Source organism: Effusibacillus sp. SKA8, assembly GCF_058273125.1.
This window is the reverse complement of sequence record NZ_JBZCSF010000006.1, coordinates 1-164669: the sequence shown is the minus strand read 5'-3', so window position 1 is coordinate 164669 and position 164669 is coordinate 1. Positions and strand designations below refer to the sequence as shown.

Below are 164669 nucleotides of genomic sequence, written 5' to 3'. Positions count from 1 at the left end.
AGATACAACTTTTTGGCTCTCCCACATAAAGAATATGGCGAGTTAAAGGGGACTGTGCGTAAAATCAGTTCCGACGCTACGATTGACCAACAGGGAAACAGTTTTTACATGGTTGAAGCGACAATCGAAAACAAACCTCTTTATGACCATAAGGGTCGGGAAGCGAATCTAAAGGTGGGGATGGTTGCGGAAGCCAGCATCGTAACAAAAAGCAAGAAAATCTTATTTTATTTGCTCGAAAAAATCAACCTCAAGGAGTAGGGTGGAGGGAGAGCGTTGAAATTGACCGACGAACTGAAAGACCGTTGGAAGCAAACCCATGAAAGGCTGGAAAGAGATGTTTTCAAAACCTGGCAAATCAAGTATGGGGAACATGTAATAAGAATCGACAATTTTTTAGATGAGGAAAAATTATTTGTGGATGGCCAATTATTGGATCATAATAAAAGGAAGCATGCATTGGAACGGTTTATTCCATACCACACCTTGAAATCACAGTTCGTGGATAACCGAGGGCGAACTGTCAATGTTCATGTGACCTTGGGCGGTTTTATTACATTGAATTGTAAAGTTTGGGTCAATAATCAGTTAATTTTCAAAGACAAGTATCGTATATCTATTTTTTGATCACTGCATTTACGTCACTAGATTACTAAAAAATGCAACTTTGCGAAGTAAAATATTCCCTTTGTTTATGGTAGCTTCATAGACGAAGGGAGGTGACAAGAATGATGAAGGAACTTACTTTTGAAGAAATGCAAACGGTTTACGGTGGTGTACGAAATTGGGGACGTGTCGCTCTTGGAGTTGCTGTATTGGCAGGGGTAGCGGCCGCAGGTATTGCCAATCCAGCTGCGGGTGTTATTCTGAGACACACAGCGGGAAGAGTCGGAACAGCTATGATTGTTACCGGTTTTTATGGTTCAAATGTTGCTTACTCCCGATAAATTTATCAGTAAGGAAGGGAAGGAACTTCCTTCCCTTATTAACTCAACTGTCGCAGCTTAATTGTGCGCACAAACCCCTTGATATAATTGGGCAAACTTAAAATCCATTGTTGGAGTTGACTAAAAACGACAAACTGATCCCGTTTGGATTTGGCTTCCGTGAACTCTAAAAAGAATGCAGTCTCAGATGTTGCAAAGCAATTTTGAGATCCAAATCCCGAACTTCGTCGGAAAACAAGGGGAACAGACCGCCCAACGATCGCGTATCGTTCGCGACGACGTTCCCATTCCATCACGAGATAACGCGTAAACACGATGACTGTGTATCTGATGAGCATGTTAAATATTAAAAATGTGGACAAACAATTCGGCCTTTTTGCTGCGGCCCTGTCGAAGAACGTAATCATCGACGAGGAAAGCACTTATCCGGGAATTGGAGGTAAGGAAATTAAACTGTTCAACTACCTTCAGACTTAGGACATGCAAACATTGTCGCCATGCAAATCACGGGTAGTTAAGAAACGACTGACCACGTCCTTGCCAAGCAAGGACAGGCGTTGATCGCTTTGAAGCAGACGGAACCAGTTTCGCCCACAAACACGAGCGTAAAGATAAACAGGAAGGTGGAGAATACAGCAGAAGTTCGTTCCTCGCCCTTTTTCAGACAGAGATTCGAGATTTTTCGATAAGAAATCTTATATCAAGACTTAGGACAGATTTTCCGGTGTGAAAGTTGAATTATTAATATAATAAATGTCACACTGCATATTTTGGGGAACACGTTCAAAATGATAGGGGGTAGTTTATAGTGTATTATATTTTGACCATTGTCGTTGGTATATTGTGCGTACTGTTCGGAGTTACAAACTTAAAAAAAATCGATAAAAGTAAAAGAAAAGCTATGATCATCATATACAGTTTTATAGCTTTAGCTGTTTCCGGTTTAATTTATGATCACTTTTACCCTCAATTCTTTACTGAGAATGGTCAACTCACTATGATCATAAGTTTAATTTTGTCTACAGCAATCATTTCATATGCATTTTATATTCGTAAAAAAGCTTAGTATGATCGATAGTATTTTAGCCAGGAGAGAAAACCTGATGGTTCATTCTTTGAATATTGAAGTCAACAAAACCATAAGTTTGAGAATATAGTTTCTTTTCGAAAAAGAATAAATCAACTTTTATTCATCGAGAATTAAATCAACTTGTTAACTATCTGGATAGCATCAATACTAGAAAATGTGGTCCAATAATTTCTGCTGCCTGGGGTACAACCCATTATTGATGTTTATATCAGAGTAAACCTTTCACGTTTATAGGTGCTTTTCAATGTTTTTTTGTCAAACAGGGTGGGAGAAGATATGATCTTTACATTGATTTTGTTAGGTTTACTTGTGGTTTTGTTGCTCCTGTTGATTAAAGACTGGGAATTGGTAAAAAAAGTTTTTTTAAAAATTGATCAAAAATACAAAAACCCTCTCGTAAGGGTTATTTTGAAATTTTTCGTTGTTATATTTTGGTTTGTAACTTATTTCCCATTCTTATAGTGAAGATAAGGAAGATGAGATGATTAGATAACTGACTTCTTTCAGAAAGCCGAATTATGTTTTGTGGATGACCACTTGTTGGATCATAATAAAAAATGCAACTTTGCGAAGTAAAATATTCCCTTTGTTTATGGTAGCTTCATAGACGAAGGGAGGTGAATCGAATGCAAATGGTTGCAAGACTTCACTACAATGAGGCCGTTTTTAACCGCGTAAATTTCAGTGAACTCAATCAAGAAGAACTTGAGAATGTCCGCGGTGGAGTGGCTCCGCTTGTGGTCTATGCGGTTCGTATTGGAGGTGGAGCAGTAGTTGGGGGCATTGCTGGTGGCGTAAGTAGCTATATCAGCACTGGTCGCGTAAGTGGTCGGGCCGTTCTGGCGGGGGCAGCCGCTGGTGCAATTGGTGGTGCATGGGGCGGCTGGTTGAAAATTAAAGGTTTCTAATCAATTGTTTCTACACTTTCACATTCGCTATACAGAAGTGAAATCGGCAGATCAAGGATGTGAGAACATGCGAAATGTCATTAGTGAAAGCCTTACATTCACCTTGCCTCTTATGGGAGCGTTGATCGCATTATACTGGCCAAACACGCTGCTTACTATTAAAGCCGTTGGTATAAGTGGATTGGTGAGTTTCCTTCTGTATGGCTTATACATCTACTTTGTAGACAAATTTCTGGAAATATGAACAGACCATGCCGCTTTCCGAAATCGGGGGCGGCATTCTTGTTCCCAACACGCTACCTGCCCATTGAATCACTGATCGGTGTCTGTTCAGAACATGCGTTCCTTCATTGACAAACACCGCCGCGTTTACGAAAAGAGCCCATACAAGAACACCGTACAAGAGCGTTTTTGCGCGAACAACCATACTGCATTATACTGGACATTAAGGAAAAATTGTTCGTCGACAGGCGGGGGTGTTCGGGTGTATCGCGTTCTATTTGTATGTACGGGCAATACGTGCCGGAGTCCGATGGCCGAAGCGCTTCTCAAAAAGAAACTGGCGGATCTGGAAATCGCCAATGTTGAAGTCCGGTCGGCAGGGGTGGCGGCGGCAGCCGGAAGCCCCGCCTCGGCCGGGGCGCTGAAGGCGTTGCGGCAACGCGCAATCGAGGGGGACGAGCACCGCTCGCGGATGTTTACCGAAGAGTTGGGGGCGTGGGCGGATCTGATCCTGACGATGACCGCTTCCCATAAAAATTTTTTGGGAGCGATGTTTCCGCAGTTTCTCGATAAGGTATTTACTTTGAAAGAGTATGTGGGCGAGGAATCCGGCCATGATATTTCGGACCCGTTCGGAGGCGATCAGGAGGTCTACGAAGCGGTGGCACGGGAGATCGAGCAGGCGGTGGAAAAGCTTGTCGAAAAAATACGGCAAGGGTAAAATTGAGCGAAGGGGGGATACGGATGAAAGTGGCGATCGCGGCGGATCACGGCGGTTTTGCCTTAAAAGAACAGATCAAACACGTGTTGCGGGAAATGAATGTGGACGTGCACGACTTCGGGACCGACAGCGAACAGTCTGTCGATTATCCGGATTACGGCATCAAAGTGGCGGAAGCTGTGGCGGGCGGCGAGTTCGACCGCGGGATTCTGATCTGCGGGACGGGACTTGGCATGTCGATTGTGGCCAACAAGGTTCCGGGAATCCGCTGCGCGGTGGTGCATGACTGTTTTTCCGCAAAGGCGACCCGCGAGCACAACGACACCAACGTATTGGCCATGGGGGGCCGCGTCATCGGCCCGGGGCTTGCCGGGGAAATTGTCCGCATTTGGCTGACGACCGATTTTACAGGCGGCCGGCATGCAAAGCGGTTGGATAAAATCCGCCGGATTGAAGAGAAATACGGACAGGAAGAAGGCGTCTGCGGATGTTAGACCTGGAGGCCATCACGAAAGCGACGCGGCAAGCGATCGATGAATTGCAGCAAGCGGCTCGTTTGACATCCGATCAGATCCTTGTGGTCGGCGCTTCCAGTTCGGAAGTGATCGGCGAAAAAATCGGGTCGGCCGGTTCGGTGGAAGTCGCCGCCGCAATCGTCGAAGCGGTTCTGGCAGCGCGGGAACAGTACGGGTTCCATGTGGCGTTCCAATGCTGCGAGCATTTGAACCGTGCGCTGGTGGTGGAGCGGTCGACTCTGAAGGCGTTTGGACTGGAAGAAGTGGCGGTGGTGCCGGTTCCGCAGGCGGGCGGTGCGGTCGCGGCGGCGGCGTTTCGCCGTCTGAACGATGCGGCGATGGCGGAGCGGATTCAAGCCCATGCCGGCATCGACATCGGAGACACGTTGATCGGCATGCACCTCCGTCCCGTTGCGGTTCCCGTCCGCCCGAGCGTCAAAACGATCGGACAGGCGCATGTGACAATGGCCAGCACCCGCCCGAAACTCATCGGTGGAGCGAGAGCCGTGTACATAGTGACGTAAAGGTTGTCCGTGGCACTTGAGGGTTGAACGGGGAAAATCCTGTGTTAAGAGGAGAGGTATTATGAAACATATCCGTTTAGTTGACAGCGAAGTGGCGGCGGCGATCAGCAAAGAGCTCCGGCGCCAGCAGACCAAGATCGAATTGATCGCGTCCGAAAATTTCGTGAGCCGTGCGGTCATGGAAGCGATGGGAACCGTACTGACCAACAAGTATGCGGAAGGGTATCCGGGCAAGCGGTATTACGGCGGATGCGAATATGTCGATATTGTAGAGAACTTGGCGCGGGAACGCGCTAAGAAAATTTTTGGCGCCGAACATGCCAACGTGCAGCCGCATTCGGGAGCGCAGGCCAATACGGCCGTCTATTTCGCTTTTTTGAAGCCGGGGGATACGGTGCTCGGCATGAACTTGGCCCATGGCGGCCATCTGACCCACGGTAGTCCGGTGAACATCTCCGGGCAATATTACAACTTTGTGCCATACGGCGTGGACGAGACTACGCACCGGATCGAGTATGACGCGGTTTACCGCCTGGCGGAGCAGCACAAACCGAAGATGATCGTGGCAGGCGCTTCCGCTTATCCGCGGGTGATCGATTTTGCCAAGCTTCGGGAGATTGCCGACTCCGTTGGGGCGTACTTGATGGTCGACATGGCGCATATCGCCGGGCTGGTCGCGACGGGTCACCATCCGAGTCCGGTGCCGTTCGCCGATTTTGTCACCACGACCACGCACAAGACGCTGCGCGGCCCGCGCGGTGGCATGATCCTTTGCAAGGAAAAATACGCGAAAGAGATCGACAAGGCGATTTTCCCGGGGATTCAAGGCGGTCCGCTGATGCATGTGATCGCGGCGAAAGCGGTCGCGTTCGGCGAAGCGCTGCGTCCGGAGTTCGCACAATATTCGCAAGCGGTGGTCGACAATGCGCAGGCGCTCGCCAAGGCTTTGATCGACCGCGGATTCAACCTGGTATCCGGCGGAACCGACAATCACCTGATTCTGATTGACCTCCGCAACATCGGTCTTACGGGCAAAGAAGCGGAAAAGCTGTTGGACGAGATCGGGATCACAGTCAACAAGAACGCGATACCGTTCGATCCGCAAAGTCCGTTCGTGACCAGCGGCATTCGGATCGGCACGCCGGCTGTCACCACGCGCGGCTTCGATCGGGAAGCGATGGTGGAGGTCGCCGATATCATCAACCTCACCCTCCGCAACGGTGCGGACCAACCGAGCCTGAACGAAGCGATGCGCCGTGTGCGTGCGCTTTGCGAGAAATTCCCGCTGTACGAAGGCTTGGAGAACGAATAACCCGGAGAACAAATTAATGGAAAAAGGCCGTGTTTGCGGCCTTTTTTGCTGGACTGTCAGCGCTTTCCCCTTTTTAGCGGGCTTCTTCCTCATCGACCTGTACGGGCTTGTCGGGCGGAACGGGCTGCGAATTGTCTTTTGCCGCCGTCTGCTCCTTTTTCAATTCCAGCAGGGATTCCATGTAGCGGATCAGGAGTCTGATCTCGGCTTCCGTCAAATCGTGAAACCGGTCCAATTCCTGTTGGATATGTTTCACCCCGCTTGGCACGTCAGCATCGTTTTTGGTCAAAAAATGGGTGGCGATCGTCCCGGAAATCATTCCGATCGTCCCGATGCCGACCAGCATCAGGATCACCGCCACGATTCGCCCCACACCGGTCTTCGGGGAGATGTCCCCGTATCCGACGGTTGTCGTGGTCACGATCGCCCACCATAAACCGTCCGAAAGCGTATGGATCTCCGGTTCGACGATTTCGACTATCGTAGCCCCAACGACGATCATGATCAGGGTAAAAACAAGCATCTTTGACAACCCGTTGGTATGTATCACCAAAAATAACGGTTTTGCGTAGCGATACACATATACGCTCAACCGGAACACCCGGAAAAATTCGAAGATCCGAAACGAACGGAACAGGTTGTCCAGCGGGATCAAAGCGATCAGGCTGAAAATGTTCGCTTTCACAAATTTCTTTTTGTCGTCCGCCCGCCACAGGCGGACCGCATAATCGATCACGAAAACAATCCAGATGAGAAAGTCGATTTGCTGCGCGTGCGGAAAATCCACCATCGGAATCGATACCGCGACGATGATGAGAATCAGCATAAGAATTTCGTATACTTTCAGCAAAATGGGAAATCCCTCCTATTCGCCTGAGTCCATTTTACTATGAATCAGCCAACATCGACAGAATGAAATAACAGGTTTCTATTTAAACAGAATGAAATAACAGGTTTCTATTTAATAAGGAAAAGAGTGTTAATAAAATAAATGAACGGCGGTGGAACAAAAAAAGCGGCCACGCAATGTTGCCGCCTTACTCCTGCAGCCGAAAATGCCGAAAAAACGGATACCGGAAAGATTGGAAAGTAGCACCATAAAATCCGCTTTGTTATAATTAGGATGATTCAGTCGGGGAGCACCTCAGTTTACCGAAGGAGATTCAGAAAATGGGCAAAGTGCATTCGTTCGACCATCCTTTGATTCAACACAAACTGACGTACATACGCGACGAAAATACCGGTACCAAGGAATTCCGCGAGCTGGTGGAAGAAGTGGCGATGCTGATGGCCTACGAGATCACCAAGGATTTGCCGCTGATGGAGACGATGGTGAAAACGCCGGTTTCGGAAGCCAAAACGAAAGTGATCGCAGGCAAAAAATTGGGCCTGGTGCCGATTCTGCGGGCGGGACTCGGCATGGTGGCCGGGATCTTGCGGCTGATTCCGGCGGCCAAGGTCGGGCATATCGGTTTGTACCGCGACCCGGAAACGCTGCAGCCGGTTGAATACTATTACAAACTCCCGACCGACGCGCAGGAACGGGACCTGATCGTGATTGATCCGATGCTGGCCACCGGCGGGTCGGCCGTTGCCGCCATCTCGTTTTTGAAACAACGGGGAGTCAAAAACATCAAACTGATGTGCCTGATTGCCGCCCCGGAAGGGATTGCCGCCGTCCAGAAGGCGCATCCGGAAGTCGACATCTATGTGGCGGCCGTCGACGAGAAACTGAATGATCACGGATACATAGTTCCGGGCCTGGGCGACGCGGGAGACCGTCTCTTTGGCACCAAATGACGAGGAGAGCGCAAATGGAACCGATTCGGGTACTGACAGTGTTTGGAACGCGACCGGAAGCGATCAAGATGGCTCCGCTTGTCAAAGCGTTGGAAAAAGCGGCGCCGGCGATCGAGTCGAAGGTCTGTGTGACTGCGCAACACCGGCAGATGCTTGACCAAGTGCTGGATATTTTTCGCATCAAACCGGATTATGATCTGGACATCATGGAACCCCGGCAAACCCTTACGGGGATCAGCGTTAAAGCGCTGAAAGGGCTTGCGGACGTGCTGGCTGAAGTGAAGCCGCACATCGTGCTTGTGCACGGGGATACCACGACGACGTTCGTGGCGGCGCTGGCCGCTTTTTATCAGCAGGTGGCAATCGGGCACGTCGAGGCGGGGCTTCGTACATACGACAAATATTCGCCGTTTCCGGAAGAGATGAACCGTCAGTTGACGGGAATCCTTGCCGATTTGCATTTTGCCCCGACCCGCGAGTCGGCAAAGAATCTTCTGCAGGAACACAAGCGACCGGACTCTATCTTTGTAACCGGCAACACCGCGATTGATGCGATGAAGACCACCGTCAGGGCGGATTATTCGCATCCGATCCTTGACGCGCTTGGCAGAGACCGGCGGTTGATCTTTATGACGGCGCACCGCAGGGAAAACATCGGGGAGAAAATGGAGAACATCTTCCGAGCGGTCCGCCGGATCGTGGAGGATCACGAGGATGTGGCGCTTGTGTATCCCGTCCATCTCAATCCGGCCGTTCAGGAACCGGCAAGAGCGATATTGGGAGGGCACCCCCGGATACACCTGATCGATCCGCTGGATGTGGTGGATACGCATAACTTCATGTCCCGCGCGTACCTGATTTTGACAGATTCTGGCGGGATTCAGGAAGAAGCGCCGTCACTGGGGGTGCCGGTGCTCGTGCTGCGGGATACGACGGAGCGTCCGGAAGGTATTGCCGCCGGTACGTTAAAATTGGCCGGCACGGAGGAGGAAACCGTCTATGCTTTGGCGTACAAGTTACTTAACGATCCGCAGGCACACCGTGCCATGTCGATAGCGGCAAATCCGTACGGGGACGGCCGGGCCGCCGACCGAATCGTACAGGCTATTCTCCATCATTACGGACTTGGAGGACGTCCGGACGAATTCGAAGTGTAAAGATGGTTACGCTTCCGGGTTCGTGCATGAAGGATGGAAGCAGCCGGCAGAATAAGAGGGGGATTTTGGCAATTCAATTTTACGGGAGAGGCAGGAGGATTCAAATGGGAAAACAAGCGGTAATCGTAAGTGCGGTTCGCACAGCCATCGGCAGTTTTCAAGGGTCATTGGTCGGGATTCCGGCAACCGAACTGGGGAGCATCGTCATCAAAGAAGCGCTGGCACGCGCCGGAGTCAGCCATGAACAAGTCGATGAAGTAATCATGGGCAATGTGTTGCAGGCCGGACTCGGCCAGAACCCCGCGAGGCAGGCGTGGGTAAAAGCGGGTTTTCATGAATCGGTTCCCGCCATGACGATCAACAAAGTCTGCGGTTCCGGCCTGAAAGCGGTCATGTTGGCGGCGCAGGCGATCAAAGCGGGAGACGCCGACGTGATTTTGGCCGGCGGCATGGAGAACATGAGCCGGGCGCCTTATCTGCTGGAAGGCGCGCGTGCCGGTTTCCGGATGGGAGACGCAAAAGCGGTCGACTCGATGATCCGGGACGGTTTGTGGTGTGCATTCTCCGATTACCACATGGGAATCACGGCGGAAAACATCGCGGAAAAATACGGGTTGAGCCGCGACGAGCAGGACGAGTTTGCCGCCTGGAGCCAACAAAAGGCGGAAGCGGCGATCAAGGCCGACCGCTTCAAAGAAGAGATCGTTCCTGTCGAAATTCCGTCGAAAAAAGGCGAACCCGCGGTGTTTGACAAAGACGAGTTTCCGCGTGCCGGCACCACGAAAGAGGTGTTGGCGAAGCTCCGCCCCGCATTTAAGAAAGACGGCACGGTAACAGCCGGAAACGCGTCCGGGATCAATGACGGAGCTGCCGCTTTGCTCGTCATGTCAGAAGACAAGGCGTCCGAACTTGGGTTAAAACCGCTTGCCCGCATCACAGCCTCGGCGTCGGTCGGTCTGGATCCGTCGGTCATGGGGCTGGGGCCGATTTTTGCTACTCGCAAAGTGTTGGAAAAAACAGGCCTGCGCATGGACGACATCGACCTTGTCGAAGCGAACGAAGCGTTCGCGGCTCAATCCCTGGCGGTCGGCAAAGATTTGGCGATTCCCCGCGAGAAACTGAACGTAAACGGCGGGGCAATCGCCCTTGGACACCCGATTGGAGCCAGCGGGGCACGCATTCTGGTTACATTGCTTCATGAACTGCAAAAGCGGGGCAGCAAACGCGGACTTGCCACCCTTTGCATCGGTGGCGGACAGGGTGTGGCCATGATTGTCGAACGGGATTGACGGGACACGTGACGCAAATCCGGCCGGTTGCCCGCCAAAGCGGTTGCACTTTGGCGGGGGGCCGGTATTGCATTGCGCCGGTATGGTGAGGCAATCGGCAGGCTGTTTGGCGAAGTTTGACAGAAATGTGAACGTTCCGTGAAGGCTGTATAGATACGGGAAAAAGTGGGTAGGTACCTCGTTGACAATTAAACTTACTATATTGTACGATTGTCTAGGTCGATTTCACCACGAGGTACAACCGTTTTACATAGTGAAACACCAGGAGCCGTTGCGTATGGAAGATGCCAAAAAGTTCGTTCGGCGGACGGTCAGGTTTACGCTCTATATCACAGTGGTGTGGATGGTGCTATGGGGGATTGTACCTGCATGGAAATCGGTTTTCTCAGGTTTGGCAATCGGATCGGCGGCAAGCGTTTACTTTGCCGTAAGTCTTGCCAGGCAGGCCGAAATGGCAGCCACGGTCGCAATGCAGGGCGGCGGGAAGAAGCCCGTGATGCCGGTTTTCTCCCGGATTGCGGCGATCGCTTTCGCTGTGATGATTGCGAATAAACTGGCCTATCCGAATGTCTACGCGATGATTTTTGCACTCTTCACTTATCAGATCGTCATTTTCGTAGACATATGCGTGCATAGGGGACAAGGCAAAGATTCCAAGCCGGAAGGGGTGAAATGATGGAACATTTATTTCCAACGATTGAACTTTTCGGTCTGAAGCTGAACCTGACGGTGGCGCTGATGTCGGTGATCGCATCGGTCGTTGTCGCGCTGATTGCCGCGTCCGCTGTCAGGCGTCTGGATATGCGCCGGCCAAGCGGGATGCAGAACTTCCTCGAAATGATTGTCGACTTCATCCGGGGGTTGGCAAAGGACACCGTCGGCGCGAAACACGCGGACACATGGGTGCCGCTTGGGTTGACGCTGTTCATTTGGATGTTTGTGTCAAACCAGATGGGGCTGATCACCAATATTACGGCCCATGCCCATCATGGTTTGGGAATTGAGAGAGAGGGGCACTACACGTTCTGGATGTCTCCGACGGCCGATTTGACCGTGGCGATGACAATGGGGATCACGATGGTGCTCTTGAGCCATTTGGTGGGGCTCAGCAAACCGGGGCAATATTTTAAACACTGGGTGGAACCGAATCCGCTGATGCTGCCGCTCCATCTGGTTGAAGAGCTTCCCAAGTTTTTGACGCTGGGCCTTCGTCTTTTCGGCAACATTTTTGCCGGTGAAGTTTTGCTTGGCATTCTGGTGGGCATCCCGGCCTCGCTGGGCTGGGTGGCCGGAGGCATCGCGGGCGGGATCCCGATGTTGGTCTGGCTGGCTTATTCCATGTTCGTCGGGACGGTTCAGGCGTTCGTCTTCACGGTCCTGACCCTCGTGTATATCGGGCAAAAGATTCCGCACGATGAACATCATTAATCGCTTGTTGACACTATGCTTTTGACACTATTTTCAATTGAATGAAAAATCCAAGGAGGTTGCATTCAGATGAATTTGACAGTTCTTGCGGTAGGTTTGATTATGGGTCTTGCTGCAGTTGGTGCAGGTATCGGGAACGGTTTGGTATTGAGCCGTTATATTGAAGGGATTGCTCGTCAGCCGGAAGCACGCGGCCTGCTGTTCACCCAGGCGTTGATCGGTCTCGGTCTCGTCGAGGCGCTGCCCGTTATCGCGCTGGCTATTGGTCTGATCCTCTTCGGTCGAATCTAATCGAAAACGAGACTCGCAGGAGCTCGTTAGGCGGGACGAGACAGACTTGTCCTCGCCTTCGTTTTGTCCTTTGTCTCTCGAGAAAGGAGTGAAAAACAGGTGGAGTTTTACTTGGGCAATGCCATATTCCAACTGATCGTTTTCGGGCTGTTGTTCCTCTTCCTCAAGCGGGTTGCGTTCGGTCCGTTGATGAAGACGATGAACGAGCGGCAGCAATATATCGAGAATCAAATCGCCGCTGCGGAGCAAAACCGCGAGGAAGCGGAAAAATTGGCAAAGCAGCATCAGGAGGCGATTCAAGCGGCCAAGAAAGAAGCGGCTGACCTGATGGAAAACGCCCGTCGCACAGGTGAAAAGCAAGCGGCCGAGATCATCGCCGCAGCCGAGGCCGAAGCGAAGCGCATCAAGGAAGAGGCGGTTTCCGACATCAACCGCGAGAAGGAACTTGCGATCGCGGAGCTCCGCGGGCAGGTCGCCGAATTGTCCGTACTCCTTGCGGGAAAAATCATCGGCAAGGAAGTGGATGCGGCCAAGCACAAGGCGCTTTTTGACGAAGCGGTCAAGGAGATGGGGGAACGCGTATGCTAGGGGGTGCAGTTGCCAAACGGTACGCGGATGCCCTGTTCTCCATTGCGAAAGAACAGGATAACGTGGATGGCGTGGAAGCGGACCTGGCAATCATATTGGCCGTATTGCAGGATCATCCTCAACTGAGACGTATTCTCCAGCATCCCGGAATCTCGTCGGATGTGAAAAAAAAGCAAGTGTCGGAGTTGTTCGGAAAAGCGGTTTCCGCCACGACGCTGAACACTCTCTGCTTGTTGTTGGATCGTCGCCGTGAGAATCAACTCGAAGGCATCTACGAAGAATACACGCGGTTGGCCAATGAGCACAGAGGTCAAGTGAAAGCCCATGTTGAAACGGCAGTGCCGTTGTCCGAAACCGATTTGCAGGATCTGGGGGAAAAGCTTGGTGCCGCTTGCGGCAAGAAACTGGACATCACCGCTTCCGTCAACCCGGATCTGATTGCGGGCGTTCGCTTGAAAGTGGGCGACCGGGTGATCGATGCGAGTGTGAAAGGGCAATTGGAGCGTTTTAGTCAGAATCTCAAGCGGAACCAAGTACGGTAGATAGGGGTGAAAAAATGAGCATTCGTCCTGAAGAAATCAGTGCGTTAATCAAACAGCAGATTGAAAACTACCAATCTGATATCCAAGTATACGATGTGGGCACCGTAATCCAAGTGGGTGACGGGATTGCGCGTATCCATGGGCTTGAAAAAGCCATGGCTGGCGAGTTGCTCGAATTCCCGAACGGCGAGATCGGGATGGCGTTCAACCTGGAAGAAGACAACGTCGGTTGCGTTGTCTTGGGAAGGGTAACGGGTATTAAAGAAGGCGACATCGTGAAGCGTACCGGTAACATCGCGCAGGTTCCAGTAGGGGAAGCGTTGATCGGCCGGGTCGTCAACCCGTTGGGGCAGCCGGTTGACGGACGCGGGCCGATTGAAACCAAGGAATTCCGTCCGATCGAATCCCCGGCGCCGGGCGTTATCGACCGGAAATCCGTGCATGAACCGCTGCAAACAGGCCTTAAAGCGATCGATTCGATGATTCCCATCGGACGCGGCCAGCGGGAATTGATCATCGGCGACCGCCAGACCGGTAAAACGGCTGTTGCCATCGATACCATCATCAACCAAAAGGGCCAAGGCGTAGTATGTATCTATGTTGCGATCGGCCAGAAGCAATCGACCGTGGCGCAAGTAGTGGAGACGCTCCGTAAGCATGGCGCGATGGAATACACCATCGTTGTAACCGCGTCCGCATCCGATCCGGCGCCGCTCCTGTTCCTGGCTCCGTACGCCGGATGCGCCATGGGCGAACACTTCATGTACAAGGGCGGTCACGTGCTCTGCGTCTATGACGACCTGTCCAAGCAAGCGGCCGCATACCGCGAACTGTCTCTCTTGATGCGCCGTCCTCCCGGACGCGAAGCGTTCCCGGGCGACGTGTTCTACTTGCACTCCCGTTTGCTCGAGCGTGCGGCAAAACTTTCCGACAAACTGGGCGGCGGTTCCCTGACCGCATTGCCGTTCATTGAAACCCAAGCGGGTGACGTATCCGCCTACATTCCGACCAACGTGATCTCCATCACCGACGGCCAGATTTTCCTCGAATCTGACCTGTTCTATTCCGGTGTCCGACCGGCGGTTAACGTTGGATTGTCGGTTTCCCGTGTCGGTGGCGCCGCACAAATTAAAGCGATGAAAAAAGTCGCCGGTACACTCCGGCTTGAACTTGCGCAATACCGTGAATTGCAGGCGTTCGCCCAGTTCGGTTCCGACCTGGACAAAGCGACCCAAGCCCGCTTGAACCGCGGCGCTCGGTTGACCGAGCTTCTCAAGCAAGGACAATACCAGCCGATGCCTGTCGAGAAGCAGGTGATCTCGATTTGGGCCGGAACAAACGGCGCATTGGATGATATTGCTGTTGAAAACGTACGCCGTTTTGAAAGGGAGTTTCTGGCGTTTGTCGACACCAATTACCCGCAGATTCCCAAGGCGATCGCCGAAACGAAAGACCTTTCGGAGGAAACGGTCAGCCTGCTGAAAGAAGCGGTTGCCAAATTCAAAGCGACGTTTGCAGGTTAATCGGGGCCCGATGGGAGTCGCTCACAAAGGTGGTGAAACGAGATGGCTAGCGCACGTGATATACGGCGCCGTATTCGAAGCGTTAAGAATACCCAGCAAATCACAAAGGCGATGAAGATGGTTGCGGCCGCCAAATTGCGCCGGGCGCAGGAACGCGTCACCCTGGCGCGTCCTTACACGGCAAAATTGGAAGAAGTGATCGGCAGCATCGCAAAGGCGGGCGGTGTCCGTCATCCGATGCTTGTGAAACGCCCCGTGAAAAAAGTGGGGTATGTGATCATCGCCGGGGACCGCGGGCTTGCCGGTTCCTTCAACGCGCAGGTAATCCGCCACGCGATAAACGAGTTTCGGGACAAATCCAAGGACGAGTATGTAATTTTTGCGATTGGGCGCAAGAGCCGCGACTTCTTCGCAAAGCGCGGATACCCGATTGTCGGGGAGATCACGGGCTTGTCCGATTTTCCGACCTTCGCGGATATCAAACGCGTGACGGAAGCGGTGGTCAAAATGTATGAAGACGGCATATACGACGAAGTGCATTTGATTTTCAACAAATTCAACTCCCCCATCTCGCAGGTGCCCGTGACGAAACAGATTCTGCCCTTGCAAGATGTCGGAGGAGAAGCGGCCGGCAAACCAAACGCAAACTATCTTTATGAGCCTTCGGAGGAAGGAGTGCTCGACGAACTCCTTCCCAAATATGCGGAAACACTCATTTACTCTGCGTTACTTGAATCGAAAGCTTCCGAACACGGTGCCCGCATGACTGCGATGGGCAATGCGACCGACAATGCGACCGAGATGATTTCGACGCTGACATTGGCGTTGAACCGGGCTCGCCAAGCGGCGATCACCACGCAGATCACCGAGATTGTCGGCGGCGCGGAAGCTTTAAAATAGGCGGATGATAGGAGGGGCAATGATGAATACTGGACGTATTGTACAGGTAATGGGTCCGGTCGTGGACGTTCGGTTCCCGGAAGGCCAGCTTCCCGAATTGAACAACGCGCTGACGATTAAGCATAAAGCACAGAATGAAAATGAAGTCGATATCAATCTGACGGTTGAAGTTGCCGTACACCTGGGGGACAATGTGGTTCGTACTGTTGCCATGTCCAGCACGGACGGCCTTGTCCGCGGCATGGAAGTTGTTGACACCGGAGCGCCGATTTCCGTTCCGGTCGGTACGGGAACACTGGGTCGGATTTTCAACGTTCTCGGCGAAACCATCGATGAACAAGGGCCGGCGCAAGTGGAAGAAAGACACCCGATTCACCGTCCGGCCCCCGAGTATACGGACCTTTCAACGAAGGTCGAGATTCTCGAAACCGGGATCAAAGTTATCGACCTGCTCGCCCCTTACATCAAGGGCGGCAAGATCGGCCTGTTCGGCGGCGCGGGTGTGGGAAAAACCGTTACCATGCAGGAATTGATCCACAATATTGCAAAGCAGCACGGGGGTTACTCCGTATTCGCGGGTGTGGGTGAACGGACCCGCGAAGGGAACGACCTGTACCATGAAATGAAAGATTCCGGCGTTATCGACAAGACGGCGATGGTCTTCGGCCAGATGAACGAGCCGCCGGGCGCGCGTCTGCGGGTTGCGTTGACAGGGCTGACAATGGCGGAGTATTTCCGCGATCGGGAAGGAAAAGACATCCTGTTGTTTATCGACAACATTTTCCGTTTCACCCAGGCGGGTTCCGAAGTGTCCGCCCTGCTCGGACGGATGCCGTCCGCGGTGGGTTACCAGCCGACTCTTGCGACCGAAATGGGTCAACTGCAAGAGCGGATCACTTCGACCAAAAAAGGTTCGATCACCTCGATCCAAGCGATTTACGTTCCGGCCGACGACTACACCGACCCGGCACCGGCAACGGCGTTCGCGCACCTGGATGCGACCACCAACCTGGAACGGAAGATTGCCGAACTCGGGATTTTCCCTGCGGTTGACCCGCTTGCTTCCACTTCCCGCGCGCTGTCTCCGGACATTGTCGGCGAAGAGCATTATCAGGTGGCGCGCGGCGTGCAGGCGGTTCTCCAGCGTTACCGCGAACTGCAGGATATCATCGCGATTCTGGGGATGGACGAACTGTCCGATGAAGACAAGCTGACGGTTGCCCGTGCCCGCAAGATTCAAAACTTCCTGTCGCAGCCGTTCCATGTCGCCGAACAGTTCACCGGCACGCCGGGCGTTTTCGTACCGGTCAAGGAAACGGTGCGCAGCTTCAAAGAAATTCTCGAAGGCAAGCATGACGACATTCCCGAAGTTGCGTTCCGGTATCGCGGCACCATTGATGAAGTGGTGGAAGCGGCCAAGAATATGTAATCCTAGGTCGCCAAGGCCGTAGGAGGGTAGTGAAATGAAAACCGTTCCACTTGAGATCGTTACGCCTGACCGTAAGGTGTTCGGCGATGATGTACAGATGGTGATTGCACGCGGAGGCGCCGGGGATTTGGGCATTCTTCCCGGCCATACGCCGCTGGTCACCACGCTTAAGATTTCGGCTGTTCGGATCAAGATGAAAGACGGGGGCGAGCAGTTGGTTGCCGTGTCGGGCGGTTTTATGGAAGTGAAACCGGAGAAAGTGACAATCCTGGCGGAAGCGGCCGAACTGCCGGAAGAAATCGATGTCGATCGGGCCGAGCGTGCTCGCCAGCGTGCGGAACAGCGTTTGGCGGCTTCAGGCCAGGAAAACTTCGATTTCCGCCGGGCTGAACTCGCGCTGCAACGCGCCTTGAACCGTCTGCAAGTCGCGAAAGGGAAAGTACCGAAATAAGCGGGAAAAAGCCCACCTGCAAGGAAGAGGTGGGCTTTTTGCAGTGATTTTTGTCATTCCTGTGAACATTTTATATGGTATAATGATATCGGTCTGTGAAAACTTTCTCAATTAATCACTGGAGGAGTGCCTTATGTTTGCGTATTGGAACAGTTATATTTTTGTAACATTGTTCCTCCTGTTGGGCATCATACTCCCCGTTGGCTCGCTGATGGTGCTCGGACCCCTCTTGCGTCCGAAGAAACCGACCGCGGAAAAGCTGACGACCTATGAAAGCGGTCTCGAACCCTTCGGAGAAGCGCAAGTCCGTTACAACATCCGATACTATTTATTTGCGCTTTTGTTTGTCGTGTTTGACGTAGAAATTCTCTTCTTGTATCCGTGGGCGGTTTCGTTCATGGATCTCGGGCTGTTCGGCCTGGTGGAAGTCCTGATTTTCATCGGACTTCTGGTGGTGGGCCTGGCATACGCTTGGAAGAAGAAGGTGTTGGAATGGACGTGATAAAAGGATACAGCCAGCAACCGCGCGTTGAGTTTGAGGGATTCACTCCCGAGGAATCGATGGAACTGCAACAGGCGGGTGTTTTTGTTGGCGCTTTGGAACAGTTGAAAGCATGGGCGCGAAGCAACTCGCTATGGCCGATGACCTTCGGGCTTGCCTGCTGCGCGATTGAAATGATGGGGACCGGTGCGTCCCATTATGACCTCGACCGGTTCGGGATTATCTTCCGTGCGTCCCCCCGTCAGGCGGACTGCATGATCGTCTCGGGAACGGTAACGAAAAAAATGGCCCCTCTGATCAAGCGCTTGTACGATCAGATGCCGGAACCCAAATGGGTGGTGGCAATGGGATCGTGTGCAACCGCGGGCGGCCCTTATGTTCGTTCTTACTCGGTCGTCAAGGGGGTCGACCAGTTTGTTCCCGTCGATGTGTACATCCCGGGATGCCCGCCGTCTCCTCCCGCGTTGATCTATGGACTGAACAAGCTCCAGGAGAAAATTCGATTGGAGGCTAAAGGAAAGAAGGTGCCTCGGACGTGACGGAAGAGAAGAAAGTAAATGGGCAGCAGCCCGCTTTGGCGGAAGCGGATCCGAAGAAACAGGATTCGCCGAAACCGGCTGCCGCACAAGCGGATGCGCCGGCGGAAGCGGAGAAGCCGGATCCCAAGAAAGAAGAAGCGCAGGAAACACTTGAAAAATTCCGCGCTCTGATCGTCGGCAAATTCGGAGAAGATGTGTTGGAAGAAGTCGTGTTGGCGAAATATCAACCGACCTATGTGATCAAACGCGACCGCTGGCGGGATGTCGTCGAATTCCTGCGCTACAATAGCGAAACGCTGTTTGATTATCCGGAAGTGATGGCGGGAACCGATTATCCGGCCAAGGGTTATATCGAAGTGGTTTTGTATCTCTATTCGATGAAGCATGGGTATTTTATCACGCTTAAGACAAGAACTCCGCGCGACCATGCGGAAGTTCCGTCGCTCACCCCGATTTATCAAGGCGTGAACTGGGAAGAACGGGAGATCTACGATTTGCTGGGCGTAACCTTTACGGGACACCCGGACTTGCGCAGAATCATGCTGCCTGAAGATTATGAGGGCCATCCGCTGCGCAAAGACTTCAGTGTGTGGAAGGAGTAGTGGGGGAACATGGCCGAAATTCGCACAGAAGAAATGTTATTGAACGTCGGTCCCCAACACCCCAGTACACACGGAGTGTTTCGGGTTGTGGTGAAGATCGACGGCGAGATCATCACGGAAGCGACTCCGGTCATCGGCTATCTGCATCGCGGCACGGAAAAGCTGGCGGAAGACCTGCAGTATCCCCAGATTATTCCGTACTTTGACCGCTTGGACTATCTTGCCGCCATGCTGAACAACCATGCGATCGTCAATGCGGTTGAGCAGGCGATGGATATTCAAGTGCCGGAGCGTGCCGAATATTTGCGCGTGATTGTGGCGGAACTGAACCGGGTGGCGTCGCATCTCCTGTTTCTGGGCGCTTACTTGCTGGACCTGGGGGCGATGAGTCCGTTCCTGTACGCGTTTCAAGAACGCGAGCAAATCTGTGAGTTTTTCAACAAAATCTGCGGCGCCCGTCTCACTTACAACTATATGCGGGTCGGCGGCGTCAAATATGACGCTCCCGAAGGCTGGCTCGCTGAAATTAGAGCTTATATTCCGCATTTCAGGGAAAAATTGAAAATGTATCATGATCTGGTAACCGGCAACGAAATTTTCTTGAGCCGCGTAAAAGGGATTGGCGTATATGACGCGGAAACGGCGATCAACCACGGCTTGTCCGGAATCAACCTGCGGTGTACGGGATTTAAGTGGGATCTTCGCAAAAACAAACCGTATTCGATTTATGACCGGTTTGATTTTGAAATCCCGGTCGGGGAAAATGGAGACTGCTTCGACCGCTATATGTGCCACATGCGTGAAATGGAAGAGTCGATCAAGATTGTGGAACAGGCGCTTGAGCAAATCCCGGAAGGTCCGGTCATGGGAAAAGTGCCGAAAATCATCCGCGTGCCTGCAGGCGAATACTATGCGGCCGTCGAAGCGGCAAAAGGCGAACTGGGCGTTTACATTGTGTCCGACGGCAAGGAGAAACCGTACCGCTTGAAGATCCGCCGTCCGTCCTTCGCTAACCTGCAGATTCTCCCAAGTCTCTTGAAGGGGCAAAACATGGCCAACTTCATTGCGATCCTGGGGGCGACTGACATTGTTCTTGGGGAGGTTGATTCGTAATGTTTGATTGGATCAATCAACCTTTTACGCCCGCCACCGTATTGGGGATGGTGATCGGCGGCGTAATCGTTCTGGGCGTTGTGCTTGGAGTGGTTGCGTATTCCATCTATTTTCAGCGGAAGCTTATCGGTTGGATGCAAGGGCGCATCGGACCGAACCGGGTTGGTCCGGTTGGATTGTTTCAGCCGTTTGCCGATATTTTGAAGCTGTTGATCAAGGAAGATATTGTGCCCGCAAAAGCGGACCGCCTCATGTTCCTGATCGCTCCGATGATCACATACGTGCCGGCGTTCATGGTACTGGCGGTGATTCCGTACACGGCGAAACATTTGTTCACGGCGGAATTGAATGTGGGCGTCATCTACTATATTGCGCTTTCCTCCATCTCCATCATCGGGATTGTATTGGGAGGCTGGGCGTCCAACAACAAGTATTCGATGATCGGCGGCCTCCGGTCGGCGGCGCAGCTGATCGCGTATGAAATTCCGCTTGCCCTGTCGATTTTGGGTGTTGTATTGATGGCGGGATCGATGAACATTGTCGAAATCGTCAAGGCGCAGGAGAATTTTCCGTATGTGTGGTATGTGGTGCCGCAGATTTTGGGATTTGTCGTTTTCATTATCGCGGCGACCGCCGAGTTGAACCGGACTCCGTTTGACTTGCCGGAAGCCGAATCGGAACTGGTGTCTGGATACTTTACCGAGTACTCCGGTTTCCGGTTCGCGTTCTACATGCTGGCGGAATACGTGTATACCGTAGCCATGGCCGGACTTGCCGCCGCCTTGTTTTTCGGCGGATGGTCGGGACCGTTTCTGCCCGGCTGGTTATGGTATGCGATCAAGGCATTCGCGTTTATCTTCCTGATGTTCTGGTTGCAGGCAACTTTCCCGCGCGTCCGCGGCGACAAGCTGATGAGCTTCAGTTGGAAAGTTCTGATACCGTTGGCGCTGCTGAACATCATCATCACTGCGGTCTTTAAACTCGTGGTGGCGTAAGGGGTGAGAAAATGTTTGGACTGTTGAAGGGGCTAAGTGTTACGGTCAGTCAGATTCCCAAGAAAAAATATACCCTTATGTATCCCGAAGTTAAGCCACAATGGCCGGATCGCTTCCGTGGCGTGCACAAATTTTATCCGGAGCTCTGCATCGTTTGCAATCAATGTGCACGGATCTGCCCGACCAGTTGCATTTCGCTGTCGGGAAGCCGCGGTGAAGACAAGAAAATGCACATTGAAACGTACGACATTAATTTCGAAATTTGCATCTTGTGCGACTTGTGTACGGAAGTTTGCCCGACCGAGGCGATTCGGATGACCGACACGTTCGAATTGGCGGAATACAGCCGGGACGCGCTGTTTAAGAACATTGAATGGCTGGCGGAAAACGGCCGTCAACATGACGCTCGCAAAGGCTTGAAAACCGGCGAGACGGATAAGACGACAACCGAACACGCGGAAGTGAAAGGCGGCGGCAAAGTCACCGCTGCCGGGAAAGCGGGTGACAGGTAATGGCGTTACCAGTATTGACCGGTCAAATGGTTGCATTCATTTTGATCAGCTTGGTCGTCATCGGTTCAGCGGTCGCCATGTTGTTCAGCCGCAAGGTGATCCACATGGCACTGTTGATCGGAGTTGTATTCATCGGCGTTGCGGGCATCTATATTTTGCTTGACGCGGATTTTGTGGGGTTTGCCCAGATCCTGATCTATGCGGGTGCCATCACGATTCTTATGATCTTCGCGATCATGTTGACCCATCACGGTTCACAAGAGCCGACACAGCTGAATGCCCATACGGGAATGGCGGTTGTGGCGGCTGGCGGATTGCTTGCTTTGTTGTACTGGGGGTTTAACTCCACCGATTGGACAAAATGGCAGCAACTGTCTCCCAAACAACCGGTTCCGCCCTGGGGGGACAATTCGGTAAAAGCGGTGGCGGACGCAATTTACACCAATTACACGATTCCCTTTGAACTCGTGTCCGTGGTGTTGGTTGTGGCGTTGGTGGGCGCGGTGATCCTGGCGCGGAAGGAGGAGGAATAATGGAACCGACGATTGTGAGATACCTTTTATTGGCGGCGGTTCTGTTCTGTCTCGGCTTGTTTGGAGTGCTGTGGAAGCGCAACATCATTATCGTTTTGGTGTCCATCGAATTGATGCTGAACGCTGTCAACATCAACCTTGTTGCGTTTTCCCGCCTGGGGCTGGCGCCGGGTATCAACGGTCAGGTATTTGCCCTGTTTGCGATGGTGATTGCCGCCTGTGAAGTCGCAATCGGTCTTGCAGTTTTGATTTCTCTCTACCGGAACCGTAACTCGAGCGATGTGAAGGACATGAATTTAACCAAGTGGTAGGCGAAGGAACTTCGCTGTCAATATTCAGGCGAAACTGGTAGGTGATAATATGGTGGCTTATGCCTGGCTCGTTCCCTTCTTTCCACTCGTGGCTTATCTGCTGCTGTTGGCTCTCGGCAGGCGTGCGCAAGAGGGCGTTGTTGCCGCGGTCGGAGTGGTCGCTTCGTTGGCGTCATTTGTCTTGTCTCTTCTGATTCTGGGGGATGTCGTGGCCAACGGATACAAAGGAGCGTACGTGTTCCGCTGGCTTGCGTTCGGGGACAAAACGCTGACGGTCGGATTTGAAGTCACGCAGCTGAACGCCGTCATGCTGGTGGTGGTCAGTTTTGTGAGTACGCTTGTGCTGCTTTTCTCAAAAGGGTACATGCACGGTGACGAACGGTTTTCCGTGTTCTACCAATACCTTAGCTTGTTTATTTTCTCAATGCTGGGGCTTGTGATCTCGCCGAATCTTCTCCAGCTCTATATCTTTTGGGAACTGGTGGGGCTTTGCTCGTTCCTGCTGGTCGGGTTCTGGTATTTCAAGCCGGAAGCGGCAGCGGCGGCGAAGAAATCCTTCGTCGTGACAAGGATCGGCGACGTGGGATTGTTCATCGGGATCATCTTGCTGTTTTTGGCGACTGGAAGTTTTGACTATCAAGGCATTTTCCAATTTGCCGACGCGGTGGCGGGCACGCACAGTGCCGCCCAAAACGCGACCTGGGTAGTCGGCAAAACCCTCGATTTGGAGCCGCAGACCCTGATCACGCTCAGCGCGATTCTCATCTTTGTCGGAGCGGTCGGAAAATCGGCCCAGTTCCCGCTGCACGTCTGGTTGCCCGACGCGATGGAGGGCCCGACTCCGGTGTCCGCGTTGATCCATGCCGCGACGATGGTGGCGGCAGGGGTATATCTGGTCGCTCGCACGTTCCCGCTGTTTGAAGCGTCCCCCGGCGCGATGATGGTGGTGGCGGTGATTGGCGGATTTACGGCGATTTTTGCAGCCGCGATCGGTTTGACGCAAAACGATATCAAACGCGTGATCGCTTACTCGACGATTTCCCAGCTCGGATACATGATGCTGGCGTTGGGGGTGGGCGCTTATGTGGCATCCGTCTTCCATCTGATGACACACGCGTTCTTTAAAGCCTTGTTGTTCCTCGGTGCCGGTTCCGTGATCCATGCGGTGCATACGCAGGATATCCGGGAAATGGGCGGGCTGTGGAAAAAGATGCCGGTCACCACGTGGACATTTTTGTTCGGTGCGCTGGCTTTGGCCGGAATTCCGCCGTTTGCCGGCTTTTGGTCGAAAGATGAAATTCTCACGGCGGCGTTTGCCAGCGGCAACACCGTCTTGGCGATATTGGCAACAATTGCGGCATTCTTCACTGCATTCTATATTTTCCGCGTATTCTTCCTGACGTTTACGGGCGAATACCGCGGCAGTCAAGCGGTCCATCCGCATGAAAGCGGCCCGGTGATGACCATTCCGCTGGTGTTGCTGGCGATTATGGCACTGGTGATCGGTTTTGTGAACGCGCCGTTCTTTGGCAACGCATTTGGGCATTTCTTGCAAGGACAACAGGAACTCGGTACGCATCACCCGTTCTCGTTCCCGATTGCCGGCCTGTCAGTCTTGGTGGGAGGTGCGGGCATCCTGCTCGCGTATCTGATGTACGGAAAACGCAGCGTGAATCCCGAAAATGTGGCGCGAGCAAGCGGTCCGCTCTATACGTTGTGCTATAACAAATTCTTTATCGATGAAATCTACCAGTTGATCATCGTCGGGCCGGTTGTATGGATCGGTAAAGCCCTGAATTTCATCGACCGTTGGATTGTCGACGGCTTGGTGTCGCTGGTGGGACACACGACATTTGCCTCTTCGCTCGGGCTGAAATACGGGCAGAACGGCCAGATTCAAACCTACGGACTGCTCACATCGCTGGGAGTGCTCGCATTGGTTGCGGTTAGCTTGTATATGGGAGGTGCGATCCGATGAACCATGTTTTGCTCTGGATTACACTCCTGCCGCTTTTGGGCGCGTTTTTGATCTTGTTCGTTCCGGGCAACGCGAAATCGCAAATCAAAGCGATCGCACTGCTGGCAACCTTGCTGCCGCTTCTTGGCGCCGCAGCGGTGCTCGCCGGTTTCGACGCCGCAGCCGGTATGCAATTTAAAGTGGCGTATGATTGGATTAAGGTTCCCTTCGCGTTTGTGGAAGGGCCGCTGCGGATCGGTTTTGACCTGGGGGTCGACGGTCTGTCGCTGCCGTTTGTGCTGTTGACCGCGTTGGTCAGCGTATTGTCCGTTATGGCTTCCTGGCGCGTGGAACACAGAACGAAAGAGTACTTTGTTTGGTTTTTGCTGCTTGTCACCGGGTTGTACGGCGTGTTTGTCGCCCTTGACCTGTTTGTGTTCTTCCTCTTCCTCGAGTTGACCTTGATTCCAATGTATTTCCTGATCGGAATCTGGGGCGGGGAGAACAAAAAGAAGATCGCTGCCAAGTTTCTGTTGTACCGGGGATTGGCGTCGGTCGGAATCCTCGTGTCTTTCCTGGGTCTGGCGTATTCCGCCGGATACACCGGCGGGAACATGAGTTTCGACATGCTCCAAATCGCCGACGTGTTCAAAAAAGCGGGGGACATCATCCCGCTCGACTTCCGGCAGGGAATCTTCCTGGTGCTGTTCCTTGCGATTTTGATCGAAGAGGCGTTTTTCCCGTTCCATACCTGGCTGCCGGACACGCATGAACAAGCTTCGCCGGCCGTCTCCATGATCCTCGGCGGCGTGTTGATGAAAGTTGGCGCTTATGTGCTGTTCCGGATTGGGGTAGGCATTTTGCCGGACATGATAGCAAAATTCGGCACCGCGATTGCGGCCATCGGTGTGATCAACATCGTGTACGGCGCTTTGGTGGCGATGGTGCAAAAAGACTGGAGAAGACTGCTGGCCTTTTCCGCCATTTCGCATATGGGGATTGTCCTGCTCGGCGTCGCGTCGCTGACCCATGCGGGGCTGCAGGGTGGAATCCTGATGACCGTCTCGTCCGGGCTCTTGTCTGCGCTGCTGTTCTTCCTGATCGGCGCGATTCAGGAGCGGACCCGTACCGTTCAAATCGACGAATTGGGCGGAATCTCCAAGCAAATGCCGATTTTGTCGGGGTTTTTGCTGGCGGGAGCGCTTGGTTCACTTGGATTACCGGGAATGAGCGGATTCATTTCGGAGATCGTATCCTTCATGGGCTCCTTCGAAAGTTTCCCGAAGCTTTCCGCGATCGGAACGGCCGGTATCATTCTGGCGGCTGTGTATCTGTTGTGGGCGATGCAGCGCACCACGTTTGGTCCTCCCGGCATGGTGCTGGAAGGTGCGAAGGATGCGACGGCGGCTGAATATGTACCGATGGTGCTGCTTTTGGCGATCGTCATCCTGATCGGCGTCTATCCGGCGATTCTCGGCGACCTGGTGAATCCGACATTGACTCAGCTTGTCGCAAGGATAGGGGGATAGACGATGGCACAGGTACAACGACTCGATTTTCTGTCTGTATGGAACATTATGGGGCCGGAAGTCGTCCTCGTCATTGCCGGATTCTTGTTGTTGATACTGGATCTGCTGCTGAAAAAGGAACAGAAAAGCGTCCTTCCCTGGCTTGGCATTACGGCGCTTGTTGCGGCAGGCGGCATGGTGATCTCCAATATGGTGGGGATGCAGTCGGCCAAGCAACTGCAGCAGTTATCCGGTTACCTCTACGTGTTGGACGATTACGGCAACATCTTCAAATTGATTTTCCTGCTCGGGTCCGCGTTGACGCTGCTGATGTCCATCGATTACATGCGGCACGTTCCGTTGGCGCGGGGCGAATATTCGTATCTTCTGTTATTCGGAACGACCGGCGCGATGGTGATGGCCTCATCGCTTGATTTGGTGACGCTGTTTGTGGGGCTTGAGCTGCTGTCTCTATCGTCTTATGTCCTGGTCGCCATGCGCCGCAATTACGCGAAATCGGCGGAAGGCGCCATGAAATACCTTATTATCGGCGCGATCGGAACGGCTTTGACACTGTACGGGATGTCATTCGTATACGGATTGACGGGGACTACCAATATCGCGATGGCGATTGATTCGATTACGGCGTTGTGGAGCGAATTCAATTTCCTGTTCCTCCTGTCGTTGGTGATGATGCTGGCGGGCTTCGGAATCAAAATCTCGATGGTTCCTTTCCACATGTGGACCCCGGATACCTATGAAGGGGCGCCGACGCCGGTGACCGCGTTTCTGTCCGCGGTGTCGAAGGCGGCGGGATTTGCGATGCTGTTCCGCGTGATTTTGTTCCTGTACTCCCGTTATATCGCGGAGTGGTACATGATCCTCGTGGTGTTGGCGGTTCTGACCATGGTGATCGGAAACGTGGCGGCCGTTTCCCAGAAAAACATCAAACGATTGATGGCCTATTCAAGCATTGCGCAGGCCGGTTATCTCCTGGTGCCGATAGCGGTGCTCGGGAAAGGGCAAAGTGTCGTCAATCTGCTGCAGTCTCTGACCGAATTGGTATTTTACCTCGGGGTGTATGTTCTGATGACGATGGGGGCATTTGCAATCATCACCCATGTCACGAGAGACGCCGCATCGGAAAGCGTTGAATCGTTCCGCGGGTTGTACCGGCGGTCTCCATTCCTGGCTGTCGCCATGACGCTATTCCTGCTCTCGATGGCAGGCATGCCGGTTACAGCCGGATTCTTCGGGAAATTTATGATCATCCTTGGCGCGATTCACACCCAGTCCTTCTGGCTGGCGGGAATTATGTTTGCAGCGTCGGTGGTTTCGTTCTATTACTATTTCGGCATTATCCGTCTGATCTTCACAAAAGAGATGGACGGGGCGGAAGCGCGCCTGCAGACTCCGGTCAGCTTGACCGTAGTGATCGGCATCGCGTTGATCGTTACTGTCGGACTCGGAGTCATGCCCGACGTGTTTCTGAACGTGCTCGGAAAACTCAAGTGGTTCGGTCCGGTGTAACATGTTCACGACTTCGTCGCTGCCGGTTACCGTCGGTCTCTACAGTCTGCTGCAGCTGGTGACTTATTTGCTGACAATCGCCATTGCATGGTACGCTTTGGGGAGCGTCAAATGGGAGCTGTTTCTCCGCGACTACCGCGGGGGTCCGGCCCGCATGCTGCGGCTGATTTTGGCGATTGCGCTCGGGTTTGTTCTGGGGCAGTTTTTCCTGCAGTATCTCAGTGCATCGCTGTTGTTGAAACATCTCGGGTAAAGACCCGAAAACAAACTGAGTTGGCCAAAAGGGATAACTTCCTGTGTCCCAAAAACGGGGCAGGGGAGTTGTCCCTTTTTACTTTATTTCTGGAGACAGAGGAGCGGCGCGGTGACATTTTTGTTTTTCGGAGGTATAAATCCGTCCGCGCAGGGTCAGGCTGATTGATAGGGTTATAGATTTGACCGCAGGAGGGGGTTACACGGATGAAAAAAATCGCATTTATCGTGCTGTTCATCTGCCTTGTTATAGGTGTCGCCTGCGCGTATCCGGTCAATTCAACCGCCATAAGGGAGATGCATATGGGAGAGATGCTGGTCCAGGCTTTCGATGCGGCCGGTGCGGAGGCGGAGGGGTACTTTGTCCACAACTGGTCGATCGTCAACCGTACATACATGAAAATGGACGATTTGGTTGAGATGGCAAAAGAACTCAATTCGGAACTGCGGATTCCGGATGCCCGCGAGTATAAAACTGGCGACGGACGGCAACATGTGTACCAATTACACGGACGGTGGGATCCTGCCACTGCCGTATCGCTCGTATTGACTTCCATGAATTTGCAGACGGAACAGCCGCAGACGGTTTTGGTCATCAAGATTGAACGGGAATCGGACCGCGTGCAGGATATTCGGGAGTCCATCGAGAAAGTAAAAAGTACGGTGGCCAAGATCGGTGCGGTCCCACAAATTAGCACTTGTATCAAAGGTTTTCGGAGTGATAGAATTGACAGCATGGAACGGAATCGACTGGTTGAGCGGGTGTTTGCGGCTGTAGGCGCAAGTGAGACGGAAGGGATCCGTTCCGAATTGCTGACAAGCGTATCGGGGTATTCCCCTTTCATCAAGGAGTACATAACAACCAACGGGAAACGAATGAATCTTCAGGTGGCGGTTCATTACGACGCGTACAGAAAAAATACGCGCATCCTCGTCGGCGCACCGATTGTCACAATTGAGTACTGAGGTACAAGTCTGAGGGCAATAGCCCGCCTGAGCGGAGGTTGCAACATTGTCGAAGTATTTGATTCGTGGCGGAAACCGCCTGTCGGGTAGCGTAAAAGTTGATGGTGCAAAAAATGCGGTACTGCCGATTCTTGCCGCTTCCATTCTTGCATCAGAGGGAACCAGTGTGATTGAAGACGTCCCCTGGCTGACAGACGTCCAGACGATCAGCGAAGTGATCATCGCGTTAGGCGCGGAAGTTCGCCGGGAAAGTGACACCATATTGCGCATAGACTCGCAAAACGTGAATGAATGGATCGCCAACGAATCCTTGGTTCGCAAAATGCGGGCCTCTTTTCTTGTAATGGGGCCTTTGCTCGCCCGCATGGGGCACGCCCGGGTGGCGTTGCCGGGCGGCTGCGCCATCGGGTCCAGGCCAGTCGACCAACATATCAAAGGATTCCAGGCCTTGGGAGCGGAAGTTGAAGTCGGACGCGGACACGTGGAAGCCCGCGTGGCGGGCAACAGATTGAAAGGGAACCGCATTTATCTGGACATCCAGAGTGTGGGAGCGACCCAAAACATCATGATGGCTGCTGTCCTGGCGGAAGGCAGAACCATTATCGAAAATGCGGCAAAAGAGCCGGAGATCGTCGATCTTGCTAACTACCTGAACGCCATGGGTGCCATCGTCCGGGGCGCCGGGACGGACGTGATCCGGATCGAAGGCGTTGACAGCTTGCATGGAGCCAACCATACTGTGATTCCGGACCGCATTCAGGCGGGCACGTTCCTGATTGCGGGAGCGATGACCGGCGGCGATTTGTATGTCGAAGGCGCCATTTCCAACCACCTGAAACCGGTGATCGCCAAGATGAAAGAAGCCGGTATCGGGATTGAAGAAGATGTGGATGGCATACGGGTTTTTGGCGGCCCCGGGAGCCGGTCGCTGGATGTGAAGACATTGCCGTATCCGGGTTTCCCGACGGACATGCAGGCGCAAATGATGGCGTTGCTGACCGTTCTTCCCGGCAACAGCCTGGTCACCGAGAGCGTGTTCGAAAACCGGTTCATGCATGTCGCCGAACTGCAACGGATGGGAGCCGACATCAGGATCGAGGGGCGTACCGCCATGATCACGGGTGTTCCGTTTCTGACGGGAGCCAGCGTGACCGCCAGCGACCTGCGTGCCGGAGCGGCTCTGGTGATCGCCGGACTTGGTGCGCAGGGTGAGACGGAAGTCCGCGGCTTGCACCATATCGACCGCGGATATTTGCGTCTGGAGGACAAGCTGCGTTCTGTCGGCGCGGACATTACGCGGGTGGACTGATCCACCCATTTTTCAATCAGAGTCAAAAGGGCAACTGCAGCGGGCGGTTGCCCTATTTTCATGATGTGCGCGGGCATACGGCTGGAAATCGGACATATACATTCTGGTAGAGTGAACGGTGGCACATCGATGCGCTTTGGCGGATAGGAGGAATCGACTGTTGAGGAACGCTGCAACCGTGGACAGACCGATCATCGCAATGCTCGCACTGGCGCTTGTCCTGATGCTGGCGATTCCGGCCGGACTGGTGAGTGTTTTGCCGAAGCGGGACCAGACTTCGCAACTTTCAGTTGCGGACAGCGATCAAAAAGTGAAAATCTACTTAAAAGAAACAAAAGAAGTGATCGAGATTCCGCTGGAAGAATACGTAAAGGGCGTGGTTGCGGCCGAGATGCCGGCCACTTTTTCGCTGGAAGCCCTGAAGGCGCAGGCGATCGCCGCCCGCACGAATGCGGTGCGCCGCATCCAAAAAAACATGCTGACGCCGGAAGGAGCCCATGTGACAGACGATTACCGGCGGGATCAGGCGTACAGCACCGACGAGAAATTGAAACAACGCTGGGGAGTTGTCGAATACCAGTTAAACCTGAATAAAATCGTACAGGCGGTAAACGAGACAAAGGGACAAATTCTGACGTACAACGGGGAACCGATCGATGCGCTTTTCTTTTCCACGTCCAACGGGAAGACCGAGAACTCGCAGGATTATTGGGGCAGGGCCTTGCCCTATTTGCGGTCGGTCGACAGCCCTTGGGATAAGCAGGCGAAACATGCGGTGGACACGAAAAAAATGTCGCTCGCAGAGTTTTATCGCTTGCTCGGCCTGCAAACGGTTGTGACATCCGCCAACCAGGGGCGCATGATCAAAGTGTTGGAAACGTCTGCTAGCAATCGGGTCAAGAAAATTCAAGTCGCCAACAAAGTGATGAGCGGGCCGGAGTTTCGGGAAGCCCTCGGGTTGAATTCAACCGATTTCACATGGAAAATTGACGGAGACACCATCACGTTCACGACCCACGGTTACGGGCACGGGGTTGGAATGAGCCAAAACGGCGCGGAGGGGATGGCCAAAGAAGGCAAGACCGCCCGCGACATCCTGACGTATTTCTATCAGGGCGCGACACTGGCGTCTTACCGAAAACAATAAATTTTGCGGAAAAAACTCCATCATCTGAGTATTCCCTGTATAAGCGTTCCCATTCGTGGCGAGAATGGGGAATGAGGTGATGGAAAATGAATGAACAAAAAAACGAAAACATGGCTTTACGGAGCCAGAAAAAACCGGGATTTTGGAAGACTTTGTTTGCAAAACGGTGGACGTTCCCGGCGCTCTATCTTGGCGCAGCGGCTCTTATCATCGGATTCGTAGTGGCACAAACGCAGGACGCATTGCCGTTCAAAAAGGGAGCCCAGCCTGCGCCGCAGGGAACAGGGAACACAACGACTGATCCCGGCCGGCTTTCAAACACCGCCCCGGTAACCGCCAGCCAAAACCTGATCTGGCCGGTATCGGAAAAAGACGGAGCGGAAGTGAACGTGACCATGGCATTTTATGACGAAACCAAAGACCAGAAGTCCCAGGCCAACTCGATCATCAAATTCGAGAACAACTTCTACACGCAAAACGGGGTCGTCATTGGACGCAAGGACGATAAGCCGTTTACGGTTGTGGCGGCGGCGTCCGGAACAGTCACCAGCGTGCAGGCAGACCCGTTGATGGGGTATTCGGTCAAAATCACCCACGACAACGGTTACGAAACCTATTATGCGTCGCTGGCCGACATCGTCGTGAAGGAAGGCGACAAGGTCGTACAGGGCCAGGATATTGCCAGGTCCGGCAACAACAAGCTGGAAGCCGACCAGAAAAACCACCTTCACTTCGAAGTGAAAAAAGACGGCAAGAACGTCGATCCGCAAAGCGTGCTTCCAAAGCGCGGCGAATAACCGAACAAACCGATTTGAAAATCCTCGTCCGGAAAGGGCGGGGTTTTTTGCGTTTAAGGCTGGAAAAAGGACGGCTGTCTGTCAGCTTGTCAAGTCGAGAAAGAGAGAGAAAAAACAGGGAAAACGAACCTCATGGCTTGTCATCGCGGTAATTTAGGCATATGTGGTACACACCCTCATATAATGTATCAGACCATTTGAAGCATGGGGAGGCGAAAGGGAGTGCACGATTACATCAAAGAGCGCACCCTGAAGATTGGCGAGTATATCGTGGAAACAAAAAATACGGTTCGTACGATCGCCAGGGAATTTGGTGTCTCCAAAAGCACGGTGCATAAGGATCTGACCGAACGTCTGCCTGATATTAACCCTGACTTGGCCAACCGTGTAAAAGAGATTCTCGAGTATCACAAATCCATTCGTCATTTGAGGGGTGGGGAAGCAACGAAGAAAAAATACAGGAAAGACGAAGCGGAACGCAAAATGTCAAAAAATGTCGGGGTGGAAAGAGGAGTTTCCTCACCTCTGTAGAATAACTTAATTAGCGGATTCTCGGCACGTTTATGGGGCATTTGACGTGGGGCCGCTGGGGAGAACACCGCAGTAAGATGCTCGAAATACGCGGGAACATACGTTGCAGCGAAGAGGATCTGAAGAAGTTTGAAGGAGGACGCTTCCATAGATGTTCAGCAAAGATATCGGTGTTGACCTGGGGACAGCCACCGTATTGGTCCATGTCAAAGGCAGGGGCATCGTACTTAACGAGCCTTCGGTTGTCGCAATCGAAAGCCAAACGAAAAGGGTCGTGGCGGTAGGTGAAGAAGCCCGCCAAATGCTGGGCCGCACACCGGGCAACATCCTGGCGATCCGTCCGCTGCGCGAAGGCGTGATCGCGGATTTTGACGTGACTGAAATGATGTTGCGCCATTTTATAAACAAGGCTATCGGCAAAAGCATGTTTGTCCGTCCGCGCGTCGTCATCTGCGTGCCGGCGGGGATTACGTCGGTCGAACAAAAGGCGGTGCGGGAAGCGGCGGAACGCACGGGCGCAAGAGACGTGTATATCGTAGAAGAACCGCGAGCGGCGGCGATTGGAGCCGGACTGGACATTTTTCAGCCAAGCGGATCGATGGTCGTCGATATTGGCGGAGGCACGACGGATGTAGCCGTTCTTTCTCTGGGCGACGTCGTCACCGCCACTTCTATTCGGGTCGCCGGGGACAAGTTCGATGAAGCGGTCATCCGCTATGTGAAGAAACAGCATAATTTGCTGATCGGGGAACGCACCGCCGAGGAGATCAAAATTCAAATCGGCTCCGTGTATCGTGACGCCCGCCACGAGAAACTGGACGTTCGCGGACGTGACATGGTGACCGGTCTCCCCAAGACGATCGAGGTTACGTCGGAAGAGGTGCGGATCGCGGTCGAAGAACCTGTGTCCCAAGTGATAGCGGCGGCAAGAAACGTATTGGAACGCACTCCGCCCGAGTTGGCGGCTGACATATACTCAAAGGGGGTTGTCCTTACCGGCGGCGGTGCCTTGCTGTACGGATTGGACAAGCTGATGATGAAAGAATTGCAGATTCCGGTTCATATTGCGGAAGACCCGATTACGTGCGTGGCGCGGGGAACCGGCATCGTGTTGAACAACTTGGAGAAAGTGATTCGGCCAACAGGGAGAAAATCCAGGCTGGGGTAGGTGAACATCCGTGATTCGCGGACTTTATACGGCAGCTTCCGGAATGCTCGCCGGGGAGCGTCGACAGGACGTTCTCACCAACAATCTGGCGAACGTGCAAACAATCGGGTACAAGAAAGACGACAGCATCATGCGCTCCTTTCCCGAAATGCTTTTGTATTCTCTCAACGACCACACGGGAAGCGGTCCGCAGTCGATTGCGCCCGGCATGCCAAGCATCGGTGCGGTCGGAAGCGGAGCGTTTCTGGAAGAGGTGCTTCCCCGGTTTACGCAGGGGATTTTGAAGCAAACGGCGAACCCTTACGGATACGCGATTATCGATGCGGAGCGGCCCGATCCCAACAACAAACGGAAAACGTTTTTCGTGTTAAACGATCAGAATGGAGAAACTTTGTTTTCGCGTGACGGCGACTTTCACTTAACGCCGGAAGACGCCAACCGGAACGCGTTTTTGGCGAACGCTGCGGGGTTGTTTGTGCAGGCGGTCGATCCGGAGGGAAAACCAGTTAGCAATTCCCGGGTGCGTCTGCGCCAAGACGGGACAGGCCTTGAAGCAGGCAGAATGAACGGAGGAGTGTTTGAACCGGATCCGGGTCTCCGCTTTGCGCCGGTCGACGTGGCGAATACCGATCGTTTGCGCGTTACGGGCAACGGGGCGTACCGGCTTGTTCCGGCAGCGCCGGACGAACGGGTGGAGGATTTGCTGCAACCGGCAACCGGAGAGATTCGCAAAGGATTTCTTGAAGGATCAAATGTTGACGTGGCGGAGACGATGGTCGATATGATCGCCGTCATGAGAAGTTACGAGGCGAACCAGAGAATGATCCGAACGCTGGACAGCACGTTGGACAAGGCGGTCAATGTGCTTGGCAGAATCTAAAATTTTCCCTGCCGGATAGGAGTCTGATTCGATGAGAGCGTTATACACAGCCGCATCAGGCCTGGCCTCACAGCAAACAAAATTGGATGCGATTGCGAATAATGTTTCCAATGTCAACACAATGGGTTACAAAACGCAGAACGTGCAGTTTGCGGAACTGCTGCGGTCCCAATTTCCGCAACCCGATGAATTCAGGCTGGAAGGCCGTCGTTCGGACGCGGGAAGCGAAGGGGATCTCGGATTGCGCATCGGAAACGGTGTGATGCCCGCTTTTTTGTCACGGGCATTTGCGCAGGGCAACATGCAATCCACCGGAAACATGCTGGATCTGGCCATTGAAGGGGAAGGGTTTTTTACGGTTGGCACCGGTGAACCTGCGGTTGGCGGCGAATTCGAGCCGGGCCAAATCCGGTTCACCCGTGGCGGGAAGTTCCAAATCGATGCGACGGGCACGTTGGTGACCGACGCAGGGTATCCGGTTTTGGACACCAGCCGCAAACCGGTCGTTTTGGGACCGGAATTTTTGGGGCGGCCGCTTCGCGTGAGCCCGGATGGGGAGCTGTTTGTACAGGGCGACAAAGGCGAAGTCGCCGTCGGGCAGAAAATCAATCTGGTGGTTGTGCGCAACCCGGAAGCGAACTTGCAAAGCGTAGGTGAGAATCTCTATCAAAATGCCAATATCGGCAACTATGACCCGTTCAGCCCCGATAAGAGTTTTGCCGCCGACGCCGAACGGGCAGGAACGATTCGTCAAGGGTTTCTTGAAATGTCCAATGTGGAGTTGCAGCAAGAACTGACGGATCTGATGCAGGTGCAGCGGGCGTATCAGCTGAACGCACGCTCCATTCAGACGGTCGATGCGATGATGGGGATGGCCAACAATCTGCGGGCGTAACGACAAAGAGGCCTTTGCAACGGGCGATTTTGAATCTGGGGAAGAGTTCAAAGTGGCTCTTACAAGGGTCTCTTTTTTCATTTGCACCTTTTACATACGGTGCGGTACAGGCGGTTCGATTGGGAAAATTGCACCGATCGTTTTACGGATCGGGGCGTAACATGGTATTATGAGGAAGGAGCGTAGGGGGGATCCGGTGAATTTGCCGAATTTGTTGACATTAGTGCGCTTGGCGCTGGTTCCGTTATATTTTATCGCGTTTTTTTCGGATTCGTCGTTCAGTATGGTGTATGCGCTGGGAATTTTGGTGCTGGCCGGTTTGACCGATCTGCTTGACGGCTACCTTGCGCGTAAATACAACTGGATTACCCCGCTTGGCGTCGTGTTGGATCCGTTGGCAGACAAGCTCATGATGCTGTCTGTGATTCTGTCGTTTACGGTCGACGGCCGCATTTCGCTGGTGGCAGCCGCTTTGTTGATCCTTCGGGATGTCGCCATGATTCTGGCGTCCGCATTTTTTCATTTTCGCGACAAACAGATTGTGCCTGCCGTCTGGTGGGGAAAGTTGACCACCGTATTGTATTATATCATGGTGGTCGGCATCATGTTTAAGTGGAAAGCGGCGGAGTTTCTGTTGTGGGGCACGATCTGTTTTTCGTTTGTGACCAGTTTTGTCTATCTGCGGAAATTCCTCGCAATGAACAGGTAGGAGTGGAACTATGTTAAACATCGACCAAATCAAAGAAATCATTCCCCATCGTTACCCGTTCCTGCTGGTGGACCGGATCCTCGAGCTGGAAGCCGGCCGCCGCGCGGTGGGCGTCAAGCAGGTGACGGCCAACGAATCGTTTTTTCAGGGGCACTTTCCCGATTATCCGGTGATGCCGGGAGTGCTGATCGTGGAAGCGATGGCGCAGGTCGGGGCGGTGGCGCTGTTGTCCCTGGAAGAGAACAGGGGGCGGCTGGCTTTTTTTGCAGGGCTTGACAATGTCCGGTTCCGCCAGCAGGTGCGCCCGGGGGACACATTGGAGATGGAAGCCGGGATTTTGTCGTTTAAAAGAAATATCGGCAAGGGCAAAGCGACCGCCAAAGTCGGAGACAAAGTCGTCTGCGAGGCGGAGTTCATCTTTGCGCTGGGCGATGCCCAGTAAAGTTCGGAGAGGGATTATTTCACCAGTTTGCCGTCCTGCGTAGTGGCGTACACCCGATCCCCCATCACGATCTCCGCCTGGCCGCTGGTGGCGTTGGTGATCAATTTCGCGAAACGGCCGGCTTCCTCCACCGGAGCCAGCGCCGCCACACGGACGCGCTCCAGGTACTCGACATGATCGATAAAACCACCCGCCTGCAAGATCTCGTTTTCCACTTTCCCGAGCCACGTATAGTCGATTCCGACATGAATCGTTTGCAACAGGGACCGGGTGACGATTCCGGCCGCCCGCAATCCTGCGCCGGCCGTTTGTCCGTACGCGCGGACCAACCCGCCCGCCCCCAGCATAATTCCTCCGAAGTAGCGGGTGACGACGACCACCACATTTTTCAGCCCTTCTTTTTTGATAACCTCCAAAATCGGCTTGCCGGCGGTGCCGGAGGGTTCCCCGTCATCGTTGGATTTCTGGATCTCGTCATGCGGGCCGATTTGGTAGGCGTAGCAGTTGTGGGTCGCGTCCCAGTGCTTTTTTTGAATCGATTCGATGAACCGGACCGCTTCTTCTTCCGTTTCCGCCGGCATGGCATAACCGATAAAGCGCGATTTTTTGATGATAATCGTTTCCTCGCCGTATCCTTTGACCGTTTTGTAGGACGTGAGCAAGAATGTGTTCCTCCTTTTTCTCTTATTCTGCTTCCGCCAAATAAGCCTCGATCGCGCGAAGAACCGAAGACACGCCGCCGGAAATCGGGTGCCGGAGCGGTTTGTGCCGCTTGGCGGCTTCCTCCCGCACCACCCAATAAAAAGGGTGGGTGATCTGGTGGGTGTTGCAGATAATGACGTCCGCCTTGGCAACATACGGAGCCATCGACACCGGCTGGCTTTCGAGGATGACGACCGATCCGCCCCGTGACCGAATCGCTTGTTCGTATTGGGAGACCATATTTGATTGGGCACCGCAAATCAGGATATGAAGCCCTTCAAAGGTTTGCGCAATCTCCCGCGGACTATTGCCCGGTTTCCGGGGTTTTCGGCGAATGGGGCGATAGGTTGCGGTCTCTTCGGGCGACAGATGTTCGTGAACGGTCAAAATCCGGTTGTTGTGCGGATGCGTCGCATCGTATAAGATTGTCACCACATCGCCGATTGATACAAGGGGGACTTCATGCGCGTGAAGAGGAACGAACAAGTCTTTGTTGTCGAGGTCGCGCACTCCTACCCAAGTGGAGCGCTGTTCGACAATGCCCAGCATTTCACGGCAATGGGACGGTTCCGCCCCTTTTCTTGTGACATGATACCGGTACTGCGGAATTCCTTCGGCAAACTCGCCGATCAGGCGCCCCTCCAATTCGTCCCCATCGGCCGCCCCGATTGCGTAAATCACCTTTTCCGGCACAAACAAATCAGTGCCTTGTACGGTGTTCAGGACCCCGAAACGCGAACGTACGGGAACATGCAAAATTCCACGGACAAACGGAGGATATTCGGATTCGGACCGGGACTCGCGCGAAGCAGTGTCTGCAGGCGGAGGCGAGGCGTCGGAACCGGCAGGGTCTTCCTGTGGCAAAAGAGGTCCCCTTTCCGATATGGCAGGCGCGTCTGGTGCAGGCGGTCCAACCGGGTACATCTCCTTCACATCGGAAGCAGCGGGAAGCAACGCGTTCAATCTGGCCGTTTCCTGCGTCAGCTGGCGGAGTTTCTCCTCGTAAGCGCGATTGAGTTCCTCAAGTTGAAGGTTTTTCAATTCGAGTTTCCGCACCAACTCCTGCGCCCGGCGGGTATTTCGTTCCCACAAACGGGCCTGCCGTTCCGCCTCGTTTCGCAGCGCCTGTTCGTCCTTCAGCTTCTTTTGAAAAACGGCTTCTTGCTCCCTGTGCCGTTTTTGTTCCTTAGCCTGCACTGCCCGGACAGAGGCGATCTCCAAGCGCAGTTTTGCCAGTTCCCTCTGCCACTTTGCTTCTTTCTTGCAAAGGTTTTTTTTCATTTCCTCAAGTAACCGGGACAACCTGCGGTTCTCTTTTTGAAGCAAGTGCTCCGGGGACTGGGAGGGCTTTTCTTCGGGGAGCGGCTCAAAGGGGGGTTCTTGCTCCATAAGCTGAACCGCCGCGTTCCGCAAATCTTCCCGGTCGGACAGCAGAAGCGCAAGTGAGAGATCGCCGTTTTCAATCTCTTCGTCGAGTTTTTTTGTATCTGCAACGGTGCATGGGGTTGGCAGGGACTCGATCTTTTTTTCCAGATCCGGATATACAGTCCGCAGGAGACGGATGATTCCGGTTGTGCTTTCGTAATGGGGAAGCGCCTGTTTTTCAAAAAAGGCTTTCAGTATCGGATACGGCACTTTCTCGGGATTGCGGAAGCCGGGCGGACAAATTCCTTGCTGTTTGCAAAGGATCGGCAATTCCCGGGGGCCGATGCCGGTGAAATACCAAGTCTGCCATTGTTTCAACAGTTCCGGAGAAACATTTTCCGAATACACAGAATCACCCGATCCGCATGTTTTGTTTTTAATTGTAACATGACTGGCGGACGGTGAAAATTCATTCTTGAAATTACCCCCCCATCCGCGGAAAACGGATGAGGGGGTCCGTGACAAGGGGTTTGCGGTGTCGTTAGCGATTGACCGGCCATTCAAACTTGGCGAATTCGTTCCAGCCGTAAGCGGTTGCTTCACGTCCGCGGTAGGTGGAATAGCCGACGGCTCCGTACTCCTTTGTCGCCTGCATGGCGCCGCGAATCTCGTCTGGAGTCGGATACTGGCTCCAATCTTTCGGGAACATGTTGTACGACTGGCCGATGATATGGATCGGCATGGTCTGTCTGACTTTTTTCCGGAGTTCCACCATCTCGGAACCAACCGCATCGTACGCGTCTTTGTAGGTGTAGGGTTTTGCTTTGTAGTGCCAGTATACCATCGGCGCGACAACGTCATAGTACTTCGAATAAACGTCCCACGGTTGATTCGGCCGCCAGGTGGCCGGGTAGATGACCGCAATCATCGGGTAGTACGCCCCCAGGGCGTTGCGGACCGATTTTGCGAACTCTTCCTGGTGGTAGGTGTCCAGATTCTCTTCAAGGTCGGCGGCAAGCGCGTCAAACCGGTCGCCGGTCGGCGTGGTGTACTGCATCGCCTGCACCGTTTGTGCCGCGTCTTTCCACGGGTCGCCGGCAGCCGCGTAGACCCAGCCGATCACGGCGATTCCCGCGTCGTGGGCCTGATGCAGAAAATCATCCATGGAATCCTGGCCGAAGAATCCGTCGTTTGTTGTGGAGACCAGCAAGTACACATGGGTCACACCCGCGTCTTTAAAGCGCTGGAGAGTGTCTTTCACCGGGTAGTTTTTCCAGTCGCGCCACATCATCCAATCGCCTTTGCCGCTCACGAGATCGGCGGTTGACGTGAAGACCGTAAGCTGTTGGGAGACGGACAGATTGCCCGACCTGGCGGTGACTGTCACGGTCCCTCTCGTTTTGCCTGCCGTAAAGCTACTGACCATCGGATTGTCGGTGCTTCCGAGCGTTCCGCGGCTGGAATCGCTCAGACTGAAGGTGACGGGTACCGGCGGGACCGCATTGTCCCACTGATCAAGGCCGGTCACCCGGAGCTCCGCTTGGCGTGTAGCCTGGATGAAGGGGGAGGGAGCGACATGCATTTTCAGCTTGGCAAGTTCGCCGGGAACGATTGTGAAAGTGGCCGGCGCGTCGAGCACGGCTCCTCTGCCTGAAACGGTCACCGTGTAGGAACCCGCTTTCGTTTTGTTGAGCGTAAAGGTTGCCTGGCCGTTCAGGGTATAGACTTCAAAATTGGACGTTCCGTCCGGGCCGCTGACGGTAACCGTAAGGGCCCGGTTATTGTCGGTTTGCAGCAGTTCGCCTTTTTCGTCTTTCACATTAAGCGTCAAAGTGACCGGTTGCGCCGGTTTGAAAGAGCCCAGGGCGGTTGCCGCAAACGCAAGGCGCTTCGGGTTTTCCACCGTCACATGCACTGTGGCGGACACCGGGGCTTGTCCCGGCAGTTGCGCCGTGGCTGTAACAGTGCCCGTACCGGCTTTGGTCGACGTAAACAATCCCTGCGCGTTAACGGTTCCGATGTCTCCATAGACGCTCCAAGTAACAGTGGCGCCGCCCGCCCGTTCCTCATTGCTGTTATAGACGTTTGCGGTGAATTGCTGCGTTTCGCCGGTGAAAAGGGAAACCGGATCCGGCTGCAACTCGATCCGTTTCAGCACCGGATTGGCCATGTCTCTCAGCTTGCCCAGTTTGTCGGCCGGAAGATTCCGCATGCGCTGGATCATGGCGGCTGCTTCGGCACGCGATGCACGGCTGAGCGGGTTAAACTTTTTGTCCGGGTCGCCTCTTACCACTCCCAGATACGAAGCGACAGCGGCCGCCTTCTTTGCGTAGTCGGATATTTGAGCCGCGTCGGTAAACGAAAGCGCCGTTTGCACAAAAGACGACGGAACCGTCTGAATCTGCAGGGCGTTTGTGATCATGGCCGCCATATCCTGACGGGAAATCGGTTCGTTCGGACTGAATGTGGTGGGAGATGTCCCGGAGACGAGACGGTTCTGATAAGCGGTTTGAATCATATCGTAGGCGAAGAAATCGGACTTTACATCCGCAAACACCTGGGGAGCGTTTTTGATAACCGGAAGGTTGAGGCTTCTCACCAGGATGGTGATGAATTCCGCCCGCGTGATATCGTCGTCCGGGTTAAATGTCGTCGGAGTTTTCCCCCGTACGATCCCGAGTTCCGCCAGCTCCGTGATGGCGGGTTCCGCCCAATGCCCCTGCACGTCCGTAAAACGGGCGGCCGCGTAGCCGGCGGACAGGGGAAATGCCTGCGCGATCGCCAAAGCCCCCACGAGGGCTTTTGTCGATAAGCGTTTGCCGCGAATCTTCCATTTTTTTCGCACTTTGTCATACCCTCCTAGAGAATTCTAATGCTGTATTTCGACAGAACCCGCCAAAATCCTAGCAGTGACTATTAAAACATTCGATAGATCCAGCATTTTTTAGGAGGGTCTTGCCGCAAAAAAAAAAACTCCCCGGTTGGAGAGTCCGCCGCATTTGGCGCACGTTTACCGGGGAGTCCGCTATTTGTTGTCCTTATCGTTGATTTTGAGCTGCTGTTTCAATCCGGGGGGCATTTCGATCTTCAGGTCGGGTTTGTCGATGTCGAAAAATCGCAGGGTCGCATTGGACCAGACGGTGCCCACGTCGTCAACCGCCCCGGTGGACTGGATGTCGATCTGCCGGATGTAGCGGGTTTTCTTGTCAATATAGACGGTATATTGGCTGGGAAGCGTCTTTCCCTGTGTCCCGGGCATCCCGGCAAGCCGGATCGCATCCGCCTCAAACTGGTAAACTTCCGTGTCGTTGGGGGTCAAAATCGACATGTCCTTGAAACGGTAGACCTCCTTTGGCGGTTGAATGTGGCGCAATCGCTCCAAAGACCCCCAGGTGTCGGGCAGCGCAATCCGGTCAATCGACCGCCAGACGCCTTCCTCCCTGTAATAGGCCGATTTTGCATCCTGGTAAATGTAATACGACCTGCCGTCCACGTTTTGGGACATCTCAATCTGATCGGGCGCGATAACATGGCCGTAAACCTGCGAACGGTGGTATTGGTTCCGCTCCTTCGTTTCAAGCGTGCCCTGCAGGCCAAACCGCGTGATCGCCCTGCTCTGGTCGACGGATTTCAGGATCGTTGCCCAACCGTCCTCCGCGATAAATTTCTCTTCGCGTTCGATCGGGATGTCCTGCGAAGACGGCGCCGTCAATTGCGGGCTGCAGGCGGTGAGCAGCGCCGCCAAAGGCAGTGCGAGAACGACCGCCCGCCGGAAACGGCCGCTGCCCCGGTGGCGGTGTCCGGTGTCACGCATGGCGGCTTTCCCTCCTTTGCGCGAGTTGATAGCCGTAGCCCGCAAGCGCCAGCGCGGCATAGATTGCCGAAAGCACCGCGGGCCACGGAACCGAAATCGGTTTTAGCACGTACAGATTCGGCGCTTCGTAATATCCGCTGATCCATGTGTCGGGAGAGATCGGGGCCGGAAACAGGAGATTCGTCTTAAAGACGCGCCATTCCCGGATCAACTGGCCGTTGTTCCACGTGTACCCGCTGAGAAAACGCGTGTCCTGATTGCGAACCACGCTCGGATCCTGGACGACGATCAGCGGCTTCTGCCCTGGGCGCGGTTCCACAAACTCGAAACGCAAAGACTTTTTCCCGCTTTCCCAGATCGTCTGCCAGGTGCGGTTCTGGCCGATTTTTAAAATTTTGGCGGGAGTCGAGTTGACCAGCACTTCCTCAATCCCGTCCCCGTCGATGTCGCCGACCGTCAGGTTCCGGGTCACCGGTTCCTCCCAGGTGCCTTTATACACTGCGATCGGTGCGGCGTTTGGCGAGGTCCCGTCGACGAGCCGCAGCTCGTTGTTGCCCACCAGCAGCAGTTGGGTGCTGCCTTCCGGCAGGAATTTTCCTTGACCGACCAAAGCGGCGCCGGCGACCTGCGGACGGGTGTCCGTGCCAAAGGTGTCCGCCCAGTTTTTGCGGGACGCCGCTTGCGACCTGGCAGCCCGTTCATCCATTGCCACCGTGACCGACAGAGGATCGAGAAAACTTGTCAGCACGGTTTTCGGATCGTCCACCGGGGTGAAGTGCTGTTTGACGCCATCGCCTTCGATTGTCCAGGAAGACGTGTAGTACGGGAAACCCGCCAGGCCGAAGGAAGTGAAGGGCAGGGCGGCCATCTCCTCTTTTGCGACCGGATGTTTCCTGTACCCGTCATCCGGCGCGAAACGAAGCACGTCGACATGTTCCAACTGGTTTTTCAGCTTGGCGGCCGCGGCGGGCAAATCCCTGTTTTCTTTCGGATCGGGGGTGGCCTCCTTCAATTCTTTGTCGGTCAGCTTGCGCAGATCCCCGATCGTGTAGAGGTTCGATCCCCGGTTTACAATCGGATAGATCGGAAAAATCGGTCTCCGGTCCAAATGTTCGCTTTTGTACGCCAGACGAAACTTGGCGTAAAAAGGGAATTCCGAAAGTGGCACGGCAGCCAGCATGACAGCCAGAACCGTGAAGACCGTCAAGGTATACCGCCACTTGATGCGGCCGTAGGAGGCGGCGATCCAGCCGAGGATCAGCAGCATCAGGGGAAATTCGAGAAATCTCCGCCACAGGCTGTCCGAATAGACGCTTTGAATGCCGTATCCCGTCAGCAGGATAAGAAGCGAAAACAGCGCAAAGAAACGCCGCCAGGCGCGCGGAACGGCGAAATAGCCGAGAACGGCGGCGGCCGCCAGGGTGAGAAGCCCGATGTAAGAAAAGTCAAGCATCAGCGGGATCGCCACAAGCTGGTTTAAAGCGACTAAAAAAACGGAATACAACGCCGCAAGCAGGATCTTTTTCACGCTGCGTCCCCCTCCTTTTCGGCACCGGTCAGGATGACGGTCATCGTCACGGTGAACCAGAACAGAAAGTTCATCGCCGGAACTTCGAACACATTTTCAACCGCGTTTTGGATCAGGACGGCAATCACGGCGGTGAACATGCCGAGCAGGAGCGGCCAGTCCGGACGGGCCTTGAGCGGCTTGAAAATGCGGGAGTGCAAATTGCGCGCGATTGTGAAAAACAGGGTCAGCATGGCGAAAAGCCCCACAAGTCCCATTTCCGCCATGGTCTTCGCGTAATAGTTGTCCACATAGTTGACGCCGAAGTTGCGGGCGGCAACCGCGCCCCCGAAATGCCCAAGCCCGGCTCCGAAAAACGGGTTATACCGGACCACGTCATAAGCGCTCAACCAGCGGGCGATCCGTCCGTCTTTCGCGGCTTTCACCCAGTACAGACCGTCAAAATCGAGCAACTGCACAAACCGGTGCTGAATTTGCGGCACAAACATCGCGGCGACCCCGCCGGCCAGCACCAGGAAAAACATGCGCCGGTCAAACAGCAGAGACGTGATGACAAGCGCGGCAAACAGGGCCAACTGGGCGCCCCGCGTATTGGTGAACACAAGGGATGCCAATGCCGTAACAGCCACGAAGCCAAAGAACAAACGTTCTTTTTGCGAGCGGGCCGCCCAGGCCATGCCGGCCGCCATCGGAAAAATCATGATCAGGTAGCTTCCCATGATGTTCGGGCTGCCGAACACGGAGTACACCCGGGTCCGCACCGTTTCGCCCGCATCCACCCAGCCGGGAGGCATCGGCGCTTTCGTGATGTATTGATAGATGCCGTGCAGGCTGATGAGAAAGCCCGCATATAAGGTATACCGGACGAGTTTGCGGGCCAATTCCTTGTCTGCGGCAAAAGGAAGCACAAACGCAAACAGGGAATACCAGTAAACGGCGCGAAACCCTTCAAAATCCACCGAAAAACCCGGCAGGTCGATGGCGAGATAGGCGATCCCGAGCAGGATGAAAGCTTTCAGCACGCGATGATAGGGCAACGGTTTCAGTCTTTCGCCCGCCAGATACCGCCCCAGCGCGAGGGCGGCCAAGCCGAGAAGAATCAGTTTGTCCCAGGTCGGACCCAGTACAGAACCAAGCAGGGGAATCCTGCGCAACAGAAAATCCACAATCGGAAAAAAGGCAAGTGCGACAAGGCTCCACAATTTCAATCTGCCGGTTTTCGGCAACTGCAATCTGTCGGTTTTCAGCAGCTTCAATCTGTCGGTTTTCACTGACGCGATTCTCCTTCCGTCTATTCCCCTGTCCGATTATATCACAACCGCCGGGCCGGACGGTGCTATCCCGATGTGACGGATTTAAGGGAATTTTTCTTGCCTGGATTTAAAATATTGAATACAATATTGCTGTAGATGCAATTTTGGTAAGGGGCGATAGAGGAAATATCTCTTGCGGTTCCCGTGGTCGAGTGAGAGAATGTTGCTAAGGGAGATGATCGGGATGGACGAGTTAAAATTTTTTATGACTTAGGTGATGGAACAGTTTGAGCTGATCCATAAGCGCTTCGATGCTGTTGAGCAACGGCTCGACCGGCTCGAAGTACGCATGGACAAGCTCGAAGAGCGCATGAACGCTCTCGAAGAGTCGCAGCGGACTCTTGTCGGATCCCAACGGACGCTTGAGAAAAGGCATTATGAGTTTGAAAAGTTGCCAAAATAAACGAAAACGTAACGGAACTGCGTTTAGGCATGAAAACCGCGATTCCAAACAGCGCGTATGCTCTTTTGCAGGTCAACACGATGGCATTGGATACCACTCCCTGAGACCATAAGTCGCAGCTTTTGCCTGAAGGCGGTGCGGGCAGGACGGACGCATTGCGCGCAAAATGGGCGGCGTATATAATGGCCCCATGAGGAATCGTATCTCAAGGAGAACTTCATGCTGAAACGATTGAAGCCAAACCGTATCATCTGGTGGGTTTTGCTGCTGGCCCTGGTTTTGCGCCTGATGACGCTTGGCGTCTACGGGTTGGGGCTGACTTTGCACAGCGACGACGAAGGATATGCGAACAGCGCCATCCGGCTGCTGGAAACCGGAATGCTGACTTACCGGGGGCCGACCGAACCGGCCCATTTTGCTGCTGAGCCGACCGTGAAGATTATGCCGGGGCAGCCGTTTCTGCTGGCGGCTGTTTTTGCGGTGTTCGGAACCGGGGATACCGGCCTGTACGCCGCCAAGATCCTGATGATTCTGTTGGGTCTGGCGGGCATCTACGGAATCTATCTCACCGGAAAATATGTTTGGGGCACGGCAGCGGGCTTGATCGCCGCTTTCCTGCTGGCGACCTCGATTGAACATGTCGTAACCGACAACCTGCTGCTCACCGAGTCCCCGTTCATCGCAAGCTTTATCTATCTGGTCTATTATTCGATCCGCCTGGCCAACGAACGGAAGAAATCCCATTTCTATCGCGTGGTGTTCTTCTATCTGGCGGCGTTGATGTTCCGCTCGACGATCGCGCTGTACCCGCTTGTCCTCTTCGCGTATTTGCTGTTGAAAAAATACCCGTGGCATACCCTGCTGAAACAGGCGGGAATCGCGGCCGTCATCGTGCTGATCGCATTGGTCCCGTGGTGGGTGCGCAACTACAGCCACTACCACAAATTCATCCCGCTGACGGCGGGGGAGGGCAACCCGTTGTTGATCGGGTCCTATCAGGGCCGGGGCTACCCGAACGACGAACCGATCGAGTCAGTGGTACAAAGGTTAAAACAGCAATACGCAAGTCAGGGTTCGTTTGCCTACATGGAAGCGCAGGAGCGAGTCGCCAGGGAACGGTTGGAACTCTGGTGGGAAACGGACAAAAAGTCGCTGATTTACAGCTTTGCGGTGCTGAAACCAAAGATTTTGTGGCGGGATTCGTTCTACTGGATTGAAGTGTTCCATGTCAAGGAGGCTTGGGTGCATGCTTTGCAGCCGTATCTCGTGATTGCGGGGCTGGCCGGTTTCCTGACGACCCTGCTGCTGAACAAGGGCAGGAAAGAGTTGTTGTTCATCGTGGCCGTTCTTCTCTACTTTACGGCGGTGTACAGCGTGTACGTGGTGTTCGGGCGCTACAACGTGCCGCTCATGCCGTTTCTGTATCTGGCGATGGCAACGGGCCTGGTGTCGGCATTCAACCTTCTGAAAAAAGGGCCGGCTTTCGCGCCCAAACGAAAATGAGTGTGGGAGAGGGGATATTTGAATGGAAGACCTGAAGGTATTTCTGGAAGAGATGCGCCGGGAGATGGATCGGCGAACGGTAGCGAAACAGTACGGCGACCTTTCTCTCGATGTGGCGGTGCTTCGCGAGCGAATTCCGAAGCAATGATCCAGGAATGAAAGGGGAGGTGTTCTCTATGGAAGATCTGTTGAAAAATATTCTGTCTGAACTTCAGACTATAAATTCCGGTATGCAAAAGATGGAACATGACATCAACAGTCTGAAATTGGGGCAAGAACGCGTAGAAAAAAGACTGGAACGTTTGGAGCAAAGACTGGAACATTTGGAGCAAAGACAAGAACGTTTGGAACAGAACCAGAAAGAGCTTGTGCAAAGACAAGAACGTCTGGAGCAAAGACAAGAACGTCTGGAGCAGAAAGTGGACGACATCTATCAGGCGGTTGTTCGGCTTGAAGAAGGGCAACCAAAAGATATTGTCGCTTTGCTGGAACACATAGACCGAAGACTTGAGGAAAAAAATTATCAGATCGCTGCACTCAACAAACGGGTGTTTCGGGTTGAGAGCGAGATTGAAAGGATAGTGGAAAACCTATAGTGCCGGCTTCCGGCAGCGACGCTTCCTTTAATCCGGCTGCTTATGAGCTGTAGGGATTCATTTCCTTGATTGACGCCGTCCTAATCTCCTTCAACTGGCCCAACCGATGGTCGTTGGTAATGAACAGATCGCATTCGGACACAATGGCTGAAGCCACAATCAACGCATCCGGGGTTTTTAGCCCGTATTTGCCGCGGAGACAGGCCGCCCGCTCCGCCACGCTCACATCCACCGGTACTACAGTCAGATGGGGGAAGTGCGTAAAGAGCAGCCGATACCGCTTTTCCAGCGTGTCATTTCCTTCCTGGATTGGCTTTGTCAAAATTTCGGTCAGAGTAATGGTTGAGGTGACCGCTTCTACCTTCCCTTCCTCTACAATGTCCAATATGGCTTTCACGGTTTCACCGTGCCGGGGATGTTGTTCAAAAGCGTAGATGAACAGGTTGGTGTCAAGAGCGATCTTTTTGTATGGCGACAAAAACTCTCTTACTCCCATTCATCCCGCTCCTTTCGAATATATTCATCCCCGTTTTCTCTTTGCCATATTTCTTTTCCCAATCCCCACAGGGCGTCGGAAAATCGCTTTGGTTTTCGGATGACAATGATTTCTTCCCGCATCTCGTCATACTTCCAGATCAATTCATCTCCCACGTCCAATTTTGCTTTTTCACGTATCTCTTTCGGGATCGTTGTCTGATATCGTTGTTTGACTTCGCTTTCTGACCGCGATATAAGAGTCATAACCACGCCCCCGTTTCGATGTATGACATATTTCTATTTTATCATACACTTGACAACGACACAAATCAATGGGCCGGAAAAGTGCAAAAAAGAAGCAGGCCGCCCTTGATCTTTTAGCCAAGTCAGGGTGAACCTACCCGCTTCAGTAACGAGCCGCGCCCTTGTTGGGCAATCTATTGTACATGACCGTGGGTGTTGCAGCACCTTATCCGGCGGTCTAGCCTTTGTAAACATCCACACGAACATCAAAGATTATCGGATTCCCATATGCACAAAGCCTATTCCTTCCGCCTCTATCCAATCAAAGAACAGGAGCGGCAAATTCGGCGCACCATCGGATATTGCCGGTTTGTGTACAATCACTTCCTCGCTCACCGGAAAGAAGTCTATGAGCGGGATGGCACCACCCTGAGCCAGTACGCCTGCATGCGGGAATTGCCTGAATTGAAACAGCAGCATCCTTGGCTCCGGGAAGTAGACTCCACCGCTTTGCAAAGGACGGTGGAAGAGTTGGACGACGTCCACGTCCAAACGTAACGGTAAAGAGGGTTCATCGGCGACCATCCGTATCGAAGAAAACCGGATTCGGCTTCCGAAGGTCGGATGGGTAAAGTTCGCCAAGTCCCGCGAGGTGCAGGGGCGCATTCTCTCGGCCACGGTTCGCTTGGCCTCTTCGGGCAAAAGACTTGTCTGTTCGTGAATGGACATGCAAAGCGTGCGGCACACCCCATGATCGGGATGTAAACGCCGCCCAAAACATCCTGCAAGAAGGCTTGCACCTCCTCAGCACGTCCGCTTGAGCGGACTCAACCGTGGGACACATGGGGATCGCTTGGTGCCGCAAGGCAGAACTCCCGGTTGCGGGAGTGCTCCCAGGAGTCCCACGGCCAAAGCCGTGCGGAGTGTCAATTCGCCCCGTTTCGCCAAACCGGAATGGGATGTGAACGACTGTTTAAACTTAATTGTGGATCACGTGATACAACAAATACAACAATCGGAAGCGAATGAACGGGCTCACAATGGAGAAAAACAGGACAAATTGGTGTTTGATGCAAAAAACGGACAATTGACGTTTATAACTGATGATGACGGCGGGATGAAGATAGGGGAAAATAGGGAAAATAAGACGAAGTGGGGTGGAAAAAAGCATAATAAGTAAAGTATATTTGGAATGAGCGCATCAAAAAAACGGGGCAGCTCAAGCCGCCGCCCGCAAAGGAGTGGTGATTGTGGGACAAGGGATATTATTAGAGAGTGGCATCAACGAATTGGAAATCCTTGTATTTCATGTTGGCGACAGTTTGTGTGGAACGAATGTGGCCAAAGTAGACTCTATCATCAGCCATCAACAGATTTTTCCCGTACCAAACTCGAGCAGATTTGTGAAAGGTGTTATCAGCCATCGCGGGAAGGTGATACCTGTTTTGGATCTTGTGAAAGCCCTAGACCAGACATGCACAAAGCCGGAGCAGGAGAGACTGCTTATTTCGCTCAGTATTAACAACAGTGACTTTGCAATAGAAGTAAGCGGTGTCGAGGGCATAAGGAGGCTTTCATGGAAGGACATAGAAACACCATCACCAATCCTGTCGGGCAATCAGGAACTGCTGGTAACAGGAATCGTTAATACGCGCCAGGACGGGATTATTTTGATACTCGACCTTGAAAAACTGTTAGTTGACATTGACCCTGGTTTAGCCTTGAAAGAATCTAAAGAAACCGAGGGGCTGGAGGGCAAAAAGATCATAATAGCGGAGGATTCTGCTTTTTTATTGAAAACCATCGGTGAGTCGTTGAAAAAAGCGGGAGCAATCATAGAAACATTTAAGAATGGCAAGTTAGCGCTGGACTATCTTCTTAACAATCCCGACGAACAGATTTACTGCGTTATTACCGACATAGAAATGCCGGTTATGGATGGGTTGACATTAACCAAGCAGATCAAGACAAGCCCAACTCTAAAACAAATACCGGTTGTTTTGTTTTCGTCGATAGTTAGCGAAAAACTAAGACACCAAGGGGAAAGTGTTGGGGCCGATGCACAGGTTACAAAACCTGAAATCGATAAACTTGTAGACATTGTTAAAAAAATCAGGAAGGATTGACAGAAAAAACGGGAATATAAAATGTTAACAAGCCCTTTATGAGCAAACGTGTAACAACCGACACCCTTGCGTTCATCCAAGACCACGTGCTCAACGTAACCGATCTGGTGCACACCAAAAAACTGAGCCAGATCCTCGATTCCTATTCGATATAAAGAGGCCGTCGAGCAGGTGATTGGGGACGATTTCATCTTCGATGAGATCATGGCGGAAATGGACAAACTCGAGTTGGACGATCCGGTGGACGAGAAAGATGGGACAGTCATGATGGAGATCATCGCGATTGGTCCTCGGGATCATGAAAAGGTTTATGGGCTTGTCGTTCAATGGCTGATCGGGCGGAAACAGGTTGTGCCGTTTGCGCCGTGTATGTTCGTGGCAAGCGTGGTTGTAACTGTTTTGGGGTGTGGAACACGTTGAGGGTGCTTTAGGCGGGTGGTATAATTACACCGTACAATCGATTTCGGCTCGCAAGGGTGGTCGGCTAAGCCCCTATGAAAGGGGGTGATGCCGTGGAGGTATATCAAGCGTTGTCCCTGATGTTCATGTTCGGCATGTTCATCTTGGCGTTGCTGAATTACCTCAAAAAGAAATAGACCGCCCTTGCTAGGGAAAGCGGTCTATTTCTTAGATCAAAAACCCCTATAAGCCGACCGCCCTTGTCGGGCAAGCGATTGTACCCGACCGTAGGTGTGCCACCACCTGCGGTCGTTTTATTGTATGAGGAGATCGATTTCTTGATTCCATGATAGCACATTTTTTGAAAAAAGCAAAACGGTGGGGTGAGACCCATGGGGAAAACGGCCGCGAAACACCACAGGATACCGAATCGCCTGATCGCGGTGATGTCCTTTTTCTTTCCGGCCAACGCGTACACGTTAAACCTTTTTTTGGTGTTTGCGCTCGTATTTATTGGGCTTGTTGTTCAATGGTTGATCGGGCGGAAACAGGTTGTGCCGTTTGCGCCGTGTATGTTCGTGGCAAGCGTGGTTGTAACTGTTTTGGGGTGTGGAACACGTTGAGGGTGCTTTAGGCGGGTGGTATAATTACACCGTACAATAGATTTCGGCTTGCAAGGGTGGTCGGCTCATCCCCGAACTTGCTAAGGGAAGGGGGTGAGGGAATGACAGTCTATGAAACATTGTCGCTGATGATCAGCTTCGGTGTTTTGATTGTCGCCATGCTCTCTTTTGGTAACAAAAAGAGATAAACCACCCTTGCTTTGACCGGCGAGGTGGTTTATCTCGCTCCTAATGAGCCGACTGCCCGAAGGCAATCTATTGTACGTGACCGTAGGTGTTCCCAGCACCTGCGGTCGTTTTATTTTATGACGAGATCGACTTCTTGATTCAATGATAACACATTTTTTTAAAAAAGCAAAACGGTGGGGTGTCATTGTGTTGGGGTGTCATCGGCCCATGCCCAAAATACCGCAAGAATTCAGCAGGTGTATAAACAGGGAGGTATTCGCGGATCTCCGGCGGACGAGAGCAAGAAAAACCCCCGGTCATCCGGGGCGGTCAGGTCAGGAACGCTTGTCAATCAGGCCAAGCTGTTCTTTAAGCGCGTACTGGAGCACTTGGGAGAAGTTGATACCGGCCTCCTCAGCCGCATCACGCAGCCATTTTGGCAACGTGCAGTTTTTGGTGACCGCTCTGTTCGCGTCCTCATCGCGGTAGGGCGGCATATAGACTTCGATCATCACGATCCGATCACTGGGATCGAGCAACTCGATCTGATCAGGGGTGGATGGATCCGGTAACTCAATCCCCTGTTCTTCCCGTTCCAATATGAGGTCGGCCAGCATTTCCTTGGCACGCTTGATCCCATCGATCAGATCTTTCGCGAGGATGGCCGTTCCGGGAAAATCGGGGAAATACATGCCGATCCCGCCGTCTTCTGCTTTTTCAACCACGACCGGGTAGATGAAGTGGTTTTGGTAAGGCATGTTCATCGCTCCTTTGCTGAGTTTTTCGGAGGTATGGGGAGGACACCGGGGTTAGAATTTCACCCCGGATGTTCGTTCAATGTTTTTCAATGTCCCTTTGGGAATCACTTGGCCGCTGCTGTGAAAGCTTATGTCAGCGAATCTGGTTGGGTCATCTTTATGTGTGTACCGTTGATGGCTGCCGCTCTGATACGATTATAACACGCATGAATTATGCGTGCCAACAAATAATACGTATTTTTAATGCGTGTTTTTTGTCGTGGAAAAGGAGATGGTACGCTTGGAAATCCGGAAAATGCACATTGATGAGCTGGTACCACCAGCAGATTTACCAGATGGTTACAGGGAAGGTTCGCTGGCTGATCACCTACAAGGTCGAACGGCTCGGCATGCAAGTCGTCCTCCAGGATGAGGCGTACACCGCGCAGGAATACCCAAGATGCGGCTGTCGGCACAAGCCCCGAGGGCGTGTGTATGCCTGCCCCGCTTGCGGGTTCCGCAAACTCCAAAAAAAGAAATAGACCGCCCTCAGGCAAGGATTCGGTCTATTTCTTCTAGGCCAATCTTGTCTTTGTGAAGCCGATCACCCTTACGGGGCAATCTATTGTACATGACCGCGGGTGTAGCAGCACCTGCGGTCTAGTCTTTGTAAACATCCCCACGGCTGCCGACTCGCACAACTACAATGATTAACTCACGATCGACAACATCAAAGATTATGCGAAAATCGCCCACACGTTGGCGATACGTATTTTTATATCCCTTTAGCCTTTTTACGTTCGGACTCCCATACGGGTTTTCCGCTAATGAGAGGATCGCATTTAAAATACGTTTTTGTGTTGGTTTGTCCAAACGTTGAATAGATTTCCTTACATCCTTGGGGATGACAACTCTATACATTGTCTTCCCCGTTAAATTCATTTAGCAATTCTTCCAGCGTAACGTATTCACCTTTTTTGTATTGTTCGCGGGCAAGCTGAATATCCTTCATCTCTAATTCGGTCAATTCTTCGTCATCCTCGTCATAAACGATGCTCAACAGATCCGCGAATTTTGGTAATTTATCGTCCGGCAGCCGGTCAATTATGCGGTGCAACTCCTCACGGCTAATTGACATTCCGATCATCCCCTTAATCGCTTCTTTATACTCAATTATGACGCACAAACGAGTTTGTGCCAATTGCAATTATTTTCCTTGCCTGTGGAGATATATCAAGCGTTCTCCCTGATGTTCATGTTTGGCATGTTCATCTTGGCGTTGCTGAATTACCTCAAAAAGAAATAGACCGCCCTTGCTAGGGGAAGCGGTCTATTTCTTGTAGGCCCAACCTTGTCTTTGTGAAGCCGATCACCCTTACGGGGCAATCTATTGCACGTGACCGCGGGTGTAGCAGCACCTGCGGTCTTCTTTCATGATATGAAAAAGAACGATCCTTTATACTCATAGTAGCACATTTTTTCGATGGCGGCAAAATATTGCGGCAAAATATTGCTTCCTGAGCACGACGAATTCGGCTCACGTACAAAATCATAGAACTGGAAGTTCTCTCATGATTGCATTCGGGTTACTGGTTGCCACATTACTGTCCCATAATAAACGAAGGTAGGTCACCCTTGATTTTTTAGCCAAGTCGGGGTGAACCTACCCGCTTCGGTAATGAGCCCGCCCTCTTGCAGGGCGACTATTGTACGTGACCGCGGGTGTAGCAGCACCTGCGGTCGATAACACATTTTCTTGAAAAAGCAAAAACCGGATAAACGCCTAGACCGCCAACTTGCCAAGGCAGCCAAACACGAAGAAGAGATCCATGTGCTGAAACAACGCCGATAATCCGGACGATTTTACAGAAATCCCGCGCTTCATCCCACCCCTGAAAGAGTGGGATGAAGCGCGATATGGTATAATTTTCTTGGTGATCCTCATGCACAAAGCCTATTCCTTCCGTCTCTATCCGACAAAAGAACAGGAACAGCACATCCGGCGCACCATCGGGTGCTGCCGGTTTGTGTACAACCATTTTCTTGCTCGCCGGAAAGATGCCTATGAGCGGGACGGTGCCACCCTGAACCAGTACGCCTGCATGCGGGAATTGCCCGCGTTGAAAGAACAGTTCCCCTGGCTTCGGGAAGTGGACTCCACAGCCCTGCAACGGACGGTGGAAGAGTTGGACGATGCCTTCCAACGATTCTTCCGGGAGAAGAAAGGCTACCCACACTTCAAAAGCAGGAAACATCCAAAGCAGTCCTACACATCGAAACGAAACGGCAAGGAGGGTTCATCGGCCACCATCCGCATCGAAGAAAACCGGATTCGGCTTCCGAAGGTGGGATGGGTAAAGTTCGCCAAGTCCCGCGAGGTGCAGGGGCGCATTCTCTCGGCCACGGTTCGTATGGCGCCTTCGGGCAAGTTTTTTGTATCGGTACTGGTGGATACGGAGATTCAGCCTTTGAAGCCCAACTCCAACGCCGTTGGCATCGACCTGGGGCTAAAGGGTTTCGCAGTGCTCAGCACCGGGGAAACGATCCCGAATCCCCGGCACCTGAGAAAGCACGAAAAGAAACTGAAGCGCTGGCAACGCGTTCTTTCCCGGCGGAAATCGGGTGGTAGGAACCGGGAGAAAGCCCGGGTAAAAGTGGCCCGGCTGCATGAGAAGGTGCGCAACGCCCGGCTGGACTTCCTGCACAGGCTGTCCACCCGGCTGATTCGCGAGAACCAAGTGATCAGCCTGGAGGATTTGCGGGTGCAAAACATGCGGCAAAACCACAAACTGGCGGGAAGCATCGCCGACGCCAGTTGGTCGGAATTCCGGCGGCAGCTCACGTACAAAGCGGCATGGTACAGGAGGCGTGTGGTCATTGTTTCGGCCACTTTCCCGTCCACTCAGCTTTGCTCCCAATGCGGGCACCGCAACACAGAGACAAAGGATTTGTCGGTCCGTGAATGGATATGCCCACAATGCAGTACAACCCATGATCGGGACGTAAACGCCGCCCAAAACATCCTGCAAGAAGGTTTGCGCCTTCTCAGCACGTCCGCCTAAGCGGACAGAACCGTGGGACACACGGGGATCGCTTGGTGCCACAAGGCAGAACTCCCGGTTGCGGGGGTGCTCCCAAGAATCCCACGGCTTTAGCCGTGCGGAGTGTCAAGGAATGCAACACACCGTTGCATATTGTACGGCGATCGCCCTTTTTGTTATGATGGATGGGAAAAGAACGGATGCCGGCAGGGCGAAGGCGCAGGTGAGACGCGAAAATGGGAACACCGAACAAAATTCTCTACATAATCGGCGGCGGCGAATTCGGGGGCGCGGAACAGCATCTGCTCGGCCTCGTGAAATCCCTCGATCCGGCCGAGTGGACGCCGCATGTGGCGGTTTTTTACAACGGAGAATTCGCGGACCGCTTGCGGGACCTGCGGATTCCGGTGACCCTGATCGCGCCAAGGACCCTGCGTGCCTTGAACGGTCTCGTTCCGGTGAGGCGGTTGATCCGGGACATCCAACCGGCGATTGTGCACACCCACGGCGTGCGCGGCAATCTGTTGGGCCGCCTTGCCAACCAACTGGAGGGGCATCCCGCCAAATTAATCACCACGATTCACAGCATTCTCGCGCTCGACTATCCCAAACAGTGGAAGCGAATGTTGTTCGGCTTCCTGGAAAAATCGACTTGGCCGCTGACGGACCACTTCATCCTCGTCTCCCGCGCCATGCAGAAAAGCCTGCTCGCCGAAGGGCTTCCGGCGGAAAAGACGACGGTCATCCACAACGCGATCCAACTGCCAAAGGAGCCTCCTAAGCGCCCGGAACGCTCCAGGCTCCGGGAAGAATTGGGGCTGCCGCAAAATACGGTATTGGCTGGAACGGTCGCCCGCCTGCATAAAGTGAAGGGCCACACCTATCTGATCCAAGCGATCCGGCGGTTGAAGGACAAGTACCCCGACGTCCATTACGTATGGGTGGGCGGCGGCGAAATGGAACAGGAACTGAAAGCCGAGGTGCAAAACGCGGGGCTTGCGGGCGTGATCCATTTTCTCGGAATCCGCAGGGATGTGCCGGAACTGCTGCCGCAGTTCGATCTGTTCGTCCTGCCTTCCGTCTCCGAGGGGTTGTCGCTGGCCATTCTGGAAGCGATGTTGGCGGGTGTCCCGGTGATCGCGACCGCCGTGGGCGGGTCGCCGGAAGTGGTGGAAGAGGGCCGGGACGGCCTGCTGGTGCCGGCCCGGGATGTGGAAGCCCTGTATCAGGCGATCGACCGGGCGCTGTCCAACCCGGAACAAATGCGGCGCTTTGCCCGCGCGGGGCAGCAAAAAGTGTTTGCCCAATACTCCCTTGAGCGGTTGGCCGGGGAAACAACGAACGTTTATAAATTTGTCACAAAATCGGTGTAACCTTTTCTCAACTTGGAACGTCTATAGTAAGGGCAAGGATTTGCGCCATCATCCAAGCTGTCGGAGATGGACGTTTTTGCGTCCTATGAAATGATTGCGAATCTATTGCCAAGCTATGGAAAATGGTATAAAATAAAGCTCTGACGCATATGGATGGCAAGGGTCAGGCAAAAAGCCAGGCAAATAAAGAGGAGAAAAAACTTTTCCGCTTTACGTCTGGCGGTCCGGCGGGTATAATGGGCGCGTGGAGACAGTTCTTCTTAAATGAATTTCTACCAACGGATCTGGAAGAAAAATTGGAAACGACCCACACAGATTGCCAATACATACCGAAGGGATATAAAGAGGAATTCGCCGGTTCTTGTCGTATTAGTTATACGTGAAACGGTTTGCCAACAAGTCAATATGACTTTGTTTCAAAATATCCCCACTGAAGGGAGTGATGTTGTCCTACGGCGGCAGGCGCTCAAACGCACCCGTGAACGAGTGGATGTTACCCCATAAGGGAACGGGATGCAAGTCGAGGGCTCTGGCATCGCGCAGTCACGGCGTGCAGAGTGAAGGCTCACGTAGGAGCAATGATAGAATTCATGGCAAGTATCAAGCAACACACTTACCTATCAGTACAGACTCACGTATTAAGAGGAGGAGAAACAAAGGGTATGAACAACAAAAAAATTCTTTCTGTTCTTTCGAGTGCAGCCGTATTTGCATCTCTTGCAGTGCCTTTCTCCGCAAGTGCTGCAACAACGAACACTGCATTAACCACTCCGTCTGTCCAGCCGGGTAATGCTGCTTCTTTAACGGCTCGTAACTTGGGTACTGTTCGCGTGATTGAAACTGAGGACACGGCAGGGTCTATTGGCGTAGGTACACAGATTACTTTCACTTTGCCTGATGGTGTGTCTTGGGCTACTGCCAACATTCCGACGGCGGGTACTCTTGCAAACTATATTAATGTACCTGCTGCGGTTGGTACTGTGAATAACAGATTGGCAGCAGCGGATGTTGCGTTTGTATCTGCTTCCAGCAAAAGTTTGACTGTCAGAGTGGCTGCTACTAATGGTACCGGAACCAGAGCTATTATCGAGTTTCGGCCGATTAACCTCGATGTAAGCGGTAGCGGAGAAGTCGCGGTTGACATTTTTAGCACAAGCGGTGCTATTTCTAACGGGAAAGTAACGGTTGGTAAAGTTGTAACGGGCGGTACGACTGTGGTTGCATTGAATGCTCCCAGCCGTCCGGAAGGAACCAACCAAGGTATTGGTACAATCCGTATCGTTGAAAACTCCGCGGGGGCATTGGCGGTAGGTGCTAACAGTATTGACTTGGTCTTGCCGCAAGGCTATACATGGAATACCCCTCCAGCTATTAATCTTAGCGGTGGATTTACTGCTGGTAACGTAACCGCTTCTCCAATTGACGTGGATTCGAACGGAAATAGCCGTATCCGCCTGAATGTTGTGGCTCAGTCTACAGGTCAACCGGGTATCATCGAGTTAACGAATGGTACAGTTGATATTACAAACAACGCATCGCTGGGTGATGGCTACCTGAAAATTGGCGGTAATAACTCGGGGATTACTGCAACGAGCGTGCTGGTAGTAAAGAAGGTTGAAATCGGATCTACTGTTAACGCGGTATCCGCACCGGAAATTTATGCCGGTTCTCGAAATGTTCAAGTAGGGGCAATCGAGATCAAAGAAAATGCAGCAGCTAGCATTGTTGCTAACAACAGAACTATTCGAGTCACCCTGCCCGAAAATGCTCAATGGAATCCGGCTCAGTTGCCTGTAGTTCGTGTCACTGCGGGTGATATTCAGGTAGGCGCAGGTAATATTGAAGCTAACAGCAACAACAGGACAGTTGTTTATAGCGTAACCGGTGCTAGTACTTCTGCTTCTACATTTGTTTTGGAACGCGGTGAAGTGAGCCTGCGTGCCGATGCGCCGGCTGGTGATTTGACTGCGACAGTTGGAGGAACCGCTACAGTAGCCGGAACTGCAAAAATTGCAACGGTCAAAGCTCCGGTAACCGCTACTTCCGAAGCGAAGAAGGTTATTATCGGTCAACAATCGCAAGCTGCTGGGGATATTACCATTAAGGAAGTTGCAGCCGGTGTTATTAAAGCCAATACCAACGGCGCACAAGCTAACCTTATAATTGCCGCTCCTGCAGGGGTAACATTCTCTGCTGTTCCGACTGTAGAAGTCACAGCAGGCGATTTGCAACTTGATGCTCAAAACATTACCCGGATTAACGGTAACTCTCAACTTCAGATTCCGATCCGTACTTCGAGTAACACGGCATCGACCATCAAACTTTCAAATGTGAAACTGACTGTTGACCGTACCGTAGCGGAAGGTGACGTAAAGTTTGGTATCAGAGGTAGTGCGGTAAACATCCTGGGTGCATTTGATGCAAACCGTACAAGTGACAATGCTGCGACAGTTGTTGCTGCGACTGTTTCGACTCCTGCACCGAATGAGCAAAAAGCTACTGCAGTATTCACACTGGGTAACACTTCTTACAGTGTTAATGGTGCAACCAAGACTTTAGATGTTGCTCCGTTTGAACAAGACGGCCGTACCTATCTGCCGGTTCGTTATGTTGCAGACGCTCTTGGCGTATCTTCTGACAATATCATGTACAACGCAGCAGATCAAACGGTAACCATCTTCAAAGGTGACCGTGTGGTTAAGTTGCAAATTGGCAGCAATGTATTGGTTGTCAACGGCGTAGCTGTTGCCATGGATGTAGCTGCAATCGAGAAGAACGGTCGTACCATGCTTCCGATCCGTTTTGTAGCTCAAGCTTTGGGTGCCCAAGTAAACTACGATGCAGCTACCCAAACCGTTACGGTTCAACAGTAATTGAACAGTAATTGAACTTTAATAAAAAGGAACCCCGAGGGTTCCTTTTTATTTTGGAGACATTCAACGGGCGAAAAAACAAATATAGCGCAAGATAAATTTCTTTTTAAATCAAGCTTTGATATAATAGGTTGTGTCTTGGGAAGTGAGGAGAGTTGGGATTATTAACTCGTATTATCATATAAAATTGGGAGGATTCCTATGAAACGATTTACAACGGGTTTACTCATTGCATCTGTGTTGCTTGATGCGAATGTTGCAGGGGCTGCCGAATCGTCCCTTACCATATTGATTGACGGTAAAAAACAAACGTTTGATCAACCTCCTGTAATAGTTAACGACTTTACGTTAGTTCCGCTTAGAGGAATTTTTGAAGCGTTAGGGGCGCAAGTTAGCTGGGATGAACAAACCCAGACCGTAACCGCAACAAAAGGCTCTGCCAAAATCGTCCTTAAAATCGGTTCTGATCTTGCAGACCAGAATGGCAAGCTTGTCAAGTTGGCTGTTAAGCCCCAAATAATTAATGATAGAACAATGATTCCTGTCCGTTTTGTAAGTGAAGCATTGGGGGCAGACGTCAAATGGAATGGTGAAACCCAGACGGTAATCATCTCTACAGCAGCCCCCAATAGTCAAACAACGGTATCCGATTCTCAGCCTGAAACTAAATATCAAAACGAAAAGAAAGATGGATTAACTTACCAGGCAGCTCTGGATATGGCAAAGTCAAAGAGTGTTACTCTGAAAAATGCCCAAGCAGATATTGATCGTGCATCGGAAGTTAAGGACAAGGCATCCCAAAACATCCCATTTGTGCCTTTAGATGGAAGCAACCCGTCGGTGACCAGAGCATACAAAGGTGCCGTAGCAGCAGATATTAGTTATCAATCAGCAAAAAAACAATATGACATTACTTTAGATAATATTGCTTATCAGGTAAAAAGAGCCTATAATGCTGTTTTGCAGGCAAAATATCAGAAAGAATTGGCGGAACTAACTTTAAAAAATGCCTATTGGCAAAATCGAATTGCTGAAGCAAGTTATTCAAATGGTTTGGTAAGTTCGATAGATCGTGCAAAATCAAACAGCGCTTATGAGTCTGCAAAGCATAACCTGGAAGTAAAAGTCAAAGCATTAGATGACGCTTACCAAAGTTTCAACCAGTTAGTCGGGTTGCCGCAGGGGACTATCCCTGAATTGATTGATACCCCACAAATGGAGAGGTTGGGGGATGTAGACCTTGAAACAGAAGTAAGTCGGGTTATCTCAGGGAATCCCGTAGTTTTGCAGGCGGAGCAACAAATTAAGTTAGCCCAATTGAACGTGGATCTGTATACTTTTAATGATCCAAGCAGCACGGACCCGTACACTGCAAAAAAGATAGACGTAACAAAGGCAGAAAATACAGTAGCAAACACGAAGGATCAAATAGGCCAATCTTTACGATCACTTTACTATAAAATAAAACAAACTGAAGAAGGTTATGATGCTTTACAAGCACAACTTGCAAGTGCGGAGGAGAATCTTAAAACAGTTCAAGCCAAGTATGAGAACGGTATGGCTATTGAGGCTGATATAATAGCGGCTCAGGTGGCGGTTATGCAATACAAACAACAAATGTTTGACCTTTTGGCTCAGCATGATAATGCGATGATGGCATTTAAAAAGCCGTGGGTGCTAATTGGTCAATCGTCTTAATGATTCTTCTGGTGGCCAGTCAGCTAGTTGAGCCCAATACGCAGTTTGGTGATGTTTTGATAAGTTATCAGTTTGGTTGCTCCCAAATAATAAACGGGAGCAACCTTTTAAATTCAAAAAGCTACAGAGAATATATTCAAGCGAATCAGTAAATAATATAATTGAGCCAACATCATACAATTATTGAGGTGTTACAATGTCAGACCAACAATCAGCGGTTCAAGAAAAAAAGTCTTTTTGGAAGAAGTTGTTTGGCAATAATGAGGATTGCACAACTTCATCTTACGATTTAAACGGCCTTCCTCGTCAAATCACCAAAGCGGGCGGAATCGGCGATAAGTATATCGTCTTTGAGCAGAATTACGGTCTTAACGCCAGCGAGAATGAATGGGGGAAGTTCAAAGACAACGCTGTCATCGCAAGGTTTTTTAACGACAGGGCGGTTCAGGTGGTGCTCCAGTTTGATGTAAGCACAGAGAAGGCCAGAAGCAAGGAAGAAGCTTTCGAATCGGTGATGGAGATTATTCCAACCGACGCGGAGAAGATCAAAGAATGGACGGTCAATGCCGGAGAAGAGGCCAAATCGGAACTGATTCTCTACCATAGCGAACTGCTGGCGAAAGTTCTTGCCCCTGACAGTTTCAAATCGGCAAGTCCCGGCGCATTTACGGTGGTTCTCAGCCATAACCGGAACGGTGTATTCATGATTACCGTGGTGCTCGGCGATCAACCTTTTTAAAGATGCTGCCCCACTGATCCCGGAAGTCCGTTTCTTAGCAAGGTCGACCGTTTGAGCGGTTGGCCATTTTTTGTCATCCGAAATTTATGTGTCTTTCGTAGGAAAATGGCGATCCTCTAGCGAAATATATTATAGAAATCGACAGATTTGCTAGAGGAGACAGAGTTCATGTACGGTGATAGAAGAGGATCACGGGCAAAAAGAAAACGTTCGTTGCATTCGGTTTCTTTGAGTACCGTATTGGCGTTGTCCGCCGTTCAACTGACAGGGTTGACGACGGCCTACGGAGCGGCTGCGGCACAAACCTTTGCGGCCGGAACCAAGGGAATGATCTCCGAGTTGGTCAACTTTCGGCAGGAGCCGAACAACAATTCCGCCATTCTCAATACCCTTCCGGCAGGTATGACGGTAGATCTCATTCAGCGCAACGAGCAAAATTGGTATCAAGTGAAGGTGAACGGGCAAACGGGTTGGGTATTTGGAGACTATATAAAACTTAAAACTTCCGACCAGGTCTTTCGGATTGATGCCTATCCGAAAGACCCCAACTTCTATGAAGTAAGAGACGGTAAACTTTATCATGTACTGGGCACGCCGGAAAGCAGAATTGCGGCTTTCCTGGTTGGCAGCGCACCCGCTTTCATGAAACCGGGCGAAGTATATGTGCGGGATGCCAATTACCAATTTTATCGCCGCGATCCGGACGGTGACAAGAAACTGGATGTGTATGTGCCGCCTTACGTTTCGCTGGATTTGCGTTTGCAAGCTCCGATTGCGGCAGCCGACATTGACCGCTTCATCCAGAGTAACCGGCCGGACAGTCCGTTGGTTGGCAAAGGGCAATTATTTATAAACGCACAGGCCAAGTACGGGGTGAACGCGCTTTATCTGGCTGCCCACGCGATTCATGAGAGCGCGTTCGGCCTGTCTCAGATCGCTACGGACAAAAACAATCTGTTTGGCTATATGGCCTATGATTCCGATCCATACGGATCGGCGGCTTATTTTGCCTCGATCGAAGAGTGCATTGAATATGAAGCCTATTTCGTGGCGACGCAATATCTCAGCCCGAACGGAAGATGGTACGGAAATTCATCCACTCTGAAGGGAATGAACGTGTACTATGCAACCGATCCCTATTGGGCGGAGAAGATAGCCGGAATCATGGAGCGGATTCGCGCGTATCAGCCAGGCGATTACGGCAACTCGCGCATCCTGGCCGTTACCGCGCCGAAACCGCGCGGTCCGGTCCCCGAGCCGATTGACACCACTTTGGCCCAGACCTTCCCTGCAGGAACCTTGGGGATCACCAGCGAGGAAGTCAACTTCCGCTCCAAACCGTCCACCTCGGCGGAGAAGTATGGAACCCTGGCGGCGGGCACACAACTGACGCTTCTCGGGAAAGGGAAAGGAAACTGGTACCAAGTGCGGTTGAACGACCGGGTAGGCTGGGTGTACGCCGACTACGTAAAGAAAGTGGAGCCCTCCGTACCGGCGGTTCCTGCATCGAGATCCGGGCTGCCTACGGGAAATCCTTCCGGCCTTCCTTCTATCTCTGTGATTCTTGATGGAGTGAAGCAAACTTACGACCAACCGCCGGTGCAGATCAATAATCGTACCTTGGTTCCTTTACGAGGGATTTTTGAAAAATTGGGGGCGAAAGTCGATTGGGAGGAATCAACCCAGACGGTCACCGTCAAAAAAGGAAGCACGACCATCACATTGAAAGTGGGAGCGAAAACGGCCTTCAAGGACGGCAAGCCGATGGAACTGGACGTCGAGCCCACGATCCTGAACGGCAGAACGTTGGTGCCGATCCGTTTTGTCAGCGAAGCTTTGGGGGCGAAAGTCGATTGGGATGAAACAGCCCGCAGCGTATACATCTATTCCAAATCTTGAATTGCCCATAAAAGATACAAACAATTGGTTGCCGGGATGCTCATCGGCGGAGCCGCCGACGACATCTCCGCAGCCGAACGTAAACTATCAACAGATTCCCGTATCTAAGTTTGCGAGTGGTGTAAATATTGAAGTTTATTCGGCAGATGCAGCGACGGACCGTACGACATTTTATATAAGGCTTAAGAATACAACAAACACGAAACAGGGGACGTTGCATCTGACGTTGGTTCAAAACGACGGAAGCCAAAAGAAAACGGAAGCGGAGTTTCATTTGAAGGGGTAATTGGCGTTTGACACTCCGCACGGCTGAAGCCGTGGGATTCTTGGGAGCACTCCCGCAACCGGGAGTTCTGCCTTGTGGCACCAAGCGATCCCCGTGTGTCCCACGGTTCTGTCCGCTCAGGCGGACGTGCTGAGAAGGCGCAAACCTTCCCGCAAAATGTTTCTCGCGGCGTTTATATCCCGATCATGGGTTGTACTGCATTGTGGGCATATCCATTCACGGACCGACAAATCCTTTGTCTCTGTGTTGCGGTGCCCGCATTGGGAGCAAAGCTGAGTGGACGGGAAAGTGGCCGAAACAATGACCACACGCCTCCCGTACCATGCCGCTTTGTACGTGAGCTGCCGCCGGAATTCCGACCAACTGGCGTCGGCGATGCTTCCCGCCAGTTTGTGGTTCTGCTGCATGTTTTGCACCCGCAAATCCTCCAGGCTGATCACTTGGTTCTCGCGAATCAGCCGGGTGGACAGCTTGTGCAGGAAGTCCAGACGGGCGTTCTTTACCTTCTCATGCAGTCGGGCCACTTTTACCCGGGCTTTCTCCCGGTTCTTTCCTCCGGGCTTCCGCCGGGAAAGAACGCGTTGCCAGCGCTTCAGTTTCTTTTCGTGCTTTCTCAGGTGCCGGGGATTCGGGATCGTTTCCCCGGTGCTGAGCACGGCGAAACCCTTTAGCCCCAGGTCGATGCCAACGGCAGTTGTCAGTGGCTCCAGAGACTGAAGCTCCGTATCCACCAGTACCGATACAAAAAACTTTCCCGAAGGCGCCATACGAACCGTGGCCGAGAGAATGCGTCCCTGCACCTCGCGGGACTTGGCGAACTTCACCCATCCCACCTTCGGAAGCCGAATCCGGTTTTCTTCGATGCGGATGGTGGCCGATGAATCTTCCTTGCCGTTTCGTTTCGATGTGTAGGATTGCTTCGGGTGTTTCTTGCTTTTGAAGTGTGGATAGCCTTTCTTCTCCCGGAAGAATCGTTGGAAGGCATCGTCCAACTCTTCCACCGCCCGTTGCAGGGCTGTGGAATCCACTTCCCGAAGCCAGGGGAACTGTTCTTTCAACGCGGGCAATTCCCGCATGCAGGCGTACTGGTTCAGGGTGGCACCGTCCCGCTCATAGGCCTCCTTCCGTCGGGCGAGAAAATGGTTGTACACAAACCGGCAGCATCCGATGGTGCGCCGGATGTGCTGTTCCTGTTCTTTTGTCGGATAGAGACGGAAGGAATAGGCTTTGTGCATGAGGATCACCAAGAAAATTATACCACAACGCGCTTCATCCCACCCCTGAAGGAGCGGGATGAAGCGCGGGATTTCTGTAATTACAGCATATCATAAAATCAGCCTTTCCCATACCTCGATTTTCACCGGTTCTCTTTCATGATTTTCGTTTCAAATCGGAAGGGAATAGGAGCAGAGATGTTGAAGGTGTATATTGTAAATCATTTTCTTTGTTCCATATGTGGGTGTTTAAAGTGGGGATTATGGAGGTTTCCGGTTGGGAAGTTGACAAGATTACGCATGCGTCGGGGACCCGGCTAAAATATTGGCTGATTAACCCTGAAGACAAGACGCGCGGTTTGTTTAAAATTCCCAGGAAAAACACTGGAGAAGCGTGGGCGGAACAAATTGCCTCTGATTTGGGATGTTTAATTGGCTATCCCGTTGTGAAAAGTCACCTTGCAAGTTATAACGGGACTTTGGGTACTCTAGCCATAAAATTCAACCGTTTGGAAGAAGAATTTTTTGAAGGTGGCGATTTGATAAGTGAAAGGCATAGCGAGTTTAATCGTTATAGTTTGAACGGTTATGAGTTTGATCTGATTATAAACATTCTTAAAGAGTATGGATTAGATGAGGCTTTCATCTTTATCCCGGTGTTTGATGCATTTATTGGAAACCAAGACCGGCATTGTGACAATTGGGGAGTCATACGGGGAACAGAAGGTTATCGTCTTGCTCCCGCTTATGATAATGGCGCATCGTTAGGCCATTTGGTATCTGCCATGAAAATCAATGAGATGATGAGAAATCGTGAAATGTTTGACGCGTTTATTCGACGAGGTTATTCATTGATTGGATTTTCAAACCGCAGGAAGCCAAAGCACCTCGATTTGCTTTCCTACATATATTTGCAGTACAATAAAATATTAATCAAGTGTATTGAACCGTTGGAGAAATTAACGAGAAACCAGATTTTACATGTCATCGATAATGTTCCTGACAATCACATGGAGGATATTTACAAAGAGTGGGTATTTCAATTGGTTCTTGCCAGGAGAGAGTGGTTACTGAATTGGAAGGAGGGGTGCTAAGTATGTCTCAAAGATTGTATGAACTGTGGCTCATTTGGCAAAATCCGCTGACACGTCAACGATACCATGTAGGGACATTATGTCATACGGATACCGAGTATGTGTTCCGGTATGTGAATGATGGCCCTCGCACCCTTCAAGACGCGTTGGCCAATGGTTACCGGTTGCATATGGCTTTTCCGGATAAGGATCGGACATATACATCAAAAGAGTTGTTCGTGGCGTTTGAGAGAAGATTGCCGGACAGAAGAAGGCCGGACTTTCAAGACATCTTAAAGGAACTGGGTTTGTCGCCGGATTATACTCCCATGGATTTGTTGAGAGCTACAGGCGGTCGTCTTGCAACCGACACTTATGAGTTCGTGGCTCCTGTTCAAATTCATGACGACCATTTTTATATTGACTTTTATGTGGCAGGTTGGCGGTATTATCAAGGGGATGAGGCTGGAAATGAAGTAACCCCCGGTTCTTGTGTGAATTTGCGGTTGGAGCCGGAGAATCCCTTTGACCCGCATGCGGTGGCGGTATATTCGAATCAGGGAGCAAAATTGGGATATGTACCCGTATTCTACAGCTGGTTCGTATATGAGGTTATCCGAACGGGAAGTCGGTATGAAGCTCAGGTTTTGGAATATCAGCCTCATGAAAATCCGCAATTCAAGTGCCGGATCGGGGTTGCGGGTACGGTTCTCGCTACTGAAGATACCTTTTTGTGCGTATTGTCCAATCAACAAAGTTGACGCAATGGGAAACAGGGATCTTCCTTGCTTGATTTTATATAACGAATCACTCAAGCGGAAGCCGATCACATTGAGTTTGTGGCTACATGGTAGCGGAAGTCCGCAGGAGACGCGAGGAGTTAGGATGGACTCAGGAAGAATTGGCGAAACGTGCGGGGATCCAGCAGTCGGCGGTCGCTCGCTTGGAGAACGGCAGGACCATTCCTTGGCTGGATACGCTGTGCAAAGTGATGCCTTGGGGATGGAGTCTAAGCTGACGGCGGCAGGAGAAGAACAAGCTGCCGCCGTGATCTAATAAAGCTTTGGTAGCGTTGCTTTCGGGCAGCGCTTTTTTCTGTGGAACCAAAGTCAACATATTTTTGGAATGAAATGCGTACATTATGTACACAATGTACATCAAAAGTTGTTGTAGAATGGAGGCAGGAGGGGAATGATGATGGACGCTGTTCTGAACGCAACGGATGTCCGGAAAGACTGGGGGCATTTCATCGACACCGTGGTTCGTGTCCGGCCGCAGTTTGTGAAGCGTAACCGTGACAAGTTTGCGGCTGTTTCTATCGAACATTTGCGGGTTTTGCTGTCCGGGTATCGCTTCGAGATGGAATATCGACAAGAGGAGGATGGCACTTTCACGGGTACCCTGGACGTGTTTGACATCGCGGCCAACGCACCGACGGTAGAGGAACTGAAACGGGAACTTGCGAAGGAAGCTGTCGAGTACGCCAACGAATACATGGAGGAATTCCAACTGTACTTCAACGCCCCAAACCGGAAGCACCATGCGCCGTATGTCCTGAACATTCTCATCCAGGACGATCTGGAGGGTGTGGTGGGACTGCTGGATGCCTAGTTGGAAAGACCTTCGTCGTTTTTGTGAAAATGATGGATGGGAACTCTGACCATCCTGAAGAAGCAATTGCAGGTTAGCCAGGAATATTTCAATAGCAAAATTTGAGTGTTTCCTAGCATATGTCTCCCTCCGATAAATTGGTGGTTTACCGAAGGGGATCTATTCGCCGGAGGGGGTGGGTCAATCCTTTTTCGGCGATCCTGGGTCAATTATATCCCGGCGGTGACAGAAGCTCAGGTTTTGGAATATCAGCCCCATGAAAATCCGCAGTTGAAGTGCCGGATCGGGGTTGCGGGTACGGTTCACGCTACTGAAAATACCTTTTTGTGCGCATTGTCCAATCAGCAAAGTTGACGCAATGAGAAACGGATCTTCCGCTGAAATGGAGGGTCTTTTTTTCTTGTGTTCTGTTCCTCGATTACAATGATCTCCTTTTTTGTTTACGACCTGAATATGTGGAGTTTATGAAGTTGCTGATTGTATAATGATGGAAAGAGGAAGGATGGAGAGTGCCTTATGGATAACCAAGAAAAATATGCATATTGGGAGGATATTGCTCAATATGATTTGGGTACCGCAAAAGCCATGTTTCAATCCGGACGTTATGTATATGTGGTTTTTATGTGCCAGCAATCCATTGAAAAACTGGTTAAAGGATTGTACGTTTTATATACAAACGAGGAACCGCCCCGTACTCACAATATCTGGACGGTATTTAGCAAAATCTTTAATGAGGAAACACATAGAAGTAAAATTGCCGATCCTGAATTTGAGGACAAACTTTTACAATACAAACCTTTTTTTGCGGAGCTAGTGGCTTATTACATTTCGGAACGATACCCTTCTTACCGTGAAAAATTATCTGCTTCTGTCAAAAAAGAAAAGGCTGGGGAAATTTTGTTCAAAACAGAGGAGGTTTTCTTATGGTTGAAATCCCTGAAGAAGTACTTCAAGTAGTACAGGATTATGTAAGGAAAATTAGTCGTGATATCCCTGTTAAAAAAGCGGTGCTTTTTGGTTCTTACGCGAAAGGAACTTTTGATAAGGAGAGCGACATTGATCTGGCTATATTCTCCGATTATTTTGAGCAAATGGATCGGGTAGAGGGGATTCGATATTTGCTTCTCCGGGCGATGGACTATGGTATAGACTTGGAACCGCTTGCTTTTACAGAGAAAGAATATGCCGAGCCAGAAGGCATCGTGGATGAGATTCTAAAAACAGGAATTGAAATTGTATAAGAGTCATCCAGGACTATCCTCATGTGATCAGACGGCGGCGGTAAGCGCTCCATTGTCTCCGGTTGCATGAGGATAGTTTTTTCTTATGTTAAAACCGGTTTCTCTCTGATATAATACGATTGTCGCGAACAGGAAATATTTAGTAGTCTGACAGGGGGAAGGAGCACGGACATGGAGTTTTTGACCCGTTTTTCGTTAAAAAACACGGTGGCGGTCCTTATCATCACCGCCCTGATCGCCGCGGGGGGTATGATTGCCGCCTCTTCCCTCAAGGTGGAAAATATGCCGGACATTTCGTTTCCGGTGGTGCTGATCACCACTACCTATCCGAACGCGTCGCCGGAGGACGTGCTGGAAGATGTGACGAAACCGCTGGAAAAAGCGGTTGCGGCGATTTCCGGGTTGAAGACGCTGGAGTCGTATTCCAACGACAACTATTCCGTCATCGTGGCCAATCTCAATTCCGGCGCCGATGTGGAGAAAGCCCGGGACGAGATCGAAAGGAAAGTGGCGGAGGTCAAACTTCCGGTCGACGCCGAACGGCCGAAGGTGTCCACGGAGGGTTTCGGCTCCGCTCCCATTTACTATCTGTCGATCAGCGCACAGAACAAAAAAATGTCGGCGGAATCCCTCAACCTGCTGGTCAAGGACACCCTGGTGCCCGAACTGAAAGGGCTTTCCGGCGTCGAGAAAGTGAAAACGATGGGGGATCAGATCCAGGAAGTCAAGATCTACCCCAATATTCAGGCGCTTAACAGCCAGGGCCTCTCTCCCTCCCAGTTAAAGCAGTTGATCGAAGCGAACCATGTCGGGATCCCGGTCGGAACCGTCAAAATGGACGAAGAAGACCGGACGGTCCGGTTGCTCGGCGAATACACCAATCTGGAGCAGATCCGGCGAACGAAGCTGTTCCTGCCGTCCGGGCAGGGCGGTGGCCTTTCCTATATCCAGTTGGGTGATGTCGCGGACGTGAGCATGGCGAAGCGCGGGGAGTTCATCAGCCGCTTGAACGGACAGCCCGCCATCAGCGTGAGGATCTACAAGAAGCGGGAAGCCAATGAGGTGGAAACGGGCAATCGGATCAACGCGAAGCTGGACGAATTCAAGAAACGGTATCCGGATCTGCAGTTCCAGACCGTTTACGACTCTTCCGTCGACGTGAAGAAATCGATCAGCGGCATGATGAAAGAGGGGCTGCTCGGCGCTTTGATGGCGTCCGTGATGATTTTGTTTTTCCTGCGGAATCCGAAGTCCACGTTTGTGGTGCTGCTGTCGATTCCGTTGTCGATTCTGGTCAGCCTGATTTTCATGTCATGGATGGGGATTACGCTCAATATCATGACGCTTGGCGGGTTGGCGATCGCTGTCGGACGCGTGGTGGACGACAGTATCGTCGTGATCGAGAACATTTTCCGCCATCTGCAGATCAACAAGGAGCGGAATGTGGAACTGATCCGGTTTGCCGCAAAAGAAGTGACGAACGCCATCACGTCTTCCACGTTGACGACGGTCGCGGTGTTTGTGCCGATCGCGTTTGTCAGCGGGGTGGTCGGCCAGGTGTTCCGTCCGTTTGCGATGACCGTTGTCTGTTCGCTGCTGGCTTCCCTGATCGTGGCCGTCAGCATCGTTCCGCTGATGACGAAGTTGCTGTTGCTGCGCTCCCCCAACATCAAGGAGCATGTACCCGGAAAAGTGACGTTTCTTTATAAGCGGATCCTGATCTGGGCGCTCCAGCACAAAGTGAAAACTATGGCGGTGGCGGGCGTCCTGCTGTTCGCCAGCTTCGGCTTGGCAGCGATGCTCAAGACGACTCTCATGCCGGAGTCGGACGAGAAATATATCGTTGCAAACCTGACGATGCCAAAGGGAACGTCGCTGGAAGCCACCGACAAGATGGCGCAGAAAGTGGAGGCCGTTTTCAAGAAAGAGCCGCATCTTGAGTTTGTCGAAAGCTATATCGGCACCGATTTTGAAGGAAGCGACAACCGGATCTCCTACAGGGCTTCCATGTTCCTGAAACTGAACCCGGATGCCGATATCGAAGCGATCACGAAAAGGTACCGGCAGGAAACCGAGGCGATCATGCCGGCGGGGGCGAAGATTTCGGTCAACCAGTTGACCGGCGGCGGCCCGATCGAGAGCTACCAGGTCGTGTTGAACGGCCCGGACAAGGCGAAGCTGCGGGAGGCGGCGGAACTCGTCAAAAGCAAACTGGAGCAAAACCCGCTTATGACAAACATCAACGACAACCTGTCGGACACCAAGTCGGAGGTTGTGATCCGGGTGGACCGCGACAAGGCGGCGGAATTCGGCTTGTCGCCGCTGCAGGTGGCGGGCGATATCCGGAGCCTGCTTGCCGACTTGAAAATGGGCAAGATGAAAATCGACGGCAACGAGTACGACCTGTATCTGGGGTTACGGGACGAAGACGCCAATTCCCTTGAAAAGCTGAGAAGCATCCTGGTCAAGACGCCGGCGGGGCAGCAGGTCCGTTTGGCGGACATCGCGAAGATCACGCAGGAAGAGGCGCCTTCTCAGATCCGCCAGCGGGATGAAAAACAGTATGTTCTCGTGTCGGCCGATATTACAAGTGCGGATAAGGGCGGCGTTGGCCGGGCGATGACTCTGGAACTGCAAAAATTGAAATTGCCGGAAGGGGTCACCTTGTCGACGGCCGGTGTCACCGAAGAGATCCAGAAGAGCTTTATCGAGATGTTCTATGCGTTGGGAGCCGCCGTATTCATGGTCTATATCGTGATGATCGTGTCCTTCGGGAACGCGATGGCTCCGCTGTCGATCCTGCTTTCGCTGCCGCTGGCCGCGATCGGGGGCTTCTTCGGACTCTTTGTTACCCAATCGACGCTGGATATGACGTCTTTGATCGGCTTTTTGATGCTGATCGGGATCGTGGTGACAAACGCGATCGTGTATGTCGACCGGGTGCAGCAGCAGCGCGAGCTCGGCCTGACCACGCGGGAAGCGCTGATTGAAGCGGGCGTGACCCGTTTGCGTCCGATTATCATGACCGCTGTGGCGACGATTGTGGCGTTGATTCCGCTGGCGCTCGGATTTTCGGAAGGGGCGCTGATTTCCAAAGGCCTGGCGATTGTGGTGATCGGCGGTTTGACCACGTCGACGTTGTTGACGCTTGTGGTGGTGCCGGTGGGGTATGAATTTTTCGATCGCGTTCGCACGAATTTCCTGAACCGCCGTGCGAACAAACTGAAACGCAAAGCTCAGGCACGGGCGAATCCGGATGCGATCGGATCCTGACAGAAGGGGTTTTGAGGAATGAGACGAAAATGGCTATCGATCAGTCTGGCGGGCGCGGTGTCGCTTTCCCTCCTGGCCGGATGCTCCGGCAAGGGGAAAGACACCATGGCTCCGGTGGATCCGGGCACAACCGCCGTTACGGTAAAAGTCGAGGAAGTCAAAGAAGGGGAAGTCAATGAGCCGGTCCGGCTGCTGGCGGAAGTGTCCGCCAATGCCAATGTCGCGATCGTGCCGAAGGTGTCGGGGACGCTCCGCGAGATCTACGTGAAAAAAGGCGATGCGGTGAAAAACGGGCAAGTGCTTGCCAAGCTGGATCAGACGGACTATGTTCTCGGCGTCAGGCAGGCGGAGGCGGCGCTGGAGATGGCAAACGCCAGCCTGAAACAGGCGAGGGAAGGCAACGGAGTCGTGGAATCCGGCCATTCTTCCTATGAAATCGCAAAAAGAGGATTGGAGATTGCACAGGCCAACTACGACCGGACGAAGGCTTTATTTGAAGCGGGAGCGGCTTCGCAATCGCAGTTGGAGCAGGCGGAAGCCGCCCTGCACCAGGCGCAGAGCCAACTGAATCAAGCGAAACAGGGAATGGCGGCGATCGAAGTGGCGGAAGCCGGCGTCCGGCAGGCGCAGGTCGGTCTGGAGCGAGCCAATTCGTCGCTGAATGATACGGTCATCCGCGCGACCGCCGACGGAATTGTTTCGTCGATCCATTACGATACGGGGGCTCTGGTGGGGCCGCAGGGGCCGGTTTTCACGCTGATCGATCTCGACCCTGTCCTTGTAAAGCTGAACGTGTCGGAGAACAACCTGGCAAAGTTTAAAACCGGGATGGAAGTCGATCTCAACGTTCCCGCGCAGTCGGCGGCCGTCAAGGGAAAAGTCAAATATGTCGGGCTGCAGGCGGATAGCCAGTCGAAACTGTTCCCTGTCGAGATTGAAGTAGCGAACCCGGACCGCCGCCTGGTTCCGGGGATGAAGGCGGAGGTTCTCGCGAAGGATCCGGAAGGCAAAAAGGGGCTCTTGCTCCCAACCGACGCGATCGTGGAACAGGACGGAAAAAAATACGTGTATGTGATCGAAGGGGACAAAGCGGTGAAGCGGGAAGTCACGGTCTCCGAAGGGAACTCGTCGAAGGTCATGGTTCTGCAGGGCGTGAACGCGGGCGACAAAGTGGTGGTCAAAGGCCAATCCAACCTGAGAGATCAAGCCAGGACCCGGATTGAAGAATAGCGGTTGTCCGGGCCCGGGATGGGCCCCGGGATGTTGCTTTCAGGTGCGCTCCCTTTTCCGGGTTAAAGTGGAAAGGGGAACGCACTAGTATTTTTTTCTTTTCTCAATTAAAATATTTCGCATGAATATATTTCGCATCGAAAATTTTTGTGTGGAAAGGAGTTGAGGCGAGGGGTGGAAACAAAAGCCGCGAGGATTTACCGGTTGTTCAAAAGGATCAACAAACGGTTTGGGCGGATTGTTGCGGAGGAGCTGGCCGATTACGGCATTACCGTGCCCCAGATCATGGTGTTGAAACAGATTTACGATCAACCGAAAACGATCGGGCAGATCAGCAAGGCGGTGGATTTGTCGTACAGCACGGTGTCGGGCATTATCGACCGGCTGGAACGGCAGGGGCTGGCGGAACGCCGCCGCGACCGGGAAGACCGGCGTGTGATCTGGATCTACAAAACCGATCGGATCGATGAGATCAAAAAGCAGGTGCCTCTGCTGCAGGAAAACTATTTTGCCAATTTGCTGCAGGAATTGTCGGACATGGAGCTGGATGCGGCAATCCGGGCCTTGCAGCTGTTAGACAATCATTTGGAAAATCATTTGAAGGAGAAGGATGGAGCGAGCCAATGAACCGAAAAACCATTTTGCTGGTGATCCTCGCGCTGTTGGTTGTCAGCGGCGGCGGGATCGGATTTTATTATTGGTACAAAACGGCCAATTATGTAGAAACGGAAGACGCCCGCGTCAGCGGCGACATTTACCGGGTGATGCCGCAGGTTGCCGGAAAGTTGATAGCCTTGAACGTTTCGGAAGGGGATTATGTGGTGGCGGATCAGATCGTCGGCCGGCAGGATATCACAAATCTTCCGAACAGCATGCTGGATCATGCGGTGTTGCGGGCGCCGGTCGAAGGCACCGTGATCAAGACGCTGGCAAAGCCTGGCGAAGTCGTCGCGCCCGGCCAGGCGGTGGCCATGGTCGTCAACAAGCAGGCGCTGTACGTGTCCGCCAACATCGAAGAAACGGATTTGCACAAAATCAGGGTTGGGCAGAGCGTCGATTTTACGGTCGATCCCTTTCCCGGCGTGAAGTTTCACGGGAAGGTGAAAGAAATCGGGGAAGCGACCGCCTCCACGTTTTCGCTGCTGCCAGCCGTCAATACCAGCGGCAATTTTACGAAGGTGACGCAGCGGGTCCCGGTCAAAATCTCGATCGACGACCAGCAGGGCGAGCCGTTGTCGCCGGGCATGAGCGCGGTGATCAGGATTCATCTCAAATCGTGATAAGGGTGGGTTCCGATGAATAGAAGCATGCAGCGTGTAAAGTTCGTGTCGGCTCTCGTGGCAATCCTGGCGCTGGCGGCGGGCTGCAGCGACGCAAAGCCGGCGATGAAAGCGGAGGATCAACAGGTGCGCGATGTAAAGGTGTATACCGTGGAGGGCGGAGCGCTGGCCAGCGGGAAGATCGCGCCGAAAGAACAGGTGCAGGTGGCATCCAAACTGGCGGCCAAAGTCGCGGCGACTTACGCGGAAGAGGGGATGAAGGTCGAGAAAGGGCAAATCCTCGCGGAACTTGATGCGAGCGATTATCAGGAACAGGTCCGGCAGGCGGAAGCGGGGCTCAAGGGGGCGCAGGCAAAACTGGCCGACACAAAAGCGGGAGCCCGTGCGCAGGAGATTCAGCAGTTGGAAAGTTCCCTCGAACAGAACCGGGTTGCTTACGATTTGGCGCAGAAAAACTTTGAGCGGAAAAAAGCCCTTTTTGACAGTGGGGCTTTGCCGCAAGCCGACCTGGAGAAAGCGCAGCAGGATCTGGCAAACGCGAAAAGCGGTTATGAGCAGGTAAAGGCGAAACTGGACCTGGCACGGGAAGGGGCGACGGTCAACACGATTGCCGCCCTGCAGGCGGAAGTGAACCGTCTGCAGGCGGCGCTGGATTTGGCCCGCAACACCCTGAGCAATACGAAAATCGAAGCGCCGATCAGCGGGATTGTGGCAGTCAAGAACATTCATGCGGGCGAGATGGCTTCTCCCGGCGTTCCGCTGTTTACCATCGTGAGCATGGATGAAGTGGCGGTGGAAGCCAGTGTGCCGGAAACGCTGGTTTCACGCATTAAGCTTGACGATACGGTTGCGGTACGGGTACAAAGCCTTGGCGACAGGAGTTTTACCGGTACGGTTTACTTTATTAGCCCCGTTTCCGACAAGAACAGCAACACGTTCCCGGTGAAAATCCGGATTGCGAACCCGGACGGCGTGCTGCGGAGCGGAATGGTGGCTGAATTGTCGTTTGCCGCGGCGGATTCCAAACAAATTGAAATCCCGATCAGCACGATGGTACAGCGGGACGGCAAAAATTACGTCTTTGTCGTACAGGGAGACCGTGTAAAAATGACCGAGGTTTCGGGTAAAGCGAAGGACGCGAACTGGTTTGTCGCGGAATCCGGCGTGAAAGAGTCGGATAAACTGGTGATCCGGCCTGTCGCGAACCTGCAGGACGGAGCAAAAGTCCGCGTCAGCCAGGGGGAATCCAAGTGATCGGGGAGGCAGCAGTTATCAGCCACCCGCAAGCGTCAAGCGGCGCTTACAAATGGCTGGCGCTGGCTGCCGTGATTGCGGGGGCTTTCGTCGCGATTCTCAACAACAGCCTGATCAACGTTGCGCTGCCGAAGCTGATGGCCGTTTTTGGCGCGTCGACCCAAGACATTCAATGGGTGCTCACCGGTTATATGCTGGCGTCCGGAATCATCATTCCCATCAGCGGCTATGTGGGGGACCGCTACGGATACAAGAAATCGTATATTGTGGCTCTGGCCGTGTTTGTGATCGGTTCCTTTTTGTGCAGCATAGCGTGGGGCACCTCCAGCATGATCGTGTTTCGCATCATCCAGGGAATCGGCGGCGGGGTGATCATGCCCCTGAGCATGTCGATCATTTACAAGGTGATGCCGCGCAACCAGATCGGGCTGGCGCTGGGACTGTGGGGGATTGCCGCCATGGTGGCGCCCGCGGTCGGTCCCACGCTCAGCGGCTATCTGGTCGAACATTTCAGTTGGCGCCTGCTGTTTGCGATGAATGTGCCGATTGGCATCCTGGCGATCGTTTTTGTGGTTTTTGTCCTGAACGAAACGGAAACGCATGAGGGCTTGTCGCTCGACCGGGCGGGTTTTGTGCTGTCCACCCTGGCGACAGGCACGCTGCTTCTGGCGCTCAGCAAGGGACAGTCGGAAGGATGGAGTTCCTTGTATATTGTCAGCCTGTTGTTTGTGTCCGCCGCCAGTTTTGCTCTGCTGGTGTGGGTGGAAATGGGCAGGAAAGATCCGTTGCTGGAGCTTGGCCTTTTGAAAAATCCGGTGTTTCTGAGCAGCGCCATTTCGTCGAGTCTGGTGATGATCGGACTGTTCGGCGGGATCTTTCTGACGCCGCTTTACCTGCAGAACATTCAGGGGATGTCGGCGATGCAAACTGGGCTGCTGTTGATGCCGCAGGCGATGGCGATGGGGATTATGATGCCGGTTGCCGGCAAACTGTTCGACCGGTTCGGAATCCTGCCCCTTGGATGGGCCGGGCTCTCGATTCTGGCTGCGATGACATATGAACTGCACAGGCTGACACTGGATACCCCCAACCATTGGCTGACGGTGGTGCTGGCCATTCGCGGGCTGGGCATGGGGTTGTGCATGATGCCGCTGACGACGGCGGGCATGAACGCCGTGCCGCCACGTTTGATCGGTCGGGCTTCGGGACTCGGCAACGTGATCCGGCAGATTGCGGGGTCGTTCGGGATCGCCGTCATGACGGTGATTATGCAGCAGCGGCAGACATTTCACGCTTCCCGCATTGCGGATGAAGTGTCCGTAACGTCTGGTACTGCCAGCCAGATTCAAGCTGGGTTGTCGGGGATGCTTGTGCAATCGGGACTCGACACCGCCACGGCGAACGGAACCGCTCTGTCGGTCATCGGCGGAGTGGTGCAGAAAGAGGCGGCGGTGCGGGCGATTGCCGATACCTTTCTGATAGCTTCTTTACCTGTGTTTTTCGCGCTGCCGCTGATTTTTTTGCTGATTCCAAAGAAAAAATCCGCTGCAGATGCGGCTCCCGCCACGCCTCCAGTTTCCCCGCAGACCCCTCCCGGGGGACAGGCGGCCAAGGCCTGATTTTGGAAGCGGGAATCACGTGACGGGGGACGCCGGCGTCCCACAATTTTTCCACATTTTTGCGATTCTATCTGTGCTAGAATAATTTTACTAAAATTGATCCGGAGGAACTTATGAAGAGGCATATCGTTCGTGTGGCTCTTGCTTCAATTCTCGGCAGTGCGTGGTTGTTGGGCGGATGTTCTTCGTCCAAGCCCGCGGCGGCGCCGCAGGCGCGAACGGTCCCTGTGGAAACTGCCGTCGTTAAGACGGATGAGATCGGCGGAAACGTGCTTTTGACCGGACAGATCGTTTCCGGCCTGCAAACCAAAGTTGTTCCCAAGCAAAGCGGAAAGGTGGCAAAAGTGTTTGTTCACGTCGGCGATACGGTGACGGAAGGACAACCGCTCGCCCAACTGGACACCTCCGATTTGGAAATCCAATTGCGGCAGCAGCAAGCGGCGTTGCAAGTGGCAATGGCCCAATTGGAAAAGGCGAAGACGGACGCCAAGACCGGATACAGCCAGGCGGCTTCCGCATTGGAACAGGCGAAAGCCGCATTGGCGGACGCGCAGGCGAACTATGACCGGACCCAAAAATTGTTTGACGCGAACGCCGCGTCCCGGCAGCAATTGGATACCGCCGCGTTGAATTTGAAAAACGCCCAGGCGAAGTACGATGCGGCTCTGCAGCAATTCGAAGCGAGCAATGCGGGCGGCAATCCGCTCGATCAGGACCAGGTGAAAGTCGCCAGCGCGCAGGTCAACCAGGCCAGAGCCAACTTGGCGTTCATCCAGAACCAGTTGAACCAGGCGACGATTCCTTCACCGGTAGCGGGGGTAGTGGTATCGAGAGACGCGGAAGTCGGCGGATACGCCGGTCCGCAAACCCCGGTCGCCACGGTGGCCCAATTGAATCCGGTGAAAATCAACGTCAATGTACCGGAAACGCTGATCGAGACGGTCAAGCCCGGATTGCCCGTCAAGGTGACGGTGCAAGTCTTGGGCGGTAAGATTTTCGAAGCGGCCGTCACACGCGTAAGTTCGGTTGCCGACAACGGTTTGAAGGCGTACCCGGCCGAAATCGAGATCCAGAATCCGAACGGCGAATTAAAACCCGGTATGATTGCGCAAGTGCAGGTAAACGGGATCGCGCCGCGGCAGTCGGTCGTCATCCCTGCCGATTCCCTGGTGCAGACGCCCGACGGTCCGAAAGTGTTTACGGTTGAAAACAATGTGGCGCATCAGCATCTGCTGCGGCTTGGAACGGTGGAAACGAACCGGGTTGAGGTGCTGGAAGGGCTGAAAGCCGGGGATGTGCTGGTGATGGCGGGGCAGGAGTTGCTGGGGGAAGGCACGCCGGTTCGGCTGGTGGGTGGCAAACAATGAAAATCGCCAATTTTTCCATCCAGCGACCGGTCACGATTTCGATGGTCATGATCGTTTTGATTTTGCTTGGAATGATTTCCATTCCTCTGTTGCGGGTCGACCTGTACCCGAATCTTTCGATACCGGTGGCCGTCGTCAACACCACGTGGCAAGGCGCTTCGCCGGAAGAGATTGAGCGGCAAATCACCAAGCCGATCGAGGCGATCATGGCAACCGTCCCCAACGTGAAGCAGGTGGACTCCAACTCGCGGCAAAATTCCTCACAGGTGATTGTCCGTTTCAATTACGGCATCGATATGGACCAAGCGACTCTGGACATGCGCGACAAGCTGGACCGTGTCCGCCGCCAGTTGCCGGATGACGTAGACGCCCCGACCATCGTGAAAATTGACCCGAACAGTTCTCCCATCATGACGGTCGCCTTGTCGGGCAAATTGGACTCTGTGGAATTGAAGCGTCTCGCTTCCGACATTTTGGAACCGCGATTGTCCCGGATCGACGGCGTTGCGTCTGTTGTAGTCACGGGCGGGAAAAAAAGGGAAATTGACGTTGAGCTTGATCCGGCGAAAATGCAGGCGTACGGACTGTCGATCAACCAGGTGATGCAGGCGCTGCAGTCGGACAACTCATCCGCCGACGCCGGACAGATTCGCCAGGGAAACAAGGACTTGAGCCTGCACGTCAACGGAACTTTCGCTTCGGTCGACGAGATTGGAAACGTTTCGGTTCGTTTGGCAAACGGAAACACCGTTCGGCTGAAGGATATCGCCAAGGTGACGGACACATTTGCGAAAGTCACCCAGGAAGCGAGGGTCAATAAAGAGCAGAGTGTCAGCATCGACATTTTGAAAGTTTCCAACGCCAACACCGTTCAGGTGTCAAAGAATGTGCGAAAGACTCTGGAGCAGCTGCAAACGTTGCTGCCGAAAGCGGTTAAACTGACCGTGATTACGGACCAGGCCGATTTTATCCAGAAATCGATCAACACGGTGATTGAGCATACCGCGATTGGCGCCGTCCTGTCGATTGTCGTGCTGTATCTCTTTCTGAGAAGGGTGCGGACGACGCTCATTATCGGCGTCGTCATTCCGATCTCGATCATCAGCACCTTCTCTCTGATGTACTTCAGCAATCAAACGATCAATACGGTCACCCTGGGCGGTCTGGCGCTCGGACTCGGCTCTCTGGTCGATTTCGCGGTTGTTGTGATTGAAAGCATTTTCCGGTATCGCAATGAAGGGTACGATGCGAAAGAAGCCGCAAAACTGGGCACGGCCGAGGTGGGGACTGCCGTCATGGCTTCCGCTTTGTCGCAGATCGCCGTTTTTGCGCCGATCGCTTTTACGCAGGGATTGGCGACGCAACTGTTTGGACCGCTGGCGCTGACTGTCAGTTTTTCCCACGTGGCGGCGCTGTTTGGCGCGTTGACGCTGGTGCCGATGCTGGCATCCCGGCTGATGCCGAAAGTCGACGGGGACGAAGAACACGCGGCCGGAGGGCGTTTTAACCCGATGGCGGCTTTCCAGCGCGGGATCGCGCGATTGAATGGCGCTTACGGGCGACTGCTGAAATGGTCGCTTGGCCACCGCAAGACGGTTGTGACGGCGACGGTCCTGATGTTGGCCGGCAGCGTTGCGCTGGTGCCGCTCATTGGATTTGAGCTGACGCCAAACGTTGACCAAGGCCAGTTCCGGGTTTCGATCCAGATGGCTTCCGGCACCAACTTGGAAGCGACCAACCGGATTGCGTCCCGTGTCGAAGCGATCATCCAACAAATCCCGGAAGTTACAACCGTTTTCACACAGGTGGGAAGCGGCGGCAACCAGGGGCCTTTCGGCAATGCTTCGACGGATCGCGCCAACATTCAGGTCAACTTGAAACCGCTGGCCGAAAGGAAGAGATCCACCGATCAAGTGGTGGAAGAGGTCCGGCAAAAAGCGGCGAATATTGCGGGGGCCCGCATCATGGTAGCGGCCGCGTCCACGTCGTTTGGTCGCGGCGGGTCCCCGATTCAGGTCCAGATCACCGGGGACGACGTAAAAGTGCTGCAAAAACTCAGCAATCTGGTGGAAGACGCTGTCGCTTCCGTCCCCGGAACCCGCAATGTGCAGAGTTCGCTGGACCGGCAGGTTCCGCAATATGAACTGAAAATCGACAGGGAGCGCGCCGCCCGCTACGGTTTGTCCGTAGGGCAAATCGTGTCAGCGATCCGCAGTGCCTATCAAGGCTCGGTCGCGACACAGTTGCATTCGGCGGACAGTTCAATCGATGTCATTGTGAAATATCCGGAAGCTTTCAGCAGTCAACTGGAAAATCTGGCGCGTCTGACGATCGCGACGGCGAACGAAGGACAAGTGGCGTTGACAGACGTGGCGACTCTTGTCCCGGGTGTCAAGCCGGCACAGATCAGCCGGACCAACCAGACCCGGCAGGTGACCGTTTCCAGCGATCTTTTCAACGCCAACCAGGGGATCGTGCAGCAGCAGGTTTCCGCGAAGCTGGCCGAACTGCCGGTTCCTGACGGATACACGGTCGCCCTGGGCGGACAAACCAACGATCTGAACGAGTCGTTTAAAAGTCTGGGGCTTGCCATGCCGCTGGCGATCGTCCTCGTGTACATTGTGATGGCCAGCCAGTTTGAATCTTTGTTCAGTCCTTTTATCATCATGTTTTCGCTGCCGCCGACGTTTATCGGAGCTGCGCTCGGTCTGGCGGCCACCCACCGTTCCCTCAGCATCAACGCTTTGACGGGTATGATCATGTTGATCGGGATTGTCGTGAACAACGCGATTGTGCTTGTCGATTATATCAACCAGTTGCGGAAGCGGGGGATCGAACGCAACGCGGCGATTGAACAAGCCGGCCCCGTCCGTTTGCGTCCGATCCTGATGACTACCGGCACGACGGTGCTGGCGATGCTGCCGCTTGTGATCGGACTGGGAGAAGGAGCGGAAGCCCAGGCGCCGATGGCGACGGTTGTGGCGTTCGGTCTTACCTTCTCCACGTTGGTCACATTGGTTTTGGTGCCGGTGATGTACTCGCTGTTTGACGATTTTGGACAATGGATGTCCCGGAAATTTGGCGCAACATTCAAACGGAAAAACCCCGAACGGAAAAAACGGGTCGAAACGCTGGCCCATCAACCGTTGCCAGTAGAAAAATAGCTCTTCAGACAGCCTGCCTTTAGGCCGCATCCGACCGGGGCAGGTTTTTTCGCCTCCCGGTCAAAACCTTCATCGACGACCGGCAGGGCGAGCCGTTGTCGCCGGGGATGAGCGCCGTCATAAAACAAGACCTATGCTTATAAAGTCACAAATGATAAGATAGAGTTGACGGAGATTCAGGGTTCGCGTCAACTAGGGGGAGTTTATGTGCGGCAGCGGACCGGGCTTTCGATGCTTGTGTTGATCATCGGTGTCTTCATGTCCGTTTTGGATACGACGATCGTGAACGTGGCGATCCCCAAAATGATGGCCGTTTTTGGCGTCACCACTTCGCAAATTCAGTGGGTGATGACGGCTTACACGCTGGTTGTCGGCGCGCTGGTGCCCGTGACTGGTTATTTGGGCGATCGATACGGATACAAAAGAATTTTTCTGTACGCCCTGGCGGTTTTCACCGTCGGTTCGGGGCTGTGCGGGATGGCCTGGAGCAACGAATCGATGATTGTCTTCCGGATTATACAGGCGGTTGGCGGCGGCGCTCTCATGCCCGTCAGCATGGCGATGGCGTTTCGCATGTTTCCGCCCGAACGCCGCGGAGTTGCGATGGGGATTTTCGGAATCGCCATTATGTTTGCGCCTGCCACCGGACCGACGCTGAGCGGCTATTTCACCGAATATTTGAACTGGCGCCTGATTTTTTATATCAATGTGCCGATCGGAATCCTGGATTTTTTGCTGGCGTTGTTGATTTTGGAAGAAATGGAGCACGTCGCGAAACAGAAGTTTGATGTTTGGGGATTCGTCACGTCGTCGATCGGGTTTGCCACATTGCTGTACGGGCTCGGAATCGTGCCCGACAAAGGGTGGTCGGATCCGGAAGTGGTTTTCTATCTCATCATAGCGGCTGTCAGTTTGCTAGCTTTCGTTCTGATCGAATGGAACACGGAAGAGCCGATGCTCGATTTAAAGCTGCTGAAAAATGCGGTGTTTTCGTTGTCTTTGGTAGTCTCGAGCATTGCCATGATCATTTTGTTCGGAAGCATCTTCCTGTTTCCCATTTTCTTTCAGAACATCTCGGGGCTGTCGGCTGTCCAGACCGGGCTGCTGCTGCTTCCGCAAGCGCTTGTAACCGGCGTTATGATGCCGATTTCGGGAGCTTTGTTCGACAAAATTGGGGCCAGATGGCTGGCGGTTGCGGGGCTCACGGTCACCGCCTTATCCCAATATCTGACGCATTATCTTGACGTGAACACGCCGTTTGCGACGATCATCGTTTGGATGATGATCCGCGGTTTCGGAGTGGGGATGGTGATGATGCCGGTTACCACGGCGGGAATGAACACCGTGCCGAAAAATAAAGAAGGGCAGGGTTCCGCGATTACGAATACGGTCCGGCAGGTCAGCGCCGCGTTTGGAATCGCCTGGTTGACGCTGCTGCTGACGGAGCGGATCACCTTTCACACCGCGATCGGAACCGAACAGATCAGCATTGCATCGCAACCGGCAGCGGAAGCGCTCACACAATTGACAAACGCGATATGGGCCGCCGGGTACGCAGGCGGGGAGGCCAATACGTTAAGCCTGCTTGCGATTTGGAGCCAATTGCAGAAGGTGGCCACGGTGCGTGCGATTGATGATGTGTTCTGGGTCACCGCCTGGCTTTCGCTGGTGGGAGCGGTTCTGGCGTTTTTCCTGAAGGATGTGAAACCGTCGGGCGGCAAGAGAGCGATGATGATGGGAGAGTAACCCGTGTCGAAATTTCCGTTTCGACAATTAACGGGAAAATGGTTGACGATTTGACAGGAAGGCTCCGCCGGAAGCATGTAAAGGTCAGACCTTGTCTGCGGACGCGTTTTTTGCGAAAGTGACAAGGTCGGAGTATTTGTCGGGGTATTGCTTTTTAAAACCGTCGAACACCGGATCGGCATCGATGTCCTTGTAAGAGTCCGGATTTAGCTGCAGTGCTTTTTTCAAATAAGGGTATACGGAGAGCAATTCGTTATTTTCAGCGGAAAAACGCGCCAGATCGAACAAACATTGATAAGAGTTTGGATTGTGTTGTAGAGCAAGATCAAAATATTCTTTGGCCAATATGGGATCTTTCTTATGTTTCCAATAGGCGTAAGCGAGTGCAGTGAAGCCGTTATAGATGTTTGGATATGTGTGAACAGCTTGTTCATATAATTTGATTGCTGCATCGATATTTTTTTCATTAAATTCCATATTGTAACCAACAAGAAGCTTTTGCATCGCTTCTTGCATTTTTAAATTCTCTTCGTGTATTTCAACCATTAATTCCGAAAACTTTTTTTGCAGTTTTTCCTCAACGATTTTTTCGGCTAAGTGTGTATTGTAATATCCGTAGACCGCAAAGCCGATTCCGGAAATGGCAGCCGCCAACCCGCACACACCCAATAAAAAAGCAACGGGATCCCAATTTGATTCCGGAAGCTTACCCGTACTGCCGAGTACGGCATAAACCAAAACGCTTACTCCAAACACAATAATAAAGCCAGCGATCTTTTTCACGAATATCGCCTCTTTTTAAAAACGAATCTATGATATCTGATTATAACATATGATACTTTCCCCCGATTGGCAAAGATAAAAAAGGTTCCTTGGCATTTCAAGGAACCGTCGGATGTCTTACGTCATTTTTTCGTTATTTGTCTACAATCCGCACTTTTGCGCCCTCTTTCAACATCGTTTGGCCTCTGACGATCAGCCGGTCGCCGGGTTTGACATCGCCGCTGATCAACGAATCGGCACTCGTCTGTTCCTCGACCGTCACTTCACGTCTGACCGCTTTGTCGCCGTCGACGATATAGACGTACGTTTTGCCGTCGATGGTCAGAATGGAATCGGTCGGGACTTTGAGTCCCTTTTTCGAGTTGTCTGAGCGGGTCACGGTGATCTTGGCGACCATGCCCGGTTTGATCTTGGCATCCGCGTTGTCAATCGTGATGACAACCGGATACCCTTTGCTCGGCGTGTTGTTAAGCGGGCTGACCGACTCCACCTTGCCCGCGGTCTTCACTTGCAGGGATGCAAACCCGATGTCAATCGGGTTCCCTGTCTGAAAATAGGGGAGGGAGGATTCGGGAACTTCCAGCTTCACTTTCATCCGTGTTTGGTCGACCAATGTGATCACCGGAGCGGTCGGTCCCGCCATCTGTCCAACCTCGGTGGCGATCGAAGCGATTTGGCCCGCTTGCGGCGCACGGACTGTCGCGTTTGCCAGATTCGACAGCGCGATGTCATACCCGACTTGCGCTTGGTTCACCGCTTGCTCTGCCACTTTGACGGCTTCCGTTCGCGTGCTGCTGTCGCGGGCTGCCACCGCGTTGTTGTAGGCAACTTCGGCATTGACAAGCGCCGTTTGGGCCTGTTCCAATTGCAGTTTTGAGGCTGCACCCGCCTGAAACAGCGCCTCGATTCTCTGCAGATTGTTTTTGGCGTCATCCAGCGCCTGTTTGGCTTGGATCACCGCGTTGTCTGCCTGAATCGATCCGGATTGCTGCGTGGCCCGCACTTGCGCGAGATTCGCTTTCGCCGAGTTGAGAGAGGCCTCCGCCTGCCGCAGGGCGTTTCGCAGATCGGTGTCCTCCAGTTGCAACAGCACGTCGTTTTGTTTGACGAAACTTCCGACTTTGACCGGAATCGCGACTACTCTGCCGCTTGCTTTCGGGGCAATCTGAACGACCACGTTCGCTTCCGCCGTTCCCGTGAAAGTCAGTGATTGTTCAACCGTTCCTTCCGTCACGGTTTGCACCATAACCGGAAGCGTTTTGTCCTGGGCACCGGTTTGTTTCGATTTATCGGAGCACCCGGCGATCAGCGACAGGCTGGCCGCCAGTGCGAGGATACTGGCTGAAATTCTCTTCATAACGCTCTCCCTTCCAAAGTCGCGCCACGGTTTTTGTGAGCCATTCGCCGCGCTTTGAACTTCTGGATCCAATCATCGAACAGCGTATAGACGACAGGGACCAGCACCAGCGTAATCAGGGTCGAGAAGGTCAACCCGAACGCCACCACAACGGCCATCGGAGCCGATCCTTCGTTCCCTTCGCCGCCGGCAAAGGCCATGGGAATGATGGCCAGGACGGTGGTCAGAGTGGTCATCAAAATCGGACGCAACCGCACGGGACCGGCCTTGAGCACCGCTTCGTCACGCCCGATGCCTTGTCTGCGCAGCGTATTGACGTAGTCGATCAACACGATGGCGTTGTTGACCACGATACCGACGAGCAGGATCGCCCCGATCAGAGCGGGTACGCTCAATGGATATCCCGTGACCAAAAGCCCTACGACGACGCCGATAAACGTCGGCGGGACGGAGAACATAATCACGAACGGATGGAACAGGGATTCGAACTGGCTGGCCATGACCATGTAGACCAGAACGATCGCCAGGATGATGGCGAGGCCCAGGCTGCCGAACGCATCCGCCATTTCCTTCGTTTGCCCGCCGATTTCGATGAAGTAACCGTCGGGCAGCGCAAGATCGGCCAGGCGTGCTTTGATGTCATTGCTGACGGAAGCGAGGTCGCGGCCGGAAATGTCGCCTGTAATGCTGACTTCCCGCGTTTGGTTGATGCGGTTGATTTTTTCCGGCACGTCCACTTTTTGAATCTTGGCAAGCATCGATACCGGAATCTGGCTGCCGGTGGGCGTCGTGACGAGCAGTTCGTTGAGATTCGCCTTTTCGTTGCGGGTTTCTCTCGGGTACATGACTTTGATGTCAATCTCGTCGTCACCCGTCCGGTATTGGGTTGTCGCTTGTCCGTCAAAAGCGGTTCGAATCGCGGACAGGATTTGTCCGGTGGCGATTCCGTATTTTGCCGCCGATTGTTTGTCGACGAGAATCTGGTACTCCTGCTGCGTCGCCTGGATGGAAGTCGCCAAATTGCGGGTGCCGGCGACTTGTTTTGCTTCAGCCAGCACGATCTCGCTGATGTCTTTCAGAACTTTTTCGTCATCGCCCCGGATGCTGATCTCCAACGGAGCTTGCATCGGACCACCCGAGTTGTCGACCGTTTTGACGGTAAATTTCGCTCCCGGAATGTCAGCGACTTGTTTGTTCAGTTCTTCCACAATCTGGTCGGTGGAACGTTTGCGTTGATCCTTGGGCACCAGTTTGACCTGCACCGTTGCCAGGTGGGTCATCGTTTGCTGCGCGATGGTCGGCGTGTTGTTGCTGCCGATGGTCGTATATATGACCGATTTCTCGGGAATCGCAAGCGCAAGCTGCTCGACGCGCCGCGCCATTTTTTCGGTCTCCTCCAACTTGGTGCCATGCGGCATTTCAATGTCCACCGCCAGTTCTCCCTGGTCCATTTTCGGGATGAATTCCGCCCCGACCAGCGGGGTGGCGGCGACGGAAGCGGCAAACAGGCCGACGGTGACCCATATGACTGTTTTGCGGTGGCCAAGTGCCCAGCGGATCAGCCGGCCATAGCCCTGGGACACCCGGTGGAAGAACTTGGCGAACAGCACGAACGGATTTTTGGATCGGGACTCCAGCAGTTTGATTTCTTCTTCCGGCGTCGGCACCTTTTTCAAAATCTTCGAGGACATCATCGGCACCAGGGTGACAGCCGCAAACAGGGCGGCGATATGGGAATAGACCACCGTCAGCGCCAACGGGCCGAACAATTGCGACGCCAGCCCTTCCACGAACACGATCGGCACAAACACCGCGATCTGGGCCAAAGCGGAAGCCATGACGGCGGTGCCGACTTCTTTCGTCCCGATAATCGAAGCGAGTTTGATGTCGTGGCCTTCCTGTTTTTTGCGATAGATGCTTTCGAGAACGACGACGGCGAAGTCGACAAGCGACCCCAGCCCCAGCGTCAAGCCGCCAAGCGTCAGCAGGTTAATCGTTTCACCCGTGAAATACATGAGGCTGAAGGTGGCGATGACAGAGATCGGAATGACGATCGCAATCACCAGCACCGAACGTGCGCTGTTCAGGAACAGCATCAGGATAAACACCGCCAGAATACCGCCGGCGATCAAGTGTTTGGTCACCGTATTGATCGAATCCTTCACAAATTTTGACGTGTCGAGAACGGTGTGGAGTTCGACGTTTTTCGGAAGCAGTTCTTTGATGGACGCCAGTTCTTTGGAGACCGCGTCCGCCACCTGCACCGCGTTGGAACCGGTCGCTTTGCTGATGCCGATTCCGATGCTGGGTTTTTCGTTCACATAGGTTTTTTGGCTGACCTCTTTGTAATCGTCTTCGACTGCCGCCAGTTCCCTGAGGGGGACGGTTCCTCCGCTTGGCAAACGAACCGGCGTGTCCCCGATTTGAGCGGGAGTCTGATATTCTCCCTTGACCTGCATGCGGATGGTTTGGCTTCCTTCGTAGACCAACCCGGCGGAACCGGAAATGTTCTCGGAGCGAAGCGCCTGCTGGATCTGGTCGATCGTCAATCCGTACGCGTTGAGTCTGTTCGGATCCAGAATCACATGGATTTCCCGCTCCTTGCCGCCGGTAACGGAGACGGCGGCCACGCCTTCGACCCGTTCCAACCGGGGCTTGATCACGTCATCCGCCAAAGATTTCAATTTTACGATATCCTGGTCCCCCGACAGCGACATGGTGATGACGGGCATCGCGTTGGGATCCAATCGAATGACGCGGGGGGAGTTGGCGCCGTCGGGCAAACGCCCTTTGATCAGGTCAACTTTTTCCCGCATGTTCAGGGTGGCCTGATCCATGTTGGTTCCCCAGTTGAATTGCACGATCACCTGGGAAGCTTCGGGGATGGAAACAGACCGGATCTCCTTGATGTTGCTGACCGTGCCGAGCGCTTCTTCCAACGGTTTGGTCACCATTTTCTCCACTTCAGCCGGCGTGGCGCCCGGATAACTTGTAGCCACCACGGCAACGGGCAGGTTCAGTTCCGGGTACAAATCGACGCTCAGCTTCGGGAGAGACACGATTCCGAAGATGACGATCGCAATCATGACCATCGCGATCGTGACCGGCCGTTTTACCGAAAAATCAGCTATTTTCACGAGTATGTCCTCTCCTATCGTTGCTCACGCGCGTTGTCGATGATCGTTGCCAGTTTCTCGTAGATTTTGACCAGTTGTTCCAACTCTTCTTCCAAGCTTTACCTGCAGAGCATACGCCAGTTCCGTCACCGTCGCCTGATGGCGCCGTGTCAACTGGCGCAGCACAAAGAACTGGGCGGGTGTCAGGTTGAGTTCCGACAAAATATTTCACATATTTAAATTTAGTATATATGAAAATACAATCGCAATGAAAAAAATAGAAAGTCACCCGGTCCGGGTGACTTTAGAGCCGTGATGCAGCTTTTGACGTGTGTGATGCCGCAAGCTTCCGGCCTTGCAGGAAAATCGATGCTGCGGCAAGGATCCATGTTCCTGCGGCCATCATCAACAATACCGCAATATCACCGGCAATCTGGTTCCAACCGTTTCCTTTGACGGCAATTTCCCGGATCCCGTGCAGGAAGTAGGTCAGGGGCAGGACATGGCCAAGAGCGGCGACCCACCCAGGCATCGCTGCAAAAGGCCACGTGAATCCGGACAGCAGGAAGGAAGGAACCGCTATCAACATGGTAACCTGCGTGGCCTGCAGCCGATCGGCGGAGAAGAGGGAGGCGAAGAATCCAATCCCCAGCAGACTGGCCACAAAGACGACCGATACAAGCAGCAGCAGCCAAAACGATCCGATAAACGGCACATGGAAAATGTTTTTCAGCAAGGCGGAAGTCAGAACCGCATTGAACACCCCGATCAGAAAATAGGGAACCGATTTCCCGTAAATCACCTTCCAGGGCTTTTTCCAGTGCAGCAGGAAATCCGCCCACGTTCCCTGTTCTTTTTCCCTGGTGACACACAGCGCGATACCGAGAAACATCACTTGTTGCACAACGGCGCCAAGCAGCCCCAACAGCAGGAAAGTGCTGTAATCGAGTCCCGGATTGTACAGGATGCGATATCCGTACCGGATACTGAAGGCGTTGGCCGGAGCCAACCCTCTGGCTTCCAGGCGTTTTACCGAGATGCCGCCGGAAAAGGCTTGCACAATGTCGCCGGCGCTTCGTAGCCCGGCGTTGGCGACAATCATGTTGCTGCCGTCGATGATCGTCATCACTTCCGCTTCTTTGCCCTGCTTGATCGCTTTGGACAAGCCTGTCGGTAGGACCAGACCGATGTGCGCCTGGCCGGTTTCGATTTTTTCAAGCAGGGCCTGTTCGGAATCGGTCTCCTCGACGATGCGGAAGGTTTCCGACTGCTCGAACGCCTGAATGATGGCCCGGCTTAATTGGCTGCGGTCTTCATCGATCACAACGGTCGGCATTTCCCGCACTTTGTTTTGGCTGTACAAGGAGCCGAACAAAAGCATGTATCCCACGGGAACAAGCAACAGAATCGCGAGAATCCGTTTGTCCTTAAGGATGGCCTTCCATTCGTTCAGGATGATGTCGGCGGTTGTCATTTCGGTGTCGCCCCTTGCCATTCAACGGTCATGCCCTTGAAGATTCTGTCCAGTTTGGCGGTGAGTTTCACTTTTATCTGGAAGGACCGGATGTCCCGGTCGTTCAAGTGGTTGGTCGCTTTTTTTACGGCAAATTCGGGCGCCTGGTTGATGGACAGGATTTGCCCCGCCGCCTGTTCTTTCATTGCCGGAATGTACAGATTCAATGTCTGCCCGACTTTCAGATCCGCCACACGGGTTTCCGGTACGTAAATCGATACCCATTTATCGTTGGGATCCGCAACCGTTACTGCGGTAAAACCTTTGCTTACCATTTCGTTCGGTTCCACGTTGCGGTGAACGACGATCCCGTCGACCGGCGAGACCAGCCGGGTGTAGGAAAGGTAGGTTTCCGCTTCCTCCAAAGCCGCTCTGGCTTGCGACAATTGCGCTTCGGCAAGTTTTACGTCCGCTTGCGACAAGTGGACTTTTCCCGTTCCGTTCAGGGCTTCGTTGAGGACCGCCCGCGCTTGTTCGACCTGCGATTTGGCGGCGTTGAGCTCTTCTTGGCGGGCTCCTTGTTTCGCCATTTCCAATTGTTTTTGCGCGGCGGTCAGTTCCGCTTTTGCCTTGTCGTATTGGACTTGCGCCTCGTCTCTTTTGGTTTGCGGAACCGCTCCGGCGTTGTAGAGGGCATTCATCTTGTTGAGCATGTCTTCCGCGGAGTTGCAGGCGGATTGGGCGGCTATCACCCTGGCTTCAAGCTGGGCGACTTCCTCCGGTCTTGCGCCGTTGCGCAAAGCGTCAAATTTGGCCTGGGCGGCGCCCAGCGCCGCTTGTGCCTGCGCGACTTTCGCCTGTGTATCGCGGTCTGTCAATCCCACGCCTTGCATCGCTTTGTTCAGGTTGGCTTCCGCCAGGCTGACGGCCGCCTGAGCCTGATGGACTTTCGCTTCCCATTCCCCTTTTTCAAGCTGGCCGATCAGATCCCCTTTTTTGACATATTGTCCCTCTTGTACCGGCAGTTCGGCGACGCGTCCGTCGATTTTGAAGCTCAAGTCGTACTCCGTTTGCTCCACCAGCCCGCTGTAGGCGGTGTCTGCCGGATGATTGGCTTTCGCCGGCCCAAACGCAAACAGAAGAACGAGTCCGATCGCCGCCGCGCCGCCGGCACCGATCCACCATCTTTTTCGGGTCATACTGAACTCTCCTCTCGGTGTGTCCCGATTCTCTTTTCCACAATCCGGGTGATTTTTATGAATTGACTGGTCAGTTCAAATTTGTACTGACTAGTACAAAATTATACTGATGAGTACACAAAAAGCAACTCTTCCCCCACAATGGCGAGACACAATGGCAAGAAAAAAAGAAAAAGCCTTTCTTGCACGGAACCTTTCACGGTCCGCCAAGAAAAGGCCGGTGTGACGGGAGGATCGGATTACAGGTTCAGATACTCTTCACACAGGTTGCGCAGGTATGCTGCGAGTTGGTTTTTCATTTCTGCCCGTTCAAAAGCGAATTCGATGTTGGCTTTGAGGTAGCCGAGCTTATCCCCGATGTCATAGCGCTTCCCGTCAATCTCGCAGGCAAACACGCCGCGGCATTTGCAGAGCGCATCAACCGCGTCGGTCAGTTGGATTTCGCCGCCGACCCCCGGTTCGGTTGCCTCGAGATAAGCAAACACCTCCGGCTCCAGAATGTAGCGTCCAATGATCGCCAACCGCGACGGCGGATTGGAGGCCGGTTTTTCGACCACGTGATCGACCCGGTACTGCCGGTCGCCGATCGCCTCCGATTGAATGATTCCGTAACGGTGCGTTTCCTCCGGCGGCACTTGCTGCACGCCCAGCACGCTGCCCCGGCGCCGATTGTAGACTTCGATCAATTGCTGCAAGGCCGGAATCCGGCTGCTGACGATGTCGTCTCCCAGCATGACGGCAAAGGGCTCGTCGCCGATGAAATTTTTGGCGCAGAGCACGGCGTGTCCGAGGCCAAGCGCTTCTTTCTGCCGGATGTAATGGATGTTTGCCATGTTGGAGATTTGGCGCGTTTGTTCCAATAAACTTTGCTGGTTTTTGCTTTCCAGCAGCAGTTCCAGCTCGACGGACCGGTCGAAGTGGTCTTCGATCGCCCGTTTGTTACGGCCGGTAATGATCAGGATATCTTCGATGCCGGAAGCGACCGCTTCTTCAATAATATATTGGATCGTCGGTTTGTCAACGATTGGAAGCATTTCTTTCGGTTGGGCTTTGGTGGCCGGCAGAAACCGCGTGCCGAGACCGGCCGCCGGAATGACCGCTTTGCGAATTGCCATCGGAAGGACTCCTTTTCCAAGCTTACACTATATTATTGTGTCTTTATTTTACAATAAGAAAATGGCCTTCACAAATTGAAAAATCGCCGCACAGCCGCCCGTTCAATCTGTTTTCGGGCATTGTATTCGAAGGCCTGCACGTTTTTATGGGTATGACCTTGACAAGTAAAATCGCTTAAAAAAGAGACTTAAGCCCCATGAAACGGGCCTGCGCAAAGGGATATAGTATCGGTACGGACGAATTCGCGGTGTGAAACAACCGCGGCATGCGACAAATCCGATAAAGGCTTATAAAGGAGTGAAGGTGAATGAAAAAGGTATTGACCTGGATCATGGCTCTGTTGATCGGAGTGGCGGTGCCGACGGGACCAGCGGCGAACGCGGAGGAAAAATCGTCTTCGAAAAGCGCCGGCGCAAGCACAACAACGACCTCTTCCGATGCAACGACAACTTCGATGGACACGACAACGGCACCGGCCGATACTACGGCGGCTCCGACGACCAATTCTCCTACCGTTTCTAACGGAACCAACAGTCAGAATGAGACTGGGGACACAGATGACGGAGACAAGGAGACGGATGAGGATCAGAAACAAGACGACACGAGCAAAACGGATAAAGGCAACGGAAAAGGGAAGAAGCTGGGACACGAAAAGAAAGAGCAGAAGCGCGAAAAGATGCACAAAGGGATTGAGAAAGCTCTCAAGAGCTTGTTGAAGGCGCGTAACGACGGCAACGGAGAAGCGAGCAACGAAGCGCTGGACGCGGTGATCGAGAAGCTGAAAGCGATGTTGAAACAGGACGGAACGGCGTCAACCGATGAAGAAGCGGAACAAGCGTTGGAGGAAAAGCTGGAAAGCGACGTCCAACAAGACACCGCAACGGAGCAGCAAGTCGAGATTCTGGTGACGCTGAAAGTCAAAGGCAAAAAGGTGGACGAAGCGAAAAGCGACGTGGAAGCGGCGCTTGCCAAAAAGCCTGACTCTGACAAACTGTACGATCTGTTGAGCAAGATTTACAAGGAAAAAGGCGATACGCAAAAAGTGAAAGTGTACGTGAAAGGGAAAAGGCCGGAATTTGACGTGGAACCGTATATCAAAGACGGACGGACGATGATCCCGGTCAGCGCGATCGCAAAAGCGCTTGGCGCGGAAGTGACCTGGAGCGGGGAAACGCAGACCGCCGTCATCAAAAAAGACGGCAAAACGATCGAAATTCCGATCGGAAGCCAAACGATTAAGGTGAACGGCGAATCGAAAACCGTCGACAAAGCGGCTGAAATTACGCAATCCCGCACGATGGTTCCGGTGAAATTCGTTTCCGAATTCCTGGGGCATCTTGTGAAATATGACGAGCAATCCGGCATGGTCATCGTGAAGTAATCGAGAGTCCGACAATCAGGAAAAACAGCCTGCCGCCGTTGGGGGGAGCACTTTCGGCCCTGCAAATCCCCTTGCCGGCGACAGGCTTTTTCAATGAATTGGCTGGCTGCTAATTGGCTTGTTGGGGCTCATGGTATTGTTTCAACTTGGCGAGCAGAGCGTCAGCCGTCATTTCCGGAATTCCGGCGTTAATCCGTTTGACCTGCACGTCGTTGCGGCCGTTGATTCCCTCCTGCACCGTGAAGAACAATTCAATGCCGAGTTCTTTTCCGATTTTGACAACGGTTTCGTTATAGGCGCCGTACGGATAAGCCAGCAGGCGCGGCTGTTCGCCCAGCTCGTCGTGCAGCCGCCGTTCCGCCAATGCGAGATCTTCCCGGATGCGGGTTTGGTATTCCGCGTCGGTTTCCACCCGCTTTTTGTCGGGAAGATAGACCGGACTCGCAAGAATTGGCTGCGGGTTGCCGGTTTTGGTCGTGTTCATCACGCGGTGCTGATTGTAGGTGTGGCTGTAAAAACCCATGCCGTTTTTCTTCATCTCCCGCATTTGATCCCACGTCAGGTGCGGCAGGGCGGCGGGGTTGAAAATGTCTGTCGATTTGACCACGATAAAATGGGCTGCCGGAAGACCGCGCTTTTTCAATTCCGGGTAAGCGTAAGTGTAGAAACTTTCGTATCCGTCGTCGAACGTGATCACCACCGCGTTTGGTGGGATGTGTTCGCCGGTTCGCACGAACTGCAGATATTTTTCCATGCTGATGACGTTGTAGTTGCTGTTTTGCAAAGCGTCGAGATGGCTTTTGAAAAGCTCCGGCGTGATGGTGGAGCCCGTTTGCTTCGGATCGATGTGATGGTAGGCAAGAACGAGTACCTTATCCTTGTAGTAGACGGGTTCTTGCTTGCCGAACGTTGGGGCGGTAATCGCCCGCGAGGAGACGTAAATCAACGTGCCGACGAGGATGATTGCCGCCAAAAACAGATATGGCATCCGTGTGCTGGTTTTGATATGCTGCATCTAGGTTCATCCTTCATGGTAAAGGTCTGCACACCCATAATAACACATTACGCCAAACAATAGTTCATGATTTGTTGCTTGCGGTTGGAGGGAATCGGTTATCCTTGTCGAATTTCCTAAACCATAAAAATCTTGGAAAATTGGAATTGCCCGTTTGCGGGCAATTTTAGGGGGCAGGAAGCCATGCGGAAGCAGACTCGGCCAAAAAAATGGGTGCCTTTTGCGCTCGCTCTCGGACTTACAGTCCCTGCCGGGATGCTTGTTCAACCCGTCGCGGTGATGGCGGAGGAGCCGGGGTTAAGCAAGAACGAGATTTCGTTGATCCAACTGTTTGAGGTGCTGCGGGACGTTCATTGGGGAAACGTCGGTGAAGAAACGTTGATGCGCGGCGCGGTGAAAGGGATGCTCGACGCCTTAAACGATCCGTATACCGCGTATTTTACAAACGAGGAATACCAGGAGTTTCTTGACTCCATCAACCAGAGATACGCGGGGATCGGAGTCGCCCTCGGGCAGGATTCATCCGGCCTGTTTGTGAAAGAAGTATATCCTGCCACGCCGGCGGAGGCTGCCGGGTTGAAAGCGGGGGACCGGATTGTCTCCATCGACGGCCGCACGACGAAAGACCAACAGTTTGAACAGATCGCGGAGCGGGTTCGCGGCAAGGAAGGAACGCCGGTCACGTTGGGAATTCAGCGGGCGGGGCGGAGTCCCTTCGACGTTACGATCGTTCGCAAGGCAATCCAGCTTCCCGTGCTAACCTCCAAATTGTTGGATGCGGAAACGGGTTACATCCGCATTCTGTCTTTCACCGAGAAGATCGATCAGGATTTTAGCCTCGCCCTGGCGGATCTGCAGCGAAAAGGGATTAAAACTTTAATCCTGGATCTGCGGGGCAACGGTGGCGGTTATCTGGCGGGATCGCTGCGGATTGCGGACAAATTTTTGCATGACGGAGTGATTGTAACCTTAAAGCAACGGGGGATGGAGCAGACGGTCACTGCCGATATTGAGGGCGTGGATTTGCCGCTTGCCATTTTGATCGACCGGGACAGCGCCAGCGCGGCGGAACTTTTGGCGGGTGCCTTGCAGGCCAACAAACGGGCCAAACTGGTCGGCGAGCGGTCTTTCGGCAAAGGCGTCATGCAACATTCGGGCATAACATTGGAAAACGGCGCCATAGTAAAAATAACGGACGGACAGTTTTACTTCTCGGACGGCTCGTCGCCGCAAGGGAGCGGGTTGACACCTGACGTGGCGATCGCCACCCGGGAGCTGCAGCTGCCTGTCGCGGTGGAAACGGTGCATCCCGAACGGAAAAAGAGCGTGCAGTTTGACCTCGCCAACGAACGGACCTATGTCAACCGCCTCGAAACCGCCAACCAGAAAGTCCTGACGAAAAACGGAAAACGCTACATCCCGCTGCGTTTTACACTGGAAGCTCTCGGGACGGTGATCAAATGGAATCCCGACGACGAAACGGTGACGTTCCGCTACAAAGGCCGGGATGTCAAATTGTTGACGCAATCGGGCGCCATGACGGTAAACGGACAGGTGGTGGCAATCGACGCTCCTTTTCTCCTGGAAGACGGAGTGACCTATCTTTCCGCCGCCGCCGTGGAAGACGTTTTGGCGCTTGACCGGTTTGTCGACGGAACCAACAGCATTGAACTGGAAGATTATTAAACGGTAAAGGATGGACCTGATGCGTCGCGGCAAGTATCCTCTGCTGTGGATTTTGGCTTGGCTTGGTTTGCTTGCGTTTGCCGCAATGACGGTGCAAGAGGTGGTGTCTGGCGAGCCGGTTTCGCTGACGCGGGAAGCTGCGGGACGGCTGGCGGCCAATTTTTTAAAGGGAAAAGGGATCGACACAACCGGGTATATACGGACGGAACTCTACCAGGGCGACGCGGAGATGGACGCGTATGTGAAGCGGCACAAACTGGAGGAAGAGTTTGCGCAAGCGAGCCGCTCCGTTCGCCCTTTGGCTTACTGGGAAGTCACGCATTTTATGCCCGGCGGCGACCTGTACCGCGTGCGGCTGGATGAAACCGACGGCCGGGTGATCGGTTACGAGCTGCGGCGGAGAGCCAATCGGGAGCTGCCGGCAGTCGAAGAAAAAGAGGCTTTGCGGCTGGCACGCGAAGAGCTTGCCCGGCAGGGGGCCGCGTTATCGCATCTGGCTCCAGAGCGGATTACCAGGGACGAGCAAGCGGAATGGCACGACGATTACAGGTTCAAATGGCGGGATCTGTCGTGGCGGGTAGGTAGCGCCCAATATGTCTACAAGATCGGCATAACCGGGAATCAGGTCACCGCCTTTCAAACGGAATTCCTGATTCCGCAGGCGGATCTGGACTGGTTTGAGAAACAGCGGACCCTCGGCCTGCTCATGACCGGGATCAGCCTGCTCGGGATACTGCTCTTTGTCATTTTCTCGTTGGTCGTCGCGTTTGTTTATCCGCGTCGGCAGGTGGATTGGCTGAGGGGTCTGATCCTGGGAATCATGCTGCTTGGCGCCGCGTTGGTCTCGAATCTCAACGAATGGCCGACTTTTTTGACCAATCTGGGGTTTGCGGATATTCCCCTGCAATGGATGTTGTGGGGAACGGGGATTTCCGTTACGGCGCTCGCTTTGCTGTCGGCAGGCAGCACCTATATAACGGCGGTTGCCGGCGGAGTCCTGCAAAATGAACTCTGGCCGGGAAAGTGGCTGCGCTGGGGGGATGCCCGGTGGCCGCGGAGAGTGCGGACCGCCGTTTTTCGTGGCTATCTGCTGGCGTTTCTTTGGCTGGGACTGCAGAGCGTCTTCTATTGGGTGTCGGAGAGGTATCTCGGCGTTTGGCAGGAGAGCGATTTTTCCCAGACCTCCTGGAACTATCTTGTGCCCGGCCTGTTTCCGGTGCTCGCCTGGATTGCGGGAATCGGCGAGGAGATTACGTTTCGCCTGCTCGGCATGAGTCTTGTCAAAAAATACACGCGCAGCACGTTTTTGGCGCTTTTGCTGCCGGCGATGATCTGGGCGCTGGCCCATTCCCTTTATCCGGTGCACCCCTTTTATACGAGGTTTGTCGAGCTGACGCTGCTCGGAATGGTCATCGGCTGGTGTTTTTTGCGGTACGATCTGGAGACGGTGATCTTTTCCCATATCGTCTTTAACACCGTGTTGATGTGCGTGCCGCTTCTGTTTGAGGGCACGTGGAAAGAACAGGTCTGGGCGGTGGGGTGGCTGATTTTGCCCGCGCTGGTCGGCCGTTATTCCCGTTTGCTGCAACCGAAATCGGTCCGTCAGCGCGAGGTTCTCCGGTAAAGATTCATGTCCCCGTGATTTGGCTCCTCACGGGGCTCCTGTTTTTAGAAGCGGGAGCGGAACGGGATCGCCAAAAGCGAACCGAGCGTCAGGATGCCGATCCCGGTGAACAGATAGGCTTCATACATCATCGGATACGCGTAACGGGCCGTTGCCAGAAACACCATGTGCATCACGGTATAATAGCCCAGCAGCAACAGCAGAAAAGGGGCGAACGGAATTCGCTTGCACAGCGCCGCAATCGCACCGATCAGGCCCAACACCATCAAAATCCGGTGGACGGGGATCAGCGCCTCTTTGATCGGCTGCAAAATCTCTGTCCAGACGAGAGGTTCCTTCCACCAGAACAGTTTGAACTTGCCGACGGTGTACCATTCGATGTAGCGAACCGGATCTTTTTCGAACTCTTGTGCAAACCGCTTTTTGCCCAGTTCCATCAGGTATTTGTCAGTCGCTTGTTCGTCTCCCCAGACTTTTTTCCAATGCAGCGGCCAATCGGGGAATTCCGGATCGTGTCCGTCGACCCAAATGTTGTTGTCGTAATAGGTGCCCGTCAGGAACGGATTGCCGCTGGCGACAGTCAACGGGATAAACTTGTGAAAATGGATGTAGTTGCGAAGGATCCAAGGCGACAGTGCGATCACAAAAGCGGCGCCGCATACGAGTGCCGCTTGCAATGCCTTGCGGAACCGGTAGTCGCGCCGCCCCCACAGATACATACCCAATAAAACGGGCAACAGCGCGACAGTGGGGCGGGTGAGCGTCGCAAGTCCCAACAGGAATCCCGCCACGGCAAAGACTTTATAGGATTTTCTTTCGATCGCGTGAAACAGCGCCACAAGCGTCAGAACCAACAGAAACGTAAACAGCGTTTCCGTCAGGAGCAACCCGGTCATGACAAGATACGAGGGAAACACCGCCAAAATCGCGGCGGCGATCCATCCCGCAACCGGCTGCCGCAATTGTTTGCCCAGCACGATAACCAGACAGACAGTGGCTGTGTTGACAAGCGCGAGCGCGACCCGGACCGCCTGGATTCCCGTGTCGCCCGTCCCGAACAGTTTCATGACGCCCGCGATGAAGAGTGGGAAAAGAGGCGGAATAAAAACGGTCGGAACATCCGGGTACGCATAGCGGAAAATGTGGTGTTCCAACAGCCATCTGGCGCTTCTGATGTAAGCCGCGTCGTCGCTGTCCAGCCAGAGCAGGTGCGGATAGCGGAAGATCACGAACAGGCGAAGGGCCAAGGCCAAACCGGACAATACAACCAGCCATTTGAGTTCTTTGCGCGAAACCAAACAAACACCCCTGGATATGCGTGATCGATCAAGGGTAGCGTACCATAATCGGGCTGACCTGTGAAGCGCCACATGGCCGTGAAAATGAAACGGGTTTGACATCGAGCATCACAAATCATATGGTGGAATAATGTTCTGCAAGAAAGCCTGAAAATGGTGTATATTTGTTGGGGAGTGCACGTGAGACGCGGGAGGATTTATGAATATCACCAAAAGCCAAACATTCGTAAGAGGCGCGGTTGCCCTGGCGTTGTCCGGGATGATTTCGAAGATTCTGGGCGTTGTGTATGTGGTGCCGCTGCAAAATATGATCGGCAGCTACGGGATGGGGTTGTACCAAATCGCCTACAACCTGTATATCTTTGCTTTGTACTTTTCGTCTGCGGGATTCCCGCTTGCGCTGTCGAAAGCGATCGCGGAGCGAACCGTGAAGGGCGACTATGACGGTGCGGACGAGGTGTTCCGAATCTCGCTGCGGCTCATGCTGGTCACCGGTGTTGCCGCATTTCTCGTCATGTTCCTTGGTGCGCCCCAGTTTGCCGGGCTTGCCGGCGAGGAGAACGCCACAATGGCGATCCGTTCGCTGTCCTTTGCGATCCTGGTGGTTCCGGTGATGGCAGCCTACCGGGGATATCTGCAGGGCCATCAGAACATGACGCCGTCGGCAACCTCCCAGGTCATCGAACAATTTGTGCGGGTCACGGTGATTTTGATAGGCACGTATTTCGTTTTAAAATTGGGGTATAAGATTCCGGTCGGCGCCGCTGCCGCAACGTTTGGCGGCATGGTGGGAGCGGTTGCCAGCCTGTTCGTCGTCATGTATGCCGTCATGAAAATGCGGCGGGGATTTAAGCGCCGGTTGACCGGTCGCGGTTCCGGCAATACGTGGAAGATTTTGCGGCAAGTTGTTTCCTACGCGATCCCGATCCTGTTGGCCACACTGGTGCTGCCAATCTCCCAACTGGTGGATACGTACACGGTGATCAACCTGCTGAAGTGGGCTGGTGTCGAACAAGAGAAGGCGACGGAAGCGTTCGGGATCCTGACCAATGACGGGTACCGGCTGATCCAGCTTCCTGTCACGCTGGCGACGGCCATCGGCACATCGCTGCTGCCTGCCATTACGGAAGCGGCCGGCAGCAAGGATTATAGACTGGTGCGCGAACGGATCGACATTTCTTTTCGTTTGATCAGTTTGACAATCCTTCCTGCCGCAGCCGGGATGTTTGCGTTGGCCGCCCCGATCGATCTGATGCTGTTCCGCCATACAGAAGGCGTCAATGTGATGCGGATCGTGTCATTTATGGGGATTTTTATGTCCTTTGAAATCCTGACCACCTATATGCTGCAGGGAATCGGATATATGTACCTCCCGGTCCGGAATATGTTGATCGGCACGGGTGCCAAGTTTGTGTTAAATTTGCTGCTCGTACCGTTTCTCGGGATTGAAGGGGCCGCCCTTTCGGCTTCCCTCGCGTATCTTTTCTCTTCTTTCCTGAACATCCGGAGCGTGTTCAAACTGACGAGGGTCCGGTTAAAGCTCGGCATGATGCTCACCCGTCCGCTGGCGGCGACGATTTTGACAGGGCTGATGCTGTGGGGAAGCGATTGGTTGGCAAGCCGCATGTTGCAGGGGATCATCGGTTCCGCCCGGCTGCTGGCGACAGTGAAACTGATGGTGATCTTGCCGCTGGGAGCCTTTTTTTACGGGATCATGACACTCGTCATGGGCGGCATCTCGCGAACGGAACTGCCGTATATTCCAAAAATCGGCCCGCGGGTAAGCCGGTTGCTGGAACGCTATCCGTGGCTGATGAGATAACAAGGGGAGGCAGGCTTATGAACGCACATCAAATCGACTTTAAAATCTACGGGGACGACATGCAGTTTGTCGAAGTGGAACTCGATCCGCAGGAGAGCGTGATCGCGGAAGCGGGAGCTTTGATGATGATGGAAGACGGGATCAGCATGGAAACCATCTTCGGGGACGGATCGCAGGAAAACAAAGGATTCATGAGCAAATTGCTGGGCGCAGGCAAACGCCTGCTGACCGGCGAGAGTCTGTTTATGACCGTGTTCACCAATGTAGGGCAGGGGAAACGGCACGTTTCCTTCGCCGCCCCTTATCCGGGAAAAATCATTCCGCTGGATCTGAGCGAATTGGGCGGCAAGGTGATCTGCCAAAAAGACGCATTCTTATGCGCCGCTAAAGGCGTGTCGGTCGGAATCGAATTCCAGCGCAAGCTCGGCACCGGTTTCTTTGGCGGCGAAGGCTTTATCATGGAAAAGCTTGAAGGAGACGGTTTGGCTTTTGTTCACGCAGGAGGAACCATCCATGAAAGGCAATTGCAGCCGGGTGAAATGCTGCGGATCGACACCGGCTGTCTGGTCGCAATGACGCAAGAAGTGGATTATGACATTCAATTTGTCGGGGGTGTCAAAACCGCGCTGTTTGGCGGCGAAGGCTTGTTTTTTGCCACCTTGCGGGGACCCGGCAAAGTCTGGGTGCAATCGCTGCCGTTCAGCCGTCTGGCAAGCCGCGTGTTCGCGGCGGCTCCGCAGGGGGGCGGCCGGCGGGAAGAAGGAAGCCTCTTGGGCGGCCTTGGCGATCTGTTTGACGGAGATTGAGAAAAGGCCCTTAAGGAAGCATTTCTTTAAATTGTTTGAGGGAGAGGTCGCCGTTGATGCGAACCCGGTGCAGGGTGAGCGCTCCTTGTGACAGTTCGGCCCATCCCGGGCGGGTGGTCACGGCGAAGCGGTAACCCGCTTCTTTTACGTATTTGACCGTCTTTTCGTTGAAACGGCCGGACGGATAGCAAAACGCGGTAACAGGCTCCCCGAGTTTGCTTTCCAGTTCGGATTTGGACTGGAAGATTTCGTTGTGCAAACGGTCATCCGCAAGTGTGGTGAGATCGGCGTGGGACAGGGTATGTGATCCGAATTCGACGAGGCCGCTGGCTTTCATTTCTTTTGCCATGTCGGTCGTCAGATTCATGCGGGCGTCAAAAAAACCGGTGACCATGAAAATTGTCGCTTTCAGGTGCAACCGTTTCAAGACCGGGAAAGCGTTCGTATAATTGTCCCGGTAGCCGTCGTCAAATGTAAGTAGGACAGGCTTCACGGGGATGGGCTTCCCTGCCGCCCAGTCCTCCAGATCTTTGAATGTGATCGTGTGGTAACCGGCATCCTTCAGGTGTTGCATTTGTTCGGCAAAGCGGGCGGGAGACAGACAAAGCAAATTTTTCGGATTGTCGGATATCGAGTGGTACATCAAGATCGGAACGCTTGCGGCGATGGCTTTCCCAGCGTTTTCTTCGACGTTTTTCCCGGCGTTATCGACTTTGGAATTTTCGGTTGCGGCGACGGCGGAACCGCGGTTCTCCGGTTTGCCGGTTGAGGTTGCAACCGGCCGGTTTGGCAGAATTTGTGCCGTTTGCGGCTTCGCTTTCACGGTATGCAGATTTGCTTGCATCGGCTGTGTGGAAGCCGGCGTGAGGCTGAAGGACAGTAACATTACGAACATCAGGCAAACGAGCGAGGCCCAAAGCCAAACCCGTGGCATGTGACTCCCCTCCCAGGAAGCGTTGCTTTACATTTTGAAATAGGGTTATCGCTTCAGAAACTTGACTGCGAGTTCCCCGCTTTTTTCCGCTTCCCGGCAGAGGCGGACAAGCGGTTCGCGCATTTGAAGCTTGATCTGTTCCCGATTTCGCTCCACGTGTTGAATCTGTTCGTTCAACCGCTCAAAGGTTACGCTGGTTACCGGTTCTCCCTGCGGCAGGCCAAGCCGGTGCACGAACCGGTCGATTTTGGGATCGTATGACAAAGGGACAAACGGCACTTCGTACAACGCCGCGAGGATCAAGGAGTGAAGGCGCATGCCGACGATCATGTCCATGTTGGCGATAATGCTGGAGATGTCCCGGAAGGAAAACTGGCGATTAAGAATGACCGCCGGTTCCTTCATCAAGGCGGCGGCCGCTTCCGATACGCTGACATCCCGCGGATACTGCATGGGGATGAAGATCACCTGCCAACCGCGGCGGCACAACTCGTCACAAGCTTTTGCCAACACGTCCAGATAAGGATGAGGGGTGTTCCAGTGGCGGATTGCAACCCCTGCCAGCGGTTTCCGTTCCACCGCTGGGGAAATGACGCCGAATTCCTGGAGAATTGCCGCCCCGTCGCGCTTCGGGAAGAGACGGGTATCGATGGCGAGAGCCGGATCGGCAGTCACATGAATCGGCGGTTTGTGGACGCCGAATTTTTTCAGGTCGTCATGGGATTTGTCGTCCCGGACTGTAATCAGGTCGACTTGATTGACGATCCGACGAATCAGGCGCTTGGAAAAATTTTTGTTGATCGGCCCGACGCCTTGCGCGTAGAACACGACCGGCTTGCCGAGCATCTTGGCGAGCGCGACGATCCCCAAATAATAGAGCACGCTGCGGGGGCTGCTCACATCCTGCAACAGCGAGCCGCCTCCCATAACGAGCAGGTCGGAACGCATCAGCTCCCGCGTAATGACCGGCAGGCTCCAGCGGTTGAACGCGGGGATGCCAAACAGTTCCTGCGTTCGTTTCGGTTGGTTGGAGAGAACCGCGAATTCCGTGTCCGGACGCAATTTGCGGAGGGAAGACAGGATGCCGAACAAAACCGTATCATCGCCTAAATTGTCAAAGCCGTAATACCCGGAAATAAGAATTCGCGGCATGCTTGTCCCCCTTCCTTCCACCGTCGCGGACGATGCGTGAGCCGAACCGGATCGTTCTTGCGGTTCCGCATGGGAGCCCCGAGTGTGCGGAATATGCTTGTGAAAAACACAGAATAAGTATACCAAGTCGGGCTTAATCTGGAAAGGGATTAAACGGCAAGCGAACGGGGAAGGAAAATCCTTCTTGGTAAACGCGCAAACCGATCCGAGAAAACTAACAAACAACTCGTCTTGCGGGCGCATTTGAAAGCATCGGAGGGAAGCGTCTATGCGACTTGGAAGCATTGCGCTGTGGATAGGGATCGTGGCAACTCTTGCGGCAAGCGCCGGTTCCCGGGATCGGACGCACCTGACCGCCAAACCGCCTCAAGCGCAGTGGCGGACTCCGGCCTCGCCGCAACCGCAATCGGTTTTGCAGGAAACGGCCGACCTTGCCCGTTCCTTTCTGCCTATCCAAAAGCTGCATCCCAAGTCGGTTTTGATACTCGGTCTGGATTCCAGACGGGGCGAATCGGCACGCTCCGATACGATCATGTTGGCCGTGTTGGATCCGGAACAGCGGACGGCCCGCGTCATTCCGATCCCAAGGGATACGTATGTGAGAATCCCGGGACACGGCTATACAAAAATCAACCACGCCTACGCATACGGCGGCTCGCCGCTTGTGAAAAAGACGGTGGAAGAGTGGCTGCAGACAACCGTCGACCATACGGTGGCGGTTGATTTTGAAGGATTTCGCCGGATGGTTGACCTTTTGGGCGGGCTCCCGCTTACTGTGGAAAAAAACATGGACTACGACGATCCAACCGATGGAACGCACATCCATTTGCGGGCTGGCGAGCGCGTTCTCAACGGCCGCCAGGCGCTGGACTATGTCCGGTTTCGGTATGATCCCGAGGCGGACACGGGACGGATGAGAAGGCAGCAACAGGTGTTGCGTGCAATAATGCAAAAAGGGATGACGCTGGAGGCGCTGCCCAAATTTGTCCCGATGCTTGAAATACTGGGCGGACACGTGCATACTTCCTTGGCTCCGGGCGAAGCGTTGGCGATCCTGACATCTTTCAGCGGATTTGAGCCGGAGCGTGTGCACACGGAAACGGTCAAAGGCGTCAACAAAGTGGCTCCCTGGGACGGATTGTGGTATTTTTTTGTAGAGAAAGACGAGCGGGAGCGGCTGCAGCGGCTGCTTGCCGACTGGTTGCGGAGGAATTGACATGAGTTCGGGGATGAAGAGTGCCGTCAAACAACCTACAGTCAACATATTGGGGGTACCCTTCAGCCCCCTTTCCTTTGATGAAACGGTGGAGCTGATCCGGTCATGGATGAGCGGCACCGTTCCCCGGCAGGTGGTCACGGCGAATCCGGAGATTGTGATGTTTGCGAGGAAAAACCGGGAATTCTGGAATATTTTGCAGCATGCCGATTTGGTCACGCCAGACGGCATCGGGGTGGTATACGCGGCAAGGCTGTTGGGACATCCTGTTGCCGGCCGGGTTACCGGGGCGGATCTGCTTCCTCCGCTGTTTGACAAGGCGAACCGGGAAGGATGGCCGGTGTATCTGCTCGGGGCAAGCGCCGAATCCAACCGGCTTGCCCGGGAAAATCTGGGGCGTCTCTATCCCCATATGCCGGTGTTCGGAAGGGACGGATATTTCTCGGAGGCGGACGTTCCCGGTATCCTCGGCGAAATTCGGCAGTACGGTGTCCGTTTGTTGTTGGTCGGACTGGGGCTTGGAAAACAGGAAGCGTTTATTGCAAAACATCTGCAGGAATTGAATGTACCCGTGTCGATCGGTGTCGGGGGATGTATCGACATCTATGCAGGGACGGTCAAGCGGGCTCCACTTGTGTGGCGAAAGCTGCAATTGGAATGGCTGTACCGGTTGTTGAAACAGCCGAGCCGCTGGCGAAGGCAGTTGGCGCTTCCCCTGTTTGCCTTGGCGGTGTTGCGGGAGCGTTTTTTTGGTCGATGATCCAGCAATTTTGCAGGTTATCTTGGCGTTTGGCGCACAGACTAAAAGCACCGGGCCCTTTTGTCCGGAATCTTGAGGTCGGGAGGCGATCCGCATGGCGCTAGGTGCAGGCAGAAAAGGAAAGCAACTGATTCCGGAGGCCCATAAGGCGCTGGACGATATGAAGTATGAAATTGCGGCCGAACTCGGTTTGCCGGTCTACCAGGGCAGTGAGGACTACTGGGGTCACATTGCCACACGGGATGCGGGTGCCGTCGGAGGAAAAATGGTTCAGCGCATGGTGGCGTTTGCCGAGCGGCAGCTCACGGGCGGCAAACTGTCGTGACAACAATCGAATAAAAAACTTATGGCATTGCATGAAATGTTGCAAAGGGAGCACCGCGGGATGTGCTCCTTTTATGTCTTTCCCAACTTTTTTCCCGCTATGCAGCGCATATCCGACTACCGGTTGATGAACGATAATGGATGAACGCCAATGATGAACGCTAATGATTGACAGTACGGTTTATTTAGGATAGTATGATTCATTGACTTAAGCAATAATTGAATTTGCACCTGCTGGGGGGATACCTGTGACGACCCGTCGTTACTTGTTTACATCGGAGTCCGTAACCGAAGGACATCCCGATAAAATATGCGATCAGATCTCCGATGCGGTCCTTGACGCGATTTTGGCGAAGGATCCGAATGCGCGCGTCGCTTGCGAAACCTCGGTGACAACCGGTCTGGTTTTGGTGGCGGGGGAAATCACGACGAATACATATGTCGACATTCCCAAAGTCGTCCGCGAAACAATCCGCGAAATCGGATATACCAGGGCAAAATACGGGTTTGACGCCGATACTTGCGCGGTGATCACCTCGATTGACGAACAATCCCCGGACATTGCGATGGGGGTAAACAAAGCGCTGGAAGCCCGTGAAGGTTCCATGACCGATGAAGAGATTGAAGCGATTGGTGCGGGCGATCAGGGGCTGATGTTCGGATTTGCCGTCAATGAAACGGAAGAATTGATGCCGCTGCCGATTTCCCTTGCGCACAAACTGGCACGCCGCTTGGCTGAGGTGCGCAAAAGCGGAACACTCGATTATCTGCGCCCGGACGGAAAAACGCAGGTGACGGTTGAATATGAGGACGGCAAGCCGGTACGGGTCGACACGATTGTCATCTCCACCCAACACTCGGAAGACGTCACCCATGAACAGATTGAAACAGATCTGCATGAACACGTGATCAAACCGGTTGTGCCGGCGCATTTGCTCGATGATGAGACCAAATATTTCATCAATCCGACAGGCCGGTTTGTCATCGGCGGACCGCAGGGGGACGCCGGTTTAACGGGGCGCAAAATCATTGTCGACACTTACGGCGGGTATGCCCGTCACGGCGGAGGCGCGTTTTCCGGCAAAGATCCGACAAAAGTGGATCGTTCGGCGGCGTATGCGGCCCGCTATGTAGCGAAAAATATCGTTGCAGCCGGACTTGCGGACAAATGCGAAGTTCAGCTCGCATATGCGATCGGGGTGGCACGTCCGGTATCGATCATGGTCGATACCTTCGGTACCGCGAAAGTCGATGAAAATTTGATCGTCCGCCTCGTCAAGGAGAACTTCGACCTGCGCCCGGCGGGAATCATCAAGGAGCTTGACCTGCGCCGACCGATTTACCGTCAGACAGCCGCTTACGGCCACTTCGGGCGCACCGATATCGACCTCCCCTGGGAGAATACCGATAAAGCCGCAATTCTGAGGGAAAAAGCGGGAATCCGGTAAAACTCCGCCACTTGCATGGAGAGCATGGCTTCGGTCATGCTCTCCATCGTTTTCGACATCACTCGAGGCCTACAGACAAAAATGAGGTCCTGACAAGCAGGAAAACAGGCCTTGCACATGGAATACATTGGGCAAAAGGATTTGGAGGAGGTTTCGGTTCGTGTCCCTGCATCTTGACACCCGGATCCTCGATCATGCCATTTCGTCCGCGTTACAGGCGATTGAGTCCAGCAAGCAGCAGATCTACGAAATAGCCGAGGGGTCACGCAAAGAATACCAGGCATTGGAGCGGGATGTCGCTGCAGTGCAGATGCAAGTGTTTGAAACTGTCAAAGAAGTCGACCGGCTTGAAAGCGCGTTGCGAAAAGCCCGGCAACGTTTGGTGCTGGTCAGCAGAAGTTTTGGTCAGTACACGGAAGAACAGATCAAGGAAGTATACGATGAGGCGCACAAAATTCAGACCGAACTGCTTGTTGTCAGGGAACGCGAGACCCAATTGCGCCTCAAACGGGATGACCTGTCGATGCGCCTCAAAAACTTGGGTGAATTGGTGGCGAAAGCGGAAGAGCTTGTCACGCAGCTCAGTGTCGCTTTCAATTATCTGTCGGGAGAACAAAAAGAAATCGGAGCCGTACTCCAATCGGTCGAAGAAAAACAGTATCTCGGCATCCGCGTGATTCAGGCCCAGGAGGAAGAGCGCCGCCGGTTGGCGAGGGAGATTCATGACGGTCCGGCGCAGATGATGGCGAACGTGGTGTTGCGCTCGGAAATTGTCGAAAAGGTCCTGGACCGGGATATCGAACGTGTCCGTTCGGAATTGCGGGAATTAAAACAGATGGTCCGGGACAGCCTGGCGGAAGTTCGCCAGATTATCTTCGACTTACGGCCGATGGAACTTGATGACCTGGGGCTGGCTCCCACCTTACGCCGCTATCTTGCAAAGTTCCAGGAGAAACACGGAATCCAGACGGATTTCGTGTTGATCGGACAGGAACGGAGATTGCAGGGGCCGATTGAGGTCGCCATCTTCCGTTCCGTGCAGGAGGCGCTTAACAATATATGGAAACATGCGAAAGCAACCCTTGCCACAGTCAAGTTGGACATGAGCAGTCCCGTGATCACCGTACAAATCGTCGATGACGGAAAAGGGTTTGACGTGAAAGAGAGAGGCAGGAACGAGCAGGGGCATTATGGGTTGTTGGGGATCCGGGAGAGGATCCAACTGCTTGGTGGCCAAGTGAAGTTCCGTTCACGAATCGGGGAGGGGACCAAGGTGATGATCACTCTTCCGATATCTGACAAGGAGGCAAATCAAGTTGAGCCCTCAGAGTCCGATCAAGATCGTCCTTGCTGACGATCACACGCTTTTTCGCCAGGGATTGAGGCGAATTTTCGAACTGGAAGACGATTTTGCGATTATTGGGGAAGCCATGGACGGCAACCAGGCGATTTCGCTTGCCGGCGCTTTGGCCCCGGATGTGATCCTGATGGATATCAACATGCCGGGAAAAAACGGGGTCGAAGCGACAAAATTGATTAAAGAAGCGCACCCGGGGGTCAGAGTGCTCATTCTGTCCATCCATGACGATGAAGCTTACATATTCGAATCGATCCGGGCAGGTGCAAACGGATATTTGCTGAAAGATGTCGAATCCGAAGTTCTCGTGCAAGCGGTGCGGGAAGTGGCGAACGGTACGGCATTCATACATCCGCAAGTGACGACGAAACTGTTGAATGAGTTTAAACGCCTGAGCCACAAGATGGCGGATGGCCAGGTTTTGCACGAGCAGACCGCGGCAACCGTGGAGCGAGATTCCTGGCAGGACCTGCTGACCCAGCGCGAGATGGAAATCCTGCGTTTGATGGCGGAAGGAAAAAGCAACCGCACCATCGGCGAAACGCTGTTCATATCGGAGAAAACCGTCAAAAATCATGTTTCATCCATTCTCGGCAAACTCGGAGTGGACGACCGCACACAGGCGGTGATCACGGCTGCCAGACGCGGTTGGGTAAGGCTCTGAACGAACGCCTGTCGCAAGGCGAGCATATATTGACACCACAAAGGGAGGTGTCAGTTATGCTCGCCCTTTTCGTTTGGGCGTTGGCGACCTATGGCTTTGTCGTCGGGCTGTTGAGGTTGATCCGGTATCTCCGCGCAAGCGTTTCGTCCAACCGCCGCATCACATTGGTGCTGATCGTGTGCGACGGAGAATTTTATATTGAGGGAATCGTCAGAGTCATCGCATATAAAGCGTTCTTGCACAGAAAAGACATGCGAATTGTGGTGGTGGACACCGGTTCCCGGGATGCGACCCAAAAAATTGTCAACCGCATGCAGGAGCGGGACGGCAGAGTCCGACTGATTGAAACGGGCGAAGATTTTGATGCGGAACTGCTTAAAAATATCTGGCAAGAGGCCGGATTGGATAGTTCTTTTGCACTATTTGATCTGCGCGGATGGAAAAATCCGATAAAAATTATCCCCGGGTTGACGAGAGTTGTCGAATAGGCGAAAAATTTCCCGAAAAATAGTCCTACGGCCCTATGTACGATCCAGTCGAATCATGTAAAATAAAAGCAAGGAATGAGTCAATCATCAAGGGCAAACCTGGTCGAAAGACAGGGACGCAAAGCCATGGGTCTAAGGCTGGAAACAGTTAGGACAGCCAGGCTGCTGATTGTTCCGGTGCATTGCTCAATTCCACAAAAGGTTTCCTCATTGACCCTTTTGGAATCCCCCTACCCCCACAAAACCAAGAGGTTCTTCTCCCCGGAAGGGCCTCTTGGTTTTTTCTGCGACGGATCCATTCCCATACACCTTATGTTGTGCATTCTTTATGAGGGTTTCATGAAACCTTTATGAATTCTTAAAACTTTGTTGATACGTTAAAACTGCAAATGAGAAGGAGGTGTGCGCTTGCCGCATATCGTTTTGCTGTCCGAGGCGATCGGAGCGGGCCACGAACGGGCCGCTTCCGCGATTGAAGAGGCGCTTTTGTCCCGGTACTGGGATGTGCGCGTGACCAGGCTCAATTTGCTTGATACCTTCCGGCCGCTGACCGCGAAAGTGACGCGGGCGTTGTATTTGGAGACCTTGGCCCGCCGTCCCCGTTTATGGGGGAAATGGTACGAATGGCAGAGGGAAAAGGAGATGAACGGCATCAGCCGGTCGATTGTGCACGGGATCCTGCAAAAGGATGTGGGAGCTTGGCTGCGGCGGCTGACCCCGGATGCTGTCGTATGCACGCATCCTTTGCCCGCTTGTCTGATCGGAGAGATGAAGCGCAAAGGGCTGCGCGTGCCGCTGTGCACGGTTTTGACCGATTTTGACATGCACGGGTATTGGGCGCATCCCGAGGTCGATCTTTATTGCGTTCCGGTGAATGAGACAGCCAGTGAGCTCCGCAAGCGGCTGCATGGGGATTCGGAGATCCGCGTAACGGGCATCCCCATCTCGCGGGCTTTCGCGTATGAGCTGGCGGAAGCCGTTGCAAACCCGTCGCCAAACAAACGCGTATTGGTTATGGGCGGCGGATTGGGGATCGGTGTTCCGCAAACCGTTCGGCAAATTGTCGAGTCTGGGCACGACAATTTGATCGACTGTGAAATCACTGTCGTTTGCGGTTATAACCAGCCTTTACGGAGAGAGCTGCATTCCCGGTACCACGGCCGGCAAAACCTTAAAGTCTTCGGGTATATCCGCGAGATTCCCCGCTTGATGGCCGTAAGCGACCTGCTGGTGACCAAACCGGGCGGCTTGACGATAGCGGAAGCGCTTGCCATGAAACTTCCGATGGTGTTGTACACACCGATTTACGGGCAGGAGTGGAGAAACGGCCAATTGATGTCGGAGTTGGGAGTCGCTGTCACGGTCCGCACTGCAAGAGAGGCTGCCGATGCGGTGCGCGGTTTGTTGGAAAGCGGTTCTGACAGGGAAAACATGATCAGGCGCATGGAGACGATCAGACGTCCGGATGCCGCCATGGAAGTGGCTGGTGCGGTCATGGAAATCGCTTTGGAAAACCGCAACCGAAACACGGCGCTGCGCATGTTGCGGTAGCGGCAAAAATTCTCGATTCGGAGGTCGATTTTATTTGCGGGTTGCCCTTTTTTCGGATACGTTTCCCCCTCAAATCAACGGGGTGGCGATGACGCTTAGCCGTCTGGTCGGATACTGGGAGAGAAAGAGGATTCCGTACCTTGTCTTCGCGCCGGATGACATGGAAGCAACGGATGATTCGAAGCGCATTCGCCGCGTGCCGAGTGTTCCGTTTCCGCTCTATCCGGAATGCAGAATTCCCTTGTCGCGTTATGCGAAGATCGAAAAACAACTCCTCGAATTTCAACCCGATTTGATTCACCTGGCGACACCGTTCACGCTGGGGGTGATCGGCCACCGCTTCGCCCAGCGCCACGGAGTGCCGGCGGTCTCGTCGTATCACACCAATTTTGACCAATACCTCGACTATTACCGTCTTCCTTTTCTCAAGAAAATGCTCTGGTCTTACGTAACCTGGTTTCACAACCATTGCGAACGCACCTACTGCCCATCGACCGCCACCAAGCAAGTGGTGGAGCAAAACGGAATCCGCAACGCGGAGATCTGGAGCCGCGGCATTGATCCCGCTCAATACAACCCGCAATTTCGCAACCCTCAAATCCGCCAAATCTACGGCATCGGCGAATCCAAACTACTGTTGCTCTACGTCGGGCGCGTTGCGCCGGAGAAAGATATCGACATCCTGCTCGGTAGTTACCTGACACTTCCCCAAGATGTGGCAGAGAGAGTGCATTTGATTGTGGTAGGAGACGGGCCGTTCATGTCGAAAATAAATCCGCATGACAATCCGAATATTACGTGGACAGGTTTTTTACGCGGTCGGGAGTTGTCCGAAATGTACGCCTCCTGTGATCTGTTCGTGTTTCCTTCGAGCACGGAAACGTTCGGCAACGCGGTTTTGGAAGCGATGGCGTCCGGACTTCCGGTGATCGGGGTGGAATCGGGCGGTGTTACGGACATCATTTCACATATGAAAAACGGACTGCTCTGCCATGCCCGTTCCGTGGAATCGTTCCGGGAAGGCATCAGTTTGTTGGTGCGCAACGGGCATTTGCGGCGGCAGATGGCTCATATCGCCCGATTGAGCGCACGAAAAAGGAACTGGGACGCCATCTTTGACCGGTTGACGGACAGCTACGGAACGGTCCTTCAGGAATGGCGGTTTGCCAAAACTTCGGTGTTTTGAAATGGGTTTTCCATCCTTGAGGCGGAAGGAGAAAGCGGATGAGAATATGCATCGTTGGCGCCGGGTATGTGGGACTTGTGGCGGCTGCGGTTTTTGCCGAATGGGGCCATGATGTGGTCTGTGTCGACAATGACCGGCAAAAAGTGGAGCAGATTCAAGCGGGCAGGCTGCCGGTGCATGAACCGGGGCTGCCGGAGATGGTGGAAAGGAACACGCAAGCGGGGCGTTTGCGGTTTACGGCCGATTTTTCGCAGGCGATCGCGGACAGGGAGCTTGTGATGATCGCTGTCGGAACGCCCCCGACAGAAAGCGGGCATCCCGATCTGACGGCTCTCTGGGAAGTGGTCCGGCTGTTGAAACGGGATGTGGCGGACCCTGTTACCGTTGCGATCAAAAGCACCGTACCGATCGGCACCTGTGAAGCCGTGTTCCGGTTTTTGAACGAAGATGGCGGTTCAAGGTTTGATATTGTCTCCGCTCCGGAATTCCTGCGCCAGGGGACGGCGGTGGCGGACTTTTTGTCGCCGGACCGCATGGTGATCGGGTGCCGGACGGAGAAAGCGCAGCGGCAGATGAGACGGCTGTTTGAACCGCTCGAATGCCCGGTGGTGTTTACCGACTGGCAAAGCGCGGAGATGATCAAATATGCGGCCAACGCGTTTCTCGCGTTGAAGATTTCGTATATCAACACAATCGCGAATCTTTGCGAAGAAACGGGAGCAAATGTTCACCATGTCGCACTCGGCATGGGACTCGATCACCGGATCGGTCCCGCATTCCTTAAGCCCGGCGTCGGCTTTGGCGGGTCCTGTTTGCCGAAAGACACGCAAGCGTTGGCGGCGCTTGGCGAAGCAAACGGCGTAAACGTGTCATTGCTGCGGGCGGCGCTTGAAGTGAATCACCAGCAACGGATGCGGGTGGTCAAGCAGCTGGAGGAGCGGCTCTGCGGATTAAGCGGCAAAAAAATTGCGGTGCTGGGCTTGGCGTTCAAGGCGAATACGGACGATGTGCGGGAAGCGCCCGCCTTGCCGATTATCTCCCGGATTCTTGAGTTGGGCGGCGAGGTGGCGGCCTACGACCCGGTGGTCGACATGCCGTCTCTCAACCGGCACTTGCCGTTTGCTCCCGCGCCGGATGTGTACGATGCCGTTTCGGGAGCGGACGCGGTGGTAATCTTGACTGAATGGGAAGAGTTTTACGGGCTTGACCTCCGGCGCGTGCGGCAGCTGGTCAGGAATCCGCTGGTGATCGACGGACGGAATCTGTTTGCTCCGCGGATCATGAAACAGCACGGATTTCATTATATATCCGTAGGCGTTTCCGACAAGGAGGCCGCCGGTTCAACGCTTTCGACTGTGTGAGGCGGTGGCTTTATGTTTTACGAATTTTTTACAAAAGATTTAAACTTATAAACCGCAAGGGTGGTATAATTTCCACGCGTCAACCGAATTTGATCCCATCCTGTTGGAAAAGGATGCTGAAGTATGTCAGACCGCCGCACATATGCCATGTTATTGACCGATAGCCTGAATACGACAAAATTTGCGGAATTGATCGGAAAAAAATTCAGGAAGCACCCGATCGGATTAATCTACCTGGACATCAAACGGTTTGGGGAAATTCAACGGAAATACGGGCAAAAAACCTGCGACCGGATTCTGCGGCATATCAAACAGTTGATTATCGAAGTCGAAAAAACCGGCGGCACCGGGCTGTTTGCCCACCGGATGCTCGGGGACGACATTTTTCTGTTTATCCGTTTGGAAGCGGATACGCCGAAACGGATGCTGACCCGCTTGTATGAACTGGCGTCCCGGATCCGGGAGCACGTGCAGCAAAAGCTCAACCGGCTCATGCTTTTGCCGGCCGAACGGATTGAATTGTACGCCGGCACGTCATTGCTTGATCCGGGCACGCACCGGAATCTCGACAGCGTGCTCTACAACGCGGTAAAGCAAGCGATATTGGAGGCAAAAAGCGAAACGGACCGGGAGTATACCGTCAAACGGGCCGAATTTTTCGATGTTCTCAGCCGACAAGCGATTGTTACGCATTATCAGCCGATTGTGTCGCTCATGACGGGCGATGTGTACGGGTATGAGTCGTTGACGCGGGGACCGCAGGGAAGCGATTTTGCGTCGCCGAGCCAGTTGTTTGATTTCGCCGAACAGGAAGGCAGTCTGTACGCTCTGGAAAAAATCGCACGCGAAAAAGCGATCCGCGGGTTTTCGGCAGCGAGTCCCGGGCAGAAGCTATTTATCAATCTGAACGCCAATGTGATTCGCGATCCGCATTTTACGCCGGGACAGACGATGAAGTTGCTGGAACAAATGAACCTGACGCCGCAAAATGTCGTTTTCGAGATTACGGAGCGCCAGTCCATCGACGATTTTGCAACGTTTACGCGAGTATTGGATTACTACCGGAAACAAGGATACCGGATCGCCATTGACGATGCCGGCGCCGGCTATTCCTCTTTACAGGCGATTGCGGAACTGCGTCCCGATTACATCAAAATCGACCGCTCCATCATCCACGACATCGACCGTGACAAAGTAAAAGAGATTCTGTTGGAAACGCTGGTCGCTTTTGCGACGAAAATCAACTGCCGGATCATTGCCGAGGGGATCGAAACGTACGAAGAACTGACGAAAGTGATCCAATTGGGCGTCCATCTCGGCCAGGGGTATTTGCTGGGGCGTCCGCAGGCTGACTTGCGTGATGTGCCGGAGGATGTCCGCAAGCTGATTCACGAGCACAACGCTCCGGAGCCGGAAACGGTGCGCAGCGGCGTTGCAATCCGGGACATTGTCCGCCCCGTCAAAGCCTTTGACGAAAAAACGATCGTGTCCGATGTGGTCGCCTATTTCAACAAGTTTGAAAACGAGTCGGGAACGGTTATCGTTCGCGGCAATCAACCGGTGGGACTCGTCATGCGGGAAAAGTTGTTTCAAAGCCTGGCGTCGCAGTACGGGGTTCCTCTGTACTGGAAGCGCAGCATCCGGAAACTGATGGACGGGTATCCGCTTGTGCTGGAAGAAAACGTGACGGTGGAAGCGGCTTCCCGCTTGGCGATGGCCCGGGATCACAAACGGATTTACGATTTTATTGTGGTGACGCGCGACGGGGAACTGGCCGGGGTTGTTACGATCCAGTCGATTCTTGATACGATGACCAATGCGCAAATCGAATATGCGAAAGAATTAAATCCGTTAACCGGGTTGCCCGGCAACCGGCAGATCGAACGGGAATTGCTGCGCCGCATCTCGCTTAGACAGCCGTTCTCGATTATTTACGCCGATCTCGATTATTTCAAATGGTTTAACGACCAGTTCGGATTTCAACAAGGCGACAGAGTCATCCGGTTTTTGGCGGATGTCCTGCAGCAAGCCGTTGCCAGCCGCCAAACGAAAGGGGATTTTATCGGGCATATCGGCGGCGATGATTTCATCGTGATCACTTCCTGTCCCAATCCGGCCGAAATGTGCCGGGAGATCATAGCCGGGTTTGACCGGGGAATGCCGGGGTTTTACGATGACAAGACGATGCGGGAAATCGCCGCGGGCAAGCAGGAAGGGATGATTCCTGTCAGGAACCGGTGGGGGGAAACCGTCGCCGCCAAAGGCGTTTCCATTTCGTTGGCGCTGCTGGAATGCGCCGGCGACGAACTCGCCTGCCTGTCCTTGGATTTGATCGCCAAACGGGCCGGCGAACTGAAAAAAATGGCAAAGGATCAAATCGGCAGCGTATGCGCGCATGGGAAATGCGAACTGTCGTTTCCGTAGGAACATGTTCATTATTTTGTTGGCCGGCCTGCTGGCGGTTCCTCGGGAACTGGTCGAATCTTCACGCGTGGAAGGGCTTCGCGGCAACTGGGGATTGTTGCGCAAAATCATGATCCCCCTGACGGGCGGAACCTTGTCGTATGTGTTTGTCACGACAATTGTGCTCGGAATTCAAGTCGATCTGCATGAGAAACTGCAAACGACCATGGTGTATGTCACCCATGACCAGGTGGAGGCGATGACGATCGGGGGACGGGATTGTCCTTGCGGACCGGGAATATAAGCTGCCGGAGGAATTTGTCGCGGGACTGAGACGCCATCCGGAATCTCCCGTTCTCTTGGGAATTCGGCCGGAAGTGGTCAGGATCGGGGAAAACGTCGCGGGGAACCGGCAGTTGGCAGACCTTCCGTCCGGGATGGCGGTCAACCCCGGGATTACGGTCGGCGGAACCTATGCGCGTTGCGAATATTTGGGAAACCAGTATATCCACCATATTGACCTGCAGATTTGCCGTATACAGGTTGCGACGCCGAATCCGGTGGCAGTCAGGCAGAATGCTCCGGTAACACTGGGGTTTCCGCTAGAGCAAATCCATTTTTTGCTGCCGGGGGCGAGCAACGGCGGATTGAAATGTCCGAAGGGAAAAACAGGGTTGATACTTCCATATACGCAATTGCGGGTTCGTGAGAAAGAAGCGATGCGATAGACGGGTAAGGAGATGATGGCGCTTGACCAGGGAGCAATTTTACGAAAGGCTTGTCAAAGTCAAAAAGATCGCTTCCGTCAAGGAACCGAAATTTATAGAAGAGGCGCTCGGGGCGGAACTCAGCGCCGTTGTTCTTTCAATCGGGAACATCGGTGTCATCAAACGGTTGAATTGATGCCCGCCTTGTTGCCGCAGGTGATCAGGGAATTCAGGAACGAAACCGACCTCCCCGTAATTGCGGGGGGATTGATCCGCAACAAGGACCAGATGACGGAAGCCATACGGCATGGAGCCGTGGCTGTATCCATGGGCAATTACCGGTTATGGCAGGAGAAACTGGACAGATGAAACGGAAGAACAACCGTTCGGGAAATATTACATAAAATTAAAACTCCGGAAACAAAATCTTCAAATCGTTTTGGTAGTTTGAATGCAACAAGGCGAAAGGAGAGATGAGGTTGGTCAAATGCCCGGCGTGCTCGGAACTGTTGGAACAGTTAACGACGGTACATTGTTTAAGGGTGCACGGAGTTACCAGACAACAAGTGATTGAGCGGTTCGGCAAGCCCAAGCCTCTTTTCACGGAGTTTGCGGGCAACAGGGTGGTTGCTTCCGTTCCCGTGATTCGGCAACGGGATTTTGTGAGCTCCCAGCAGTTGACTGACCGGATCCGGTCGAAACGCCGCAAGTTTCATTGTGACCGTTAAAAACGCATAATGCGAAAGGCGTGATGGACATGAGTCAACCGGCGGAAACATTCTTGCAGTCCCACCCGTTAAGCGTGAAGCTCGCCGAGAGCACGGAAGAAATTGAGCAAGCGTTGCGGCTCAGGTACAAGGTATTTGTCGAAGAAACCGGCAATATGAACCTTTACCATCCGGACGGAATTGAGCGGGATGCCTACGATCCCTACTGCGACCACCTGATCGTCACCGATTTGGAATCAAACGAGGTCGTCGGCACGTACCGGTTGCTGCCAGGCCCAAGAGCGATGCAACATCCTGGTTTTTACTCGGAGACGGAATTCGATTTGACCGCATTTCGCGAATACAAATGGCATTCCCTGGAACTTGGAAGAAGCTGCGTTGCGGCGGCATACAGGGACGGTAAGGCGATTCAACTGCTTTGGGAGGGGATCGCCGGTTATGTCATGCAGCACGGATACCGGCACTTGATCGGCTGTGCCAGCATTCAATTGCATGACCGAAAGGAATTGAGCGAACTGTACACCGTGCTGAAAGCCAAAGGCGTGATCACGGACCGGTTCGGCATCCGCCCGCTCGATACGCATCGCATCGGGGATCTACAATTGCTTGAGATGGAGTTGGACGAAAAAGCGGTGTTTCGCAAACTGCCGCCGCTGATGAAAGGATATCAGTGGCTGGGCGCGGAAATCGCCGGCGAGCCCGCATATGACCCGGTGTTTGAAACGACTGATTTTCTGGTCGTACTCGACACGGCCAACGTGACAAGGAGATACCGGCGACATTTTTTGAACCGGCATTTTTGAATCGTTGACAAAAGGCAATCGGCGGGAGGTGCGCGCTTGTACGACTGGATTGGAAAACTCACGAAAGATGACCGGCGCTTGCGAATGATCGGGCGCTTGGCGCAGCAGTTGCCGCGTCAACTGGTGTTGTTGCTTTGTGGGGCAGTCGGCTGGTGGATCTATCTGTTTGCTGCGTCTGTCCGGAGAAGAGTCAAACGGAACATGTCCGACCTTTTGCACGGGGAGACGCCGCAGAAGATCGGCCGCTGTTGCCGGGATTATTTTCGCAATCTGGTCGTAACGCTGTATGAGATTTTGATCGATTCCCGGTCTCTGGATCACGCTGCGGAATCGAGGTTTCAGGTTGTCGGCGAGGCGTTTTTGCAAGCGGCCTTGCGGCAGGGCCGGGGTGTGGTGTTGTACGGGCCGCACATCGGAAATTTTTTCTATTACTATTGGTATTTGTCCAACAGGTATCCCTGTCTGACCGTCGTCACCGCCGGCAGTGAAGAGCTGCGTCCGCTGTATCTCTTGTTCCGGCGGCTTGGCTGCCGCGGGTTGGACTACGATGAGACGGCTCCGCTGGAGTTGATGCGGACCTTACGGCAACACCTGGAAGGAAACGGTGTGGTGCTGCTGCTGGGGGATTTTTGGCGTCCGGCGTTTCCGCCGGCGGAGTTTTTCGGCCGCATGTCGCGCAGTCCGGGTGGAGCCGCGGTTTTGGGATTGGAACACCGGGTGCCGGTCGTTCCTTTTTACGGATACCGGATTTACGGGTTTCAGCACCGGCTGGTTTTCGGGCCGCCGATCCATCTGTATGAAGAATTCGAACGCGGCCAGCGGACGGAAGCGGCAAACGCCCTGAACCGCACCCTCGAGCGGGCGATTGTCCGGGTGCCGGAACAGTGGTTCTACTGGTTTAACGTGGATGAACGGTGGGAGTCCGAACACCTGCAAACGGCAATTCGGACCGGGAGTGTCACGGTGGCCTGACGTTTACGCGCTTATTCAGGAATACGGGGATTGGCGGGGCGGGAGGGGCAGCGATTTCGCTTCCGCTCGCTTTCGGATCCGGAATGCCCGAGGCATGGCCGGTCTTGTACCGTTGGGTGTTGGCGGCGGTTGTGTTTCACGTGTTCCTGGACGCGCTGAATTCCTATGGTGTGCAGTGTTTGCGGCCGTTTTCAAAAAAATGGGTTCAAAAAAATGGGTTCATCTTGACATTCTGGCCATCTTTGAGCCGCTGCCGTTTGTGCTGCACGTTGCGGCCGCGGTTTTGTGGCTGGCGTTCGATTCCGATCCGGCACTTCTGTTCCCGTGGGTCTATGCGGTCACTTTCGGTTATATCGCGTTGCGACTCTGGCGATCGACGGGGTTCGGGCGTTTCTGTCGTTCGCCCAGCGTGTGCACGTGACTTGCAGGGAATTGCAGGACGGCTATGAGGTGAAGTGGAGCGACGTCCGTTTCTGGTATGACCGCAAATTCCCGTTCGGAGTGAACGTAAAACTCGACCGCAATTTGAATGTGGTCAGCCAGACGCTGGGGTGGCGCAAGAAGGCCTGGGATCCGCCTTATGTATAAAAAGGTATATTTTAGGCCAAATCTTTGAAACTTGGGGGTAGTCAGGTGAAGGCAGCATGGGTCGGCAAATTAAATAAATGGAGCGGCGCCTTGGGGAGCGTCGCTCAAAAAATCAGCGTTTCGGCTCTGAAACAACGCCTCTTGCGCGGCAGAACATCTTTGGGCAAACAATTGGCTTTCGTGGTAGGAATTTTTCTCGTGATCGCCGTGGCAGCGACAGCGGGATTGATCTATTTTCAGGCGGAAAAAACGATCCGGTCGCTGGTTGTCTCGGATCTGCAGCGCTCCACCGTCATGATGGGCGAGAAAATCACGACTCTGATCAGTACGATTGATTCCGGCGCATTGCCGGAGGAGATTGAGTACTTAATGTTGAAAGAAGCGGCCCGACTGAACCAGTTGGGATGGGAACCCAAACAATGGATGATTACGGCGGAAGGCGGGAAAGCTCCTATTAACCAGTCCAAAGAGGAGCTTGGCAAAGATGTGGTCGCGCAGATTCTCCAACACAAGACGGGAGTTCTCCATGTCAAGCGGGACGGCCAGAATCGCACGATCGCCTATCAGGTCATTCCGGAAAAAGGCTGGTATTACGTGCTTGAGGTGATGGAAGAAGGTTACTTGGCGCCGGTCTATAAAGTGCGCACCATCGCCATGGTTATCGGTATCGCCGTTCTTCTGGCGGGCAGATTCCTGGTGATCCGCCTGATTCGCCGGTTGCTGCAGCCTCTGGCAACGGTGCAAACAGTGATGGAACAGGTAGCCGCCGGCAATTTGCGGGTTCGGATGCAAGAGACCAATATGGTGAAAGAAGTGGCGGAAGTCGGAAGCAGTTTGAATTCCATGCTGCAAAAAATCGGGGGCATGATCCGGATGCTCGACCGCGGCATCGAATCCGGAACGGCATCCTCCCGTTCTTTGCTGGAAGCGGTGGAGAAAAACCGGGAGCAGTTCCGCGAGACGTCCGCCGCCATGCAGGAGATCGGCAGCGGTGCCCGGCAACAGGCGGCCGCCGTTGACATGTCCGCATCCCGCATGGAAGCGATGAGCAATCAGGTGACGCAATTGGTGGGCGTTATGCAGGAGACAAGCGGAATCACGGAACGGATGAGAACGGATATCGAAAATGGGCTCGCGGTCGTCGGGAGGAACGCCGAACGCATGCAGCAAATGTCGGCGCTGACGGAAGAAATAGACGAAACCGTCGCCCGGCTTGTCGACGGCATGCGGCAGATCCGGAATATCCTGGACACCATTCAGGGGATTGCGGGGCAGACGAATCTTCTGGCGCTGAACGCGACGATCGAAGCCGCCAGGGCGGGAGAAGCGGGCCGCGGATTCGCGGTGGTTGCGCATGAAGTACGCGTGCTGGCGGACCAAAGCCGGGCGGCGGCGGAACAGATCGTGAGATTTACCGAAGCGATCGAGAATGAAGCCTCCCGCGCGGTCAAAGCGACACAAACCGGAAAACGGGAAGCGGAACAAGGCGTTTCGGAGTCGCTTCGCGCCCGGGAAACGATGGCAAGCGTGTATGCAGGGATTGAATCCACCCAAGGCATGGTTGCGAACGTGGTAAATGTCGTGGAAGACTGGGCCCGGCAGGTGCAGGAACTGGAGCAAGCCCTCGTGTCGGTCCGGGCAGTGTCCCGCGAAACGCTGGCAAGCGCGGAAAAAGTGCAGGCAATCAGCGAAAGTCAATTGCAGGAAGCGCAAGACCTGCAACAATCGACAGAAACGTTGGTGAACACCATGAACCGGTTGGTGGAGGAGACCCGCCAATTCTCAGTCTGATCCGCTTTTTACAATTTCTTAACAGTTTGACAACAGGTCGTTTACAATGGGCAAGTACAATGAAGAGGAACTTAAGCCTTTAAAGGGGGATTCAACCGGATGTTGAACGCTGTATCGAAGAAAGCGATGGGCTTGGCCATGATTGCGACTTTGAGTCTGGGGGTGCTTGCCGGTTGCGGCAGCGCCGAGAAAAAAGAAGGGGCGCCCGCGGGCGGTGGTGCCGGCGGCGGAGCAGGCACCGAATTGTCCGGCACAGTAACGGCTTCCGGCTCGACCGCTTTGCAACCGCTTGTACAGGCAGCTGCCAAAGAGTTTATGGAAAAACACAAGAACGTTAACATCAGCGTCACGGGTGGCGGTTCCGGCACCGGCTTGAAAAATGTCGCGGACGGAACATCCAATATCGGGAATTCCGATGTGAAAGCCGGTGACGAATTCAAGGATAAAAATCTGAAAGAACATATCGTGGCGATTGCGCCGTTTGCGATTATCGTCAACGCGGATGTCAATGTCGACAATCTGACGAAACAGCAAGCGACAGATATCTTCACCGGCAAAATTACAAACTGGAAAGAAGTTGGCGGTAAAGACCAGAAGATTACGGTTGTAACCCGCCCGGACAGTTCCGGTTCCCGCAAACTGGTGAAGGAAATCGTGCTCGACGGCAAAGATATCACCAAAGACGCCGTTGTGCAGGAATCCAGCGGCGCCATGGTAACCGCGGTGAAAAGCACGCCGGGTGCGATCGGGTATGTCGACACTCCCTACGTCAAAGAGGGATCGGGAGTCAAAGCCGTCAAATTCGATGGTGTGGAATACAGCAAAGACAACATCAAGAACGGCAAATACAAGCTCTACGGGGAAGAGCGCATGTACACGAAAGGCGAGCCGACTGGCGCAGTCAAAGCTTTCATCGACTACATCCTGAGCGACGAGTTCCAGAACAACTCTGTCGAAAAACTCGGATTCCTGCCGGCCAACCTGCTGAAAAAGTAATGCCGTTTGAAGAAGCAATGCCAATACCGTTTGAAGAAGCAATGCCGTTTTCGGTTTCGAGTCGTTACGATCAATAAGCGGAAAGGACGGTGAAATTCACCGTCCTACTGCTGTTTTCTTTAAAGTCAAAAAGGGGGTCGCTCCATGGCTATCACCGAGGCCGAAAGGATCGCTGCAGGAAACGCGTCGTCGGAGGCGAGGCGGACGAAACCCAAAATTCGCGCCGACCGCTTTATGAGACGGGTGTTTATCGGCAGTGCCGTGCTCGTGTCAACCGTGATTTTTTCGATCATTTTGTTCGTTGGATATCAGGGAATGCAAACATTCAGCGAGGTATCCCCATGGACGTTTTTCTTTTCGACGGATTGGACTCCGGCCGAGGGCCACTTCGGCGCGTTTCCGTTCCTGTTCGGAACATTCGCTTTAACCTTGCTGGCGGTGGTTCTCGCGGTGCCGTTTGCCGTTTCCGGCGCGGTGTTTATGGCAAAAATCGCGCCGAAATGGATGCGCGAGATCCTGCGCCCGGCGACGGACTTGTTTGTCGGAATCCCTTCGGTGGTGTACGGACTGATCGGATTGACCGTAATCGTTCCCTACCTGGGAAAAGTGACGGGTGGCACCGGTTACGGCTTGCTGCCAGCGGCTATCATACTGGCGATTATGATCCTGCCGACCATTCTCTCCATCTCCGAAGACGCGATTCGCTCTTTGCCAAGAAGCCTGGAAGAAGCTTCGCTGGCGCTGGGGGCGACCCGCTGGCAAACGATCTGGCGGGTGCTGGTGCCCGCCGCCCGTCCCGGAATCTTAACCGGAATTATCCTCGGTATGGGGCGGGCCATCGGAGAAACGATGGCCGTGTTTATGGTTATCGGAAACTCTCCCAAAATGCCGGACTCGCTGTTGGATTCGACAACCGTCCTCACCACGGCGATCGTCAAGGATATGCCCAACACGTTCTACGGCACGACCTGGAACAACGCGCTGTATTTGATGGCGCTCGTGCTGCTCTTGATCTCTTTGTTCCTGATTTGGGTCATCCGGATTGTTGCGAGAAGGAGTGAACTGAAGTGAACAGCAAAGTGACGGACCGGCTCGCAACGATTTACTTCTGGCTGACGGGCATTGCCATCATCCTGCTTCTCGCCTGGTTTTTGTTCCGCATACTGGGGGACGGAATTCCGCACCTTTCCTGGAATTTTGTCACCAGCATGCCGGAGGAGATTCAGGCGGGCGGCGGTGTCGGGCCGCAATTGTTCAATTCGTTCTATATTTTGTTTTTGTCGCTTTTGTTCTCGCTGCCAATCGGAATGGGAGCGGGCATTTACCTGGCCGAGTTCGCCAAGAAAAACCGGTTTACCGATCTGATTCGCCTGTCGGTCGAGGCTCTCTCCTCCGTCCCGTCGATCGTGTTCGGGTTGTTTGGCGCGCTGCTGTTTGTCACCCTGCTCGGGTTGAAATTTTCGATCCTGTCCGGCGCCCTGACATTGTCGCTTTTGAATCTGCCGGTTCTCGTCCGGGTTACGGAAGAGGCGCTGCGGGCCGTGCCGGAATCATACCGGGAAGCTTCCCTGGCGCTCGGTTCCACCAAATGGCAGGCGATTCGAAAAGTCTTGATTCCGGCGGCGCTGCCGAATCTCATCACCGGGATCACGCTTGTGGCGGGACGTGCGCTCGGGGAATCCGCGCTGCTGATTTATACGTCGGGACTGTCCGTATCGCGGTTCTATCCCGATTTTAACCCGCTGGCGGTGGGAGAAACGCTGTCCGTCCATTTGTGGTACGTGCAATCGGCCGCCATCGTGCCGGACGCAAGAGAAATCGCGCAGGGAAGCGCGGCGTTGTTGGTGATCGTGGTGCTGGTGTTTAACCTGTTGATCGCGATTCCCAGCCGTTTGATACAGAAACGACTTTCAGGGGGACAATGATGAAACCGGCTGCAGAGAAAATCATCGTACAAAAATTGAACCTGTTTTACGGGCAGAACCAAGCTTTGTTCGATATCGACCTGACTGTGAACAGCAATACGGTCACCGCGCTGATCGGACCGTCCGGCTGCGGCAAATCCACTTTTTTGCGGACGCTCAACCGGATGAACGATTTGATCGATACCGTCCGAATCACAGGGGACGTATTTGTCGAAGGGCAGAATATTTATGCGGACGATGTGGATATCGTATCGCTGCGCAAACGAGTGGGGATGGTCTTTCAACGTCCGAATCCCTTTCCAATGAGCATTTACGACAATATCGCCTATGGGCCGCGGATTCACGGCATCAAGCAAAAAGCTCTCCTTGACGAGATTGTGGAGCGAAGCCTCATGCAGGCGGCGCTCTGGGACGAGGTGAAAGACCGGCTGAACAAATCGGCGCTGGGCCTTTCCGGCGGGCAGCAGCAGCGGCTTTGCATTGCACGCCTGCTGGCGGTGGAACCCGACGTGCTGCTCATGGACGAGCCGACCTCCGCGTTGGATCCCATCTCCACGCTGAAAGTGGAAGAACTGACCCAAACGTTAAAGGAGCGGTATACGATCATCATCGTCACTCACAATATGCAGCAGGCCGCGAGGATCTCGGATGTCACCGCCTTCTTTCTCAACGGCTACCTGATCGAGGCCGACGAAACAGACAAGATCTTTACGGCGCCAAGCGATCAGCGGACAGAAGATTATATCACGGGCCGCTTTGGATAATGGAAGCAAACACCGTACTAGAAGGAGGGCGAAAGCTTGGATACCCGAACGAATTTTCACCAGTCGTTGAAAGAACTGCAGGCCGATCTTTTGAAAATGGGCACGCTTGTGGAAGAGGCGATCTACCAAGCGGTCAAGTCGCTGGCCAAGATGGACGTCAAGCTGGCTGAAGAAATCGTCGCCCAAGACGACAAAATCGACGCCATGACACTAAACATCGAGGAGCGCTGTCTCCGGCTGATCGCCTTGCAGCAGCCGATGGCGGGCGATCTTCGCGTCATCGGCATGGCGTTGAAAATCGTGACCGACCTGGAGCGAATCGCCGACCATGCGGTCGATATCGCCAAGACCACCATGCGGCTGGCGGGGGAAACGCTCGTCAAACCGTTGGTCGACATTTCCCGTATGGCGGACATGGCGAAAGACATGCTGCGCGAGGCTTTAACCGCCTATGTGGAAAGGAACGTGGCGCGGGCGGAAACGCTTGCCGCCAAAGATGACGAGGTGGACAAACTGTTCAGCGCCATTTTTCAGGAAATTGTCGGCCTGATGGGCACCGATTGGCCCACCAACCGGCAGGTGACGCATCTTCTGATGGTCGCCCGGCATTTGGAGCGCGTGGCCGACCACGCGACCAACATCGGCGAATGGGTGATCTATATGGTGTCGGGCAAACGTGAAGATCTGAATCCTTGATCAATCTTTACGAAAACTTTACAAAAACCCCCTTGCAAAATCCATTATAATAACAAATGGTTTGACATTTTTCATCATTCCCGCGGGGGGTACGATTTGTGTTTAAGAAACAGAACCAGTTTTTTGACATGCTTGTGCAGGTGACGGAGAATATCTCCGCGGCTGCGGTCGCTTTTCAGAAAGGGTTGAAAAACTACGAAAACGGAGAAAAGTTTTTTTTCGAAATCAAACCCTATGAAGAGGCCGGGGACGAGTACACCCATCAGATCATTCGCGCTCTCAACGCAACCTACATGACGCCGATCGACCGCGAAGACATTCTCTCGCTTGCGAGCAATCTCGATAACATTCTGGATGGAATGGAAGCGGCGGCGAACCGGTTCGACCTGTTTCATATCCAGTCGATCGACAATTTCATGCTCGAGTTTGCCGCCAACATCGTCGCTTGCGCCGAACAGTTGGAACACGCGATGAAAGCACTGCAAAAAAAGAAAATGCTTGAAATCCGACAATATACGGTCAAGCTCAACGAGCTTGAAAATGTCGGGGACAAGCTGATGCGGGATTCCATCCGGTCGCTGTTCGCCCGTACCACGGACCCCGTGGAGATCATCAAACTGAAGGAAGTTTATGAACTTATGGAAGAAATTTCCGATCATTGCGAAGACGTGGCGGACATCCTGGAATCGGTTGTCATGACAAACGCATAGGAGGATTGTTTGTCATGACCCTGATTGTCATCATTGTTCTATTGGCGCTCGTTTTCGATTTCATCAACGGTTTTCACGACACGGCCAACGCCATTGCCACGTCGGTGTCGACAAAAGCGCTGCCGCCCCGGTTTGCCGTTTTTTACGCCGCGGTGCTGAACTTTGTTGGCGCCTTGTATTCCATCGGAGTCGCCAAATCGATCGGCGGCAAAATCGCCGATCCGGCAAAAATCGAAAATGGCGTCGTCATCGTGGTGGCGGCCTTGCTGGCGGCCATCGCCTGGAATCTGATCACATGGTACTATGGGATACCGTCTTCCTCTTCCCACGCTCTGATCGGTTCCCTGACGGGTGCCGTCATTGCCGCCGCGGGGCTGCACGGCGTGAACTGGAGCGGATTTTCAACGATTTTGCAGGCTCTTGTCCTGTCGCCCATATTGGCGTTTGGTGTGGGGTATGCGATCATGACCGTTCTGAAGTTGATCGTGCAAAACCTGTCGCCGCACCGGATCAACAAATGGTTTCGGTTCCTGCAGATTTTTTCCGCCGGCATGCAAGCGTTCTCCCACGGCGGGAACGATGCCCAAAAAGCGATGGGAATCATCGTGTTCGCTTTGGTGGCCGGTCATTTTCAAACCGCTCTCGATGTCCCGCTCTGGGTAAAAATTTTGGCCGCGACCGCCATGGGGCTTGGCACGGCGGTGGGCGGCTGGCGGATCATCAAAACCGTGGGTTCCAAAATTATTAAAATGGAACCGGTAAACGGACTGGCGGCCGATTTGACGTCGTCCATCGTGATTCAGTCCGCAACCGCTCTCGCTCTTCCCGTGTCCACCACGCATGTGGTCTCCTCTGCCGTGATGGGCACCGGTGCGGCAAAAAAGTTTCGCGCGGTGAAATGGGGGGTGGCAGGACGAATCGTTGTCACCTGGTTGATTACGATTCCGAGCTGCGCTGCCCTCGCAGGCGTTGTCTATTTGGGAATCAGCCTTTTCAAGTAACGTTTAAGTAACGGGTGCCGCTCGTCGGCTGGGAGGTAAAAGAATGGCACATCGAGTGCTGGTGGTTGATGATGAGGAATCCATTGTGAAACTGGTGGAGTACAATCTGGCTCAGGCCGGTTTTGAAGTGGTGACGGCGGATAACGGAATAAACGCGCTGCAATTGGTGCGGACGGAGCGGCCGGATCTGGTGGTTCTCGACTTGATGCTGCCGGGGCTTGGCGGGATGGAAGTATGTCGGCAACTGCGCAGGGAAGGCTATACCACACCCATTATCATGCTGACAGCGAGAGATGACGAAGTTGACCGGATTCTGGGCCTGGAGATGGGAGCGGACGATTATGTCACCAAACCGTTTTCGCCCAGGGAACTGGTCGCCCGCGTCAAAGCGGTTCTGCGCCGTTCCGGCGACGAAGCGGGGAATGCGGAAGGTGTCTACCATTGCGGCGACATCAAGATTGACGTGAACAAATACGAGGTGACGCTTCGCGGCGAACGGATCGATTTGACTCCGCGCGAGTTCGAATTGCTTCATTATCTGGCGAAAAACATGGGCCGGGTGTTAAGCCGCGACCATTTGCTGGACAAAGTGTGGGGGTATGAGTTCGCCGGAGATACCAGAATTGTGGACGTTCACGTCTCGCATTTGCGGGACAAACTGGAGAAAGAACCGAAAAACCCCGTCTATATCAAAACCGTTCGCGGCGTGGGGTACAAGCTGGTCCAGGGAGAGACGTGACGTGAGGGGAATTCGCGAGCGAATCACATTGTCTTACGTCGTTTTGATCCTGATCACGCTCATGGCAGCGGGCGTGTTCATCCTGCAATTTCTCGAACGCGTTTACATGCAGAACCTCCGTGAAATGTTAAAAGACGAAGCCAAAATTATGGCGAATTGGGTGTCTCCGCTGATGGCGGTCCCCGATTCGCCTTCTCTGCCAATAGCGGAAGTTGCCGAAACGATCAGTTCTTCCGCGGGAAAACAGGTTTCGGTTTACGACCGGAGCGGAAACCTGTTGTACGACACTTCCCCGTCTCCGCTCGAAGGGAAAGTCCAGCCGCCGGAAATCGGCGAGGCGATCAACAAGCAAGTGGGAAGCGAGATCCGGTTCGACACGAGTTTGAAAACGAACGTCCTGTTTGTCGCGGTCCCCGTTACGGGGGGAGAGCAGGTTCTCGGAGCGGTTCGGATTGGCATCCCGTTGGCCGGTGTCTACGGGGAACTGCGGGGATTGTGGGCGTCGATCGGCGTCGGCCTCCTGATCGTCGCGGTCATTTCCTCATTGGTCGGCTTGTATTTTGCTACGGGAATTGCCCGCCCCATCGAGGAGATCACGCGCGTGACCAGGAGGATTGCGGGCGGCGCCTTCCATGAACGCGTCCGTTACCGCAGCCGCGACGAACTGGGGGTTCTCGGCGAATCGGTCAACTTGATGGCGACCCGGTTGTCGGAACAAATTGAGGACCTGACCCAAGAGAAGAGCAAGCTGGAAGGGATCATCGCCAACATGGATTCCGGCGTGATGGTCGTCGACCGTTCCGGCCGGATTCTGGTGGTCAATCGGGCAACGGAAAACTTGCTGCGGCATGCGGGCAAAAAACTGCTCGGGGAATGGCATTGGGAAGTGGGGCGTTCGTACGGCCTCTCTTCCATCATCGACGAGGTGCTGTTGACCGGTGAACCGCAGCGGAAAGAGATTCTTCTGACATTTCCGGGCGAGACGAGCGTGGAATTGTACGCCACCCCGATCCGGGGAAAAAACGAATCGATCGTCGGCGCTGTGGTCGTGCTGCACGATGTGTCGAAATGGCGCCGTGTGGAACGGATGCGGACGGAATTTGTGGCCAACGTCTCACATGAATTGCGAACGCCGATTACCGCCGTGCGGGGATTTGCCGAGACGCTTCTGCATGGGGCGCTGGAAGACCCCGACACCCGCAGGCAGTTTGTCAAGATTATCTACGAGGAATCGGACCGCTTAAGCCGGTTGATTCACGATCTGCTGGAACTGTCCAAAATCGAATCGGGCCATTCCGTACTCCAATTCGAACTGTGCAACATGAACGATTTGCTGCAAACGACAGTCGACAAACTGGCCCATCAAGCGAAGCAGCACGGATTGACGCTGCAGGCGCATCTGCCGGAACAGCCGGTGTTTGCGGAAGTGGCGAGGGACCGGGTGTCGCAAGTGCTGATCAACCTGATCGGCAACGCCATTTCCTACACGCCGGAAGGCGGCCGGATCGACGTGGATCTGGAAGAAGGACGGGAGCGGATTACAGTTCGCGTGAAGGATACGGGAATCGGCATTCCGAAAGAGGACCTGCCTCGTCTGTTTGAGCGATTTTACCGGGTGGACAAAGCGCGCGCCCGCCGTTCCGGCGGCACCGGGCTGGGGCTGGCGATCGTCAAGCATATCGTCGAGGCGCACGGCGGGACGGTGCATGTGGAGAGTGAGCTTGGCGCAGGCAGCACATTCTCATTCGCGCTGCCAAAGCGGCAGGGGAAAGGTAGCAAATAGCAGCGGATAAGTACCGATATGGGCCGGATGTTAGTTCGTTCTACCCATCGCCCGGTTTCCCGAAAAATTTTTGAGTGGGAGCGAGTTGCAATCCAGCGATTTTGTCGATTGAACGATAAAGCAGAGTTCACCTGGCCGGTGGTTGACGCGTTTTTTTATCTATTGTATTATTACGTTAGTACTGTTATAACAAGGATCGGTTTTGCATATACTGTGAGAGGAGGTATCCACAACGTGGGAGTGACTGCTATGCACGAAAAAAATATCAGAAAAGTATTGAAGTTCGGAAATAGCCTGGGAATCACCATCCCCAACGAAATCATTGAAAAGAAGCGGATTCAACACGGCGATCTGGTCGAGATTGAAGAAAATGAGAAAGGCGAATTGATTGTTCGTCCGCTCCCCCGTCAACTCGAATTTCCGCAAAACGTCCGTCCGGAAGCAGTCGAAATGGCCTACCGGGTCATGAAAAAATATGACCGGGCACTGAGGAACTTGAAAGACAGATGATCCGGTATTTGACCGAGGAAGAGGTTCTCTTCTTCAATTGCATGATCATTGAGGAACATGGGGGAGAGGAACAGGCGGGTGTGAAAGACGAGGGATTGCTTGAGTCTGCCTTGGCCCGGCCGCGGCAAACGATTTTTGGTGAGGATGCCTATTCGACCTTGTTTTTGAAAGCGGCGGCACTTCTGGAATCGATCGCCAAAAATCACGCGTTTCACAATGCCAACAAACGAACGGCGTTTCTGGCCATTGCCGTCTTCTTGGAGATGAACGGGTATTCGTTGGAAATGCAGCAACAGTTTGCCGAAGATTTCACGGTGGGTGTCGTCGTGGGCGAATATTCGATTGAAAAAATCGCTGAGATACTGAAACAACATTCACTTGCTTTTTAACCATCAGGTTCGCTCTGGATCTGCCGGCTTTTGTGTTTTGTAACAATTTTCTATGTCACTCAATGGACAAATGGTTGCCCAAACGGTAACATAGTTATATCAATTTTGAAAAACCCGACACAATTGTATTGCGTAATTGTGGCCATCACGATGAAGCTCTGAGCAATCCATAAATTTAAAAACAGTCTTGGTGTTGGCTATCGGCCAAGGAGGTCCCTTTTGATGACCCGAATTGCGATCGTGACCGACAGTACGGCTTATTTGCCGGATGAGTACATAGAAGCCCATCAGATCACGGTGGTTCCATTGTCGGTGAACTTCGGAACCGAGTCGAAACGTGAGGGTGTGGAAATCAAAGCCCGCGAATTTTACGACATGCTGCCGGGGTTGAAAGAGTTGCCGACCACTTCGCAACCTGCCGTCGGGGAGTTTGTGCAGGCGTTCGAGTCACTTGTCAAGTCGCACGATTCGGTGATCGGGATCTTCCTTTCCGCGGGTTTGTCGGGCACGTTCAACGCGGCGCGGACGGCGGCCGGCATGATCGGCGGCGACATTACTGTGCTCGACTCGCGGATTACCAGCTATCCGCTGGCGCGGATGGTGATGGAGGCGGTTGAGATGCGGGGTGCGGGGAAGAGTAAAGAAGAAATCGTGGCCCGCGTGCAGGGAATTGCCGATAGCGTAAAAGGCTACTTTGTCGTGGATTCGCTCGAACATCTGCACAAGGGGGGCCGCATCTCCGGCGTCTCCGCACTGGTCGGTTCGTTGTTGCAGATCAAGCCGATCCTGTATGTGACGGAGCAAGGCAAGCTCGACCTGCTGGACAAAGTGCGGACTAAGCGCAAAGCGCTCGATCGCCTGGTTGATCTGTTCCGGCAAGACAAGCAAGCCCATCCAGATCTGCCCGTCCATCTGTCGGTGGTCTATACGGATGACGAACAGGCGGCGAGGGAGTTTCAGGATCGCATTCGGAGCGAATTTCCAGATGTGAACCCCCATCTGAACGAGTTGGGCCCGGTGATCGGGACACATGTGGGCCCGGGCATGCTGGCGCTCTGCCACTATCTCGGATGAGGCCGCGATGAGCCTGCGGGAGTATTGGGAAGCGCTGCTTGGATTGTTGTTTCCACAGGAGCGCTCTTGTCTTTCGTGCCGGGGGCCGCTGCCCGAAGCGGAACCGGCGCAAACGCATATAAGCGTCACACGGCAACCCGCGTTGCCTGCGAAGCGGCAGGCGGGGAGCGGGTTCGAAGCCGCGCCGAACCGGCGGCCGGGGGATGGCTGGCTGCCGGAAACGGAACTTTGCGACCGGTGTCAGAGCGGCCTTGTCCCGATCGAACCGCCTTATTGCTTGCTTTGCGGCAGACATATCGAACAGGCGGACCGGTGCCCGGAATGCGAACGGGCAACTTCGTTCGTGCTGGCGCGCTCGTTCGGTAAATATGAAGGCATTCTCCGCGAATTGCTGCATCGTTTTAAATTCTCCCGCGAACAGGACCTTGCCCCGGTGCTCGGCAGTTGTCTGATGAAAGCCTGGGATCTCCATTTTTCCCAGCTTCCGATCGACTTCCTGGTACCCGTTCCCATCCATGCCGAACGCTTGAAGGAACGCGGCTACAATCAAGCCGAACGGCTGGCTCTCCACCTTTCCTCTTATTCCAACATTCCTTGTTTACCCGCATTGCGGCGCAATCGCCATTTGAAAGGCCAAGCCGCCCGCGATCGAAAAGAACGTTTGCGGGCATTGGAAGGAACGTACTCTTGCCATCCGGGACTGCGGGATCATGTATCGGGCAGGCTGATTTTGCTTGTCGACGATATTTACACGACCGGAGCGACCGCTGAAGCCTGCTCGCAAGCCTTGTTGGACGCCGGCGCCAGCCGCGTGTACGTCATCACCCTGGCGAGGTAAGAGCGGATAAATTGAAAATTGCCAAATTGGTTAAAAAGCGGCTGGTCAACCAGTCGGATTTTCCAGTATAATGAAATCGATCAGGGGGTGCCGGACGATGGCTTTGACGAATTGCAAGGAATGCGGCCGCCTTTACAACCGGACTATCCGGGATATTTGTCCGGTTTGCGTGAAAAAAGAGGACGAGGATTTCTTGAAGGTCAGCGCGTACCTGCGGGAGAACCGGGGGGCTTCGCCGCAGGAGGTGCATGAGGCGACGGAAGTGGAGATTTCCACGATCTACCGGTTTATACGGGAAGGCCGTTTGATCGCAACCAATTTTCCGAATATGGCTTATCCGTGCGAGCGCTGCGGAATTCCGATCCAAATCGGGCGTTTTTGCCAAACGTGCAAGGACGAGTTGAAACATGGGTTTGACCGGGCGCTCCAGCAGGAAGCTGCCCCGGCCCTGGAGCAGTCAAAACCGAAGGGCAGGGACGAGTTTTTCCTGAAGAGCAGGTATGGACGCAAAAAATAAAGAATCCGCCAGATATTCGCGGATAATTGGCGGTAATCGTATAAACTGTTCGAAAACAAAACTTATCGTTTTCTGTCGAACTGCCGATACAACGAGTAGAAGCTCGGAGTATCGGTTTTTTACCGTAATGGTCATGAAGGAGAGATTGATTTCGATGGAGGAAAAGATTTTGCCTGTACTGGATGAGTGGGGCAAGCGCTTCATGGTGGAGTTTGAAAAATTGAACAAACGCTTGGCGGATTTCGAGAAGCGCACGGAAAAGCGCTTTGAGGATCTGGAAAAGCGCTTGGAGGATTCGGAGAAGCGCTTGGCGGATTTCGAGAAGCGCACGGAAAAGCGCTTTGAGGATCTGGAAAAGCGCTTGGAGGGTTTGGAAAAGCGCTTTAAGGATCTGGAAAAACGCTTTGAGGGTTTGGAAAAGCGTTTTGAGGATTCGGAGAAGCGTTTGGCGGATTTTGAGAAGCGCACGGAAAAGCGCTTTGATGAGATAGAAAGCCTCGTTCGGAGTTTGGATAAGCACGTTATGGAACTTCAAACGATGGTTCGAACGCTTGCGAAACAGTATGGCGATCTTTCGCTTGATGTTGCCGTATTGCGTCATTTTCAGCGAGATCCTGATTTGAAACAGTAGGGGAGGGACGGGAGGGGCCCCTCCCCTATAGATTAGGGAAACTTTGGTGGGAAATAATTGAGGCTCTTGGAACAGGGGGGAACAACGATGAAAATATATGATAACGGGCGGATTCCCCCGCTTTCGCCGTATCAGAAAAACGCGGTGGCCCCGAAAACGGGCCGGGTGAATTCGGTAGGAGGAAGCCGCGACGAACTGTCGATTTCACCGGAAGCGATTGAGATGTCGCGCGGACTGCCGCAAGCCGATCCGGAGCCGTTGGCGGCAGACCGGAAACGCGTGGAAGAGATCAAGCAATCTGTCCGGAACGGCACTTACGAAATCGACATCCGGAAAGTGGCGGACAAAATTGCGCGATATCTTCTCGGAGAGTAAGGGGAGACAAACATGCCATTGATCGGGCAACTGATTGAAACGGTCGAGCAACTGCTTCATGAACACGAGAATTTTCTGGAAGTGGCGGAACGGAAAAAAAGGGCGCTGATTGATGGCGACATGAAGAAATTGCAGGAAATCGTCAACGAAGAGATACGGTTTGTCCGCAGGGTGGAAAAATTGGAAGAGGAACGCCGGAAGCACGGGCAGCGGATTGCGGAAGCATACGGGTTGAAGCTCGAAGAGCTGACGGCGTCGAAACTGGCCTCCCTGATTCCGGATCCGGAACGGGCGGCGAAAATCAACCTGTTGACGGGGCGGTTTGTCAAGGTGATGGAAGAGTTGCGTGCCGCCAACGATTTGAACGGCCAGTTGATCCGCCAGTCCCTGGATCTGGTGGAGCGGACCATCGATTTGATGACAAGCGTGCCGGATATGGGCACCTATACGGGCAAAGGCGATTCCGGCCAAGCGGCGGGACAGCCGCGCAGGTTTTTCGATACACAGGCTTGACCTGTTTCCATTGAACCCCAGAAAAACCCAGAACAGATGGAGGTGCGGTATGCGTTCGACATTTCACGGACTGGAAGCGATGAAACGAGCTTTGTACACGCAGCAAACTGCGTTAAATACAGTGTCCCATAACGTGGCAAACGCCAATACGCCGGGCTATTCCCGGCAGGTGGTGGACATGTCCGCGTTCCCCCCGCTCCAGTATCCCGCGATGTCTCGCGGGACGGAAGCCGGCCAACTGGGACAGGGTTCCTGGGTGGACGCCATCCGGCGGATGCGGGATAATTTTTTGGATTCCCAGTATCGGAATGAAAATGAATCGTTTGGTGAATGGAGTATCAATCGTCAGACGTTGGACAAAATCCAAGCCATTATCAATGAGCCGTCCGGGACGGGGCTTGCCACCGTAATCAACCAATTTTTCAACGCGTGGCACGATTTGAGTCTGGCCCCGGAAGATATTACTGCCCGCAAGCTCGTGAAACAGCGGGCGATTGAATTGACAGACGCTTTTCATCATATCGATGCGCAGTTAAAAACGTTAGATTCGGATCTTCAGAGCAGCATCACAAATAAAATAAGCGAAGTAAACAATATCATCAGCCAGATCCAGGGGCTGAACCATCAAATCAAATTGATTGAATCGCTGGGGGATAAAGCGAATGACTTGCGTGACCGCCGCGATCTGCTGGTTGATCAACTGTCGAAGTTGGTGGATGTGAAAGTAACGGAAACCACAACCAACTATTCGATTGATATCGGGGGTCAGACGGTACTGATCGATGACAATCCTCCCGGTGTTTTGCAATATGTTCCAAATGCCAATCCGGCATTGGACGTCATCAACCTTGTGCCGGGTGGACCGCTTGCCATTACGGGCGGTGAAATAAAAGGGCTGCTCAATTCCCGTTTGACCTATGTCCAGACCTACCAAAGTCAGATTGACGCTCTGGTTGACGGATTGGTACGGGGTTCCGTTCAGGTTACGCATCCAAATGGCACTGTCATGACGTTTAGTGGGATCAATGGCATTCATGCAACAGGCTATACGATGCACAATCCGACCAATGGGAATGGGTTTGCGTTCTTCACCAACGGCGGAGGACCGTTTACGGCAGGCAATATCCAGGTGAACAATCTGATTTTGAACGACGATCAATATATCACCACTTCGGATACCACGTATGTGGATGGTATCGGGAATACGCAAGCGGTCAAAGGGAACAATGCCGTTGCGATGATGATCGCGCAAATGCAAAGCCAAAAAATCGCTTTTACGGGCGGTATCATAGGTAGCGGCACGATTGAGGATTATTTTCAGGCGGTGGTGGGCCAGCTTGGGGTGCAATCCCAGCAAGCCCAACGAATGGAGAAAAACCAGGAAGCCATGGTAGATCAGATCGAGAATCAGAGACAGTCTATCAGCGGTGTTTCGTTGGATGAAGAAATGGCGAACATGATCAAATTTCAACATGCTTACAATGCGGCAGCCCGTGTGGTTACAGCGATAGATACGATCCTCGACAAAGTGATTAACGGGATGGGTCTAACCCGATAATAAGGGAGTGAATTGTTTTGCGAGTCACGCAATCCATGTTGAATACGCAAATGCTCCGGAATCTACGGGCAAATAATGAACGCTTACAAAATTACCAAGATTTGTTATCGTCGGGGAAAAGAATTAACAAACCTTCAGACGATCCTGTCGGTGTAAGTTTTACGATGCGTTATAAAGCTCAATTGGAGCGCAATGAGCAATACAAACGAAACTTAAGTGCGGCTCAAAGTATGTTGGAGTCAGCGGAATCCGCCATATCGAAAGTAAATGACATTATGCAACGGGTACGTGAACTGACAGTGCAAGGGGCTTCCGATACAACACCGCCTGATGCGCGGAAAGCAATTGCGGTTGAAGTGGATCAGTTATACAACGAGTTGGTTAATTTGGGAAATACAAAATTTAACGGCCAATATATTTTTAATGGACGATTGACAGATAAAATGCCCTATTCAGCGAACCCGGCAACAGATCCCATTGATCCGAATAACATTTCGTATGCGGTAGCTGACGGTGTGACGGTACCGGTCAACGTTACCGGCAAAGATGTTTTCGGCGTACCCGGAGATCCGAATAACATGTTTGCTGTCTTAAGTAATTTAAGTAGTTTACTGTCAAATCCGACTACACCCGGTTCAAGTATTAGCTCCGTTCTGGGGAATATTGATGCAGCCATGCAAACTCTGCATAATACATGGTCAGAGGTAGGGGCTCGTGTGAACCGTTTGGAACTTATCTCCAATCGTCAAAGTGACATGGAAGCAAATCTTACCGAACTTCGCTCTAAAACTGAGGATGCGGATATTGCAGAAGTCATTACAAACCTGAAAATGGCGGAAAGTGTGCAACGTGCATCTCTGGAGACAGGTGCCCGGGTTTTAATGCCTACACTGGCTGATTTTCTGAGGTAGGTCCATGTTGCCCGGAGCTACTTTATCTATCGAGATCAGGCAACAATATGCTAAAATTGGACTGGAAACCGTAAATGCCCGGCAAGAGATTCGACAACCCAAGGCCGATATGGAAATCGTTCAAATGCCCGCCCGGTTGGAAATTGATCAAGGGCCTGGTACGCTTCAGATTGACAGTGAGGATGCCCGGGCAGCAATTGGACTGATGTCACCTCTACGCGTGACGGCCAATGTAGCGACCCAGGCCCGTCAAGTGGTTTTTCAAGCAATAGGAGATATTGCGCTTGAAGGAGATCAATTGGCATCTATCGAAAGTGGAATTACAATTGCACAAATTGCAAGGCAAAGAATGAATAAGGGTCCTATGCCCATTCAAGATTACGGTTCTCCAAGTCCTGTGCATGTTCGATATACTCCATATCCGTTGCACATAAATTGGCAATTGGGCGGGACGGAGATACAGGTTGTTCCACATCGTCCCCAAACTCAGTATATACCGGGTGGAGTCAATGTGTATCTGGCTCAAAAAAATTGGATCGAGATCGACGTGAAGGGGAAATACATGAACAGGACATTTTGAGGAGCGACGTCCTTCAGGATCGCTCCTTATTTTTCTAGAGAGAGGGAAGTTGGATGGAAATCACTTCGGCGCTGTTTGGTACTGTAAAAATAAATGAAAACTTATTGTTCAAGTTTGAAAAGGGTCTGTATGGGTTGGAGGAATATCATAGCTATGTTCTAATTCACCAAGACGAGACGTTGCCTTTTGCTTATCTCCAATCGTCGGAAGAAGCGGAAATCTGTTTGTTGGTGGCAAACCCGTTTGAATTCTATCCGCATTATGAGTTTGATCTTCCGGAACCGGACGTTGCGGCTTTACAACACCCCTTGCCGGAAAATCTCATGGTCTGGGCAACCGTGTCCGCCAAACATTCGTTGCAACATGCAACCATAAATCTGATGGCGCCCATTATATTGAACACGGAGAAAAAAATCGGCCGTCAAGTGGTTTTGCACGACAGTTCCTATCAAATTCGTACTCCGTTGTTTGCCCGGAAAAAGGAGAAGGTATGATGTTGGTTTTAAAACGGAAGATCGGAGAAGCGCTCGTGATCGGGGAGGATGTGGAGATAGTCATACTGGAGCAGGAAGGGGATACGGTCAAAGTCGGAATCAGGGCTCCAAAATCCATCAAAGTCTATCGAAAGGAGATTTTTGAAGAAATACGGACGGCGAATCAAAATTCCCTAGCTTCATCCAAATCGGCTGACTTGCTGAAAGAATATCAGAAAGCGATTAAAAAAGAAGAAAAAGGCCAAAAAAGACAGGATATTAAAGGACAATAAGGGAAAATCAAAAAAAAAGCCCGGAATCCGTTCGTTGTGAACCTAACCATTCCGGTTTTTATGGCCGATATAAAAATCAGGACAATTGAGGAAAAGGCGGCCGACTTTTCCTGATTGTATAAAACAGGGTCCCGCAAGGACGTGGGACGACATTTCAAGGAGGAAAAGAGACATGCGCATCAATCACAACCTGAGTTCTCTGAACACCTATCGCCAGTTGTCTGCAAACAACGTGGCAACCAGCAAATCTCTTGAAAAACTTTCTTCTGGTCTCCGCATCAACCGTGCCGGAGATGACGCGGCAGGTCTTGCAATCTCCGAAAAGATGCGCGCGCAAATCCGTGGTTTGGATATGGCTTCCAAAAACGCGCAAGACGGCATCTCTTTGATCCAAACCGCTGAAGGCGCATTGAACGAAACCCACTCCATCCTGCAACGGATGCGTGAGCTGGCGGTTCAAGCTTCCAGCGACACCAACAGCACAACGGACCGTTCCGAACTTCAAAAAGAAGTCAGTCAGCTGATTAAAGAAATTGACCGCATTGCCAACACCACCGAGTTCAACACCAAAAAACTGCTGGATGGTTCCTTGAGCGGAATTAACACCGCGACGGCATCAGTTGCGTTTAACGAAAGAACTAACACGGCGCTGTTTAAGAGTATTAAAGCTACTGCAGGTGCAACAACTGTTACCAGCAACACTTATAATATCAAGATTACACAAGCAACAGGCGCAACAGGAACATACACGATCAGTTGGGCAGATTCGCAAGGTAATTCCGGGACCAAAACGGTTGCTTATAACGCCGGCGCAATCAGTCTTGGCGGGGCAAACGGAGTAACAGTAAGTTTGGCTAACTTGACTCTGAGCAATATTGGCGACGAAGCGACGATTACTTCCAGAGCCGGTGTCACCGACCTTACCGATACTTCCTTGACCTATCAGATCGGTGCGAACTCCTCCCAAACCATGAATGTAAGTATCGAAAAGATGGATGCTGCTTCCTTGTTTGTTGACAAAATTGACGTGACTTCGGCGCAAAAGGCTGAAGCAGCCATTTCCGCCATCAACAAGGCGATTGAAGATGTTTCGGCTCAACGTTCGAAACTGGGCGCATTCCAAAACCGTCTGGAACACACCATCAACAACCTGGGCGCGGCTTCCGAAAACCTGACGGCTGCTGAATCCCGTATCCGTGACGTAGACATGGCGAAAGAGATGGTGGAGTTCACGAAGATGAACATCCTGTCTCAGGCTGCTCAAGCAATGCTTGCGCAAGCAAACCAACAGCCGCAAGGAGTGCTTCAATTACTCCGGTAATCTTGAGCAAAACGAAAAAGCCGACTTTTCACAGTCGGCTTTTTTCATAAATCCGGGAGGGTTTTCTTTGACATATAACATACATGACCTGAAACAAACATGCAAAGAGTTGATCGCAAATCTTAATTCGCGTATTGATGAGATTTGTTCCGCATTTCAATCCGGAGAAAATCAAATTGGAATCCAAAAGATGATATTCTGGATCGATGACGCACAAACATTAGTGGATGGAATCGCGGTTTTAACCCAAAATCTCGAAATCGAACTTAACATTCAGGAATTAAACGAGAAACTGAACAGCCTGTTGAATGAATTGGAAAATCAGGATTACCTGTTTGTTTCGGATTTGTTGGCCTATGAACTGCAGCCCTTATTAGAACATTGGAACGGGTGTATCACGAATGACTAAGAAACTGAGCGTTTGCATGATTGTAAAAAATGAGGAAAACAATTTGCCCCGGTGCTTGGACAGTTTGCAACCGTTGCTTGAGCAAGGAATTGCAGAACTGATTGTTGTGGACACCGGTTCGACCGATAGCACCATGGAAATTGCAGAAAAATACACGCCTAACGTGTATTTCCATGAATGGAACCACAACTTTTCCGATATGAGAAATATATCCATTTCGTATGCGAAAGGGGAATGGATTTTCATTATAGATGCGGACGAAGAATTGGAAAACCCACAGGATTTGATTGCTCTTCTAGAAGATAAGAGCATCGAGCGATATCACACGATTCAACTTCAAGTCAAAAACTTGGTGTCCGAAAAGGAAAATCAGTATATTTATCATATTTCGGAACGTTTGTTCAAAAATAACGGGAAGTTTAAATATACAGGGGCTGTTCACAATCAACCCGTATTTCAAAAACCAGTGCTGCTGTCTGATGTCTTTTTAAAACATTACGGGTACAACAATGACGATCCGGAACTGATGAAAAAGAAGTTTCAAAGAACAGCCACCATGCTAAAAGAAGAGCTGAAAAAAGATCCCGACCATATCTATTACCGCTTTCAGCTGGCCAGATCTTATTTTATGTACAAGGATTTTTTTGAAGCTCTTGTCGAGATTCGGAAAGCTTACCAGAGCTTAAAAAGACATAACGAGCAAGTCCAAAAGGATTGTTATTACGTATTTGTCGACTATGCAAGGATCAGCTTTTTCGCTCAAAAATATGAAGAAACGGTGGCTGTCTGCAAAGAAGGGATCTGTTTAAAGGACGATTACATTGATCTGTATTACTATTTAGGGTATGCGCTTTTTAACTTGGACAGGCATGAAGAAGGATTGAAAGCTTTTGAGAAATACTATGATTTATACAGGAAGTTTAAAAATAAAGAGATCGACTTCTCGAAACATACAACAGTCGAACTGTACTCGGTGGACAATGAATCAAAATCAAGAACGGCATACAAGATTGCCAATCATTTATATGAAATCGGAAAATACAAAGAAACGTTACCGTATATCAAAGAGATTGAACACGGTTATTATAGGACAGTTTTACTGTTAAAAACCTTAATTAAATTACGGCGGTTTGACGAGTTAAGAACCGTGTATGAAGAACTGGAAGATACGAACTTAAAGGTCTCTTTTATAAGTGAATTGGAAAACGAGAAAAAAAATTTGGACGGAGCCGTCCGCCATGAGTTGGAACGTACATTTGCTGCAGGGAATAACTGGTACGCAAAGCTCAACGAAATCCGTACATCCGAACAACGCATTCCTCTTATTCGTGAATTTTTGAATGGTAATAAACCAAATGATTTGCCTATAGAGTTCCTGGCGGAAATTTTGAATCATCTTGTGGACAACCGTCCATTACTCATTGCGGAATTTAAAAAAATGGACAATGGAGTGGTTAAGAGAATTACAAAAGAGTTGATTGACACATATAACCTGAAAGAATATTTTATCGATTATCTGAAGGCTGAACAAGTTCGTGCAAACGACTTTCATGGAAGCCGCATTTTTGTATCTGTTGCGAATACGGTTTTGTTAACAGCGGTTGAAGATGCTAAAGCTAATAAAGAAGAACTGGACAAGGTTTACTTTGACATATTTGATTCTTACGTTGAGCGGGGAATCAACTATATTACCCAATTATATCAAATTGAGCGGTTCAGACTGGTCTATAAAACCCTGGAGAATGTCGAAGACAGGTTTTTGATTCTGATGTACCTTGCAAAAGTGGCTGAAAACCAGGGTGACATGAGAAGCAGTATCAGGTACCGGAAAGAAGCGGCCGAAACCTATCCTTATTTGGCGTGCCTGATGGTAACGTACACTAAGGCAATGGTGAATTATGAATGCCAGAGGGGTTGACGACAAATGGCGGAGAATCAAGACAAGCAGCTTGAAAACATAAAAACGATCAAAGCCAACATTGAAGAGTTGGTAAATAGAGGGCATCTTCGGGAGGCAAAACAAAGCCTTCAAAAATGTGAGGGATTGCTGCAAAATGACAGTTGGTTGTATGCGACAAGGGCTGTCATATTAATCCTGGAAGGAAGTCTGGAAGAAGCGAAGGCGGTTTTGCAAGAAGGACTTAAACAGGCCCCATTCAATGCCGATTTGCTTTTTAATCTCGCTTATGTTTATGAACAGCAACAGGAGCATCAACTTGCCTATGATTTCTATCTTGACGCGAAATTCGCCCTTAACGATCAGGAAAAAACAGTTGCTGAACAAGCGGCTGCCAAAATAAAAGAACGTTTTACGGAGATTCGGGAGAAAAAAAGAATTGCTTTTTTTGTTAAGCCGGGGCTGGATAGCTTTTTAAATGATATGATTTCCGGTCTCTCGGAAGAATATCACACCAAAAAAATTATTGTCACCGAAGCGGCTCAAATCGAGAAAGGAATGGAATGGGCGGATATTTGCTGGTTCGAGTGGTGCGACGAACTCATTATTTACGGAAGCAAGCTGGATCTTGCGCGGGAAAAGACAATTGTATGCAGACTGCATAGTTACGAGGCATTTACCCCGTATATTAATCAAGTGAATTGGGAGACAGTCGATAAAATCATTTTTGTTGCGGAACATATCAAAGAATTTGTCTTGGAACAAGAAAAATCGATTCAAGAAAATCAAACTATTGTTATTCCAAATGGAATCGATATAAATAAGTTTCAATTTAAAACCAGAGAAAAAGGATATAACCTTGCTTTTGTTGGGTATATCAATTATAAAAAAGGACCGATGTTACTTCTCCATACTTTTAAGGCCATTTTTGATCATGATCCCCGCTATAAACTATACATTGCCGGACAGTTTCAGGATCCCCGGTATGTTCTTTATTTTCGGCAAATGGTGAAAGAATTTGGATTAGAAAACAATGTTATTTTCGACGGATGGCAAGAAAACATCGACCAGTGGCTGGAGGATAAGCATTATATTCTTTCGACCAGCGTATTAGAGGGACATCCTGTAGGAGTCATGGAAGCGATGGCAAAAGGATTAAAACCAATCATACATAACTTCTTTGGAGCGAAAACTGTTTATCCGGAGAAATATGTATGGAATACTATAGACGAAGCGGTCGAAATGGTATTAAGCGAGAACTACAAATCTGAAGAATATCGTAGATTTATAAATGAAAATTATACATTGAATATTCAAGTATTAAAAATTAAGAAGGTTTTAAAGGATGTCATTAATTTGAATCTTGACAGAGAACAAATCAAAAAAAAAATATTAGAAAATGGTTCGTTGGTAACGGTAGGGATTATCAATTATAACTATGCTAATTTCTTAGATCAGTGTATAAATTCGGTACTAAAACAAACATATAAAAATATTGAAATATTAATTATCGATGATTGTTCAACAGACGGTTCAATAGAAAAAATAAAAGAGTATCAAAAAAATTACAGAAATATCAGGGCGATTTTTCATAAAACAAACAGTGGTAACGGAATTCTTGCACACCAGGAAATTACCCGATATGCAAATGGGGAGTTTTTCACGTTGCTGAGCGCGGACGACTATTTAGCTCATGAAAATTCTATTTACGAATTCGTTAAGGAGTTTTATCTTAATAGTGATCTAGATTATATTTACAGTAATTTGCAAATTATCGATAGTCAAGGTGAAACAAAAAATGTATGGAAGTATAAACAATATACAGATGATGAAATCATCCGTAGTATTTTCAACAGAGGGGGATCAGGGCAATTAACAATGTATGGTCTTTTCAAAACCGACTTTTATCGTCGAAATAATCTCATTTGGGTTCATGACGAAAACAATATTGTTGCTTCTGACACTTTGAATTCATTAGTGAATATTAAACTGGGAATGAGATATAAACATGTCAACAAAGAATTAAAGTGTTATCGGCATCATGACAGCAATACCACTTATAACCTGAAAGAACGTGTAAAGTCGATCATTTCGGTTTGTGAATATATTGTTAACAATTTTGATGAAAAGATATATCTCCCTGAGGTCAATTGGGACAGTTTCAGTGATAAAAACAGCAAGGAAGCATACAAAATGTATGTGTTGGGTAGATATTATTGGAATCTCTCGAATATCTATTTATCTGGGCAATGGATGCCCTGGGAAACCGATATTTCTTTTGGAAAAGAGCGGATTTTGGAGTACATCCAACCGTTTATTGTTCAAGTTTTAAAATACTTCAATCGAAGCAAATATCTTAGCAGCAAATATAAAAATGAAATTGCGTTTTTGGAATCAGAAATAACAAAACTACAAGACGGTGATTTCAATGTTAAATAAAAGGTTTTTTTTAACAGGTGGAGCCGGATTCATTGGGGCCAAATTATGTAGCAGGCTAGTTCGAGATAATGAAATTTTAATCTATGATAACTTAAGCAGGAATTCTATAAAACATACTAACCTTGCGGACAACAAAAATATAAGACTGATCCAAGGAGATATATTAGATAAAGATAATCTGGTTTTCCAACTTGAAAAATTTAGACCACATGTGATAGTCCATTTAGCAGCTATTGCGGGAATTGATACAGTTATAAAAAATCCAGTAAAAACTATGCATATCAACATGATTGGAACTTACAATTTACTAGAAGCCATAAAATACATGGATTGCATAGAAAGATTTGTTAATTTCTCAACCAGTGAAGTTTTTGGTTCCTATGCTTACAAAGTTGATGAAGAAAGTTCAACCAATTTGGCTCCGGTAGGGGAGGCCAGATGGACTTATTCGGTAAGTAAATTGGCAGCGGAACATCTGGTTTTTAGTTATTACAAAGAGTTAGGTCTTCCCACAGTGTCTATAAGGCCTTTCAATATATATGGTCCTGGACAAGTTGGAGAAGGAGCTATTCATGTATTTGTTAAAAAAGCTATTCAGGATCAGGTAATTCAAATACATGGAGATGGGGATCAGATCCGATCTTGGTGCTATATTGATGACCTTATAGAGGGAGTAGTTTTGTGTCTTGAAAAGCCGGAAGCTATCGGGAAAACCTTCAATATTGGAAATCCAAAAGGAACAGTGACGATTAAAAGTTTAGCTGAACTGATCGTTTTATTAAGTAAATCGAAATCAAAAATAGTTCATGTTCCTAAAACTTATGTGGATGTTGAATTAAGAGTGCCAAATATAGAGAAAGCTAAAACCATATTAAATTATCAACCTGTCACTGATTTAACTGAAGGATTGCAAAAGACAATTGCTTGGTACAGGAATTTAGCAAAGGGGCCGAAACAATGATTCGTCTGACGATTCCTTACCTAGGGGAAGAGGAATTATTGGAAGTTGGAAAGGTATTATCTTCTGGTAATCTTATACAAGGTGAAAAGGTTAGAGAGTTTGAGGCGCTTTTGGCGGATTACTTAGAGACCAAGCATGTTATTTTGGTAAGTAGTGGAACGGCCGCATTACATTTAGCCTTGTTATCTCTTGAAGTAAAACTGGGAGACGAGGTGATTATGCCTGATTTTACTTTTCCGGCCACTGCAAATGTCGTCGAATTAGTCGGTGCCATTCCCAGATTTGTTGATGTTGACAGAGATACGTTGTGTATTAATACAGATGAAATAGAAAAATGTATAAACAAAAATACGAAAGCAATCATGCCAGTTCACCAATTTGGGCAAGCAGCCGCTATGGAAAAAATAATGGTTTTGGCTGATAAATATGGTCTTAAAGTGGTGGAAGATGCGGCATGTGCCTTAGGAACAATATATAAGAATCGAAAAGTTGGTACAATCGGAGATGTCGGATGTTTTAGTTTGCATCCCCGAAAAATCATTACCACCGGAGAAGGGGGAATCGTAGTAACAAACAATGATGAAATTGCCAATAGGATTCGGAGATTAAGGAATCACGGTATTGATTTCCGAAATCAAAAAATAAATTTATCGGTGCCGGGTTTGAATTATCGTTTAACAGACATACAAGGCGCCATTGGGTTAGTACAGTTAAAAAAAATAGAAAAAATAATTGAAAAAAGACGAGAGTTAGCAGGAATGTATGATCGATTGTTACATGATGAAAAAGCGATACAAACACCAAGAGCGGTTAATGGAAATCACACTTATCAAACCTACCATGTAATACTTAGTGATCAGGTTGATAGGGATCGTGTGAAGGAAATAATGAAGGAAAATGATATTGAAGTTAATGTTGGTGGATATGCCTTACACCAATTAGATTACTATAAGAAAAAATATAAGTACCGTGAATATAGTTTCAGCAACTCTGTTAATGCGTACAATTGCGGATTAGCGTTACCATTATATCCAGACCTATCGGTTGAAGATGTAAAAATCGTTGTAGACCGGTTATTGTATGCAGTCGACAGATGTCAGATTTGATTGTTGAGGAGAGTTTAATGAATATTAGACTTTTGGACTATCCACAAGCAGAAAATGATTTTAGCCGCTTTCACTCCTGTCAGTACCGACCGTTAGCGCAACATTCTTGGTCGTGGCAAAAAGTGTTGGCGGAATGGGATAGTATTGAATGGAAAGCACTGGGGCTTTTTGAAAATTCTTCAATGGTTGCATGTATCCCATTCTGTATAAAAGAATCAACCGTAGGAAAAGTATTGATGTCTTCCCCGTTACCTGCTAGTTATGGGGGGGTTCTACACATAGAGGATTGTGACCAAGATTATATCTATAGAACTTTATTAAATTCAATTGTTGAATATGGAAGAGAAAATAACGTGGACATCATAACTATTCTAACTTCTCCATTCAGAAGCGACGGTCAGTTCTATGATAAATATTTTCAACCTGATATAGTTGTCGAAAAGTTTTATCAGTATTTACCTGGGGGTCTGGAGATTCACTTCGATGGACTCAACTTGCCTCAGACTATCAATAGCAGCATTCGGAATAAAATCCGGAAAGCCAAGAAAAATCAAATAAAAATTTACCATAACCAGAGTATAAACAGAGAAAAATTTGATCAATGGTACAATGAGGTATTGGTTGCTCGTTTTAACGATATTGGCGCTAAGCCCGCACCTGACAACCTTTATTGGTCGATTATTAAACATTTAGGTAGTGAGGGATTAGCTGAATTTATGTATGCTGAGTATGAAGGACGAATGGTTGGTGGAGGCCTGTTCTTATACGGTTGGTGCCAAGATATTTATCTGCGGGCAACGACCACTGATGTATTGCCTTTAGGGGCAAGTGTATATTTAGATTACGAGGCTTTGTTAAGAGGTAGGTTACGAAATGTTAACGCCCATAACTTTCAATCATCACCATCTTATGAATCTTCTCTTTATCTCTATAAAAAACGTTGGGGCTGTTTTGAAGATAGCACCTATTATTTCGTGAAAGTGATTGGTGATTCAAATAGATTTATAACTGCGGGAAAGGAAAATGTTCAAAAGGAGTTTCCCTATTTTTACGTGCTGCCCTATTCTATGTTTTGAGGTGAACGTTGTGGATTACGGATTTTATAATGAAAGAGATAGGAAATTCCCCCCAATAGTACATGTGGAAACGACAAATGTATGCAACTTAAAGTGTATTCATTGTCCGCATTCGGATCTGTCAGTTCTTCCTACTTACAAGCCAACACATATGAAAATTGATTTGTTCGAAAAAGTTGTAAGAGAAGTTGGGGAGAACAAGGGGATATTGAGGCTTACACCCGATGGTGAGCCGCTTATACACCCTGATTGGGTGAAGCAAGTTTCACTTGTATTAAATTCGAGAATTGGAACATTTTGCTTCAATACAAATGGTTTATTTATGGAAGGAGAAGCGAGAGATGTTCTGTTTCAAGACACAAATACTAATGTTGTAGTTGAATTTAGTATTGATGCACTATTTCCCGATTCGTATAGAACGATTCGTAGGGGAGATTACCGCAAACTTCTGTCAAATATTTTGGCTTTTCTTGAAGAAAGAGATAAACGGGGGTTAAAAAACATAAAAGTTATGGTATCCTGTGTAGTTCAACCGGAACTTAAGAAAGGTGAATTTGAGGCATTTTTAAAATTTTGGATGCCTTTGGTTGATAAAGTGATCACTAGAAATTATGTTGATACCAAAGGTTTGACACCAAAGAAACCTGAAGTGCAAAGTCTACCCAACAAACGTTGGCCTTGTCCGGTTGTTTTTACAAGACTCGTTGTCACATACGATGGTCGGATAAGATTTTGTCCGGATGATTGGTTAAAACAAACAGTCATAGGCCGAATCCAAGAAGCGACGATAAGTGAAATTTGGACATCAGAAACACTTGAATCTTTAAGAGCTTCACATCTTAAAGGTGCGTTCGAACATCCTGTCTGCCAAAAATGCATGGATTGGTCAGTTATAAGATGGGGGAACGATTATGTAAAAGCTGTATCTGATTTGTTTGACCCCGATGTTTTACCGATTAGTGAGGATGATCGTTGAAATGCATGCTAATAATTCAATGCCGACTTTAGCTACTTTGCTAATACAAAAAATAAAAAACCAACAGGCCAAGCTGGGGATAATCGGTTTAGGCTACGTAGGTCTCCCGCTTGCCGTTGAAAAGGCAAAAGCGGGATTCCGCGTTACCGGTTTCGATGTCCAATCAAATCGAGTGGGCATGGTCAATCAAGGCATCAACTACATTGGGGACGTTGTGGAAGATGAGCTTCGTGATCTGGTCAGCCAGGGTATGATTCATGCAACGACGGATTATTCTCTTTTAAATGATGTGGACGTAGTCGCGGTTTGTGTACCTACTCCGCTGGACTTGTACCAACAGCCGGATATTAGTTATGTAAAAGCCTCCGCGGAGGAAATTGCCAGATATCTTCATCCGGGGATGTTAGTGGTGTTAGAAAGCACCACCTATCCGGGGACTACGGAAGAAGTGGTCAAACCGATTCTGGAATCGACCGGGTTAAAATGCGGTACCGATTTCTTTTTGGCATATTCGCCTGAACGGGTGGATCCCGGCAATAAAATTTTCAACACGAAAAATACGCCAAAAGTCGTTGGCGGAGTGACGAAAATTTGTACGGAAGTAGCAGCCGCCCTGTATGAACAGGTGCTTGAAGGTGCGGTGCATCGGGTTTCCAGCCCCGCGGTCGCCGAGATGGAAAAAATTTACGAGAACACGTTCCGCAATATCAATATCGCGCTTGCGAACGAAATGGCGATTCTCTGCGATCGAATGGGGATTGATATTTGGGAAGTAATCGACGCCGCTAAAACCAAACCTTACGGATTTATGGCCTTTTATCCGGGACCGGGGCTGGGCGGACATTGTATTCCGGTAGACCCGTGGTATTTAACCTGGAAGGCCAGGGAATACAACTACCATACCCGGTTAATCGAAGTAGCTGGTGAAATTAACAATAGCATGCCGGAATTTGTGGTCGAAAGAATCGGGAAAATTTTAAACGAAGAAACGAAATCGATTAGAGGGTCTACCATTTATCTGTTGGGAGTCGCTTACAAGAAGGATATTGACGATTTTCGCGAATCCCCTGTGATTAAGATTATGGAACTGTTAAATAAACAGGGGGCTAACGTCGTGTTTAGCGATACGAAAATCCCCTCTTTTACTTATCGGGGAAAAAGTTATGAGGGAGTTCAGTTGACTCGGGAGGAGCTTGAACGGGCTGATCTTGTTGTGATCACCACAGACCATTCCGATTTTGACTACGAATTAATCGGAAAAACGGCCCGGATCATTTTTGATACCAGAAATGCCATGCAGGGGATAGCGGTAAGGAACAAACTTTATCGATTGTAATGGGTCGTTTATTCAGGATCATTCTTGAAAGTAGGCTGGCGAATGATGAGTCAAGTGGCAGTGATTGGAGCCGGACAATGGGGAAGAAACCTTGTCCGCACTTTTTATGAACTGGGTGCGTTGGCGGGCGTCGCGGAAACCAGTCCGAATTTGCGCGGACAACTGACTGGGGATTATCCAGACGTTCCGGTTTATTCGGACTATCGTGAAATATTGGGAGGCAGTGTCCCGGCGGTTGTAATCGCGACTCCTGTATCAACCCACTTTTCGATTGCAAAAGAGGCTTTGGAAGCAGGAAAAGATGTTTTTGTCGAAAAGCCCCTTACACATTCCGTTGCCGAAGCGGAAGAACTTGTCCGTTTGGCGGAAAAACAGGGACGGATCTTAATGGTGGGCCATTTATTGCTGTATCATCCCGCCGTTCAAGAAATGAAAAAACTAATCGACAACGAAGTGATCGGTTCCTTGTTCGGACTCCATCAGGAACGGTTAAAACTTGGGAGAGTACGTACGGTGGAGAATGTCTTGTGGAGTTTTGGCGTACATGATCTGGCTGTTTTTTTATATCTTACGGGCGACACTCCTTCCCATATTCAAGTGAGGGGACAAGCCATCCTCCAACCTGGCATTGAAGATGATGTGTATGTTCATTTAACTTTTAAAAAAGGGATCCATGCACACTTGCATACCTCGTGGTTATGGCCGGAACTTCGCCGGCGTTTGGTTGCGATCGGATCAAAAGGAATGTTGGTATATGACGAAGAACAGCAAATTTTAACGTTGCACCATAAAGGAATCAACCATGATTTATCCAATCGGGATGAAGGTGAGGAAATCCTCTTCCGAGGGGAAGTAAAACCGCTGACCTTGGAATGCATGCATTTTCTGGAATGTGTACGTGAGCGGCGCCGGCCGATTTCCGACGGACACAATGGATTAGCTGTTGTACGGATTTTGGAAGAGGTTTCACGTTTGCACAAGGAGGCACAGTAAAACAATGAGCAATTATTTTGTGCATGAATCCTCGTATGTCGACGCAGGCGCCCGGATCGGCGAAGGGACGAAAATTTGGCATTTTTCGCATGTGATGTCCGGTGCGGAGATTGGCAGAAATTGCAACCTGGGGCAGAATGTATTTATTGCAAATAACGTAAAAATCGGGAACCACGTGAAGATCCAAAATAACGTTTCCGTGTATGAAGGCGTAATCTTGGAGGATTATGTTTTTTGCGGTCCCAGTATGGTCTTTACGAATGTGAAGACCCCTCGTTCGGCTTTTCCGCGCAATACAAGCGATGATTATGCCGTGACCTTGGTAAAAACCGGTGCCTCCATCGGTGCGAACGCGACCGTGGTCTGTGGCGCAACGGTTGGAAGCTGGGCTTTTGTGGCGGCCGGGGCGGTTGTGACGAAAGATGTTCCGGATTATGCTTTAGTGGCGGGTGTACCCGCCCGCCAAACCGGATGGGTATGCAAATGCGGCGTAACCTTGCGGTTTGCGGGAACGAAAGCAGTGTGCACGGAATGCGAACGTCAATATGAAAAGGTGAATGAAACCAATATTCAATTTATTGAAAAAATCGGATAAGGGTGCGTAAATCATGGAAAGGATTCCTGTTTTTGATTTAAAGACGGAAATAGAGTTATTACATGAGGAATTAATGGAAGCGATAGAAAAGGTCCTTCGTTCCGGCCAGTTTATCATGGGGGAAAATGTAAAAGCGTTTGAAAGGGAAGTCGCCGCTTATTTAGGTGTTAAGCATGCTGTTGGTGTGAACTCGGGAACGGATGCTCTGGTGATTGGACTGAAAGCTGCGGGGATTGGTCCGGGGGATGAAGTGATTACCACTCCGTTTACTTTCTTTGCTACGGCTGAAGCAGTTCATCAAGTTGGAGCGAAGGCTGTATTTGTGGATATTGACGAGAAAACATTTACAATTGACGCTGATAAAATTGAAGCAGCCATTACTCCGAGAACGAAAGCGATTTTGCCCGTTCATTTGTATGGGCAGGCGGCGGAAATGGATGCCATCCGACATTTGGCTCACCGTTACCAATTAAGGATTGTTGAAGATGTTGCCCAAGCTTTCGGCGGGGAGTATAAAGGTAAAAAGTTAGGCACGATTGGAACGGTGGGCTGTTTTTCCTTTTTCCCGACGAAAAATCTGGGGGCTTACGGTGACGGGGGTCTCATCGTCACAGACGACGACCTGATTGCGGAAACCGCACGAATGTTAAGACAGCACGGATCCAAAAAGAAATATCATAATGAAGAATTTGGTTACAACTCCCGCCTTGATGAGATACAAGCTGCAATCCTTCGAATCAAACTTCCTTATCTTGAGGAATGGAATAGCAAAAGAAGAGCGGTAGCGGCTGCCTATAACGAATTACTAAAGAATGTTCCGGAAATTGTATTGCCTGAAGAGGGTTCTCACCGAAAACATGTATTCCATCAATATACGATTCGGGTTTTAAACGGAAAACGGGAGCAACTAAAAGATTATCTGGCTGAAGAGGGCATTGATACTATGGTTTATTACCCCGTACCCGTTCATCGCTTGCCAGTTTATCGGGAAAATATAGTTCATTTACCTGTTGCGGAGCGATTGGCTGATGAAGTTTTAAGTCTCCCCATTTGGCCGCAAATGAACAGAAATGTGCAGGAAAAAGTGGCTGATTGCGTAAAAACGGGACTACGGTAGTACAAGCGGCGGATTGGAAGGGGTCCGTCCTGCAGTTTTTTGCACTAAACTTTTTTTTTGTTCTGCCGATAATTTGTAAAAAGGGAATAAAGGTAAGATGGAGGATGGCTATGGAGATCAACAAAATAGCTGGCGGGATTCCTGGTGCGTTCGAATTGGAGGATCGGGTTGTAAGCGTACAAGGCAAGGCTCAACCCACGGAGACACACAAAAAGGATGAACCTGTTCCTCTAGACATGCTGAGAGACGCGGTAAGAAAGGCAAACGAAGTGTTCGAGACTTTCACTACACATTTGCGTTTTCATATTCATGAGGGGACCGGACAATATTATGTCACCATCATAAACGACCAAACCAATGAGGTAATCCGGGAAATTCCGCCGAAAAAATTTCTGGATATGGTAGCCGCTATGGAAAGATTCATGCGTGGAATTTTTGTGGATGAAGTAAAATAAGAAATCACAGTGAAGTGAAAGGGGAGATACCAATGCCGATTATGCGTTTGAGCGGTCTGACATCTGGAATGGACATCGATTCCATGGTAAGTCGGTTGATGAAAGCGGAACGTATCCCTGTCGACAGATTGAAACAACAAAAACAGCTCCTTGAATGGAAGCGTGATGACTACCGGGGAATAAACAGTCTGCTTTTAGATCTGCGAAACAATGTGCTAAATATGAAGCTACAGGGAACTTTCTTGACGAAAAAAGCTTCCTCTACGGATGAGAGTATTGTAACCGCCACCGGAACTCCCACTGCGGTTGACGGAACCTACAACATCAAAATCACACAATTGGCGGAAGGGGCTTCTATTGTGTCCGATGTTGTGGGGGCCGCCGGAAATTTGGAGAAGAAACTGTCCGAACTGGGATGGGGCGGCTCGTCGACTACATTAACAATTACTGGCGAAAAAGGTACCAAATCCATTACTGTAAATGCAACGGATACATTGGGTGCATTGATATCCTCGATTAATAACCAGTCAAACGAAACTGGGGTAAAAGTCAGTTACGATGCCACTCTGGACCGGCTTTTCGTAACTTCAACAACTTCCGGGGCAAAAGCAAAAATTGAGTTAAGCGCAACCGACTCAGCTTTACTTTCATCGTTGAAATTAAAACAAGCGGTTGAGGTAACGGGAACACGCACATTTAATGGAGGTCTTACTGAATTAATCGGAGGGACTACTCCTTCAACATTGGAAATCAATTACAATGGAGCGGCCTATTCGTTTAACATTTTCAACACCACAACCATCGGAGATTTAATCAATCAGATTAACAATACACCCGGTTTGAAGGATGCCGGAGTTAGGGCATATCTGGACAGCGCTACAAAAAAATTAACCTTTTTGAATCCCGATAATGCAAAAAGTCTAACCTTTAACAATATTTCCAACGACCCCAAAGGGGATTTGGGACTCACTACCCCAACCACTTCCGGTCCATTTTACAAATCTGTCGGGATAAACGCCAATGTTAAATTTAACGGTATTTTTGCCGAATATGCAAGTAATACGTTTACAATCAACAATATCAACTTTACCGCCAAAAAGGTTGACTTGGTCAATACGGTAAGTGTGACAATTGCCCAGGATGTCGACACCGTATTTAATTCCATTAAATCGTTTGTCGACAAATATAATGAAGTTATTGACAAAGTCAATAAAAAAATTACGGAAGAGCGTTACCGGGACTATCCTCCTTTGACTGATGACCAGAAGAAAGAAATGAAGGAAAATGACATCAAGCTTTGGGAAGAGAAAGCGAAAAGCGGCCTGCTTCGCAGAGATCCGATTCTCGCTTCTGCCTTGGATAGTTTCCGCCGGGCTCTTTATGACCCAGTTAGCGGGTTGTCGACGGGTGACTATAACCAATTGGCCGATATCGGTATTACGACCGGGAGCTATTTGGAAAAAGGGAAACTGTATATTGATGAAACCAAGTTGCGTAATGCCATTGCATCCAAGCCAGATCAAGTAATGAAACTTTTTACCAACAATGATGGCGTTGACTCTTCTGATGCGGGAGACGGACTGGCGGTTCGTTTGTACGACAAAATAAATATTGCAATGGATCAGTTAAAACAGAAAGCCGGTTCTTCCGCCAGTTTTTCCTTGTTTGACAACAGTATGCTCGGCAAAGATATAAATCGGGTAAGCCAACAGATTGACAAGTTAAACCAACGGTTAAATGAAGTGGAAAACCGCTATTATCGGCAATTTACAGCGATGGAAAAAGCAATTAACCAGATGAATTCGCAAAGCGCCTGGTTGTCTCAACAGTTTAACAGATAATTTTGTGAGGCGGTGTAAACTGTGGCAATCAATAATCCTTACCAAATCTATCAACAGAACGCAGTACAAACAGCCAGTCCGGAACGCCTGCTGCTCATGCTGTATGACGGAGCGATACGATTCCTTAATCAGGCCAAGGTTCATTTGGAAAAACGGGAACTTGATCAAGTGCATAACAATTTGGTAAAAGCACAAGCAATTTTAACGGAACTAATGGCGACTTTAAATATGGATTACGAGATTTCCCACCAATTGCTTCCGATCTATGATTTTTGTTACAGGCGTTTGATTGAAGCCAATTTGCAAAAAACGGCGGAACCCATCGACGAAGTTCTGGGCTTGATGACCGATCTTCGCTCCACATGGGAGCAGGCGATCTGGATTGTCAAGAGCGGGCAGGGGACAAACGGATGAGAGAGTTGCAACTGCTTGCCCGCTACAAAGAACTTACCCGACAACAAAAGGAACGCCTTGAGCAAGGGGATATTGAAGGGGCCCTGGGATTGACGGACGAAAAGGACCGGATATTTTCAACCTTGCAAGCGGGTATGCAGCAAAGGGGTGTGCAAACGGGCGGCGAGGAGTGGAAAGAACGGCTTGGTTCCGCTTACGTTGACCCGTCTTTCCAGCTCTTGCTCCAAGAGGCTCTCACGCTGAACGAGGAAGTCGTAACCCTCATGCGGATACATCAGGTGCATTTGGCCAGCGAGTTGACCAAAATCCAGCATGGGCGGCAAGTGCAAGATGTATATAGGATGAATCCGATTGCGGATGCCTGCTTTTTCGACAAGAGAAAGTAAATATTTCAAACTTGTTTTCATCAGGGTCCCACTCCAGATTCATGTTTAATAGGCTATTAGCCATTATTGACCCTACTGTCTTGCTACCGTGTGCCACTATACATTGCCTGTCCGGGAGATGACGAATAGAATGACCGTATCTTTTTGGGTCAGACTAAATGAAGAGAAGGCAGCAAGTTCAGTTGCAAATGAAGGTTGTTGAGATTGTTGGGGAAATGTGTTGCCTTTGTGAATTTTTCGTTTGAAGGAGGGTTTTGGAGGAGCTTAGTCGAATAAGAATTATACAGTACGGGAAGGAGGAGTACCTCATGAAAATCCAATTGCGTGGGGAGCATCTCGAGATTACGGACGCATTGCGGGATTACGTGGAGAAGAAGATCGGCCGATTGGAAAAGTACTTCGATACACCCCCTACCCAGAGTGTGCAAGTCACTTTGTCGGTTGTACGCGATTCGCATAACGTGGAAGTGACCATGCCGATTAACGGGATCCTCATCCGGGCTGAGGAACGGTCGCCCGATATGTATGCTTCGATTGATTTGGTTGCGGAGAAGATCGAAGGACAAATCCGTAAGCATAAAACCAAACTGAACCGCCGTTTCCGGGAACAAGGCATTCGAACGATGTTCCAGGAAAACGGGGCGGCGACCGCTGTGGCGGTTGAGGAAGAACCGGCCGGCGCGATCGTCCGGGTGAAGAAATTCGCCTTTAAGCCGATGACGCCGGAAGAAGCGGTGTTGCAAATGGATCTTCTGGGGCACGACTTCTTCGTTTTCTCCAACGCGGAAACCGAAGAGGTAAACGTTGTTTACAAACGGCATGATGGGAACTACGGGTTGATCGAACCCGAATTCTAAAGTCAATCTGCCGTGGCATATGGATGCCTAAAAGGGCTGGCCCGACGGTCGGCCTTTTTTGATGGCCGCGTTTTCCGTATGGTTTCAGGCACCCGCCTATGTGTCGGCGCATACGATGAAGCAGGAGGTGACCGACATGTCGTTTGTGGCCGGAGTGGCGCAAGTTTTGGCATTTCTGATTCTGCTGAAGGTGTCGCACATCTTGTATTGGAATCTCCGGAAATCTTATTTTATTCACCCGTGGCTTCTGGAAGTGGCACTTGCGGTCGTTTTGGTCGTTGTGTTTCATTTTGTTTCCAGCGTATGGGGATTGGTCCTTGCCGTTTCCATTGCGCTCGGGTTGATCCGCGGAGATCAGGAATCCAAGGCGCGAAACGTTCGTCAACTCTCATAAGTAAGGCAGCCAGGTATTGGGTGACGAAATTGTCACCTTTTTCTTTTTGGAAACCGAACGAAACGATGGTATACTAGACGGTGGACACAAAGGTCGCAACAGGCACCCGTCAAAGTGACGCCGTTTTTGCAGCCGGTTCCGGCATCTTGATGGGGGCTGGAATCCATCTGGACATGAAAGCTTCCAATTTTTGGAGAGGAGTGGTGCAACGAAATGTTGGGCCTCCTGAAAAAACTCGTTGGCGATTCAAACGAACGGGAAATTAAAAAATTATATAAAGTGGTTGACGTCATTAACGGCCTGGAGCCGTCCGTCGCGGAACTGTCGGACGAGCAGTTGGCCGCCAAAACGGTCGAATTCAAGGAGCGGCTGGCAAACGGCGAATCGCTGGACGATCTGTTGCCGGAAGCGTTTGCCGTCGTGCGGGAAGCGGCCAAGCGAGTGCTTGACAAACGCCACTTTGACGTGCAGTTGCTGGGCGGTATCGTGCTGCATCAAGGTCGGATCGCGGAAATGCGCACGGGGGAAGGAAAGACCCTTGTCGCAACATTGCCTTCCTATCTGAACGCCCTGACCGGAAGAGGGGTTCACGTCGTCACCGTGAACGATTACCTGGCCCGCCGCGACGCTGAGGAAATGGGGCAGGTGCACCGCTTTCTGGGCCTGTCTGTCGGGTTGAACATCCAAGGGATTCAGCACTGGGAAAAACAACAGGCCTACGCATGCGACATCACGTACGGCACCAACAACGAATTCGGTTTCGATTATCTGCGCGACAATATGGTGATGTCGCTCGACCAGATGGTGCAGCGGCCGCTTCACTACGCGATTGTCGACGAGGTCGATTCGATTTTGATCGACGAAGCGCGGACCCCTTTGATCATCTCCGGCCAGGCCGAACAATCGACCGAACTCTATGTGCGAGCCAATATTTTCGTATCCAGCTTGCGCGAAGCGGACTATACCATTGACGAAAAAGCGCGGTCCGTCGTCTTGACCGAACAGGGTGTGCACAAGGCGGAGCGGTTTTTTGGCATCGACAACCTGTTTGATCCGCAAAACGTGACCATCAACCACCACATCACGCAGGCTTTGAAAGCGCACCACCTGATGAAGCGCGACAAGGATTACGTGGTGAAAGACGGCGAGATCATCATTGTCGACGAGTTTACCGGCCGCATGATGCAGGGGCGCCGGTACAGCGAAGGTCTGCACCAGGCGATTGAAGCCAAGGAAGGCGTGAAGATTCAGAACGAAAGCAAGACGCTGGCGACGATCACGCTGCAGAACTATTTCCGCATGTACGAAAAATTGTCCGGCATGACCGGCACCGCGAAGACGGAAGAGGAAGAATTCCGTTCCATATACGGCATGGACGTTGTCGTGATACCGACCAACAAACCGAATCAGCGTGTGGATTTGCAGGATGTGGTCTACAAGAATATGCGCGGCAAGTTTAATGCGGTCGTGGAAGAGATCGTCAAGCGCCATGCTGTAGGGCAGCCGGTTCTGGTCGGCACAACGTCGATCGAAAAATCGGAATACCTGTCCTCGCTGCTCAAACGGCGGGGGATCAAGCACCAGGTGTTGAATGCGAAGCACCATGAACGGGAAGCGCAAATCGTCGCACAGGCGGGGCAACGCGGGGCTGTCACGATCGCGACCAATATGGCGGGCCGCGGTACCGACATTATCCTCGGCGAAGGAGTGGCAGAACTCGGCGGACTGCATATTATTGGTACGGAACGGCACGAAAGCCGCCGCATCGACAACCAGTTGCGCGGACGTTCCGGCCGTCAGGGCGATCCGGGTTCTTCCCAATTTTTCCTGTCGCTTGAGGACGATTTGATGCGCTTGTTCGGATCGGAACGGATCATGGGGATGATGGAGCGGCTCGGTCTGGAAGAAGACCAGCCGATCGAAGCCCGGCTTGTCACGAGCGCGATCGAAAGTGCCCAGAAAAAAGTCGAGGGCAACAATTTCGACATTCGGAAGCACGTTTTAAAATACGACGACGTCATGAACCAACAACGTGAAGTCATGTATAAGCAGCGCCGTGAGATTCTTGAGCGTGACGACCTTTCCGATACCATCAAAGGCATGGTGGAAGATTTGGTTCGTTTCACGGTCGATGTGCATTGTCCGGAGGACGCGGTTCCGGAAGACTGGGATCTGCAAGGGGTCTTGGAGTATGCGGAACGCCATTATCTGTCCCCGGGCAAGACCAATCTGGAGGAATTGGCCCGCCGCGCCGACCGGGAAGAATTGACCGAATACCTGCTGGAGCTTGCGATGCGGGAATATGCCGAGCGCGAACAGCATCTCGGTCCGTTCATGCGCCAGTTTGAAAAAGTGGTGCTGCTCCGTACGGTGGATTCGAAGTGGATGGACCATATCGACGCGATGGATCATCTGCGTCAGGGGATTCACCTTCGCGCCTATGGACAGCGGGATCCGCTGGTCGAATACAAATTCGAAGGGTATCAAATGTTTGAAGAGATGATTCACAGCATCCGCGAAGAAGTCGTCTTCTACGTTTTCAAAACCAACATTGCGGTTGAGCAACAGCAGCCGCAGCAAGTGTAAGACGGCGGGAAACAATTTCGAGGTGAAGGGATTTGGCGACTAAAACACCAGGCGAATTAAGGCAAGATCTGCAAAATACAGCCAAGCGTTTGGCGGAAATCGGGAGGTCTCTTTGACCTCCCCGGCAAGAAAAACCGAATCTCCGCGCTGGAAGAGGAGATGGCGAATCCCTCGTTTTGGGACGACCAGGTAGCGGCGCAAAAGGTGATCAATGAAGCGAATGCGTTGAAGTCGCTTGTCGAGCAAATGGAGAAACTTTCGGGACAGCAGGAAGATCTCGAAGTATTGCTGGAACTCGCGCGCGAAGAGGGCGACGAAAGCCTGCTCGACGAGGTTGAACAGGGGTTGGAGAAACTCGGCAAAGAGATGTCCGATTTTGAACTGCAATTGCTGTTAAGCGAACCTTATGACAAGAGCAACGCGATCCTCGAGATACACCCCGGCGCCGGCGGCACGGAGTCGCAGGATTGGGCTTCGATTTTGCTGCGCATGTACACCCGCTGGGCGGAAGACAAGGGTTACAAAGTCGAGACTCTTGACTATCTGCCGGGTGAAGAAGCGGGGATCAAAAGCGTTACGCTGCTGATTCAAGGATACAATGCATACGGGTATCTGAAGGCGGAGAGAGGGGTGCACCGGCTGGTCCGGATTTCCCCGTTTGACGCGTCGGGCCGGCGTCATACCTCGTTCGCGTCCGTGGAAGTGATGCCTGAACTGGATGAAAATGTAGACATCGAAATCCGGGAAACCGATCTGAAAATCGACACCTACCGGTCTTCCGGCGCGGGCGGCCAGCATGTGAACACCACGGATTCCGCCGTGCGGATTACGCACATACCGACGGGAATCGTCGTAACCTGCCAAAGCGAACGGTCGCAAATCAAGAATCGTGCCGCCGCGATGAAAATTCTCGCTGCGAAACTGTACGAACGGCAATTGGAGGAGCGGGAAAAAGAATTGGCGGAAATTCGGGGCGAACAACGGGAGATTGCGTGGGGAAACCAGATCCGTTCGTATGTGTTCCATCCCTATTCTTTGGTGAAGGACCACCGGACGGGGGAAGAAGTCGGAAACGTTCACGCGGTGGTGGACGGTGCGATCGATTCGTTTATTGACGCGTATTTGCGAAAACAGATTGGAAACAAAACAAACAGCCAGGCTTAGCAGTCTGGCTGTTCGCTTTTTTATGGTTAACCGCGGGCCGCTTGATAGCGCTTGTTGACTTCGTCCCAGTTGACGACGTTCCAGAATGCCGCAACGTAGTCGGGACGCTTGTTTTGGTACTTCAGGTAATACGCGTGCTCCCAAACATCCAGGCCGAGAATCGGGGTGTCGCCTTCCATCAGGGGGCTGTCCTGGTTTGCTGTGCTGTAGAGGGCCAGTTCGCCGTTCGGCTTGACGACAAGCCATGCCCAGCCGCTTCCGAAACGACCAAGCGCAGCTTTCGTAAATTCTTCTTTAAATTTATCAAAGCTGCCAAATTTGGAGTTGATTGCATCCGCGACAGCGCCTGTCGGTTGACCGCCGCCGTTCGGGCTCAAAATCAGCCAGAACAAAGAGTGGTTATGATGCCCGCCGCCATTGTTGCGAACCGCAGTCCGGATGTTTTCCGGAACGCTGTTGATGTCGCGGAGAAGATCTTCCAGGCTTTTGCTTTGCAGGTCCGGATGGCCTTCCAAAGCCGCGTTGAGGTTGTTTACATATGTAGCGTGGTGTCTGCCATGATGGATTTCCATGGTCATCGCGTCGATGTGCGGTTCAAGAGCCGCTTTGTCGTAAGGAAGTGCGGGTAATTCATGAGCCATTTTTAATTCCCTCCCACGAATGTAGTTTAGAATATTTCTATGTAATAGCCTACCGTATTTTACCTCAAAATGCAATGCAGGCACATTAGAATTATCTGCGGAATATGTGTGAAATTATGCAGGAAATGGGCACCCTACTGTCAAAGCAAAAAGGAAAGCGGACGATTAAAGAAAGCGGACGGTTGCGGTTGATTTTGAAGGATCTGGGAGGAGGCGGGACTCGTGTCGTGGCTTTCGGATGCAATGAATCATAAGAAGCTTGAAGAAAAGCTGTTTTCTTCGGAGTGGTTTAAAGGTTTAATGGAAAATGAGGAGTTTCGGGAGGCATACGAAAGAAAATATTCCGTCAGGCTCAAGATGGCGGATACAAAATATTTGAAGGAACTCCTTGAATCCGAAGTTGCCCGTGTCGACTTCGTCAATGAAGTGTTGCGCAATGACGAGCAACAAGAAAATTAAAGATTGATGCTCAAAACCCAAAATGATCCGTTTTGGTGTGGAAACGGGAACAAATTTGTTTTGCTGCG

The 164669-nt window shown here is 52.1% G+C and carries 168 protein-coding genes, 3 pseudogenes and 1 riboswitch; of the genes and pseudogenes, 145 read left to right on the top strand and 26 right to left on the bottom strand.

What is annotated here, in order from left to right; genetic code table 11:
* From AC4ED1_RS07305 to AC4ED1_RS07295, 3 genes are all read left to right on the top strand, one after another.
* Positions 1 to 261, top strand: a 261-nt coding sequence (locus AC4ED1_RS07305; RefSeq protein WP_490937169.1) for a beta-barrel domain-containing protein, incomplete at its 5' end; no start/stop codon positions are given.
* 21 nt (positions 262 to 282) lie between these two features.
* Positions 283 to 627 (top strand): hypothetical protein, encoded by a 345-nt coding sequence (locus AC4ED1_RS07300; protein WP_490937167.1) that lies wholly within the window; start codon positions 283 to 285, stop codon positions 625 to 627.
* 101 nt (positions 628 to 728) lie between these two features.
* Complete coding sequence (locus AC4ED1_RS07295) at positions 729 to 947, top strand: class IIb bacteriocin, lactobin A/cerein 7B family (RefSeq protein WP_490937165.1); 219 nt, start codon at positions 729 to 731, stop codon at positions 945 to 947.
* Positions 948 to 990: 43 nt separating this feature from the next.
* On the opposite strand, the pseudogene AC4ED1_RS07290 reads toward AC4ED1_RS07295, so the two are convergent.
* A pseudogene (locus tag AC4ED1_RS07290) lies at positions 991 to 1291 on the bottom strand (IS4 family transposase); the annotation flags it as partial.
* A gap of 1372 nt (positions 1292 to 2663) precedes the next feature.
* On the opposite strand from AC4ED1_RS07290, the gene AC4ED1_RS07285 reads away from it, so the two are divergent.
* The 5 genes from AC4ED1_RS07285 to glyA all read left to right on the top strand — a co-directional run bounded on the left by AC4ED1_RS07285 (position 2664) and on the right by glyA (position 6239).
* Complete coding sequence (locus tag AC4ED1_RS07285) at positions 2664 to 2945, top strand: class IIb bacteriocin, lactobin A/cerein 7B family (RefSeq protein ID WP_490937163.1); 282 nt, start codon at positions 2664 to 2666, stop codon at positions 2943 to 2945.
* 484 nt (positions 2946 to 3429) lie between these two features.
* Positions 3430 to 3888: a low molecular weight protein arginine phosphatase gene (locus tag AC4ED1_RS07280; RefSeq protein ID WP_490937161.1), complete on the top strand. Its 459-nt coding sequence runs from the start codon at positions 3430 to 3432 to the stop codon at positions 3886 to 3888.
* A gap of 23 nt (positions 3889 to 3911) precedes the next feature.
* Entirely contained in the window at positions 3912 to 4382 is a 471-nt protein-coding gene (gene rpiB / locus AC4ED1_RS07275; protein ID WP_490937159.1) for a ribose 5-phosphate isomerase B, read from the top strand.
* Entirely contained in the window at positions 4376 to 4927 is a 552-nt protein-coding gene (locus AC4ED1_RS07270; RefSeq protein ID WP_490937157.1) for a TIGR01440 family protein, read from the top strand. Before rpiB ends, AC4ED1_RS07270 begins: the two co-directional genes overlap by 7 nt.
* A 61-nt stretch (positions 4928 to 4988) precedes the next feature.
* Positions 4989 to 6239, top strand: a complete 1251-nt coding sequence (gene glyA / locus AC4ED1_RS07265; RefSeq protein ID WP_490937155.1) for a serine hydroxymethyltransferase — start codon at positions 4989 to 4991, stop codon at positions 6237 to 6239.
* A 73-nt stretch (positions 6240 to 6312) separates the two neighbouring features.
* On the opposite strand, the gene AC4ED1_RS07260 is transcribed toward glyA, so the two are convergent.
* Entirely contained in the window at positions 6313 to 7089 is a 777-nt protein-coding gene (locus AC4ED1_RS07260; RefSeq protein WP_490937153.1) for a potassium channel family protein, read from the bottom strand.
* 320 nt (positions 7090 to 7409) lie between these two features.
* On the opposite strand from AC4ED1_RS07260, the gene upp reads away from it, so the two are divergent.
* The 34 genes from upp (at position 7410) to fabZ (ending at position 36835) form a co-directional block, all read left to right on the top strand.
* Entirely contained in the window at positions 7410 to 8039 is a 630-nt protein-coding gene (gene upp, locus AC4ED1_RS07255; protein WP_490937151.1) for a uracil phosphoribosyltransferase, read from the top strand.
* A gap of 14 nt (positions 8040 to 8053) precedes the next feature.
* The gene (wecB, locus tag AC4ED1_RS07250; protein WP_490937149.1) at positions 8054 to 9196 is read left to right on the top strand and encodes a non-hydrolyzing UDP-N-acetylglucosamine 2-epimerase; all 1143 of its coding nucleotides are present in this window, start codon (positions 8054 to 8056) and stop codon (positions 9194 to 9196) included.
* Positions 9197 to 9300: 104 nt separating this feature from the next.
* Positions 9301 to 10485: an acetyl-CoA C-acetyltransferase gene (locus tag AC4ED1_RS07245; protein WP_490937147.1), complete on the top strand. Its 1185-nt coding sequence runs from the start codon at positions 9301 to 9303 to the stop codon at positions 10483 to 10485.
* 277 nt (positions 10486 to 10762) lie between these two features.
* Positions 10763 to 11161 (top strand): ATP synthase subunit I, encoded by a 399-nt coding sequence (locus AC4ED1_RS07240; protein ID WP_490937145.1) that lies wholly within the window; start codon positions 10763 to 10765, stop codon positions 11159 to 11161.
* Positions 11161 to 11913 (top strand): F0F1 ATP synthase subunit A, encoded by a 753-nt coding sequence (gene atpB, locus AC4ED1_RS07235; RefSeq protein ID WP_490937143.1) that lies wholly within the window; start codon positions 11161 to 11163, stop codon positions 11911 to 11913. Before AC4ED1_RS07240 ends, atpB begins: the two co-directional genes overlap by 1 nt.
* A gap of 69 nt (positions 11914 to 11982) precedes the next feature.
* Positions 11983 to 12204, top strand: a complete 222-nt coding sequence (gene atpE, locus AC4ED1_RS07230) for a F0F1 ATP synthase subunit C (RefSeq protein ID WP_490937141.1) — start codon at positions 11983 to 11985, stop codon at positions 12202 to 12204.
* A 99-nt stretch (positions 12205 to 12303) separates the two neighbouring features.
* Positions 12304 to 12792 (top strand): F0F1 ATP synthase subunit B, encoded by a 489-nt coding sequence (atpF, locus tag AC4ED1_RS07225; RefSeq protein ID WP_490937139.1) that lies wholly within the window; start codon positions 12304 to 12306, stop codon positions 12790 to 12792.
* The gene (locus tag AC4ED1_RS07220; RefSeq protein ID WP_490937137.1) at positions 12786 to 13334 is read left to right on the top strand and encodes a F0F1 ATP synthase subunit delta; all 549 of its coding nucleotides are present in this window, start codon (positions 12786 to 12788) and stop codon (positions 13332 to 13334) included. Before atpF ends, AC4ED1_RS07220 begins: the two co-directional genes overlap by 7 nt.
* Before the next feature lie 14 nt (positions 13335 to 13348).
* On the top strand, positions 13349 to 14857 hold the full coding sequence (gene atpA, locus AC4ED1_RS07215; protein ID WP_490937135.1) for a F0F1 ATP synthase subunit alpha: 1509 nt from the start codon (positions 13349 to 13351) through the stop codon (positions 14855 to 14857).
* Positions 14858 to 14899: 42 nt separating this feature from the next.
* Entirely contained in the window at positions 14900 to 15757 is an 858-nt protein-coding gene (atpG, locus tag AC4ED1_RS07210) for an ATP synthase F1 subunit gamma (protein ID WP_490937133.1), read from the top strand.
* A 22-nt stretch (positions 15758 to 15779) separates the two neighbouring features.
* Positions 15780 to 17186 (top strand): F0F1 ATP synthase subunit beta, encoded by a 1407-nt coding sequence (gene atpD, locus AC4ED1_RS07205; protein WP_490937131.1) that lies wholly within the window; start codon positions 15780 to 15782, stop codon positions 17184 to 17186.
* Positions 17187 to 17220: 34 nt separating this feature from the next.
* Complete coding sequence (locus AC4ED1_RS07200) at positions 17221 to 17637, top strand: F0F1 ATP synthase subunit epsilon (protein WP_490937129.1); 417 nt, start codon at positions 17221 to 17223, stop codon at positions 17635 to 17637.
* 133 nt (positions 17638 to 17770) lie between these two features.
* Positions 17771 to 18139: an NADH-quinone oxidoreductase subunit A gene (locus AC4ED1_RS07195; RefSeq protein WP_490937128.1), complete on the top strand. Its 369-nt coding sequence runs from the start codon at positions 17771 to 17773 to the stop codon at positions 18137 to 18139.
* Positions 18130 to 18678, top strand: a complete 549-nt coding sequence (locus AC4ED1_RS07190) for a NuoB/complex I 20 kDa subunit family protein (RefSeq protein ID WP_490937127.1) — start codon at positions 18130 to 18132, stop codon at positions 18676 to 18678. Before AC4ED1_RS07195 ends, AC4ED1_RS07190 begins: the two co-directional genes overlap by 10 nt.
* Positions 18675 to 19280 (top strand): NADH-quinone oxidoreductase subunit C, encoded by a 606-nt coding sequence (locus tag AC4ED1_RS07185; protein WP_490937125.1) that lies wholly within the window; start codon positions 18675 to 18677, stop codon positions 19278 to 19280. Before AC4ED1_RS07190 ends, AC4ED1_RS07185 begins: the two co-directional genes overlap by 4 nt.
* Before the next feature lie 9 nt (positions 19281 to 19289).
* The gene (locus tag AC4ED1_RS07180) at positions 19290 to 20393 is read left to right on the top strand and encodes an NADH-quinone oxidoreductase subunit D (RefSeq protein WP_490937123.1); all 1104 of its coding nucleotides are present in this window, start codon (positions 19290 to 19292) and stop codon (positions 20391 to 20393) included.
* Positions 20393 to 21388, top strand: coding sequence for an NADH-quinone oxidoreductase subunit NuoH (nuoH, locus tag AC4ED1_RS07175; protein ID WP_490937121.1), 996 nt, complete (start codon positions 20393 to 20395; stop codon positions 21386 to 21388). The genes AC4ED1_RS07180 and nuoH overlap by 1 nt, the downstream gene beginning before the upstream one ends.
* An 11-nt stretch (positions 21389 to 21399) precedes the next feature.
* Positions 21400 to 21900, top strand: coding sequence for a NuoI/complex I 23 kDa subunit family protein (locus AC4ED1_RS07170; RefSeq protein WP_490937119.1), 501 nt, complete (start codon positions 21400 to 21402; stop codon positions 21898 to 21900).
* Positions 21900 to 22433 carry an NADH-quinone oxidoreductase subunit J gene (locus AC4ED1_RS07165; protein WP_490937117.1) on the top strand — a complete coding sequence of 178 codons (534 nt, stop codon included), beginning with the start codon at positions 21900 to 21902 and terminating at the stop codon, positions 22431 to 22433. The genes AC4ED1_RS07170 and AC4ED1_RS07165 overlap by 1 nt, the downstream gene beginning before the upstream one ends.
* A complete protein-coding gene (nuoK, locus tag AC4ED1_RS07160; protein ID WP_490937115.1) occupies positions 22433 to 22744 on the top strand; it encodes an NADH-quinone oxidoreductase subunit NuoK in 312 nt (103 codons plus the stop codon). The genes AC4ED1_RS07165 and nuoK overlap by 1 nt, the downstream gene beginning before the upstream one ends.
* A 49-nt stretch (positions 22745 to 22793) precedes the next feature.
* On the top strand, positions 22794 to 24722 hold the full coding sequence (gene nuoL, locus AC4ED1_RS07155) for an NADH-quinone oxidoreductase subunit L (protein ID WP_490937113.1): 1929 nt from the start codon (positions 22794 to 22796) through the stop codon (positions 24720 to 24722).
* Positions 24719 to 26230: a complex I subunit 4 family protein gene (locus tag AC4ED1_RS07150; protein WP_490937112.1), complete on the top strand. Its 1512-nt coding sequence runs from the start codon at positions 24719 to 24721 to the stop codon at positions 26228 to 26230. Before nuoL ends, AC4ED1_RS07150 begins: the two co-directional genes overlap by 4 nt.
* 3 nt (positions 26231 to 26233) lie before the next feature.
* A complete protein-coding gene (locus tag AC4ED1_RS07145) occupies positions 26234 to 27739 on the top strand; it encodes an NADH-quinone oxidoreductase subunit N (RefSeq protein ID WP_490937111.1) in 1506 nt (501 codons plus the stop codon).
* Between the two features lies 1 nt (position 27740).
* The gene (locus AC4ED1_RS07140) at positions 27741 to 27992 is read left to right on the top strand and encodes a DUF1146 family protein (protein WP_490937110.1); all 252 of its coding nucleotides are present in this window, start codon (positions 27741 to 27743) and stop codon (positions 27990 to 27992) included.
* A 206-nt stretch (positions 27993 to 28198) separates the two neighbouring features.
* Entirely contained in the window at positions 28199 to 28957 is a 759-nt protein-coding gene (locus AC4ED1_RS07135) for a YwmB family TATA-box binding protein (RefSeq protein WP_490937108.1), read from the top strand.
* A 46-nt stretch (positions 28958 to 29003) separates the two neighbouring features.
* Positions 29004 to 30266, top strand: coding sequence for a UDP-N-acetylglucosamine 1-carboxyvinyltransferase (gene murA, locus AC4ED1_RS07130; RefSeq protein WP_490937106.1), 1263 nt, complete (start codon positions 29004 to 29006; stop codon positions 30264 to 30266).
* A gap of 160 nt (positions 30267 to 30426) precedes the next feature.
* The gene (gene spoIID / locus AC4ED1_RS07125; protein WP_490937104.1) at positions 30427 to 31413 is read left to right on the top strand and encodes a stage II sporulation protein D; all 987 of its coding nucleotides are present in this window, start codon (positions 30427 to 30429) and stop codon (positions 31411 to 31413) included.
* 86 nt (positions 31414 to 31499) lie between these two features.
* Positions 31500 to 32210, top strand: coding sequence for a peptidoglycan DD-metalloendopeptidase family protein (locus AC4ED1_RS07120; RefSeq protein WP_490937102.1), 711 nt, complete (start codon positions 31500 to 31502; stop codon positions 32208 to 32210).
* 222 nt (positions 32211 to 32432) lie between these two features.
* Positions 32433 to 32741: a sporulation transcriptional regulator SpoIIID gene (gene spoIIID / locus AC4ED1_RS07115; RefSeq protein WP_490937100.1), complete on the top strand. Its 309-nt coding sequence runs from the start codon at positions 32433 to 32435 to the stop codon at positions 32739 to 32741.
* A 151-nt stretch (positions 32742 to 32892) separates the two neighbouring features.
* Positions 32893 to 33909: a rod shape-determining protein gene (locus AC4ED1_RS07110; protein WP_490937098.1), complete on the top strand. Its 1017-nt coding sequence runs from the start codon at positions 32893 to 32895 to the stop codon at positions 33907 to 33909.
* 10 nt (positions 33910 to 33919) lie between these two features.
* Entirely contained in the window at positions 33920 to 34789 is an 870-nt protein-coding gene (locus tag AC4ED1_RS07105) for a flagellar hook-basal body protein (RefSeq protein WP_490937097.1), read from the top strand.
* A 31-nt stretch (positions 34790 to 34820) separates the two neighbouring features.
* On the top strand, positions 34821 to 35684 hold the full coding sequence (locus AC4ED1_RS07100; RefSeq protein WP_490937095.1) for a flagellar hook-basal body protein: 864 nt from the start codon (positions 34821 to 34823) through the stop codon (positions 35682 to 35684).
* Positions 35685 to 35880: 196 nt separating this feature from the next.
* Positions 35881 to 36393: a CDP-alcohol phosphatidyltransferase family protein gene (locus tag AC4ED1_RS07095; protein ID WP_490937093.1), complete on the top strand. Its 513-nt coding sequence runs from the start codon at positions 35881 to 35883 to the stop codon at positions 36391 to 36393.
* Positions 36394 to 36403: 10 nt separating this feature from the next.
* Complete coding sequence (gene fabZ, locus AC4ED1_RS07090; protein WP_490937091.1) at positions 36404 to 36835, top strand: 3-hydroxyacyl-ACP dehydratase FabZ; 432 nt, start codon at positions 36404 to 36406, stop codon at positions 36833 to 36835.
* Positions 36836 to 36849: 14 nt separating this feature from the next.
* Here the strand turns inward: fabZ and AC4ED1_RS07085 are convergent, their stop codons facing one another.
* The 6 genes from AC4ED1_RS07085 to AC4ED1_RS07060 form a co-directional block, all read right to left on the bottom strand.
* Positions 36850 to 37497: a YigZ family protein gene (locus AC4ED1_RS07085; protein WP_490937089.1), complete on the bottom strand. Its 648-nt coding sequence runs from the start codon at positions 37495 to 37497 to the stop codon at positions 36850 to 36852.
* 22 nt (positions 37498 to 37519) lie between these two features.
* Positions 37520 to 39310: a DUF2325 domain-containing protein gene (locus AC4ED1_RS07080; RefSeq protein ID WP_490937087.1), complete on the bottom strand. Its 1791-nt coding sequence runs from the start codon at positions 39308 to 39310 to the stop codon at positions 37520 to 37522.
* Between the two features lie 133 nt (positions 39311 to 39443).
* Entirely contained in the window at positions 39444 to 41747 is a 2304-nt protein-coding gene (locus AC4ED1_RS07075) for an S-layer homology domain-containing protein (RefSeq protein ID WP_490937085.1), read from the bottom strand.
* Positions 41748 to 41927: 180 nt separating this feature from the next.
* Positions 41928 to 42716 carry a hypothetical protein gene (locus AC4ED1_RS07070; RefSeq protein ID WP_490937083.1) on the bottom strand — a complete coding sequence of 263 codons (789 nt, stop codon included), beginning with the start codon at positions 42714 to 42716 and terminating at the stop codon, positions 41928 to 41930.
* Positions 42709 to 44244, bottom strand: coding sequence for an FG-GAP repeat domain-containing protein (locus tag AC4ED1_RS07065; RefSeq protein ID WP_490937081.1), 1536 nt, complete (start codon positions 44242 to 44244; stop codon positions 42709 to 42711). Before AC4ED1_RS07065 ends, AC4ED1_RS07070 begins: the two co-directional genes overlap by 8 nt.
* The gene (locus AC4ED1_RS07060) at positions 44241 to 45515 is read right to left on the bottom strand and encodes an O-antigen ligase family protein (RefSeq protein ID WP_490937079.1); all 1275 of its coding nucleotides are present in this window, start codon (positions 45513 to 45515) and stop codon (positions 44241 to 44243) included. Before AC4ED1_RS07060 ends, AC4ED1_RS07065 begins: the two co-directional genes overlap by 4 nt.
* A 259-nt stretch (positions 45516 to 45774) precedes the next feature.
* On the opposite strand from AC4ED1_RS07060, the gene AC4ED1_RS07055 reads away from it, so the two are divergent.
* From AC4ED1_RS07055 to AC4ED1_RS07040, 4 genes are all read left to right on the top strand, one after another.
* Positions 45775 to 45960: a hypothetical protein gene (locus tag AC4ED1_RS07055; protein WP_490937077.1), complete on the top strand. Its 186-nt coding sequence runs from the start codon at positions 45775 to 45777 to the stop codon at positions 45958 to 45960.
* A gap of 219 nt (positions 45961 to 46179) precedes the next feature.
* A complete protein-coding gene (locus tag AC4ED1_RS07050) occupies positions 46180 to 47463 on the top strand; it encodes an ArnT family glycosyltransferase (protein ID WP_490937075.1) in 1284 nt (427 codons plus the stop codon).
* Positions 47464 to 47485: 22 nt separating this feature from the next.
* Entirely contained in the window at positions 47486 to 47611 is a 126-nt protein-coding gene (locus AC4ED1_RS07045) for a hypothetical protein (protein WP_490937074.1), read from the top strand.
* Positions 47612 to 47639: 28 nt separating this feature from the next.
* Entirely contained in the window at positions 47640 to 48059 is a 420-nt protein-coding gene (locus tag AC4ED1_RS07040) for a hypothetical protein (RefSeq protein ID WP_490937072.1), read from the top strand.
* Between the two features lie 40 nt (positions 48060 to 48099).
* Here AC4ED1_RS07040 and AC4ED1_RS07035 read toward each other — a convergent pair whose 3' ends face one another.
* Together AC4ED1_RS07035 and AC4ED1_RS07030 are read right to left on the bottom strand one after the other, a co-directional pair.
* Positions 48100 to 48555 carry a type II toxin-antitoxin system VapC family toxin gene (locus tag AC4ED1_RS07035; protein WP_490937070.1) on the bottom strand — a complete coding sequence of 152 codons (456 nt, stop codon included), beginning with the start codon at positions 48553 to 48555 and terminating at the stop codon, positions 48100 to 48102.
* Positions 48546 to 48800 carry an AbrB/MazE/SpoVT family DNA-binding domain-containing protein gene (locus AC4ED1_RS07030; RefSeq protein WP_490937069.1) on the bottom strand — a complete coding sequence of 85 codons (255 nt, stop codon included), beginning with the start codon at positions 48798 to 48800 and terminating at the stop codon, positions 48546 to 48548. The genes AC4ED1_RS07035 and AC4ED1_RS07030 overlap by 10 nt, the downstream gene beginning before the upstream one ends.
* A gap of 267 nt (positions 48801 to 49067) precedes the next feature.
* On the opposite strand from AC4ED1_RS07030, the gene AC4ED1_RS07025 reads away from it, so the two are divergent.
* The 6 genes from AC4ED1_RS07025 to AC4ED1_RS07000 all read left to right on the top strand — a co-directional run bounded on the left by AC4ED1_RS07025 (position 49068) and on the right by AC4ED1_RS07000 (position 52115).
* On the top strand, positions 49068 to 49337 hold the full coding sequence (locus AC4ED1_RS07025; RefSeq protein ID WP_490937067.1) for a helix-turn-helix domain-containing protein: 270 nt from the start codon (positions 49068 to 49070) through the stop codon (positions 49335 to 49337).
* A gap of 149 nt (positions 49338 to 49486) precedes the next feature.
* The gene (locus AC4ED1_RS07020; RefSeq protein WP_490937065.1) at positions 49487 to 49600 is read left to right on the top strand and encodes a zinc ribbon domain-containing protein; all 114 of its coding nucleotides are present in this window, start codon (positions 49487 to 49489) and stop codon (positions 49598 to 49600) included.
* Between the two features lie 429 nt (positions 49601 to 50029).
* Positions 50030 to 50905: a chemotaxis protein CheV gene (locus tag AC4ED1_RS07015; RefSeq protein WP_490937063.1), complete on the top strand. Its 876-nt coding sequence runs from the start codon at positions 50030 to 50032 to the stop codon at positions 50903 to 50905.
* A 171-nt stretch (positions 50906 to 51076) separates the two neighbouring features.
* On the top strand, positions 51077 to 51325 hold the full coding sequence (locus AC4ED1_RS07010; RefSeq protein ID WP_490937061.1) for a hypothetical protein: 249 nt from the start codon (positions 51077 to 51079) through the stop codon (positions 51323 to 51325).
* A gap of 74 nt (positions 51326 to 51399) precedes the next feature.
* Positions 51400 to 51501, top strand: coding sequence for a putative holin-like toxin (locus tag AC4ED1_RS07005; protein WP_490937060.1), 102 nt, complete (start codon positions 51400 to 51402; stop codon positions 51499 to 51501).
* Positions 51502 to 52028: 527 nt separating this feature from the next.
* Positions 52029 to 52115 (top strand): putative holin-like toxin, encoded by an 87-nt coding sequence (locus AC4ED1_RS07000; protein ID WP_490937178.1) that lies wholly within the window; start codon positions 52029 to 52031, stop codon positions 52113 to 52115.
* 315 nt (positions 52116 to 52430) lie between these two features.
* On the opposite strand, the gene AC4ED1_RS06995 is transcribed toward AC4ED1_RS07000, so the two are convergent.
* Positions 52431 to 52853: a type II toxin-antitoxin system HicB family antitoxin gene (locus AC4ED1_RS06995; RefSeq protein WP_490937058.1), complete on the bottom strand. Its 423-nt coding sequence runs from the start codon at positions 52851 to 52853 to the stop codon at positions 52431 to 52433.
* A 51-nt stretch (positions 52854 to 52904) separates the two neighbouring features.
* Positions 52905 to 53033 (bottom strand): annotated as a pseudogene (locus AC4ED1_RS06990) (type II toxin-antitoxin system HicA family toxin); the annotation flags it as partial.
* Positions 53034 to 53158: 125 nt separating this feature from the next.
* On the opposite strand from AC4ED1_RS06990, the gene AC4ED1_RS06985 reads away from it, so the two are divergent.
* On the top strand, positions 53159 to 53374 hold the full coding sequence (locus AC4ED1_RS06985; protein ID WP_490937056.1) for a zinc ribbon domain-containing protein: 216 nt from the start codon (positions 53159 to 53161) through the stop codon (positions 53372 to 53374).
* Positions 53375 to 53492: 118 nt separating this feature from the next.
* On the opposite strand, the gene AC4ED1_RS06980 is transcribed toward AC4ED1_RS06985, so the two are convergent.
* Positions 53493 to 53753, bottom strand: coding sequence for a type II toxin-antitoxin system RelE family toxin (locus tag AC4ED1_RS06980; protein WP_490937054.1), 261 nt, complete (start codon positions 53751 to 53753; stop codon positions 53493 to 53495).
* Positions 53746 to 53970, bottom strand: coding sequence for a hypothetical protein (locus AC4ED1_RS06975; RefSeq protein ID WP_490937053.1), 225 nt, complete (start codon positions 53968 to 53970; stop codon positions 53746 to 53748). The genes AC4ED1_RS06980 and AC4ED1_RS06975 overlap by 8 nt, the downstream gene beginning before the upstream one ends.
* Before the next feature lie 84 nt (positions 53971 to 54054).
* On the opposite strand from AC4ED1_RS06975, the gene AC4ED1_RS06970 reads away from it, so the two are divergent.
* The 7 genes from AC4ED1_RS06970 to AC4ED1_RS06940 all read left to right on the top strand — a co-directional run bounded on the left by AC4ED1_RS06970 (position 54055) and on the right by AC4ED1_RS06940 (position 64455).
* Positions 54055 to 54138, top strand: a complete 84-nt coding sequence (locus tag AC4ED1_RS06970; protein ID WP_490937176.1) for a putative holin-like toxin — start codon at positions 54055 to 54057, stop codon at positions 54136 to 54138.
* Between the two features lie 637 nt (positions 54139 to 54775).
* The gene (gene tnpB, locus AC4ED1_RS06965) at positions 54776 to 55894 is read left to right on the top strand and encodes an IS200/IS605 family element RNA-guided endonuclease TnpB (protein ID WP_490937051.1); all 1119 of its coding nucleotides are present in this window, start codon (positions 54776 to 54778) and stop codon (positions 55892 to 55894) included.
* Between the two features lie 215 nt (positions 55895 to 56109).
* Complete coding sequence (locus AC4ED1_RS06960) at positions 56110 to 57246, top strand: glycosyltransferase (protein WP_490937049.1); 1137 nt, start codon at positions 56110 to 56112, stop codon at positions 57244 to 57246.
* 662 nt (positions 57247 to 57908) lie between these two features.
* The gene (locus tag AC4ED1_RS06955) at positions 57909 to 60119 is read left to right on the top strand and encodes a stalk domain-containing protein (protein ID WP_490937047.1); all 2211 of its coding nucleotides are present in this window, start codon (positions 57909 to 57911) and stop codon (positions 60117 to 60119) included.
* Between the two features lie 201 nt (positions 60120 to 60320).
* A complete protein-coding gene (locus AC4ED1_RS06950) occupies positions 60321 to 61817 on the top strand; it encodes a stalk domain-containing protein (RefSeq protein ID WP_490937045.1) in 1497 nt (498 codons plus the stop codon).
* Between the two features lie 196 nt (positions 61818 to 62013).
* Positions 62014 to 62556 (top strand): hypothetical protein, encoded by a 543-nt coding sequence (locus AC4ED1_RS06945; protein WP_490937043.1) that lies wholly within the window; start codon positions 62014 to 62016, stop codon positions 62554 to 62556.
* A gap of 168 nt (positions 62557 to 62724) precedes the next feature.
* Complete coding sequence (locus AC4ED1_RS06940) at positions 62725 to 64455, top strand: stalk domain-containing protein (RefSeq protein WP_490937041.1); 1731 nt, start codon at positions 62725 to 62727, stop codon at positions 64453 to 64455.
* A 402-nt stretch (positions 64456 to 64857) separates the two neighbouring features.
* On the opposite strand, the gene tnpB (AC4ED1_RS06935) is transcribed toward AC4ED1_RS06940, so the two are convergent.
* Positions 64858 to 65976 (bottom strand): IS200/IS605 family element RNA-guided endonuclease TnpB, encoded by a 1119-nt coding sequence (gene tnpB / locus AC4ED1_RS06935; RefSeq protein ID WP_490937039.1) that lies wholly within the window; start codon positions 65974 to 65976, stop codon positions 64858 to 64860.
* Between the two features lie 242 nt (positions 65977 to 66218).
* On the opposite strand from tnpB (AC4ED1_RS06935), the gene AC4ED1_RS06930 reads away from it, so the two are divergent.
* The 15 genes from AC4ED1_RS06930 to AC4ED1_RS06860 all read left to right on the top strand — a co-directional run bounded on the left by AC4ED1_RS06930 (position 66219) and on the right by AC4ED1_RS06860 (position 84813).
* A complete protein-coding gene (locus AC4ED1_RS06930) occupies positions 66219 to 67049 on the top strand; it encodes a HipA domain-containing protein (protein WP_490937174.1) in 831 nt (276 codons plus the stop codon).
* A complete protein-coding gene (locus AC4ED1_RS06925; RefSeq protein ID WP_490937037.1) occupies positions 67019 to 67789 on the top strand; it encodes an HIRAN domain-containing protein in 771 nt (256 codons plus the stop codon). Before AC4ED1_RS06930 ends, AC4ED1_RS06925 begins: the two co-directional genes overlap by 31 nt.
* Before the next feature lie 86 nt (positions 67790 to 67875).
* Positions 67876 to 68046 (top strand): helix-turn-helix domain-containing protein, encoded by a 171-nt coding sequence (locus AC4ED1_RS06920; protein WP_490937036.1) that lies wholly within the window; start codon positions 67876 to 67878, stop codon positions 68044 to 68046.
* Positions 68047 to 68225: 179 nt separating this feature from the next.
* Positions 68226 to 68639: a hypothetical protein gene (locus AC4ED1_RS06915; RefSeq protein ID WP_490937034.1), complete on the top strand. Its 414-nt coding sequence runs from the start codon at positions 68226 to 68228 to the stop codon at positions 68637 to 68639.
* A gap of 516 nt (positions 68640 to 69155) precedes the next feature.
* Positions 69156 to 69596, top strand: coding sequence for a HEPN domain-containing protein (locus AC4ED1_RS06910; protein WP_490937032.1), 441 nt, complete (start codon positions 69156 to 69158; stop codon positions 69594 to 69596).
* Positions 69563 to 69880: a nucleotidyltransferase family protein gene (locus AC4ED1_RS06905; protein ID WP_490937030.1), complete on the top strand. Its 318-nt coding sequence runs from the start codon at positions 69563 to 69565 to the stop codon at positions 69878 to 69880. The genes AC4ED1_RS06910 and AC4ED1_RS06905 overlap by 34 nt, the downstream gene beginning before the upstream one ends.
* A 171-nt stretch (positions 69881 to 70051) precedes the next feature.
* Entirely contained in the window at positions 70052 to 73153 is a 3102-nt protein-coding gene (locus tag AC4ED1_RS06900; RefSeq protein ID WP_490937028.1) for an efflux RND transporter permease subunit, read from the top strand.
* Positions 73154 to 73171: 18 nt separating this feature from the next.
* Positions 73172 to 74383 (top strand): efflux RND transporter periplasmic adaptor subunit, encoded by a 1212-nt coding sequence (locus AC4ED1_RS06895; protein ID WP_490937026.1) that lies wholly within the window; start codon positions 73172 to 73174, stop codon positions 74381 to 74383.
* Positions 74384 to 74557: 174 nt separating this feature from the next.
* On the top strand, positions 74558 to 75010 hold the full coding sequence (locus tag AC4ED1_RS06890; protein WP_490937024.1) for a MarR family winged helix-turn-helix transcriptional regulator: 453 nt from the start codon (positions 74558 to 74560) through the stop codon (positions 75008 to 75010).
* On the top strand, positions 75007 to 75663 hold the full coding sequence (locus AC4ED1_RS06885; protein WP_490937023.1) for an HlyD family secretion protein: 657 nt from the start codon (positions 75007 to 75009) through the stop codon (positions 75661 to 75663). Before AC4ED1_RS06890 ends, AC4ED1_RS06885 begins: the two co-directional genes overlap by 4 nt.
* Before the next feature lie 15 nt (positions 75664 to 75678).
* Positions 75679 to 76917 carry an efflux RND transporter periplasmic adaptor subunit gene (locus tag AC4ED1_RS06880; protein ID WP_490937021.1) on the top strand — a complete coding sequence of 413 codons (1239 nt, stop codon included), beginning with the start codon at positions 75679 to 75681 and terminating at the stop codon, positions 76915 to 76917.
* Entirely contained in the window at positions 76917 to 78536 is a 1620-nt protein-coding gene (locus tag AC4ED1_RS06875) for a DHA2 family efflux MFS transporter permease subunit (protein ID WP_490937172.1), read from the top strand. Before AC4ED1_RS06880 ends, AC4ED1_RS06875 begins: the two co-directional genes overlap by 1 nt.
* Before the next feature lie 113 nt (positions 78537 to 78649).
* Complete coding sequence (locus AC4ED1_RS06870) at positions 78650 to 79903, top strand: efflux RND transporter periplasmic adaptor subunit (RefSeq protein WP_490937020.1); 1254 nt, start codon at positions 78650 to 78652, stop codon at positions 79901 to 79903.
* Positions 79900 to 83067, top strand: coding sequence for an efflux RND transporter permease subunit (locus AC4ED1_RS06865; protein WP_490937019.1), 3168 nt, complete (start codon positions 79900 to 79902; stop codon positions 83065 to 83067). Before AC4ED1_RS06870 ends, AC4ED1_RS06865 begins: the two co-directional genes overlap by 4 nt.
* A 207-nt stretch (positions 83068 to 83274) precedes the next feature.
* Positions 83275 to 84813, top strand: a complete 1539-nt coding sequence (locus AC4ED1_RS06860; RefSeq protein ID WP_490937017.1) for a DHA2 family efflux MFS transporter permease subunit — start codon at positions 83275 to 83277, stop codon at positions 84811 to 84813.
* Between the two features lie 84 nt (positions 84814 to 84897).
* Here AC4ED1_RS06860 and AC4ED1_RS06855 read toward each other — a convergent pair whose 3' ends face one another.
* From AC4ED1_RS06855 to galU, 6 genes are all read right to left on the bottom strand, one after another.
* The gene (locus AC4ED1_RS06855) at positions 84898 to 85596 is read right to left on the bottom strand and encodes a tetratricopeptide repeat protein (protein ID WP_490937015.1); all 699 of its coding nucleotides are present in this window, start codon (positions 85594 to 85596) and stop codon (positions 84898 to 84900) included.
* A 133-nt stretch (positions 85597 to 85729) separates the two neighbouring features.
* Positions 85730 to 86953, bottom strand: coding sequence for an efflux RND transporter periplasmic adaptor subunit (locus tag AC4ED1_RS06850; protein ID WP_490937013.1), 1224 nt, complete (start codon positions 86951 to 86953; stop codon positions 85730 to 85732).
* Positions 86950 to 90090 carry an efflux RND transporter permease subunit gene (locus AC4ED1_RS06845; protein WP_490937012.1) on the bottom strand — a complete coding sequence of 1047 codons (3141 nt, stop codon included), beginning with the start codon at positions 90088 to 90090 and terminating at the stop codon, positions 86950 to 86952. Before AC4ED1_RS06845 ends, AC4ED1_RS06850 begins: the two co-directional genes overlap by 4 nt.
* 283 nt (positions 90091 to 90373) lie before the next feature.
* A complete protein-coding gene (locus AC4ED1_RS06840) occupies positions 90374 to 91543 on the bottom strand; it encodes an ABC transporter permease (protein ID WP_490937010.1) in 1170 nt (389 codons plus the stop codon).
* The gene (locus AC4ED1_RS06835; protein WP_490937008.1) at positions 91540 to 92721 is read right to left on the bottom strand and encodes an HlyD family secretion protein; all 1182 of its coding nucleotides are present in this window, start codon (positions 92719 to 92721) and stop codon (positions 91540 to 91542) included. Before AC4ED1_RS06835 ends, AC4ED1_RS06840 begins: the two co-directional genes overlap by 4 nt.
* A gap of 239 nt (positions 92722 to 92960) precedes the next feature.
* Positions 92961 to 93836 carry a UTP--glucose-1-phosphate uridylyltransferase GalU gene (gene galU / locus AC4ED1_RS06830; RefSeq protein ID WP_490937006.1) on the bottom strand — a complete coding sequence of 292 codons (876 nt, stop codon included), beginning with the start codon at positions 93834 to 93836 and terminating at the stop codon, positions 92961 to 92963.
* 308 nt (positions 93837 to 94144) lie between these two features.
* Between galU and AC4ED1_RS06825 the strand changes: the two genes are divergently transcribed.
* On the top strand, positions 94145 to 95218 hold the full coding sequence (locus AC4ED1_RS06825; RefSeq protein ID WP_490937004.1) for a stalk domain-containing protein: 1074 nt from the start codon (positions 94145 to 94147) through the stop codon (positions 95216 to 95218).
* A 109-nt stretch (positions 95219 to 95327) separates the two neighbouring features.
* On the opposite strand, the gene AC4ED1_RS06820 is transcribed toward AC4ED1_RS06825, so the two are convergent.
* Positions 95328 to 96233 carry a polysaccharide deacetylase family protein gene (locus AC4ED1_RS06820; protein WP_490937002.1) on the bottom strand — a complete coding sequence of 302 codons (906 nt, stop codon included), beginning with the start codon at positions 96231 to 96233 and terminating at the stop codon, positions 95328 to 95330.
* A gap of 183 nt (positions 96234 to 96416) precedes the next feature.
* Between AC4ED1_RS06820 and AC4ED1_RS06815 the strand changes: the two genes are divergently transcribed.
* Both AC4ED1_RS06815 and AC4ED1_RS06810 read left to right on the top strand, forming a co-directional pair.
* A complete protein-coding gene (locus AC4ED1_RS06815; protein WP_490937000.1) occupies positions 96417 to 97919 on the top strand; it encodes a S41 family peptidase in 1503 nt (500 codons plus the stop codon).
* 19 nt (positions 97920 to 97938) lie between these two features.
* Entirely contained in the window at positions 97939 to 99543 is a 1605-nt protein-coding gene (locus AC4ED1_RS06810) for a CPBP family intramembrane glutamic endopeptidase (protein WP_490936998.1), read from the top strand.
* Between the two features lie 44 nt (positions 99544 to 99587).
* Here AC4ED1_RS06810 and AC4ED1_RS06805 read toward each other — a convergent pair whose 3' ends face one another.
* Positions 99588 to 100841 carry an ArnT family glycosyltransferase gene (locus tag AC4ED1_RS06805; protein ID WP_490936996.1) on the bottom strand — a complete coding sequence of 418 codons (1254 nt, stop codon included), beginning with the start codon at positions 100839 to 100841 and terminating at the stop codon, positions 99588 to 99590.
* Positions 100842 to 101040: 199 nt separating this feature from the next.
* Here AC4ED1_RS06805 and AC4ED1_RS06800 point away from each other — a divergent pair, with 199 nt between their 5' ends.
* Complete coding sequence (locus tag AC4ED1_RS06800; protein WP_490936994.1) at positions 101041 to 102663, top strand: putative polysaccharide biosynthesis protein; 1623 nt, start codon at positions 101041 to 101043, stop codon at positions 102661 to 102663.
* Between the two features lie 17 nt (positions 102664 to 102680).
* Complete coding sequence (locus AC4ED1_RS06795) at positions 102681 to 103469, top strand: TIGR00266 family protein (protein WP_490936993.1); 789 nt, start codon at positions 102681 to 102683, stop codon at positions 103467 to 103469.
* Between the two features lie 10 nt (positions 103470 to 103479).
* Here AC4ED1_RS06795 and AC4ED1_RS06790 read toward each other — a convergent pair whose 3' ends face one another.
* A complete protein-coding gene (locus tag AC4ED1_RS06790; protein ID WP_490936991.1) occupies positions 103480 to 104403 on the bottom strand; it encodes a polysaccharide deacetylase family protein in 924 nt (307 codons plus the stop codon).
* A gap of 45 nt (positions 104404 to 104448) precedes the next feature.
* Positions 104449 to 105555 (bottom strand): polysaccharide pyruvyl transferase CsaB, encoded by a 1107-nt coding sequence (gene csaB, locus AC4ED1_RS06785; RefSeq protein WP_490936989.1) that lies wholly within the window; start codon positions 105553 to 105555, stop codon positions 104449 to 104451.
* A 268-nt stretch (positions 105556 to 105823) separates the two neighbouring features.
* On the opposite strand from csaB, the gene AC4ED1_RS06780 reads away from it, so the two are divergent.
* The 64 genes and pseudogenes from AC4ED1_RS06780 (at position 105824) to prfB (ending at position 163501) form a co-directional block, all read left to right on the top strand.
* Positions 105824 to 106771, top strand: coding sequence for an LCP family protein (locus AC4ED1_RS06780; RefSeq protein ID WP_490936987.1), 948 nt, complete (start codon positions 105824 to 105826; stop codon positions 106769 to 106771).
* A 1-nt stretch (position 106772) separates the two neighbouring features.
* Positions 106773 to 107531 carry a WecB/TagA/CpsF family glycosyltransferase gene (locus tag AC4ED1_RS06775; protein ID WP_490936985.1) on the top strand — a complete coding sequence of 253 codons (759 nt, stop codon included), beginning with the start codon at positions 106773 to 106775 and terminating at the stop codon, positions 107529 to 107531.
* A 94-nt stretch (positions 107532 to 107625) separates the two neighbouring features.
* Positions 107626 to 107856, top strand: coding sequence for an alpha/beta-type small acid-soluble spore protein (locus AC4ED1_RS06770; RefSeq protein WP_490936983.1), 231 nt, complete (start codon positions 107626 to 107628; stop codon positions 107854 to 107856).
* 247 nt (positions 107857 to 108103) lie between these two features.
* The gene (gene metK, locus AC4ED1_RS06765) at positions 108104 to 109303 is read left to right on the top strand and encodes a methionine adenosyltransferase (RefSeq protein WP_490936981.1); all 1200 of its coding nucleotides are present in this window, start codon (positions 108104 to 108106) and stop codon (positions 109301 to 109303) included.
* Positions 109304 to 109463: 160 nt separating this feature from the next.
* On the top strand, positions 109464 to 110657 hold the full coding sequence (locus tag AC4ED1_RS06760) for a sensor histidine kinase (protein WP_490936979.1): 1194 nt from the start codon (positions 109464 to 109466) through the stop codon (positions 110655 to 110657).
* Positions 110620 to 111324, top strand: a complete 705-nt coding sequence (locus tag AC4ED1_RS06755; protein WP_490936977.1) for a response regulator — start codon at positions 110620 to 110622, stop codon at positions 111322 to 111324. The genes AC4ED1_RS06760 and AC4ED1_RS06755 overlap by 38 nt, the downstream gene beginning before the upstream one ends.
* 56 nt (positions 111325 to 111380) lie before the next feature.
* Positions 111381 to 111812 (top strand): glycosyltransferase, encoded by a 432-nt coding sequence (locus AC4ED1_RS06750; RefSeq protein ID WP_490936975.1) that lies wholly within the window; start codon positions 111381 to 111383, stop codon positions 111810 to 111812.
* An 82-nt stretch (positions 111813 to 111894) separates the two neighbouring features.
* Positions 111895 to 111982, top strand: a riboswitch (cyclic di-GMP riboswitch).
* Between the two features lie 238 nt (positions 111983 to 112220).
* Positions 112221 to 113363 (top strand): MGDG synthase family glycosyltransferase, encoded by a 1143-nt coding sequence (locus tag AC4ED1_RS06745; protein ID WP_490936973.1) that lies wholly within the window; start codon positions 112221 to 112223, stop codon positions 113361 to 113363.
* A complete protein-coding gene (locus tag AC4ED1_RS06740) occupies positions 113278 to 114549 on the top strand; it encodes a glycosyltransferase family 4 protein (protein ID WP_490936971.1) in 1272 nt (423 codons plus the stop codon). The genes AC4ED1_RS06745 and AC4ED1_RS06740 overlap by 86 nt, the downstream gene beginning before the upstream one ends.
* Before the next feature lie 38 nt (positions 114550 to 114587).
* Positions 114588 to 115910, top strand: a complete 1323-nt coding sequence (locus tag AC4ED1_RS06735; RefSeq protein WP_490936969.1) for a UDP-glucose dehydrogenase family protein — start codon at positions 114588 to 114590, stop codon at positions 115908 to 115910.
* A 123-nt stretch (positions 115911 to 116033) separates the two neighbouring features.
* On the top strand, positions 116034 to 118334 hold the full coding sequence (locus tag AC4ED1_RS06730) for a GGDEF domain-containing protein (RefSeq protein WP_490936967.1): 2301 nt from the start codon (positions 116034 to 116036) through the stop codon (positions 118332 to 118334).
* A gap of 4 nt (positions 118335 to 118338) precedes the next feature.
* Positions 118339 to 118617: a hypothetical protein gene (locus AC4ED1_RS06725; protein WP_490936966.1), complete on the top strand. Its 279-nt coding sequence runs from the start codon at positions 118339 to 118341 to the stop codon at positions 118615 to 118617.
* 55 nt (positions 118618 to 118672) lie between these two features.
* Positions 118673 to 119041 carry a TOBE domain-containing protein gene (locus tag AC4ED1_RS06720; protein WP_490936964.1) on the top strand — a complete coding sequence of 123 codons (369 nt, stop codon included), beginning with the start codon at positions 118673 to 118675 and terminating at the stop codon, positions 119039 to 119041.
* Positions 119042 to 119063: 22 nt separating this feature from the next.
* A complete protein-coding gene (locus tag AC4ED1_RS06715; RefSeq protein WP_490936962.1) occupies positions 119064 to 119216 on the top strand; it encodes a hypothetical protein in 153 nt (50 codons plus the stop codon).
* Positions 119216 to 119389: a glycerol-3-phosphate responsive antiterminator gene (locus tag AC4ED1_RS06710; RefSeq protein WP_490936960.1), complete on the top strand. Its 174-nt coding sequence runs from the start codon at positions 119216 to 119218 to the stop codon at positions 119387 to 119389. The genes AC4ED1_RS06715 and AC4ED1_RS06710 overlap by 1 nt, the downstream gene beginning before the upstream one ends.
* Before the next feature lie 110 nt (positions 119390 to 119499).
* Positions 119500 to 119748 carry a hypothetical protein gene (locus tag AC4ED1_RS06705; RefSeq protein WP_490936958.1) on the top strand — a complete coding sequence of 83 codons (249 nt, stop codon included), beginning with the start codon at positions 119500 to 119502 and terminating at the stop codon, positions 119746 to 119748.
* Positions 119749 to 119777: 29 nt separating this feature from the next.
* Positions 119778 to 120551 carry a GNAT family N-acetyltransferase gene (locus tag AC4ED1_RS06700; RefSeq protein ID WP_490936956.1) on the top strand — a complete coding sequence of 258 codons (774 nt, stop codon included), beginning with the start codon at positions 119778 to 119780 and terminating at the stop codon, positions 120549 to 120551.
* A 36-nt stretch (positions 120552 to 120587) separates the two neighbouring features.
* Positions 120588 to 121523, top strand: a complete 936-nt coding sequence (locus AC4ED1_RS06695) for a lysophospholipid acyltransferase family protein (RefSeq protein ID WP_490936954.1) — start codon at positions 120588 to 120590, stop codon at positions 121521 to 121523.
* A gap of 83 nt (positions 121524 to 121606) precedes the next feature.
* Positions 121607 to 121708: pseudogene (locus AC4ED1_RS06690) on the top strand (metal-dependent hydrolase); the annotation flags it as partial.
* Positions 121709 to 121722: 14 nt separating this feature from the next.
* The gene (locus AC4ED1_RS06685; RefSeq protein ID WP_490937180.1) at positions 121723 to 121944 is read left to right on the top strand and encodes a hypothetical protein; all 222 of its coding nucleotides are present in this window, start codon (positions 121723 to 121725) and stop codon (positions 121942 to 121944) included.
* Positions 121848 to 122111 carry a hypothetical protein gene (locus AC4ED1_RS06680; protein ID WP_490936952.1) on the top strand — a complete coding sequence of 88 codons (264 nt, stop codon included), beginning with the start codon at positions 121848 to 121850 and terminating at the stop codon, positions 122109 to 122111. The genes AC4ED1_RS06685 and AC4ED1_RS06680 overlap by 97 nt, the downstream gene beginning before the upstream one ends.
* A 45-nt stretch (positions 122112 to 122156) precedes the next feature.
* Positions 122157 to 123902: a methyl-accepting chemotaxis protein gene (locus tag AC4ED1_RS06675; protein ID WP_490936950.1), complete on the top strand. Its 1746-nt coding sequence runs from the start codon at positions 122157 to 122159 to the stop codon at positions 123900 to 123902.
* Positions 123903 to 124001: 99 nt separating this feature from the next.
* The gene (locus AC4ED1_RS06670) at positions 124002 to 124898 is read left to right on the top strand and encodes a phosphate ABC transporter substrate-binding protein (RefSeq protein ID WP_490936948.1); all 897 of its coding nucleotides are present in this window, start codon (positions 124002 to 124004) and stop codon (positions 124896 to 124898) included.
* Positions 124899 to 125132: 234 nt separating this feature from the next.
* Positions 125133 to 125969, top strand: coding sequence for a phosphate ABC transporter permease subunit PstC (pstC, locus tag AC4ED1_RS06665; protein ID WP_490937170.1), 837 nt, complete (start codon positions 125133 to 125135; stop codon positions 125967 to 125969).
* A complete protein-coding gene (gene pstA, locus AC4ED1_RS06660; protein WP_490936947.1) occupies positions 125966 to 126823 on the top strand; it encodes a phosphate ABC transporter permease PstA in 858 nt (285 codons plus the stop codon). The genes pstC and pstA overlap by 4 nt, the downstream gene beginning before the upstream one ends.
* Positions 126823 to 127587: a phosphate ABC transporter ATP-binding protein PstB gene (gene pstB, locus AC4ED1_RS06655; protein ID WP_490936946.1), complete on the top strand. Its 765-nt coding sequence runs from the start codon at positions 126823 to 126825 to the stop codon at positions 127585 to 127587. The genes pstA and pstB overlap by 1 nt, the downstream gene beginning before the upstream one ends.
* A 36-nt stretch (positions 127588 to 127623) precedes the next feature.
* On the top strand, positions 127624 to 128283 hold the full coding sequence (gene phoU, locus AC4ED1_RS06650; RefSeq protein ID WP_490936944.1) for a phosphate signaling complex protein PhoU: 660 nt from the start codon (positions 127624 to 127626) through the stop codon (positions 128281 to 128283).
* Between the two features lie 98 nt (positions 128284 to 128381).
* Positions 128382 to 128993, top strand: a complete 612-nt coding sequence (locus AC4ED1_RS06645) for a DUF47 domain-containing protein (RefSeq protein WP_490936942.1) — start codon at positions 128382 to 128384, stop codon at positions 128991 to 128993.
* A gap of 14 nt (positions 128994 to 129007) precedes the next feature.
* Positions 129008 to 129994 (top strand): inorganic phosphate transporter, encoded by a 987-nt coding sequence (locus AC4ED1_RS06640; protein WP_490936940.1) that lies wholly within the window; start codon positions 129008 to 129010, stop codon positions 129992 to 129994.
* A 43-nt stretch (positions 129995 to 130037) separates the two neighbouring features.
* On the top strand, positions 130038 to 130733 hold the full coding sequence (locus AC4ED1_RS06635) for a response regulator (protein ID WP_490936938.1): 696 nt from the start codon (positions 130038 to 130040) through the stop codon (positions 130731 to 130733).
* A gap of 1 nt (position 130734) precedes the next feature.
* Positions 130735 to 132516, top strand: a complete 1782-nt coding sequence (pnpS, locus tag AC4ED1_RS06630) for a two-component system histidine kinase PnpS (protein ID WP_490936936.1) — start codon at positions 130735 to 130737, stop codon at positions 132514 to 132516.
* A gap of 249 nt (positions 132517 to 132765) precedes the next feature.
* Positions 132766 to 133026 (top strand): AbrB/MazE/SpoVT family DNA-binding domain-containing protein, encoded by a 261-nt coding sequence (locus AC4ED1_RS06625; RefSeq protein WP_490936934.1) that lies wholly within the window; start codon positions 132766 to 132768, stop codon positions 133024 to 133026.
* Positions 133023 to 133415, top strand: a complete 393-nt coding sequence (locus tag AC4ED1_RS06620) for a type II toxin-antitoxin system death-on-curing family toxin (RefSeq protein WP_490936932.1) — start codon at positions 133023 to 133025, stop codon at positions 133413 to 133415. The genes AC4ED1_RS06625 and AC4ED1_RS06620 overlap by 4 nt, the downstream gene beginning before the upstream one ends.
* 222 nt (positions 133416 to 133637) lie before the next feature.
* Entirely contained in the window at positions 133638 to 134489 is an 852-nt protein-coding gene (locus AC4ED1_RS06615) for a DegV family protein (RefSeq protein WP_490936930.1), read from the top strand.
* A gap of 7 nt (positions 134490 to 134496) precedes the next feature.
* Positions 134497 to 135327 (top strand): ComF family protein, encoded by an 831-nt coding sequence (locus AC4ED1_RS06610; RefSeq protein WP_490936928.1) that lies wholly within the window; start codon positions 134497 to 134499, stop codon positions 135325 to 135327.
* 97 nt (positions 135328 to 135424) lie between these two features.
* Positions 135425 to 135844, top strand: a complete 420-nt coding sequence (locus AC4ED1_RS06605) for a TIGR03826 family flagellar region protein (RefSeq protein WP_490936926.1) — start codon at positions 135425 to 135427, stop codon at positions 135842 to 135844.
* 154 nt (positions 135845 to 135998) lie between these two features.
* A complete protein-coding gene (locus tag AC4ED1_RS06600; RefSeq protein ID WP_490936924.1) occupies positions 135999 to 136475 on the top strand; it encodes a hypothetical protein in 477 nt (158 codons plus the stop codon).
* An 87-nt stretch (positions 136476 to 136562) separates the two neighbouring features.
* A complete protein-coding gene (gene flgM / locus AC4ED1_RS06595; RefSeq protein ID WP_490936922.1) occupies positions 136563 to 136850 on the top strand; it encodes a flagellar biosynthesis anti-sigma factor FlgM in 288 nt (95 codons plus the stop codon).
* A 12-nt stretch (positions 136851 to 136862) separates the two neighbouring features.
* Positions 136863 to 137363: a flagellar protein FlgN gene (locus AC4ED1_RS06590; protein WP_490936920.1), complete on the top strand. Its 501-nt coding sequence runs from the start codon at positions 136863 to 136865 to the stop codon at positions 137361 to 137363.
* 49 nt (positions 137364 to 137412) lie between these two features.
* Positions 137413 to 138921, top strand: a complete 1509-nt coding sequence (gene flgK, locus AC4ED1_RS06585) for a flagellar hook-associated protein FlgK (protein ID WP_490936919.1) — start codon at positions 137413 to 137415, stop codon at positions 138919 to 138921.
* Positions 138922 to 138938: 17 nt separating this feature from the next.
* Positions 138939 to 139832 carry a flagellar hook-associated protein FlgL gene (gene flgL / locus AC4ED1_RS06580; RefSeq protein WP_490936917.1) on the top strand — a complete coding sequence of 298 codons (894 nt, stop codon included), beginning with the start codon at positions 138939 to 138941 and terminating at the stop codon, positions 139830 to 139832.
* A 4-nt stretch (positions 139833 to 139836) separates the two neighbouring features.
* On the top strand, positions 139837 to 140412 hold the full coding sequence (locus tag AC4ED1_RS06575; RefSeq protein ID WP_490936915.1) for a DUF6470 family protein: 576 nt from the start codon (positions 139837 to 139839) through the stop codon (positions 140410 to 140412).
* A 53-nt stretch (positions 140413 to 140465) separates the two neighbouring features.
* Entirely contained in the window at positions 140466 to 140906 is a 441-nt protein-coding gene (gene fliW, locus AC4ED1_RS06570) for a flagellar assembly protein FliW (RefSeq protein ID WP_490936913.1), read from the top strand.
* On the top strand, positions 140906 to 141178 hold the full coding sequence (csrA, locus tag AC4ED1_RS06565) for a carbon storage regulator CsrA (protein ID WP_490936911.1): 273 nt from the start codon (positions 140906 to 140908) through the stop codon (positions 141176 to 141178). Before fliW ends, csrA begins: the two co-directional genes overlap by 1 nt.
* Positions 141179 to 141350: 172 nt before the next feature.
* Complete coding sequence (locus tag AC4ED1_RS06560) at positions 141351 to 142499, top strand: flagellin N-terminal helical domain-containing protein (RefSeq protein ID WP_490936909.1); 1149 nt, start codon at positions 141351 to 141353, stop codon at positions 142497 to 142499.
* Positions 142450 to 142908 carry a DUF8042 domain-containing protein gene (locus AC4ED1_RS06555; RefSeq protein WP_490936907.1) on the top strand — a complete coding sequence of 153 codons (459 nt, stop codon included), beginning with the start codon at positions 142450 to 142452 and terminating at the stop codon, positions 142906 to 142908. Before AC4ED1_RS06560 ends, AC4ED1_RS06555 begins: the two co-directional genes overlap by 50 nt.
* Entirely contained in the window at positions 142901 to 144826 is a 1926-nt protein-coding gene (locus tag AC4ED1_RS06550; RefSeq protein WP_490936905.1) for a glycosyltransferase, read from the top strand. Before AC4ED1_RS06555 ends, AC4ED1_RS06550 begins: the two co-directional genes overlap by 8 nt.
* A 6-nt stretch (positions 144827 to 144832) precedes the next feature.
* Positions 144833 to 147244, top strand: a complete 2412-nt coding sequence (locus tag AC4ED1_RS06545; protein ID WP_490936903.1) for a glycosyltransferase — start codon at positions 144833 to 144835, stop codon at positions 147242 to 147244.
* The gene (locus AC4ED1_RS06540; RefSeq protein ID WP_490936901.1) at positions 147234 to 148205 is read left to right on the top strand and encodes an NAD-dependent epimerase/dehydratase family protein; all 972 of its coding nucleotides are present in this window, start codon (positions 147234 to 147236) and stop codon (positions 148203 to 148205) included. The genes AC4ED1_RS06545 and AC4ED1_RS06540 overlap by 11 nt, the downstream gene beginning before the upstream one ends.
* Entirely contained in the window at positions 148202 to 149311 is a 1110-nt protein-coding gene (locus AC4ED1_RS06535) for a DegT/DnrJ/EryC1/StrS family aminotransferase (RefSeq protein ID WP_490936899.1), read from the top strand. Before AC4ED1_RS06540 ends, AC4ED1_RS06535 begins: the two co-directional genes overlap by 4 nt.
* A complete protein-coding gene (locus tag AC4ED1_RS06530; RefSeq protein WP_490936897.1) occupies positions 149299 to 150387 on the top strand; it encodes a hypothetical protein in 1089 nt (362 codons plus the stop codon). The genes AC4ED1_RS06535 and AC4ED1_RS06530 overlap by 13 nt, the downstream gene beginning before the upstream one ends.
* Positions 150388 to 150397: 10 nt before the next feature.
* The gene (locus AC4ED1_RS06525; RefSeq protein ID WP_490936895.1) at positions 150398 to 151363 is read left to right on the top strand and encodes a radical SAM/SPASM domain-containing protein; all 966 of its coding nucleotides are present in this window, start codon (positions 150398 to 150400) and stop codon (positions 151361 to 151363) included.
* Position 151364: 1 nt separating this feature from the next.
* A complete protein-coding gene (locus AC4ED1_RS06520) occupies positions 151365 to 152699 on the top strand; it encodes a nucleotide sugar dehydrogenase (protein WP_490936893.1) in 1335 nt (444 codons plus the stop codon).
* Positions 152700 to 152744: 45 nt separating this feature from the next.
* Positions 152745 to 153692 (top strand): Gfo/Idh/MocA family protein, encoded by a 948-nt coding sequence (locus AC4ED1_RS06515; protein WP_490936891.1) that lies wholly within the window; start codon positions 152745 to 152747, stop codon positions 153690 to 153692.
* Between the two features lie 4 nt (positions 153693 to 153696).
* A complete protein-coding gene (locus AC4ED1_RS06510) occupies positions 153697 to 154287 on the top strand; it encodes an acyltransferase (RefSeq protein ID WP_490936889.1) in 591 nt (196 codons plus the stop codon).
* Between the two features lie 13 nt (positions 154288 to 154300).
* Positions 154301 to 155404 carry a DegT/DnrJ/EryC1/StrS family aminotransferase gene (locus AC4ED1_RS06505; RefSeq protein ID WP_490936887.1) on the top strand — a complete coding sequence of 368 codons (1104 nt, stop codon included), beginning with the start codon at positions 154301 to 154303 and terminating at the stop codon, positions 155402 to 155404.
* Positions 155405 to 155514: 110 nt separating this feature from the next.
* On the top strand, positions 155515 to 155859 hold the full coding sequence (locus AC4ED1_RS06500; protein WP_490936885.1) for a flagellar protein FlaG: 345 nt from the start codon (positions 155515 to 155517) through the stop codon (positions 155857 to 155859).
* A 32-nt stretch (positions 155860 to 155891) separates the two neighbouring features.
* Complete coding sequence (fliD, locus tag AC4ED1_RS06495) at positions 155892 to 157700, top strand: flagellar filament capping protein FliD (RefSeq protein ID WP_490936883.1); 1809 nt, start codon at positions 155892 to 155894, stop codon at positions 157698 to 157700.
* Positions 157701 to 157721: 21 nt separating this feature from the next.
* Positions 157722 to 158114, top strand: coding sequence for a flagellar export chaperone FliS (gene fliS, locus AC4ED1_RS06490; protein ID WP_490936881.1), 393 nt, complete (start codon positions 157722 to 157724; stop codon positions 158112 to 158114).
* Positions 158111 to 158500 (top strand): hypothetical protein, encoded by a 390-nt coding sequence (locus AC4ED1_RS06485; RefSeq protein ID WP_490936879.1) that lies wholly within the window; start codon positions 158111 to 158113, stop codon positions 158498 to 158500. The genes fliS and AC4ED1_RS06485 overlap by 4 nt, the downstream gene beginning before the upstream one ends.
* 308 nt (positions 158501 to 158808) lie before the next feature.
* Complete coding sequence (hpf, locus tag AC4ED1_RS06480) at positions 158809 to 159357, top strand: ribosome hibernation-promoting factor, HPF/YfiA family (RefSeq protein WP_490936877.1); 549 nt, start codon at positions 158809 to 158811, stop codon at positions 159355 to 159357.
* Positions 159358 to 159493: 136 nt separating this feature from the next.
* A complete protein-coding gene (locus AC4ED1_RS06475) occupies positions 159494 to 159751 on the top strand; it encodes a hypothetical protein (RefSeq protein WP_490936875.1) in 258 nt (85 codons plus the stop codon).
* Positions 159752 to 159964: 213 nt separating this feature from the next.
* Entirely contained in the window at positions 159965 to 162337 is a 2373-nt protein-coding gene (gene secA / locus AC4ED1_RS06470) for a preprotein translocase subunit SecA (protein WP_490936873.1), read from the top strand.
* Positions 162338 to 162369: 32 nt separating this feature from the next.
* A protein-coding gene (prfB, locus tag AC4ED1_RS06465) for a peptide chain release factor 2 (RefSeq protein WP_490936871.1) occupies positions 162370 to 163501 on the top strand; the annotation gives its coding sequence in 2 pieces (ribosomal slippage) (positions 162370 to 162450 and positions 162452 to 163501; 1131 coding nt in all).
* A 26-nt stretch (positions 163502 to 163527) separates the two neighbouring features.
* On the opposite strand, the gene AC4ED1_RS06460 is transcribed toward prfB, so the two are convergent.
* On the bottom strand, positions 163528 to 164142 hold the full coding sequence (locus tag AC4ED1_RS06460; protein ID WP_490936869.1) for a superoxide dismutase: 615 nt from the start codon (positions 164140 to 164142) through the stop codon (positions 163528 to 163530).
* Positions 164143 to 164364: 222 nt separating this feature from the next.
* Between AC4ED1_RS06460 and AC4ED1_RS06455 the strand changes: the two genes are divergently transcribed.
* Positions 164365 to 164601 (top strand): hypothetical protein, encoded by a 237-nt coding sequence (locus AC4ED1_RS06455; RefSeq protein ID WP_490936867.1) that lies wholly within the window; start codon positions 164365 to 164367, stop codon positions 164599 to 164601.
* Positions 164602 to 164669: the final 68 nt, after the last annotated feature.

What these genes read in the sequence shown, in the direction of transcription:
- AC4ED1_RS06460 (WP_490936869.1), bottom strand. Translation starts at nt 164,142, where the DNA reads ATGGCTCATGAATTACCCGCACTTCCTTACGACAAAGCGGCTCTTGAA.
- AC4ED1_RS07045 (WP_490937074.1), top strand. Translation starts at nt 47,486, where the DNA reads ATGGAAGACCTGAAGGTATTTCTGGAAGAGATGCGCCGGGAGATGGAT.
- AC4ED1_RS06905 (WP_490937030.1), top strand. Translation starts at nt 69,563, where the DNA reads ATGGTTGAAATCCCTGAAGAAGTACTTCAAGTAGTACAGGATTATGTA.
- AC4ED1_RS06535 (WP_490936899.1), top strand. Translation starts at nt 148,202, where the DNA reads ATGATTCGTCTGACGATTCCTTACCTAGGGGAAGAGGAATTATTGGAA.
- AC4ED1_RS06930 (WP_490937174.1), top strand. Translation starts at nt 66,219, where the DNA reads ATGGAGGTTTCCGGTTGGGAAGTTGACAAGATTACGCATGCGTCGGGG.
- AC4ED1_RS06505 (WP_490936887.1), top strand. Translation starts at nt 154,301, where the DNA reads ATGGAAAGGATTCCTGTTTTTGATTTAAAGACGGAAATAGAGTTATTA.
- AC4ED1_RS07270 (WP_490937157.1), top strand. Translation starts at nt 4,376, where the DNA reads ATGTTAGACCTGGAGGCCATCACGAAAGCGACGCGGCAAGCGATCGAT.
- atpE (WP_490937141.1), top strand. Translation starts at nt 11,983, where the DNA reads ATGAATTTGACAGTTCTTGCGGTAGGTTTGATTATGGGTCTTGCTGCA.
- AC4ED1_RS06560 (WP_490936909.1), top strand. Translation starts at nt 141,351, where the DNA reads ATGCGCATCAATCACAACCTGAGTTCTCTGAACACCTATCGCCAGTTG.
- AC4ED1_RS06685 (WP_490937180.1), top strand. Translation starts at nt 121,723, where the DNA reads ATGGGTTCAAAAAAATGGGTTCATCTTGACATTCTGGCCATCTTTGAG.
- hpf (WP_490936877.1), top strand. Translation starts at nt 158,809, where the DNA reads ATGAAAATCCAATTGCGTGGGGAGCATCTCGAGATTACGGACGCATTG.
- AC4ED1_RS06985 (WP_490937056.1), top strand. Translation starts at nt 53,159, where the DNA reads ATGAGCTGGTACCACCAGCAGATTTACCAGATGGTTACAGGGAAGGTT.
- fliW (WP_490936913.1), top strand. Translation starts at nt 140,466, where the DNA reads ATGGAAATCACTTCGGCGCTGTTTGGTACTGTAAAAATAAATGAAAAC.
- AC4ED1_RS07135 (WP_490937108.1), top strand. Translation starts at nt 28,199, where the DNA reads ATGAAAAAAATCGCATTTATCGTGCTGTTCATCTGCCTTGTTATAGGT.
- nuoL (WP_490937113.1), top strand. Translation starts at nt 22,794, where the DNA reads ATGGTGGCTTATGCCTGGCTCGTTCCCTTCTTTCCACTCGTGGCTTAT.
- AC4ED1_RS06520 (WP_490936893.1), top strand. Translation starts at nt 151,365, where the DNA reads ATGCATGCTAATAATTCAATGCCGACTTTAGCTACTTTGCTAATACAA.
- AC4ED1_RS07200 (WP_490937129.1), top strand. Translation starts at nt 17,221, where the DNA reads ATGAAAACCGTTCCACTTGAGATCGTTACGCCTGACCGTAAGGTGTTC.
- csrA (WP_490936911.1), top strand. Translation starts at nt 140,906, where the DNA reads ATGTTGGTTTTAAAACGGAAGATCGGAGAAGCGCTCGTGATCGGGGAG.
- AC4ED1_RS06545 (WP_490936903.1), top strand. Translation starts at nt 144,833, where the DNA reads ATGGCGGAGAATCAAGACAAGCAGCTTGAAAACATAAAAACGATCAAA.
- AC4ED1_RS07150 (WP_490937112.1), top strand. Translation starts at nt 24,719, where the DNA reads ATGAACCATGTTTTGCTCTGGATTACACTCCTGCCGCTTTTGGGCGCG.
- AC4ED1_RS06960 (WP_490937049.1), top strand. Translation starts at nt 56,110, where the DNA reads ATGGGAACACCGAACAAAATTCTCTACATAATCGGCGGCGGCGAATTC.
- AC4ED1_RS07035 (WP_490937070.1), bottom strand. Translation starts at nt 48,555, where the DNA reads ATGGGAGTAAGAGAGTTTTTGTCGCCATACAAAAAGATCGCTCTTGAC.
- AC4ED1_RS07190 (WP_490937127.1), top strand. Translation starts at nt 18,130, where the DNA reads ATGGACGTGATAAAAGGATACAGCCAGCAACCGCGCGTTGAGTTTGAG.
- wecB (WP_490937149.1), top strand. Translation starts at nt 8,054, where the DNA reads ATGGAACCGATTCGGGTACTGACAGTGTTTGGAACGCGACCGGAAGCG.
- AC4ED1_RS07055 (WP_490937077.1), top strand. Translation starts at nt 45,775, where the DNA reads ATGGAACAGTTTGAGCTGATCCATAAGCGCTTCGATGCTGTTGAGCAA.
- AC4ED1_RS06840 (WP_490937010.1), bottom strand. Translation starts at nt 91,543, where the DNA reads ATGACAACCGCCGACATCATCCTGAACGAATGGAAGGCCATCCTTAAG.
- AC4ED1_RS07120 (WP_490937102.1), top strand. Translation starts at nt 31,500, where the DNA reads ATGAATGAACAAAAAAACGAAAACATGGCTTTACGGAGCCAGAAAAAA.
- AC4ED1_RS06980 (WP_490937054.1), bottom strand. Translation starts at nt 53,753, where the DNA reads ATGTATAGAGTTGTCATCCCCAAGGATGTAAGGAAATCTATTCAACGT.
- AC4ED1_RS07005 (WP_490937060.1), top strand. Translation starts at nt 51,400, where the DNA reads ATGAAAGGGGGTGATGCCGTGGAGGTATATCAAGCGTTGTCCCTGATG.
- AC4ED1_RS06815 (WP_490937000.1), top strand. Translation starts at nt 96,417, where the DNA reads ATGCGGAAGCAGACTCGGCCAAAAAAATGGGTGCCTTTTGCGCTCGCT.
- AC4ED1_RS06750 (WP_490936975.1), top strand. Translation starts at nt 111,381, where the DNA reads ATGCTCGCCCTTTTCGTTTGGGCGTTGGCGACCTATGGCTTTGTCGTC.
- atpB (WP_490937143.1), top strand. Translation starts at nt 11,161, where the DNA reads ATGGAACATTTATTTCCAACGATTGAACTTTTCGGTCTGAAGCTGAAC.
- AC4ED1_RS06510 (WP_490936889.1), top strand. Translation starts at nt 153,697, where the DNA reads ATGAGCAATTATTTTGTGCATGAATCCTCGTATGTCGACGCAGGCGCC.
- AC4ED1_RS06740 (WP_490936971.1), top strand. Translation starts at nt 113,278, where the DNA reads ATGCCGCCATGGAAGTGGCTGGTGCGGTCATGGAAATCGCTTTGGAAA.
- AC4ED1_RS07285 (WP_490937163.1), top strand. Translation starts at nt 2,664, where the DNA reads ATGCAAATGGTTGCAAGACTTCACTACAATGAGGCCGTTTTTAACCGC.
- rpiB (WP_490937159.1), top strand. Translation starts at nt 3,912, where the DNA reads ATGAAAGTGGCGATCGCGGCGGATCACGGCGGTTTTGCCTTAAAAGAA.
- AC4ED1_RS06950 (WP_490937045.1), top strand. Translation starts at nt 60,321, where the DNA reads ATGAAACGATTTACAACGGGTTTACTCATTGCATCTGTGTTGCTTGAT.
- AC4ED1_RS06700 (WP_490936956.1), top strand. Translation starts at nt 119,778, where the DNA reads ATGAGTCAACCGGCGGAAACATTCTTGCAGTCCCACCCGTTAAGCGTG.
- AC4ED1_RS06670 (WP_490936948.1), top strand. Translation starts at nt 124,002, where the DNA reads ATGTTGAACGCTGTATCGAAGAAAGCGATGGGCTTGGCCATGATTGCG.
- AC4ED1_RS07240 (WP_490937145.1), top strand. Translation starts at nt 10,763, where the DNA reads ATGGAAGATGCCAAAAAGTTCGTTCGGCGGACGGTCAGGTTTACGCTC.
- AC4ED1_RS06600 (WP_490936924.1), top strand. Translation starts at nt 135,999, where the DNA reads ATGGAGGAAAAGATTTTGCCTGTACTGGATGAGTGGGGCAAGCGCTTC.
- AC4ED1_RS06780 (WP_490936987.1), top strand. Translation starts at nt 105,824, where the DNA reads ATGCGACTTGGAAGCATTGCGCTGTGGATAGGGATCGTGGCAACTCTT.
- AC4ED1_RS06770 (WP_490936983.1), top strand. Translation starts at nt 107,626, where the DNA reads ATGGCGCTAGGTGCAGGCAGAAAAGGAAAGCAACTGATTCCGGAGGCC.
- AC4ED1_RS06485 (WP_490936879.1), top strand. Translation starts at nt 158,111, where the DNA reads ATGAGAGAGTTGCAACTGCTTGCCCGCTACAAAGAACTTACCCGACAA.
- AC4ED1_RS06900 (WP_490937028.1), top strand. Translation starts at nt 70,052, where the DNA reads ATGGAGTTTTTGACCCGTTTTTCGTTAAAAAACACGGTGGCGGTCCTT.
- AC4ED1_RS07040 (WP_490937072.1), top strand. Translation starts at nt 47,640, where the DNA reads ATGGAAGATCTGTTGAAAAATATTCTGTCTGAACTTCAGACTATAAAT.
- AC4ED1_RS06625 (WP_490936934.1), top strand. Translation starts at nt 132,766, where the DNA reads ATGCACGAAAAAAATATCAGAAAAGTATTGAAGTTCGGAAATAGCCTG.
- AC4ED1_RS06835 (WP_490937008.1), bottom strand. Translation starts at nt 92,721, where the DNA reads ATGACCCGAAAAAGATGGTGGATCGGTGCCGGCGGCGCGGCGGCGATC.
- AC4ED1_RS06590 (WP_490936920.1), top strand. Translation starts at nt 136,863, where the DNA reads ATGCCATTGATCGGGCAACTGATTGAAACGGTCGAGCAACTGCTTCAT.
- AC4ED1_RS06810 (WP_490936998.1), top strand. Translation starts at nt 97,939, where the DNA reads ATGCGTCGCGGCAAGTATCCTCTGCTGTGGATTTTGGCTTGGCTTGGT.
- AC4ED1_RS06620 (WP_490936932.1), top strand. Translation starts at nt 133,023, where the DNA reads ATGATCCGGTATTTGACCGAGGAAGAGGTTCTCTTCTTCAATTGCATG.
- AC4ED1_RS07030 (WP_490937069.1), bottom strand. Translation starts at nt 48,800, where the DNA reads ATGACTCTTATATCGCGGTCAGAAAGCGAAGTCAAACAACGATATCAG.
- AC4ED1_RS06975 (WP_490937053.1), bottom strand. Translation starts at nt 53,970, where the DNA reads ATGTCAATTAGCCGTGAGGAGTTGCACCGCATAATTGACCGGCTGCCG.
- AC4ED1_RS07180 (WP_490937123.1), top strand. Translation starts at nt 19,290, where the DNA reads ATGGCCGAAATTCGCACAGAAGAAATGTTATTGAACGTCGGTCCCCAA.
- tnpB (WP_490937039.1), bottom strand. Translation starts at nt 65,976, where the DNA reads ATGCACAAAGCCTATTCCTTCCGTCTCTATCCGACAAAAGAACAGGAA.
- AC4ED1_RS06945 (WP_490937043.1), top strand. Translation starts at nt 62,014, where the DNA reads ATGTCAGACCAACAATCAGCGGTTCAAGAAAAAAAGTCTTTTTGGAAG.
- AC4ED1_RS06575 (WP_490936915.1), top strand. Translation starts at nt 139,837, where the DNA reads ATGTTGCCCGGAGCTACTTTATCTATCGAGATCAGGCAACAATATGCT.
- AC4ED1_RS06915 (WP_490937034.1), top strand. Translation starts at nt 68,226, where the DNA reads ATGGACGCTGTTCTGAACGCAACGGATGTCCGGAAAGACTGGGGGCAT.
- glyA (WP_490937155.1), top strand. Translation starts at nt 4,989, where the DNA reads ATGAAACATATCCGTTTAGTTGACAGCGAAGTGGCGGCGGCGATCAGC.
- AC4ED1_RS06885 (WP_490937023.1), top strand. Translation starts at nt 75,007, where the DNA reads ATGAACCGAAAAACCATTTTGCTGGTGATCCTCGCGCTGTTGGTTGTC.
- fliD (WP_490936883.1), top strand. Translation starts at nt 155,892, where the DNA reads ATGCCGATTATGCGTTTGAGCGGTCTGACATCTGGAATGGACATCGAT.
- AC4ED1_RS06540 (WP_490936901.1), top strand. Translation starts at nt 147,234, where the DNA reads ATGTTAAATAAAAGGTTTTTTTTAACAGGTGGAGCCGGATTCATTGGG.
- AC4ED1_RS06530 (WP_490936897.1), top strand. Translation starts at nt 149,299, where the DNA reads ATGTCAGATTTGATTGTTGAGGAGAGTTTAATGAATATTAGACTTTTG.
- AC4ED1_RS06850 (WP_490937013.1), bottom strand. Translation starts at nt 86,953, where the DNA reads ATGAAGAGAATTTCAGCCAGTATCCTCGCACTGGCGGCCAGCCTGTCG.
- AC4ED1_RS06735 (WP_490936969.1), top strand. Translation starts at nt 114,588, where the DNA reads ATGAGAATATGCATCGTTGGCGCCGGGTATGTGGGACTTGTGGCGGCT.
- AC4ED1_RS06790 (WP_490936991.1), bottom strand. Translation starts at nt 104,403, where the DNA reads ATGCCACGGGTTTGGCTTTGGGCCTCGCTCGTTTGCCTGATGTTCGTA.
- pstC (WP_490937170.1), top strand. Translation starts at nt 125,133, where the DNA reads ATGAGACGGGTGTTTATCGGCAGTGCCGTGCTCGTGTCAACCGTGATT.
- AC4ED1_RS06800 (WP_490936994.1), top strand. Translation starts at nt 101,041, where the DNA reads ATGAATATCACCAAAAGCCAAACATTCGTAAGAGGCGCGGTTGCCCTG.
- AC4ED1_RS06725 (WP_490936966.1), top strand. Translation starts at nt 118,339, where the DNA reads ATGTTCATTATTTTGTTGGCCGGCCTGCTGGCGGTTCCTCGGGAACTG.
- galU (WP_490937006.1), bottom strand. Translation starts at nt 93,836, where the DNA reads ATGGCAATTCGCAAAGCGGTCATTCCGGCGGCCGGTCTCGGCACGCGG.
- AC4ED1_RS06880 (WP_490937021.1), top strand. Translation starts at nt 75,679, where the DNA reads ATGAATAGAAGCATGCAGCGTGTAAAGTTCGTGTCGGCTCTCGTGGCA.
- AC4ED1_RS07170 (WP_490937119.1), top strand. Translation starts at nt 21,400, where the DNA reads ATGTTTGGACTGTTGAAGGGGCTAAGTGTTACGGTCAGTCAGATTCCC.
- AC4ED1_RS06995 (WP_490937058.1), bottom strand. Translation starts at nt 52,853, where the DNA reads ATGCCTTACCAAAACCACTTCATCTACCCGGTCGTGGTTGAAAAAGCA.
- AC4ED1_RS06895 (WP_490937026.1), top strand. Translation starts at nt 73,172, where the DNA reads ATGAGACGAAAATGGCTATCGATCAGTCTGGCGGGCGCGGTGTCGCTT.
- AC4ED1_RS07245 (WP_490937147.1), top strand. Translation starts at nt 9,301, where the DNA reads ATGGGAAAACAAGCGGTAATCGTAAGTGCGGTTCGCACAGCCATCGGC.
- AC4ED1_RS06640 (WP_490936940.1), top strand. Translation starts at nt 129,008, where the DNA reads ATGACCCTGATTGTCATCATTGTTCTATTGGCGCTCGTTTTCGATTTC.
- AC4ED1_RS06605 (WP_490936926.1), top strand. Translation starts at nt 135,425, where the DNA reads ATGGCTTTGACGAATTGCAAGGAATGCGGCCGCCTTTACAACCGGACT.
- AC4ED1_RS06610 (WP_490936928.1), top strand. Translation starts at nt 134,497, where the DNA reads ATGAGCCTGCGGGAGTATTGGGAAGCGCTGCTTGGATTGTTGTTTCCA.
- AC4ED1_RS06615 (WP_490936930.1), top strand. Translation starts at nt 133,638, where the DNA reads ATGACCCGAATTGCGATCGTGACCGACAGTACGGCTTATTTGCCGGAT.
- AC4ED1_RS07195 (WP_490937128.1), top strand. Translation starts at nt 17,771, where the DNA reads ATGTTTGCGTATTGGAACAGTTATATTTTTGTAACATTGTTCCTCCTG.
- AC4ED1_RS07140 (WP_490937110.1), top strand. Translation starts at nt 27,741, where the DNA reads ATGTTCACGACTTCGTCGCTGCCGGTTACCGTCGGTCTCTACAGTCTG.
- AC4ED1_RS06635 (WP_490936938.1), top strand. Translation starts at nt 130,038, where the DNA reads ATGGCACATCGAGTGCTGGTGGTTGATGATGAGGAATCCATTGTGAAA.
- AC4ED1_RS07165 (WP_490937117.1), top strand. Translation starts at nt 21,900, where the DNA reads ATGGCGTTACCAGTATTGACCGGTCAAATGGTTGCATTCATTTTGATC.
- secA (WP_490936873.1), top strand. Translation starts at nt 159,965, where the DNA reads ATGTTGGGCCTCCTGAAAAAACTCGTTGGCGATTCAAACGAACGGGAA.
- AC4ED1_RS06955 (WP_490937047.1), top strand. Translation starts at nt 57,909, where the DNA reads ATGAACAACAAAAAAATTCTTTCTGTTCTTTCGAGTGCAGCCGTATTT.
- atpG (WP_490937133.1), top strand. Translation starts at nt 14,900, where the DNA reads ATGGCTAGCGCACGTGATATACGGCGCCGTATTCGAAGCGTTAAGAAT.
- AC4ED1_RS07070 (WP_490937083.1), bottom strand. Translation starts at nt 42,716, where the DNA reads ATGCGTGACACCGGACACCGCCACCGGGGCAGCGGCCGTTTCCGGCGG.
- AC4ED1_RS07000 (WP_490937178.1), top strand. Translation starts at nt 52,029, where the DNA reads ATGACAGTCTATGAAACATTGTCGCTGATGATCAGCTTCGGTGTTTTG.
- AC4ED1_RS07295 (WP_490937165.1), top strand. Translation starts at nt 729, where the DNA reads ATGATGAAGGAACTTACTTTTGAAGAAATGCAAACGGTTTACGGTGGT.
- AC4ED1_RS07050 (WP_490937075.1), top strand. Translation starts at nt 46,180, where the DNA reads ATGCTGAAACGATTGAAGCCAAACCGTATCATCTGGTGGGTTTTGCTG.
- AC4ED1_RS07025 (WP_490937067.1), top strand. Translation starts at nt 49,068, where the DNA reads ATGCACAAAGCCTATTCCTTCCGCCTCTATCCAATCAAAGAACAGGAG.
- atpD (WP_490937131.1), top strand. Translation starts at nt 15,780, where the DNA reads ATGAATACTGGACGTATTGTACAGGTAATGGGTCCGGTCGTGGACGTT.
- AC4ED1_RS06550 (WP_490936905.1), top strand. Translation starts at nt 142,901, where the DNA reads ATGACTAAGAAACTGAGCGTTTGCATGATTGTAAAAAATGAGGAAAAC.
- atpA (WP_490937135.1), top strand. Translation starts at nt 13,349, where the DNA reads ATGAGCATTCGTCCTGAAGAAATCAGTGCGTTAATCAAACAGCAGATT.
- AC4ED1_RS07110 (WP_490937098.1), top strand. Translation starts at nt 32,893, where the DNA reads ATGTTCAGCAAAGATATCGGTGTTGACCTGGGGACAGCCACCGTATTG.
- pstB (WP_490936946.1), top strand. Translation starts at nt 126,823, where the DNA reads ATGAAACCGGCTGCAGAGAAAATCATCGTACAAAAATTGAACCTGTTT.
- AC4ED1_RS06910 (WP_490937032.1), top strand. Translation starts at nt 69,156, where the DNA reads ATGGATAACCAAGAAAAATATGCATATTGGGAGGATATTGCTCAATAT.
- fabZ (WP_490937091.1), top strand. Translation starts at nt 36,404, where the DNA reads ATGTTAAACATCGACCAAATCAAAGAAATCATTCCCCATCGTTACCCG.
- upp (WP_490937151.1), top strand. Translation starts at nt 7,410, where the DNA reads ATGGGCAAAGTGCATTCGTTCGACCATCCTTTGATTCAACACAAACTG.
- AC4ED1_RS06775 (WP_490936985.1), top strand. Translation starts at nt 106,773, where the DNA reads ATGAGTTCGGGGATGAAGAGTGCCGTCAAACAACCTACAGTCAACATA.
- AC4ED1_RS06795 (WP_490936993.1), top strand. Translation starts at nt 102,681, where the DNA reads ATGAACGCACATCAAATCGACTTTAAAATCTACGGGGACGACATGCAG.
- csaB (WP_490936989.1), bottom strand. Translation starts at nt 105,555, where the DNA reads ATGCCGCGAATTCTTATTTCCGGGTATTACGGCTTTGACAATTTAGGC.
- AC4ED1_RS06475 (WP_490936875.1), top strand. Translation starts at nt 159,494, where the DNA reads ATGTCGTTTGTGGCCGGAGTGGCGCAAGTTTTGGCATTTCTGATTCTG.
- flgM (WP_490936922.1), top strand. Translation starts at nt 136,563, where the DNA reads ATGAAAATATATGATAACGGGCGGATTCCCCCGCTTTCGCCGTATCAG.
- nuoH (WP_490937121.1), top strand. Translation starts at nt 20,393, where the DNA reads ATGTTTGATTGGATCAATCAACCTTTTACGCCCGCCACCGTATTGGGG.
- AC4ED1_RS06920 (WP_490937036.1), top strand. Translation starts at nt 67,876, where the DNA reads ATGGTAGCGGAAGTCCGCAGGAGACGCGAGGAGTTAGGATGGACTCAG.
- AC4ED1_RS06940 (WP_490937041.1), top strand. Translation starts at nt 62,725, where the DNA reads ATGTACGGTGATAGAAGAGGATCACGGGCAAAAAGAAAACGTTCGTTG.
- AC4ED1_RS06515 (WP_490936891.1), top strand. Translation starts at nt 152,745, where the DNA reads ATGAGTCAAGTGGCAGTGATTGGAGCCGGACAATGGGGAAGAAACCTT.
- tnpB (WP_490937051.1), top strand. Translation starts at nt 54,776, where the DNA reads ATGCACAAAGCCTATTCCTTCCGTCTCTATCCGACAAAAGAACAGGAA.
- AC4ED1_RS07145 (WP_490937111.1), top strand. Translation starts at nt 26,234, where the DNA reads ATGGCACAGGTACAACGACTCGATTTTCTGTCTGTATGGAACATTATG.
- flgK (WP_490936919.1), top strand. Translation starts at nt 137,413, where the DNA reads ATGCGTTCGACATTTCACGGACTGGAAGCGATGAAACGAGCTTTGTAC.
- AC4ED1_RS06500 (WP_490936885.1), top strand. Translation starts at nt 155,515, where the DNA reads ATGGAGATCAACAAAATAGCTGGCGGGATTCCTGGTGCGTTCGAATTG.
- AC4ED1_RS06825 (WP_490937004.1), top strand. Translation starts at nt 94,145, where the DNA reads ATGAAAAAGGTATTGACCTGGATCATGGCTCTGTTGATCGGAGTGGCG.
- AC4ED1_RS07220 (WP_490937137.1), top strand. Translation starts at nt 12,786, where the DNA reads ATGCTAGGGGGTGCAGTTGCCAAACGGTACGCGGATGCCCTGTTCTCC.
- nuoK (WP_490937115.1), top strand. Translation starts at nt 22,433, where the DNA reads ATGGAACCGACGATTGTGAGATACCTTTTATTGGCGGCGGTTCTGTTC.
- AC4ED1_RS06820 (WP_490937002.1), bottom strand. Translation starts at nt 96,233, where the DNA reads ATGCAGCATATCAAAACCAGCACACGGATGCCATATCTGTTTTTGGCG.
- AC4ED1_RS07100 (WP_490937095.1), top strand. Translation starts at nt 34,821, where the DNA reads ATGAGAGCGTTATACACAGCCGCATCAGGCCTGGCCTCACAGCAAACA.
- AC4ED1_RS06865 (WP_490937019.1), top strand. Translation starts at nt 79,900, where the DNA reads ATGAAAATCGCCAATTTTTCCATCCAGCGACCGGTCACGATTTCGATG.
- AC4ED1_RS06730 (WP_490936967.1), top strand. Translation starts at nt 116,034, where the DNA reads ATGTCAGACCGCCGCACATATGCCATGTTATTGACCGATAGCCTGAAT.
- AC4ED1_RS06710 (WP_490936960.1), top strand. Translation starts at nt 119,216, where the DNA reads ATGCCCGCCTTGTTGCCGCAGGTGATCAGGGAATTCAGGAACGAAACC.
- AC4ED1_RS06870 (WP_490937020.1), top strand. Translation starts at nt 78,650, where the DNA reads ATGAAGAGGCATATCGTTCGTGTGGCTCTTGCTTCAATTCTCGGCAGT.